The following is a 227,382-nucleotide window of genomic DNA, read 5'->3' on the forward strand; positions in this document are numbered from 1 at the left end:
CTGCTCCAGCTGGCCCGGCGGCATCGCCGCAAACTGCTGCAGGAAACCTGCACGGTAACCGTAGATGCCGATGTGGCGCAGCCAGGCATGGCCTTCCGGCAGCGTGTCGCGGCTGCGTGCGAAGCCGTCGCGGTGCCAGGCGATCGGCGCGCGGCTGAAGTACATCGCCTCGTTGCGCACGTTGCGCACCAGCTTCACCACGTTCGGGTCGAACAGGGTGTGCGCGTCCTCGACGGTCGTGGCGAGAGTCGACATCGTCGCAGTGCCTGCGACCAGCGCATCGGCCACCGCACGGATACCGGCCGCCGGTGCGAACGGTTCGTCGCCCTGCAGGTTGACCACCACCGTGTCATCGGCCCAGCCGGCAATGCGTGCGCATTCGGCCAGGCGATCAGTGCCGGAGGCGTGCGTGGTCGCGGTCATCGCCACCTTCACTTCGGCCAGCCCGGACAGCGCATCGGCAATGCGCTGATCGTCGGTCGCTACCCAGACTTCACGGGCACCGGCCTGCAGCGCGCGGCGCGCCACATGCAGCACCAGCGGCTCGCCGCCCAGCGGGCGCAACGGCTTGCCCGGCAGCCGCGAGGCGGCATAGCGGGCCGGAATGGCGACGACGAATTCAGTCATGCAGGCGGTACTCGGCAGGCTCGTTACAACGGGAATGCGGGCAGCAGCGCGTGAATGCAAGCGCCGCCGCGCCACTCAGTTCGGCCGCAGCTTGTCCAGGCGATCGGTCAGCGCCACCCAGAACGCCGCGGGCAACTCGGCGCGCAACGGAACCGCGTAGTGCCAGTCGTTGCCGAACGCACGGCATTTCACCGCGTCCTTCTCGGTCATCAATACCGGCAGCTGGCTGCCGAAGGACAGGTCCTGCGGCTGGTAGGCCTGGTGGTCGGCGAACGCATGCGGCACCACGCCGATCCCGCGCGCGCGCAACATGTCGAAGAAGCGCTGGGGATGGGCAATGCCGGCCACCGCATGCACGCGCTGGCCCTTGAAGTACGCCAGCGGGCGAGCGCGGCCACCGGCCAGCGGCTGTGCACTGTCGATGTGCAGCGCCATCGGCCACTGGCCGAAGCCACAGGCCTGCGCTGCGGTTTCCTCATCGGCCTGGCCGAGGTTGACCACCCGGAAATCGCATTCGCTGGCGCGGCTGACCGGCTCGCGCAACGGCCCGGCCGGAATCATCCGGCCATTGCCGTAGCGACGCTGCGCATCGACCACTTCGATCTCGATGTCGCGCGCCAGGCGGTAATGCTGCAGGCCATCGTCGCAGACGATCACATCGCAGCCGGCCTCGATCAGCGCCTTGCCGGCGGCGACACGGTCGCGGTCCACGCGCACCGGCACACCGGTCTTCCAGGCGATCAGCACCGGCTCGTCACCGCCCTTGGCAGTTGGCGTATCGGCCTGCACCCACAGCGGCTTGTCGGCGTCTTCGCGACCATAACCACGGCTGGCCACGCCCGGCTTCCAGCCGGCCGCGCGCAGGCGCTCGACCAGGGCAATGGTCAGCGGCGTCTTGCCGGTACCACCGGCGGTGATGTTGCCGACCACGATGACCGGCACCGGCAGCGAGTGGCGCTTGCGCCAGCCACGCCGATAGGCGCGCCGGCGCAGCGCGGTGACACCTGCGTACAGCGGCGCCAGCAGGCGCATCGTCCACGGAACGGGGCTGCCGTCGTACCAGTACGCCGGGGTCTGGGTACCCTTGCCGGCCATCAGTCCTGCCTTTCGCGGAACTGCATGCTGTGCAGATGCTGGTAAAGGCCGCCCAGTTCGAGCAGCTCCTTGTGGGTGCCACGTTCAACGATGCGGCCATGGTCCATCACCAGCACCTGGTCGGCATGCTCGATGGTCGACAGGCGGTGCGCGATGACCAGCGTGGTGCGTTCCGGCATCAGGCGCTGCAGCGCATCCTGCACCAGGCGCTCGGATTCGTTGTCCAGCGCCGCAGTGGCTTCGTCGAGGATCAGGATCGGCGCGTCGCGCAGGATCGCGCGGGCAATCGCCAGGCGCTGGCGCTGGCCACCGGACAGCAGCGCGCCATTCTCGCCGACCGGGGTCTGCAGCTGCTGCGGCATGCGTGCGATGAACTCCCAGGCATTGGCCGCTTCGGCCGCCGCACGGATCTGCTCATCGGTCGCCTCCATGCCGTAGGCGATGTTGGCCGCGATGGTGTCATCGAACAGCATCACCTTCTGCCCGACGATCGCCACCTGCCGGCGCAGGTCGGCCAGCGGATAGTCATCCAGGGCCACGCCATCGAGGGTGATGACGCCGCCACTGGGCTCGTAGAAGCGCGGAACCAGCCGGATCAGGCTGGTCTTGCCGCTGCCGGAACGGCCGACGATGGCCGTCACCGTGCCCGGCCTGGCAACGAAACTGATGTCGTCCAGGGCAATGCCGCTGTCTTCGCGGTAGCGCAGCATGACGTGGTCGAACGCCAGTTCGCCGCGCACGCGCTGCACGCGGTGCTGGCCCTCATCACGCTCCACCGGCATGTCGAGGATGCCGAACAGGCGCTCGGCGGCGGAGACGCCGCGCGAAATCGAGGTCTGTACGCTGGTCAGTCGGCGCAGCGAGGGAATGATGGCCATCATCGAGGTCATCAGGCCCATGAACTGGCCGGCATTGAGGCGGCCGGCCAGGGCTTCGCGGGTCGACACCCAGACGATCACCGCCAGCGCCAGTGCGGCCAGGAACTGCACCACGCTGGACGCGGCGGCGCGGGTGACCTCGACCTTCATGTTCAGCGCCAGCATGCGGTTGGCCAGGCGCGAGTAGCGCGAGATCTCATGCTGCTGGGTGCCGTGCACCTTCACTTCCTGCTGCGCGGCCAGCGACTGCTCGGCAGTCTGCGCCATCGTGCCCATGCCGTCCTGGATGCCGCGGCTGATGCGACGGTAGCGCTTGCCCACGTAGGACACGATGCCGCCGATCAGCGGCACCACCAGCAGCATCGCCAGGGTCACCTTGACGCTCATCTGCAGCATCACTGCCAGCATCGCGATGATGGTGAGGGTATCGGCGACCACGGTCTTCAGCGCGTCGGCACTGGCCTGGGTGACCTGTTCCGTATCGAAGTTGAGGCGGCTGACCATTACCGGCGTCGCTTCGGTATCGAAGTGCGACGACGGCAGGTGCAGGTACTTCTGCAGCACCTGCTCACGCAGGTCGCGGACCACGCTGCGGCCGGTCTTGGCCAGCGTGTAGTCGCTGACCCAGGTGGCCAGGCTGCGCATCAGGAACAGGCCGAGGATGGTCAGCGGCAGCACCACGGCCGCGCGCGGCTGCGGATCGACGAAACCTTCGTTGACCAGCGGCTCCATCAGCTTGGTGAAGTGGTAGCCGGCGAGGGCTTCGACCACCATGGCGATGACCGCGCCGACCATGAACACCCAGTAGGTGCGGGTGTAGCCCAGCAGACGTTTGTAGATCGGCCACACCGGCGCGTGATGGGAACTCATGGACGCACCTCTGGCGCAGTTGCAATGGCGATACGACGGAAACCGAGCTGACCGAGCGCGTCCTGCGCAGTCACCACGGCCTGGTAGGGAGTACGCGCGTCGGCGCGCAGCAGCACGGGCTGGCTGCGATCACTGCCGGCGACGGCGGCGATGGTCTGCTTGACGGACTCGACATCGCTGCGCAGCACTTCCTGGTCATTGATGAAATAACGGCCTTCGGCGTTGATCAGCACGCTGAGCGAACGCGGCGGTTCGTTGTTGGGCTGCTGGCTGGCGGTGGGCAGCTGCACCTGCAACGTCGAGCGCGCATCGAAGGTGGTGGTGACCACGAAGAAGATGATCAGCACCAGGATGACGTCGATCAGCGGGACCAGATCGATATGCGGCTCATCCTGGGCTCGGTCATTGCCGATACGCATCGATCAGGCCTTCGCCGCAGCGGCGTTGGCCGGGCGCGCCGACGGGGACGGGTTCATCACCCCCGGGCGGCCGTCGAGCGTATCCAGCAGGGCGCTGGCCTCCTGTTCCATCTCCACCACGTAGCCGTGGATGCGGCCCTTGAAGTAGCGATGGAACATCAGTGCCGGGATGGCCACGATCATGCCGGTGGCGGTGCACACCAGGGCCTTGCCGATGCCACCGGCCAGCTGGTTCACATCACCCACGCCATGGTCGAGGATGCCCAGGAACATCTGGATCATGCCGATCACGGTGCCGAGCAGGCCCAGCAGCGGGCCAGCCGAAGCGATGGTGCCCAGCGCGTTGAGGAACCGCTCCATGCGGTGCACCAGGTGACGGCCGGTATCCTCGATGCGCTCGCGGATCTGGTCGCGCGGGCGGTTGCGGGCTTCCAGCGCGGCCGCCAGCAGCGCGCCCAGCGGCGAGTTGGCACGCAGGGTCTGCAGGTGCGCCGGGTCAAGCTTGCCGCGCGCGGCCCAGTTGCGCACTTCCTGGCCGAGGCCGGGCGGCAGCACCTCCGTTCGCCGCAGAGACCAGAAACGCTCCAGGATGATCGCCAAAGCCAGTACGCCCAACAGCAGCAGCGGCACCATCGGCCAGCCACCGGCCTTGACCAGTTCCCACACGTTTCAACCCTCCGGCCCAACGGCCGCTTGTTCGATCGGCGATAGGATAGCAGCCGACCGCGCCCGCCCAGCGGCATCCCACCACCGGGATGCATGGATGCGCTGTTCACGCAGCTGCAGCCCTTGTGCGCCAAGCCATACGCGGATCGCCCCGGACTCCGCAGTGGACACCACCTCGGCGCCCTGCGCCTGCCAGCGCCGGACCACGTCCTTGCGCGGGTGGCCGAAACGGTTCTGGTGGCCGGCCGAGACCAATGCCAGCCGGGCTGACACCGCCGCCACCCAGGGCGCGCTGGAGCTGCCGCCACTGCCATGGTGCGGCACCAGCACCACATCCGCCTTCAGCGCCGCCGCAGACGCCCGCAACAGCGCCTGTTCGGCCGGACGGCCGATGTCCCCCGGCAACAGGACCACGCCATGGGCACCGGCCACGCGCAGCACGCAGCTGTCTTCGTTTTCGGCCCGCTGGCTGCCGGCATCCGGGTGCAGCACCTGGAAATCGACGCCATCCCAGTGCCAGCGCAGGCCGCGCTGGCAACGGCCGGCCCCGGCGATCGTACTTCCCGGCGGCGCCAGCAATGGCAGCCCCGGCAGCTGAAGACGCAGGCTCGGCAGGTTGCCGGCATGATCGAGATCGTCGTGGCTGAGCAGCACCCGCTCGGGCGGCGCCTGGCCCAGGGCCCGCAGTGACGGAACCAGGACCCGCTCGCTGCCCTCGCCCCCGTTCGGCGGCCCCACGTCGTACCAGAGGGCATGCCGCGCAGTACGCAGCAACACCGCCGTGCCCTGGCCGACGTCATGCACCAGCAGCTCCAGCTCCCCCTCGGCCGGGCGCTCACGCGCCGGCCACAGCAGCGGCAGGCACAGCAGCAGGCCAGCCAGCCAGCCCCCGGCCCCCCGTGGCAGCAGCCACCAGAACACCCCCAGCAGCGCCGCCGGCACCGCCCAGGCCGGCGCCTCGGCCAGCCACCACATCGCCTGCGGGTGCGCCGCCAGTGGCTGCAGGGCCTGCCAGCTGATCTCGAACAGCCACGCCGCCGCGCGCCACGCCCAGCACCCAGCGCCGTCGTGCAGCGCCTGCAGGGCGGTACCCAGCAGCGACAGGGGCACCACCAGCAATGTCCACCACGGGATGACCGGCAGGTTCACCAGCGGCCCCAGCCAGGCGGTGCCACCGAACAAGGCGATGCCCAGCGGCAACAGGCCGACGCTGGCCACCCCTTGTGCGGCCAGGAACCCGCGCAGGTTGGCGGCCACCCCGCGCGGACGTCCCTGCGGCAAGCACCACACCAGCCACAGTACGCCGCCGAAGCTGAGCCAGAAGCCCGCTGACAGCACCGACAGGGGCGCCGGCAGCAGCAGCGCCAGCGCCGCCAGCGCAAGCCCCTGCACGAGACCGAGCGGGCGCCGCCCGCTGCGCGCCAGGGCCACCAGCCCGATCATCAGTGCCGTGCGCACAGTCGGCAACTCACCACCGGCCAGCACCGCATAGCCCGCTGCGGACAGCGCCGCGGCGCAGGCCGCCGCCTGTGGACGTGGCCAATGCCGGGCCAGCAGGGGGCACAGCCACCACAGCCCTCGGCACAGCAACGCCCCCAGCCCCGCCACCACCCCGACATGAAATCCGGAAATGGCCACCAGATGGGTCAGCCCCAGCGCCCGCAGCTGATCCCAATCGGTGTCGGACAGGCCACGCGTGTCGCCCAGGGCGAGCGCCTGCACGAAGCGGGCGGCCGGATGGGCCACTTGCATCGCGATGGCGGCGCTGGTGCGCTCACGCCATGCCGGCAGGCCATGTCCGGCCTGCAGCTCACGCGCGCTGGCCGGCGCCCTCACCGTTCCAGTGCCGGCTACGCCACGCAGCAGCGCATGACGCTCACTGTCAAAACCCCCGGGATTGATCCGCGAGCGAGGGGCCCGCACACGCAGCGCCAGCTGCCACTGCGCACCGGCCAGGACCTGCCTGCGCCGCCTCTCGGCAGCGGCGCTGGACCTGCCTTGCCAGCCGTCGTTCCAGGTGACCTGCAGGCGCTTGCCGCGCAGCGATGGCAGTTCGCGGCTCTCGCTGACCTGCAGCAGGAAGCGGGTGTGCGCGGCCCGATGATCCGGCAGATCGATGACCCGGCCACTGACCACTACATCCCGAGCCGGTTGGCCCGGTGGCAGCTGGTCCTGCATTGCCCAGTGCGCGTGCATCGACGTCCATCCGGCACCGAGCAGCATGACCGCCGGCAGGCGCCCCCGCCATCGCAGGCCCCACCCGGCCATGCCAAGCACGATCATCACCGTGCAGACCCACAGCGGCGGCAGCTGCGACAGCTGCACGCAGCCCAACGCCCCCAGTGTGAGCGCCCCAGCGGTGCCACTGCCCAGCAAGGGAGACGGGGAGCGCTCGATGGCCATGAGGCCAGCCTGCCGCTGCCGGCGGCAGGTTGCCTATCGGGACTTGCCCCGCAAACGCGTCAGCGCCGCGCGCTGCCGCGATGGAAATTGACCCGGAAGCTTGCGCCGCCGCCCGCGGCCTCACCGACACTGACCGAGCCGCCATGGTGCTGCACGATCTCCTTCACCAGGTGCAGGCCAAGGCCACTGCCGCTGCCCGCCGCGCGCAGGCGATGGAACGGCTCGAAGATCGCCTCGCGGTCGCCTACTGGAATGCCCGCGCCCTGGTCGCTGACTTCCAGCAACCCGCGCGTGTCCAACCGCACACAGATGGTGCCACGGCCACCACCATGCACGATCGCGTTGTGTACCAGATTGGCAATCACCCGCCCCAGCGCCAGGCTGTCACCGTGGATCCACACCGGCGCTTCCGGCGCGTTCACTTCGAATCCATAGCCGGCGCCCACCACCAACGGCGCCAGGTCCGCGGCTGCCTCACGCACCAGCAGGGCCAGGTCCAGCCGCTGCAATGCGCCGACATTGCGGTCAAGCCGCTGCAGATCAAGCAGGTGCTCGGCAACATTGCCCAGCCGCGCCACGTCGGTCAGCAACTGCGATTTCAGCTCGCCCTGCGGCAGCTGCGACAGGCGCGCCTGCACCACGGCGATCGGCACGCGCAGCTCGTGCGCTGCGTCGGCAAGGAACTTGTCGCGCGCGGCGTAGCCCTGCTGCACCTTGTCGATGGCATCGTTGAACGCTTCCACCAGCGGCGCCACTTCCGTGGAGACCAGCCGCGCATCCAGCCGCGCACCGGGCTGGCCGATGTCCAGCTCCTTGGCCTGCTGCGCGGAACGGCGCACACCGCGCATGGCACGGTGGATCACGGTCGGCATCACCAGCAGGGTGACCACGATCAGTGGCAGGAAGAACCACAGGCCGATCAGGCGCAGCACCATCAGCGCACCGTCCAGCAGCCCGCCCTTGGGTGCTCCACCGACCATCACGGTGATGCGGCGCCCATCCTCGTTGCGGATCATCACCCGCGCCACGTCCAGGTAGGGCGGTACCAGCGAACCCAGCTCGGTGGCACCCACGGTCGGCAGCCGCGCGAGCATCGGCGCGTGGATCGCGGGGATGGTGCCGCGCTCGAGCCACATGCCCTTGTCGTCCACCGCGGCGAACCAGAGATTTCCCCCGGCGTTGGCATCGAGCTTGTCCCAGCGCGCCTGGTCCAGCACCAGGCGGCCGTCTTCGCTGTGCACCGCCTTGGCCACCGCCTCGGCAACGAACATGTCCATGCCCCAGGAGTCCTTGTCTCCCCAGGTCAGGATCAGCGCGACCACCGCGAACAGTACGGTGAAGGCCTGCGCCAGGAACAGGCGCCAGGCCAGGCCAAGGGTGATCGAACGGATCGGACGGGCCATCTCAGGCCTCCGCCAGCAGGTAGCCGACGCCCCGTATCACGTGGATCTCGACGCCGGCACCGGCCTGCTGCAGCGCCTTGCGCAGCTTGGAGATGTGCGCGTCGAGCGCATTGGACTGGATCTCATCGTCGAAGCCGTACACCGCAGCCTCCAACGCACTGCGGGTGACCGTGCGCCCCTGCCGCATCGCCAATGCCTGCAGCACCAGTACCTGCCGACGTGGCAGCGCCAGAGGCTGGCCCTCCACCTGCGCCTGCAGCGATTCGAAATCGAACTCGAGCCGCCCCAGCCGCAGGCTCGGTGTCACCATCGCCGAAGGCCTGCGCGATACCGCGCGGATGCGCGCCATCAGTTCCTCGATCGCCACCGGCTTGACCAGATAGTCGTCGGCACCGACGTCCAGGCCTTCGACCTTGTCCGACAGCGTGCCCTTGGCGGTCAGCATGATCACCGCCAGGTTCGGCCGCAGCGCACGCGCCGTCGCGACGAATCCGGCGCCATCGCCATCGGGCAGCTGGCGATCGAGCAGCAGCAGCTGGTGCACCGGTTCGCGCAACGCGAGCGCGGCCTCGGCCAGGCTGCCGACCACGTCGGCGACCACGCCCTGCCGCTCCAGGCCCGATTGCAGGGCGCGGGACAGATCAGGATCGTCTTCGACCAGGAGGATGCGCATCAGGAACTCGTCTGCCGGAAACGCTGCCGATCATAGTGCCTGGCGCCAGGGTTTTGCGCCCATGCGTGCCGATCACGCGGGCGCAATGTTCTGACAATGTTGCCCCCTCACCATGCGCAGCCATCCTCCGCAACGTGGCTGATCGATGCCTTCGCTGTCCCCGACCCTGCTGCGCCCGCTGCTGTTCACCGCTGCCCTCGGCGCGCCGTTGCTCGCCCACGCTGCCGAGCAGAACCCGGGCGTACAGGCCGGCATCAGCGCTGGCGCGACCTCCGGTGCGTACGCGCACTACGACGTCAAACCGCTGGTGGTACCGGCCATTGCCTGGCAGGGCGAGCGCTTCTTCGCCAGCCCCGGCTCGCTGGGCATGTACCTCTACAAGGGCCAGGGACTGCGCCTGTCGGCGGCGGTCACGCCCTACACGCTGCGCTTCAAGACCGACGACGTGAACGATGCTCAGCTGCGCCGCCTGCACAGCCGGCAGATGTCGGCCATGGCCGGCATCAACGGCGAGTACAGCGCCGACTGGGGCATGGTCGAGGCCAGCGTGATGCGCGAAGTGACCGGCCATGGCGGCGGTTTCGAGTCGCGCCTGCATTACAGCTACCCGATCCAGGCGGGTCGCTTCACCTGGGTGCCGCGGGCGGGCGTGGTGCACTCCAGTGCACGGCTGCTCGACTACTACTACGGCATCAGCGATGAAGAAGCCCTGCGCTCGGGCCTTGCCGCCTACCGCCCCGGCAGCACCACGTCGCCGAGCCTGCAGATCGCGGTCAGCACGCCACTGGGCACGAAATGGCGCGCCACCGGCGTGGTGGCCAACCAGTGGTTCGGTGATGCAGTGAAGGACAGCCCGATGGCACGACGTGGCACGCAGACGTCGGCCTTCGTTTCCCTGATGCGCTCGTTCTGAGCGAGCGCCCCCTACGGACAAGGACCCCCATGGCCTCCGTCTCCTCCGCCACCGAAGCCCACGCGATCCTGCGCGCGCCCGACCTGGACAGCGCCGAGCGCGTCTATCTGGGACTGATGCCCGACCTCGAACATGTGAATGCACTGGCACGCCGTGCAGTGGGCCTGTCACGCGTTGCGGACGCGGCACGCGGCTATGCGTTGTCGATGACCCTGGTTGGACTGCGCCTGCAGGAACTGGAGATGGGCGAGCCGACGGCCAGGGAACACCGCCAGGCAACCCTGCGCAGCCTGCGCCAGGCCTTCAGCGCCTGACGGCACATGCACGGACACTGCCGCCGCACCCTTGCCGCGGCACCCGTATTCACTGCATCAGCAGCCACGCCCACGCGGTAGCGTCGCTCAGCGCAGCGTGGTCCAGGCCAGCAGCGCGCACAGGATCGCCACCCAGATCACTGCCTTGAACGTGCCTTCCAGCATGTTGCCGCCGAACAGGCGTTCCAGGAACGGATTGGGCCTGGACACCGGGACGTGATCGCTCATGCGGCAGCTCTTTGAAGTGACGGCGCGGTTGCGCGGTAGCGCCGAGTCTACGCCTGCGCGTCCCGGATTCATCGCCGCCTGCCCGCCTTTGGCGGCGCAATCCCCGTCTTCGTCGCAGGCCGGCTGCGGTGCCCGGCCGGCCATGCCAGCCTGCACGCACTTTCCCGCTGGAGCACCGTGCCATGCCGATGCTTGCCCTGGTCCTGCTGTTCTCCAGCCTGTTCGGCGACGGCAGCGGGCCCACCGAGGATGCCCTGCGCAGCCAGATCCTGCGCACCGAAGGACCGCAGGACACGCATGAAGCGCTGCCCCTGCAGCTCTATCACCTGCGCCAGGACCGCGTGCTGCGCCTGGGCAGCCAGCAACTGGCAGGCGACCATGGCGGCAGCCCGCATGCTGCGCTGGCCCGGGCAGGTGTAGCGCAGCTGTGGGAACGCGTCGATGGCCACTGGCGGATCCAGCGTTCGATCACCATCACCCACTGATTTCACGCCACTGAACCTGCAGGAATGTGGCTTCGCGGGAACGCCGGGATCCTGCCCCCTGGAACGAAAAAAGCCGACCCCAGGGCCGGCTTTCATCGTTTCCACCGCTTCACCGGCAACGCCGGGAACAGGTGGTGGGCGGTACAGGGTTCGAACTGTGACCTCTACCATGTCAAGGAAGTTTAAACAACTGTAGTTTCAACATGTTGCGAATAAAATGGCAATTATTGGGACAATTATGGGACAGTGGCGTAGGGACCATCTCGAAGCGCGGCGACAAGCAATGGCAAGCAAAGGTTCGGGTCAAGGGCTATCCATCAATGTCCAGGACGTTTGACTACGAAGCCGACGCTGAAAAGTGGGTCCAGGCGACCGAGCGGGAACTACAGACATCTGGCTTTGTGGATCGGCGCGAGGCCGAGAAGACCACTCTTGCCACTGTCTTGACGCGCTACGCGAGGGAAGTCACCCCAACCAAGAAGAGCATGGCAATGGAAGCCGTCAAGATCGGCATCTTCCTCAAAGACCCAGTTCTCCCATTCCTCAAAATGTCGGCGATCACAAGCGCAGCGCTGGCCGAATGGCGTGATCGCCGATCCAAGAAGGTTGGGCCGGCTTCGATCCTGCGCGAGCTCGGCATCTTGTCTGCAGTCCTGAACCATGCGCGTCGTGAATGGGGCATCCACATCGAGAACCCGATCCGCTACGTGAAACGCCCCACGGCGCCGCGGACGCGAGAGCGACGCTTGAGTACCGATGAAGAACGCTATCTGATTGATGCGCTCCAAACTACTGAGCGCTCCCAGGGGAACAGCTACGGCAAAGGAATTGCCAGAAAAATCCTTGGCTTGCTCCTCTAGTCCGCTTGGCGATCGAGACCGCCATGCGACGGGGCGAGCTGCTTTCGCTTGCCTGGGAGCACGTCGACCTCAAGCGACAGGTTGCACATCTACCTGACACCAAGAATGGGGATCCCCGTGATGTGCCGCTATCGAAAGAGGCTCTGAAGATCCTTCAGGGGCTTCCTCGAAACCTCGCTGGGTCAGTGTTCCCAACCACCGCGGAGGCGATCAAGCAAGGCTTTTCGTGGGCACTGAAGCACGCCCGTGCAAGCTACTTCCAAGATTGCGAGGAAGCTCAGCGGAGGCCATCTCCGAATTTCCTAGAGGATGTGCACTTCCACGACCTTCGCCACGAAGCTGCCTCACGCCTCGCAGAAAAACTCCCCAACCTCATCGAGCTTTCATCTGCCACTGGACACAGGGACCTGCGGATGCTCAAGCGTTATTACCATCCCAGAGCCGAGGATCTGGCGAAGAAGCTCGGCTGATAGCCGATGCGATCAAGGAAGGCGGTCATCAGGTCGCGGGCATGCTAACGAGCGTGTACTCGCTAACGACCGCGCCCAGCAAGTTAGCCGCCGGGAGTGCAAGGAAGGGCCATAGCGGGCCACTGAAGCGCCCCAGTCGCCGGCGGGAGTTCCCCCGCCACCCCCGCACGCCTGGAAACTCAGGCGCTAAGCGCTGCACGAGCTTGTCGCTATACCGCCGGCGCTATTTCTACTACCTCGGGCACCACCGCCTGCGCTAGCGCGATTCCTTCGTTCGGATACACCTGCGGGAAGCGATCGTTCTCGCGACACCATTTCGAAGCTGGCGGCGACAACCACTCAGTCAGCTCCAAGATCTCATTGTGGCGCTTGCGCAGGTTCCAGCCAAGAATCGGTTCGTGATGCGCGATGCGGTTGCGCAGGAGGCGGATTCGCGTCAGCGGCCCAGAAAAGCTTTTCCTCTTTAGCCCCTTGGGCGCAGTAGGATCAGCGATTCGATGGAGGGTCTGCTGCCACAGCGTTTCGTAGTCCTTGTTGAACATTGTCGTCCAGAAGCTGAAAGTGAGGCTCGCGACCACGCGGCCCGCCGTCACGGGCTTGTCCGCTCCGACTAGTTCTTGGATGGCCTTGGAGATCTGCTCGGACTGATGGGAAGCGAGAAGGATGCCAGCCTCGTCGCTATACCACTCCTCGCCCTTGGCATCGGCGAGGACGGTGTGAATGCGGTTGCGCAACGCCACCTCAAGCGTCTGCAAGGGTGTGTACAGGCTTTCGGATAGGCGAGTATTGTGCCCGTACAGGGCGATGGCCCGGCCACGGTCGCCCGCCGCCCAAGCCAAGTAGCGGCCAAAGCGTTCCAGGGACAGTGCTTCCTCAAAATTCTCGTGACTCATCTTCCTGAACCCCTCCGCCTAGACCGATTGCAAACCCCTAGCCCGTGGGGTAAGGTACTTCCGTACACCCCGGTACCGTCTCTGCCCACAAGGCACGCGGCCGGGGTATTTTTTTACTTTGATTTCGACTTCGCCTTCAGGCCGCCTGGCTTTTGGAGTTGGGTCTTCCGCTCAGCCCGCTCCTGCCTTTCTTGCGCAAACTCGGGTTCCAGTGCCTGCACTTTGGCGACCAAGCCACTCAGGTCGTAGATGTTGCTGTTCCAGTCGCCTGCAGCGGTCCTGCGTTGCTGGCGCTGTACGAGCTTGGCTTCCTCAAGCTCCCGGATGTTGTTCTGAATGGTTTTCTCGGTGCAGCCGATGCGCTGCGCCAGCTCCTTTTTGGTCGGGAAGGGCTTACGCGCTGGCTCAAACCAGTAGTCAAGCAACTGGATGCAGATGTTCATCTGCATGGGGTTCAGGCCCAGCCGACGTTGGCCTCGGATCAAAATGGAAGGGATGCCAGCGTAGCCATGGCTATATACGGCCTTGCCCCAGATCTTCTCCGTGGACGAGAGCTGTTTACCCGGCTTGGGGAACTCGATGATTTCGGCTTCAGACTTTTGGTTAGGCATGGCGGCCACCTCAATGCAGTTGAGACGAAGGTACGGCCGCCGGCTACCTGCTTCAATAGGTCCGGGCGATGGGGGTGGGGAAAACGGAGCCCCCACCCGTATACACGGTGTTCCGCTCGTTCCGCCATGACGCTACACGGTCAACGGTTCTTCTGTGGTCGTGTCTCGCCCCCACCTGGGTATTCCAGCTTCCCTACCGGTAGGGCACTGAACTTCCATACCAAGCGATAACCGTGCCCCGCAACGACATGCATGACGCTTTCAGGGCCCTGGCTGCGGCGCTACATGCGAGGCAAACACGGGGAAGATCTTCGCTTGCGCCGCGTAGCGCAAGACGAACGCTTGTGGTGCAGCGAGGACGATATCGAAGTCTTCGTACACGCCATACCGTTGGTCACGATCCAGTGGGCAGCCCAAGCCCACTACTCGCGGCGAGGAGGGCTTAGGAGCCTTCGTGTTCGTGCGCACCGACGGGCGAAATGTTCGAGCCTGAAGCTCAACTTGAGTACGCGGACTTAGGAGTAGCCTTCTAGAATTCTCCAAGCCTTCTGATATGTAGCTCCCGCAGGGCCTACCGCGCGCCTCCAGTCCGCACCGGTCAGACCATTGAGAGTGGTGCGAATAGACTTGAGCCCACCTTCGACGCGCTGCCTCGACAAATAGTCTGAAAGGGGCTGGGCAGCATTTCTCGGAACGCCCAAGAGGCGGAGGTCGATCGCCATATCCGAGTTCACGCCGTAGAAGATGCGTGACGGAAGGTTCCGGAAGTGCTTCTGCTCAGCCTCGCTCATCCCATCGAGCGCGTCGCCAATCGTCAGGCTCTGGATCGCGGAGAGACCCCAGGATGCCGTTGAGGTAAGGCGGCCGTAGACCAGCCGGCAAGCCTTGGAGATCGCTGCAGTCGGGTCATCGTCATCGCCCGAGAAATAGGCCTCTGCCAGATCAGGAAGCGACGCGCCTTTCACCCAGTCTTTTACGATACGGGCCAGCATGTCGCCATTGCCGCGGCCGCCGCCCGTAACCTCAGCAAGGTCTTGACGCAGCTCCGGGATTCTGAACAGGACGCCGAACGTACGCTCAAGAGTCGTGTCGTTGTCGGTGAATAGACGCTCTGCGTCCCACGAATCTGCACGGATCCCCGCATCCCGCACACCAGCCAACGCCAAGCTGACGCTCTCCCAAGAGAACCCCGTGCTGTCGACGAGGGCCAACGGCTTGCCGCGGATGATGGCGGCATAATCGTTGACGGCGGCGACTAAGCGATTGGCAAGGGCATGATCCTCGCGCCGGAGCGCCTGAAAACCGAAACTTCCGCGGAGAACCTGTTCGATCTGGCTGGCGAACGCAGTGTGATTGCCGATCTGACGGTAGGTGTGGGCGAGATACTGAAGGAAAGCGGACCATTCCTTAATTTGATAGAGGGCGTGCAACTCCAGCTGGGGAGCCTGTTCAACCGCACGCCGCACCATAGCGACCAGCGTGGAGTTGAGGTGAGACACGTTCCGTCGAACGTACTCACTTAGGACTTCGGCCCTCTCAGCGTTGGTGGCGGCAAGCGCCACGATCCCGGTTCCGGCCTGATCCGAGCGCCCTGCGCGGCCTGCCAGATTCCAGAAGTCCTCAGCCGGCATATTCTCGCCATAGGGGTACTGATGCGACGCCATCACGACGCCCGTGACGGGGAAGTTCAGGCCCTGAGCGATAGTGGTCGTCGCTACCAACGTATCGAGCTCTCCCTTCTCCATCAGCCATTCCATCAGGACTCGTGTATCGTCCGACAGTCCGCTGTGATGCAGGCCGATGCGTTTCTTAAGCAGTCCAATGAGTTCGAACTCTTCGCCGAACTCCTGCGCGACGAAGTCAGCGACGAACTGAATGTTAGCGTCGCCTCTGGCGCCGAGTCGGCGGTCTCGCTCGACAGCCTTTTCCGACAGGGCCGGGTCATCGGCCAGCAAGCGAGCGATTGGCCATGTGTGCGGGACCTTTCCCGCAACCACGATTATTGGCCCCCTGCGGTTTAGGCAGGCCGCAGTGACCGCCGCGACGTTTGACTGAGAGGAGTGGACACCAGACCAGGTCAATCCGAGTTCCCGTCCCTCGCAAAGCGACAGCACACCATCGACCTCGATCGTCGAACGTGAGGTACTTACTGTCTTGAGAGACAGCGTGAACGCGCCGCGGCCCTCGGCCCTCTCCGGCTGAGCTATGACAATGGCGCGGTCGTTGGGCTGCCAGTCGAAATGCACTGACATGTCGGCGTGACTGTCTGGCGACAGCCAACGCGCGACCTCGTCGCCGTTCTCGATGAAGGGTGTCATCAGAAGGAACTGCGAGTTTCGGCACTCGCGGTTAATCGTCGCCAGTAGTAGTTCAAGCTTCAGACCACGATCGCCGCTGGAAATATTATGGGCCTCGTCGACCACCACCAGTGTGAGGGGGCGGCCAATCTTAGTTTCCCAGCCGCCCCGCAACAGAAGATCGACCTTTTCTGGTGTTCCGACAAGAATGCGGAACGCCGCCGCCGGGTCGGCTTCCACGAGCAGTTCGGCTTCCACACCGTCGATGTCGAGCGCGGGGCTGACACGCTCGACTACGATGCCAAGCGGGGCGAAGTCGCGGCGCAGGCGTGCGCAGATCTGATTCACAAGTGCGCGCGTGGGGGCGACATAAGCAACCCATCCACGATCCGCATCGAATTGATTCAGGGCCTGCAGAATGCGGAACTGAGCGATGAAGGTCTTGCCGCTAGACGTCGGCAAACTAAGCACGATCGCGCGGGCACCCGTCGTCAGCAGTCCCTGATCGCGAAGCGTGATCCGCTGAGGCGGCAGCATCTCAAACACCGGCCGGTCCCGGCTTCGGTTGACGAACCCTTCGACAAAGCGACTGATCCGGCTGCTGGTCCCTCTTGTGACTGTCCAGATGCTATTGGCGACCATGCGCTCAGCGGTCGCGGCTAGCAGACGAACGGTGGCGTGGAGCTGCACGAGCTCGGCTCGTTCGCAGGCGGTCAGACTGCGATCGAACTGAGCTTGGAGCTGCTCGCGGACATCGAAGCCGCCGGCCACTGAGCCTTGCGCGGAGTACATAGCAAGGATCTCGGCCGCCTTGGAGAGGTGATAGGACGCGATCAGGCGCCATGCCTCGAGCCTCGGGCTTTCCGACGCTTCCAGATAAGTCGTCTCCGCGATCCGCTGCGCCTCACGCAGCACAACTACCTCCGCGAGGAGAGCATCCAAGTCGGCCCAGCCATCCTTGCGCATCAGCAACAGCCACAGACGATTGACATTCACGCGAACGCGTTCACCCCAATCCGCCTCCGCATCGAGTGTTTCGGGGAGCGGCGAAGCACGCAGGAACCGCGCGACATCGGGGGTGCGGTCGCCAAGAATTCCGTAGCAGGCTGTATGGAGGAGGTGTAGCGTTTCGTCGTCGGCTGCGGCGATGTCAGTCGCTCTCAGAGTTTCGAATGCGAGTTCAGACGCCTTGCGCAACTCATCGGACGCATTTGGGGTTTCCAGCAATGTGTGTACGGCCAATGCGTACGCATTGGCGATGAAGTGATATTCGGGAGACGGCTGCGGTCGCTCGAAACCCAGATCAGAAAGAAGATGCGCTCCGACAGCCTGCTCGGCTAGTCGCCGTCGATTGTCCCCCAGCGCCTCGTAGAACCAAGCGCTCATGCTGCGGTGGACGCAATATCGACCCAGTCCGCGATCGGGCGCGGCGTGTACCAGGCGTCGAGGCGAATTCGAGGCTGAATCGGTCCAGCGCCAAACGCTTGTCCACGGGTTCGAAGATCATCCTGGTGGGCGACGGTGTCGCGAAGGAGTACGCCGATTATCGCGAAATCCTTTCCCCCGGAGTTGAGATAGCGCTCGGTGGCAGTAAGAAAGCGAGCGCGCAAGTCGTCGGTTGTGCAGCGTGCGTTGAGCCACTTCATAAGGGTGAAATGATGGCTCTGGGCCGTGGCAAGCGTATCGATCTGATGAGCCAGCCCGCTGCGCCCGTTCATGACGCCGGGAGGCGTTGCAGCATGAGACGATGTTTTGACCTCTCCGAACAGGAAGGTGGTTTCATCGCCCTCGCCGAGAAAGCCGACGATGTCGGCACCAGGCAGGGAGGCCTTAGGCGTCTTTCGATCTCGGTTCTCGTTCCACGGCCATACCGCGCCCACTTCGTCACTAAGAAGGCACTCCGCCATAGCCTCACCGACCTCCCAGTCTTGAGGCGTGACGACTGAATTGAGCAACGATTCTAGTGTCTGCGTCGCCATGTCAGTCGTCGCGAGCGCCTGAAGATCCTGGACCAGGTCGACCTCGAACTCGGCGTCGTTGACCCGTTCCCACACCGGCCCACGCAAATAGACGTCGAATTCGTCCGCGTCGTCAATCTTCACCCCGCGCCAGCATTGGGTGACGCCAGCGGCAGGATAGGCCTGAGTGATACCAAAAGCGAGTGGCATGCCCCCCCCCCTATCGCGCGACGGACATGCATTGTATAACATCACGGCTGCAACAATGGGCTGAGGGAGCGAAAATGGCCAGAAGCATACCGGTCTCGATCGGAGGGATCGATTTTCCGCGCAAGGGAGACGCCCTTGAGTATTTGCGCGTGATGCTCTGGCATTACTCCCCCGGCGATCGCGTGTCGGAAGACCACACGGCTTTTCTGAAGGCCGCACTTCCACGTCATCCAGAGGCAGACGAGAAGATCGGAGCAGGAATAGATCACTTCTTGGTACGTAGTGATGAATACGGGAAGCAGTGCTTTTGGGTGGTGCGGACTGATAATACAACCGACCGTTTCTCGTACAAAAGTTTGGTCTGACAGGGTGCGCGTACTGAATCGCGTAGGGTGACACCTCGCAGCCATAAACTATGGCTTAGGCGGAAATTGTGCGTGTCCAATTAGTGCGTCATGTCCAGCTGGGCGAGCGTGGGTAATCGACGGTTCTTCGGCCCACGAGGGCAAGTGCGCCTTCATGGCACGAGGACGATTGGAGGGCGGCTCATTGGCCGCCTAAGGAAACTCGTCCTAGCGCCGCGATAAGGGCTGTCAACGCGTTTCCGAAGACGAGTGCCGCGACGATAGGGAGGATGAGCCCCGGCCAAGGTCTTGGCCGCTTGCCCCCGCGTGCCCATGCTACAAGCTGTTCAACTCGCAGGCCGACGTAGAACCCAAGTATGGTGAACAGGAACCAGCCGACGTAACTCGCCAAAGGGATCTGAAGCTTAGTTCCGGCAACCTGGATGGCGGCAACGACGATTGCCCATTCAATGATCTGAAATACCTCCTTAGTAAAGACTCTGAATTGCCAGATCAAGGGCGCAGCCCGACCAGCGGCCTGTACTCACTACGGAGGTTGTACGGCCTACGCCCTACAACCTCCTCGTTCGCCCTGCGGGGCTGGCGACCTCTACGAGGCCACCAGGATCACAAGCAAACAAAGGCCGACCGAGATCGGATGGGAGGTGTCGGCAACCTGAAAAAGCACCGATCAGGTGCGATAGCCGAGCGTGGCCATAGCCGCAGCCGATACCGCCCTGCGGCGCGCCAGCTCCTCGGGGTCCTCCATCCGAGCCTTCTGTCGTTCAACCTCCACCGCTCTCAGTTGCCGCTCAGCCGCGTCCTTAGAACGCCGGTCCCGCTCGTTCGCGACCGCCTTCCCAGCATCAGGGATAAATTGGTCGGCAGCGGCAAGCTCAATGACGCGGAACATCCAACTCATTGGCTGCTTGGGCGGGGCGGGACCAGTCATCTTGCCGGCCAGCTCGTCGAGTACCTCCTGCCGCACGAAGTCGGGCAAGCCGCTCTTCATAAATTTCTTTGTTACTACTACTACTTCACGCGGTCCAAGCGCGCTCGGCCAGACCAGGCGAAGGTCGGCAGTGGTAGTACTGGTCGTATTGGTGCTTGTATTAGTGCTCTTTAGAGCCGGATCACCGGCCGTCGGCTGGCCGGCTTCCGGTGATTGCCCCCCCGGTGACCGGAGTGCATTTTTCGTAACCCGGTTTGTTGGTCGACGGAGTTGGTGGCGCCAAAGGCGCCGGCGTCTCGGACAACGGGGGCGAGTCATACATCGTGGTGGTCGTAGACCACCTACCTCGGCCGTCCTGCCTTTTTAATTGCACGAGGTATCCGACCTGCCGCAGCTCTCTGAGCGCTCCCAGAATCCTGTGCCGTCCTTCACTCGGAGATTCGGCAGCGAGATCGTCCTCAGTCATCCTGTACCCATCGACGTTGGCGAGCAGTCGGACTGCCACCCCTCTTGCGAGGATCGACAAGCGCTTGTCTCTGATGAGATCCCTAGGCACTACCTCAAAGCGTTCGTGCCGCACGGAGCGCGTGATGATCATGGTCGGCACCCCACCTGAGCCATCTGGCGCTCTACATCGCGCCGAGCACGCGAAGTAGCTCCAAGCGGACGTCCAGGACGACGAGGCGCCGACTCCGGATCCGGCGCCTGCTTGCCGCTAGCCAGCCAAGCCAAGACGTCACCTAGCCACCAGCACCACTTTTTGCTGCCCGGTCGCTTGAACGCCCCAGGCGGCGCGAGATGCCGCCATTTGGGCTGACACATGTACAGTCTTATGGACTGGCAGCTCAGGCCAGTTACGGTGCTTAGCTCTTTGACGCCAATGGCGCGGGGAAGCTGGCCCAGAGCGGCTTGCTCCAGCGCGCTCGCACCCGGTATTCGTTCTGATTTCATGCGCGAACTCCGACAATCGCCGCATTTGCATGCAGCAGTCGAATAGGTCCGCGACAGCCATGGCTTGCTTGACTCACTGTACAGGCTGGCGGCCTGCCGGAGTGCATAAAACGACCCTCAAGGGGCCGTCTGAGCCGATGGCGGGGTTGTGCCCCGTTCTAGCCTGCTCTCCCCCCGGCGTAGCATTTAGATTCCCGACCCCATTCAGGTTCGGGCGCTAGCCTTTCGCTCGGTATTTGCCGAGTCTGGTCGGGCGATTACCGCGAACTGCACGGCATCCTTTCATACCCGCGAAGTGGGTCGCTTACTCCTCGCGGGCTGCTGGACTCGTTCTGCCGCCGAACATCAAAAAGAGGTGCCTGCCAAGCCGCCTCCCCCGATACAACGATCGACAACAGTCCTACCAGCGCATTGCCGAGGATTGTTGATCGCGTTGGATCATGCTGTCAAGCCGAGCTTAGGACAGCCTAGCCCTGGGACAAATTCGGGACAGCGCCTCGTCAAAAGTAGTTCAACACGCTTGTATTCATCGGCGTTGAATGGTTTTACGCCGGCCACAAAAAAACCCGGAAAGTCCGGGCCTTTTTTAGCGCCTTACGTTGTGTCCAACCCCTTAGGAGTTGGTGGGCGGTACAGGGTTCGAACCTGTGACCCCTACCATGTCAAGGTAGTGCTCTACCGCTGAGCTAACCGCCCATCTTGTTCTTGCCGCCCGAAGGCTGGCCTTGTTACGTAAAAACCCGGCGCCAGGGCCGGGCTTTGCAGTTCACGAGAGCCCTTTTGCGAGGACTTCGTGGTGGGCGGTACAGGGTTCGAACCTGTGACCCCTACCATGTCAAGGTAGTGCTCTACCGCTGAGCTAACCGCCCGTTTTGCTTCTGCATTTCCGCGATTGCGTCGGTGCAGGCCGCGTATATTACGGATGCCGGCAGGGAAGCGCAACACTTTTGTGAAGATGATGCTGCACTGCCGCGTTCAGCCCAGGCTGGCTTCCTTCAGCTGGCGGATCTGGTCACGCACGCGCGCGGCATCCTCGAATTCCAGATCCTTGGCGTGCTGGTACATCTGCTGTTCCAGCGCCTTGAGACGGACAGCCAGCTGCGCCGGCGACAGCGAACGATAGTCGGTCGCCTCTTCGGCCACGCCCGCCCGGCCCTTGCCCTTGCCCTTGCCCTTCTTGGCTTCCTTCTCCGCGGCATCCGAACGCGCGCCCTCGAGGACGTCGACGATCGGGCGCGCCACCGAACGCGGCACGATGCCATGTTCTTCGTTGTACTCGACCTGCTTGGCGCGGCGGCGGTCGGTTTCATCGATCGCCGCCTGCATCGAACGGGTGATCCGGTCGGCATACAGGATCGCCTTGCCGCGCACGTTGCGCGCGGCGCGGCCGATGGTCTGGATCAGCGAGCCGGTGGAGCGCAGGAAACCCTCCTTGTCGGCATCGAGGATCGCCACCAGCGATACCTCGGGCATGTCCAGGCCTTCGCGCAGCAGGTTGATGCCGACCAGAACGTCGAACTTGCCCAGGCGCAGGTCGCGGATGATCTCCACACGCTCGACAGTGTCCACGTCCGAGTGCAGGTAACGCACGCGGATGCCATGCTCGGTGAGGTATTCAGTCAGGTTTTCAGCCATGCGCTTGGTCAGCGTGGTGACCAGCACGCGGTCGCCCGCCTTGATGCGTGCGTTGGCCTCGCTCATCAGGTCGTCGACCTGGGTACCCACCGGCCGGATCTCCACCACCGGGTCGATCAGGCCGGTCGGGCGCACCACCAGTTCGGTGATCTCGTCTCCGGCCTCGCGGTATTCATACGGACCCGGCGTGGCCGACACGTAGATGCTGCGCGGGCAACGCTCCTCCCATTCCTCGAAACGCAGCGGACGATTGTCCAGCGCGGACGGCAGGCGGAAGCCGAACTCGACCAGGGTTTCCTTGCGCGAGCGATCGCCCTTGAACATGGCGCCGATCTGCGGAATGGTCACATGCGATTCGTCGATGACCAGCAGCGCATCGGCCGGCAGGTAGTCGAACAGGGTCGGCGGCGGCTCGCCGGCGGCCTTGCCGGTCAGGTGCCGGGAGTAGTTCTCGATGCCGTTGCAGTAACCGACCTCGGCCATCATCTCCAGGTCGAACTGGGTGCGCTGCGCCAAACGCTGCGCCTCCACCAGCTTGTTCTGCGCGTACAGCTGCTCCAGCCGCTCCTTCAGCTCCACCTTGATCGTCTCGATCGCCGCCAGCACGCGTTCGCGCGTGGTCGCATAGTGGGTCTTCGGATACACGGTGAAGCGCTGCATGTTGCGCAGCGTCTCGCCGGTCAGCGGATCGAACAGGGTGATCTTCTCGACCTCGCCATCGAACAGCTCGAGGCGCAGCGCTTCACTGTCCGACTCGGCCGGGAACACGTCGATCACTTCGCCGCGCACGCGGAAGGTGCCGCGCTGCAGTTCGTACTCATTGCGCGTGTACTGCAGCTGGGTCAGGTGGTTGATCAGGTCGCGTTGGTCGATGCGCTCGCCCTTGGACAGGATCAGGCGCAGCGACAGGTAGTCTTCCGGCGCGCCCAGGCCATAGATCGCCGACACCGTCGCCACCACGATCGCGTCCGGGCGCGACAGCAGGGTCTTGGTCGCGGCCAGCCGCATCTGCTCGATATGTTCATTGATCGAACTGTCCTTCTCGATGAAGGTGTCCGACGACGGCACGTAGGCTTCCGGCTGGTAGTAGTCGTAATAGCTGACGAAATACTCCACCGCGTTGTGCGGGAAGAACGCCTTGAATTCGCCATACAGCTGCGCCGCCAGCGTCTTGTTCGGCGCCATGATCAGCGTCGGCTTCTGAATGTTCTGGATGACGTTGGCGATGGTGTAGGTCTTGCCCGAGCCGGTCACGCCCAGCAGGGTCTGCTTGGCGATGCCGGCCTCGAAGTTGCTGGTCAGCTTCGCGATGGCATCGGGCTGGTCGCCCGCCGGCGAATACGGCGAGACAAGTTCAAAACTGTCGCTCATGGTGTTGCCAGTTCCCGGGAAGGATGAGTATACGGGGCGAGGGGTGACGGCTGGCTGAGGGGTGGCCGGGCAGCCCGCCACGGGGATTCCCGATGGCGGCCGCGCAGCCGGGCGCGGAGGCTGGATGCATGCACCCGACCCATGCCCCCTGCCCCCTCGGCCCCCGCTCTGCGCGGGGCGTGCACCTGACCGAACTGCTGGTGGTCATCGCCGTGCTGGCGGTGCTGCTGGCGGCGTCCTGGCCGGCGCTGCAGCCTTTGCTGCTGCGGCAACGCGCCGATGCACTACAACTGACCCTGCACGCCAGCCTGGCCGGCGCGCGCAGCGAGGCATTGCGCAGACGCGAGCTGATCGGCCTCTGCGCCAGTATCGACGGCCTGCACTGCAGCGACGACTGGAGCGCCGGCTGGATCATCTACCGCAGTGGCGACCAGCGCGGGGAGCCAACGTCGCCGGAGGCGATCCTGAACCATCACACCGGGCGCTCGGACATATCGATCCTTGCCCAGGCCAGCAGCGGGCGGCCCCAGCTGTTCTTCCAGGCAGACGGACGCAGCCCGGGGGCCAACCTGACCCTGCGCATCTGCGCGGGCAACCGGCTGCACGGTGCGTTGATCGTCAACAATGGCGGCCGCGTGCGAAGTGAACGCGTGGACCGCGATACGCCCTGCTGACTGCCTGCGCAGAAAAGCAAAAGCCGCGATTTCTCGCGGCTTTTGCAGTGTCTGGCGCCCGAAGTTGGACTCGAACCAACGACCCCCTGATTAACAGTCAAGTGCTCTAACCGGCTGAGCTATTCGGGCGGGGAGGCGCATTGTACTGGTCGATTACAGGAAGATCAACACCTGTTTCACCAGCAACTGGCAACGCCACCGTCGGCCGTCTTGCGGTTGGCCTGGTCCACGCTCATCGTGCCGCAGCTGTCCTTGGCCTGCGTGCCCTGCGGGGTGGCGGTGATGGTGAAGCTGGTGCCATCCCCCTTGTAGTCCAGGTTGTAGCGCACGGTACCGCCATCACGGGGCGACACCTTGGTCGGCAGCGCGTAGCCGGTGTAGGAGTTGTTGCTGGTGTGGTAGCGCTCGGCGCGCTGTGCGTACTCAGCCAGGTCCGCCTTCACCACGGCACGATGCGATCGGCGCACGTATTCCTGATAGGACGGAATGGCGATCGCCGCCAGGATGCCGATGACGATCACCACGATCATCAATTCGATCAGCGTAAAGCCAGCCGCGCGGCGAGGCATGTGAGTGTGCAGCATGAGCGTGGATCCTCGCACTGGGGTTACTGGAGCTGGCGCCAGGACTGGCGACCGCAAGGGTAAGGCAGATACAGCGACTGGCTGCCCGCCGCGCCGACGGCCATCCAGCAGGAGCTGCCTCCGGGCGGCGCCTTGTTGTCCGTCGGACGCGGCAGCACCGACAGCGAAACGTCACGGACCGGCGCAGTTCCTCCGGTCTTCAACGCGATGGCGGCGGTCGCTGCCCCGGGCCGGCTGCCGGTCGGCGAGCCATAGCGCACGTTCTCCAACATCGGCAAGCCGCTGATCGACGACAGCCCGAACAGCCAGTTCGAACCGCTGGTCGAACAGCCCACCGACTGCATGTTGGGCACGTAGGTCGGCATGAAGACGATGCCACTGACCAGGATCGGGTTGCCCACCGCACGCTCGCCATTGCCGGCAGGCAGCTGGATCATCCAGCCCCGGGCATTTGCCGGGGCCGTCCCCGCCGTGATCTTGCGTTCATCAACGCCTGCAGTGGCGGCCGCGGCCGTGTACGGAACCAGGTTGGCAGCGGTCACCGTCGAGGTCACTGTCTTCCCCGACAGATCGTTCACGGCGTACAGCGCCTGCTGCGCCTTGTCATCCTTGTCGCTGGTGAAGGAGAAGCTGCCGGTGCCGAAATAGAGCATCACGCCGCCCGAAGGACCGGTGGCAGCAGTCATGCCACCGGTGATCGGCTGGCGGTAGGTCTTGGTGGAGGAGTCCTGGGCAACCTGGCTGGTGAACATCGGCACGGTCAGCGTGGTGTTCGCACTGCTGGTCAGGTCGAACTTCCACACGGCGCCACGCTGATCGGCGGCATAGACGGTGTCGGCCAGTCCATCACGGCCGCGCGCATCCTGGTTGGTACCGGTCCAGCGATCGACAACCACAACATTGCCCAGTCCGTTACTCCCGGAGATGCCGGCGCCTGACGTACCCTCGACGGCTTCGATCATCCGGATGTCGCCACTGGCCATGTCGACCACGAACAGCACCGCCTTGCCATTGGCGCTGCCGTACCCATTGCCGAAGATCGCCTTCCAGGCGACGCCGGTGCCGCTCTTCACCGGCACGATCACCGGCTTGCCCAGCACGAATCCGATGTTGTTGCGCACCTCGTCCCTCAGCGACGCGTTGATGTCGCTGATTTCCCACAGCACGTTGCCGGTGCCGAAGCTGCCCGGCGTGGTGACGTCCAGCGCGAACACCGAACGGCCACCTGCACCCGTGGTGCCCACCAGGCTGGTCTGCCACGCGGTGCCGTTGTAGGTATCGGCCACGGCAATCGGGCCATCGACGTAATAGCGGTGGCGGAAGGTCTGGTCGGCCGTATCGGACTTGTAGGGGAACAGCAGGTTGGCCATGTGCCCCAGCGCGGTGGCCGGGATGTAGGCAAAGCTCTCCGTGCCGCCGGTGCCGTCCTGCTTGGCATCGGCCTTCATGCCGCCATCGAAGGCGTGCAGCATGCCGTCATTGGCACCGACATAGACCATGTACCGCTGGGACTTGGCCTTGGTCGCCAGGTAGTCGGTGTAGCTCTTGGCGTAGGTGCCGCCGAGCTGGCGGTACCCGTAGTCGTCCAGCGGCGAGCTGACCACCGGCGCCGAATTGACGATGTCACCCAGCGGCGTGGTCCGGTCACGATACTTGCCGCCGTTGCGGACCTCGGTGGAGCTGTCGGCACTGAGATAGTTGATGGCACTGGCCAGATCGGCCTTGATCGTCGTCAGCTTGTCGGTGGAGCAGACCAGCATCGACGCGTACTTGCCGTCGGGTTTGCTGCACAGATCCTGCAGGCTGATACGGGCACTGTTGAAGTCCACCGGCGAACCCAGCTTGTTGGCCACGATCCGGCGGCCGGACGACGTCAGGCGGCTGGAGGCTTCCCACACCTCGGTGAGCTCCGCGACCTGGTCGGCGTTGACCTTGACGCTGGCCGCAGTCAGCTTGCTCGACCAGTCGGTGCCGCTGTTGGTGATGTCATAGCGTGGGGTGACCGCCAGTGAGCCGGTGCCGATGCGCGCACCACTGATACCGATCGTGCCTGAAGGCGACGCGCCACCACTGATCGAGGACAGCACCCGACGCATGGCCTCGGTGACGTCCGCCGGGGTCTGCGCGTTGATGAATTCGCCACGGCTGTTGACGGCCGCATGCCACAGCTCATCGATGACGGTACCGTCATCGACGTCCAGCGGATTGCCATTGCCGGCCCAGTTCGGCGCCGTCTTGTACGGATCGGCGGTTGCGGCCTGGTTGACGCCGTAGATCTTGCCCTGCGCGCCCAGGGTCACGCCGTAGAAGTTCATGTGCAGGTCGGTCTGGCAGTCCAGGCGCTTCCAGTCCGGGCTGCTCTTGTCCAGGGAGCTGCACTTGTCACTGACCGGCACCTGCCCCGCCGGGAAGCTGGTCCCGGTGCGCAGGGGGGTCCGGGCGCCTGCATAAGCCGCCGCGGCGATGTCGGCGATGGTATTGCTGTAGCCGTCGGAGAACGGAATGGACGGCAGGTGGGTCGAGTTCACCGAGTCGGCGTCACCGAAGGACGCGCTCGGTGCATTGCCGGAGTTGGTGTAGCCATCGGTGAACAGCATGCCGCCATTACGCTGGCAGGCCAGCTGCACGGGGGCATCGGCGTCGGTACGACGGAACTGGTCGACCAGATACTCCACCGCGCGACGGTTGGGCGTGCCGCCGTTGGCCGTCAGCGCATAAATCTGCTTGTAGAGGTCAGCTCGGTTGGTGACCATGTCATACATGGTCGCGTTGCTGAGCTTGTTGATGGTGAAGTAGCCCACCCGCATCGTATCCACGCTCACCAGGGCGGCGGTCGACGAACCGACGATGGCCAGCACGCGGTTGCGGTGATACTGGAACCAGTTGGCGAAATTCTGGATCGCGGCGTTGTAGGCGGCCGGACTCGAGTAATTGCCCGGCTTGATCTGGTAGCGACGCAGGTTGCAGCCCGGACCACAGGCACCGGTAATCACCGGGCGACTGGCGTCGTCGGTCTTGTATCCGTCCGGTGCAGGCGCTGCAGCCGGCAGGTAGAAGGTCGCCGGAAAATAACTGATGGAGTATGTGGTATTGCCGGTGTTGCTGATCGCGGCGGTCTTCCATCCACCATCCCACCAGCTGTCGACATAGTATTCATTGCCGGTACCGGAAAGGTCGGGAATCCGCATACCGTTGACGAACTGGAACTTTTCCGACGTGTCGGCCCGATTGACGGTCATGTTGTACACGGCGTTGTAGCCGCGCTGGCCGGACCGGGGATCGGCGCGGGTCTGGGTGATGGAGGCATCTGCCCACAGCGTGCCATCGGCATTGGTCCACGGCCGATAGGTCACTGCCGGGTTGAAGTAACTGGCGTTGTAGACATGCGAACGCGCGAAGCCGTAGATATCCAGCGGCGGAATGGCGCGGCCTGGCGAGTATTCCTTGTTGAACTCCGCGTGCGGATACAGGTAGAGGTAACAGTCCACCGAGTTGCTGGCGCACGCCGAGCCCACGCTGAAGAAGCTTCCATCGTTGTTGAAGAAGCTGTTGGTGTTGCTGTTCCAGCGCATGCGGCCGTCACCACCGGGGAACATGCGTTCGAAGTTCATCGAACCCGAATCGTCCACCGCCATGATGAACGCCGGTGTCGCGCGCGTCTGCACGTTCATCGGCTCCTGTGCCAGCACGCCCTGCGCCTGTGCGGCAAACAAGGTATGCGCCAGATAGCCGCCAGCGGCCAAGACGGCAAGGCCAACGCCTGCCAGGATCCTGCGGTTGCGAGTGTTCATGGGCTCCCCACCCTCACAGCTTGAATACGGTATCGATCGCCGCACGCGACGTCGCATCACTGGTGGTATCACCGGCATAGGTCGTGATCTGGTAGACCGGCGTCGGCTTCTCCACCGACTTGCCCATGTCCAGCGCACCCTCCCCCTGGATGCAGCCCTGGATCTCACGGACATAGATGGCCGGCTTGCTGCCCAGCTTGGTTTTCGCGACCCAGGCCGAGGGGTCGAAGCCGTCATCGCACTGCTGGTTGATGTCGGAGGAGGCCACGGCCGGATTGGCGCCGGCATCCTTGCGGTTGGCGATGTTCTCCACGGCGTTCTCGGCGCTGCGTGCCGCGCCTTCCGCGTTCTGGAGCGCCATGTTGGTCGCCCGGTAGCCGGCCGCCATGCGTTCCTGCATGCCGGCCACCTGCATGCCGATCACGCCCAGCAGGGCCAGCAGCACCAGCATGATCAGCGCGACATAGAGAACGGCACCCTGCTGTCGTGCCTGGGCAACGAAGGGACGGCGTCGGGAGGAAGGATGAGTGCGCATGGTCGTCAGTTCCCGAACAAGCGGTTGCGCAGCGCAACGGACGCTTCATAGGCGCCACGATGGCGCTGGTCGTAAGGATCGGCCGGGGCAAAGCCCACCCCGAGGATGGCCGGATACGTGGCCGCACTGCCCGGCGCTTCGGCCGACGCACGCTGCGGACTGCGCGCCAGCAGGCCGACCTGCACCATGCCGACGCGGCGCCACTGCCCTGCGGCGGTGGCATCGGTACCGGTACTGACCGCACTGGCCACGCGCTGGTCGACGATGCGACCGGTCGGCGGCGTGGGCAGGGCGATATCCGGGGTGGCATCCAGTCCGTACAGGAACTGCATGTTCTCGATGCCTTCCACCAGCTCCTCGCCATCGGCGTAGCCGCCGGCGCCATTCGCGCGTGCCCGGTAAAGCGCCGGCTCGCCATTGGGATTGGTCGCGATGTAGTACGCCATGCCATCGGCGCGATACAGCATGGTCATCGCGTTGTTGATCGAATAGTTGCTCAGGTCGACCTTGTCCACCTTCAAGGTCGAACCGCTGATGGTGGCGGGGAAGACGTCGGCACGGGTGCAGTCGGCTATGCCGAAGACCGTCGGCGTACCTGCGGCGTTGGCCTTCAGTCGGGCCATGCCATCACTGGAGACGGTCAGCGTGGTCGCACCCGCGGCCACGGAGATGCCGGTCACCACGGCCCCTTCCGGACTCATCAGGCGCAGCACAAGGATGTCGCTGCCAGGCAACGGCGCCGGCTTGAGGTTGGTGATGCTCTTCGGTACCGACTGCGCCGCGCTCCACGCACGGCCCAGCGTCAGCGTGGCGCCCGGCGCCGTACCTGCTGCCTCATACCCCTGCACCGGAACCGAGAAATCCTGCGGGTCGCCACTGCCCGAGCTGATGCCCAGGTGATAGCCGATATCGCCGGTGTTCTTGACCACGTGGGCCTGGTCGTTGACGCAGCCGAAGTGGCCGGCCATGCGCAGGTCACGCTGCAGGAAATCCAGCGCGAAGCGCGCGTTCTCCTGGGTACGGGCCGCGCCTTCGGACAGCCGCGACGCCGCACGCGAGGCGATGAAGATCTGGGTGACGCCCAGCATCAGGACCAGGCCGATGACCATGGCGATCATCAGTTCGATCAGCGACAGGCCTCGGGCTCGCGAAATTGGACTCATGGGCGCGTTCACAGGAAGGTCGTCAGGCCGAAGGTGGTAAGGCTGTCGGGATCCTTCGGATCCCAGCGCTGGTCACCCCAGCTGATGGCCACGGTGACCTGGCCGGTGCTCTGCACGAAGGTCACCTGCGCGCTGGCCTTCTCGCCCAGCGTGCGCGCGACCTCGCACTGCCAGCGCGCCACGTTCGTCTTCGGCGTCACGGCAGCGCCGGTCGGCCAGGCGCAGACGCCGCTGGGCTTCACCGAGCCGGCCGAGAACGAGGCCGAGGAGTAGGCGCCACCGGCCAGGGTATCGGTGCGCTGGGCGCGCATCAGTTCGATCAGGTCGTTGGCCAGGTTGGTCGCCTGGGTGCGGTAGTTTGCGCTCTGCACGAAGCGGACGTTGGTGGTCTGCAGCAAGGCAAAGCCCAGCAGCCCGAACGCCAGGATCAGCACTGCCACCATCACTTCGATCAGGCTGAAGCCACCCTGCGACGAGCGCGGGCGGGCCAGGTTGCGGCGGCTCATGAGCAGGCTCCCTTGGTCACCCGGACCTGGCCGGATTGGTTGATCGTCAACGTGCTTTTCGATTCACCGGCCTTGCACGCATCCGGCGACAGCACCAGGGTCTGATCAGCGACCGCCCTGCGCCGGCCGCGCCCGTCGAAGGCGATGACCGCGCCCGGTGGGCCGACTACGCTCAGCTGCGGATTGCCCTGAGAAAAGCGCAGCGCGACGTCATTGCTGCCCATCTGGCCGTCGCCATCCAGGTCCGACCAGGCCAGCACACCCTTGGACCAGTCGCCATCACAGGCCTTGCCATCGGCGCTGCCACAGACACCGCCACCGTTGCTGTTGCGGATGCCTTCGCTGCGGGCCAGGTTGGCCAGCGCGATCAGTTCATTGTTGGCGGTCGCCAGCCGGTTCGAGCGGATCATCCCGCGGAAGCTCGGATAGGCGATCGACGCCAGGATCACGAAGACGGCCAGCGTGACCATCAGTTCAACCAGCGTGAAACCGTTTTGCCGGCGCAAAGACATTGGACGCTCCCCAGCGTGTTGGTGGCCACGATGGGCCATCGTCCCGCCACCGGCAAGCGGCGGCAGGATGAACGGTCAATCCGGGGCGACGGGCGTCAAAGGCTTGACGACCCGCCCTCCCCTGCCAGTGCCGGCGCGATCCCCATCGCGCCGGCACGGGTTCAGGCCAGCACCTGGTAGCAGGGCTGGTATTCGCCGGAGATCTTCATCCGGCGCTGCTCGACGAAGGCGCGCAGCAGCGCATCCAGCGCCTGCATCATGTCCGGATCCCCGTGGATCTGGAACGGCCCGAACTGCTCGATGCGGCGCATGCCGTCCTCCTTCACGTTGCCGGCGACGATGCCCGAGAACGCCCGGCGCAGATCGGCCGCCAGCGCGTGCGGCGCACGCCCGTGGTGCAGGTCCAGCGCGGCCATCGCCTCGTGGGTCGGCACGAACGGCTGCTGGTACTCCCACGGGATCTCGATCGACCAGTTGAAGAAGAACGAGTCCTTCTGCGCCAGGCGGTGCTCGCGCACGCGCTTGATGCCGTTGGCCATCTTCTTGGCCACCGCGACTGGGTCACCGATGATGATCTCGTAGCGCTCGGCAGCCTCATCACCCAGGGTCAGGCGGATGAAGCGGTCGATCTGCTCGAAGTACGGCGCCGCCACGGTCGGGCCGGTAAGGATCAGCGGGAACGGCAGGTCCTTGTTCTCCTCGCGCAGCAGGATGCCGAGCAGGTACAGGATCTCTTCGGCAGTGCCGACGCCACCGGCGAACACGATGATGCCGTGGCCGATGCGGACGAAGGCCTCAAGGCGCTTCTCGATGTCCGGCATGATCACCAGGTGGTTGACGATCGGGTTCGGCGACTCGGCCGCGATGATGCCCGGCTCGGTGAGGCCGATGTAGCGCGTCACGGTACGGCGCTGCTTGGCATGGGCGATGGTGGCGCCCTTCATCGGGCCCTTCATCGCACCCGGACCGCAGCCGGTGCAGATGTCCAGGCCGCGCAGGCCCAGCTCGTAACCCACCTGCTTGGTGTACAGGTACTCGTCGCGCGAGATCGAATGGCCGCCCCAGCACACCACCAGGTTCGGATCGCCCGGGTTGAGGATGCGCGCATTGCGCAGCAGGCCGAACACCGCGTTGGTGATGCCCTCGGACGACTCCAGCTCGGCCGCGTAGGCCGGGCCCATCTCGATGGCCATGTAGGCCAGGTCGCGCACGACGGCGAACAGCAGTTCGGCGACACCGCGGATGATCTCGCCGTCGACGAAGGCCATCGCCGGTGCGTTGACCAGGTCGATGCGCACGCCGCGATCCTGCTGCGCCACCTGGATGTCGAAATCAGGGTAGAGGTCGCGCGCCGCGCGCGGATCGTCCGAAGCGCTGCCGCTGGTCAGCACAGCCAGCGCGCAGCGGCGCAGCAGCTCATGCATGCCGCCGGCGGAGGCATCGCGCAGGCGTGCGACCTCGGCGCGCGACAGCACATCCAGCCCACCGCGCGGGTAGATCCGCGCATCCTGCACCGGCAGTGCACGGGCTGATTTTTCGTTCGTGGTCATATCCAATTTTTCGCTTCCTTCAAGGTTTCCGACTGTACTGCCGCCCCCTTAAAAAGCAAAACGGCCGGGAAGCCCGACCGTTGGATGTGTGCTGCCCGCGTTCGCCTGTCCGGGACCGCATCGGTGGCATTGGCACCGCGCACATTTCCAGATGCTACGCCGTTGCCCAGCACCCCGCAAGGACTTTCGCCTGAACGGGAAACGGCCGGGTTTCCCCGGCCGTTTCCGTTTACAGCAGCGCTACGTCAGTGCATCAGAACTGGTAGCGGAAGCCCAGCTGCAGCGACCACTGCGAGACACCGACGTCGAAGCCGTCTGCGTCGTTGTTGGCCACCGTCGGCAGGTCAGCACCGCGGAAGTTGTAGACGTACTTGCCGTCCTTCATGCCCTGCAGGGTAGCCACACGCGCATCGGCGAAGAAGCCGTAGTCGTAGATGTTGCCCCACTTCTTGTTGAGCATGTTGCCGACGTTCTGGATGTCCAGCCACACTTCCGACTTGTGACCCTTCATGAAGCCCGGCAGCTGCTGGCTGATGCGGATATCGAAGGTGTTGATCCAGCCGGTACGGAACTGGTTCGCCGGAGCGTAGCCACCTGCGTACTTGGCCAGCTGCGGGTTGGCGGCCAGCCATGCGTAGAACGACTTCTCCATTTCCGCATCCGGGGTGAAGGTGCTGCCCGCCAGATTGCCGAACAGAACCTCGCCCGGGTTCGGCACGTAGAACAGGTCATTCGCGGAGCGGCCGTCGCCGTTGGCATCGTTCGAGTACACGTAGCTGTACGGACGGCCGCTACGGCCCTCATACACCAGACCGACCTTGGTTTCGTAGTCGCCGAAGAACTTGTGCTTCCAGTTCAGCGAGCCCGACAGGCGGTCACGGATCTGGTAGCGCGAGGTGTTCTCGGTTTCGCTGTTGGCGTTGAAGGCGTACTGGTAGTTCCAACCCGAGCTTGCGGTGGAGCTGGTCAGCGAGCCCACTTCGGTCGCGTCGGTGTAGGTGTAACCGATGTTCCAGGACCAGTCACTGGCGTCCGACCACGGCTTGCTCAGCGACACGGTGAACTGCGAGGTGCGGCCCTTGTCGGTGTTGGCGATTTCGTAGACGGCGTCGTAGCCGCGGTTCCGCCCGAAGCGGGCATCGTTGTTGGTCCACAGGTTGCCGTTGCGCGACGCAGCGTAATAGAGCTCACGACCGTCCGGACCCAGCTGCTGCACCGGGCCCAGGTTCAGGTTCCTGTAGTACAGGGCATCCTTGACCTTGGTGACCAGCAGCTCTGCCGAAGCCACGATGCCGTACCACGGCGTTTCATGATCGAAGGCCAGGTTGGCCTTGTACACCGACGGCATCTTGAAGTCGCTGCCGACGAAGTTGACGTTCTGACGGTTCGAGCCCGGGGTGGTCGGGACCGGCTGGCTGTCCTTGTTCGGGTTGAACGGCAGCGTGCGATCGTAGGCAGTGTAGGCGTACACCGAATTGTTGAAGCCGGTGGCCGAGTAGCTGTTGCTCAGCCACACCTGCGGCGCATCACCCTGGAACAGGCCCACGCCGCCGCGCAGCTGCGTCGGACGCTCGCTGTCGAAGGTGTAGTTGAAACCGACGCGCGGCTGGATCAGGAACTTGTTGCTCAGCACTTCGCTGTTATCGCGACCGAAGAAGGTCGACGCCGCAGCGTTGTAGGCCGGGGCCGGGCTGGTGTCGGCACGGTCGGCACGCACACCCAGGGTCAGGGTCAGATTGTTGTTGACATACCAGGTGTCCTGCACGAACAGGGCCAGGTTGCTGTACTTGTAGTCAGCCGGAATCGAGCCCGGGGTGCGCTCCGGATTGTAGTTGTAGCTGCTCCAGCGGCCAGCGGCGAAGTTGTCCAGGCCGTAGAAGGTGTAGGCACCCCACGAGTTGGCGCCGAAGTAGTTGTAGATGTCGTTGGTGTCGTACGACGCACCGAACTTGACGTCATGGTCACCCAGGGTCCAGGTAGCTGCGGCGTAGTAGTTCCACGCCTTGGTTTCCAGGATGTTGTTCTGCGAGTTGACTTCGGTACCCAGGTACAGCGAGTCACCCGACGGTGCAGCCTCGTTGCCGCCGAAGAAGATGCGGATGCTCGGTGCGTCGGTGGACACGTTGCGGATCGCCGAGTACTCGCGGTACGACGCCTTCAATTCGGTCGAGAAGTTCGGGGTCCAGTCGCTGAACAGCTGGGCGACGTAGCTCTCGTTGGTCTTGTCATGCTGGTACCAGTACGAGCTCAGCGAGGCCGAACTGGTGGCCATGCCGTTGATGCGCAGCTTGCTCTGGTCGATCTTGCTGTAGCGGATGTTGGCACGGTGGTTCTCGCTGATGTTCCAGTCCAGCTTCAGCGCGTACTCTTCCATCTCCGTGTCGCCGTTGCTTTCCAGGCCACCGGCGTTGATGCCGTAGCCCTGCGCGATCTGCTGCGCGCGGGTCACGTCGGCCAGGGTGAACTGCGGGTTGGCCTTGCCCAGCGCGGTGCCGCTCAGGTCGGCGCCCGGGGCGGCCTGCTTGAACTTTTCGTAGTTGGCGAAGAAGAACAGCTTGTCCTTGACGATCGGGCCGCCCAGGGTCATGCCGTAGGTTTCTTCCTTGGTGAAGCCCTTGAACGGCTGGCCTTCCGGGTTGTCGCCGAACCAGTCGCCATCACGGTAGGTGCCGTACACCGAGCCGTGGAATTCATTGGTACCCGACTTGGTCACCGCGTTGACGGTGGCACCGGCGGCGGCAGCGATGCTGACGTCGTAGTTGGACAGGTTGATGTCCAGCGCTTCGATGGCTTCCATCGCGACCGGCTGGCGGCGGGTCGGCATGTTGTTGCCTTCCAGGCCGAAGGTGTCGCTGGCCGAGACGCCGTCGATGTTGATCGAGTTGAAGCGCGGGTTCTGGCCGCCGGCCGAGATCGAGCCCGAGGCGCGATCGATGAAGGTGACGCGCGGATCCAGGCGCATCAGATCCTGGATGTTGCCGCCGACGGACGGCGCAACTTCGATCTGCTGCTGGCTGATGTTGGTGCCCGAGCCCATCTTGGTGGCGCTGAACACTTCCGAGCCGCCGCCGACGGCGGTGACCTGCACGGTGTCCAGATTGGTCGCGCCGGCCAGATCGCCGGTCAGCGTCGCGTTGATGGTGCCGGTCTGGTTCACGCCCAGGTAGACGCCATCTTCGGTCTTGGTGCCTTCACCCGGCTTGGTGATGGTGATGCTGTACGGGCCACCCACGCGCAGGCCGCGTGCGTTGTAGCGACCGGCCGCATCGGTGGTAGCACGCGAAACCGTGCCCGACTCGGTGTGGGTGATGGTGACTTCAGCACCAGCGACGGGCTGGCCGCCGCGGGTCACGACCTGGCCACCGACACCAGCGGAGGTGCTCTGGGCGAAGGCGGGAGCGGCAGCAAGTGCAGCCACGAGACCAAGGGTAAGCTTGGACATCCGGAGTGGGTGGGTCATTTTTCGGTAGCCTCGATGCGAGTTGGCGATGGCGGAAAAAAAGCGCATCCAAACAGCCCTGCGGGTGGCTGGTCGGAGAGTTATCTGGGGTTCCCTACCGCTTGGCTGAAGGCAGCCATAACGGTTAACACTAGATTAACACGCTACGCCATCAATGTGACGGTTGTGCGACAAACGGCACCGGTTCGCAACGCAATCGTGACGGGTTCTTCACTCCGCCTTTCCCCGGGGCTCACTCGCGGGGAACTGCCTCGCTGGCATCGAGAATCGTTCCCCGCCAGGCATGGCCGGCCCGGGACAACAGGGTGACGGCCGCAGCGGCGGCCGCTTCGGGCCCTTGCGCGGCCGGGTCCTGGTCGACGGAATAGGCGCGGGCGCGCAGGGCCGTGCGCAGGGGCCCCGGGTACAGGCCACTGACCCGGACCGGGCTGCGGCCCAGCTCATCGTGCAGGCTCGCGATCAGGCCACGCAGGCCGTGCTGGGCCACGCCATACCCGCCCCAGTAGGCCTGCCCCACCCGTTCGGGGGCATCGACCGCGAAGACCAGGGCAGCATCCTCGCGCTGCCGCAGCAGCGGCAGGCAGGCCTGGGCCAGCCAGGCCGGGGCGGTCAGGGTGACATGGACCGCACGGGCGAAACTGGCCGGGTCGGCCAGCTCGAACGGGGTCAGGCCGGGGAAATGCGCGGCGCAGACCAGCAGGCCATCCAGCCGCCCCAGCTCACGCTGCAGGGCCTGGGCCAGTTCGGCATAGTCATCGGGGCCGGCACCCTCCAGGTCCATCGGGTACAGCAGGGGTTCCGGGCCGACCGCCTGGACCTGGGCATAGACCCGGTCCAGCCGGCGCGGCTTGCGCCCCAGCAGGACCACGGTAGCCCCGGCCGCCGCAGCGGCAATCGCCGCCGCACTGCCCAGCCCGCCGCCGGCACCGGCAACCAGCACCACGCGGTCCTGCAACGGGCGGCCATCGAGCGCCCCGTCAGTCGGTGACGTCGACGGCCAGGCACTCATCCTTGGGTCGCCTCTTCGACGATGCGCTTGAGTTCGCCGGATTCAAACAGTTCCATGACGATGTCGCAGCCGCCGATCAACTCGCCGTTGATGAACAGCTGCGGGAAGGTCGGCAGGTTGGAGAAGCGCGGCAGGTTGGCGCGGATCTCCGGTTCTTCGAGCACGTTGACGGTGCGCAGGGTGACGGCGCCGGCAGCCATCAACGCCTGCACGGCGCGGCTGGAAAAGCCGCACATCGGGTACTGCGGGGTGCCCTTCATGAACAGCACGAGCGGGTAACGATCGACCTCGGCCTGGATTTGCTGCATCACCGCCACAACCACACTCCTTGCTTCGCCGGACAACCCGACCGTGATGGTCGGCTAGACTGCCCACGGTAGCCGCCATTGTAAGCGGATGGAACAGGCTGCCGCCGTCCCCTGGCCACGAACCTGCACATGCCCGTCGAATTGCCCGCCCTGCCCTACCTCTCCGGCTCCCTGCAGCCCCACCTGTCCGCGCAGACCGTGGAACTGCATCACGGCCGCCACCACCGCGCCTATGTCGACGCGGTCAACGCCGGCACCCTCGGCACCGAGTGGGAGGAGGCGTCACTGGAAGAGATCGTGCGCCATGCCCAGGGCACGCTGTTCGATGCGGCCGCCCAGGCCTGGAACCACGGCTTCTACTGGCAGTGCCTGCGCCCGCGCGGCGGCGGCGAACCACAGGGCCGGCTGGGCGAGCTGGTCAAGCGCCAGTTCGGTGACGCGCAGCGCCTGCGCGAGGAATTCAACCGCACTGCACTGGGCCTGTTCGGCTCGGGCTGGGTGTGGCTGGTGCAGCACCCGGGGGGCCAGCTGGGCATCCAGGCCACCCGCAACGCCGGCACGCCCCTGACCGGCGACAGCACCCCGCTGCTGTGCTGCGACGTGTGGGAGCACGCGTACTACACCGACTACCAGAATGACCGCGCGCGTTACCTGGACGCGTTCTGGCAGATGGTCAACTGGGAATTCGCCGAGAGCCAGCTGCGCTGACCCCCTGTAGAGCCGAGCCCATGCTCGGCTGGCCGGACAGCAGCCGAGCATGGGCTCGGCTCTACAGATGAAGCTTCACGCGCTCTCGTGCGCGGCCACCGCATCCATCACCCGCGCCGAGTACACCAGCGCGGCCCCGGCGTTGAGCGAGACCGCCACGCCCAGCGCCTCGGCGATTTCCTCGCGGCTGGCGCCATGCTTCAGCGCCGCGTCCACGTGCACGGTGATGCAGCCGTCACAGCGGGTGGTTACCGCCACCGCCAGCGCGATCAACTCCCGGGTCTTGGCATCCAGGTGGTTGGTCTGGGCACCGGCATTGGCCAGGGTGGCGTAGCCCTTGACCGTATCCGGCGAGAGCTTGCCGATCTCGCCGATGCGGCCCTTCAGTTCCTTGCGGTAGGCATTCCAGTCGAGCATGGTCGTGACTCCTGTGAAAGGAGCTCCACGCTACCACCGGGAATGTTGTGCCGATGGCTGCACCGGTGCGCCACACCGTTGCACTGCCGGCCAGCGGCCGGCACTACCGGACTCAGCGGTTGCGCAGCGCGTGCACCGCCGGTGCCACCTGGGCCTGGCGGTCCAGTTCCAGGCCCACCTGGTCCAACGCGTCGGCCAGTGCTGCGGCATCGTCATCGCGCAACGTGGCATGGCCGACCTTGCGGCCTTCGCGCGACTCCTTGCCATAGTCATGCCAGTGGCCACTGGCCTGGGCCAGCACCGGCAACGGGTCGGGCATCCGGCCCAGCCAATTCAGCATGCAGGCATGGCCGAGCATGCGGGTGCTGCCCAGCGGCAGGCCCAGCACGGCGCGCAGGTGGTTCTCGAACTGCGAGGTCTCGCTGCCTTCGATGGTCCAGTGCCCGGAGTTGTGCACGCGTGGCGCCATCTCGTTGGCCAGCAGCTCGCCATCGCGGCAGAACAGTTCCAGCGCGAACACGCCGACGTACTGCAGGTGTTCGGCGACACGGCGTGCATAGCCGATGGCTGCCTGCTGCTCGGCGGCGGACAGCACGGCCGGGGCCACGCTGGCCGACAGCACACCGTCGACATGCCAGTTGCCGGTGATCGGCCAGGCTTCGAAACTGCCATCGCGGCCACGCACGGCCACCACGCTGACCTCGCGCTGGAAGGCCACGAAGCCCTCCAGGATCAGTCCGGTGCGCTCGACCTGTGCACCCAGCGCATCCCAGGCGGCATCAATGTCGGCTTCGCTGCGCAGGCGGAACTGGCCCTTGCCGTCGTAGCCCAGGCGGCGGGTCTTGAGGATGCACGGCAGGCCGAATTCGGCGGCCTTCGCCGCCAGCTCGTCGCGGCTGCGGATATCAGCGAAGGCCGGCAGCGGGATGCCCAGCTGCTGGAACAGGGTCTTCTCGCTCAACCGGTCCTGGGCCACCGCCAGCGCGGCCGGCGGCGGGTAGACCGGCACGCGGTCGGCCAGGAACTGTGCACTGTCGGCGGGCACGTTCTCGAAATCGAAGGTGACCACATCGACCTTGGCAGCGAAGTCCGCCAGCGCCCGGCGGTCGTCGAAGGCACCGACGGTGAGCGGCGCCAGCGGGCCGCTGCAGGCGTCGGCCGCCGGGTCATACAGTTCGAAGCGCAGCCCCAGCGGCGCACCAGCCAGGACCATCATGCGGGCGAGCTGGCCGCCGCCCAGGATGCCGACGGTCAGGCTCATTGGCGCGGATCGTCGTGGGCCATCACGTCTTCGGTCTGGCGTGCACGGAAGGCGTCGAGCGCCTGGCCGATCGCCGGCTGGTCGCTGGCCAGCATCGCGGCGGCGAACAGCGCCGCGTTGGACGCGCCGGCATTGCCGATGGCGAAGGTGGCGACCGGGATACCGGCCGGCATCTGCACGATCGACAGCAGCGAATCCATGCCGTTGAGGGCCTTGGACTGCACCGGCACGCCCAGCACCGGCACGGCGGTCTTGGCGGCGATCATGCCCGGCAGGTGGGCGGCTCCGCCGGCACCGGCGATGATCGCGCGCAGGCCACGCGGGCCCGCCTGCTCGGCGTAACTGAACAACACATCCGGCGTCCGATGCGCGGACACCACCTTCACTTCGAACGGAACACCCAGGGCTTCAAGCTTCTGGGCGGCGTGCTGCATGGTTTCCCAGTCGGAACGGGAACCCATGACGATGCCGACAAGCGGCGCGATCGGGTTGGGGGTCATTGGCCGTCACCTGCCTTAAAGACGTATTCTAGCCATCTTCCACGCAAGACGAAGAACCATGGATCGCAAGCTGCTCGACCTGCTGGTGTCGCCTGACACCCGCCAGCCCCTGTCCCTGCTGGATGGCAAGGGCCTGGAAGCCCTCAACAAGGCCATTTCCGCCGGCGCGGTGAACAAGGCCGATGGCAACCCGCTGGCGCAGCCGCTGCGCGAAGCGCTGGTCACCCGCGACCGCAAGCAGGTCTTCCGCGTCGACGACGGCATCCCGGTGCTGCTGGCCGAGGAAGCCATCCCGACCGCCCAGATCGCCGATTTCCCGACCGCATGAGCACGCTGCCGACGCCGGATGCGGCCGTTGTCGCCGCCGATGTCGCGCGTGCACTGGCCGAGGACCTGGGCAGCGGTGATGTCACCGCCGCCCTGCTGCCCGACCAGGCCGACAGCGCCTACCTGCTGTGCAAGCAGGACGGGGTGATCGCCGGCCGCCCCTGGTTCGACGCCACCCACCGCGCGCTCGACCCGGACGTACGCATCGAATGGCAGGTTTCCGACGGCGACGCGGTCACCGCAGGCACCGTGCTGGCCCTGCTGCATGGGCGCAGCCGCAGCCTGGTCAGCGCCGAACGCACCTCGCTCAACTTCCTGCAGACGCTGTCCGGTACGGCAACCACCACCGCCCGCTACGTGGCGGCGGTGGCCGGTACCGGCACGCGCATCCTTGACACCCGCAAGACCCTGCCCGGCCTGCGCCTGGCGCAGAAGTACGCGGTGCGCTGCGGCGGTGGCGAGAACCATCGTTTCGGCCTGTACGACACGGTGATGCTGAAGGAAAACCACATCCGCGCCGCCGGTTCACTGGCCGACGCCGTGGCGGGCGCACGCCGGCAGTGGCCTGCGCTGCCGCTGGTGGTCGAGGTCGAGGATCTGGCGCAGCTGCGCCAGGCGCTCGACGCTGGTTGCGAACGCATCCTGCTGGACGACTTCAGCCCCGACCTGCGCCGCGAGGCGGTACGCATCACGGCCGGCCGCATTCCGCTGGAAGTGTCCGGCAGCGTCGGCCTGGGTGGCCTGCGCTCGATCGCCGAGGATGGCGTCGACTGCATCTCCATCGGCGGCCTGACCAAGCACGTGCAGGCCATCGATCTGTCGTTGAAGCTCGGCCCACCGCCGGGCTGAGGCCTGCAGGACTTGTAGAGCCGAGCCTACGCTCGGCTGCTTGTCGATTTGCGGCACGCCCTGCGCGCGCTTCGCGCGATGAGCCGAGCATGGGTTCGGCTCTACACGACCCGGGACGCCTTCACGGCTCGGCTACGGCCGCCTCTGCGACGCTGCCGGCATCCCCCACAGGAGCCGCGCATGCGCCGGATGCTCTTGCCTGCCTGTCTGCTGCTGGCCGCGCCCCCCCTGTCCGCAGCGGCGGCCGAAGCCTGCGATGTGCCACCGCGTTTCGGCCTGAGCCCATTGGCGGTGGCCATCCGCAATACTGCCTGCAATGAACACCGGCTCTGGTTCCGGCCTTTCATCGATCGCGATGGCCGCGCGGCGAGCCTGAGTGTCACCGAGGCCGAGAACGAACATCTGGCCGACAACGGGCTGATTGCCTGGCAACGCGTGGCCGGCTACTGGCGCAACAGCGGCACGCTCAACGCGATGGGCAGCATCGCCGGCGCCAGCAGCTGTCTGGCACCACTGGGCACGCGCTACACCGACAGCGACTGCCGCACCTTCCTGATCGACAACCCGTGGTCGGCCGCGTTCATTTCCTGGGTGATGGTGCAGTCCGGCGTCCCCGGCTTCAACGCGTCGCCACGCCACATCGACTACATCCGTGCCGCGTACCAGGGCGGACCCTCGGGCGTGCCGTACCGGCTGGTCGATCCCGCGACCGCAAAGCCCGCACCGGGCGACCTGCTGTGCTTCCTGCGCGATCGCAGCACCACGCTCAGCTACAGTGGGCTGGTGCAGGCACTGGGCAACGGTTCGGTGGGCCACTGGAAATCACATTGCGAAGTAGTGGTGGCCGCCAACCTGGGGGGCGACCAGACCCTGTACCTGGTGGGCGGCAACGTGATGAACACGGTGGCGATGCGACTGCTGCCGCTGGACCGCACCGGGTTGATCAAGCTGCCGCCGGCGCGCGAACGCAACAGCACCGGCATCGAGCCCAGCTGCACGCCGGGCCGCGAGGACGAATGCAGCTTCAACCGCCAGGACTGGGCAGCGCTGCTGCAGCTGACGGCGACCGCGCCATTGGTAATGCCTTCGCCCTCCGCCGCGCCGATGCAGACGGTGCCGGCGACGGCGCCGTCTACCGTGCCCGCATCACCGATGTCCAGCGAACCGCAGCCACGGCGGTGAGTGCAGCGCTTGATCCAGCGCGCGTTCGCCGCCATCTTTGCGGGATCGACCTCTGACGGCTGACGCCATGCCCACCCTGCTGTTGTTGCTGATTGCCGGCGGAATCATCTATTTCTTCTGGAATGCGGCGCGTTCGGCCGCCGAGCGCGCGGTCGAGTTGGGCCGCAATGCCTGCCGCGCTGCCGACGTGCAATGGCTGGATCAGGCGGTACATGCCACCGGCCTGCGACTGTCGCGTGGCGAGGATGGACGGCTCGGTTTCGAGCGCACCTTCAAGTTCGAGTATTCCTACGATGGCATCGATCGCCACGTGGGCCGCATGGTGCTGCGCGGCGACCAGCTGATCTCGTTCACCGGCCCCGGTGCCGCGCGGATCAGCCAGATCCGGCCGGATGTGGAGGATGCCGAGGATGTGTAAGAACTGAAGGTGTGCCGACCAACGGTCGGCACCCACACAATTCCGGCACCCACCGGTAAAACCTGCAAAGGAAGACGCCGCCCATCGGGGCGGCGTCGGAATGGTTACTTGACCACGCGCAGGTTCGGGCGGCCCTTGGGCGGCGGACTGGCCGGTGGCGTATCGTCCGGCGGCGTGCCGTCCTCGTGCAGCAGTTCGTCACTGGTCGGCGCGGTCTCGCTGCCCGGAATGTCATCCGGCAGCGCCATGCCCTGCCCGGTCTCGCGGGCATAGACCGCCAGCACGGCGCTGATCGGTACCTGCACCGGGTAGCTGGTGCCGGAGAAGCGGGCCGAGAAGCTCACCATTTCGTTGTCGATCATCAGCCGCACGACGGCGCGTTCGGCGATGTTGAGCACGACCCGGCCATCCTTGACCGCCGAAGGCGGCACCTGCACGCCGGGGACGCCGGCGTCGACCAGGATGTGCGGGGTCAGCTGGTTGTCGTTGATCCATTCCACCAGCGCCCGCAGCAGGTACGGGCGGTGGCTGGTCATGTGGAAGAAGTCTTCGGTCATGCGTGAAGTGTACGCGCCCGGCGCCCCGCCGGGGCGGATCGCCTGCACGCCGGTCGGCGTGCAGACGGGTTACGCAAGGTCGGATCAGACCGGCAGATCGCGCAGCTTCTTTTCCTGGTCGGTCAGGCTGCGGACGAAACCCGGGTGACGGAAGATGCGGTTGCCATAGTCCTCGATCGCCTTGCCGTCCTTCGGCAGCGGCACGTCCAGCGACTGCAGGCGCCAGATGATCGGTGCCATTGCACAGTCGGCCAGGCTCATTTCCGGATTGAGGAAGAACTTGCTGGCCTTGAACAGCGGCAGCGAGGCGGTCAGCAGTTCCTTCAGGCGCTTGCGGCCGGCCTCGGCCTGGGTCTTGTTGCCCAGCTGGATGGCCTGCACCTGCGGTACCCAGTCGTGCTCGATGCGCAGCATGGCCAAGCGGATACGCGCACGCGAGAGCGGATCGACCGGCATCAGCGGAGGATGCGGGTAGCGTTCGTCCAGGTATTCGCTGACCACCGACGCGGCGTACAGCACCAGCTCGCGCTCGACCAGGGTCGGCACCGAGTGGTACGGATTGAGATCGATCAGGTCTTCAGGCGGGTTCTGCGGATCGACCGGGACAAAGTCGAAGGTGACCCCCTTGGCCGCCAGCACCAGGCGTACCCGGTGGCACAGTACGTCGTCGTTCGAGGAAAACAGCGTCAGTGTATTGCGCATGCGTACGCTCGCCGCCATCAAAGGCTCTCCCACGACAGGAGACCGCCTGCCGCATCGGCGCCGCCGGCACCGTGCCAGCGGTCGACTCCACCCCGAGTGTGCAACCGACCATCACAAAAGCCAATAGGCCCGGGCGATGGCCGGCGGCAGAATCAGTGGACGTCCTTCCAGTATTCCTTCTTCAGCAGGTACAGCAGGAAAGTCAGCAGGGCCAGGAACAGGATCACCCATACGCCCAGCTGCTGCCGCTTGAGCGCGGCCGGTTCACCGGCGTATTCGAGGAAGTTGGTGATGTCCCGAACGGCCTGATCGTACTGGCCGGCATCGACCGACCCGGGCGTTTCGATTTTCAGGCCGGTCACCGGCGGGTCCATGCCGGGCGCTTCCGCCTTGCCGTGCACCGCATGCTGCAGGCCCTGCATCTCCCACAGCGGGTTGGGCATGGAGGCATTGGCGAACAGCGCGTTGTTCCAGCCCAGCGGGCGGCTGCTGTCCAGATAGAACGACTTGAGATAGGTGTAGACCCAGTCACTGCCCCGCACGCGCGAGATCAGGCTGAGATCGGGCGGCATCTTGCCGAACCACTTCTCCGCGTTCTCCTTGGGCATCGCCACCGGGATCGGGTCGCCGATCGCCGAGCCGGTGAAGTTGAGGTTGTTCATCACCTCTTCCTCGGTCAGGCCGAGGTCCTGCGCCATCCGCGAATAGCGCAGGTACTTCAATGCGTGGCAGCCGGAGCAGTAGTTCATGTACAACTGCGCGCCGCGCTGCAGCGAGGCGCGGTCACCGAGGTCGTTGCCGGCCTGCAGCAGCGGGGTGCCGCCTTCGGCGGCGGAGGCCAGGAAACTGCCCAGCATCAGGGTGGCCGCCAGGGCCAGCCGGACCATCCAGCGCTCAGTCATGCGTGGTCACCCTCTCCGGTACCGGCTTGGTCCTGTCCAACCTTGTCCATAGCGGCATGGTGATGAAGAACGCGAAGTACAGGAAGGTCAACACCCGCCCGATGTAGGTCTCGTGCACGTCGGTGCCTGGGCCGGAACCAATCACGCCCAGCCACACGAAGCACACCGCCAGCACGCCCAGCATCACCTTCGAGATCCAGCCGCGGTAGCGCACCGATTTCACCTTCGCCTTGTCCAGCCACGGCACCAGGAACAGGATCGCGATGGCCGAGAACATCACCAGCACGCCGCCCAGCTTGTTCGGCACCACGCGCAACATCGCGTAGTACGGCGTGTAGTACCAGACCGGCTTGATGTGTTCCGGGGTCACCAGGCGGTTGGCTTCGGTGAAGTTGTCGTGCTCCAGGAACAGGCCGCCGAAACCGGGGGCGAAGAAGATGATGAAGGCGGCGATGATCAGCAGGAAGCCGGCACCGACGCCATCCTTGAGCGTGTAGTACGGATGGAACGGAATGCCGTCGGCCGGGGCGTTCGGCGACCAGCGGTTGCCCTTGGGCCCCTTCTTGATCTCCACGCCATCGGGGTTGTTCGACCCCACCTCGTGCAGCGCGCCCAGGTGCAGCACCACCAGCAACAGCAGCACCAGCGGCAGTGCGATGACGTGCAGCGCGAAGAAGCGGTTGAGCGTGGCGTCACTGGGCAGGTAGTCGCCCATGATCCACTCGGTCAGGCCGTTGCCGATCACCGGTATCGCGCCGAACAGCGAAATGATCACCTTGGCGCCCCAGAACGACATCTGCCCCCACGGGAGCACGTAGCCCATGAAGGCTTCGGCCATCAGCACCAGGTAGATCAGCATGCCCAGGATCCACACCAGCTCGCGCGGCTTCTGGTAACTGCCGTACAGCAGGCCGCGGAACATGTGCAGGTAGACCACGATGAAGAACAGCGAGGCCCCGGTGGAGTGCATGTAGCGGATCAGCCAGCCCCACTCCACATCACGCATGATGTATTCGATGGAGCCGAACGCCTCGGCGGCGTTGGTCTTGTAGTGCATCGTCAGGAAGATGCCGGTGACGATCTGGTTGACCAGCACCAGCAGCGCCAGCGAACCGAAGTAGTACCAGATGTTGAAGTTCTTCGGCGCGTAGTACTCGGTGACATGCTTGCGGTAGACCGGCATCAGGCCCGGCGCGCGGGCATTGACCCAGTCGGCCACGCCGCTGGCGGTACGAGCGAGGATATTGGCCATCAGGCTGCCCCCTGCGGATCGACACCGATGATGATGGTGTTGTCGTCCTGGTAATGGTGCGCGGGCACCTTCAGGTTGATCGGCGCCGGCACGTCCTTGAAGACGCGGCCGGACATGTCGAAGCGCGACTTGTGGCAGGGGCAGAAGTAGCCGCCCTTCCACTGCGGGTCATAGGGTTCAGGCCGGATCTCGGCGACCATTTCCGGCGAACAGCCCAGGTGCGTGCACAGGCCGACCAGCACGGAAATGTCCGGCTTGATCGAGCGCAGCTCGGGGTTCTGCTTCAGCACGTAGTCCGGCTGCTGGTCCTTCTCGCCGGACTCGGGGTCCTTGAGGCGGCCATCGAGCCCGTGCAGTGCATCGAGGATCGCCTTGGACCGCTTGACGATCCAGATCGGCTGGCCACGCCATTCCACGATCAGGCGTTGGCCTTCCTGCAGGGCGCTGATGTCGGCCACCACCGGTGCGCCGGCAAGCTTGGCACGGGCACTGGGGTTCCAGGATTTGATGAAAGGAACAGCGGTGAATCCGACGCCGACGGCGCCCACCACGGCTGTGGTGGCAGAAAGAAAACGCCGACGTCCGGTGTTGACTGGATCGTGTACCCCATCGTTGGCCATCCGGCACTCCGATATTGATTAGGTAGCTTTAAGGCTGCCAGCGGATCCGGTGGGGGCCAGAGCCGCATTGAATCATGGGCGAGTGTAGCGGAACCGTCGAGCGCCACACAACGCATTGCAACAACATTGATTACGGGGCTGCCAGCCAGTGGCCGGTCGGTACCGGCCATTGCCCAAGGTTGCCGGCCAGCGGCCGGCACTACTGGTGCGTCAATGCGGTGCGGTAACGCTCGGCCAGCTGCCCGACCCGGCGCACGTAGTACTGGGTCTCGCTGTAGGGCGGCACGCCACCGTGGCGGTCAACCGCGCCTTCGCCCGCGTTGTAGCCAGCCGCGGCCAGGGTCAGGTCGCCATTGAAACGCTTCAACAACCACGCAAGATACTGCACGCCACCGCGGATGTTCTGCCCGGCATCGTAGGAATCGCTGACTCCGAAACGGGCCGCGGTTGGCGGCATCAGCTGCATCAGGCCCTGCGCGCCGGCGCGGCTGAGCGCGGTCGGGTTGTAGGCCGACTCGGCGTGGATGATGGCGCGCACCACGGCTTCGTCGACGCCGAACTCGCGCGCGGCCGAGCTGATCTCGGTCTGGAACGCGGTGGTGTTCAACCGCACCGAACCGAAGTCCACGCGCGGGTTGACGCCACAGGCGTAGCAGCGCTCCATGAAACTGTAGCGGATGGTGCGCACCGGGCCGAGGTTGGCGACCTGGGTCGGGCGCGCACTGGTGTAGTGGCGCACGCCGTCCTTCATGAAGGAATAGACCTGGCCGCTGACCATGCGCCCGCTGCGCGAGGCGACCGGGGGCGCGGGTACGGCGGCTGGCGCAGCCGCCGGCGCCGCAGTGCTGGCCGCCACCGCCACCGGGTTGCGCTCGATGCTGGCCACGGTGGTCGGCGCCGGCTTCGGCGCGGCCACCACCGGGCGCGGTGCCGGGCGGAGGTCGCGGCTGTAGCTGATGGCGCTGCAGCGGGCCCCGGCCAGGCGCTTGCTGACATAGCTGGTGACCCCGTCGGCGCCCTGGCACTTGAACAGGGTGCCCGCGCTGGCCGGCGCAGCGGTCAGCGCAGCGATGATGATCGCCGTTGTCCCCAGTATCCCCTTCATGCCGGCGAGTGTCCCAGCTTCGCCGGGGCTTGCCAAGCGACGCGGCTCAGCCTGTGACCGGCGGCACAGCCAGCACCTGCCCCAATCCGGCCAGGCGCTGTGCCAGTTCATCGCGCAGGCCCGGCGGCGTGGTCCACACCGCCACCGGCACCCGGTCCAGACTGAGGATCTGCGCCAGCATCATGCCGCGGCTCTCGGCGCCCATGCGCAGCAGGCAATGGTCGGGCCCATCGTCCTCCAGCACACCACACCAGGGCGGGATGCAGCCTTCCAGCTCGGCGCGGCTGCCGGCCAGGCGGACGATGGCCTGCAGGGCGAACGGGGCCTGGCTGACCGCCTGCCGCACCATCACATCCGGCGGTGCGGGCGTACGGCGGTGCATGCCCGGCTCGGCGCATTCGCGCACCGCGCCCATCCGGTCCACGCGCAGGGTGCGCCAGTCCTGCCGGCCCAGGTCCCAGGCCAGCAGGTACCAGCGCCGCCCGTAGTTGACCAGGTGCTGCGCCTCGACCTCGCGCTGGGTCACCGCTTCCTGGGCACTGCGGTATTCGAAGGCCAGCCGTGACGCCTGCCGGCAGTGCTGGGCCAGCTGCCCGAGCAGGCGTGCGTCGGTGGACGGAAGGTCGGACAGGGTGGCGGTGGCGGCATGCACCTCGCCGGCCTGCTGGCGGCGACGGGTCGGCACCAGCGGATCGAGCTTGGACAACAGGCCGCGCGCGGTGTCGTCGATGCCGGCGACGGTCGCAGAGGCCGCGCGCAGGGCGATGGCCAGGGTAGTCGCCTCCTCCTCGTCCAGCAGCATCGGCAGCACCGGCGCCCCTGCCCCCAGCTGGTAGCCGCCGCCAACCCCGGACGAGGCCCGGACCGGATAACCCAGCTCGCGCAGGCGCTCGACGTCACGGCGGATGCTGCGCCGGTCCACGCCCATGCGCTCGGCGAGCTCGGCCCCGGACCACTGGCGACGGGCCTGCAGCAGGGCGATCAGGCGCAGCAATCGATGGGCGGTATGGCGCATGAAGGATCGAGGACAGAAGTCGTCCGCAATAGTGCCCCAGGATGGCCTCCAGTTCACCACCCACCGCAAGGAGCAATGCCATGAATTCACGCCAGATCACCCTGTACCACGCCGCCCGTTCCCGCTCGAGCGGCGCCGTGGCCCTGCTCGAAGCACTGGGTGCCGACTACCGCATGCAGGTGCTGGACCTGAAGGCGGGCGCCAACCTGGCCCCGGCCTACCTGGCCATCAACCCGATGGGCAAGGTGCCGGCGATCGTCCACAACGGTGCGCTGGTGACCGAGCAGGTGGCGATCTATCTGTACCTGGCCGACCTGTATCCGGAGGCCGGCCTGGCACCGCCGATCGGCGACGCCCTGCGCGGGCCCTACCTGCGCTGGATGGCCTTCTATGGCGCCTGTTTCGAGCCGGCGATGATCGACAAGGCGATGCACCGCGAGCCGCCGCCGCGCCTGATGTCGCCGTACAACGACGCCGAGACCGTGCTGCAGGTGATCGAGGCCCAGCTGGCGCAGGGCCCCTACCTGCTTGGCGAGACGATGAGCGCCGCCGACGTGCTGTGGGGCAATGCGCTGGCCTGGACCACGGCCTTCGGCCTGGTGCAGCCTGCACCGGCCACGGCTGATTACATTGCACGGATGAGCGCGATGACCGCCTTCGACCGTTCGCGGCAGATCGATGCGGAACTGGCGGCGTAAGCAGCGCCCCCTTGTAGAGCCGAGCCCACGCTCGGCTGCTCCTCCGCCTTGCAAAGGCAGCCGAGCACGGGCTCGGCTCTACAGTGATGGCCACGCTGGGCATGGGCTCGGTTGCACGGGCGCGGCGGCTGGCGCGGGATGCGGGTAGAATTACCCGCTTTCCCGCCACCCGAATGGATTAAGCGCCATGACCGGGACGCCAGACGTCTTTCCGCCCACCACACCGGGCGGTACCCCCCTCGTTGCCCTGCCCGCTGGTCCGCGCAAGCCCGACCAGGTGAAAGGCAAGCTGTACATCAAGACCCACGGTTGCCAGATGAACGAGTACGACTCGGCCAAGATGGCCGACGTGCTTGCCGCCAGCGATGGCCTGGAACTGACCGACAGCCCGGACGACGCCGACGTCATCCTGGTCAACACCTGCTCCATCCGCGAGAAGGCGCAGGAGAAGGTGTTCAGCCAGCTGGGCGTGTGGAAGGGGCTGAAGAACAAGGGCCGTGAAGTCATCATCGGCGTCGGCGGCTGCGTCGCCTCGCAGGAAGGCGAAGCGATCATCAAGCGTGCGCCGTTCGTCGACCTGGTGTTCGGCCCGCAGACCCTGCACCGGCTGCCGGAGCTGATCCGCGCACGCCGCGAACAGAAGCGCCCGCAGGTCGACATCAGCTTCCCCGAGATCGAGAAATTCGATCGCCTGCCCGAGCCGCGCGCCGAAGGACCCTCGGCATTCGTGTCGATCATGGAAGGCTGTTCCAAGTACTGTTCGTTCTGCGTGGTGCCCTACACCCGCGGCACCGAAGTCAGCCGCCCGTTCGAGGACGTGGTGGTGGAGGTGGCGCAGCTGGCCGCACAGGGCGTGCGCGAGATTAACCTGCTCGGGCAGAACGTCAACGCGTATCGCGGGCCGTACGGTGACGGCGAGTTCGCCGACCTCGGCCTGCTGATCCGCACCATCGCCGAGATCGATGGCGTCGGCCGCATCCGCTTCACCACCTCGCATCCGCTGGAGTTCAGCGATTCGCTGATCGATGCGTTCCGTGACGTGCCACAGCTGGCCAACTTCCTGCACCTGCCGGTACAGGCTGGCAGCGACCGCGTGCTGTCAGCGATGAAGCGCGGCTACACCGCGCTGGAATTCAAGTCGAAGATCCGCAAGCTGCGTGCGGTGCGCCCGGACATCTCGATCAGCTCGGACTTCATCGTCGGCTTCCCCGGCGAGACCGATGCCGACTTCGAGAAGACCATGAAGCTGATCGAGGACATCGGCTTCGACCACAGCTTCTCCTTCATCTATTCGCGGCGCCCGGGCACGCCAGCCGCGGACCTGGAGGACACGATCAGCGATGCCGAAAAGCACGCGCGCCTGTCGCGCCTGCAGGAGCGCATCAATGCGCATGCCGCCGGCATTTCCGAGAAGATGGTCGGCACCGTGCAGACCGTGCTGGTGGAAGGGCCCTCGCGCAAGAACCCGAACGAGCTGACCGGCAAGACCGAGAACATGCGTTCGGTGAACTTCCCGGCGCCGGCGCGCCTGATCGGCCAGTTCGTGGATGTGGTGATCACCGAAGCGCTGACCAATTCGCTGCGCGCGCGGGTGGTGGCGGAATGAATCTTCGGGTCGGAGCCCCAAAGGGGCTCCGACCCGCCGGCCCGATAAATTGGGGTCGGAGCCCCTGCGGGGATCCGACCCCCTGCCTTCAATCCAGGCGCTTGCGGAAGCGCAGGATCGCCAGGGTCATCATCACCACGATGAAGGCCAGCAGCGCCAGCGCGTCGTGCCACAGCTCCCACAATGAGGCGCCGCGCAGCATGATGCCGCGCACCAGGCGCAGGAAGTGGGTCAGCGGCAGCACCTCGGCCAGCCACTGCACCGGCCGCGGCATGCCTGCGAACGGGAACATGAAGCCCGACAGCAGGATCGACGGCAGGAACAGGAACAGGGTCATCTGCATCGCCTGGAACTGCGAGCGCGCACGCGTGGAGATCAGCAGGCCCAGCGCCAGGTTGGCCAGCACCAGCAGCACCGCGGCCAGATAGATGTCCAGCAGGCTGCCGCGAATGGGTACCTGGAACAGCCAGGTGCCCAGCACCAGCACCAGCGTGGTCTGCAGCAGGCCGATGGCCGCATAGGGCAGCACCTTGCCGACCATCAGCTCGCTGCGCGACACCGGCGTGGCGATCAGCAGTTCCATGTTGCCGCGCTCGCGTTCGCGCACCACCGCTACCGCCGTGAACATCACCAGGGTCATGGTCAGGATCACCCCGATCAGGCCCGGTACGATGTTCACCGCCGAGCGCCGCTGCGGGTTGTAGAAGCTGGTCACGCCGACCGGACCACTGGCGATGCTGCCTTCGCGCAGGGGACGGGTGTTGCTGGTCGGGCGCGTGTCCAGCGGCACCTGCGCCAGCTGGATCGCCGCGCTCTGCACCACGGTGTCACTGCCATCGACCAGCACCTGCACCGCCTCGCGTCCATCGAAGCGGCGACGCTCGAAGTCGGCCGGCACCACGATGCCGACACTGATCTCGCCACGGCGCAGCGCCTGCATCAGCTGGGCAGGCGTGTAGGCTTCGCTGCGCGGCGTGATCACGCCGGTGGCCACCATGTCCTGCACCAGCGCGCGCGAAGCGGCGCTGTTGGCCTGATCGGCGACACCCGCATCGAGATGACGCAGGTTGAGGTTGATCGCATAGCCGAACAGCAACAGCTGCATCACCGGAATGCCAACGATCATCGCCAGCGTGATGCGGTCGCGGCGCAGCTGCCGCAGCTCCTTGAGCATGATCGCCGACAGCCGGCGCAGGTTCATGCCGCCGGCTCCCGGCCGCGGCCACGGGTGGCGGCCACGAACACATCTTCCAGGTTTGGCGCCACCGTCTGGATGCGGGCCTGCGGGTCAGCGTTGGCAAGTGCACGGGCCAGCACTGCGACGTCCGCTGCGCCCTCATTGCACAGCACGCGCAGCTGGGTGCCGATCTGCGCCACGCTCAGCACACCGGGCAGCTCAGACAGTGCGCGGCTGGCCTGCCGCGGCTGCGACGACGTGACCTGCAACGTGCGGCCGTCCAATCGTGCGCACAGCTCAGCCGGCGTGCCATCGGCAACCAGTGCACCACGATCCAGGATTGCCATCCGGTGGCAGCGCTCGGCCTCGTCCATGTAGTGGGTCGACACCAGCACGGTGGTACCGGCGTCGGCAAGTTCAAACAGGGCTTCCCAGAAATCACGGCGCGATTCCGGATCGACCGCGCTGGTCGGCTCGTCCAGGAACAGCAGCTCGGGCGCGTGCACGACGGCGCCGGCCAGGGCGAGGCGCTGCTTCTGGCCACCGCTGAGGGTTCCGGCCAGCTGCGGCTGCCGGTCCAGCAGACGGTACTGCTGCAGCAGCTCGTCGACCCGCCGCCGGGCCTGCGCGCGTGGCAGATCCTGGATGGCGGCGAGGAATTCCAGGTTCTCGCGCACCGACAGGTCCTCATACAACGAGAAGCGCTGGGTCATGTAGCCGATGCGCCGGCGCAGTGCTTCGGCCTGCTCGGGAACCGCCAGCCCCAGCACCTGGATCTGCCCAGCGCTCGGCTCCAGCAGGCCGCACAGCATGCGGATGGTGGTCGACTTTCCGGATCCATTCGGCCCCAGGAAGCCGTACACCTGCCCGCGCGGCACGGTCAGGTCGACATTGTCCACAGCCAGAAGATCGCCGAAGCGGCGGGTCAAGCCCTGCGCATGCACCGCGATGTCGTCGCCGGTGTTCAGAAGCGCACCTGCACCGGCAGTCCGGCCGGAAGCTTCTGCATGTCGGTGGCCGTGTCCACTTCGATCTCGGCCAGATAGCTCAGGCGCTCGACGTCATCACCGGTCAGTGCGTAGTACGGGGTGAACGAGGGCTCGCTGCGGATTGAGCGCACGTGCCCCTTCAGCACGGTGCTGCCGTCTTCCAGCTGCACCTGCGCAGCCTGCCCGACCTTGACCTGCAGGCGCAGCGGCTGCGGCAGGTAGACGCGTGCATAGGGGCGCTCGCCGACCAGCATCACCGCCAGTGGCGCCCCGATCGGCGCCTGGTCACCCTGCCGGTAAGGCAGGGCATCGACAACACCATCGCGCGGCGCGCGCAGCTGCAACTTCTGCAGGTTGACGCCCTGCACCACCTGCTGCGCCTGTGCGGCGTCGGCGGCCGCCTGGCCCTGGGCGATGTCCTGCGCGCGACTGCCGTGCACCCGCTCCAGCCAAACCTGCTCGGCGGCCCGCACGCTGGCCTCGGCATTGCCGGCAGCCGCCCGTGCACGGTCCAGCTCGGCGGCGGCGATCAGGCGCTGGCGTGCCAGCGGTTGCACCCGACGGTAGTAGGCACTGGCTTCGGCGGACTGCGCGCGCAACGCGGCCAGCTGCGCCTGGGCCTGTGCGATCTGTTCCTGGCGCGGGCCGATCTTCAGCTCTTCCAACTGGGCCTGCGCGCGCACCGTGTCGGCCTGCGCCGCGGCGAACTGCGCGTCGCCGCGGGCGGGGTCGAGCTGCATCAGCACTGCTCCGGCCTTGACCTGCTGCCCCTCGCGCACCTCCACCGTGGCGATCACTTCGGCCGCCGGCGCCGGCACCGTGATCCGGTCCCACTCCAGCGTGCCGAGCGCTGCAGGCGGCGCCTGCCCACACCCGGCCAGCAGGCCGATACCCACCAATCCGATTCCACGCATCCCATTGCCGATGCCCATGCCATCCCCTCCTGCGACGGCGCCACGGTGCCATCCGCCCCGTGCACCCTCTATGATTCCGATCAGCCCTGACGGTTTTTTCACCACGCGTTGGCGAGCCTTTGGCTGCAAGGCTCCGCGCCACCTATCCACAGGTTGATTCGGCATCATTCCACAACCGGTGTGGAAAACCGGCAACACGGGATCCTGTTGCTCGCCTGGCAGCGGAACCTGCGCTGCGATCACGAAGAACGCCGGCGTGCCCGGGAAGTTCTCGGCCACGCGCTGCGACGTGCCCTCCCTCCCGGTCCGCCCGTCCTGCGGGTGCCGGCACGCCCGGGTCCGTGACGATTTTTTCACCACCCCCTCATGACGCTTGTGGCACAAGCACTGTAGAGGTCTACCCACAGGTTTCCGCAGCCCCCGTCCACACCGGGTGTGGAAAAGCATGTATCGACCCCGTGCTGGCCGCGCGCCCGCTGCGCGCGCTACCCTTGTCCTCCCTGAATACACTGCGGTGGAAGGCTTCCGCCCCACCCAAGGCAATGAAAAGCATCGAACATCGAGACTTCACCCTGTCGCCGGAAGACACCGAGCGGCTGGCCAACCTGTGCGGCCCCTTCGATGGGCACCTGCGCCAGATCGAGCTGAAGCTCGGCGTGGAGATCGCCAACCGCGGTTTCGTGTTCCGCATCAGCGGGCCCAACGAAGCCATCGTCGAGGCGCAGAAGCTGGTTGAAGCGCTGTACGCCGAAGCCGGCGAAACCACCTTCGACAACCACGCCATCCACCTGCGCCTGGCGCAGGCCAACGTCGAGCAGATCGCCGAACGCTCCTACGAAGCGCAGGAGGTGGCGATCAAGGTCAAGCGCGGCACGGTGCGCGGCCGCGGTGCCAACCAGGGCCGCTACCTGCACCAGATCGCCACGCATGACATCAACTTCGGCATCGGCCCGGCCGGCACCGGCAAGACCTTCCTGGCCGTGGCCAGCGCGGTCGAAGCGCTGAACGAATCACGGGTGCAGCGCCTGATCCTGGTGCGCCCGGCGGTGGAGGCCGGCGAGAAGCTGGGCTTCCTGCCCGGTGACCTGAGCCAGAAGGTCGACCCCTACCTGCGACCGCTGTACGACGCCCTCTACGAGATGATGGGCGTGGAGAAGGTGGTCAAGCTGCTGGAAAAGAACGTCATCGAAATCGCGCCGCTGGCCTACATGCGTGGCCGCACGCTCAACGATGCCTTCGTGATCCTGGACGAAGCACAGAACACCACCATCGAGCAGATGAAGATGTTCCTGACCCGCCTCGGCTACGGTTCCACCGCCGTGGTCACCGGCGACCTGACCCAGACCGATCTCCCCAAGCACGTGAAGTCCGGCCTGCGCGATGCCATCGACGTGCTGCGCGAGGTCGAGGGCGTCAGCTTCACCTTCTTCGAGTCGCGCGACGTAGTCCGCCACCCGCTGGTGGCGCGCATCGTCAGCGCCTACGATCGCCGTGACCTGCATCAGATCCAACCTGGAGCAACTCCATGACCCGTGGTCCCGTGCGACTGGACGTCGCCGTCAGTTATGCCCTGCCGCGCACCGGCCTGCCGGCGGCGGTCAGCTTCCGCAAGTGGGTGGCTGCTGCGCTGAAAGGCCGCATCCGCGAGGCCGACCTGGCCATCCGCGTGGTCGATGCCAAGGAAGGGCAGTCACTGAACCGCCATTATCGCGGCAAGGATTACGCGACCAACGTGCTCAGCTTCCCGGCCGAAGTGCCCGAAGGGCTGCCCAAGGGCGTGAAGTTTCCGCTGCTGGGCGACTTGGTGATCTGCGCACCGGTGGTGGCCCGCGAGGCCGATGAACAGGGCAAGGCGCTCAACGCCCACTACGCACACCTGACCGTGCACGGCGTGCTGCACCTGCTCGGCTGGGACCACGAGGACGACAAGGAAGCCGACGCCATGGAACAGCTGGAGCGCGAGATCCTGGCCGAGCTCGGCATCGCCGACCCCTACGCCGGCGAGCGCTGAGGCCCACGCACACCGGGATCTTCACGGAGGACGCGCCCATCGCGCTGCTGCCCGCACTCATCGCCGCTCTTCTGCAGGTGACCACTGCCCCGGGCATCGACCCCGGCCGGGAACGACCGTCGCCGTTCCCGGCCAGCGACAGCGCCGCCGACATTGCCGCCAAGGTCGCCGAGGTGCAGGCGTTCTTTGACGTCAGCCAACAGACGGCGCGTCAGGCGGTCGCCGAGGCGCAGCAGCACGCATTGATGGAACGTTTGAAAGCGCGCCACGCGGCACGCCTCGCCGGAATCTGGGTGGACAACGCGGCAGGTTGGAACGTCGTCGTTCGACTGACTGGCCCAGCACCCGCGGCCGATGAGACACATCCAGGGGCGGATGGCCCGCAACGCGTGCGCTACATCACCGGCGCCGCGATGACCGAAGCGGAGATGCAGCGCCGCCTGCACGCACAGCGGGACTGGCTGCTGGCCCAGCTGCCCGACCTGTTCGGCTATAGCCTGGATGTCACGACCGGGGAACTGGAGGTTGAGCTGCGGGATACCCCGGCCAACCGCGCGACGGCGGCGGCCGTGCGCGATCACCTGCAGGTGCAACTGGGCTACCCGGTCAGGCTGCGCTGGTACCCAGCGACCACGCGCAGGCATCCGCCCTGATTGCCTTGGGGCGCTCGCGATGGCTGGCCGGGACCGGTACGATCACCGGCCTGCCTTCCGTTGCGGATCCCGTGCCCGTGCTGCGTATTGCCCTGCCCCTGCTGCTCGCCGTGTCCGCCCCGGCCGCTGCCCTGGACCTGCCGGCCCTGATTGAATGCCGCCAAGGCGTGGCCGAGCAGGCCGCGTTGGCGCCCCTGCTGGCTGATCCGCTGAAAGCCGTCGCCCACGGCCTGCAGCCGCTGCCGCAGGGCAACCAGTTCATGAGCGAGTACCGGCTGGCCCAGCCGATCAGCGTGTTCGGCGCCCGCACCGAACGGGTCGCCGTGGCCGGGTCCAGCGTCATGGCGATCCTCGACCAGGCCGATCCGCGGCCGCTGGCCAGGCAGCTGGGGCTGGAGACCGGCTACGACCAGGACGGCAAGTTCATGGCCGGCCGCGAGCTGGTCAGCCGCGACGTGACCGATCCGAAGACCGGCGAGGCCCGGATCGAGTCGATCATCCTCAGCGTCTCCACCGTGGCCTCCCATCCCGGCAAAACCCTGGCCGGCTGCACCTACAGCCTGGACCTGCCCGAGGAAGAAGCCCCCGCCCGGCCTGAACTGGCCCCGCCGCCGATCACCGGACCGGGCAGCGACGGTCACTGACAGGCCGCCACATCCTGCTAGACTTGGGCCAACGCCCGGCTTGCCGGGTGCCCTTTTTCCAGAGATGTCAGAAGACGACAGTAGTAGCTCCGCACAGGAGCCCAGTGAAAAGAAGCGCGGCTGGCTTGAACGCCTGACCTCCGCCTTCTCCGGCGAACCCCATACCCGCGACGAGCTGGTCGCTGTCCTGCACACCGCGCAGGAAGAGGGCCTGATCGCCGCCGATACCCTGAAGATGATGGAAGGCGCCATTTCGGTGGCCGAGCTGACCGTGGGCGACGTGATGATCTCGCGCTCGCAGATGGTTTCGCTGCCGGTCGAAGCGCCCTTCCTGGAACTGATGAAGCAGGTGGTCGAATCCGGCCATTCGCGCTTCCCGGTGCACGGCGAGAACAAGGACGACATCCTTGGCATCCTGCTGGCCAAGGACCTGCTGCGCGGCGTGGTCGCCGACAACGGCCCGGCCAACGTGCGCGAGCTGCTGCGCCCGGCAGTGCTGATCCCGGAGGCGAAGAAGCTCAACGTGCTGCTGAAGGAATTCCGCCTGTCACGCAACCACATGGCCATCGTGGTCGACGAGTACGGCGGTGTCGCCGGCCTGGTCACCATCGAGGACGTGCTGGAACAGATCGTCGGCGAGATCGACGACGAGCATGACGAGGCCGAGGATCCGTCGGCGCAGATCGCCATCCAGTCCGACGGCCAGTACGTGGTCGACGCGCTGACCCCGATCGGCGACTTCAACGAACGCTTCGGCGCTACCTTCTCCGACGAGGACTACGACACCATCGGTGGCCTGGTCACCGAGGCCGTGGGCCACCTGCCGGAAGTCGGTGACGAGCTGGCGCTGGACCGCTTCATGTTCCGCGTGGCCCGCGCCGATGCGCGCCGGGTCCAGGCCTTCCACGTGACCGTGCTGCCGCCGGACGCGCAGGACGACGCTTGAAGCGCGGCGCCCTCCTGGCACTGCGCCTGAGGCTGTGGCTGGCACTGTGCGTGCTGGCCACGGCCCTGCCGCTGGCCGCCTTCGCGCAGCCGGCGGCACCCGAACCTGCTGCACCCGCCACCAGCGCCGAGGCTCCCGCCCCGCGCATCGGGGTGGTGACCATGCAGCCGGGCACCGTGTTCTTCGAGCGCTTCGGCCACGACGCCATCGTCGTGATCGATCCGCTCAGCGGCGAAGCGACCTCGTACAACTTCGGCTACTTCGATCCGTCCGAGGACGATTTCATCAGCCGCTTCGTGCGCGGCGACATGATGTACTACCTGGTGGCGCTGCCGCTGCAGCAGGACCTGTCGTACTACGACGAGACCGGCCGCGGCGCCAGCGTGCAGTGGCTGGACCTGCGCCCCGACCAGGCACGCGCCCTGGCCGCTGACCTGGCCGAGCGCGCCAAGCCGGAAAACGCGCGCTACCACTACGACTACTACACCGCCAACTGCGCCACGATGGTACGCGACACGGTGAACAAGGCGCTGGATGGCGGCCTGCAGTCGCAGCTGTCGGGGCGCTCGCGCGGCAATACCTACCGCAGTGAATCGGTGCGCCTGGCCTCGCCGGCACCGTGGATGTGGCTGGGCTTCGATGTCGGCCTCGGTCCGTTCGCCGACCAGCCGCTGTCGCGCTGGCAGGAAGCCTTCGTGCCGATGCGCCTGGCCGACGCGCTGCGCCAGGCGCGCAACAGCGACGGCCGGCCGCTGGTGCAGTCCGAACAGGAACTGCTGCCGCACCGCATCGACCCGGAGCCGAAGGAGTTCGCGCGCCGCTGGTGGCCGTGGCTGCTGTGTGGCCTGGTGATCGCCGCCGGCATACTGGCGCTGCGCAACCGCCCGCGCCTGCTGGCCGGGCTGGCCCTGCCGTTCTGGCTGCTGTGCGCCATCGCCGGCAGCCTGCTGGTGTTCCTGTGGGGCTTCAGCACCCACTACGCCGCCTGGGCCAACCGCAACCTGCTGCTGCTTTCGCCACTGGCCGTGCTGCTGCTGCCAGGCGCGATCGCGCTGCTGCGCCGGCGCGCGCCGGGCCGCATGTTCAGGGTCGTGCTGTGGCTGCTGGCGGTGCAGGCCGTGGCGGCGCTGGTGCTGCACTGGCTGAGCCTGCAGGCGCAGTACAACGTGCAGTGGATCGTGCTGCTGCTGCCCGTCCACGTCGCGCTGGCGTGGGTACTGGGGCGCCGTCCTCACTTGTCCGAAACACGGCACTGACGCACGATGGCGGGCATGTCATTGCCCGCCTCCGCTTCCGCCCCTGCCTCGGCCAACCCCGCCTGCGTCATCAACTGCGTCCACTACGATGACGACGGCAAACGCCACGACATCAGCCTGGATGCCATCAGCGATGTCATTGCCAGTGGCAACGGCTTCGTCTGGGTCGGCCTGTACGACCCCAACGACGATGTGCTGCTGAAACTGCAGGAAGAGTTCTGCCTGCACGACCTGGCCATCGAGGACGCGCGCAATGCGCACCAGCGGCCCAAGGTCGAGACCTACGGCAATTCGCTGTTCGTGGTGGTGACCACCGCGCAGATGGTGGACGAACGCATCCAGTACGGCGAAACCCACGCCTTCCTCGGCCCGCGTTTCCTGGTGACGGTGCGCCACGGCGCCTCGCTGTCCTACGCCCCGGTGCGTGCACGGGTCGAGCGTGAACCGCAGCTGCTGAAGATGGGCCCGTCGTACTGCCTGTACGCGGTGACCGACTTCGTGGTCGACAACTACCTGCCGATCGTGCACCGCTTCCGCGACACCCTGGACCTGCTGGAAAAGGACATCTTTGCCGACAGCTACAAGCGCAGCACGGTGGTACGGCTTTACGAGCTCAAGCGCGAACTGAACAAGATGCGGATGGCGGTGGCACCGCTGCAGGATGTGCTGGCGCAGCTGCGCCGCTACCAGGGTGACCTGATTCCCGATGAAGTGAAGCTCTACGTGCGCGACGTGCATGACCACGCGGTACGCATCAGCGATGTGATCGACACCCTGCGCGAGATGCTGGGCACCGCACTGAGCGTGAACCTGTCGCTGGTGACGCTGGCGCAGGGCGAGACGGTCAAGCGCCTGGGTGCATGGGCCGCACTGCTGGCAGCGCCGACGCTGATCACCAGCTGGTACGGCATGAACTTCAGCCACATGCCCGAGCTGAGCCAGCCGTGGTCGTATCCGCTGATGATTGTCGGCGTGGGCGGTGTGTGCGTGGGCCTGTACCGGTTGTTCAAGCGCGCGAAGTGGCTGTAGCGCGAATCGACCAACGGTCGATACCCACCATGCACGGGGGCGTCGATACCCACCATGCACGGGGGCGTCGATACCCGGCAATCCGGTAGGCCGCGACCGTTGGTCGTGGCACATGCCCCGCTTCTGGTAGTGCCGGCCGCTGGCCGGCAACCAGGGCAATGCCGCCCAGCGGCCGGCACTACCCTTCGGCATCAAGCCACGTAGACGGTCTTGATGTTCATGAACTCGTGGATGCCGTGGTCGGCCAGCTCCCGGCCGAATCCGGACTGCTTGCTGCCACCGAACGGCAGCCGAGCGTCGCTCTTGACGATGGCGTTGACGAACGCGGCGCCGCATTCCATGCGCTGCGCGAAGGCTTCGCCGCGCACCGGGTCGCGCGTCCACACGCTGCCGCCCAGGCCGAAGCGGGTGTCGTTGGCCACGCGCAGCGCCTCGGCCTCATCCTTGACCCGGATCACCGCAGCCACCGGCCCGAACAGCTCCTCGTCGTAGGCAGGCATGCCTGGGCCGACCTGATCGAGCACGGTCGCCGGATAGCCCGCATGGGTGCCGGCAATGGGCTCGCCGCCGACCAGAACGCGCGCGCCCTTGGCGACGCTGGCCTGCACCTGCTTGTGCAGTTCGTCGCGCAGATCGGCACGGGCCATCGGCGCCAGCGTGGTGCCACGCTCACTGGGATCGCCATACTGGCGCTGGCCCGCGGCTTCAACGAAGCGTCGGGTGAAGTCATCGGCGACCGCATCGACCACGATGAAGCGCTTGGCCGCAATGCAGGTCTGCCCGCTGTTGTCGAAACGCGACTTCACCGCCGCCGCCACGGCCTTGTCGAGGTCGGCATCGTCGAGTACCACGAAGGCATCGCTGCCACCCAGCTCCATCACCGACTTCTTCAGCTGGCTGCCTGCAGTGGACGCGATCGAGCGCCCTGCCCGTTCGCTGCCGGTCAGCGTCACCGCCTTCACGCGTGCGTCGCGCAGCACCTCGGCAGCCTGGTCGTTGTCGATGTGCAGCACGTCGAACACGCCCTCAGGCAGGCCTCCGTCACGACACACCGCCAGGATCAGGTCGGCGCACTGCGGCACGTTGCTGGCGTGCTTGAGCAGGGCCACGTTGCCGGCCATGAACGCCGGTGCCAGGAAGCGGAACACCTGCCAGACCGGGAAATTCCACGGCATCACCGCGAACACGCAGCCGATCGGCTCGTAGCGCACATAGCTGCGCTGGGCTTCGGTGTCGATCAGCTGCGGCTTGAGATAGTCGGCCGCGTGGTCGGCGTAGTACTCGCAGGCGGCAGCGCACTTGTCGACCTCGGCCAGCGCCTCGGCCTTGAGCTTGCCCATCTCATGGGTCATCGCCTGCTGCAGGTCGTCGCGACGCGTGCGCAGCTGCGCGGCGATCTGGCGAAGGACGGCACCGCGATCCTGCAGCGAGCGATCGGCCCAGCCGGGGAAGGCATCGGCGGCAGCCTGCAGGCGCTGCTCGATGTCAGCAGCGCCCATCAGTTCATGGCGGTAGGTCACCTGGCCGGTGGCCGGGTCGATGATCTCGACGGTCATGGGGGATCTCCATCTGGAAGACCCCCATTGTGCGCCGCTGTCCGTGAGCCGGATGTTGCCGGCGCTGTCGACAGGCCGTGTACTCAGCCGTTGTCCTGCCGCGCCAGCTGCAGGTCGCGCTGGCGCCGCTTCTCGGCGCGGGCGTTGATGTACCAGCCGATCACCGCAGCGATCGACACCGCCGACACCAACAGCGTGGCCAACGCGTTGATCTTCGGACTGATGCCCATGCGCACCGAAGCGAACACCTTCATCGGCAGCGTGGTCGAGCCCGGCGTGGCCACGAAGCTGGCCACCACCACGTCATCCAGCGACAGGGTGAAGGCCAGCAGCCAACCCGCCACCAGCGCCGGCGCGATGATGGGCAGGGTGATGCGGGTGAACACGGTCAACCGGCTGGCGCCCAGGTCCATCGCCGCTTCTTCCAGCGACAGGTCCATTTCCTGCAGGCGCGAGGACACCACCACGGTGACGAAGCAGAGGGTGAAGGTCACGTGCGCGATCCAGATGGTGGCCAGGCCACGCGCCGGGAAGCCGGGAATCGCGCCCATCGATGCCAGCAGCGCCATCAGCGAGAAGCCCAGGATCACGTCCGGCATCACCAGCGGCGCGGTCACCAGCGCGCCGAACAGTGGCTTGCCACGGAATCGCTTGAAGCGGGTCATCACCATCGCCGCCAGCGTACCCAGCACGGTGGCGGTACAGGCGGTCCAGAACGCCACCACCAGGCTGGTCCACATCGCGTCCATCAGCGCGCGGTCGGCGAACAGGTCGCTGTAGGCGCGGGTGGAGAACCCGGCCCAGACCATCGCCAGCCGCGAGCTGTTGAACGAGTAGAACATCAACAACAGGATCGGCAGGTACAGGAAGGCGAAGCCGAGCAGCAGCACGCCCAGCCCCAGGCCCTTGGCGGTACGCGGGCTCATGCCTGCTTCCCTTCCAGCAGGCGCTGCTGGGAACGGTTGAACAGCAGGATCGGCACCAGCAGCAACAGGATCATCGCCACCGCCATCGCCGAAGCGCCCGGCCAGTTGCGGTTGTTGAAGAACTCGTTCCACAGCTGGCGGCCGACCATCAGCGTCTCCGAACCACCGAGCATTTCCGGGATCACGAACTCACCCACCGCCGGGATCATCACCAGCATGCAGCCGGCGATGATGCCGGCCTTCGACAGCGGCAACGTGATGCGCAGGAACGCCTGCCACGGCTTGGCGCCGAGGTCGTAGGCCGCTTCCAGCAGGCGGTGGTCATGCTTGACCAGGTTGGCGTACAGCGGCAGCACCATGAACGGCAGGTAGCAGTAGACGATGCCGATATAGGCGGCGGTCGGCGTATCGATCAGCTGCAGTTTCGGCAGCCCCATCGACGTCATCAGCGTCTGCAGGCCGGTGAACTGCAGGAACTGGTCGAGCAGGCCATTGCGGTCCAGGATTGCCTTCCACGCATACACGCGGATCAGGAACGAGGTCCACGACGGCAGCACCACCAGCATCATCGCCACATTGCGTGCGGCCGGCGACAGGCGCGCGATGGCATAGGCCATCGGATAGCCGATCAGCAGGGTGAAGAAGGTGGAGATCGCCGCGATCTTGATCGAGCTCAGGAACGCCTGCGCATAGATCGAATCGCGGAACAGCGCCAGGTAGTTCTCCAGGTTCAGCTTCAGCGAGAAGCCGCCGTCGGCGTACTGCAGCAGCCAGGTATACGGCGGCGAGCCGACCCGGCTGAGCGAGAAGCTGATCATCAGCACGATCAGGAACGGCACTGCGAAGAACAGCAGCAGCCACAGGTACGGAATGCCGATCACCGTGGCACGCAGCCCCGGCAGCCAGCGCTTCAGGCCGGCGACGCTCATGAGGTCAGCACCACGCCGTCGTTGTCGCGCCAGTGCACCCACACGCTGTCACCCCAGGTCAGGCCGTCGCTGGCCCAGCGCTGCGAGTTGGCGAAGTTGGCCAGCACCTTGGCGCCGCTGGGCAGCCGCACGTGGTAGACCGAATGGCTGCCGAAATAGGCGATGTCCTCGATCACGCCCTGCGCTTTGTTGGTGTGCCCTTCCGGCTCGTCCTTGCCGATCATCACCTTTTCCGGGCGCAGCGCGAATGCGACCGGCTGCCCTTCGTAACAGGTGATGCCATGGGCGATGTAGATCGGTGCCGGGAACAGCGGCGAGCGCACGGTCACGTACTCGGGCAGGTCCTCGTCGATCACCCCGTCAAACAGGTTGACCGAACCGATGAACTCGGCGACGAAGCGGTTGGCCGGCTGCTCGTAGACCTCGTCCGGCTTGCCGACCTGCTGGATCCAGCCGGCATCCATCACCGCGATGCGGGTGGCCATGGTCATCGCTTCTTCCTGGTCGTGGGTGACCATCACGCAGGTCACGCCCGACGACTCGATGATGCTGACCAGTTCCAGCTGCATCTGCGAGCGCAGCTTCTTGTCCAGCGCGCCCATCGGCTCGTCCAGCAGCAGCAGCTTCGGCCCCTTGGCCAGCGACCGCGCCAGCGCCACGCGCTGCTGCTGGCCACCGGACAGCTGGTGCGGCTTGCGCTTGCCCAGGTGGCCCATCTGCACCAGGTCGAGCATCTCGCCGACGCGCTTGCTGATCGCGTCCTTGCCCAGGCCATCCTGCTTCAGGCCGAAGGCAATGTTCTGCTCCACCGTCATGTGCGGGAACAGCGCATAGGACTGGAACATCATGTTGACCGGCCGCTGGTACGGCGGCAGCGCGTCCAGGCGCTGGCCATCGACGGTGATGCTGCCCTTGGTGGGCGTCTCGAAGCCGCCCAGGCAGCGCAGCAGGGTCGATTTGCCGCTGCCGGAGCCTCCGAGCAGGGCAAAGATCTCGCCCTTGCGCACGTCCAGATTGACGTCGTCGACGGCGACGAAACCGTCGAATTCCTTGCGCAGGTCACGAATGGAGAGATAGCCGGGCGCACCGGTCGTGTCGACGACGGCGGCTACCGGCTGGGCTTCAACGGGCATGGGGGCTCCGGGAGCGGGCGGTGGACAGCGGCCGCCATTCTAACGGCCGGGGGCTGCAGGGGATATGACGGCAACGGGTGGCACCCACCGGGCCGGGGGGATCTGCAGATCTGGTGGGGGCCGACCGTTGGTCGGCCCTGCCGGAAAAGCATGCCGACCAACGGTCGGCACCCACCTGCCAGCCAGCCCTTAGCGCCCGGTCTTCACCTCGGTCCACAGCCGGGTGTAGAGCTTGTCGGTCTCCGGCGTGTTGATCGAGTAGGTGAACATCTTCTCGGCCACGTCGGCCGGCGGGTAGATGGTCGGGTCGGTACGGATCGCCTCGTCCACCAGCGGGGTCGCGGTCGGCACCGGGTTGGCGTAGTGGATGAAGTTGGTGTTGGCCGCGGCAACCTTCGGCTGCAGCAGGTAGTTGATGAAGGCGTACGCGGCTTCCGGATGCTTGGCGTCCTTCGGGATCGCCAGCATGTCGAACCACTGCGGTGCGCCTTCCTTCGGGATCGAATAGGCCACGTGCACGCCATTGCTGGCTTCCTCGGCGCGGTCGCGGGCCTGGATGATGTCACCCGACCAGCCGACCACCAGGCAGGTACCGCCGTTGGCCAGCGAACCCACGTACTGCGAGGAGTGGAAGTTCTGCACGTACGGGCGGATCGACTTCAGCAGGTCGGCGGCCTTCTGCAGCTCGGCCGGGTCGCCGCTGTGCGGGTCCAGGCCCAGGTAATGCAGTGCGATCGGGATCATGTCCGCTGGCGTGTCCAGGATGGTCACGCCGCAGTCCTTCATCTTGCTGATGTTCTCCGGCTTGAACACCAGGTCCCAGCTGTTGGCGATGTCGGCGCTGCCGCCGAAGCGCTGCTTCAGCATGTCCACGTTGTAGCCGATGCCGGTGGTGCCGATCATGTACGGCACGCCGTACTGGTTGCCCGGGTCCTGGGTGGCGATGCGCTTCATCACCGCCGGATCGAGGTTGGCCAGGTTCGGGATCTTGCTCTTGTCCAGCGGCAGGAACACACCGGCCTGGATCTGGCGACCGAAGAAGTTCAGGGTCGGCACCACCACGTCATAGCCGCTGTTGCCGGCCAGCAGTTTGGTCTCGACCATCTCGTCACTGTCGAACACATCGTAGGTCACCTTGATCCCGCTCTCCTTCTCGAAGGTCGGAATGGTGTCCTCGGCGATGTAATCGCTGTAGTTGTAGACGTTCAGGACCTGGCTGTCCTGCGCGCCGCCATTGCCACCGCCACAGGCGGCGAGCATGGCGGAGGCCAGGCCGAGCGTGAGGATACGCAGCTTCATCGGGTGCTCCAGAATGCGGGAAGGGGGGGCCGGCGGGGCCGGCGACGGGTGCCAGCCTACCCCCCGGCGGCGGATTTTTCTATTCCGGATGCTCAGACGTTCAGCAGCAGGAACTCGCGCTCCCACGAGCTGATGACGCGGAAAAAGGTCTCGTATTCCTTGCGCTTGACCGAGATGTAGGCCCGGCAGAAGCGCTCACCCAGCAGGGCCTGCAGCTCGCTGCACCGCTCCAGCCCGTCCAGCGCCTCGCCCAGCGAGCGCGGCAGGTCGTAGCCCAGTTCCTTGGCGCTGCCGGTCACCGGCGCATCCGGTGCCAGCCGCTCGCGGATGCCCAACAGGCCGCAGGCCAGGGTCGCGGCCATCGCCAGGTAGGGATTGGCATCGGACCCGGCGAAACGGCTTTCCACGCGCATGTTCTCCGGCGTATCCAGCGGCACGCGCAAGCCGCAGGTGCGGTTGTCGAAACCCCAGTGGACGTTGCTCGGCGAGACTTCGCCGAACACCAGCCGGCGGTAGGAGTTCACGTTCGGCGCGAAGAACGCCATCGCCTGCGGTGCGTACTTCTGCAGGCCGCCCAGGTAGTGGCCGAACACCGGGCTGAACTCGCCCTCGGCATCGGTCTCGCCAGCGAACACGTTGCTGCCATCGCTCACCCGCACCAGGCTCTGGTGGATGTGCATGGCACTGCCCGGCTCGTTTTCCATCGGCTTGGCCAGGAACGTGGCATACACCCCGTGGCGCATCGCCGCTTCGCGCATGGTGCGCTTGAACAGGAACACCTGGTCGGCCAGGTCCATCGCATCGGCATGGGTGAAGTTGACCTCCAGCTGCGCCGCGCCGGACTCGTGGATCAGCGTGTCCACGTCCAGCTTCATCGCATCGGCGTAGTCGTACATCAGGTCGAGGATCGGGTCGAACTCGTTGACCGCATCGATCGAGTACGACTGCCGCGCGGTCTCCGGGCGCCCGGAGCGGCCGGCCGGTGGCAACAGCGGGAAGTCCGGGTCGGTGTTCTTCTGCACCAGGAAGAACTCCAGTTCCGGCGCCACCACCGGGCGCAGGCCCAGCTCGGCGTAGGCTGCCAGCACGCGGCGCAGCACGTTGCGCGGCGCCAGTTCGTGCGGCTCACCGCTCTTGGTGTAGCAATCGTGGATGACCTGCGCGGTGGCGTCGGCCGCCCACGGCACCATGCGCACAGTGTCCGGATCGGGGCGCAGCATCATGTCCGAGTCGGATGGCGAGGTCAGCTCGTAATAATCGTCAGGGAACTCGCCGGTGACGGTGGTGGCGAAGATGCCCTCAGGCAGGCGCGTGCCGTAGTCGTGCGAGAACTTGTCGGCGGGAATGATCTTGCCGCGCGCGTTGCCGGTGATGTCCGGCACCAGGCATTCCACCTCGGTGATGCGCCGCTCCTTCAGCCAGCGCAGCAGCGTGCTTTCCTGCGGTGCGGGGGGCGTGGCCGTCTTGCGCGGGCGCGTTCGGGAACTCATCGGGAATCCAGTCGGTTCTGTTGGTGCTGCCGGCAAGCCTGGCCGAACGCACGGAAAATAGCGTGATAGAACGGCGCCTGCATGACACGCCACTCCGGGTGCCACTGTACGCCGAGCACGAAACGATGGTGCAGGCTGCGTGCCGCTTCGACCAGCCCATCGTCGGCCACGGCCTCGACCTGCAGCCCCTGCGCCAGGCGGGCGACACCCTGCCCGTGTACCGAATTGACCTGCGCGCGGCCACTGCCGTGCCACTGCGCCAGCCAGCCATCGGCGGCCAGCGTGACCGCGTGCGCCGGCCCATACTGCACCTCCACCGGCGCCTGCGGTTCTTCGCGATGGTCGGCCAGGCCAGGCACCGCGTGCACCTGCGGATGCAGGCTGCCGCCCAGCGCGACGTTCAACTCCTGGAAGCCGCGGCAGATCGCCAGCACCGGCAGGTCCAGCGCCAGTGCCTCGTGCAGCAACGCGAAGGCATTGGCATCGCGGGCCGGGTCATGTGGATTGCCTGGCCAGCTGCGGCCACCTTCGTAGTGCTGCGGTTCGATATTGCTGACCGCGCCGGTCAGCAGCAGGCCATCCAGCCCCTGCAGCCAGTTACCGGCCGGCAGCGGTGGCTGCAGGCTGGGCAACGCTACCGGAGTCACCTCGGCCGCCTCGGCCAGCGCGCGCACGTACTTCTCGCCGGCCATCGCGAAACGGTGATGGCCGAGCACGGTGCTGTCGGTGGGCAGGCCCACCCAGGGCAGGCGGCGCATGGGGACACTCCTTGGCGTGCCGACACGTTACCTGCCGTCCGGCGAAGGCGGCAAGTCGGTGCCGTCACACCATGGCTGTCACGCATCGGCGAAACTAGAGGGGTGAATGCTGATCGTCCTCCTCCGCTTCGCCTTCCCGCACTGCGCCCGCGAGGCCTGCGGTGAGTGCCGCGTTCCCGCCCAGCTGGTACGCCGCCAGCCTGCCCGAACCGCCCGCACTGCCCCCGCTGCAGGGTAATGTGCAGGCCGACGTTGCGGTGCTGGGCGCCGGCTATACCGGCCTGACCGCAGCCCTGGAACTGGCGGCACGTGGCCGGCGCGTGGTAGTGCTGGAAGCGCAGCGGATCGGCTGGGGCGCGTCCGGCCGCAATGGTGGCCAGGCGCTGGTCGGCTACGGCTGCGAGGTGGATGAGCTGGAGCGTCAGCTCGGTCGTGATGATGCGCGCCACCTGTTCGACTGGTCGCGCGACGCGGTGCAGGCGATGCGCGCCCGCATCAATCGCCACGGCATTGACTGCCATTGGGTGGAAGGCCACGCCAGCGTCGCCATCGGCGAACGCCATGAGCGCGAGCTGCGGGCCAACTGCGAGCACCTGCAACGCCATTACGACTACCCCATGCAGTGGTGGGACCGTGACGCCCTGCGCGCGCAGCTGGACAGCCCGCGCTATCGTGCCGCGATGTTCGATCCGCTCAGCGCGCACCTGCACCCGCTGGCCTATGCGCGCGGTCTGGCCGATGCGGCGCGCGCGGCCGGCGTGGTGATCCACGAGCATTCGGCGGTAACCCGCGTGCAGCGCGGACCGCAGCCGACCCTGCACACCGCCCACGGCAGCGTACGCGCCGCGCATCTGGTGGTGGCCGGAAATGCCTGGCTGCAGGGCCTGCTGCCCGAGCTGGAACGGCGGATCATGCCGGTCGGCACCTATATCGGCTCCAGCGCGCCGCTGGGGGCCGAGCGCGCCCGCGCCCTGATCGGCAACGACATGGCCGTGGCCGACACCGCCTGGGCATTGGACTATTTCCGCCTCAGCCACGACCATCGCCTGCTGTTCGGGGGGCGCGCCAGCTACTCGGCGCTGCCCCCACCCGGCCTGCGTGGGGTGATGCAACGGCGCATGCACCAGGTGTTCCCGCAGCTGGCCGACGTGGCACTGGACCAGGTATGGGGCGGCTACGTGGACATCACCCGCAACCGCGCCCCGCATTGGGGCCGGCTGGACGGCGACCTGTACTTCGCGCAGGGCTTCTCCGGCCACGGGGTGGCCGCCGCCGGGCTGGCCGGCGAGGTGATCGCCGCCGCCATTGCCGGCCAGAGCGAGCGCCTGGACGTGTTCCAGCGCCTGCGGCATGCGCCCTTCCCCGGCGGCCGGCTGCTGCGCACGCCGCTGCTGGTGGCGGCGATGTCCTGGTACAAGCTGCGGGATGCGTTGTGGTGAAGATTCTGCATCTCCACCTGTATTGAACGTTCTGACAAACGTACCGCAGCGCTGATCGTGCTGCACACGTCACAGATTTTCACGCGACATCTGTGATGGATGGCTGGACAATTTCCTAAATGCGCAGCTATGCAATTGCATAATCGTTCGCAGACCGATACCGTCCTCAGAAACCGGGCCCCGCGGCGAATGGATGCTGACAGGGGACACGTAGGAGAGGGGGACGTGCGATTGGACTGGTGGAAAGAAGGATTGTTGCTGAAGGTGCGCATTCGTCCGGCTGGCCTGATGATTGCCTTGCTTTATGCAGTTGCCTATTGGGCAACCCGACAGCTGTCGCTGGATCAGTTCTATTTGCCAGCCGGCATCCGGGTGGCAGCCGTGCTGTTGTGCCCGCCGCGCCTGTGGCCCTACCTGCTGCTGGGCGAATATGCATACTTTGCACAGTCCCGCGTGCCGATGATCGAGAAGTACGGCCTGACATGGGTCATTGTTGCCTCCGCATTCCTCATGCCAGCGGTGATGCTGATTGTGAAGCTGCAACGGCGACTGATGGCGGAGTCGCAGACGATCGGCCTCTTGTTGATTGCCGCCGCTTCCAGCGTCGTTATTACTCTGCTCAACCTCAGCTTTTCCCATCTGCTCTGGCCAACACCTCCTTCCACACCCTTCCTGACCAATGCCGCGCGCTTCAGCGTGGGTGATTTCATCGGCATTCTGACGGTGGCCCCCATCGCCATGCTGTGGGCGCGGCAGGACGTGGGGCAGGAGTGGAACGCTCGACGAAAGACCCCGATGCTGGCAGCACTTTCATCGATGCTGCTGATCGGGATAGCAGCGACTCAACTGCCCGCAGACTGGATTGCATTGAAGGCAACGTTCCTGCTGCTGTTGGCACTCCCCGCGGCCGCGCTTACCTGCCTGTATGGCTGGAAGGGGGCTGCCCTTGCAGTGCCGGTGCTCAACATGGTCATCGGCCTGACCACGCCCAACACCCATCCCACCGCATTCGATCCAGCGGCCTTCATCACCCAGCAGATCATGGCGATCAGCGGCATCGTATTGCTGCTGCTCGGATCACGCATCACCCACTTCTACCACCGTTACAGGCTGCGCGAGATGGGGGAAAGGGACGCCATCCATCTGGCGAGGAGCTCGCAATTGGCCAGCGAGATGGAGCTGCGTGAACGTGCCCTGCACCTTCGCAAGCTCGGCGACGGCATTGATACGTCGCTGGTTGAGCTGGCCGAATGGCTCAAGGCCCAGGGACATCACGCAGTGGCCAACAGCCTTCTGCATACCTCGAATGTACATTCGCGGCTCTTTCGCGAACAGACAAGCATGGTCTATCCCTCGGGCCTGGAGCATCTTGGGCTTTACGTGGCCCTGCAGGCGGGTGGCATCCGTGAGTCGTGGAAGCTGACGGAGCGCGTTCTCCGCCCGGATCTGAAAGGCGACCCCTGCAACCTGAGCGTGGAACTGCAATTGGCCGCTTACCGGACACTGATTGACGCGGTCTCCATTCTTCTCAAGCATGAAGGTGGTCAGATTCGCATTCGTGCAAGGTGCGGCAGAATGGGCTCCAGGCGCGGAATCCTCATGGTCGTGTCACTGCTGGAACAGCGCAGACGCCTTTCCAAGCAGACAACGATGGCAGCGTTCGAGCGACTGACCGGGCGAACCCTCCCCTATGACGGGACCGTTGACTGCTATCGCAACCGGGTCAGGATTCTGTTCCTCGACCGCGAAACCAGACTGGAGGCAGTAGCCAGTACTCCATCGCGGTACGGCTGCCCCGCACCCTCTGCGCTGCAGTAGTGCATTTCACAGTCAAGCGACCGGATCGAACCAACACAGCAGAATCGCATAACGTCCCGCTCGTCCCCCTGGCCCAGGGCGTCATGGGCACCCGGCGAACACCGGGTGCCCATGCAGTCTGATACTGAAGCTGGCCGATATCCCGGCAACTGTCAGTATCAGGGTGCCTCTACTGCCCACAACACATCAGCTCCGCTTGCATATCTGACCAGCGTGAATGCGGGGGCCCGATAGACAACCGTTCTGGTGGCCTTGGCGGGAACAGGCAGGCGCTGCTCCGGCAACGACACCTTCGCAGACGGGTCACCTGCCGGCAGCACCCAGAACGTGCCGGCAGCATTGCCGATCACGATGTGCACGTGCCCTGCGAGATCGTTTACCTGGAAATAATCCATGCCATCGCGCTCGAACCCATAGACCAACCAGCCGGGATCCACGCTGAGGTCTTGTGCCTGCGGAATCGACTGGCCGAGTCCTTGGCCGGCCAACTTGATTCCATGGTCGTCACTCGGGGCAAAAGCAAAAACGGATACCGGCACCAACATCAATGCACCAGCAAATGCATGAATTCGGAAACTTCTCACACTGACCTCCAGGTTGGATGCAATACGGATCAAGAAGGATGCTACCGCCAATCGCATCAGCATATACCGGGCGGACTCCGCAGTGCCTGTCGGAGATAATCCACTGGATCGATGCAAACCCATGCCACGCCGAATCTGCCTCCGAAATCGCCAATACCCGCGGCGAAACCCGCGCACGGTGCGGGTCAGCGGCATCTGCGACAAGGCCCTGGACAGGCGCGTGCAACAGCAGGATGTCGTCGATTGTGTGACGGCGAACACAGCGGACAGCATCAACCGCCGAATGTGGCGGGTGCAACGGCTGAAACGCGATCGACACATGGGCGCACTGATTGTGGATGATTCACCGTCCTCTGGTGGCTATGCCGCCGCACTGCCGGGCATGTAGGGCCTCGAAGCATGGGAAGCCGCCGATTGCAGCGCAAAGGGAGGCCAGACACCTCGATTGCACCCATCTCCAACTGTCGATAGTGTCTGCGGAAGTGGTCAGTCATCATTGGCCGGGAGACGAGAGGCGCGGGCTTGGACCGATTCAAAGAAGCAATTGAACTGAGCTTCCGGATCCGACCCGTCGGAATCGCACTCGCGGCCGTCTACGCCTTGGGCTGCCTTGCCTCGCGTCAGTTCTCGCTGGATCAGTTCTTCCTGCCCGCGGGCATCCGGGCAGCGGCACTACTGATCGTCCCGACCCGCCTGTGGCCCTACCTGCTGCTTGGCGAGTACGCGTACTTCGCAACCTTGCGCATTCCCATGATCGACAGCTACGGCCTGGCCTGGGTCATCCTGGCCTCGACGCTGCTGATGCCGGTGGCGATGCTGGTGGTCTACCTGCATCGCATGAGAATGCCATCGGAGTCCGCCACCGGCCTCTGGTTGCTGTCGTTGACCTTCTGCATGGCGTTGTTCGTCCCGGCTCTCAATATGGGCATTTCATTTGCTCTGTGGTCGAACCCACCGCCGAGCAACCTGCTTAGCGCAGTTGATCGCACGATCTTTGGCCACTTCGCCGCCATCATCACCCTCGTGCCGTTGGCATTCCTCTGGTCGCGACGACACGCGGCCCCCAATTGGACGCGCCGCTTTGCTGCGCCTACGGTCACGGCCATCCTGGTGATGCTGGTCCTGGGCCTGTGCATGCAGCTTACGGCCATCAGCGCCCACACCACACGCACCCACCTGGTACTGCTGTCCTCCCTCCCAGCGATCGCCCTGACCTTCATGCATGGGTGGCGTGGCGCTGCCATCGCGATTCCGCTGTTGAACCTTCCACTCCATTTCGCCACACCCAGCACCGGCCTACCGTCCTCGTTCGACCTGGGCACCTTCGCCACCCAGCAGAACATGGCCGTGATGAGTGTCGCACTGCTCGCCCTGGGGTCCAGCATCAGCTATCACCATGAGCGTGCACGGTGCCGTGGACTGGCAGAGGAAACCACGTTGCGCCTGGCACGTAGTTCGCACCAGACCCGTGAGCGTGAGCTTCGCGAGCGCGCCTCCCATCTCAAGCAACTCGGCGAAGGCATGGACAGCTCGCTCGGCGAGATGGTCAGCTGGCTGAAGGCGCAGGGGCATCATGCGGTGGCCAACAGCCTGCAGCACGCCTCATCCGTGCACTCGCGGCTGTTCCGTGAACAGGCCAGTCTGGTCTACCCCACGGGGCTGGAGCAGGTTGGGCTGTATATCGCGCTGCGGGTTGGCGGCGCATGCGAAAGCTGGGACAACTCTCATCGCGTGATTCCGCCCCGGCTGGAGGGCAACCCCTGCCTGCTGACTGTCGACCTGCAGCTCGCCATCTATCGCTCGCTGATCGAGGCGGTGTCGCTGCTGCTGGAACTGGAGTCGGGACAGGTCAGCGTGCGCGCCCGGAGCGGCCAGGCGGGCGACCGGCGCGGCATCGTGGTGGTCGTTGGCCTGCTTGACCGCGGTCGCACGCTGTCGAACCGGACCGTTCAGCAGGCCATCGAGCGTCTGGCCGGCCGGATAATGGCCTACGGCGGCACGGTGCATTGCCGTGGCAACCGGCTCCGGCTCGTCCTGCACGAATCGCTTGCGGGTACAGCGGCGGCATTCGCATCGCCTGCCTGATCGGTGAACGACGCGCAGGGCACGCTGCTCCGGCTAAAGTTGCACCCGAAACCGCCGCTATCCGTGCCGAGTCCCTCCCTCGTGAGCCACCGCATCATGCCCGTCCTGCCGCAGGCCGCCGTCGATGGCGACCTGGCCGATCCGCTGCCGCAGCGGATCCTGCTGGTCGAAAACTCCCGTGCGTTCACCGGCATGCTGCGCGAGGCCATCGAGCAGCGCCTGGAACTGCCGGTGGTGATCGCTTCCACCCTGGCCGAGGCCGATCGCCTGCTGAGCGAGGATGGGGGCTGGTTCCTGGTACTGACCGGGCTGGTGCTGGCCGACGGCGACCGCGACGCGGTGGTCGAGTTCTTCCTCAGGCGCGGCCTGCCCACCGTGGTGGTCAGCAGCGTCTACGACGAGGATCTGCGCAAGCGCGTACTGCAGCAGCAGATCATCGACTACGTGCTGAAGAACACGCCGGGCAGCATCGACTACCTGGTGTGGCTGGTGCAGCGCCTGGAGCGCAACCGGCGCATTGCGGCACTGGTGGTGGACGACTCGCCGTCCGCGCGCGGCTATGCCGCCGCCCTGCTGCGCATGTACGGCCACGAGGTGCACGAGGCCGCTGACGGCAACGAGGGCCTGGCCGCGATCGACGCGCATCCTGCGATCCGCCTGGCCGTGGTCGACCAGGAAATGCCCGGCATGCAGGGCGTGGAGTTCACCCGCCGCCTGCGCACCCTGCGCTCGCGCGACAAGGTGGCGGTGATCGGCATTTCCGGTAACACCGACGCTTCGCTGATCCCGCGCTTCCTGAAGAACGGCGCCAACGACTTCCTGCGCAAGCCGTTCTCGCGCGAGGAGTTCTTCTGCCGCGTCTCGCAGAATGTGGACCAGCTGGAGCTGATCGGCACGCTGCAGGACCTGGCCACCCGCGACTTCCTCACCGGCCTGCCCAACCGTCGCTGCTTCCTGGAACAGAGCCAGCGCCAGCTGCCGCAACTGCAGCTGCATGGCCAGTGCGTGGCGGTGGCAATGATCGACATCGACCACTTCAAGCACATCAACGACACCTACGGTCACGAAGCCGGCGATGACGCGCTGCGCGCGGTGGCCGGTGCGGTGGCCGCGCATGCCCGCAGCCACGACCTGACCGCCCGCTTCGGCGGCGAGGAGTTCTGCCTGCTGGTGCCGGACATGGAGCAGGACGAGGCCCTGCTGTACTTCGAGGAACTGCGCCAGCGCATCGCCGCGCTGGAAGTGGACATCGGCACCGCCAGCCTGCGCATGACGGTGAGCATCGGCCTGTGCTGCCTGCGCCCGCAGCGCGATGCACTGCACCGGCTGATCTCCGAAGCCGACCGCCAGCTGTACCTGGCCAAGGCCGGCGGCCGCAACCGGGTCAGCTGCACCACGGTGGCCAGCCCGCTGCGCCCGCGCGAGCCCGCGCTGACCTGACCGGGCAGCCTTGATCCAGATCAACGCCGCGCCAGCGCGGCAGCTCTACAGTCAGCCCCGACATACGCATGAAGGGGAGCCGGGGATGGCACTACTGGTCTGGCAGGACGATCTGAACATCGGCATCGATGTGATCGACCAACAACACCGCCGCATCATCGAGATGCTCAACCATTTGCACGTGGCCCAGGCCAGCATGCAGCGTGCGGCAGTGGGCGAGGTGATCGACGAAGTGGTGGACTACACCATGTCGCACTTCGCGTTCGAGGAAGAACTGATGGAGGAAGCGGGCTATCCGTTCTGTGCCGCGCACAAGCGCGTGCATGAAGTCTTCATCAAGCGGGTATCGGAGTACCGCATGCGCTTCCAGGCCGGCGAGGACATCAGCGATGAACTGCGCACCATGCTCTCGCGCTGGTTGTTCAACCACATCCGCGGCGATGACCAGGCCTACGCCGAACAGGTCAAGGCGCACTTGAACCAGTTCGCCCGCGAACACCAGGGCGGCGGTTGGCTGGGGCGCACGCTCAAGCGTTTCTTTGGCTGAGCCGCAGCGCGCGCCGGTGCAGGGCCACCAGCGCGCACAGGGTCGCTGCCGCAGTCAGGCACAGGTAGTAGCCGACCGCGACCAGGCCGAAGCGTTCCGCCAGCCAGGTGGCCAGGTACGGCGCCGGCGCCGCACCCAGAATGCCGGCCAGGTTGAATGACAGCGAGGCGCCGGTGTAGCGCACTTCCACCGGGTAGATCTCGGCCAGGAAGGTGCCGCAGGGGCCGTAGGTCAGCCCCATCAGGAACAGGCCCAGGCACAGGAACGCCGTGACCAGCCAGGGACTGTGCGGCTGGAACAGCGGAGCGAACAGCACGCCGAAGCCGATGATCAGCACGCTGGCCACGATCATCGTGCGACGCGTGCCCCAGCGGTCGCCATAGCGCGCCGACAACGGGATGCCCAGCGCGAAGAACAGCATGCCGGCCATCTGCATCAGCAGGAACTGCTCGCGGCTGTAGCCCAGCACGGCGGTGCCATGGCCGAGGCTGAACACGGTCATCAGGTAGAACAGCACGAAGGTGGCGAACGCCCCCAGCGTGCCCAGCAGCATCGCCACCGGATGGTCACGCAGCACCGTCCACATCGGCAGCCGCACCGGCGCCTTGCGCTCCAGTGCCTGCTTGAAGTCGGGCGTCTCATGGATGTTCAGGCGCACCCACAGGCCCAGGCCGACCAGCAGCGCGCTGGCCACGAACGGAATACGCCAGCCCCACTGCAGGAAGTCGTCCTGGCTCAGGCAGCGGCCGAGCGCCAGGAAAATGCCCGCCGACAACAGGAAACCGATCGGCGCGCCCAGCTGCGGGAACATGCCGTACCAGGCGCGCTTGCCCGGCGGCGCGTTCTCGGTGGCCAGCAGCACCGCCCCACCCCACTCGCCGCCCAGCCCCAGGCCCTGGCCGAAGCGGCACAGCGCCAGCAGCGCGGGCGCCCACAGGCCAATCTGCGCGTGGGTCGGCAGCAGACCGATCAGCACCGTGGACAGGCCCATGGTCAGCAACGCAGCGACCAGGGTGGCCTTGCGGCCGATGCGGTCGCCGAAATGGCCGAACACCGCCGAGCCGACCGGCCGTGCGATGAACGCCACCGCGAAGGTCGCCAGTGACTGCAACAGCGCCGCCTGTTCGCTGCTGTCCGGGAAGAACAGGTGCGGGAACACCAGCACTGCGGCCGTGGCGTAGATGTAGAAATCGAAGAATTCGATGGTGGTGCCGATCAGGCTGGCCAACAGGACGCGGCGGGGAGAGTTCACGGGCGGTGCGGCAGCGGTGATCGTCGACATCGGCAACACGGGTAACGGCGGATCGCCCGATTCTGCCACGGGCCGGTGGTCGCACGGGACGATGGTTTCAGCCGACACCGATGCCAACGAGGGTGGCAGGCGCCATTGTTCTGCAGGTTCTCGCCCCTGCTCGACCACATTCCACGAAATGCAGCCGAGGATCGGCTCGGCTCTACATGTGGGCGCAAGCCCCGACGCCGTTACAGCTGGATCCAGGTGGCCTTGATCTCGCTGTACTTGTCGAACGCATGCAGCGATTTGTCGCGCCCATTGCCGGACTGCTTGTAGCCACCGAACGGGGCGGTCATGTCACCGCCATCCCAGCCGTTCACCCAGACGCTGCCGGCGCGCAGCTGGCGTGCGACGCGGTGGGCGCGGCCCAGATCGCGCGTCCACAGGCCGGCGGCGAGGCCGTAACGGCTGTCATTGGCCAGGCGCACCGCTTCGGCTTCGTCGTCAAAGCCGAGCACCGCCAGCACCGGCCCGAATACTTCCTCGCGCGCCAATGCTTGGTCGGGGCTCACCTGATCGAACACCGTGGGCTGCACATAACAACCGCCCGCCTCGACATCGGCGCGATGACCGCCCAGCAGCAGGCGGGCGCCCTCGCTTTCGGCACGCACGATATCCCCCATCACCTTGTCCAGATGCGCGGCATCCACCAGCGCGCCCATCGGTGCGTCGGCGTCAAGCGGGTGGCGCGGCTGCATGTGCTGGCCGTAGGCAACCACCTGGTGCACGAAATCCTCGCGGATCGAGCGCTGCACCAGCAGCCGTGACCCGGCAGTACAGACCTCGCCCTGGTTGAAGAAGATGCCCCGTGCCACCGCCTTCGCAGCGACATCCAGATCGGGGGCATCGGCAAACACCACGTGCGGGCTCTTGCCACCACACTCCAGCCAGACCCGCTTGAGGTTGGACCGCCCTGAATACTGCAGCAGCCGCGCGCCGGTGGCCGTGGAGCCGGTGAACGCCAGCACGTCCACATCCATGTGCAGGGCCAACGGCTCACCGACGCGCGCACCGTGGCCCGGCAGCACGTTCAGCACGCCCTCCGGCAGGCCCGCTTCGGCGGCCAGCGCCGCCAGCCGCAACGCACTCAGGGGCGAGCGCTCGGAAGGCTTGAGCACCACCGAGTTGCCCATGGCCAATGCAGGCGCGATCTTCCAGCACGCCATCAGCAACGGGAAATTCCACGGCACGATCGCCGCCACCACGCCGGCGGGCTCGCGCGTGACCAGGCCCAGCTCATGCGGGCCGGTGGGCGCGACCTCACCGTACAGCTTGTCCACCGCTTCGGCCGTCCAGCGCAGGCAGCGCACCGCGCCGGGCAGGTCGATACGACGCGCATCACGCACCGGCTTGCCCATGTCCAGGGTTTCCAGCAGGGCCAGCTCGTCCGCGTGTTTTTCCACCAACGCCGCCAACGCCAGCAGCACGCGCTTGCGATGGGCCGGGCTGGCCTGTGACCAGTGGCCCGCATCGAAGGCACGCCGCGCCGCGCCCACTGCGCGCTCCACGTCCTGTGCATCGCAGTCGGCGACCACCCCCAGCACGCGACCATCAATCGGGCTGATGCAGTCGAAGCGCGCGCCGCTGGCAGCGTCGGTGTAACGACCCTCGATAAAGGCCTGTCCGGGTATCGAAAGCTGCTGGGCCAGCGCCTGCCAGTGGCTGCGGTCGGGAAAGTCGGCCATGTCGGGCTCCTCGGAACAGTTTCCCCGGTTATACCGGCGCGGCCGCGACTCCACCGTGACGTGGCTGCGCTACATTTCCCCCATCGGACCCGATGGAGCTGGCATGAAGCGTTCCGCGAGCGACCTGCACGATCTGGCCACCCGACGCCCGGAGTCATTGGAGGCGTACTGGATGCCGTTCACCGCCAACCGCCAGTTCAAGGCCGCGCCGCGTGTGCTGGTGCGTGCCGAGGGCATGCACTACGAGGATGTCGACGGCCGCCAGATCCTCGATGGCACCGCCGGCCTCTGGTGCTGCAACGCGGGCCATGCACGGCCGCGCATCGTCGAGGCCATCGTCGAGCAGGCGCGCACGCTCGACTATTCGCCGGCCTTCCAGATGGGCTCGCCGCCGGCCTTCGCGCTGGCGCAGCGGCTGGCCGCCTTGGCGCCGGGCCCGCTCAACCATGTGTTCTTCACCAGCTCCGGTTCCGAGGCGGTGGATACCGCGATGAAGATCGTGCTGGCCTACCACCGCCAGCGCGGCGAGGGCCAGCGCACGCGCTTCATCAGCCGCGAGAAGGCCTACCACGGGGTGGGTTTCGGCGGCATGGCGCTGGGCGGGCTGCCCAACAACCGCAAGCCGTTCGGCCTGCAGCTGGGCGGCGTCGACTACCTGCGCCACACCCTGGACCTGCCGCGCAATGCGTTCAGCAGGGGCCTGCCACGCCAGGGCGCGGAGCTGGCCGATGACCTGGAACGGCTGATCGCGCTGCATGATGCCTCGACGATTGCCGCCGTATTCGTTGAACCCATTGCCGGCTCAGCCGGGGTGATCCTGCCCGCACCGGGTTACCTGCAGCGCCTGCGCGAACTGTGCGACCAGCACGGCATCCTGCTGGTGTTCGACGAGGTCATCACCGGTTTCGGCCGGGTTGGGATGCCCTTCGCCGCGCAGCGCTTCGGGGTCACCCCGGACCTGCTGACCTTCGCCAAGGCGGTCAGCAACGGCGCGGTACCGCTGGGTGGCGTGCTGGCCAGCGACGCCGTGCATGCAACCCTGATGCAGGCACCGCCACAGGCCATCGAGCTTTTCCATGGCTATACCTGTTCGGGGCACCCGCTGGCCTGCGCCGCGGCGCTGGCGACGCTGGAGGTCTATGCCGAGGAGCGTCTGTTCGAGCGCGCCATCGAGCTGGGCGAGTACTGGCAGGAACGACTGCATGCGCTGCAGGGCCTGCCCAACGTGATCGACATCCGCAACTTCGGCCTGGTCGGCGCGGTTGAGCTGGCGCCTCGCCGCGATGCGCCGGGCAGCCGGGGCTACGAGGTCTACCGGCGCTGCTTCCACGACGGCCGACTGCTGGTGCGCTGCACCGGCGACATCATCGCGCTGTCGCCGCCGCTGATCGTGGACAAGGCGCAGATCGACCAGATCACCGGCACCCTGGGCGAGATGATCCGGGCCACCGCCTGAGCCGGGCCGATGGTGGCGAGCGGGTACAATGGGCGGTTCCGCTCCTGCTCGCTGCCGTGCCCATGGATATCGTCGTCAAAGAAGAACTCAAGGCCTACATCGACCCGCTGACCGCGGACGAACATGACGCGCTGGAGCGCAGCATCCTGGCCGAAGGCTGCCGCGATGCGCTGGTGCTGTGGGGGAATGTACTGGTCGATGGCCATAACCGTTTCGGCATCTGCCAGAAGCATGGCCTGCCCTTCAATACCGTGCAGAACACCCGCTTCCAGAGCATGGAAGACGTGCACCTGTGGATGATCGAACAGCATCTGGGCCGCCGCAGCGTGTCCGACTTCCAGCGCGGCGTGCTGGCGCTGCGCAAGCGCGACATCCTGGCCGCCCGCAAGCAGGTCGAGCAGGCGCAGCTGCAGCGCGAGAGCGATGGCACCGCCGACGTCGCCGATGAGACCGGTGAAGACAGTCCGCCGTGGGAACCGGCACCGAAGATCAGCCGCGCCGAGCTGGCGCGCGAAGCCAAGCTGAGCACCAGCCAGGTCGGCATGATCGAGCGCATCCACGCCCAGGCCGCCGCCGAGGTGGTGGAAGCGGTCAAGGCCGGCGTGATCTCGATCAGCGCCGCCGCCGCCGTGGCCGACCTGCCGGAAGAAGAGCAGCGCGCCGCCGCCGCCGGTGGCAAGGACGAGCTGAAGCAGGCCGCCAAGCGCGTGCGCGAGTCCAAGCGCAAGCCGCGCGCACCGAAGCCGGAAGCGGCCGAGATGGACTTCGAGGAACCGGACGAGGAGCAGATCGCCAGCCGCGACGCCGAGGTGCTGTCGGCGCTGGAACAACTGGGCGAGGATGCCCCGGCACTGCGCCGCCGCGTCGTCGCGCTGACCCGCGAGAACGACACCCTGCGGGCGCAGCTGGCTGCGTTGCGCAAGCAACTGGAAGCGCTGTAAGCGCTCTCGACGCGCTTCTGTGGAGCCGAGCCCATGCTCGGCTGCTCTTTGCCACGCGCAAGGCAGCCGAGCATGGGCTCGGCTCTACAGACAGGCGTCACCGGGCTGCGGTTAGACTTCCGGCATGACGCCTGCCCACGATCCGCGCCGCGCTCAGCTGCGACGCCTGAAAGCCCTCGCACTGGGCCTGCTGCTGTTGATGCTGGCCGGATTCGCGGTCAGCCACTGGCAGGGCGAACGCGGCATCTGGGCCTGGGTCTCGGCGTTCTGCGAGGCCGCAGCCGTGGGCGCACTGGCCGACTGGTTCGCCGTCGTCGCGCTGTTCCGGCGCCCGATGGGCCTGCCGATTCCGCACACTGCGATCATCCCGCGCAGCAAGGAACGCATCGGCGACAGCCTCGCCCTGTTCGTGCGTGACCAGTTCCTGGAACCGCAGGTGCTGCTGGCCAAGCTGCAGGTGTTCGATCCGGCCAGCCGCCTCGGCAGTTGGCTGGCCGACCCGGCGCGCTCGCGGATGCTGGCCGACATGGCACGCGGCTGGGCCCTGCAGGCACTGGACTTCTTCGACGAGACAGCGGTGCGCCGGCAGCTGCATGCGTTCGTGGTGCAGCAGCTGCGGCAGTGGAATGCCGCCGCCACCGCCGGTGAGCTGCTGGCCCTGCTGACCGCCGACGGGCGCCACCAGCGCGTGCTGGACGAGGGCCTGCAGCGGCTCGGCCGCTGGCTGGAACAGCCAGAAGTGAAGGAACGCGCCTCGCAGCTGATCGTGCGCTACATCCAGCGCGAATGGCCGACGCTCTCGAGCACGGTGAACTGGGTGAAGCCGATCGATGAGATCGGCGACAGCCTGGCCGAGCGCCTGGCGCGGGCGGTGCTGGAAGAACTGCAGCAGGTATTGGCCGAGCCGCAGCATCCGCTGCGCCAGGACTACGAGACCTGGCTGCAGAACTACGTGCAGCGCCTGCGCGAGGACCCGGCCCTGGCCGAGCGCATCGAACAGCTCAAGCAGGAAATGATCGACCATCCGGCCCTGCAGGACTACGTGCAAGGGCTGTGGGCGCGCATCCACGCCAGCCTGCGCGACGACCTGCAGCGCGAGGACTCGGCGCTGGTCGGACACCTGCAGCGCAGCCTCGCCTCGCTGGGCGCCAGCCTGCAGGCCGACCCGGCCCTGCGCGAGGCCCTCAACCAGCACCTGCTGGAAGGTGCGCAACGCCTGACCGGCCGCCTGCGCGAGGGTGTGACCACGCATATCGCGCAGACCGTGAAGGGCTGGGACGAGCGCCATCTGGTCGAACAGCTGGAACTGAGCGTGGGCCGCGACCTGCAGTTCATCCGCTTCAACGGCACGCTGGTGGGTGGGCTGATCGGCCTGTTGCTGCATGCGGCGACAGTGGTGTTCAGGTTCTAGGCCTCGGTGCGCCCCCGGATCATCATGCTTGATTCATAAAATGCGAATGCCTATCATTTACTGATCGGTTGTACGCTTAGCCAAGCGGGCGCGGAAGACGCGCCCATCGCCCGTGTACATCCCCGACCTCTGGATTGCCCGCCTGCGCGGGCAGTGCTTCGTCGATGGGACACGCTGGGCGACATGCGCAGGGCGCAAGGGGGCCGCGGACGCGTTCCATCCCCTCCCCTACCTGCAGGAACGCCGTGGACCGCTCGCCCGCAACCGCCAGCCCCCGCACCTTCTTCTCCAATCCACGCTGGGGCGTGCTGTCACGCTCGCTGGCCGCGATCTTCGGCGGCTACGCGCTGGCTTCGGCCACCAGCGTGTTCTGCGCGGTGGCGCTGCCCGGTGCGCGCGGCCAGGCCGTGCTGACCGGCATGCTGCTGGCCATCCTGGTGGCCGCCTGCGCAGCGCTGTGGGCGTTCGCGACCCGCAGCGCGCTGCGCGCCTGGGTCGGCATTCTCGCTCCCACCCTGCTGATGGTGGCCATTGCGCGCCTGATGGGAGCCTGGGCATGAAGAACGGGTTCCGCCAATCGATGGCCTGGCTGCACACCTGGACCGGCCTGCTGGTCGGCTGGTTGCTGCTGCTGATCTTCATGGCGGGCACCGCCAGCTACTATCGCGAGGAAATCAGCCGCTGGATGCGACCGGAACTTCCGTCCAGCCAGGTCAGCATCGATGTCGCCGCGCAGCGCGCCGTGGATTACCTGCAGGCCAATGCGGCGCAGGCCGGGAACTGGTTCGTCACCCTGCCGCAGCCGCGCAACCCGGCCATGCAGATGTTCTGGCGGTTGCCACCGGAGCTGGCCGATCCCAGTCGCGGCCGTCGCGGTGGCTTCGGCGAAGCCACGCTGGACCCGAATACCGGCCAGGCACTGAAGGCACGCGAAACGCGGGGCGGTGATTTCTTCTACCGCCTGCATTTCGACCTGCACTACATCCCGGTGCTGTGGGCGCGCTACCTGGTCGGCTTCTGCGCGATGTTCATGCTGGTGGCGATCATCACCGGCGTCATCACCCACAAGAAAATCTTCAAGGACTTCTTCACGTTCCGCAAGGACAAGGGCCTGCGTTCCTGGCTCGATTTCCACAACGTCAGCGCGGTGATGGCCCTGCCCTACCACGCGATGATCACCTACACCGGCATCGTCACCCTGATGGTCATGTACCTGCCGTGGGGGGTGAAAGTCGCCTACCCGCAGGACGAAGACAAGTTCTTCAGCGAAGCCTTCGGCGGCATGCCGGAGGTGACCGCGCCGGCCGAAGGACGCGCCACGCCGCTGCCGATCGCGCAGCTGCTGGACAGCGCACGTGCGCACTGGCACGGCGTGGAAGTGGCCGGCTTCACCGTGTCCAACCCGGGGGCGGCCAATGCGGTGATCGACATCCGCCAACGCGACGGCAAGCGCCTGTCCACCGACACTCCCGCCGTTCGCTACGACATGGTCAACGGCACGTTGCTGGAAGAAACGCCTCCATCCGGCGGCGCTACCGCCACCCGTGGCGTGCTGTACGGCCTGCACCTGGCACGCTTCGCCGATTGGGGCCTGCGTGCACTGTTCTTCCTGTCCGGCCTGGTCGGCTGCCTGATGGTGGCCAGCGGCGTGGTGCTGTGGGCGGTGAAGGAACGGCCCAGGCATGCCAAGAGCGGCCGCACCGGCTTCGGCCTGCGCCTGGTCGATGCGCTGAACATCGGCACCGTGGCCGGCCTGCCGATCGCCTTTGCGGCCTACTTCTGGGGCAACCGCCTGCTGCCGCTGGACATCGCCGAGCGCGCGAGTGCGGAAGCCAACGTGTTCTTCTACGCCTGGGGCGGCGCGCTGCTGGCCGCCTTCATCTGGCCGAAGCGGATGATGTGGGCGTGGCAGCTGTACCTGGGTGCGGCTGCGTTCGCGCTGGTACCGGTGGTCAACGCGCTGACCACGCACGCGCATCTTGGCATCACACTGCGCAGCGGTGACTGGGTACTGGCTGGCGTCGATCTGTCGATGATCGCGTTCGGTGCGATGCTGGCGCTGTGCGGCTGGCGCATGCAGCGCTGGACGCCACCGCTGAGCGCGGCCGAGAAGAAGAAGCGCGCCGCCGCAGCAGCACCCAGGGCCCCGGTGGACGCTGCGGAAACCGCCGAAGCGGAGGCCAGCGCATGATGCTGCTGGCACTGGCCCTGTCGTTCTCCGCGTTCACCGCGTTGTCGCTGGCGATGGAAAAGCACCAGCACGACCTGCACGGCAGGGCCGCAGCCACGCCCGCACGGCGCACCCAGTGGCGCGTGCTGGGCTGGGCCCTGCTGACGGTGGCGTTCGCGCTGTGCGTGATCGACCACGGCTGGGCGATGGGCCCGGTGCTGTGGCTGGGCACGATGACACTGGGCGGTCTGGCGCTGTCGTTCGGGCTGTACCCGTACCGGCCGAAGTGGATCGCGGCGTTGGCGATCGTGCTGCCGGTGCTGGGGCTGGTGGTGGCGGTGCTGTAGCCGGGCCACCGGGGTCGGATCCCTTTCGCGAAGCGCAAGGGCTCTGACCCCTGGTGCGTAGATCCGGATGGGGTCAGAGCCCCTGCCCTTCGCGCAGGGGATCCGACCCCGGGCGTCGCGTTACCCCAACCGCTTCAATTCCCACGCGCGGTGGATGCGCGCGTTGCGCTCGAAGTCCGGGCCGATGGTGCGCGCGGTGATCTCGCGGCACTGGGCGAATTCGGCGATGGCGTTCTCTTCCAGCTTGAAGCGGCGGAAATTGTTGGAGAAGTACAGCACGCCGCCCGGCGCCAGCCGCGCCACGGCTGCACGCAGCAGCTTGATCTGCTCGCGCTGCACGTCGAAGTCATCGGCGCGCGCGGAGTTGGAGAAGGTCGGCGGGTCACAGAAGATCACGTCGTACTGGCCACGGTCGCCCTCCAGCCACGCCATCGCGTCGGCCTGCACCAGCAGGTGCTGGTTGCCGCCCTGCCCGTTCAACGCCAGGTTGTCGTAGCACCACTGCAGGTAGGTCGCCGACAGATCGACGCTGGTGGTGCTGGCGGCACCGGCCACCGCCGCCTGCACGCTGGCCACGCCGGTGTAGCAGAACAGGTTGAGGAAGCGCTTGCCACGTACCTGCTCGGCCATCATCCGGCGCAGCGGGCGGTGGTCGAGGAACAGGCCGGTGTCCAGGTAGTCGAACAGATTCACCTGCAGCAGTGCATTGTTCTCGCGCACCACGATGAATTCGTCACGCTGCTCAAAGCGGCCGTACTTGCTGCCGCCCTTGCCGCGCTCGCGCGACTTCATCGAGACCTGCTCGGGCGGCACGCCGAACACTTCGCGCGCAGCGGCCAGCAGCTCGTTGCGGCGGCGGCGCACGTCGTTCTCGGGAATGGCAGCCGGTGCGGCGTATTCCTGCACGTGCAGGAAGGTACGGCGCTTGCCGCCGTCTTCCTCGTAGACGTCGATGGCGGCCGCGTACTCCGGCAGGTCGGCGTCATAGGCACGGAAGCAGGTGATGTCTTCGCGGGCACGCCAGCTCTTGAACTTCTTCAGGTTCTTGCGCAGGCGGTTGGCCACCATCTGCGCGCCTACGCTCAGCTCGCGCGGCTGTGCCGGATCACGGCCCGGCACGGCGATCGGGTCGCAGACGATCAGCGCACACTCCAGCGCACCATTGAACATCTGGTACTTCTTGCCGGCGCGCAGGCCGGTGGCGAAGGCCAGTTCGTCGTTGCCGCACAGCAGGCTGGCGCGCCACTGCGGCACCGCCTTCTGCAGGGCGTTGCCCAGCGCGCGGTACAGCGCCGGATCGGCGGCCAGGCGTTCGTCGTACGGCGGGTTGCAGACCACCGCACCGATCTCCTGTTCCGGCGCGGCCAGGTCGGCCACGTCGGCGCGCGTGAAGCGGATCGCGTGGGCGACGCCCGCGACCTCGGCGTTCTCGCGTGCCGCCTGGATCGCGGTCGGATCGATGTCGCTGCCGTGGATGACTGGCTTCAGCGCGGCCAGGCCGGCCGCTTCGCGCTCACGTGCTTCGCTCTGGATGGACTTCCAGGCGGCCTTGTCGAAGCCCAGCCAGCGGCTCGGCGGCAGGCTGCCATGACGCATCAGGCCGGGAGCGACGTCGGCGGCCATCAGCGCACCTTCGATCAGCAGGGTACCGCTGCCGCACATCGGATCCAGCAGGCCACCACCGGCAGCGTGCAGGCGCGGCCATTGCGCGCGCAGCAGCAGCGCGGCGGCCAGGTTTTCCTTCAGCGGTGCCTCGTGGGCAGCACCACGCCAGCCACGGCGATGCAGCGGGCCGCCGCCGAGATCGATCGACAACGAGGCACGGCCCTTGCGCAGCGACAGGTTGACGCGCACGTCGGGCAGATCGGTGTTGACCGAGGGGCGTTCCAGGCCTTCATCGCGCATGCGGTCGACGATGGCGTCCTTGATCCGCTGCGCGGCGAAGCGGGCGTGGGTGATCTTGTCGCCGGACACGTGCGCGTCCACCGCCAGGGTCATCTCCGGCGTGATGTGCTCGTGCCACGGCAGCGCACGCACGCCGTCATACAGGGCCTGCTCATCCGGGCACTCGAACTCGTCGATGGGCCACAGCACGCGGCTGGCCAGGCGCGACCACATCACGATCCGCAGCGCCTGCGCCAGTTCGCCCTCGGCGTTGACGCCGGCAATGGTGGCAGTGGCCTTGCCAAGGCCCAGGGCCGACAGTTCATCGGCAAGCAGGTATTCCAGGCCCTTGGCGCAGGAGACGAAGAATTTCACGGGATCGGTTCGCAGGTGGTCGGGCGCGGCACAGGGGCCGGGCCGGTCGGAAAGGAGGGCCGTAGGCACGGCCGGCAGGCCCGCGCCGGGGGCGGCGGGGCTGCCATTGTAGTCAATGCGGGCGGGCGCGCCGTGCGCCCGGGCTTCACAGTTGCCGCAGCAAGCGTTCGAAGGCCTGCGCGGAAGCCTCCACGTGGCGCTCGAGGCGGTGGCCGTCGTCGACCAGCAGCAGCTGCGCCGAGCGCGCCTGCGCCCACGCGATCACTCCCGCTGCTGGCACCACGTCGTCATGCCAGGCCTGAACCACGGTGGTCGGCACGGCGGCGGCGTCCAGCGCCGGCATCGGGCCCATCGTGGTCGGCGGCACCATCAGGAACAGGCCGGCCACCGGTACCTGCAACGAGGCGATGGCGGAAATGTAGGCGCCCAGGCTGGAGCCGGCCAGCACCACCGGCCCTTGCCGGGCCGCGATGGCGGCGCGCTCGACCAGGCGGCGCAGGCGGGTCGGCACGTCGCCTACCCGGCTGACCTCGCTCATCGCGTCCAGGTCGGTGTAGTCCGGGCGCTCATGGGTCCAGCCCAGGCGCTGCGCCACGTCGGCCAGCGCGGTGACCTTGGTCGCTTCCGGGCCGCTCTCGAAGCCATGCGACAGGATGCAGTGGCCGCGGCTCATGCACGTGCTCCGTGCGAGCGGGCCAACGAGGAAAGAGAAGGCAGGTTCATGCCGCAATGCTAGCATCGCCGGATGCCCAACCCGCTCCTGCCCGGCCTGCAGCTGCAGCCCCTGCCCTACCACGACCGACTGCCGCTGCGCGACCCGGCCACGCTGGAGATGGTGGTGATCCACTGCACCGAGCTGCCCGATCTGGCGACGGCCCGCGAGTACGGCGAGCGCGTGCTGTACGACAGCGGCGCCGGCAACAGCGGGCACTTCTACATCGACCGCGATGGCAGCGTGGTGCAGTACGTGGCACCGGAACGCGTGGCCCATCACGTGCGCGGCATGAACGCGCATACGCTGGGCATCGAGCTGGTCAATACCGGGCGCTATCCGGACTGGTTCGACAGCCGCCACCAGGCGATGGACGAGGCGTACACCGAGGCACAGCTGCAGGCGCTGGAACAGCTGCTGATGGCGCTGGTGGCGCACTACCCGTCGCTGCGACGGATTGCCGGGCATGACCAGCTGGACCTGGAACGGGTGCCGGCCAGCGACGATGCGACGTTGACGGTGGCGCGCAAGCGCGATCCGGGGCCGCTGTTCCCGTGGGCGCGGGTGCTGGCGAAGGTGCCGTTGCAGCCGGTTGGGTAAGCGGCAGGGCTGCGCCCTGCACCCGCAGAGGCAACGTCAACGTCAAGAGCTGGCATTCCGAGGGATGGCGGGGTGGGTCCGGTTGCAGACACCCCCGCAACCGGCCCCACCCCGCCTTCGACAGTTCTCCGCGATCCTTCGAATCGACACGGGGTCGGATCCCGTTGCTACGCAACGGGCTCTGACCCGATTTTCGGTTGATGGGGTCAGAACCGTTCTCCGTTGGAAAACGGATCCGACCCCGCGCGGCTCAGGCGCCGGTCGCGACCGGGCGGCTGCTGTCGCTGACCCACCCGCTCCAGGAGTCGGCGTAGATGCGCGCGCCGGACAGGCCCGCCGTTTCCATCGCCAGCAGCAGATGGCAGGCGGTCACGCCGGAGCCGCACATCAGCACCACCTGCTGCGGATCGCGGTTGCCGATCACGCCCTGCAGTTCGGCGCGCAGCGCCTGTGGGTCGCGCAGGTGGCCATCGAGTACGTTCAAGGCGAACGGGCGGTTGACCGCGCCCGGCACGTGGCCGGCGACCGGGTCCAGCGGCTCGACGTCACCGCGGAAGCGCTCACCCGCGCGCGCGTCGACCAACCAGCCCGGCGCGTGCTTCAGCCGTGCGCTGATTTCATCGGCGTTGGCGATCTGGGTGGTGTCGAAACGGCCCGGGTAGGCAGGTAACGCCGTCACTTCAGTCGGCCCGCTCGCCAGCGCGTGACCGGCGGCCTGCCAGGCGGCAATACCGCCGTCGAGCACGGCCACCCGGGTGTGCCCGATCAGCCGCAGCAGCCACCACAGGCGCGAGGCGGCCATGCTGCCGTCGCTGCCGTCGTAGACCACCACCTGGGTTTCGGGACCGATGCCCCACGTACCGAGCTTCGCGGCGAACGCATCGCTGTCCGGCAGCGGGTGCCGGCCGTGGCCGCTTCGGGTCAGATCCGACAGATCACGGTTGAGATCGGCATGCACCGCAGTCGGTAGGTGCCCTGCCAGATACTGGCCGCCCGCCGCCTGCGGATCGGCCAGCGAAGCACGCGCATCGACCACGCGCACGGCGGTGCTGGCGGTGGCACGCGCGTCGACGACGCGCACGCCTGCGCCCAGCGCAGCGGCAAGGGTGGTGACATCGACCAGGGTGGTCCACGGCGGATCGATCGGCTTCATTGCACTTGCTCCAGGCGACGACGCAGGTTGTAGAGAATGGCGGCGGTCGCGCCCCAGATGCGCTGCCCCGGCCAGCCATACTCCAGGACGTGGCGGACCCGGCCGCGATGAGTGATTTCGACCTGGCGCAGGCTGTCGGGCGCCATCAGATAATCCAGCGGCACCTCGAACACTTCGGCCACTTCGCTGGGCTGCGGCACCGGCACGAAGTCCGGATCCACCACCGCCACCACCGGCGTGACCCGGTAGCCGGTGATGGTGACGAAGGGATCGAGATACCCCAGCGCCTGCACCTGGCCGGGCGCCAATGCGATTTCTTCCTGGCTCTCGCGCAGCGCGGCCGCCAATGCGTCGCGGTCATCGGGTTCGGTGCGGCCGCCGGGGAATCCGACCTGGCCCCCGTGCGTGCGCAGGGTTTCGGTGCGGCGGGTCAGGATCACCTGTGCGCCGTTGGCGCGCGGGACGATGCCGGCCAGCACCGCAGCCTCCACCGGAGGCCCGGGCGGCAGCAGGTCGATCAGCTCACTGCGGTTCCAGCCGTCGCCGGCCGGCGGTTGGGCCAAGGGGTGCAGCGCGCGCATCAGTCGCTCGTGGTCGGCCAGCGAGCCACGCAGCGATTGCTGCAGTTGTTCGCGCAGGGGCTGCACGCGGCGCAGGATGCGGCTGCGTTCCTCGTTGCTCATCGACGACCACCGCGCGATCTCATCGATATGCCGCGCGCAGCCGGTGCATTGCCGGTGCGGATCCAGCGTGCACACTCCGATGCAGGGACTTGCGACAACACGCGCCGTTTCTTCCATTGTTTGCACCCGGCAACAGTAGCGCGATCGGGCTGAATTTGCGCGGGTGGCCCGGCCCAACGGTAGAGTCGACTGTCAGTCGACGCTCGCGCGCAGCGCGGGCGTTTCACCGCCAGGGGCTGCACAAACAGAAACGCGCCGGTGGGATCACCGGCGCGTTTCGTTTGCTGTTTCGATTTACTTGACGCTGACCAGCTTGATCTCGAACTGCACAGCCACGTTCGGCGGGAACGGGGTGCGCGGGTCGGCACCGTAGGCCTGGTCCGGCGGCAGGGTGACTTCCCACTTCGAGCCGGCCGGCATCTGCAGCAGGGTCTCGCGCATGGCCTTCATTTCAACTTCGCTGACCTTGATCGACGGGATCTGCTGGGCCGGGCGGGCTTCGGTCGGGCGCTGGCCGTACGGGAACGGACCGGCCACTTCCAGCTGCACGGTGCTGGCCTGGGTCGGCTTGGCGCCCTTGCCGGCTTCGATCACGCGGTACTGGACGCCGCTCGGCAGGGACTGCACGCCGGCCTTGGCCTTGTTCGCCGCGATGAACTGATCGCTCTTGGTCTTGTTTTCGGCAGCCGCCTTTTCGTACTCGGCCTTGGCAGCCTGGGCACGGCCCTGCTCGCGCTTCTGGAACGCTTCAACGGCCGGCTTCAGCTGCTCGGCGGTGATCGCCGGCTGCTTCTTGGCGTAGGCATCCTGCAGGCCCTTCACCACCGAGTTGATGTCCAGCTGCTCACCGCGACCGGTCAGCTCCGCCAGGTTGTTGCCGTAGTCGTAACCGAAGTAATAACTCAGCTTGCCCTTCTCGGACGCGATGTCCTGGGCGAAGGCATTGCCCGTCAGGGCCAGGGCCGCGACGGCGACCGCGATAGAACGCAACTTCATCAAACAGTTCTCCAGGGGTGGTAACTCAGGGACGTTCTTCGCCGCCCTGAGGCGACGGGTTAGGATAACGGGCGCAACGTGTAACCGCTACTCACGATGCAGGCTATGACCCGTCTGCGTTTGCAGAGTTCAATATCACTTTTTTTTAACGTTCCAGGAGTTTCCCCGTGGCCGATGCCCTGATCGCTGTTGCCGACGAAGGCGCCATCCGCACCGTGACCGTCCAGCGCCCGGACAAGCTCAATGCCCTGAACGCCGCGACCCTGCAGGCGCTGGCCGATGCCTTCAGGGACGCCGCTGCCGATCCGGAGGTGCGCGTGGTGGTGTTGACCGGGGCGGGCCCGAAGGCCTTCGTAGCCGGTGCCGACATCGCGGAAATGAACACCCTCAGCGCCGTTCAGGGACGTGATTTCTCGCTGCTGGGCCAGGCCCTGATGCGCCAGATCGAACGCATGCCCAAGCCGGTCATCGCGCGCGTGAACGGTTTCGCGCTGGGCGGCGGGCTTGAGCTGGCGATGGCGTGCCACCTGCGCATCGCCGCCGATACCGCCAAGGTCGGCCAACCGGAAATCAATCTCGGCCTGATTCCCGGCTTCGGCGGCAGCCAGCGCCTGCTGCGCCTGTGTGGCCGCGCCGCCACCCTGGAGCTGTGCCTGCTGGGGGCGCCGATCAACGCCGCGCGTGCGCTGGAACTGGGCATCGTCAACGAAGTCGTGCCGGCCGACGCGCTGGACAACCGTGTACAGGACGTCGCCCGCCAGCTGGCACGCTCAGCGCCGCTGGCCCTGCGTGGCCTGCTCGACGCGGTGCACGTGGGCGGCGAGTGCAGCCTGGAGGCCGGGCTGGAATACGAAAGTGCGCAGTTCGGCCTGCTGTTCGCCACCGAGGACATGCGTGAAGGCACCAGTGCCTTCCTGCAGCGCCGCCCGCCGGCCTTCCAGAACCGCTGACGCCATGGCATCCCGACCCAACCCCGCGCAGTTGTTCGCCCGGGTCCAGGCAGACGATCTCGATGGCGCCCTGCAGGCGGGGCTGATGGACTACGTCGCCCGAGCCGGCGACGAACAGCTGCTGCCTGGCCACCCGGACCTTCCGCAGCGGCTGCAGCAGGCCCAGCAGCAACTGCGTACGGCCTGGGCCGCACGCGAACGCTATCGCGCCCGCGCGGTGCGCCTGGCCCGCCGCGAAGCCGAGCGCGATGCACGTCGCACCCCGCCCCCGGCGCCGGACGTGAAGCCCCCCCTGCCCGCCGCGGCGGCCGCGATTCTCGCCCGGGCCAAGGCCCGCGTCACCGGCAAGGAGCCGTAATGGCCACCGCGAAGAAGACTGCCCGCGCACCGGCGCGGCGCGGCGGCCGCATGCCGCGCGCCGACGTGGTGGAAATGTTCACCCGCCTGCGCGAGCTCAATCCGCACCCGAAGACCGAGCTTGAGTACAGCTCGCCGTTCGAACTGCTGGTGGCCGTGGCGCTGTCTGCCCAGGCCACCGACGTCGGCGTCAACAAGGCCACCCGCCGCCTGTTCCCGGTCGCCAACACGCCGGCGAAGATCCTCGCGCTCGGTGAGGATGGCCTGAAGCCGTACATCGCCACCATCGGGCTGTTCAACGCCAAGGCGAAGAACGTGATCGCCACCTGCGCGATCCTGCTGCAGAAGTACGGCGGCGAAGTGCCGCGCGACCGCGAAGCGCTGGAAGCGCTGCCCGGTGTGGGCCGCAAGACCGCCAACGTGGTGCTCAACACCGCCTTCGGCGAGCCGGTGATGGCGGTGGATACGCATATCTTCCGCGTCTCCAACCGTACCGGCCTGGCCCCCGGCAAGAACGTGCGCGAAGTGGAGGACACGCTGGTGAAGGTGATTCCGGCCGAGTTCCTGCTCGACGCGCACCATTGGCTGATCCTGCATGGCCGCTACGTGTGCAAGGCGCGCAAGCCGGATTGCCCGGGCTGCGTGATCGCCGACCTGTGCCGGTTCAAGGAAAAGACCACAGCCGAGACGTGACGCGGATCGTGTTGTGACGAAACGAAGACGGCGGGCACCAGGCCCGCCGTCCGCGTGTATGGACAAGGGTGCTTCAGGAGATCAGAACGACAGGTCGCCCCAGACGCCGAATTCCTTGGTCTTGTCGTTCTTCTTGTCGCTGGCGTTGGCCAGGTGCGTGTACTTGTACACGGTCGACAGCTTGAGGTTCTTCATGACCGGGAACTCGACGCCGACGTTCCAGTACTTGTCGCTCAGGGTCGGGTCCAGGGTCTTGCTGACGTCGGTGTCATCGTAACGACCGAACACGTTGATGCCGCCGTCGGTCACGCGCACGCTGCCCCACACCGACCAGCCACTGGTCTTGTCGGTGGCAACGGTCAGCACGTTGTTGAGGTTCTTGGCCTGGAAGTACTCGCCGCCGACGCGGAAGTTGCTGTCGGCGTAGGCCACCATCGCGTTGGCGCGGGTGTAGGTGTTCTCGGCGCTCTGGATGTCGGTTTCCTTGCCCAGCTTGCCGCTGTAGCCGCCGACGGCGACCACGAAGTTCTCGTTCGGGGTGTAGGCCACGCGGCCTTCCACGTCCATGCCCTTGCTGCGGGTCGGGTTCTTGTAGCCGGCGCCGGACACGACCGAGACGGCGTAGTTGAAGTTGTTGCCCAGGTTGCCGAAGCCATGCAGGCCCCAGTCGGACGAGTTGCCGTACTTCAGGCGGTCGGTCAGGGTGTTCTCGACATAGCGCATGCCGTAGAACTTCTCGACGTACGGGATCCACGGCATGTCGGCGGCACCGACGCGCAGGTTGAAGGCCGGGTCGAAGCTGCCCTGCACGTAGGCCTTCTTGACGAACAGTTCGGTGTTGCCGATGGCCGAGCTGTACTGGAAGTCGGTGGTCAGGTTGGCCGACCAGATGTCGTTGAACTTGTGGTCGACGGTCAGGTAGAAGCGCTTGACGTCCAGGCCGGTGCCGCTGGCGGCGGTGTCCTTGCCGTTGCTGGTCTTGTCGATGTTGGTCAGGTCGAAGAACATGCGACCGCCAATCTTGTTGTCATTGACCAGCTTGGCCAGCTTGTCGACGCTGGTCTGGGTCTTCTGCGCACCTTCCAGGGCCTGCGCCTGGGTGATGTTCACTTCGGACTGCGCGTCGGACTGCGCCTGCAGCGCCTGCGAATCGTTCTGCAACTGCTGGACCTGGGCCTGCAGCGCAGCGATCTGTGCCTGCAGCTGCTGCAACTGTGCCTGGGACACGCCCGAGCTGGCGGGGGCTGCGAAGGCGTCGGCGGAAACCAGACCGAGGCTTGCAACGACCGCGGCGGCGAGCAAATGGGAACGCATTTTGGATTTCTCCAGAGGGTTGGAATGGCTTGGGCAGAACGCCACGCCGGCAGGCCGGTCAAGCGTTTTGCGAACGTTCCGTTAAAACCATGACAGCCGAATGACAGATTGAGCACCAACCCCAGATTTCTTCGTGCGGTCATGCGTACGACTCATTTGCGCGCACATGCTTATCGATCCCTTGCGCCCCATGGCGTGGTGTATCGGCACCGACACGCGGGCAAGCCGCCGGGTCACCCTGGTCCGCACCGCCCGGCTTCGCGCGGATGACGCGGAATCCCTGCGGAACGCCAGGCGCAGACCGCGCGAAGGGAGGCAGCCGTCACCTCATCGGCCACCTATGCAAGGTGACCGCAGCCGGCGCCGGCGCACCTCCCTTGTGCCCGCACGACCGCCTCAGCCGCTGCGCGAAACCTTCACGGCCCGCGCTGCGCAAGCGTCAGCCAGCGCTGTAACGGATGCGTCATACAACGGTCCCCGCGCTGTCATCGAACCGTTATGGAATGTGCGCCGGGCGGGTAACCCCGCATTCCAATCAACCCAGGAGCCACCCCGTGATCCACGCCTTCAAGTCGCGCGTTGCCGTTGCCGTCTTCGCAGCGTCGTCCGTGTTCGCCGCCAACGCCGCTGAAATCACCGGCGCGGGCGCCTCGTTCATCTACCCGGTGATGTCGAAGTGGTCGGCCGACTACAACGCTGCCACCAGCAACAAGGTCAACTACCAGTCGATCGGTTCCGGCGGCGGCATTGCGCAGATCAAGGCCAAGACCGTTGATTTCGGCTCTTCCGATGCACCGCTGAAGCCGGAAGAACTGGCCGCCTCGGGCCTGGCCCAGTTCCCGTCGGTGATCGGCGGCGTGGTGCCGGTGGTCAACGTGGCCGGCATCGCCCCGGGCGCACTCAAGCTGGACGGCACCGTGCTGGCCAACATCTTCCTGGGCAAGATCAAGACCTGGAACGACCCGGCCATCGCCGCGCTGAACCCGGGCGTGACCCTGCCGAACGCCAAGATCACCGTCGTGCACCGCTCGGATGGTTCGGGCACCACCTTCAACTTCGTCAACTACCTGTCCAAGGTCAGCCCGGAGTGGAAGAGCTCGGTCGGTGAAGGCACCTCGGTCCAGTGGCCGGCCGGCATCGGCGGCAAGGGCAACGAAGGCGTTGCTGCCTACGTGAAGCAGATCAAGGGCGGCATCGGCTACGTCGAACTGTCCTACGCACTGCAGAACAAGCTGTCGTACACGGCGATGAAGAACGCTGCCGGCAGGTTCGTGCAGCCGAGCGATGCATCGTTCGCCGCCGCTGCCGCCAGCGCCGACTGGGCCAGCGCCAAGGACTTCTACCTGGTGATGACCAACGCCCCGGGCGCCGAGTCCTGGCCGATCACCGCCACCAACTTCATCCTGGTGCACAAGAAGCCGAAGAACGCTGCCAACGGCAAGGCCACCCAGGAGTTCTTCCGCTGGGTCTACAAGAGCGGCGACGCCCAGGCCCGCCAGCTGGACTACGTGCCGCTGCCGGACAGCCTGGTCCGCCAGATCGAGACCTACTGGTCGCAGAACCTGAAGTAAGCACGTTCCCCCGCAGGAACGGGGCCGGCGGGTCCTCTCTCCCCCGCCGGCCCCAACCGGGCGCGAGATCCTCGAGATCTCGCGCTCTTCTTGTTTTCGGGGATGCATGCATCTGCCTCTGCAGCGCCGAGCCCACGCTCGGCTGGGTGCTGGAGCGTGCGGACCGACGGTCCGCACCTACCGAGGGCAGGGAGCCGTCGAACATGGCTTGACTCCACAAGGGCCAACCGGCCGCCATACCGGTGCGCAGATCCGGGGTCTCCGGGGCTATGCCGGATGGGGGCCAACCCGGTGAAACCCTTGTCAGAACGTGATCCAGGACACCTCTGTCATGGTCGTAATACGGCTGTAACAAAAACATCATTTCATAGCCGCATCCGCCGACCACGTCGGCTCTTCCCCGCTATGGAGTGACCATGAAACTGCACTCGGCCGGCCTTGCCGCCCTTTCCCTGGCCATCGCCCTGGGCCTGTCGGCCTGCGGTGGCGACAAGCAGGCCGCGCAGCAGCCGGCGGCCGACGGTGCCGCTGCCCCGGCCGCTGCCGGTGCCAAGGTGACCGCCGAAGTGTCCGGCGCGGGCGCGTCCTTCATCTTCCCGCTGGTCTCCAAGTGGTCGGCCGACTACAACGCCACCACCGGGGCCAAGATCAACTACCAGTCGATCGGCTCCGGCGGCGGCATCGCCCAGATCAAGGCCGGCACCGTCGACTTCGGCTCCTCCGACAAGCCGCTGAGCAGCGAAGAGCTGGCACAGGCCGGCCTGGCCCAGTTCCCGTCGGCCATCGGCGGCGTGGTGCCGGTGGTCAACATCGAAGGCCTGGAAGCCGGCAAGCTGCGCCTGAGCGGCGCCCTGCTGGCCGACATCTTCCTGGGCAAGGTCAAGACCTGGAACGATCCGGCCATCGTCGCCGCCAACCCGGGCGTGAAGCTGCCGGACGGCAAGATCACCCTGGTCCACCGTTCGGACGGTTCGGGCACCACCTTCAACTTCTCCAACTACCTGTCCAAGGTCAGCCCGGAGTGGAAGAGCAAGGTCGGCGAAGGCACCTCGGTGCAGTGGCCGGACGGCGTCGGTGGCAAGGGCAATGAAGGCGTCGCTTCGTACGTGAAGCAGATCAAGGGCTCCATCGGCTACGTCGAGCTGGCCTACGCGCTGCAGAACGGCATGCCGTACACCGCCATGCAGAACGCCGCCGGCAACTGGGTCGAGCCCAGCGCGGAAACCTTCGCCGCGGCGGCCGCCAGCGCCGACTGGGCCAGCGCCAAGGACTTCAACCTGGTCATCACCAACGCCCCGGGCGAGCAGGCGTGGCCGATCACCGCCACCAACTTCATGCTGATGCAGAAGCAGCCGAAGGACGCCAAGCGCAACCAGGACACCCTGGCCTTCTTCAAGTGGGCCTTCGAGAACGGCCAGGCCCAGGCCAACGAGCTGCACTACGTGCCGCTGCCGGCCGAACTGGTCAAGCAGATCGAGGCCTACTGGGCGACCGACCTGAAGTGACGGACTCGACGGTGCCCGCCCCGCGCGGGCACCGCTTCCACGCCGTGCCGCCCCGCCCCTTCCTGGCCCTGCCGTCCCCATGAATGCCATCGCCCAGCCTGTAGCCGCCCCGTCCACGCGTGATGCGCGTGATGCCCGCAACGACAAACTGTTCCGATGGGTGCTGGTCGGCACCGTCATCTTCGTCCTGATCGCCCTGGCCTGCGCCGCGCTGTCGATGCTGTGGGGCGGCCGCCATGCCCTGCAGATGCAGGGCCTGAGCTTCTTCTTCTCCGCCGACTGGAATCCGGTCGAAAACAAGTTCGGCGCGCTCGCCCCGATCTACGGCACCCTGGTCACCGCCGTCATCGCGATGGTCATCGCCGTGCCGGTCAGCTTCGGCATCGCCTTCTTCCTCACCGAAGTCGCACCACGCTGGCTGCGTGGCCCGGTCGGCACAGCCATCGAACTGCTGGCCGGCATTCCCTCGATCATCTACGGCATGTGGGGCCTGTTCGTGCTGGTGCCGGTGATGACCGAGTACGTCACGCCGTTCCTCAACGAGACCCTGGGCGAATGGCCGATCATCGGCCCGATGTTCCAGGGCCCGCCGCTGGGCATCGGCATGCTCACCGCCGGTTTCGTGCTGGCGATCATGGTCATTCCGTTCATCTCCTCGGTGATGCGCGAAGTGTTCCTGACCGTGCCGACCCGCCTGAAGGAATCGGCCTATGCGCTGGGCTCCACCAAGTGGGAAGTGAGCTGGGACATCGTGCTGCCCTACACCCGCTCGGCGGTGATCGGCGGCATCTTCCTCGGCCTCGGCCGCGCCCTCGGCGAGACGATGGCGGTGGCCTTCGTGATCGGCAACAGCGTGCGCCTGTCGCCGTCGCTGCTGGAACCGGGCACCACCATTGCTGCGCTGATCGCCAACGATTTCGGTGAAGCCACTGAAACCTACCGTTCGGCCCTGCTGCTGCTCGGCTTCGTCCTCTTCATCGTCACCTTCGTGGTGCTCGCCATCGCCCGCCTGATGCTGATGCGCCTGTCCCGCAAGGAGGGCAACTGATGTCCAGCACCGCTGACTCCCTGTACCTGCGCCGCCGCATCGGCAATGTCGTTGCGATCACCGCCTCCTGCGCCACCGCGCTGTTCGGTTTGTTCTTCCTGGGCTGGATCCTGTTCACCCTGGCCTCCAAGGGCCTGGCCGGCATCAACCTGGATCTGTTCACCAAGATGACGCCGCCGCCGATGCAGGAAGGCGGCCTCGCCAACGCGTTCTTCGGCAGCGCCGTGATGTGTGCGCTGGCGATCGGCATCGGCACCCCGCTGGGCGTATTGGCGGGCACCTGGCTGGCCGAGTACGGCAACGCCCGCAAGGCCGGCACCGTGGTCCGCTTCGTCAACGACATCCTGCTGTCGGCCCCGTCCATCGTGCTCGGCCTGTTCGTCTACACCCTGTACGTGATGCAGACCGGCGGCAACTTCTCGGCGTTCGCCGGTGCGCTGTCGCTGGCCTTCATCGTGCTGCCGGTGGTGGTACGCACCACCGACGAGATGCTGCGCCTGGTGCCCTCGCAGATGCGCGAAGCGGCCCTGTCGCTGGGCATCCCGCAGTGGAAGGTGATCGTGCAGGTGCTGTACCGCAGTGCCTCGGCCGGCATCATCACCGGCATCCTGCTGGCACTGGCCCGCATCTCCGGCGAGACCGCACCGCTGCTGTTCACCGCCTTCGGCAACCAGTACTGGAACAACAACATCTTCCAGCCGATGGCCTCGGTGCCGGTGGTGATGAACCAGTTCGCCGGCAGCCCGTATGAATCCTGGCAGGTGCTGGCCTGGGCCGGTGCCCTGGTGCTGACTGTCTTCGTATTGCTGGTCAGCCTTGCCGCCCGCGGCATCCTGCTGCGCAACCGTATCTCCCATGACTGACCTTTCCGTGGATAACGCCATGAACGACCTTTCCAACGCCGTGCCGATGCAGCGCATCGCCGTGCCGTCCTCGCACGAGAGCCTGCACACGCCGTCGCCGGTGAAGCTGGCTGCGCGTGGACTGGACTTCTACTACGACAAGTTCCACGCCCTGAAGGGCATCAACCTGGAAATCCCGGAAAAGCGCGTGACCGCGCTGATCGGTCCTTCCGGTTGCGGCAAGTCGACCCTGCTGCGCATCTTCAACCGCATCTACGCGCTGTACCCGAAGCTGGAAGCGCGCGGTGAAGTGCTGCTGGACGGCGAGAACATCCTGTCGCCGAAGTACCCGATGAACCGCCTGCGCAGCAAGGTCGGCATGGTGTTCCAGAAGCCGGTGCCGTTCCCGATGACCATCTTCGAGAACGTGGCCTACGGCATCCGCCACCACGAGAAGCTGAGCAAGGCCGACATGGCCGACCGCGTCGAGCAGGCGCTGCGCCAGGGCGCGCTGTGGGACGAAGTGAAGGACAAGCTGGGGCAGAGCGCACTGGGCCTGTCCGGCGGCCAGCAGCAGCGCCTGTGCATCGCCCGTGCCGTGGCCCTGCGCCCGTCGGTGCTGCTGCTGGACGAGCCGACCTCGGCGCTGGATCCGATCTCGACCAGCCGCATCGAGCAGCTGGTGGAAGAACTCAAGCACGAGTACACCATCGTGATCGTCACCCACAACATGCAGCAGGCCGCTCGCGTGTCCGACTACACCGCCTTCATGTACCTGGGCGACCTGATCGAGCACGACCGCACCGAAGTGATCTTCTCGCAGCCGTCGCAGCGGCAGACCGAGGACTACATCACCGGCCGCTTCGGCTGAAACGTCAGTCGAGCACGGCTCGACCCTGCAGACACCATCAGTCGAGCGTGGCTCGACTCTACAGAGTGGAACAACCATGAACCTTCCCAACGACCACATCGTCAAGAGCTACGACGAAGAGCAGCAGCGCCTGGTGGCCGAGATCGTGCGCATGGGCGAGATGGCCGTCGCCCAGCTCGAAGCGTCGATGGACGTGATCGAGAAGCGCGACGAGAACGCTGCCCATCGCATCATCGCCAACGACGAGGCGATCGATGCGCTGGAACAGCAGATCAGCCACGACGTGATGCGCCTGGCGCTGCGTGGCCCGATGGCGCGCGACCTGCGCGAGATCCTTGCCGGCCTGCGCATTCCGGCCGACATCGAGCGCATCGGTGACTACGCTGCCAACGTCGCCAAGCGCTCGATCGCGCTGGGCAAGGTGCCGCCGCTGCCGCAGATCCAGGGCCTGCGTGCACTGGGCCGCCTGGCCGCGCAGCAGGTCCGGCGTGCCATTGCCGCCTACCGCGACAACGATGCTGATGCCGCGCTGGAACTGCGTGAGGACGACGCCCGCCTGGACGCGCAGTACACCGCGCTGTTCCGCGAGCTGCTGACCTACATGATGGAAGACCCGCGCAACATCACCCCGTGCACGCACCTGCTGTTCATGGCCAAGAACCTGGAGCGCGTGGGCGACCACGCCACCAACATCGCCGAGAACGTATGGTTCCTGGTGCATGGCGAGCAGCCGCTGCCACCGCGTGAAAAGCGCGACGAGACCTCCAGCACCGGCCAGCCCTGACGCTGCACTGCAACACCGGAGTCGACTCCAAGGTGGCCGCTGTCCTGGTGACAGCGGCCTTCTTTTTTGGGGTGTTTCATCCGCATTGTGGGCGCCACGCGTGCCCGGTGCGGACCTGCCGGATGCTTCTGTAACAGATCTCACGAAAATTTGAGTTCTTGGCGAGGATTCGTTGAGTAGGATCGCTGCACCATCGATTCACCCCGGGCACCTGCCCACCACCCAGGAGTAAGACCGATGAGCAGTTCCAACAAGACCCTGTCCCTGCTGACCGCTACCGCCCTGGCCGCCGGCCTGGGCATGACCGCCAGCGCCTCGGCGCTGAGCATGAGCGACCTCGCCCAGGGCTACCTGGTGGCCGGCCAGGCAGCCAAGGCCAGCACCGATGCCAAGGCCGCCGATACCAAGATGGCAGCCGACGCGACCAAGCACGCCGAAGGCAAGTGTGGTGCCGACGGCAAGACCGGCGAAGGCAAGTGCGGTGCCGACAAGGGCAAGGCTGCCGGCGCAGCGGGCGCCAAGGCCAAGACCGGCGACACGAAGTCGGCTGAAGGCAAGTGCGGCGAAGGCAAGTGCGGTGGCAAGCACTGACGTCCGCGCCAGCCTCGTCCACCCGCAGTCGCCGCTTCGCGCGGCGGCTGCAGGGTTGGGCCTGCGCCGGGCGCTGCTGCAGGATCTGCGTGACGCTCCGGCAGGCGACTTCGACTTCCTGGAATGCGCGCCGGAGAACTGGATCCATGTCGGCGGCCCGGCCGGTGATGCCCTGGCCGAACTGGCACACCGCCATCCGCTGAGCTGCCACGGCCTGTCGCTGTCGCTGGGCGGCAGTGCCGCCCTGGACACCCCGCTGCTGGAGCAGGTCGGCCGGTTCCTCGAAAAGCACCGCGTGCCGCTGTACAGCGAGCACCTGAGCTACTGCAGCGACGACGGCCACCTGTACGACCTGCTGCCGATCCCCTTCACCGACGAAGCCGTGCGCCATACCGCGCAGCGCATCCGCCGCGTGCAGGACCTGCTCGGCCGCCGCATCGCGGTGGAGAACGTGTCCTACTACCTGGCGCCGGAACCGGCGATGGACGAGCTGGCGTTCACCAATGCGGTGCTCGCCGAAGCCGACTGCGACCTGCTGCTGGACGTCAACAACGTCTACGTCAACGCCTGCAACCACGGCTACGATGCCGATGCCTTCATCGCCGGCCTGCCCGCGCAGCGTATCGTCTGCCTGCACGTGGCCGGGCACCTGGACGAGGCACCCGACCTGAAGATCGATACCCATGGCAGCGCGGTGATTGATCCGGTCTGGGAGTTGCTGGCGCGTACCTATGCTCGCATCGGCCCACGCCCCACCCTGCTCGAACGCGATTTCAATTTCCCGCCCTATGCGGAACTGCAGGGCGAACTGCAGACCATCCGCCGCCTGCAGGCCGCACACGCCGGGGCTGCACATGGCTGACGCTATCGACACCCTGCGCGCGCAGCAGCACGCGTTCACCGCGCACCTGCGCGATCCACAGGCGGTGCCGGCACCAGCCGGCCTGGATGCACGCCGGTTGGCGGTGTACCAGCACCTGCTGTTCAACAACCTGCTCGGGCTCCTGAGCAACGGTTTCCCGGTCTGCGTCCGCCTGCTCGGCGAACCGGCATGGAGCGCGCTGGTGCGCCACTACTTCGCCACCCATCGCTGCCAGACCCCCCTGTTCACCGAGCTGGCCGCCGAGTTCGTGCAGTGGCTGCAGGCACAGCCGCAGCTGCCGCACCCGGCGCTGACCGAACTGGCCCACTACGAGTGGGTGGAAACCGCGCTGTACCAGTTGCAGGCCGAGCCACTTCCTGCGCCTGGCGATGTCGATCCGCTGCGGGTGCCGCTGCAGCGTTCGCCGCTGGCGTGGCCGCTGCTGTACCAGTGGCCGGTGCACCGTCTCGGTGCAGAGGATGCGCCGACCCAGCCCCTCCCAGAACCCACCGGCCTGCTGGTCCGCCGCGAAGCCGACGGTGAAGTGCGATTCGCCGCGCTCAGCCCCTTGGCGGTGCACCTGCTGTCCAGCATCGGTGAACAGCCTGGGCTGGAAGGCCGTACGTACCTGCAACGCCTCGCCACCACGCATGGGCTGGCCGAAGACGCGCTGGCCGGCCCCGGTGCCGCGCTGCTGCGGCAGTTCCTGCAGGCCGGCGTGATCGGCCCGCTCACCGCCCCGCCCTGACACCCCATTTGCGGAGATCCCCTGATGAACCTTCCGACCCTGGCCGCCGCGCGTGACCAGCTGGACCGTCTCGCCCCCTGGTTGGCCCCGCTCGGCCTGCGCCTGCTGCTGGCCTGGGAATTCTTCGAATCCGGCCGCGAGAAGCTGCGCGGCCAGAACTGGTTCGCCGACCTGCAGGACGCCTTTCCATTCCCGTTCGACCAGTTGCCGGCCACCCTGAACTGGCAACTGGCGACCTGGTTCGAACTGCTCGGGGCGGCCTGCCTGCTGTTCGGTTTCGGCACCCGTTTCGCCGCCGCGAGCCTGCTGGTGCTGACCGTGGTGGCCACCTATGCGGTGCATTGGCCGATGGAGTGGAACTCGCTGGCCGACCTGGCCATGGGCTATGCGATCAGCGACCAGGGCTTCGGCAACTTCAAGCTGCCGGTGCTGTTCATGGCCATGCTGCTGCCGCTGATCTTCACCGGCGCCGGCAAGCTGAGCGTGGACGCCTGGTTGGCGCGGTGGTCTCCCTCGGCCACACCTGCGCGGCCAGCGGTTCGGTAGATGCCGACCTTGGTCGGCGCGTCATGTGCCAACCAAGGTTGGCACCTACCGGGTTCTGCGTTCGTGCCACCACGGTGGCTGGCATGGGCTGCGTGGCCGGGCGCTCAGGGCTGCTCTGATAGAATTCACGCATGACTGACCCCATCCCCGCACCTGCCGCCGTTCCCGATTCCGCAGTTCCCCAGGCGCAGCGCGCGATGTCACAACGCTTCCGCGGCTTCCTGCCGGTGGTGGTGGATGTGGAAACCGGCGGCTTCGACAGCCAGCGCAACGCGCTGCTGGAAATCGCTGCGGTGCCGCTCGAGATGGACGAGAACGGCCTGCTCTACCCCGGCCAGACCGCCAGTGCCCACGTGGTCCCGGCCGAGGGCCTGGAGATCGACCCGAAGTCGCTGGAAGTGACCGGCATCATCCTCGACCATCCGTTCCGGCTGGCCAAGGAAGAAAAAGCGGCGTTGGACCACATCTTCACTCCGGTGCGTGCGGCGATGAAGAAGTACGGCTGCCAGCGCGCGATCCTGGTTGGCCACAATGCCCATTTCGACCTCGGCTTCGTCAACGCGGCCGTGGCGCGGACCGGCCACAAGCGCAACCCGTTCCATCCGTTCAGCGTGTTCGACACGGTCACCCTGGCCGGTATCGCCTACGGCCAGACCGTGCTGGCGCGTGCGGCCACTGCCGCCGGGCTGGGTTGGGATGCGAATGAAGCGCACAGCGCGGTATATGACACCGAGCAGACCGCGCGGCTGTTCTGCACCATCGCCAACGCCTGGCCGCGGTAAGAAAGCGCTTTCTGTAGAGCCGAGCCATGCTCGGCTGCACCTTTTTCCGCGCTGCCGCGCGGTGGTCGAGCACGGCTCGACTCTACAGGCCGACGTCGTTCCATCGATGCATGGTGGCGAATCAATCGCCGCACAGTAGATCCACGCCATGCGTGGATGCGATCAACCAATGCTCGTGCGATCGCGGCCGTCGCTCTTGGCGCGGTACAGCGCGCGGTCGGCGCGCTGGTACAGCAGCGCCGGGGTGCGGTCGTCGGCATCCAGCTCCACCAGCCCCGCACTGAAGGTCACGCGCAGGCCTTCCACACCGGCCCAGTCGGGGTGGTCATGGAACAGGCCGCGCAGGCGCGCGCACAGCTGCGCGGCTTCCTCCAGGCGGGTGTCGTTGAGCAGCAGCGCGAACTCTTCGCCGCCGGTGCGCGCCGGCAGGTCGGAGTCGCGGCTGGCGGCTGCGATCAGCGTCGCCACCTGCACCAGCACGGCATCGCCGATGCTGTGGCTGTGGCGGTCGTTGACGTCCTTGAAATGGTCGATGTCCAGCACCACCAGGCACAGTGGATGACCACTGCGCTGCGAACGGGCGAAGTCACGCGCCAGCGTCTCGTCGAAGCCGCGGCGGTTGGCCAGCCCGGTCAGCGCATCCTCACGGGCCTGGCGCTCGAAGGCTTCGGCCTGGCGCGCCAGGCGTTCGGCCAGCTCGGTCTTTTCCTGGTTCAGCGCCTGCAGGTGCACGGTCTTGGCCTGCAGGTCGAAGGTCGCGTCGTCCACCCGCCGCGCCAGGCGCAGGTTGCTGGCCTTCAGCTGCTGCAGCAGCAGGCGGTACAGTGCCACCAGGCCGGCCAGCAGCAACAGCCCGCCCAGCGCCTGCACGCTGCGCCGCTGCCACCAGAACGGCTCGACGCTGAAGCTCCACACCGCCTCCTGTTGGCCCCAGCTGCCGCCCGGATGCGCCGCAGCCACATGCAGGGTGTAGTCGCCCGGCGGCAGGCCAACGAACTCGACGCTGCGCTGCGGGCCACGCTCGACCCAGCCGGCATCGAGGCCATCCAGCCGCGTGCGGTAGCGGATCCGGTCGGACATCAGGTAGCTCAGGCCGACATAGCTCACCGCCAACCGGCGGCCACCGGGAATGTAATTGCGATCCGGTCCCTCCCAGTGCACCGGCGCACCATCCACCTGCACGCTCTCGATCGCCGCCGGCGGCGATGGCCGCTCGCGGAAACGCTGCAGGCGTTGCGGGTCGACCGTGCTCAGGCCACCGGCGGTGACCACCCAGAACGTGCCATCCTGGCGCAGGATCGCCGATGGACTGGAGCTGCCATTGGCCTGTGCATTGGCCATGCCGTCGATCTCGTTGTAGCGCTCCAGCACCACCCGCGGCGTGCGGCCATCGGCCACCGCATTGAGGGTGGCCATGTCGGTGCGCAGCACACCACGGTTGCTGCTGATCCAGACATTGCCGAGGCGGTCCGGCACCAGCTGGAACACCGCGTCCACCGGCATGCCCTGCTCCAGGCCGACCCGCGCCAGCGCACCGTTGCGCCAGCGGTACAGGCCACGATCACTGCTGATCCACATCGCATCGCCCAGCTGGTGGAAACCGAACACGCTGCGGCCGCCCCCCAGCGGGGCCAGGTCGATCGACTGCACGTGGTCGCCACGCAGCACGCGGATGCCTTCGATGGTGCCGATCCACAGGTTGCCCTGGTGGTCATGCTCGAGCGCGGTGATCAGGCCGCCGGGCATGCCCGGCACGTTCGAGACCTGCACCCGGTCGCCGTCGATGCGCACCACGCCCTTCTGCGTGCCGGCCCAGACCACGCCCTGCGGGTCAACGGTGATCGCACGGATGTTGCCGCCCGGCATGCCGTCAGCCGCCGCATAGTTGTGGCGCAGGCCCCCATCGCGACCCAGCCGGTAAACGCCGTCGCCGAAGGTTCCCACCCACAGGTCACCGTCCGGCCCCTGTGCCAGGCTGAGTACCGAGGGCGCCTTGCCGCCGCGGTTGTGCAGCGGCACCGCGCGGAAACGACCGTCGCGGGTCTGGAGGTCAAGGCCGCTGGCGCTGCCGACCCACAGCTGGCGGTCGCGATCCTCGAACACCGTGCGCACGTAGTCGCCACTGAGCCCATCGCGCTCGGTGAAGCTGCTGAACAGTGTTTCGCGCAGGCGGTACAGGCCCCCATTGGCTCCCACCCAGATGCTGCCTTCGGCATCCTCGCGCAGGCTGACCACGCGTCCGCCCGGCAGGTTCAGGCCGGCCGGCAGCCGCTCCAGGCCATGGGCGGAAATGCGCAGCAGGCCCTGGTTCTCGGTACCCAGCCACAGATCGCCATGCCGGTCCTGCAGCATCGAGGTCATGTGCAGCTGGCCCGGCAGGCGGTGCACCAGCACCAGCTGGTCGTCCTCCACCCGGTACAGGCGCTCGCCGGCGACGATCCACAGCGCGCCATCCGGTGCCCGGTACGGCCACGACAGGCCGCTGCCGGCGCCCAGCCCCCACGCGGCGGGCGCGCGCTTGAGCACGCCGTCGTTGTCGCGCAGCACCAGCCCGTCGAGCGTGCCGACCCATACCCGGTCCTGTGCATCGACCACCAGCTTGGTGAAGCTCATCGCCATCGGCAGGTCCGCCGCCGGTGCCTGGTAGACGATGCCGGCATCCGGCGTCAGGTAGCCGATGCCCTTGCCTTCGTACAGCAGCCACAGCCGGCCCTGGCTGTCCATCTGCATGGACTGGATCAGCACCTGCGGTGTACCGGCCTGGTGCTCCCAGACCCGCCATTGGCCGTCGCTGCCGCGGTGGCTGACGTTGCCGCGCGAATCGCTGATCCACAGCCCGCCCTGGCGGTCGACGAACAGTGCGCCGATGCCGTTGTCGCGCAGGCCCGGGCGCGTACTGCGGTCGAACACGGTGAAGTCCAGTCCGTTGTAGCGCACCAGCCCTTCCCAGGTGGCGAACCACAGATGGCCCTCCGGCGTCTGTGCGATGTCGCGCAGCGAGTTGTGCGGCAGGCCGTTGCGCGAGGTCCATACATCGATGGCGTAGTCGCGCAGCGGGGGCGCGCCCTCCTGTGCCGCCAGCGGCAGCGCGAGGGCCAGCAGCAACCACAGCAGGCCCTGCCGCAGTGCCCGCCTGAATCCTGATGCGCGGCGCTCCACCCAGCGCCCCTCGTCCCCCTGCCCGCCCATCACCGCAGCAGCGGCGGCCAGGTGCGGCTGCAGGGCGCGGCAGCGTGCGGGAACAGCCGGGCAGCGCGCACTGGCATGCCGGCGGGAACGGGCTGGCTCATCGAGGGGAGACTGGGGAGATGGGCAGATGATAGGCCAAACCCCGGCCCCGGCGTCACCGTCCGCGGCCCGCCGGCTCAGCCGGCGCGGCCGGGCGCCACCACCTGGGCACTGGCCGGCCACTGCACCACCGCCTCCAGGCCACCTTCGGCCCGGTTGCGCAGCCACAGCCGCGCGCCGTCCTTCTCGGCCAGGGCGCGGGCGATGGTCAGGCCCAGGCCGGCCCCGCCGGTCTGGCGCGAACGCGAGGTTTCCACCCGCACGAACGGATCGAACACCGCCTCCAGCTGCTCTTCGGCCAGGCCGGGGCCGTCATCGGCCACCACTACGGTGATCGCACCGCCGCTGCGCTCGACCCGTACCCGCGCCCGTTGCGCGTACATCACCGCGTTGTCCACCAGGTTGGAGAACAGGCGGTGCATGGCCAGCGGACGCAGCATCAGCACCGAACCACTGCCCCCCTCGAAGACCACGTCGGCGCCGCCTTCGGCGGTGTCCTCGACGATGCTCTCCAGCAGTGAATCCAGGTCGAGTGCGGCGCGCTGCTCGGCACTCTCGGCACTGCGGGCCAGTTCCAGGCCCTCGCGCACCAGCGCCTGCATCGCCGCCAGGTCACCGATCAGGCGCTCGCGCAGGGCTTCGTCGCTGACATTCTCCAGGCGCAGGCGCAACCGGGTCAGCGGCGTCTGCAGGTCATGGGTGATCGCCGCCAGCATCTGCGTGCGTTCGGCCAGGTGCCGCTGCAGGCGGTGCTGCATGGCGTTGAAGGCTTCGGCGGCGCGCTGCACTTCACGCGGCCCGCGCAATGGCAACGGGTCGCGCTGCAGATCGTCGCCGAGATCCTCGGCAGCGGCGGCCAGTTCCTGCAGTGGCGCACTGGCCATGCGCGCAACGATATAGGCCAGCACGGCAATCGCCAGCACCAGCAGGGTCAGGAACCACGGGTCCACGGCGAGGATGCCGTTGTGCGCCACCGCCGGCGAGTCCAGCGCCAGTTTCAGCAGCGTGCCGTCGTTGAGGGTCACGTCCACCGCGCGGCACTTGGGCGGGATGAACGCCGGGTCGCGTTCGCGCGGCGGCCGCCGGTGACCCGGCGGTGGCGGCGGCAGCAGGTCCTGCAGCTTGGGAATGCAGGAGCGGAACGAAGCGAAGTGCACATGCGCGCGCGACACCGGTCCGGGGCGGTCTTCCAGCACTTCCATCAGCGCCGTGTCGGCACGCCCGAGGCGGGCTCCGGGCTGCAGCGCGCGCACGCTCGGCCCGCCGATCGCCAGCAGGCGCTCGCGCAGCTCCGGATTGCCGTCCAGCAGGTTGACGTAGCCCTGCAGGCGGTCGGCGATGCGGTTCAGGTTCTGCCGCTCGAACTCCTGCTGGCGCTTGGAAGTGGCCAGCATGGTCGCGCCGATCGCAGCCACCGCCATGCCCAGCAACAGGATCACGAACAACCGCCCGACCATCGAGGACAGGAAATGGCGCAGGCGCTTCATCGCGGCTTATTCCAGGTTGACCGCGGAGGCCAGCACGTAGCCCTCGTTGCGCACGGTCTTGATCAGTCCGTCCGGGCCACCGTCGTCGCCCAGCTTGTTGCGCAGGCGGCTGACCTGCAGGTCGATCGCGCGGTCCTGTGCCTCGTAGTTGCGGCCACTGCTGAGCGCGACCAGCTGCTCGCGCGACAGCACCTTGTTGGCGTGCGCGATGAACACCCGCAGCAGGCGGAACTCGGCGCCGGACAGCACCACCACGCGGTCATCCGGATCGACCAGGTGGCGATGTTCCAGGTCGAACACCCAGCGCGAGAAGCGCGCACGGCGCACCGCCAGCGGCTCCAGGTTGGCCGGCAGCGCCTCGGTCCGGCGCAGCACGTTGCGGATGCGTGCCAGCAGCTCGCGCGGTTCGAACGGCTTGGCCAGGTAGTCATCGGCGCCCATTTCCAGGCCCAGCACGCGATCGATCGGCTCGGCGCGTGCGGTCAGCATGATCACCGGCGTGTTCGAACGCGCACGCAGGTCACGGCACAGGGTCAGGCCATCCTCGCGCGGCAGGTTGAGGTCGAGCACGATCAGGTCCACGTGCTCGCGGTCCAGCAGCTGGCGCATGGCGGTGCCATCGGCCGCCGTGCTCACCAGGTAACCGGCGCGGCCGAGCTGCTCGGCCAGCAGCGTGCGGATGTCGTTGTCGTCGTCGACGATCAGCAGTCGATGCATCGGGTTTTCAGTCTCCATGTCGCGATCATCCCGTGTCGGCAGCTGAACCGCATCCGGGGCAATGCGTACCAGTGTATCCACCCACGGGCGGGATACCTGTGGTTACGCGTATTCACCGACAGTGTTACATACAGACATACCCCGAGGATTGAGCCGTCCATCGCCCGGTCTTCACAATGCCCGCCAACGCCGCACGCGCGGCCCCGAGAGTGAAGCCACGACGTGACGTTCCGCCTGCTGCCCGCGACCCGCCGGAGTCGCCTGATACTGATCGCCCTGCTTGCCCTGATCGTCGCCGCGACCGCCTGGTGGCTGCTGCGCAAGCCCGCCGCGCCGGCGGTGGCCACCTCGCCGGTCAGCCGCGGTGACATCGAGCAGACGGTGGACGCCACCGGCGTGATCGATGCCTACAAGCTGGTCAGCGTCGGTGCGCAGGCCTCGGGCCAGATCAAGTCGCTGAAGGTGCAGCTGGGCGACACCGTGAAGGAAGGCGACCTGATTGCCGAGATCGACGCCACCACCCAGCAGAACCAGGTGCTCAACGCGCAGGCCTCGCTGGACCAGGTCACCGCCCAGCGCGCCGTCCAGCAGGCCACCCTGCGCCAGGCCGAACTGGAATTCGCGCGCCAGCAGCAGATGCTGGCTGCCGAGGCCACCTCGCGCCAGGAATACGATGCCGCCGAGGCGCAGCTGAAGACCGCCCGTGCCCAGCTGCAGTCCTACGAGGCGCAGATCAAGGGCCGCGAAACCGAGCTGGGCACCGCCCGCGCCAACCTGGCCTACACCCGCATCACCGCGCCGATGGACGGCACCGTGGTGGCGGTGGTGGCCGAGGAAGGCCGCACGGTGAACGCCAACCAGACCGCGCCGACCATCGTCATGCTGGCGCGGCTGGACGTGGTCACCGTCAATGCGGAGATCTCCGAGGCCGACGTGGTCAAGATCAAGGCCGGCATGCCGGTGTACTTCACCACGCTCGGCGACCCGGACCGCAAGTACCACGCCACGCTGCGCCAGATCAATCCGGCGCCAGCCTCGATCGCCAACGAGAATTCATCCAGCTCCAGCAGCTCCTCCAGTTCCAGTTCCAGCAGCGCGGTCTACTACAACGCGCTGTTCGACGTGGAGAACCCGGATGGCACGCTGCGCATCGACATGACCGCGCAGGTCTCGGTGCTGCTCAAGCAGGCCAAGGGCGTGCTGATGGTGCCGGCAGTGGCGCTGGGGCCAAAGCGCCGTGGCGACGAGCGCATGGTGCGGGTGCTGGACGACAAGGGCCAACCGCAGCCGCGCAAGGTCACGGTGGGCATCAACAATGGCGCCTTGGCCGAGATCCTGTCCGGGCTGAAGGAAGGCGAGCGCGTGGTGGTTGGCGAAGCGGGTGCGGCCGGTGCCAGCGCCGGCGGCGGCAACCGCGGCGGCATGCAGATGCGGGTTGGCGGCCCGGGCATGGGGCGCCGATGAGCACGACGGCGCCGCTGCTGCGCCTGCGCGACCTGCGACGTGAATTCCCGGCCGGCGATGATGTGATCGCCGTGCTGCGCGACGTCAATCTCGACATCCACGCCGGTGAGATGGTGGCCATCGTCGGCCAGTCCGGCTCGGGCAAGTCGACGCTGATGAACATCCTCGGCTGCCTCGATCGTCCCACCCGTGGCAGCTACCAGGTGGCCAGCCGCGAAACCGGGAAGATGCAACCGGACGAACTGGCCGAACTGCGCCGCGAGCATTTCGGTTTCATCTTCCAGCGCTACCACCTGCTCGGCGACCTGGATGCGCGCGGCAACGTGGAAGTGCCGGCGGTGTACGCCGGCAGCCCCGGCCCGGTGCGCAACGCGCGTGCCGAGCAACTGCTGCAGCGGCTGGGCCTGAGCGACCGCATGCATCACAAGCCGGGCCAGCTGTCCGGTGGCCAGCAGCAGCGCGTGTCGATCGCACGCGCCCTGATGAACGGCGGCGAGGTGATCCTGGCCGACGAACCGACCGGCGCGCTGGACACGAAATCCGGCGAGGAAGTGATGGCGATCCTCGGCGAACTGCATGCCGAAGGCCACACCATCATCATCGTCACCCACGACATGAGCGTGGCCGAGCACGCGCAGCGCATCATCGAAATCCGCGATGGCGAGATCATCGCCGACCGCGCCAACCCGAATGCGCCGACCTACCGTGCGCAGCGCGAGGCCAGTACCGGCGTCGCCCGCGGCAACAGCTGGCGGGCCGCGCGCGACCGCTTCACCGAAGCGTTCCGCATGGCGCTGCTGGCGATGAACGCACATCGGCTGCGAACCTTCCTGACCATGCTCGGCATCATCATCGGCATCGCCTCGGTGGTCTCGGTGGTGGCGCTGGGCAATGGCTCCCAGCAGCAGATCCTGCAGAACATCAGCGCGCTCGGCACCAATACCATCGACGTCTATCCCGGCCGCGGTTTCGGCGACATGCGCTCGGCGCGCGTACAGACGCTCAAGGCCAGCGATGCCGATGCACTGGCAAGGCAGAGCTACGTGGACAGCGCCACCCCCAGCGTATCGACTTCGGTCACCGCGCGTTACCGCAACCAGTCGTCCACCGCCCAGGTCAGCGGCGTTGGCGAGCAGTTCTTCCGGGTCAAGGGCGTGACCCTGCTCAGCGGCAGCTTCTTCGATGCCGATGCGGTCAAGGGCCTGGGCCAGGTGGCGGTGATCGACGAGAACACCCAGGCCCAGTTCTTTCCCGATGTCGACCCGGTCGGCCAGGTGATCCTGCTCGGCAACGTGCCGGCGCGCGTGGTCGGCGTGGCCAAGCGGCAGAGTTTCGGCTTCGGCGGCAGCACCAGCCTCAGCGTGTGGGTGCCGTACACCACGGTGATGTCGCGCATGCTCGGCCAGAGCCACGTGTCCAGCATCACCGTGCGCGTGGACGATGACACGCCGATGGACGCCGCGCAGGAAGCGATCACCCGCCTGCTGACCCTGCGCCATGGCACCGAGGATTTCTTCCTCAGCAACAGCGCCGAGATCCGCGAGACCATCGAGCAGACCACGCGCACGATGACCCTGCTGATCGGTGCCATCGCCGCCATCGCGTTGCTGGTCGGTGGCATCGGCGTGATGAACATCATGCTGGTATCGGTGACCGAGCGCACCCGCGAGATCGGGGTGCGCATGGCCGTCGGTGCACGGCAGAGTGATATCCGCCAGCAGTTCCTGATTGAAGCGGTGCTGGTCTGCCTGCTCGGCGGCGTGCTCGGTATCGGCCTGGCCCTGCTGCTGGGCTCGATGATCGGCCGCTTCGCCAGCGACTTCCAGGTGCTGTTCTCCACCGCCTCGATCGTCGCCGCGTTTGCCTGCTCGACCCTGATCGGCGTTGCGTTCGGCTTCCTGCCAGCGCGCAACGCCGCGCAGCTCGACCCGGTGGAGGCCCTGGCCCGCGAATGAAGATGATGACCCGACTGCCCTTCCCCGCTCCCCGGCACCTGCTGCTGGCCGGTGCCGTTCTACTCGCCCTGTCCGGCTGCGCGTCGGTCGGCCGCTACCCGGTGCACGACCCGGCCGTGGCGGCGCAGTATGGACGTGGCGATGCCACCCTCAACGCGCCAGCCGATGACCCGCGCAGCAGCCTGGATACACCGGGCCGCGACATCCGCCAGGACACCTGGTGGACCGGCTTCGGCGATGAACGCCTGGACCGCCTGGTGGCGCAGGCGCTGGCCGCCAACAGCGATCTGGCCGCCGCCGGCCTGGCCGTGCAGCGTTCGCGCCTGCAGGCCGGCCTGGCCAGCAACGCACTGTGGCCGCAGCCCTCGTCATCCGGCGTGAGCGGCAGCGCCAGCCGCGCCACCGACCAGTCTGATGATTGGCGCCGCAGCTATTCCACCGGCGTCTCGCTGGGTTGGGAAGTGGACCTGTGGGGCCGCCTGCGCACCCAGCGCGACATCGCCCGCTGGGAAGCCGAGGCCAGCGAGGAAGATCGGCAGAACACCGCGCTGCTGGTGATCAGCGACACCATCACCCAGTACTGGAACCTGGCCTACCTCAACCAGTCGATCGCCACCGGCCAGGCCAACCTGGAGCGCCTGGAACGCACCCGCGAACTGGTGCAGGCCCGCTTCGACGCCGGTGCGGTATCGCGCCTGGAAGTGCGCCAGGCACTGCAGAACCTGCAGTCGCAGCGGTCCTCGCAGAGCGCGCTGGAACAGCAGCGGGTGGAGGTGCGCAACGCGCTGACCGTGCTGCTGGACGGCACGCCCTGGCCCCAGCAGGACGAACCACAGGACCTGCTGGGCGCACGCAGCCCAGCCATCAGCGAAGGCCTGCCGACCGATCTGCTCGGCCGCCGCCCCGATCTGCGCGCGGCCGAACTTCGCCTGCGCAACAGCCTGAAGACCATCAAGGTCACCGCCACCCAGTACTACCCTGCGCTGAGCCTGACCGGCAGCCTCGGTTCCAGCGCGACCTCGCTGGGCGATGTACTGCGCAACCCGGTGGCCACGCTGGGCGCCGGCCTGTCGCTGCCGTTCCTCAACCTGCAGCGTGCGCAGCTGGATACCGATATCGCCGGCACCGCCTACCAGATCGCCGCCAGCAACTTCCGCAAGACGCTGTATACCGCGCTCTCGGAAGTGGACAACGCACTGTCGGCGCGCGAGCAGCTGGCGCGCCAGGTGGCGGCCTCGCAGGCTTCATACGACGAAGCGGTGGAAGTGGAACGCGCGCAGGAAGTGCGTTACCGCGTGGGTGCCACCGATCTGCGCACCTGGCTGGAAGCGCAGCAGACCCGGCGTGATGCCGAACTGTCGCTGGCACGTGCGCGCCAGGGCCAGCTCAACAACGACGTGACGCTGTTCAAGGCGTTGGGCGGCAGCGCGGGGTGAGGCGGGACATGAAACGGGGTCAGATCCCTTTTCCCATTGGAAAAGGGATCTGACCCCGATCACATCGCGCTGGCCGATCAACCGCGCTGGCGCACGGCCTCGAACAGGCTGACGCCGGCGGCGACGGAGACGTTCAGGCTCTCGATCTCGCCCGGCATCGGGATCTTGACCAGGCCATCGCAGTTCTCCCGGGTCAGGCGGCGCAGGCCATCGGCTTCGCCGCCCAGCACCAGCGCGATGTTGCCCTTCAGGTCCAGCTGGTACAGCGAGGCCGTGGCTTCACCGGCCAGGCCGTAGATCCACACGCCCTGCTTCTGCAGGTCCTTCAGGCAGCGCGAGAGGTTGGTCACCGCCACCACCGGGATCAGGTCGGCGGCACCGGCCGAAGTCTTGCGCACAGTGGCATTGACCGTGGCCGACTTGTCCTTCGGGATGATCACCGCGGTCGCCCCGGCGGCAGCGGCCGAGCGCAGGCAGGCGCCGAGGTTGTGCGGGTCCTGCACCTCGTCGAGCACCAGCAGCAGGGCCTTGCCCTCGGCCGCGGTGACCAGCCCTTCCAGCTCGTTCTCGCTGTAGGTACGGGCGGCGGCGTAGCGCGCGGCCACGCCCTGGTGGCGCACCGAACCGCCAACACCGTCCAGCGCCTGGCTGTTCACCTTGCGCACATCGATGCCCTTGCGGCGGGCGTTCTCTTCGATCTCGGTCAGGCGCGGGTTCTTCGCACCGGCCTCGACCAGCACTTCGCGGACGTTCTCGGCGTCGTTCTCGATGGAGGAGGCGACGGCGTTGACGCCGACAATCCACTGGCTGTTCTTGCTCATGCGGGCGGGGACCGGAAAGGGGGTGGCTATGGTAGAGCATCGGCAGGCCGGGCGCTGCGACCGGCCGCCCCTCTGTAGCGCCGAGCCCGTGCTCGGCTGGCGGCGGGCCGATGAAGCCTGAACCCGGAGCAGCCGAGCGTGGGCTCGGCGCTAGAGGGGCGTTACCGACTGCGCGGCGGCCAGTGCGGGGTGTCGTGGTCGGGGTGCTGGTGGGAGACGATGGTGGCCAGGAACTCCAGCGCGGCGACGTCGTCCTCGGTGCGCCGCGCCGGCAGGCCGGACAGGCTGTCGACGAACGGCAGCTTGCGCTCCACCCCGTACTGGATCGTCGGTGGCAGGCGTTCCGGCTCATCGAAGGCGCCGGCAGCCACGGCCACGCCATCCGGGGCTTCATAGGTCAGGGGTGTACCGCAGTCGGCGCAGAAACCACGCCGCACCACGTTGGACGACTGGAAATAGCGCGGCTGGCCGCGGGTCCAGCTGAACTGCACGCCGCGCACGGATACCAGCGGCGCGTAATAGGCACCGAACGCCTTCTGGCACATCCGGCAATGGCAGATCGAGCTGTCGATGAGCTCGCCACGCGCCTGGAAGCGGACCGCGCCGCACTGGCAGCCGCCACTGTATTCGGGTTGGCCTTGCATGCTGGGGTTCCTCCGGAACGTCGTGCCAACCAAGGTTGGCACCTACCAGTTGCGGTAGGTGCCGACCGTTGGTCGGCACACCTTTCAATACTTCTTCTTGGTGCGCTTGGCCGGCTTGCCCCGCTCGGGCGGCGGCGGCAGGCCATCGCCCTCGTCCTCGCCCTTGTGCTCGACCAGGCGGAAGTCGATCTTGCGCTCTTCCATGCTGGCCTTCAGCACCAGGATCCGCACGCGGTCACCCAGCCGGTAGCTGCTGCCGCGGCGTTCGCCGGTCAGCGTTTTGCGGGTGGCGTCGAACTTGTAATAGTCCTGCGGCAGCTGGGTCACATGCACCAGGCCCTGCACCTTGGACTCGTCCAGTTCCACGAACAGGCCGAAGCTGGTCACGCCGCTGATCACGCCGTCGAACTGGCCGCCCACGTGCTTTTCCATCCACGCCGCGCGGTAACGCTCGTCGACCTCGCGCTCGGCTTCGTCGGCACGGCGCTCGCGCTCGGAACACTGCAGCGCCAGGGCCGCCATTTCGCGCGCGTTGTAGGTGAACTTGTCCAGCGGCTTGCCGGACAACGCATGCTTGATCGCACGGTGCACCAGCAGGTCGGGGTAACGGCGGATCGGCGAGGTGAAGTGCGCGTACGCCTCCAGCGCCAGGCCGAAGTGGCCGTGATTCTCCGGGCTGTAGATCGCCAGGCTCTGGCTGCGCAGCAACACCGATTCCAGCAGCGTGGCATCGGGGCGGTCGCGGATCTTCTTCAGCAGCTTGGTGTAATCGCCCGGGCGCACCTTCGACCACGGCGGCAGGCTCAGCTTGAACTCCTTGAGGAATTCCAGCAGGTCGGCGTACTTGGTTTCCGGCGGCTTCTCGTGGATGCGGTACGGCGCCGGCACATGGCGCGACAGCAGGTACCTGGCGGCCTCAACGTTGGCCGCGATCATGCACTCCTCGATCAGCTTGTGCGCGTCGTTGCGCACCAGCATGCCGGCCTGGGTCACTTCACCACGGTTGTCCAGCACGAAGCGCACTTCACTGCTTTCGAATTCGATGGCACCGCGCTTGGCGCGTGCCTTGGACAGCACCTTGTACAGCTGGTGCAGGCGCTGCACCTGCGGCAGCAGGTCGCCCATCCAGGCCTTGGTATCGGCATCGTCCTCGCCCACCGCCTTCCACACCTGGGTGTAGGTCAGGCGCGCATGCGAGTTCATCACCGCCTCGTAGAAGCGCGAATGCGTGACCAGGCCATCGCGGTCGATCTGCATGTCGCAGACAAAGCACATGCGGTCGACCTTCGGCATCAGCGAGCAGATGCCGTTGGACAGTGTCTCCGGCAGCATCGGCACCACGAAGCCCGGGAAGTACACCGACGTCGCACGCTTCTGCGCCTCTTCATCCAGCGGCGTACCAGGGCGAACGTAATTCGAGACGTCGGCAATCGCCACCACCAGGCGGAAACCCTCGGCATTCGGCTCGCAGTACACCGCGTCGTCGAAGTCCTTGGCATCCTCGCCATCGATGGTGACCAGCGGCGTGCTGCGCAGGTCGACACGGTCGCCAATCATCGCCGGCTCGACCACCAGCGGCACCGAGGCCGCTTCGTCCAGCACCTCCTGCGGGAACTCGAACGGCAGCTCGTGGCCATGGATGGCGGTCTCCACCACCAGCGACGCGGTCAGCTTGTCGCCGAGCACCGCGATGATGCGGCCGATCGGCGGGCGGCGGCTGTCCGGCGCCTGGGTCAGTTCACAGACCACCAGCTGGCCGTCGCGCGCACCACCGGTCTGGTCCGGCGGCACCTGCACGTTGCGCTGCACGCGCTTGTCGTCGGGCACCACGTAGTTGATGCCCATCTCGATGCTGAAGCGGCCGATCAGGCGGGTCATGCCGCGCTCCAGCACGCGGGCGATGCTGCCTTCGCGACGGCCACGGTGATCGATGCCGGTCACGCGGGCCAGCACCTTGTCGCCGTGCATGACCTTGCGCATTTCATAAGGCGGCAGGAACAGGTCGTCGCCGCCCTCGACCGGGCGCAGGAAGCCGAACCCTTCCGGGTTGGCGATCACCACACCGGTGACCAGGTTCAGGGTCTGGATCGGGGCGAAACCGCCGCGACGGTTCTGCACCAGCTGGCCGTCGCGGACCATCGCACCGAGCCGGCGCGACAGCGCTTCGGCCCGGTCCGGAGCGGTCAGGCCCAGGCGCGCGCCCAGTTCCTCGGCGGTCTGCGGCCCTTCGCAGCGCTCCAGCAGGGCCAGGATGGCCTCGCGGCTGGCGATGGGCTGTTCGTACTTCTCCGCTTCGCGGGCGGCATAGGGATCGTCGATCACCTTGCCGGCCGGCGGCAGCTTGCGGCCCGGGGCCGGGCCCGGTGCATCGGTACTGCGGACCTTGCGGCCGCGTGGCGGTGCACCGCCTTCATTCAATTCGGGGAACCAGCCCGGCAGCGGCTTGCCCGGCTTGGTGGTGCGGGCTGCACCCGCCTTGGCGCCCTTGTTCGGGGCTTGGCTGCGGGACTTGCTCCCGCCCTTGCTTGGTTTTTTGGTAGTCATCGCCCTACATGGTAGCCGCTGGCGGCGTGCAGAACGGGTCAGCGGTCGCCTTCAAGCGATCGCGTCAAAAATATTCAGGAAGTCGTTGACAGCCTGCGGATTCATCTTCACAATTGCGCCTCTGGAACGCCCAGGTGGCGGAATTGGTAGACGCACTAGTTTCAGGTACTAGCGGGTAAAACCGTGGAGGTTCGAGTCCTCTCCTGGGCACCAACGAAAAGACTCCTCGCTTCGGCGGGGATTTTTTTTGCCTGTGATCCGGCAGCCGGGGTCGGATTCCTTTCCAGAGGAAAGGGCTCTGGCCCCAAGCGAGTGAGATGGGGGGCAGAGCCCGTTTCGCATGCGCAACGGCAACCGACCCGGGATCAGCAAAAAGTGTTGACACCCCCGTCACGGCACCCCATAATCTCGCTCCTCGACGCCCAGGTGGCGGAATTGGTAGACGCACTAGTTTCAGGTACTAGCGGGTAAAACCGTGGAGGTTCGAGTCCTCTCCTGGGCACCACGTCGAGAATGAGAAAAACCCGCGAAAGCGGGTTTTTTCATGCCCCGGATCCGGCATCAGAACAACGGCCGCAGCACCAGTTCCAGCCCGAGCAGCAGCAGGAACCCCAGGAAGCAGGCGCGGAACACGCGGGCACTGATGCGCTGCCGGATCACCTGGCCCAGCCACATGCCCAGCAGCGCCGGCAGCACCGCCAGCGCACTCAGCCCCAGCTGCTGGATGCCGAACGCACCGTGCAGCACCAGACCGGTGGTCAGCGAAATCGTCGACACGGTGAACGCCAGCCCGAGCGCCTGCACCAGCTCCTCGCGCTGCAATCCCAGCGACTGCAGGTACGGCACCGCCGGCATCACGAACACACCCGTCGCCCCCGTCACCACGCCGGACAGCGCACCCACCAGCGGCCCCAGCCAGCGCTCGCGCCGCTGCGGCACGCGGAACACCGGCGCGAGCAACGCATAGGCGGCATAGACCACCAATGCCACGCCCAGCGCAACGCGCGACCAGGTGCGATCGACCCGCACCAGCAGTGCGGCCGAACCCAGCGTCACCACCACCACGGCAAGCATCATCGGCCACAAACGCCGCACGATGTGGCCCAGCGACGGCCCGGACAGCAGTTGCCACGCATTGGTGACGAAGGTTGGAATGAACAGCATCGACGCCGCCGCCACCGGTGACAGGGTGCTGCCCAGCAGGCCCATCGCCACCGTCGGCAACCCCATCCCTGTCACGCCCTTGACCACGCCGGCCAGCACGAACACCACCACCAGCAGCAAATAGAAGTATGTCGATTCATGCATGGCTTCATTGGACCGGGCCCTCGCCAGGCGCACAATGCGGTCTTCCCGGCCCAGCCTTCGGCTGACCCGAAGGCGCCGGATCAGCAATGAGGCACGACATGCGGATGGACATCGCCGACCTGCGCCTGTTCCTGGCAATCGCCGAAGCCGGCAGCATCACCGCCGGCGCGGCACAGGCAAACCTGGCATTGGGTTCAGCCAGCGAGCGCCTGCGCACGATCGAAGCCGATGCCGGCACCGCGCTGTTGCACCGGCACCCACGCGGCGTCAGCCTGACCGAGGCCGGCGCCGCCCTCGCCCACCACGCACGCCTGATCCTGCAGCAGCAGGCACAGCTGCGTGGCGAACTACAGGCGTTCGCGCAGGGTGCGCGCGGCACCCTGCACCTGTATGCCAACACCGCCGCGCTGACCAACTACCTGCCCTCGCGGCTCGCGCCGTGGCTGGCCGAACGCCCACGCCTGCATGTCGAACTGCTGGAGCGCACCAGCCCCGAAGTCGTACGCGCGATCAGTGCCGGCCAGGCCGAAGCCGGCATCATCAGCGATGCGGTCGACGCTGCCGGCCTGCAGCAGCATGTGGTCGCCGAAGATCCCCTGGTGATGCTGCTGCCGGCCGACCACCGCTTCGCGACCCGGCGCAGCCTGGCTTTTGCCGAGGCTGCCGGAGAGACCTTCGTTGCCCTGGCCGACGGCAATGCACTGCAGACCTACATCGAGGCCCAGGCGCGCGACATCGGGCGCCGCCTGGATGTACGCATCCGCATGAAGACCTTCGAAGGCGTGTGCATCATGGTCGGCCACGGCATCGGCGTCGGCATCGTGCCGCGGACCATCGCGCGCCAGCATCGGCGCAGCACGCACACCGTCGCCGTACCGCTCGCCGATGCGTGGGCGCAACGACGCCTGTGCGCCTGCTTTGCCGAGTGGACACGACTGTCACCGGCGATGCGCAGCCTGCTGCATCACCTGGGCGTGCAGCCCCAGAAAAAAGTGTGAAATGTTGTTGACACATCTTCTGTGGCTCCCCATAATTCATCTCCTGAGTCGCCCAGGTGGCGGAATTGGTAGACGCACTAGTTTCAGGTACTAGCGGGTAAAACCGTGGAGGTTCGAGTCCTCTCCTGGGCACCACGACTCAAGATGATCAAACCCGCGAAAGCGGGTTTTTTCGTTTCCGGGGTCTGGGAATTCACGCCCCGAGATCCATCCATGCGTGGCGTGGATCCATCAAAAGAAAAACCCCGCCTTGCGGCGGGGTTTCTGCGTTTCAACAGCAATGAACGGTCAGTGCCCGCCGCCGGCGGCAGCACCTGCACCCGCGCCGAACGGCGGCTTGGCCAGCCACAGGAACGTGATGATCGCCAGGAAGATCCAGCCCAGCAGGAAGAAGATGTCGTTGAAGCCCATCTGCGATGCCTGGTGGTTGATCATGTTGTTCAGTACCGCTGCACCGTGTTGCAGGTCGCCCTGCCCCATCGCCGTCACCTGGTCCTGCATGCCGGGCTGATAGGCCGAGATGTGCTCGGTCAGGTCGGCATGGTGCACCTGGGTACGCCGCGCCCACAGCCACGTCGTCAGTGACGCCGCGAAGCTGCCACCCAGCGTACGCAGGAACGTGGCCAGGCCGGAGCCCGCCGCGATCTCGCGCCCATCCAGGTCCGACAGCAGGATCTGCAGCACCGGCATGAAGAACAGCGCGACGCCGATGCCCATGATCAGCTGCACGCCGGCCACGTGCATGTAGTCCACCTGCAGGTTGAAGTTCGAACGCAGGAAGCTGGTCATCGACAGCACGATGAAGGCCACCGTGGCCAGCATGCGCATGTCGAAGCGCGATGCGTACTTGCCGACGAATGGCGTCATGATCACCGGCAGGATGCCGATCGGCGCGGTCGCCAGGCCTGCCCAGATCGCGGTGTAGCCCATGTCACGCTGCAGCCACTGCGGGATCAGCAGCGCCACGCTGAAGAACGCCGCGTAGGCCACCACCATCGCCAGCGTGCCGGCGCGGAAGTTGCGGTGCCGGAACAGCTTCAGGTCGACGATCGGATCCTTGTCGGTCAGCTCCCAGATCAGGAACACCGTCAGCGTCACCACCGCCACGCAGGCCAGCACCACGATCTTCATCGACGAGAACCAGTCCTCGTCGTTGCCCAGGTCGAGCACCAGCTGCAGGGCACCGACACCGATCACCAGGGTGACCAGGCCGACGTAGTCCATCTTCGGCTTCTCGATCTGCTCCGGGCGTCCCTTCAGCTGGTTGCCCACCACCAGCGCGGCGAAGATGCCCAGTGGCACGTTGATCAGGAAGATCCATTCCCAGCTGTAGTTGTCGGTGATCCAACCACCGAGGATCGGACCGCAGATGGGCGCCACCACCGTGATCATCGCCAGCAGCGCCAATGCCTGTCCGCGTTTCTCGCGCGGATAGATCGAGACCAGCAGCGACTGCGTGATCGGGTACATCGGGCCGGCCACGAAACCCTGCAGCGCACGCGACAGCACCAGCATGCCCATGCTCTGCGCCAGGCCGCACAGCAGCGAGGTGATGACGAAGGCCAGCGTGGCCCAGACGAACAGCTTGCGCTCGCCGAAGCGACGGCTGAGCCAGCCGGTCAGCGGCAGCGCGATGGCCGTGCTGACCGCGAACGAAGTGATGACCCAGGTCGCCTGCTGCGAGCTGGCGCCGAGATTACCGGCGATGGTCGGCAGTGAAACGTTGGCGATGGTGGTGTCGAGCACCTGCATGAACGACGCCATCGCCAGGCCCACGGTGCACAGGGCGACGCTGGGTGGCAGGAACCCGGAGGCCGCACCCGGCGCCGCCGGTGCACCCGGAGCGCCGGGTGCGGCTGGAGCTTGTGCGGACATGGCGACCTCAGCCCACCTTTGCCTGTTGCTGCGGCAGGTTGCCCTGGATGATCGTGTGGATCACCTCATCGGCATCATGCAGCTGCTTGGCATATACGTCGGTGTCGAACACGGTGCCCTTGGCCGGGGTGCTCGGCAGTACTTCACCCTTCTGGTCGCGCAGGCTCACTTCGGCCTTCATCGACAGGCCGATGCGCAGCGGGTGTTCGGCCAGCTGCTTGGCATCGATGGCGATGCGCACCGGCACGCGCTGCACGATCTTGATCCAGTTGCCGCTGGCGTTCTGCGCCGGCAACAGCGAGAACGCCGAGCCGGTACCCAGGCCCAGGCTCTGGATGCGGCCCTTGTACTTCACGTCACCGGCATACAGGTCCGACTTCAGCTCCACTTCCTGGCCCAGGCGCATATGGCGCAGCTGGGTTTCCTTGAAGTTGGCCTCGACCCACATCTGCTCGGTCGGCACCACGGCCATCAGTGCATTGCCCGGCTGCACGCGCTGGCCCACCTGCACCGAACGACGGGCAACGTAGCCGGTGACCGGCGCGACGATGCCGGCGCGGGCGTTGTTGAGGAAGGCCTGGCGCAGCTGCGCGGCGGCGGCCTGCACGTCCGGCTGGGTGGCGATCACGGTGTCGTCGACCAGCGCGCGGTTGCGCTCGACGGTCTCGCGCGAACCGGCAACGGCCGCTTCGGCCGCAGCCAGCTCGTCGCGGGCGTGGGCCAGTTCTTCGTTGGAAATGGCGCCAGTGGCGGCCAGATCCTTGCGGCGGGCGAAGTCCTCGCGCACGCGCTTCAGGGTCACCTGGCGGGCGTTCAGGTCCGCCTGCGCGCCTTCCACGCTGCGGTACAGGCCACGGGTCTGGCGCACGGTCTTGGCCAGGTTGGCTTCGGCCTGCTGCAGCGCCACCGAAGTGTCGGACGGGTCCAGCTGCACCAGCAGCTGGCCGCGCTCCACGCGCATGCCGTCATCGGCATTGATGGCGACCACGGTACCGGCCACCAGCGGGGTGATCTGCACCTGGTTGCCCTGCACGTAGGCATCGTCGGTCTCTTCGAACCAACGGCCGAACATGAAGTACCACAGCGCCAGGGCGGCAAGCAGCAGCACGACGATCACGAACAGGCCGCGCAGCAGGTTGCCGCGGCGGTTGGGGGCGGCCGGGGCCGCGGTGTCTTGGGTCTGGCTCATGGCGGGCGTCTTCAGGAATGCGAGGAATCGGAATGGGAGGCGATCGGTGCGCGGTCGGTGTCGGCGGGCTGGAAACCACCGCCCAGCGCCTTGCTCAGGCGCACCGAGGTCTGCACCTGCTGCGACTGCAGGCCGGCCAGCTGCTGCTGCGACTGCAGCAGGGTGGACTGCGCGGTCAGCACGTCCAGGTAGCTGCCGATGCCGGCGCGGTAGCGCTGCTGGGCCAGGTCGAAGGCCGAGCGTGCGGTGTCCACTGCCTGCTGCTGCGCGTGCGCCTGCTGCGCCAGCGAGCGCACCGCGTTGACCTGGTCGGCGACGTCGCGCAGTGCATCGAGCACGGCCTGGTTGTAGTTGGCCACCGCCAGGTCGTACTGCGCGTCGGTGTTGGCCAGGTTGGCGCGCAGCTTGCCGCCTTCGAAGATCGGCAGGCTCAACGCCGGGCCGATGTAGGCGAAGGTCGAGCTGCTCTTCAGCAGGTCACCCACGTTCGGGGCGACCACGCCGGCCAGCGCGGTCAGGTTGAAGCTCGGGTAGAACTTGGTCTTGGCGACCTTGATCTGCTTGTCGGCCGCTTCCACGCGCCAGCGCGCAGCCACGATGTCGGGGCGACGGCCGAGCAGTTCGCTGGGCAGTACGCCCGGCAGCTGCAGTGCCATCGGGTTCAACGGCTGCGGGCGCTGGATCGACAGGCCACGGTCCGGCCCCTTGCCGACCAGTGCAGCCAGCGCGGTGCGGGCGGCGTCGATGCGCTGCTGCGCGGCCAGCACCTGCTGCTGCGCGGCCGGCACGCGGGCCTCGGCCTGGCGCACCTGCAGATCGCTGTCGATGCCGGCGCTGCGGCGCTGGCGGGTCAGCTGCAGCGATTTCTGCGAGCGGGTCAGTTCTTCCTCGGCCACGTCGTTGAGCTGCCACGCGTAGGCCAGGTCGGCATAGGCCTGGGCAATGCCGGTGGACAGGTTCAGGCGTGCGGCCTGGGCTTCAACGGTGGCGGCATGCGCGCCATCCACGGCGGCTTCCCAGGCAGCGCGCTTGCCGCCCCACAGGTCCACGCCGTAGCTGAAATCGAAGGCGACCTGGCTGCTGCCGCCATAGCGGCCGCCCATCTCGCTGCCGACCATCGACTCGGGCAGGCGCAGGCCGGTGTAGCCGCCGGACACCGACAGGCTGGGCAGCTCGTCGGCGCGCGCGGTACCGACCTGGGCCTGGGCCTGGCGCAGGCGCGCGTCGGCGGCGTCCAGGCTCGGGTGGCCGGCCAGGCCCTCGGCGACCAGTGCGTCCAGCTGCGCATCGCCCAGTGCCTTCCACCAGTCCTGCGCCGGGAAGCCGGCGGCGCTCAGGTCGGTGTCAGCCAGGGTGCGTTCGCTGTGCAGGCTGTCCACGTCAAGCACGTGGCCCTGCGGGTTGAGGCCACGACTGCTGGCGCAGGCGGCCAGGGCCAGCGCCAGCGCTGACACCAGCAGCGCGCGCCCGGACCGGCGGAGAGTGGAATGCGGGATCGGGTTCATGGGGTCGTCAGTGAATCGCGGATTCGGGTAAGGAGGGACAGCAGCAGCGTGCGCTCGTCGGCGGAAAGATCACGCAGCGCGTAATCCATCACCGCGTCGCCGCGCAGCTTCAGCCGCGCCCACAACGCACGGCCTTCGTCGGTCAGCACGATCTGCAGTGCCCGCCGGTCCTGCGCATGCGCCTCGCGGCGGACGCAGCCCAGCGCCTCCAGCTTGTCCAGCAGGCGGGTGACCGCGCTGGGCACCTGGTCGATGGCCTGGGCCAGTTCGTTGGCGGTGCAGGGCGCCATGTGGGAAAGCACCTTCAACCCGATGTAATGGGTGAAGCCGATTCCCAGATCTTCTTCCGCCATGGACGCGTCGAGTTGGCGCACCAGGCCGTCGCGCACCTGGCGCAGCAGCAGGCCGAAGCTGGGGGGAGTGGTTGCAGGACAGATCATGGGGGAGCATTCTCTTCCAAAAAAAATATTTCTCAATGGAAATATTCGATCTGGCATCGAATGCTGTGTTGCAGCAGCGGGCTCGATCAGTGAAGGCGCCTACCTTAATGATCTGGTCAGGTGGCCCGGTAGTACAATCCAGCCAATGGATGTCACATTTCAGCCAGCGGACATGATGAACAAGGCAGAAATTCAGGTTCCCAAACGCCTACTCAGAGATGAGGCACTGGACTGGTTCGAGCGCAACGACGGCCCGCCGGTCATCGCCTTCCGCTTCGACAGCCAGCAGGGCCTGGCCCGCGAGGTCGACTGGCACCACCACCAGCGTGCCCAGTTGATCTGCGTCGAACGCGGCCTGCTGACCACCCGCACCTCGCATGGCACGTGGTCGCTGGCGCCGGGCTCGGCCGGCTGGATGCCGCCGCTGGAACCGCACACCGTCACCCTCGACGGCCCGTTGCGCGGCTGGGGCATGGCACTGGCTGCACCGGCCTGCGCCACCCTGCCCGCCGACCCCTGCGTGCTGGGCCTGTCCAAGCTGGCGCAGGCGCTGGCCGACCGCATCTGCGAATGGCCGCTCGGCCATGACACCACGCCCGAGCGCCAGCACATCATCGACGTGCTGCTGGACGAGATCCGCACCGCGCCGCGGCAGCGCATGCACCTGCCGATGCCGCACGACCGGCGCCTGCTGAAGATCGCCTCGCAGTTGCTGGCCGACCCCTCCGACGAACGCAGCCTGGCCGAATGGGCGCATTGGGCCGGTCTGTCACCGCGCAGCCTGACCCGTCACTTCCGCGACGAGACCACGCTCAGCTTCGCCCAGTGGCGGCAGCAGGCGCGCCTGTCAGAGGCCCTGCGCCAGCTGACCGACGGCCGCAGCGTGGCCGACATCGCCCACGCGCTGGGCTTCAGCAGCGCCAGCGCGTTCGTTACCGTGTTCCGCCGCCACTTCGGGCTGCCGCCCGGTCGCTACCTGGCACGGGCCGGGCACGGCCTGGAAACCGGGCTGGACCCTGCGCGCGGCTTGGCATCCCCCGCCGCATCCGGATAATCACAGGATTGCGAGCGGCGACCGCCGTCGCCGCCTCCCGACAACAGGTAACAACGCCGCATGACCGAACTTGCCCGCCCCGTGTTCCACGGATTCGAACAACTGCCGCTGCGCGAGTACGCCGAACGCGCCTACCTCGACTACTCGATGTATGTGGTCCTGGACCGCGCCCTGCCGTTCATCGGCGACGGCCTGAAGCCGGTGCAGCGCCGCATCATCTATTCGATGAGCGAGCTGGGCCTGAATGCCGCGTCCAAACCGAAGAAGTCCGCGCGCACCGTCGGTGACGTCATCGGTAAGTACCACCCGCACGGCGACAGCGCGTGCTACGAGGCCCTGGTGCTGATGGCACAGCCGTTCTCGTACCGCTATCCGCTGATCGAGGGCCAGGGCAACTTCGGCTCCAGCGACGACCCGAAGTCGTTCGCGGCGATGCGTTACACCGAATCCAAGCTGACCCCGATCGCCGAAGTGCTGCTGGGCGAACTGGGCCAGGGCACCACCGACTGGGCACCGAACTTCGACGGCACCCTGCAGGAGCCGACCTGGATGCCGGCACGGCTGCCGCACCTGCTGCTCAACGGCACCACCGGCATCGCCGTGGGCATGGCCACCGACGTGCCGCCGCACAATCTCAACGAGATCGTCAGCGCACTGCTGCACCTGCTGGACCACCCCGATGCCAGCGTGCGCGACCTGTGCGAGCACGTGCAGGGCCCGGACTATCCGTCCAGCGCCGAGATCATCACATCGGCCAACGACCTGCGGAACATCTACGAGACCGGCAACGGCAGCGTGCGTGCACGTGCGACCTTCACCAAGGAGGCCAGCAACATCGTGGTGACGGCGCTGCCGTTCCAGGTGTCGCCGTCGAAGGTGATCGAGCAGATCGCCGCGCAGATGCGCGCCAAGAAGCTGCCGTGGCTGGAGGACATCCGCGACGAATCCGACCACGCCAACCCGGTGCGCGTGGTGCTGGTGCCACGTTCCAACCGCGTCGACGCCGACCAGCTGATGGGCCACCTGTTCGCGACCACGGACCTGGAGCGCAGCTACCGCGTCAACCTCAACGTGATCGGGCTGGACGGCCGTCCGCAGGTGAAGAACCTGAAGATGCTGCTCAGCGAATGGCTGACCTTCCGCAGCAACACCGTCACCCGCCGCCTGCAGCACCGCCTGCAGAAGGTCGAGCGCCGCCTGCACCTGCTGGAAGGCCTGCTGGTCGCCTTCCTCAACCTGGACGAGGTGATCCACATCATCCGTACCGAGGACGAACCGAAGGGCGCGCTGATCGCGCGCTTCGGCCTGTCCGAGGAACAGGCCGAGTACATCCTGGAAACCAAGCTGAAGCAGCTGGCCCGCCTGGAAGAGATGAAGATCCGTGGCGAGCAGGACGAGCTGGCCAAGGAGCGCGAGAAGATCCTCGGCATCCTCGACAGCAAGGCCAAGCTGAAGAAGCTGATCCGCGACGAACTGACCGCCGACGCCAGGAAGTTCGGCGACGCACGCCGCTCGCCGCTGGTGCAGCGCCAGGCCGCGCAGGCCATCGACGAGACCGAGCTGGTGCCGAGCGAGCCGATGACCGTGGTGCTGTCGGAGAAGGGCTGGATCCGAGCGGCCAAGGGCCACGACGTCGATGCGTCCGCCCTGTCCTACCGCGACGGCGACGCCCTGCAGGGCGCAGTGCGTGCGCGCAGCACCCAGCAGGTCGCGTTCCTCGACAGCGAAGGCCGCGCCTACTCGACGCCGGTGCATACCCTGCCCTCCGCGCGTGGCAATGGCGAACCGCTGACCGGCCGCTTCTCGCCGGCTCCCGGTACCAGCTTCGTGACCTTGGCCAGTGCCGAGCCGGATGCCCGCTTCGTGCTGGCCTCCAGTCATGGCTATGGCTTCGTCACCCGCTTCGAGAACCTGATCGGCCGCAACAAGGCCGGCAAGGCGATGCTGAACCTGTCGTCCGGCTCGTCGGTGCTCACCCCGTCGATGGTCGCCAACGTGGCCACCGACCGCATCGTGGCGGTGACCAGCTCCGGCAACCTGCTGGCGATCGCCGCCAACGACCTGCCGGAACTGGACAAGGGCAAGGGCAACAAGATCATCGAGATCCCGAAGGCCAAGCTCGCCACCGAACGCGTGGTCGCCATCGTGGCGATCAGTCCGGGGCAGACCCTGCAAGTGCGCAGCGGCCAGCGCACCATGGGCCTGAAGTTCAACGAGCTCGACGCCTACCTCGGCGCCCGCGCCACCCGCGGCCACCTGCTGCCGCGCGGCTGGCAGAAGGTGGAAGGGCTGTCGGTGGAATAAGAGGTACGGGGTCGGATCCCTTTCCATGGGAAAGGGCTCTGACCCCAGGCACGAAAAAGCCGGGGCATTCCCCGGCTTTTTCGTTGTCGGCTGGCGGGCGGTGGAGCGGCTGGCGGGCGAAGGCTGGCTGGCGGTGCTCCGGTGCTGGCGGGCGACAGAACGCTGTGCTGCTGGTGGAGCCGACCGCTGGTCGGCTGCTTTTGGCTCCTGGTAGAGCCGACCGCTGGTCGGCTGCTTTCTGCAGAGCAGCCGACCAGCGGTCGGCTCTACCGGAAGGCAGCCGAGCATTGGCTCGGCTCTACAAAAACGATGCCCGCTCAGTGCGCCGGGGCGCCGTTGCCGTCGATCTTGCTCAGCTGGTACAGCTCCAGGCCGATGCGCTTGATCAGGCCCAGCTGCTGCTCCAGCCACCAGGCGTGGTCTTCCTCGGTGTCCTTCAGCTGCGCCAGCAGGATGTCGCGGCTCACGTAATCGCCCTTCTCCTCGCACAGCTTCATGCCGGCGGCGAGATTGTTCCGAACGGCGTATTCAGTATCGAGATCCTTCTGCAGCATCTCCTCCACGGTCTTGCCCGGCTCGGTGGCATGCGGGCGCATGTCCGGGTCGCCACCCAGGAACAGGATCCGGCGCAGCAGCGCATCGGCATGCTGGGTTTCCTCTTCCATCTCGTGGTTCAGGCGCTCGTACAGCGCGAACAGGCCCTGGTCCTCGTAGCGGCGGGAATGGATGAAGTACTGGTCGCGCGCAGCAAGCTCGCCGCGCAGCAGTTCCTTCAGGCAGGCGATGACGTCCGGGTTGCCTTTCATGGGGGGCTCCTGTGAATCGATGCGGCATAGGGTGCCGCATTTCAAAATACGGTGATCTAATCGGAATCAGTCGCAGTTGCGCCTGCGGCTACAATCGGCCCACGAGTTCGGAAAGGACGTGCGATGCGACGTACATGGCGTTGGGTGCTGGGCGTGTTGATCGCCATCGTGCTGGTCACCGCACTGGTGCTGTGGCTGCTGCTGCGCGGCAGCCTGGCCGACCTGGACGGCGAGCATGCGCTGCCGGGGCTGGCCAAGCCGGTCACCATCGAGCGCGATGGGCTGGGCGTGGTCACCATCACTGCCGGCAGCCAGGCCGACGCGATGCGTGCGCTCGGCCGCGTACACGCGCAGGAACGTTATTTCGAGATGGACCTGATGCGCCGCAGTGCCGCTGGCGAGCTGTCGGCGCTGTTCGGGCCGAAGGCCATCGACGCCGACAAGCGCATGCGCGTGCACCGGCTGCGTGCACGCACCGAGGCGAATCTGCAGGCCGCACTGGGCGACAACGGCACGGCCGTGCGCGCCTACGTGGATGGCGTCAACGAAGGCCTGGCCGATCTCTCCGTGCGCCCGTGGGCCTACCTGCTGCTGCGGCAATCACCACAACCGTGGCAGGCCAGCGACAGCGTGCTGACCGGGCTGGCCATGTATGCCGACCTGCAGGACCCCGGCAACCAGACCGAGCTTGCGCTCAGCCGCATCCGCGCAGTGGTGCCGCCGGCGCTGTACGCGCTGATCGCCCATGACGGCACCGAATGGGATGCGCCGCTGTTTGGCGAACCCACCGGCAACGCCGCCCTGCCCGATGCCAGCCAGCTGGACCTGCGCACATTGAAGGGAAAAACGGGCACTGAGCAGGAAGAGGGCGACGTCATCGGCAGCAACAACTTCGCGGTGGCCGGCGCGCTTACCGCCGACGGCCGCGCCATCGTTGCCGACGACATGCACCTGGGCCTGCGTGCACCCGGCCTGTGGTTCCGCGTGCGCCTGCGCTACCCCGACCCGCAGGCCGCCGGCGGCCAGGTCGATGTCACCGGCTTCTCCCTGCCGGGCCTGCCGGCGGTGATCGTCGGCAGCAACGGGCACGTCGCCTGGGGCTTCACCAACAGCTACATCGACACGGCGGACTATCGCACGGAACCGGCCAGCGCCGCCGTGACCGTGCACGAAGAGCGCATCGCCGTGGCCGGCCAGGCCGACGTGCTGTTCGCGGTGCGCGAAACCGACTGGGGGCCGATCCTGCATACCCATGCCGATGGCAGTGGCGACGCCCTGCGCTGGGTCGCACACCTGCCCGGTGCCGTACGCCTGGATTTCGCTGACCTGGCCCGCGCCGGTGACCTCGACGGTGCACTGCACTTCGCCGACCGTGCCGGCATCCCCGCACAGAACCTGGTGGTCGGTGATCGCAGCGGGCGCATTGCCTGGCGCCTGATCGGCGCTCGCCCGGACCGCGGCCCCGGCTGTGCACCGGCCGGCTTCAATGCCGCCAGCAACCAGGGCTGCGCGCCGTGGCCGATCCGCAGCGATGCCTCGCCGGCATTGATCGATCCCCCCAACCATCGCCTGTGGACCGCCAATGGACGCGTCCTCGACGGCGAGGCACTCGCCAGCGTCGGCAACGGCGGCTATGACCTGGGTGCGCGGGCGCGGCAGATCCGCGACCTGCTGGCAATCCAGGAGCGCTTCGACGAGCACGACCTGCTGGCGATCCAGCTCGACGACCGCGCGGTGTTCCTGCAGCGCTGGTGGGCTCTGCTGCACGACGTCATCGAACGCAGTGACGACCCTGCGCTGAAGCGTTTGAAGGAGGCCAGCCATCAATGGGGCGGGCGCGCCTCGGCCAGTTCGGTCAGCTACCGGGTGGTGCGTGAATTCCGCACGCAGGTCATGGCCACGCTGTCCGATGCACTGCTGGCCCCGGCCAACGCGCAGCTGGGCGATGCCTACCTGGACCCACGCCTGGCACAGCTGGAAGGCGTGGCCTGGCCGATGCTGGAACAGCGCCCGGCCAACCTGCTGCCACCGGCCTTCGACAGCTGGGATGCGCTGCTGATCGACGCCGCCCGCCGTACCGAGGGTGAGCTGGCCAAGCAGGGGCCGCTGGCCAAGCGCAGCTGGGGTGAACGCAATACCGCGGCGATCTGCCACCCCATCGCACGGGCGCTGCCGGACATCGCCAAGCGCTGGCTGTGCATGCCCGCCGACCGCCTGCCCGGCGACCGGGACATGCCGCGCGTGCAGACGCCGAACTTCGGCGCCTCCGAGCGCATGGTGGTCTCGCCCGGCCACGAGGCCGACGGCATCGTGCACATGCCCGGCGGCCAGAGCGGCCATCCGCTGTCACCGTACTGGGGTGCCGGCCACGAGGACTGGGTGCATGGGCGCCCGACACCGTTCCTGCCGGGCAAGACGCAGCACGTGATGACACTGGTGCCAGCGCGGTAGTGCCGGCCGCTGGCCGGCATCCATGCAGGTGTGTCCAGCATCATCAGGTTACCGGCCAGCGGCCGGCACTACCGTTCAACGCTCAGGCCCTGCGCCGTTCGATCAGGTTCAGCAGCGGCCCGGTCATCGCCGTGGTCACCAGTGCCATGATCACCAGCACCGCGAACAGGCGGTCACCGAGCAGGCCCAGCTCATACCCCAGGTTGAGCACGATCAGCTCCATCAGGCCGCGGGTGTTCATCAGCGCGCCCAGCCGCCACGCTTCGCGCGTGGGCATGCCGGCACTGCGCGCGGCACTGAAGGTGCCCAGCAGCTTGCCCGTCGTGGCCACCGTGATCACCACCACGCACAGCACGATGTCGCTGGCCTGCAGCGCATCGGCGCGCATGCGCAGCCCGGTCATGGCGAAGAACAACGGCAGCAGCAGCGTGACCGCGAACGGCTCGACACGTGCCATCAGCAGGTCACGCAGCTGCGCGTTGGACGATACCGCGACACCCGCAGCGAACGCGCCGAACAGCGCGTGGATGCCCAGCATCTCGGTGACCAGCGCACTGCCCAGCGACAGCAGCAGGATGCCGAGCAGCCAGCGCCCCTCACGGCCCGGCGCAATCTGCCGGCGCGCGAACCACGGCTTCACCAGCCCCAGCATCAGCGCCACGAACGCGACCACGCACACCAGGTTGAGGCTGGCCGGCAACCAGCCGCTGGCCTGGGCGGCAGCCACGATCAGCGCCAGCAGGCACCACGCGGTGGCATCGCCCAAGGCAGCGCAGGCGATCGCGGTCTGCCCCAGCGGCGTCTGTGTGATCCCGCGGTCGGCCAGGATGCGCAGCAGCACGGGGAAGGCCGTGATGCTCATCGAGATGCCTACGAAAAGTGCGAATGCGGTGAAGCCCACACCCTGTGGGCCGTGCTGCGGATACAGCCAGATCGCCAAGGCGACGCCGAGCACGAACGGCACTGCAATGCCGGCATGGCTGACGGTAAAGGCGAAACGCCGGCGGCCACGCAGCGCCGCCAGGTCCAGTTCGGCACCGGCCACCAGCAGGAACATCAGCACGCCCAGCTGGCTGAGCATGCCCAGCGGGCCCAGCGAACTGGCCGGGAACAGCGCACCATGCAGCTGCGGCAGCAGGCTGCCAAGCACCAGCGGCCCCATCATCAGGCCAGCGGCCATTTCGCCGATCACCGCCGGCTGTCCCATGCGCTTGAGCAGCGCCCCCGCGCCCTTGGCCACCAGCAGCAGTACCAGCAGCTGCAGCAGGAACAGGCCCAGCGGAGACGCCAGATGCTGCACCCAGCCGCCTTCGGCGGCGACGGAGGCACGGGCAACCGCCTCGGGCGCCGCCGGCCCGGCATACCGCGCCAGCAGCACGCCAGCCAGCAACGGAACCCCGGCCCACGCCAGGTAGCGCCATCCCCATTTCGTGGGCGGCGCGTTGCCGCCTGCCTGTACGTCCATGAACATTCCCCAATGCGCAGGGGGCGATCATACAAAAAGGGGACGGAGGGGATTAAGTCGTTTGTGCCACAAACGACTTAATCCCCTCCGTCCCCTTTTGGGGGTGCTCAGGCCAGTGCCTGCTCGTGCACGCCGGCGATCGCGCGACCGGAGGGATCTGCCGCCGCGGCGAAGCTGGCGTCCCAGGCGATGGCCGCGGGCGACGAACAGGCGATCGACTTGCCTCCCGGCACGGTCTCGGCCGCTGCCCGGCTCGGGAAGAACTGCTCGAACAGGTGGCGGTAGTAGTACGCCTCCTTGGTCTGCGGCGGGTTGTGCGGGAAGCGCTTGTCGGCGGCCGCCAGTACACGGTCGCTCACCTGCGCCTCGGCATGTGCCTTCAGCCCATCGATCCAGCCATAGCCCACGCCATCGCTGAACTGTTCCTTCTGCCGCCACAGGATGCTGTCCGGCAGGTAGCCGTCGAACGCCTCGCGCAACACGGCCTTCTCGATACGGCGGCCGCCAAAACCGGCACCGACCATCTTGTGTGCGGCATCGAAGCGCATTGCCACATCGAGGAACTCACGGTCGAGGAACGGCACGCGCGGCTCCACGCCCCAGGCCATCATCGACTTGTTGGCGCGCAGGCAGTCGTAGTTGTGCAGGGCGTCGAGCTTGCGTACCAACTCGTCGTGGAATTCACGCGCATCCGGTGCCTTGTGGAAGTACAGGTAGCCACCGAAGATCTCGTCGCTGCCCTCGCCGGAGAGCACCATTTTCACGCCCATCGCCTTGATCCGCCGCGCCAGCAGGAACATCGGCGTCGATGCGCGGATGGTGGTGACGTCGTAGGTCTCGATGTGGCGGATCACCTCCGGCAGCGCATCGAGGCCTTCCTCGAACGTGTACTCGAAACCGTGATGCACGGTGCCCAGCGCTTCGGCGGCGATCGCTGCGGCGGCCAGATCGGGCGAGCCCTTCAAGCCGATCGCGAACGAGTGCAGGCGCGGCCACCAGGCTTCGGTCTGTCCCCCATCCTCGATGCGACGACGTGCATAGCGCGCGGCCACCGCCGCCACCAGCGACGAGTCCAGGCCACCGGACAGCAGCACGCCATAAGGCACATCGCTCATCAGCTGGCGCTCCACCGCATGCTCGAACGCCTGGCGCAGTTCAGCCAGATCGGCCTGGCGGCCCTGCACGTCGGCGTAGTCGCGCCACGGTTGCTGGTAGTAGCGCACCAGCTCACCGCTGGCACTGTCGAAATAGTGGCCCGGCGGGAACTGCGCGACATCGGCACAGGTATCGACCAGCGCCTTCATTTCCGAGGCCACGCGCAAGCGCCCCTGGGCATCGTGGCCCCAGTACAGCGGCACCACGCCCACCGGGTCGCGCGCCACCAGCACGCGTCCACTGTCACGGTCCCACAGCGCGAAGGCGAAGATGCCGTTGAGCTGTTCCAGCCACTGCGCCGGCGCGCCGCCCTGGCGGTAGAGCGCGTTGATCACCTCGCAGTCCGAGCCGGTCTGGAAGTCGTAGGTGGTGGTCAGCGCCGCCTTCAACGCCTGGTGGTTGTAGATCTCGCCGTTCACCGCCAGCGCCAGCTGGCCATCGGCCGACAGCAGCGGCTGCGAACCACCGGCCGGATCGACGATGGCCAGCCGTTCATGGACCAGCAGCGCACCTTCGTCGAGGTACACGCCGCTCCAGTCCGGGCCACGGTGGCGCTGGCGTTGCGACAGTTCCAGCGCGTGCCGGCGCAGGGCGGGAAGATCGTCACCGGCCTGCAGGCCGAAGATTCCGAAGATCGAACACATGGGGGAGCTCCTGTTGGGGATTTCACGGGTGGGAAGGTGTTCGACCGGCCATCCAGGCCCGGGCAGGCTGCGCCCGGGCACAAAAAAAACCCGCATCGGCTGATGCGGGTTTTCTGGTGTCCGGGCGTGTGTTGCTGTCTATCTACCCAGGGCGCAGTCCCGCATCGGCCGCGCACGATTATTCGCGCGCAGATTATTGCGGTTGTTGTTATTGACGGCGGTGGCCAGGCGGATCGACATGGCATCGACCCTACCCCGCTTTCCGGCGCAGCGCAACCGTTGCGTTGGCAACCACTCCCCGGCGCGCATAATGGCGCGCCGTGAAACGTGTAATGGAAATGCAACACCGCACTGGACGCAACGTGGCGCTGGCCGCCCTGTTCTGCCTGGGCCTGGCCGCCTGCCAGACCCTGGCCCCACCGTCGCCCCTGCCGCCGGCCCAGCTGCAGGGCCTGGAGCAACACGGCACCGACGGCAGCTTCGAGGGTGCCTTCGATACCGCGGAAACCTTCGAACGCTTCAACGATCCGCGCGCCATCGCCTACTACGAGCGCGCCGCCGCGGTCACACCCTGGACCTTCCACAACACCAAGGCGGAAGAAGCACTGGGCAGGATCTGGATCTCCGGCACGCTGCGGCATGCCGACAGCCCCCACATCAATCCGGCGCCGGTGCTGCGTGCATCCTGGCGACGCGGAGAACGCGCCTACCTGGCGGCGGCCTACCACGGCAATCCCTATGCGTTCTACGAACTCGCCAAGGCCTATCGTCAGCGAGGCGACGCGCAACAGGCGCTGCGCTGGGACCTGCGCGGAATGATCTACGAGCGCTACCCGAGTTCATCGTCACGGCTACCGGATGCGGTGGCCGCACAGGATGGCACCGTGCATCCACTGGTTGCGCAGATCCAGCGCCGCGCCGAGCGTGGCGATGCCGAAGCGCAGGTAGACCTGGGCGCGCTGCTGGAAAAGGGCATGGGACTGCCGCGCGATCCTGCACGTGCACTGCAGCTGTACCAACGTGCCGGCGAGAAGGGCAATGTGTTCGGCCAGTACTTCGCCGGACTGCTGCTGGGCCGCGGTGCACCGGGCGTGGAGAAGGACACCGACGCAGCCGCACGCTGGTTCGCCCGGGCCGAGGCGCAGCACTTCTACATGGCGGCGCCGAGCTACTGGGAAAAAGCGGTCGAGCCGCCGTTCTTCATTTTTTCTGAGTAGAGCCGAGCCACGCTCGGCTGGGCATTCCCTGCAGAAGCAGCCGAGCATGGCTCGGCTCTACAGGAAAGCAATGCCGGCGAAAGGCGTGCCGACCAACGGTCGGCACCCAGCGTCGCAGGTTCACGCCAGCAGCCGCTCCACCAGCCGCTGGTACAGCCCCGGCAATGCCTCCAGATCGGCCACGCGCACGTTCTCGTCCACCTGGTGGATGCTGGCGTTGACCGGCCCCACTTCGATGCACTGCGCGCCCAAGGGCGCGATGAAGCGGGCATCGGAGGTGCCGCCGCCGGTGCTTTCTTCCGGTGCACGGCCGATGTGCTCGGCCAGCACCGCACGCGCGGTGGCGCGCAGCGTGCCCTCCGGGGTGTAGAACGGCTCGCCGCTGCGGTGCCACTTCAGCGTGTACTGCAGGCCATGCCGTTCCAGCAGCGCGGTGATCTCCGCTTCCAGCTTCGGTGCGTCCCAGTGCGGGTTGTAGCGGATGTTGAAATCCACCTCGAGCTCGCCGGGAATCACGTTGTTGGCACCGGTACCGGCATGGATGTTGGAGACCTGCAGGCTGGTCGGCGGGAAACTTTCGTAGCCGTCATCCCAGCGCCGCGCACTCAGCTCGGCCAGGGCCGGCGCCGCCTGGTGGATCGGGTTGCGTGCCTTCTCCGGATACGCCACGTGGCCCTGCACGCCCTGCACGCGCAGCTTGGCCGACAGGCTGCCGCGACGCCCCACGCGCAGCAGGTCACCCAGCGTCGCAGTCGAGGACGGCTCGCCGGTGATGCACCAGTCGATGCGCTGGCCGCGTTCGGCGAACAGGCGTGCGACGTGGCGCACGCCATCGATGGCGTCGCCTTCCTCGTCGCTGGTCAGCAGCACCGCCAGCGTGCCGGGATGATCAGGATGCGCGGCAACGAACTGCTCGGCGGCCACCACGAACGCCGCCACGCTGCCCTTCATGTCGGCGGCGCCACGGCCATACAGCACGCCATCGCGGATCTGCGGGCTGAACGGATCGCTGGCCCAGGCCTCGCGCGGGCCCGTCGGCACCACGTCGGTATGGCCCAGCAGCACCAGTACCGGCACGCCCTGGCCGTGGGTCGCCCACAGGTTGTCGACCTCACCCAGCCGCAGGTGATCGCACTGGAACCCGGCCTGCTTCAGGCGTGCCGCCAGCAGCGCCTGGCAACCGGCATCATCGGGCGTCACCGAGGGCCGCGCGATCAGCTCGCAGGTCAGGTCGAGCACCGCGCTCATGCGTCACCCACGCCGAAGCGGGCCTTGAAGCCGTTGTCGCTGAAGCCCTGGCTGACCGTGCCATCGGCCGTGACCACCAGCGGGCGCTTGATCAGCTGCGGGTACTCGCGCAGCAGCAGCTTCCATTCGGCCTCGGAATCGGCGGCCTTGCGGTTGTCCGGCAGCTGCCGCCAGGTGGTGGAGGACCTGTTGACCATCGCGGCCAGGCCACCCAGCTGCGCGGCCCACGCCAACAGCATTTCCGGGCTGGGTTTGTTGTCGCGGTAGTCGACGAAGGTGTACGGCACGCCGAAGCGGTCCAGCCACCTGGTCGCCTTCTTGCAGGTATCGCAGTTCTTCAAACCGTAGACAGTGGTGCTCATGGCCATCTGTGATGCTGGAAAACAGAGGGCCAGAATCTCACAACAGGCGCTCGGACACGACCCGGAAAGGTACCCTTGGCAGCTGGAAGGCCAGCCCCTCGTGCAGCGCCACGCCCATCGCCTGCAGGCGCGGGCACTGCTGTTCGCCTTCCAGCTGCAGCGGTTGCAGCTGCGCGATGTCCACCGGCAGGGCAATGCGGGTGCTGGCCCAGCGCTGGTCGCAGGTGCGGGCGATGGCCTCGTCCTGGCAGGTCAGCAAGCGCAGCAGGGCCTGGTGGCCGCCGAAGGCCGCCGCCCACCCGGCATCGTCCCAGCCCGCAGCGCCCTGCCACTGCAGGTGCAGCGCCGACGCACTGCCCTGCCCGCCCTCGATCAGGGTGTACCCACCGCCATCGGCGCGCACCACGTGCGCGAAGCGCACCGACAGATGCGGCTGCATGGCATCGCTGAAAGCGCGCGCGCCGGCGACGAAGGCCAGCTGGTCCATCACGTTGCGATCAAACAGCACCACTGGCGTCCCATCCCGATCGTCGTCACGACGCAGGTACCAGCGCCAGTTGCTCTGCCGGGGAGACGGCATCAGCGAGCGCAGCGGCCCGGCCAGCGCGGGCCCGAAGTGGCCGTGCCGGTAGCTGAGGATGGTGTAGGGCGTGCGTCCGGCATGGACCACATAGTGATGGCCTGGTGGTGGCATCGGCGCTTGGCGTACGTCGACCCACCAGCTCACGTAGACCACGTCGCGCACATCGCTTACCAGCGCCGGCATCGGCCAGCGCCGCGACAGCGCGCGGCGCAGCCGGGTCCAGCGTGGAGCGTGCAGCAGGCGCGGCAGCATCCGCCCGAACAGGGTGTCGGACGGATGCTGGTAGATCGCGGACTGCGCCAGATCCTCCGGCGCCGTCATCTTCAGTCAGCCAGGCCGCGCAGCAGGTCGTTGACGCTGGTCTTGCTGCGGGTCTTGGCATCAACCTGCTTGACGATCACCGCGCAATACAGCGAATGGGTACCGTCCTTGCTCGGCAGCGAGCCGGACACCACCACGCTGTACGGCGGAATGTAGCCGTAGGTGACCTCGCCGGTGGCACGGTTGTAGATGCGGGTGCTCTGGCTGAGGAACACGCCCATGCCGATCACGCTGTGGTGGCCGACCACCACGCCTTCCACCACTTCCGAACGCGCACCGATGAAGCAGTGGTCCTCGATGATGGTCGGGCTGGCCTGCAGCGGCTCCAGCACGCCACCGATGCCGGCGCCGCCGGACAGATGGCAGTGCTGGCCGATCTGCGCGCAGGAACCGACGGTGGCCCAGGTGTCGACCATGGTGCCTTCGCCGACATGGGCGCCGATGTTGGTGAAGCTCGGCATCAGCACCACGTCCTTGCCGAAGTAGGTACCGCGGCGGGCGATCGCGCCCGGCACCACGCGCACGCCACCACGGCGGAACTTCGCTTCGTCATAGCCGGCGAAGCGCGATTCGACCTTGTCCCAGAACGGCGCCGGGCGTGCATCGACCACCGCCATGTCGTTGACGCGGAAATACAGCAGCACGGCTTTCTTCAGCCACTCATTGACCTTCCAGCCGCCCTGGCCGTCCGGCTCGGCGACGCGGAACTCACCGCTCTCCAGGCCGTCGATCACGCGGTTGACCAGCGGCTTGGTCGACCCTTCCAGCTCGTGCAGAGTCAAGGTGGCGCGGCGCTCGAAGGCGCTCTCGATGCCGAACTTGAGTTCTTCCACGCCTGGTGCCGACGGCTTGCGCAGCGACTTGCGGGCGATGGTTTCGGCGCGGACGGCTTCGGCGCTCCTGGCCGGGGCCGGCTTCTTCACAGCACGCTTCACTGCAGCCGTTTTCTTCGCCGGGGCCTTCACCGCAGCGGCCTTCTTCGGCGCAGGGGTCTTCTTCGCGGCCGGTGCGGCAGCAGCGGGTTTCCGGGCCGCTGCGCTCTTGGGGGTCGCGGCGGTCTTCTTGGCGGGCTTGGTGGCCATCAGGCGGGGTCTCCGGCGTTTCGATCAGGGTCCAGGCAGGCCAGCATCGCGTCATGCAGCTGCTGCCGGGCAGGTTCAGTCAGGGGGAGGTCGTGTTCGTCACTGATCACGAAGGTGTCTTCGGCGCGTTCGCCGAACGTGGCAATGCGCGCATCATGCACGCGCAGGCCCTGGTTGCGCAGCACGAACGCCACATCGGCCAGCAGGCCGGGACGGTCGGGGGCGACCAGGGCAAAACGGGTTGCGCCCGGTTCATCGCGGAACTCGATGCGCGGGGCGAAGCGGAAGTGCCGCAGCTGCCGCGGTACCACCCGGCGCGACGGCCGCAGGCGCGACAGGTCACCGCTGAGTGCCTCGCGCAGCGCCGCTTCCAGGTTGGCACTGCTGCCATCGGCAAAGGTGTCGGCCGGGTTCACTTCGAAGGTATCGAAGATGGTGTCGGCCGGACCGTCCAGCACGCGCGCGCGATGGATGCCGTAGCCCTTGCGGTCCAGGGTCATCACGATCGCGGCAAACAGGCCATCACGGTCGGGCGAGTGCACGAACACTTCCAGCGCCGGGTCGTCGACGCTGATCCGGCGCACCTTCACCAGCGCCTGGCCCTGCTTCACCGGCACCAGTGCGGCGGCCTGCCAGGCCAGCTGCTCGGGGCGCAGGCGGATGAAGCCCTCATCCGGCATCACCGCGAACTGGCGGTCGATGGTGGCATCGTCGTAACCCTGCTCGCGCACCAGTGCGCGCACGCTGTCACGTGCCTCGGCCACGCGCTCGGCGGCCGGTACCGGGTGCTCCAGCCCCTCGCGCAGCGCGCGCCGGGTGGCAAAGTACAGATCGGCCAGCAGGCGGTCCTTCCAGGCATTCCACAGTTTCGGGCTGGTGCCGGCGATGTCGGCACAGGTCAGCAGGTACAGGTAATCCAGGCGGTCGCGGCTGCCGACCAGGGTGGCGAAGCGATGGATCACCACCGGATCGGCGATGTCCTGCTTCTGCGCGGTCACCGACATGCGCAGGTGCTGTTCGACCAGCCATGCCACCAGCTCGGTATCGGTGCCACTGAGCGCATGCGCCTGGCAGAACGCGCGCGCGTCCACCGCACCCAGCTCCGAGTGGTCGCCGCCGCGGCCCTTGGCGATGTCATGGAACAGGCCGGCCAGCAGCAGCAGTTCCGGCTTGCGCAGGCGCGGCCACACTTCGTGCGCGATCGAGAAGCGCTCGTCGGCGCGGCTGCTGGCGAACTGGCCGATGTTGCGCAGGACCATCAGCGTGTGCTGGTCGACCGTATAGACATGGAACAGGTCGAACTGCATGCGCCCGCTGACCTGGGCAAACGCGGGAATCCACTGGCCAAGCACGCCCAGCCGCGCCATGCGCGAAAGCGTATCGACCGGACGCTGGCCGCGCAGCAGGGCCAGGAACTGCTCGCGTGCATCGGCATCGGCCTGGTCATAGGCCGGCAGCAGCGGCAGCGACTCGGCCAGTGCACGCGCAGTGAGCGAATGCAGGCCGCGTACCTGCGGGTTGTTGGCCCAGCTGGAAAACAGGGCGAACACCTGGCCGATGTCGCCGCGCGGCCAGTCGGCCTCGTTGGCGGCCAGGTAACCACGGCGCAGGGAAAAACCCACGGTCAGCGGCTCCGGCTGGGCCTCGCCGTCGAACTGTTCCTCGAAGCGCTGCAGCAGCCGGTCGCTGATCCGGCGCACCACCAGCGCGGCGCGGTAGAAGCCCTGCATCATCTTCTCGACGCCGAGGTTCTCGGCATCGTCTTCGAAGCCCAGCCGCGCGGCCAGGGTCTTCTGGTAATCGAAACGCAGGCGCTCTTCCGGACGGCGCGCGACCAGGTGCAGGCCGAAGCGCAACCGCGCCAGCACTGCACGTTCGCGCTTCAACGCCGCGGCTTCGTCGGCGCCCAGGTGGCCAAGCCCGACCAGGGCCTCCAGGTCGCGCACGCCGAAGGCACGCAACGCCATCCAGCCCAGCGTATTGAGATCACGCAGGCCACCGGGGCCATCCTTCAGGTCCGGCTCCAGGTTGTCGGCGGTATCGCCGAAGCGCTGGTGGCGGTTGCGCAGCTCTTCCAGCTTGGCCAGGAAGAAGGCGCGTGCCGGCCACAGTTCGCGGTCGTCGATCGCCTCGCGCAGCGCGCGGCGCGCAGCATCATCGGCCAGGATCGGGCGCGCCTCGATCAACGCGGTCAGCACGGTCTGGTCAGCCGCCGCCTCCCGGCACTGCAATGCAGAACGCACCGCATGGCTGACAGCCAATCCGCAGTCCCACAGCAGCGCGAACAGGCGCGCCAATGCCGCCTCGTGCGCCAGTTGTGCCGGCGGATCGCCGAACACCAGCAGGTCGATGTCCGAACGCGGGAACAGTTCACCGCGGCCATAGCCGCCGACCGCGAACAGCGACAGGCCGCTGTCGGCCGGCAGGCAGCGCTGCCAGGCCAGGCGGATCAGATGGTCGGCAGCGCGCGCGCGCAACGCCAGCAGGCGCTCGATGTTGTCGCCCTGGTCGAAGCGGCGGTACAGGCGCGCGTCGGCCTGCTGCAGCGCCTGGCGCGCGGCAGCAGCCCAATCCGGGTCGTTGAGCGACGCGGCCGGCGTGTCCAGCAGCGAACTCGCCGGCAGCATCTTCAGGAAACCTGCGACTCGCCTGGCGACAGGGTCAGCACGTCCACGCCGGTCTCGGTGACCGCGATCATGTGCTCCCACTGCGCCGACAGCTTTCGGTCCTTGGTCACCACGGTCCAGCCATCCGGCAGCACCTTGTTGTAGCGGGTGCCCTCGTTGATCATCGGCTCGATGGTGAAGGTCATGCCGGGCTGCAGCACCAGGCCCTGGCCCGGGCGGCCGTAATGCACCACCTGCGGCTCGTCGTGGTAGACCTTGCCGATGCCGTGGCCGCAGTACTCGCGCACCACGCTGAAACGCTCGCCTTCGGCGTAGCTCTGGATGGCATGGCCGATGTCGCCCAGGGTGGCGCCCGGACGCACCGCACGGATGCCGCGCCACATCGCTTCGTAAGTGGTTTCCACCAGGCGGCGGGCCATCACCGACGGGGTGCCGACGAAGTACATGCGGCTGGTGTCGCCGTGCCAGCCGTCCTTGATGACGGTGACGTCGATATTGATGATGTCGCCATCCTTGAGCACCTTCCCTTCACTGGGGATGCCGTGGCAGATGACATTGTTGACCGAGGTGCACACGGTCTTCGGGAAGCCGCGGTAGCCGACGTTGGCCGGAATGGCACCCTGCACGTTCACGATGTGGTCGTGGCAGATGCGGTCCAGTTCCTCGGTGGTGACACCGGGCTTGACGTGGGGGGTGACGATGTCGAGCACTTCGCTGGCCAGGCGGCCGGCGATGCGCATCATCTCGATTTCCTGCGGGGTTTTCAGATTCACGCTCATGGCACCCATTATCGCCGATCCGGCCGCAATCTGAACGAACGCCGCCCAACTGGCGATCCGGGCCATGCACGATTCCGGCAAGGAAAGTGAAAGCGTGATGGCCTCCACTCTTGCGCCTGCCTATTTATCACGGATTACAGACACTTACGCCTCCTAAGCTGGACCCACAGTCGTCAAAGCGGCGCCGAACGTGCCGTCTTCGCCTTGTTCAACGGACCTTCGGGTCAGGGAGGTTGTCCATGCGATCCCCAGTTCGATCCCCGCTGACATGGGTCATGGCCGGGCTCCTGCTGTCCAGCCCGGCGCTGGCCGCCGACACCACCACCTTCAACGTCACCCTGGTGGTCACCAAGGCCTGCACCATCACGGCGGCGGCCGCCACCAACGTCGACTTCGGCACGGCGGCCTCGACCACCGCCACGCCCACCCTGGGCCAGGGTACGGTGACCGCGCAGTGCTCGGCACTGACGCCCTACACGATTGCGCTGAACGCGGGCGCCAACGCCGGCACCGCCAACGACGTCACCACCCGGCGCATGAAGAACACCAATGCCGCGGTGACCGCCAACAACTATGTCGGCTACCAGCTCTACCAGGATGCCGCACATACCCTGGTCTGGGGCGCCACAACCGGCACCAATACCCAGGCCGGCATCGGCACTGGCCTGGCCGTGCCCTACATCGTCTATGGCCAGATCCTGAACCTGAGCACCAACAACCCGGCCACCGGTAACTACCTGGATACGGTTACCGCCACGATCACCTATTGATGGAGCACGCCCGCATGGCCGGACCCCGCCCGTGGCGCGCCACCGGCGTGGCGCTGCTCGCCCTGTACCTGCTGGCCCCCGCCGGTGCCGGCGCCACCAGCCTGCAGGTTGCCCCGACCAGCCTGCAGCTGGAAGCCCGCCAGCGTGCCGGCGAGCTGTGGCTGACCAACAGCGGCACCTCACCGGTGACGCTGCAGGTGCGCGTGTTCCGCTGGGTGCAGCAGGACGGCCAGGAACAGCTGCTGCCCACCGATGAAGTGATGGCCACGCCGCCGATGCAGGAACTGGCCGCCGGCCAGCAGCAGCTGGTGCGGGTGATGCGTCCGGACAGCGAGCCACCGCCTGCACAGCGGCACTACCGGCTGATCGTGGACGAGGTACCCGACCTGGCCACCCGTGCCGAGGGCATGCAGTTCGTGCTGCGCTATTCGATCCCGGTGTTCGTGCAGCCTTCGGCCGGCCGCCTGGCCCCACGGCTGCAGGCGCACCTGGTGAAACTGGCGGACGGCCGCAATGGCGTGGAAGTCGCCAATACGGGCGACAGCTACGCACAGATCGCCGATCTTGCGCTGGGCAGCGCCGCGCGCCCGCGCATTGTCCATCCCGGGCTGCTGGGCTACGTGCTGCCGGGCCAGGTGATGCGCTGGCCGATCGAACGCACGGCGATCGACCGCGACAACGACCAGATCACGGCCAAGCTCAATGGCGAGTCGGAACAGACGCCACTGTCGCCCCCACCGGCTCGCTGAGGCGTTGATGGGCGCGCTGTTGGCGGCCCTGGCTCCCGCGGCGACCGAGGCCGCCGATGTGTCCGGCGTGGCGGCCGTTGATGTATCCGGCGTGTCGGCCGATGCCATCCTGCCTCCCCCGACCCCGCTGACCGCCAGCCAGGCGCTGTACCTGGATGTGTCGCTCAACAGCACCCCGCGCGGCCTGCTGCCATTCACCGAGAACCGCGGCCGGCTGCAGGCCAGCCCCGAAGTGCTGCGCCAGCTTGGCTTCAACGCCAGCGGCGATGCGCCGGTCTACCTGGACCAGATCAGCGGTGCGGTGGTGCGCTATGACGCGCACATGCAGACCCTGGCACTGGACGTGCCGCTGGACCAGCTCATCCTGCCCACCACCGTGCTCAGCCGCCCGCAGACGCGCGCGCCCACCGGCAACGCCTCGCCCGGCGCGCTGCTCAACTACGACGTCTACGGCAGCCGGGTGGACACGCTCGGCAACCTCAGCCTGAGCGCGGAGCTGCGCGTGTTCGGTATCGGCAACGGCACCTTCGAAAACACCGCCATCAGCCGCCGCTACCAGCAACCCGGCGACCGCCATTGGCGCGGCGAGAGCGTGCGCCTGGACACACGCTGGAGCCTGGATTTCCCGGACAGTGCAACCACGCTGGAGGTCGGTGACTTCTACAGCGGCTTCGTCGACTGGACCCGCCCGGTTCGCCTGGGCGGCCTGCAGATCGGCCGCAACTACGGCCTGCAGCCCTACCGCGTGCTCACGCCCACGCCGAGCTTCCTCGGCCAGGCGGTGGTGCCCTCCACGGTCGAGCTGTATGTCGATGGCCTGCGCCAGTACAGCGGCCAGGTGCCGGTCGGGCCCTTCCAGCTGGCGGCGCAGCCCGGCATCAGCGGCACCGGTAACGCGCAGGTGGTGGTGACCGATGCGTTCGGCCGCATGCAGACGCTGGATTTCAGTTTCTATGGCACCCAGCAGCTGCTGGCGAGGGGCCTTTCGGACTGGTCGGCCGGCGTCGGCCACCTGCGCGAGGACTTTGGCCAGCGCTCCTTCGCCTATGACGATCGCACGGTGGCCAGTGCCAGCTGGCGCGGCGGTGTCACCGACACGTTCACCGGCGAGGCGCATGCCGAAGGCGGCGGCGGCCTGGCCCAGGCCGGTGTCGGTGGCTGGTGGCTGCTCGGCGCCGCTGGCGTGTTCAATGCCGCCTATGCGCACAGCGGCTACCACGGCCTGCAGGGTGGGCAATGGGCGCTGGGCTACAGCTGGAACAACCGTCGCTTCAACGTCAATCTGCGCAGCGTACGCAGCCACGGCGACTACCGCGACCTCGGCGCGCTGCAGGGCAACCTGCCGCCGAGCATCAGCGAGCAGGCCACGCTCGGCCTGGACCTGCTGCGGCTGGGCACGCTCAGCGCCAGCTATCTGCGCCTGCGCTACCCGGGTGGAGACGACAACCGCTATGCCAGCCTGTTCTGGTCACGTACCTGGAGCCAGCGCTGGTCGGCCTATCTTTCGGTAAACCAGAACCTGGACCGCAGCGACGACCGCAGCATCTACCTGTCGGTGACTGCCAGCCTGGGCAACAACCGCCAGGCCAGCCTTTCGAGCCAGCGCAACGGCGACAGCCAGAGCTGGGTGGCGGACGTGACCCAGCCAGTGCCGGGCGATGGCAGCGCCGGCGGCGTCGGCTGGCGCGCGCAGCTGCGCCACGGCGAGGACGGCAACGGCGGCCTGGCCGAGGTCGGCATCCTCAACGATGTCGGTCGCTACTCGTTCGGCGCCTCGCGCCAGGGTGGACTCAACTATGCCTACGCCAGCGCCAGCGGCAGCCTGGTGTGGATGGGCGGGCACGCCTTCGCCACGCGCGAGGTGTCCGATGCGTTCGCGGTGATCAGCACCAATGGGGTGGGCGGCGTCCCGGTGCGGCTGGAGAACCGCCTGATCGGCGTCACCGATGATCGCGGCCTGCTGCTGGTCAGTCCGTTGCTGTCCTGGCAGCGCAACCGGGTCTCGATCGACACCCTGGACCTGCCCGAAGACATGCGCGCCGACCGCATCGAGGACTGGGTGACCCCGCGCCAGCGCGCCGGCACCCGCGTGACCTTCCAGCTGCGCTCGCGGCCGTCACTGAGCCTGACCCTGCTGGCAATGGACGGCCAGCCTCTGGAGGTCGGCAGCGAGGTGCGGTTGCCCGATGGCCGCCAGGCCACGGTCGGCTACGACGGCCTGCTCTATCTGGAAGACGTTGCCGCCGGCAGCGTGCTGTACGTCACCACCAGCCGCGGCCCCTGCCGCGTGAAAGTGCCGGACCTGCCCAAGGTGGTGGCGTCCGGCGCACGGCCGAAGCCGGCGCCGCAGCAGTGCATCCCGGAGGTGGCGCCATGAGGGTGCTGCTGCTCGTCCTGCTGCTCTGGGCCGGCCTGCTGGCAGCGGCGCCCGCCGGTGCCACCGCGGTCTGCACGGCGGTCGCCAATCCGACCCTGCCGTTCGGCAACATCAACAGCAATGCACCCGGCCCGAGTACGGCCAACCTCAACATCACGGTGACCTGCACCACCGCCGCGCTGAGCCTGCTGGCCACCACCGGCGTGCGCGTCTGCGTGGGCATCGGCGCAGGCAGTGGCGGCGGCAGCAGTTCCACCTTCCGCACGATGGCCACCTCCAGCAGTGACACCCTGAATTTCCAGCTGTACAACAACGCCAGCTTCGGCCAGGTCACCGGACTGGTGCCGCGCGGCACGCCACCTGCGCAGGAACTGACCATGACCTACAACGTGCCGCTGGTGACGGGCGGCAGCGGTGCGCAGTCCATACAGCTGTTCGGGCAGATCCCGGCCAACCAGATCCTGGCCTCCGGCGCGTACAGCAGCACCTTCAGCGGGGCCAACGTGGTCCTGACCTGGGCCTGGAACGAAGTCCTGCTCGGTACCGCCACCGTGCCCGCCACCTGCAATGGCGGCGCCACCGGCACCAACAGCGCCAGTGCAGCCTTCAGCTTCACCGCCACCGCCAACGTGCTGCCGCAATGTGGCAGCTACGTCACCACCACCATGGACTTCGGCAACGTCACCGGCGGCATTCCGGCCAACATCGACCGGACCGCCACCCTCACCCTGACCTGCCTGAAGAACACTGCCTTCCAGGTCGGCCTCGACAACGGCCAGAACAATCCCACCGCCACCACCACCCGGCGCATGGCCACCACCCTCGGCGGAAGCACCTATTACCTCGCCTACGAGCTCTACCGGGACTCGGCGCGGAGCCTGCGCTGGGGCAATACCCTGACCGTCGACACGGCCAGCGGCACCGGTACCGGCAGCGCGCAGCAGCTGACCATCCATGGCCGGGTGCCGCCGGTCAGTGGCCAGCCGCCGGCCGGCACCTACAACGACCTGGTGACGGTGACGATCACCTACTGACCGGCGTGCCGACCAACGGTCGGCACCCACCGGACGAAGGCCGTGCCGAGCGCCGGCTCGGCGCTACAGTTCCGGCACATCCCGCCGATACCGCGCAGCAAGTCTTTCAGCATGGTGGATGGCAGGTGGTTCGCACATTCCTGATCGGGGCGATGCTGGTCGCCAGCCTGCCGGCATGGGCCGAACCCAGCAGCCCCCTGCAGATCCGGCTGACCGTGGTTGAATCCTGCAGCGACGATGGCGGCGGCATCCGCTGCCCGGCACCGCACCAGCGCAGTGACGCACCCCAGGCGCCGCGCCAGGTCCGCGAGCTCGCACCACCGGCGACGGACGAGAACGCAACACCCTCCGTGACCCTCATCTACTGATGCGCGCGTTGCTGATCCTGCTGGCACTGCTGCTGGCACTGCCTGCCGCAGCGCTGGAGCTGTTGCCGACCACCCTGCAGCTGCCGGCCCAGGGCGGCAGCGCCGAACTGTGGTTGCACAACCCCGGGCCCGGCCGCTGGCAGGGCCAGGTGCAGGTGCTGGCGTGGGATCAGCAGCTGGACGCCGAACGACTGCACCCCAGCGACCAGATCCGGGTCAGCCCGGCGCGGCTGGACCTGGCCCCCGGCAGCACCCAGCGCGTCTGGCTGTTGCCGGGCGATCCGCCAGCGGCGGCCGCTGAACAGGCCTATCGGGTCGTACTGGCACCGACGTTGCCGGGGTTGCCGCGCTATTCGCTGCCGCTGTTCCGCGGCCCAGCGGGGCCAGCACTGCAGGCCCGGCTGCTGGGCCGCGTCGAGGCCCACGGGTCTCTGGCCGTACTGCGACTCAGCAATGCCGGTACCCTGCACGGCCGCCTGCACGATCTGCGCTTCATCACGGCGGACGGCCAGGCAACGCTGCTGACGGCTGGCCTGGCCGGCTACATTCTGGCGGGCCATGAACGCCGCTGGCCCCTGCCTGCCCGCGCCGATGGCTATGCAGGCGGCCGCTTCCAGGCACGCCTGCAGGACGGCCGCGAGGTCGATCTGGCCGCAACTGACCCTGCAATTGCAGCAAGCACCCCCAGCGGGCTATAATCGACCGGATTCCTGCCGCCAGCGTGCGCACGAACCCGTCCACACCGGACGTCACCGGTGAATCCACACCTGCTGCCCCCATCCGTGCCGGGGTGCTCCGCAAGGAGTTCGGCCACGGAGGCAACAGGGAAGCCCAACCCCGGAACCGATCGCGCTTCCACGCGTCCCGCATACCTATCCCCGCGGGCGGAATCGCTGGTTCCATATCAGGAGTATTGCAATGCCCCAGGTCACCATGCGTCAGATGCTGGAAGCCGGCGTCCACTTCGGCCACCAGACCCGCTACTGGAACCCGAAGATGGCTCCGTACATCTTCGGCGCCCGCGGCAAGATCCACATCATCAACCTGGAAAAGACCGTCCCGCTGTTCAATGACGCGATGAACTTCATCTCGTCGGTTGCCCAGAAGCGCGGCACCGTCCTGTTCCTGGGCACCAAGCGCAGCGCCCGCGAAACCATCAAGGAAGAAGCCGAGCGTTGCGGCATGCCGTTCATGAACCAGCGTTGGCTGGGCGGCACCCTGACCAACTTCCGTACCGTCAAGCAGTCGGTTGCCCGCCTGAAGGAACTGGAAGCCGGTGAAACCGACGGCACCTTCGAGAAGCTGGTCAAGCACGAAGTGCTGGGCCTGCGTCGCGAGCGCGACAAGCTGGAAGCCTCGCTGGGCGGCATCAAGGACATGAACCGCCTGCCGGACGCCATCTTCGTGATCGACATCGGCCACGAAGACATCGCGATCAAGGAAGCCAAGAAGCTGGGCATCCCGGTCATCGCCGTGGTCGACACCAACTACAACCCGGAACTGGTTGATTACGCCATCCCGGGCAACGACGACGCCATCCGCGCTGTGCAGTTGTACGCCCGCGCCGCTGCCGACGCCGTGCTGGAAGGCAAGGCGGCTGCCCCGCACGCCGCTTCGGTGCGCGAGGAAGAATTCGCTGAAGCCGCTGCTGAAGGCGAAGAGAAGCCGGCCCGCCGCGCTCCGGCCAAGAAGGCTGCCAAGAAGGGCGACGACGCCCAGGCCTGATCCAGGCCCCGGGTGGACGCTCGGCGTCCACCCTCCCTGCACGCAGCCATCGGCGCGTGACAGGACCGTGTCACACGGGCCGGCCACCATGCCGGCCCAACCCCTTTCTTTCGTGAGGTAATCCCGTGGAAATCACTGCTTCCCTGGTCAAGGAACTGCGCGAGCGCACCGGCGCCGGCATGATGGAATGCAAGAAGGCGCTTACCGAAGCCAACGGCGACATCAACGCCGCTGCTGAAGCCATGCGCAAGTCCGGCGCCGCCAAGGCCGACAAGAAGGCTGACCGCGTGGCCGCCGAAGGCCGCCTGGGCCTGGCCCAGGACGGCGACAAGGCCGTGCTGGTCGAAGTCAACTCGGAAACCGACTTCGTCGCCAACGATGACAACTTCAAGTCCTTCGTCAACGCCGTCGCCGCTGCTGCCCTGGCATCGGGCGCCAACGACGTCGAAGCCGTGAAGGCCGCCACGCTGGCCGACGGCCGTACCGTCGAGGAAGCCCGCGCCACCGCCGTGCAGACCCTGGGTGAGAACATCCAGATCCGCCGCATGGTCAAGGTCGACACCACCGGCAACATCGGCGCCTACGTCCACACCAACGGCAAGGTCGGCGTGCTGGTCGACCTGATCGGCGGCGACGTCGAGCTGGCCCGTGGCCTGGCCATGCACGTGGCCGCGCTGAAGCCGCCGCACAACAAGGCTGCGGACGTCCCGGCCGAGTTCGTCGAGAAGGAAAAGGAAATCGAGCTGGCCAAGATGACCGATAAGGACAAGGCCAAGCCGGCCGACATCCTGGAAAAGATCATCAGCGGCAAGATCAACAAGATCGTCAGCGACGTGACCCTGTACGGCCAGACCTACGTGCTGGGCGACACCACCGTCGAGCAGGTGGTCAAGGCCGCCGGCGCCGACGTGGCAGGCTTCAAGCTGCTGATCGTCGGCGAAGGCATCGAGAAGGTGGTGGAAGACTACGCCGCCGAAGTTGCCAAGGCGATGCAGGTCTGATTCCAGCCTTCCGGCTGTGAAGCGACCAGAAGGAGCCGCGGGAAACCGCGGCTCTTTTTTTATGCATGGACCCAGGGATCAACCCATGGCCCACCGGTGGGTGCGCACCGTTGGTGCGCACAACCGGCACCTTTGCGTTGCGCGCGAATCAAGCCGATACTCGGCGCAGGGAATCCACAGTCATTTAGCAGGAACGAAAATCGCGGACTGTGATGCATTCCTAGGTATTCTTGTCCTAATGGAATTGAACGACCCGACATGCCTCCCGAGCTGACAGCTGCCCTGGCGCTCTGCCGCAACCTGCCTTCGCCACCCGGTATTGCCCTGCGCATCATCGAACTGGCCCAGGACCCGGAAGCGGACATCGCCACCGCTGCCGACATCATCGCCATCGACATGGCGCTGAGCGCTCGCATGCTGCGCATCGCCAATTCGCCGCTTTACGCCAGCCGCCGCCGGATCGAGAACCTCGGCCAGGCGCTGACCATGCTGGGCCTGAACGCCACGATCAGCCTCGCCCTCGGCTTCACCGTCACCCAGGGCCTGACCGGCGGCACCGGCGCCGACCACGACCTGCGCCAGCGCGCGTGGAAGCGCAGCATCCTCAGCGCCCTGGCTGCCAGCCAGCTGGGCCAGGCGCGCGGCCTGCGCCGGCTGGAAGAACTGATGCTGGCCGGCCTGCTGCAGGACCTGGGCGTACTGTGCCTGGCCCAGGCCGAGTCGGAGCGCTACCTGCCGCTGCTGCGCGAGGCACGCGACAACATCGACCTGGTCGCCCGCGAACGCGAGGAACTGGGCTGCAGCCATGCCGAGGTCGGCGCGTGGGTGGCCGAGCAATGGGGCCTGCCCCGCTACCTGGTGGAGAGCATCAGCCACAGCGAGGACGAGGACGCCGCCGAATCGCCGTTCCAGGCCTGCGTGCAGCTGTCCGGCGCGGTGGCCGACATCTGGCTGGACAGCGACGCCGACGCCGCGCGTGAGCGCGCCCTGCAGCAGGTGCACGACCGCCTGGAGCTGGACAGCGCGCGCTTCGACCAGGTCCTCGCCCGCATCAGTGAAGCCCTGCCCGACATCGCCAGCCTGTTTGATGCCGGCCTCAATTCACCGGCGCGGGTGCGCGAGCTGATCGATCACGCGCAGGAGCTGGCCACGCTGCGCAACCTGCGCGAACTGCAGGACGCCGACCAGGCACGACGCCGCGCCGACGAGTTCGAGGCGCGCGCCAAGCGCCTCGCCGACCAGGCCCATCGTGACGCGTTGACCGGCGTGCTCAACCGCCGCCAGCTGGAAGCGGTGCTGGAGCAGGAATTCCTGCGCGCCGGCCGCCAGGGCTGGCCATTGTCGGTGGCCTTCATCGACCTGGACGACTTCAAGAAGATCAACGACGCCCACGGCCACCTGACCGGCGACGAGGTACTGCGCGCCTTCGCCGGCAAGCTGCAGGGCCAGCTGCGCAACAGTGACACCGTCGCCCGCTTCGGCGGCGAGGAATTCGTCGCGCTGCTGCCAAACACCAGCGAAAGCGTGGCCCTGGACGTGATCCGCCGGGTGCTGGCCAATATCGTCGCCACGCCGATGGCCGAGCTGGAGGGCGGGCCGCTGTTCGTCACCTTCTCCGCCGGCGTGGCCACCCAGGGTGGCTACGAGCGCTTCGCCGACGTGCAGGACCTGCTGCGCGCAGCCGACGACGTGCTGTACCGCTCCAAGAACCTGGGCCGCAACCGGGTGATCGCCCGCTCGCCAGGTGCCCTCGGCCACGACGAGCTGTCGGCCACCGCTGGCGCCGAGCTGGGCTGAACGGGAAGCCCCGTTTGACCGGGGCGAACGACCGGATTCTGCGCCGCAGTGCACAAAACACTTTGGCACGACGCCGCATGCGCGTAGAATCGCCCGCGATTTCCACGCACCCGAGGTCCTCATGTCCAAGCTCGCCTATCGCCGCATCCTTCTGAAACTGTCCGGGGAGGCGCTGATGGGAGACGAGGACTACGGCATCGACCCGAAGGTCATCAATCGCCTGGCCCGCGAGGTCATCGAAGCCCAGCAGGCCGGTGCCGAAGTGGCGCTGGTGATCGGCGGCGGCAACATCTTCCGCGGCGCCGGCCTGGCCGCCGGCGGCATGGACCGGGTCACCGGCGACCAGATGGGCATGCTGGCCACGGTCATCAACGCCCTGGCCATGCAGGATGCCCTCGAAAAGCTGGGCGCCAAGGCCCGCGTGATGAGCGCGATCAAGATCAACGACGTGTGCGAGGACTACATCCGCCGCCGCGCCATCCGCCACCTGGAAAAGGGCCGCCTGGTGATCTTCGCCGCCGGCGTCGGCAGCCCGTTCTTCACCACCGATTCCGGCGCCGCCCTGCGCGCGATCGAGATCGGCGCCGACCTGCTGCTGAAGGCCACCAAGGTCGATGGCGTGTACGACAAGGACCCGAACAAGCACAACGATGCGGTCCGCTTCGACAGCCTGAGCTACGACGAAGTGATCCGCCGCGGCCTGGAAGTGATGGACACGGCGGCCTTCGCATTGGCCCGCGACAGCGACCTGCCGATGCGCGTGTTCGACATGGGCCAGCCGGGCGAGCTGCTGAAGATCCTCAACGGCGCGAACATCGGCACCCTGGTCCAGGGCCGCGACCCGGCCTGAGCCTGAGCGCAAAGCGGCGATCGGGCCGATTCAGGCCCGGCAGCGTCCCGTATTCGCCTATAATCGCCCGATTCCAGATACATCCAGGACCGGGCGATGCTCAACGACATCAAGAACAACGCGCAGACGCGCATGGCCAAGAGCATCGACGCTCTGAAGCACACCCTCACCTCCATCCGGACCGGGCGTGCCACGCCTGCCCTGCTGGACCGCGTGACGGTCAGTGCCTATGGCAACGCCAGCACCCCGCTGAACCAGGTTGCCTCGATCTCCAACGCCGACGCGCACTCGCTGCTGGTTACGCCGTTCGACAAGGGCATGATCAAGGAGATCGAAAAGGGTCTCTACAACGCCGAGTTCACCCCGAACACCCTCGGCACCGCGATCCGCATCAACATGCCGCCGCCGACCGAAGAGCGCCGCAAGGAGCTGGCCAAGCAGGTGCAGAAGGAAGGTGAAGGCGCCAAGATCGCGATCCGCAACATCCGTCAGGACGCGAACAAGGAAATCGCCAAGCTGGTCAAGGACAAGGCGATCAGCGAAGACGAGAAGAAGCGCGGCGAAGACGACATCCAGAAGCTGACCGACGCCAACATCAAGGACGTCGACAAGGTCGTCGCCGACAAGGAAAAAGAACTGCTGTCGGTCTGAAGTCGATGCCTTCAGCCCCGCCTCCGTTACCGGCCGCCCTGCCCCGCCACATTGCCATCATCATGGATGGCAATGGGCGCTGGGCACAGCAGCGCCGTCGCCCCCGCGTGATCGGCCACCGTGCCGGCGCGCGCGCGGTCAACCGCACCATCGAGCGCTGCCTTGAACTGGGCATTCCGGCGCTGACCCTGTTCGCCTTCTCCAGCGAGAACTGGGGCCGGCCGCAGGAGGAAGTGGATGCGTTGATGAAGCTGTTCCTCGGCGCGCTCGACCGCGAGGTGGACGAGCTGCACCGGCGCGGCGTGCGCGTACGCTTCATCGGCGAACGCGAGCGCTTCGGTGCCGGGCTGGTCAGCCGCATGCAGCTGGCCGAACAGCGCACCGCCGACAACACCACCCTGACCCTGTCGATCGCGGCCAGCTATGGCGGCCGCCAGGACATCGCCCGCGCCGCGCGCGCCCTGGCCGTCGAAGTGGCGGCCGGTCGCCTGTTGCCCGAGCAGATCGACGAATCGCTGCTGGGCAGCCAGGTCGCCCTTGCCGACCTGCCGCCGCCGGACCTGTTCATCCGCACCGGCGGCGACACCCGCATCAGCAACTTCCTGCTGTGGCAGCTGGCCTACACCGAGCTGTGGTTCACCGAGGCCCTGTGGCCGGACTTCGATGCCGGGCAGCTGCAGCAGGCGCTGGACGCCTATGCCGGCCGCGAGCGTCGTTTCGGCCTGACCAGCGCCCAGATTGCCGCACTGGCCACCGAGACTTCCAGCCCATGACCAAGACCCGAGTCCTCGCCGCGCTGATCATGGCGCCGGTTGCCATTGCGGCGATCCTGCTGCTGCCCACGCAATGGCTGGCCGCCGCCGCCGCTGCGGTGCTGCTGATCGGCCTGTGGGAATGGCTGAAGCTGGCCGGTATCGAAGACACCCTGGCACGCACCGTGCTTCTGGTGCTGAACCTGCTGCTGATGGTGCTGCTGGTCTGGGCCGATGGCAGCACGCTGGTGCTGTTCCAGATAACCACGCTGGCCGGCGTTGCCTGGTGGCTGGCCGCGCTGGTCTGGCTGCGCTTCTTCAATTTCGGTGCACAGCCGTCGGCGCCCTCGCGCATCCTGAAGATGCTGGCCGGCACGCTTGCCATCGTGCCCGCCTGGGCCGCGCTGGTGCTGATCCATGCCGGTGGCGATCCGCCGGGCAAGCAGGGCCACCTGTGGCTGCTGGCTGCACTGGCACTGGTGTGGGCGGCCGACTCGGGCGCCTACTTCGCCGGCCGCCATTTCGGCAAGCACAAGCTGGCCCCGCGGATCAGCCCCAACAAGACCTGGGAAGGCCTGTTCGGCGGCCTGCTGGCCGGTGTCGCCGTGGCCGTCGGCCTGGGCTGGCTGGCCGGGATCGATACCGCACACCTGCCGGGCCTGCTGATCACCGCGGTCGTGGCCGTGTTCGCCTCGGTGCTGGGTGACCTGTTCGAGAGCCTCATCAAGCGCCACGCGGGCGCCAAGGATTCGGGCCACCTGATCCCGGGCCATGGCGGCGTGCTCGACCGGGTCGACGGCGTCCTCGCCGCCGTCCCGGTGTTCGCGCTGGGCAAGGAAATCTTCGGGTTCTGACCATGAATGCTGCTGCAGACCTGCGCCGGGTCGCCGTATTCGGCGCCACCGGCTCGATCGGTGCCTCCACGCTGGACGTGATCGCCCGCCACCCGCAGCGCTACCAGGCGACCGTGCTCGCCGCCGGACGCCAGGTGCAGGGGCTGCTGGCGTTGTGCCGCCAGCACAAACCCGCGCACGCCGTGATCGCCGACGAATCGCTGTTCGCCGAACTGCGTGACGGCCTGCGCGACGCCGGACTGGCCACCGAAGCCCATGCCGGCCATGCCGCGCTGGACCAGCTGGCCGCCAGCGACGCCTGCGATACCGTGGTCGCGGCCATCGTCGGCGCTGCCGGCCTGTCCTCGACCCTGGCCGCGGCCGCCGCCGGCAAGCGCATCCTGCTGGCCAACAAGGAATCGCTGGTGCTGGCCGGCGAACTGCTGACCCGTACCGCCGAACGTGCCGGCGCCGAAATCATCCCGATCGACAGCGAACACAGCGCGATCTTCCAGTGCCTGCGCTCGCGCGACGCCAGCGTCGACGGCGCCGGCGTGCGCCGGATCCTGCTGACCGCCTCCGGCGGCCCGTTCCGTGGCCGCAGCCGCGCCGAACTGGCCCAGGTCACCCCGGCCCAGGCCGTTGCCCACCCGAAGTGGTCGATGGGACCGAAGATCTCGGTCGATTCGGCGACGTTGATGAACAAGGGCCTGGAAGTCATTGAGGCCCACCACCTGTTCGGCGTGCCCGGTGAACGCATCGAAGTGCTGGTGCACCCGCAGAGCCTGGTCCATTCGCTGGTCGAGTTCGTCGACGGCTCGACCCTGGCGCAGATGGGCCTGCCGGACATGCGCACCACCCTCGCCGTTGGCCTGGGCTGGCCACAGCGCATCGAATCGGGCGTGGCCGGGCTGGACCTGCTGGCCCAGGGCCGGCTGGATTTCGAGGCCCCGGACACCGACGCCTTCCCCTGCCTGGCCCTGGCCTGGCAGGCGATGCAGGCCGGCGGCACCGCACCGGCGGTGCTGAATGCTGCCAACGAGGAGGCGGTTTCAGCGTTTCTTCAGGGCCGGATCGGTTTCCTGACGATCCCGGCGCTGGTTGCTAACGCTCTTTCAACACTGCCGACGCAAGCAGCCGATACACTGGAGGTCCTGTTGTCCGCCGACCAGCGGGCACGCCAGCTCACCCTGAACGCCATCGACGCCGCCTGAACGACCGCCTCGCCCAGCATGACGCCGCCGCCCCTGCCCGCCACTGTGAGCCTGCATGACTGACTTCATCGGATCGGTCTGGTGGATGATTGTCAGCCTCGGGCTGCTGGTCACGTTCCACGAGTTCGGGCATTACTGGGTCGGGCGCCTGTGCGGGGTCAAGATCCTGCGTTTCTCGGTCGGCTTCGGCCGGCCGCTGTGGTCGCGCCGCGACCGGCATGGTACCGAGTTCGCCATCGCCGCCATTCCGCTGGGTGGCTACGTGAAGTTCCTCGACGAACGCGAGGTCGAAGTCCACCCGCACGAGCGCGGCCAGGCCTTCAACCACAAGACCGTCTGGCAGCGCATCGCGATCGTTGCCGCCGGCCCGATCGCCAACCTGCTGCTGTGCATCCTCCTGCTGTGGGCGATGTTCGTGATCGGCAAGCAGGATTACTCGCCCACCGTCGGCCGCGTCAGCGGCATCGCCGCCAGTGCCGGCCTGGCCAGCGGCGACCGCGTGCTGCGCGTGGACGACCGCCAGGTGGTCACCCTCGGCGAGGCCAGCATGGCACTGACCGCGGCCGCGATGGACCGCCGCGACGTGAAGCTGGAAGTGCTGGATACGGCCGACCAGGTGCGCACGCGCACCCTGCCGCTGTCGCAGCTGCCGGCGGGTTTCGATGAGCGGCGGGTGCCGATCCTGGCTGGCATGTACTGGCAGTCGTGGCTGCAGCCCGCGCTGGTCGAGTCGCTCACCGCGGACTCCGTGGTGGCCGGGCAACTGCAGCCGGGCGACCTGATCGTGGCCATTGACGGCCAGCGCATCGACGGCGCCGACCAGGTGATCGGCGAGATCCAGGCGCTGGGCCGTGCCGGTGGCCCGGGCATGATCGAGGTCCTGCGTGGCGGCGAGCGCCTGGCGCTGGAAGTGACGCCGCGCAAGGGCCAGGATGCCAAGGGCGGCCCCACGTGGCAGATCGGCGTTCAGTTCCCGACCAAGTTCAGCCCCCCCTACGACACCCTCCTGCGCTACGGCCCCCTGGACTCGGTCACCGTCGCGGTACGCGAAACCGGGCGCCTGGCGGCCGACTCGCTGGGCATGATGGGCCGCATCGTCACCGGCAAGGCCTCGCTTCAGAACGTTTCCGGGCCGGTCACCATCGCCCGCGTGGCCAATGTCTCGGCCAAGCGCGGCCTCGACTGGTTCCTGCAGTTCCTTGCCCTGCTGTCCCTCAGCCTGTGCATCATCAACCTGCTGCCGATCCCGATCTTGGACGGCGGCCACCTGCTGTATTACCTTATCGAGTTGGTCAAGGGCAGCCCGCTGAGCGAGCGTGCCATCGCCGCCGGCCAATACATCGGCCTGGCGTTGCTGGCCGGGCTGATGGGGTTGGCGTTCTACAACGACATCCTCGGCCTGGTCCCGCGATGAACTTTTCCATGTTGTTGCCGTCTACAGCGTCGGCATCCCGCACCAATGAAATCGACCTTCCTACCGGACGTGACATGACGCGACTCCCCAATCGCCGCCTGCTGGCCCTCGCCCTCGCCGCCGTCACCGGCGCTCCCGCCCTGGCCCAGGCAGCCGAGCCCTTCACTGTCAGCGACATCCGCGTCGATGGCCTGCAGCGCATCAGCTCGGGCACGGTATTCACCTACCTGCCGGTGGAACGTGGCGAGACGGTCACCGACAACAAGGTCGGCGAGACGATCCGCGCCCTGTACAAGACCGGCTTCTTCGAAGACGTGCAGTTGGACCGCCAGGGCACGATCCTGGTGGTGACCGTCAAGGAACGTCCGGCGATCAACAAGCTGACCGTGACCGGCAACAAGGACATCAAGTCCGACCAGCTGCTCAAGGGCCTGTCCGACATCGGCCTGACCGAGGGCGGCACCTTCGATCGCCTGAGCCTGGACCGCGTGACCCAGGAACTGCGCCGCCAGTACAACGACCGTGGCAAATACAACGTCGACATCACCCCGACGGTGAGCCCGCTGGACCGCAACCGCGTGGACATCGCCATCGCCATCAAGGAAGGCAAGGCGGCCAAGATCCGCCACGTCAACCTGGTCGGCACCGAAAAGTTCGAGAGCAAGGACATCCTGGAGACCTGGGAGTCCAAGGAGCACAACTGGGCGTCGTGGTACCGCCGTGACGACCAGTACTCCAAGGAAAAGCTGTCCGGTGACCTGGAAAAGCTCAACTCCTGGTACCTGGACCGCGGATACGTCGATTTCAGCATCGATTCCACCCAGGTCTCGATCAGCCCCGACAAGCGCGACATGTTCCTGACCGCGGGCGTGACCGAGGGTGCGCAGTACAAGATCTCCGAGATCAAGGTCAGCGGCGACACCATCCTCCCGCAGGAGGACGTCGAGCGCATGGTGATCCAGAAGTCCGGCGACACGTTCTCGCGTGCCCTGCTGGAATTCAGCTCGGACACCATCACCAATTCGCTGTCCAACATCGGCTACGCGTTCGCCAAGGTGAACCCGATCCCGACCACCAACCGCGCCGAGCAGACCGTCGCCATCAACATGCAGGTCGTGCCCGGCCCGCGCGTGTCGGTGCGCCGCATCCTGTTCCGTGGCAATACCCGCACCTCCGATGAGGTGATGCGCCGCGAAATGCGCCAGTTCGAGAACAGCTGGTACTCGCAGGCCGCGATCGACCGCTCCAAGATCCGCCTGCAGCGCCTGGGCTACTTCGAATCGGTGGAAGTGGAGACCCCGGCCGTCAGCGGCAGCAACGACCAGGTCGACGTCGTCTACAACGTCAAGGAAACCACCTCGGGCAGCTTCGTGTTCGGCCTGGGCTACTCGCAGTCCTACGGCATGACCACCTCGGTGCAGCTGTCGCAGAACAACTTCCTTGGCGGCGGCAACCGCGTGTCGGTCGAAGCCTCGCGCAGCAGCTACCTGCAGCGCTACGGCTTCAGCTACACCAACCCGTACTTCACCGATGACGGCGTGTCGCTGGGCTATAACCTGTCCTGGCGCGAACTGGACTACTCCGACTTCAATACCGCGCAGTACAACAGCACCAATGGTTCGGCGCAGGTGGTGTTCGGCGTGCCGCTGACCGAGACCGATACCGTCTCGCTGATGTTCGGCATCGACAGCAACCAGATCACCACCTACCAGGGCTCGACCCCGCAGTCGATCATCGACTACATCAACGCGGTCGGTAAGCGCACCTTCCACGCCTGGCGCACCGAGCTGGGCTGGGCGCGCGACTCGCGCAACGACTACTTCATGCCGACCCGCGGCACCTACCAGCGCGTCGGCCTGGAAACCACGCTGCCGGGTTCGACCATCGAGTACTACAAGCTGAACTACCAGATCAGCAAGTACTGGCCGATCATGCCGTCGCTGGTGATCAACACCCGCGCGGAAATCGGCTACGGCGATGCCTACGGCAACGACTACACCCGTACGCTGACCAATCCGGATGGCACCACCCGCACCGTCACCGCCAGCGGCCTGCCGTTCTTCGAGAACTTCTACGCCGGTGGCACCAACTCGGTGCGCGGCTTCGAGGACAACACCCTCGGCCCGCGCGAAGTCACCACCGGTTATCCGGAAGGCCAGCCGCTGGGTGGTTCGCTGAAGACCGTCGGTTCGGTCGAAGCCTACTTCCCGCGCCTGTTCGACAGCCCGTCGGCACGCGTGTCGGCCTTCGTCGACTTCGGCAACGTCTACAACGGCACCCAGAACTTCAAGGCCAACGAGCTGCGCGTGTCCACCGGCGTGGCCCTGCTGTGGCGCGCCCCGGTCGGCCCGATCTCGATCAGCTACGCCTTCCCGCTGAAGAAGGAAGACGATGACAAGATCGAGCGTCTGCAATTCACGTTCGGTGGCCAGTTCTGAGGAACGTTGTTCCTCAGAACTGATCCACCTCCGGTGAATTGCCCGCGCATTTCACCTATCCCCCGCGCCGCTGGCGCGCCCCCCTTAACAAAGGGGGCTCTCCACCAGACGGGGTGCGAAGCGCCGGGCATTGCCCGGCGTTTTCGTTTTGCAGATGACACTGCACGGCACGGGCTTTTGGCCGCGCTCGCGGGAAATTGTCCAGAGGCGGCGGGTGGCCCTGGACAGGACCGTTGGCGCCATGGATGGCGCCATCGAGCACCATGGAGGGGGTTTTGCGTGTCCTGGCCAGGGCCACCCGCCGCCTCCCGCCCGTACCAGGCAGGCGCCAAGCCCTGCCCCCGCATGACCGAAATGGCGCCACACGTTAAACTCCCGCCGTGAATACTCCCACCTACACCGCCCAGCAACTCGCCGAGCAGTTCGGCCTGCAGGTCCATGGGGACCCCGCCACCGCCATCCATGGCGTGGCCACCCTCGCCCATGCCGGCCCTGGCCAGCTGACCTTCCTTGCCAACCCGCGCTACCGCGCCCAGCTGGCCGACAGCCAGGCCTCGCTGGTGGTCCTGCGTGCCGACGACGCCGAGGCCGCCCCGGGCACTGCGCTCGTCGCCAAGGACCCGTACACCGCGTTCGCCAAGATCGCCGCGCTGTTCGACATCGCGCCGACCCGCCCGCCGGGCATCCACCCCAGCGCCGTCATCGACCCCAGCGCCCAGGTGGCCGCCAGCGCCCATATCGGCCCGTTCGTTTCGGTCGGTGCGCGCAGCGTGGTCGGCGAGAACTGCATCATCGGCACCGGCAGCGTGATCGGCGAGGACTGCAGCCTGGATGCCGGCTGTGAACTGATCGCCCGCGTGACCCTGGTCACCCGGGTCACGCTGGGCAAGCGCGTGCGCGTGCATCCCGGTGCCGTGCTCGGCGCCGACGGTTTCGGCCTGGCGATGGACGCTGGCAAGTGGATCAAGGTGCCGCAACTCGGCGGCGTCCGCATCGGCGACGATTGCGAGATCGGCGCCAATACCTGCGTCGACCGCGGCGCGCTGGAAGACACCGTGCTGGACGAGGATGTGCGCCTGGACAACCTGGTGCAGATCGCCCACAACGTGCAGATCGGCGCGCATTCGGCCATCGCCGGCTGCACCGGCATCGCCGGCAGCGCCAAGATCGGCCGCTACTGCCTGCTTGGCGGCCACGTTGGCGTGGTCGGCCACCTCGAAATCTGTGACAAGGTCGTGATCACCGGCAAGTCGGTGGTCCGCAACTCCATCCATGAGCCAGGCGAATACTCGTCCGGCACCCCGTTGACCGACAACCGCACGTGGCGCAAGAACGCCGCGCGCTTCAAGCAGCTGGACGCATTGGCTCGCCGCGTCCTGGCTGCTGGCAAGGAGAAAGAATGAACGATTCGCTGCAGCTTCCGATCGATGTCTGCCAGATCCAGGAACTGCTTCCGCACCGCTACCCGTTCCTGCTGGTGGACCGGGTGCTTGAACTCGACGTCGAGGCCAAGCGCATCCTGGCGCAGAAGAACGTCAGCATCAACGAGCCGTTCTTCCAGGGCCACTTCCCGGGCCGCCCGATCATGCCCGGCGTGCTGATCATCGAAGCGCTGGCGCAGGCCGGCGGCGTCATGACCCAGCTCACGCTCGGCCGCGATGCGCAGTCCAAGCTGTTCTACATGGTCAAGGTGGAAAACGCCCGCTTCAACAAGCAGGTCGTGCCCGGCGACGTGCTGATGCTGGATGTGCAGATGAAGCGCCTGATCCGCAACATGGGCTGGTACTACGGCGAAGCCAAGGTCAACGGCGAAGTCGTCGCGTCGGCCGAGGTCATGTGCGCCGGCGCCAAGGGCTGATCCACTGGAGGCAGCAATGACTGACAACGCACCGCGGATCCACCCCACCGCCGTCATCGATCCGGCCGCGCGCCTGGCCGACGATGTGCAGGTGGGCGCCTTCACCCTGATCGGCCCCGATGTTGAAATCGGCGCCGGCACGGTGGTGGGCCCCCATTGCAGCATCCACGGCCCGACCCGGATCGGCCGCGACAACCGCTTCGTCGGTCATGCCGCGATCGGTGGCGAGCCGCAGGACAAGAAGTTCGCCGGTGAGCGCACCGAACTGGTGATCGGCGACCGCAACGTGTTCCGCGAGTTCGTCACGCTCAACCGTGGCACCGGCGGCGGCGGCGGCATCACCACCATCGGCAACGACAACTGGATGCTGGCCTACACGCACGTGGCGCACGACTGCCATGTCGGCAATTTCTGCGTGTTCTCCAACAACACCACCCTGGCCGGCCACGTGACCGTGGGCGACTACGTGATCATCAGCGGCTTCGCCGGTGCCCACCAGTTCTGCCGCATCGGTGCGCATGCCTTCCTCGGCATGGGCGCGCTGACCAATGGCGATGTACCGCCGTTCACCATGGTCGGTACCGATTCGCTGGGCCGCCCGCGCGGCATCAACAGCGAAGGCCTGAAGCGCCGCGGCTTCGACGCCGACCGCATCTCGGCCATCAAGCGTGCCTACCGCACGCTGTACGTGGCCGGCCTGCCGTTGGCCGAAGCCAAGCAGCAGCTGACCGAACAGGCGCGTGACAGCAATGACGTGAAGGCCATGCTGGACTTCATCGAGCACGCCGAGAGGCCCTTGCTGCGATGAGCAGCACGACCGGCCAGGCGGCGGCCGGCGCCGCGGTGATTCCGTTGGCCTCGATGGCCGGCAGCGTTCCCGCACAGCGGGTGCTCAGCGAGCGCCCGTTGCGGATCGCGCTGGTTGCCGGCGAAGCGTCCGGCGACCTGCTCGGTGCGGGCCTGGTGCGTGAACTGAAGGCGCGCTTCCCGAATGCCGAGTTCGCCGGCATTGGCGGCGATGCCATGCGCAGCGCCGGCTGCCAGACCTGGCACGATGCCAGCGAGCTGGCGGTGATGGGCCTGACCGAAGTGCTGCGCCACCTGCCGCGGCTGCTCAAGCTGCGCTCGGCGTTCCGCCAGCGCGCCCTGGAATGGCAGCCGGACGTGTTCATCGGCATCGACGCACCCGACTTCAACCTGGGCATCGAGCGCTGGCTGAAGCAACGCGGCGTGCGCACCGTGCATTACGTCAGTCCCTCGGTCTGGGCCTGGCGCGAGAAGCGCGCCGAGAAGATCGGCAGCAGCGCGGACCTGGTGCTGTGCCTGTTCCCGATGGAACCGCCGATCTATGCCAGGCACGGCATCGACGCACGCTTCGTCGGCCACCCGATGGCCGATGACATTCCGCTGCAAGGCAACCGCGAGGAAGCCCGTGCCGCGCTCGGGCTGCCGACCTCGGCCAAGGTGCTGGCGGTGTTGCCGGGCAGCCGCCTGGGCGAGATCTCGCGCCTGGGCGAACCCTTCTTCGAAGCCGCCTGGCAGGTCTCTGAACGCATTCCGGGCCTGCATGTGGTGGTGCCTGCCGCCAACCCGGCCTGCCGGCAGCTGATCGAAGAACAGCTGTCGCGCTCGGCGTTGCCGGTGGCCTACTCGCACGTGCTGGATGGCCAGGCGCGCAACGCGATGATCGCCGCCGACGTGGTGGTGCTGGCCTCCGGCACCGCGACCCTGGAAGCCATGCTGGTGAAGCGGCCGATGGTCGTCGGTTACCGCGTCAACGAACTGACCTATCGCCTGGTCAAGGCGCTGGGCCTGATCAAGGTCGACCGCTTCGCCCTGCCCAACATCCTGGCCGGCCAGGACCTGGCGCCGGAGCTGATGCAGCACGACTGCACGCCGGACAGGCTGGCCGCGGCCATCCAGCAATGGTTCGACCACCCGCAGCGGGTGATCGACCTGCAGGACACGTACGTGCGACTGCACGAGCGCCTGCGCCGCAATGCTTCGGCGCGTGCCGCCGATGCCGTCGGCGAACTGCTGATGCGCGACCAGGCGCAGGCATGAGCCGCCGTCACGCCGCAGCGGCCAGCCTGGCCCTGTTCGACGGCGCGACGGTGGTCGAGCCGGAACGCCTGGTCGCTGGCGTCGACGAGGCCGGACGTGGCCCGCTGGCCGGGCCGGTGGCGGTGGCGGCGGTGGTATTCGATCCGTCACGGCCACGCATCAACGGCCTGGACGATTCCAAGCAGTTGACGGCGGCCCGCCGCGAACAGCTGCATGACCGCATCATCGAGCGTGCCCTGGCCTGGCACGTGGTGCTGGTGGACGTGGACACCATCGACCGCCTGAACATCTACCAGGCCACCCTGCAGGGCATGCGTGACGTCGTTGCAGCGGTTGCCCATGTGGCCGGCTTCGCCCGCATCGATGGCAACGTGGTGCCCAAGGGCCTGGTGCTGCCGGCGCAGGCGCTGGTCGGCGGCGATGGCATCGACCGCGCGATCATGGCCGCCTCGATCCTGGCCAAGGTCTCGCGCGACCGTTACATGCAGGACGTGCATACCCGCCACCCGCAGTACGGCTTCGAACAGCACAAGGGCTATGGCACCCCGGCCCACCTGGCCGCCCTGCGCGAGCACGGCCCCTGCATGGAACACCGGCGCAGCTTCGCCCCGGTGCGTGAGTGCCTGGGCCTGACGCAGGCGGCGGCCATCGCCTGAGCCTGCTGGAGTTGTAGAGCCGAGCCCATGCTCGGCTGCTGTGGACAGCCGAGCATGGGCTCGGCTCTACAGAAGGCGGCCTCCCGCACGCCTGAATCCGGCGCCACGCCGTGCCCCTGTCAAGCCTTGTGGCAACCCCCTGCCCTCGCTACCCTGACCGGGCATTCCAGCGCTTCCCGACCCCGGCGACGATCGTCCGTCAGCACCCGGGGCCCGCGCGCTCCAACCTGGTCCGGCATGTCCAACTCCCGCTTCGTACATCTCCACGTCCACACCGAGTTCTCGCTGGCGGACTCCACCATCCGTGTGCCGGCCAAACCGGACCAGGCGGACCCGAAGAAGGCCAAGCAGGCCAACCTGCTGTCGCGCTCGGTCGAACTCGGCCTGCCCGCGCTGGCGGTGACCGACCTCAACAACCTGTTCGCCCTGGTCAAGTTCTACAAGGCCGCCGAAGGCGTGGGCATCAAGCCGATCGCCGGTGCCGACGTGCTGATCGCCGAGGAAGGCCAGGACCCGTGGCGGATGACCCTGCTGTGCCGCGACCGCGAGGGTTACCTGAGCCTGTCGCGGCTGCTGACCCGCGCCTGGATGGAAGGCCATCGCCCCGAGGGCGGCGTGGCCGTGCACCCGGACTGGCTGAAGGCCGGCAACGCCAACCTGTTCGCATTGGCCGGGCGGCAGAGCCTGGCCGGGCGCCTGGCGCTGGACGGCAAGCATGAACTGGCCGAGCAGCAGCTGGCCGACTGGCAGCGCGTGTTCGGCGATGGCCTGCACCTGGAGCTGACCCGCACCGGCCGCGAGGGCGAGGAAACCTTCAACCAGTTCGCGCTGATGGCCGCCGGCCAGCGTGGCCTGCCGGTGGTGGCCAGCAACGACGTGCGCTTCCTGTCGCCGTCGGACTTCAGCGCGCACGAAGCGCGCGTGTGCATTTCCACCGGCCGCGTGCTGGACGACCCCAAGCGCCCGCGCGAATACAGCGACCAGCAGTACCTGAAGTCGGCCGAGGAGATGTGCGCGCTGTTCGCCGACATCCCCGATGCGATCGACAACACGCTGGCGCTGGCCGAGCGCTGCAACATCGAGATGCGGCTGGGCACCTACTTCCTGCCCAACTACCCGGTGCCGGACGACGAGACGCTGGACACCTGGATCCAGAAGATGTCGCGCGATGGCCTGGAAGAGCGCCTGGAGAAGAATCCGCTGGCGCCGGGCAAGACCCGCGAAGAGTATTTCGAGCGCCTGGAATTCGAGCTCAACACCATCATCAAGATGGGCTTCCCGGGCTACTTCCTGATCGTGGCCGACTTCATCCAGTGGGGCAAGAACCAGGGTATTCCGATCGGCCCCGGCCGTGGTTCGGGTGCCGGTTCGCTGGTGGCGTGGGCGCTGAAGATCACCGATCTGGACCCGCTGCCGTACAACCTGCTGTTCGAGCGCTTCCTGAACCCGGAACGCGTGTCGATGCCCGACTTCGACATCGACTTCTGCATGGACCGCCGCGACGAGGTGATCGACTACGTCGCCCGCAAGTACGGGCGCGAGCGCGTCAGCCAGATCATCACCTACGGCACCATGGCCGCCAAGGCGGTGGTGCGCGACTCCGGCCGCGTGCTCGGCTTCCCGTACGGCCTGGTCGACGGCGTCTCCAAGCTGATCCCGAACATTCTGGGCATCCACCTGAAAGATGCGCTGGGCAAGGGCAAGGAAGGCCCGAGCTCTGAGATGGCGTCGGCCGAACTGATCCAGCGCTACGAGACCGAGGACGATGTCCGCGACCTGATCGACCTGGCGCTGCAGCTGGAAGACCTGACCCGCAACGCCGGCAAGCACGCCGGTGGCGTGGTGATCGGGCCCGAGCCGCTGAGCGAGTTCTGCCCGCTGTACGCCGAACACGACGAGAACGGCCTCGGCAAGAACCCGGTCACCCAGTTCGACAAGAACGACGTGGAAGAAGTGGGCCTGGTGAAGTTCGACTTCCTGGGCCTGCGCACGCTGACCATCATCGACTGGGCGGTGAAGGCGATCAACAAGCGCCATGAGCGCGCCGGCATCCCGCCGGTGGACATCGCCGCGATCCCGCTGGACGACACGCCCACCTACAGGGACATCTTCGCCAACGGCAACACCGGCGCGGTGTTCCAGTTCGAATCCTCCGGCATGCGCCGCCTGCTGAAGGATGCGCGCCCCGACCGTTTCGAAGACCTGATCGCGCTGGTGTCGCTGTATCGCCCCGGCCCGATGGACCTGATTCCCTCCTTCAATGCGCGCAAGCACGGCCAGGAAGAGATCATCTATCCCGATCCGCGCACCGAAGCCATCCTGAAGGACACCTACGGCATCATGGTGTACCAGGAGCAGGTCATGCAGATGGCGCAGATCGTCGGCGGCTACTCGCTGGGCGGCGCCGACCTGCTGCGCCGCGCGATGGGCAAGAAGGTGCCGGCCGAAATGGCCAAGCACCGCGAGATCTTCCGCGAAGGTGCAGCCAAGGGCGGCGTCGATGGCCCCAAGGCCGACGAAATCTTCGACCTGATGGAGAAGTTCGCCGGCTACGGCTTCAACAAGTCGCACGCCGCTGCCTACGCGCTGGTCAGTTACCAGACCGCCTGGCTGAAACGCCATTACCCGGCTGAGTTCATGGCGGCCACGCTGTCGTCCGATCTGGACAACACCGACAAAGTGGTCGGCTTCCTCGACGAGGTGCGCAACCTCGGCCTGACCGTGCTGCCGCCCAAGGTGAACCAGTCGGCCTTCATGTTCGAAGCGGTGACGCCGGACACCATCCAGTACGGGCTCGGGGCGATCAAGGGCGTCGGCCAGGGTGCCTGCGAGGCGGTGGTCGAGGAGCGGCTGAAGGGCGGCCCGTTCAAGGACCTGCTCGACTTCTGCACGCGCGTTGGTTCGGCCAAGCTCAACAGGCGCACGCTGGAAGCGATGATCAACTGTGGTGCGTTGGACGAGCTCGGCCGCAACCGTGCCTCGCTGATGCTGCAGCTGCCGGAGGTGATCAAGGCTACCGACCAGATGGCCCGCGAGCGGGCTTCGGGACAGAACTCGCTGTTCGGTGGCCCGGACCCGAGCGCGACCACGATCCAGCTGGACCTGCCCGAAGCCGAGGAGTGGCCGCTGCTGCAGCGCCTGAACGGCGAGCGCGACACGCTGGGCTTCTATCTCAGTGGCCACCCGTTCGATCCCTGGCGCGACGATGTGCGCGACCTGGTCGGCAATGACCTGGGTTCGGTGGAGAAGATCTGGAGCGCCAACAGCGGTGGTGGCGGCGGCGGCGAAAAGCGCTGGCGCCCGGAAGTGCAGACGGTGCTGGCCGGCCAGGTGGTCGGCGTGCGCCGCAAGGGCGAAAGCCAGATCTTCATCCAGCTTGAGGACGGACGTGGCCGCGTCGAGTGCAGCGCGTTCTCCGACGCGATGGCCGAGTTCGGCCACCTGATGACCAAGGACCGCATCCTGGTGGTCAAGGGCGGCCTGCGCGAGGACGAGTTCAACGGCGGCTTCGCGCTGCGCATCCGCCAGTGCTGGGACTTCGATGAGGTCTGCGCCAACTACGCCACGCGGCTGTCGCTGCGCCTGGACCTGCGCCAGCAGCGCCCGGTCTGGGAGCGCATCGATGCGCTGCTCGACCGCCATCGCCCGGGACGGACGCCACTGCGCCTGGACCTGCTGCTGAAGGGGCCGCACGGCGGCGTCGCCGGCATGCTCGATGTGTCCGGACAGAGCGCGGTACGCATCGATTCCAAGCTGATGGAGGCGCTGCGCGCCGACCCGGCCGTGCGCACGCTGAAGGTGCGCTACAGCCCGCCATGGGCCAGCTGAGGCTGGCTCCCTCACTGTCCTGTCTCCCCTGTTTCCCCGTTCCAAATATCAAGGACGATTGCCGATGAAGACCCTGCTGTTCCCGTTCGCTGCCGCACTGGCCCTGGCCGCCTGCTCCCCGTCGAAGATCGAGTTCCAGATCGACAACCCGACCGACACGCCGCTGGCGTTGAGCATCGACGGCCAGGACCTGCCGGTGGCCGCACAGGGCTCGCGCCCGGTCTCGCTCGCTGTCGGCGAGCATCGCCTGCATACCGACAAGCTCGGTGATGTGCGCTTCATCGTCTACGTCGACGGTCGTGGCGGGCTGATCAATCCGACCCTCAGCGAGTACGTGATCGCCCGCGAGATCTACGTCACCGACGAGAGCAAGGTGAAGAACTTCGGCGTCGGCAACAGCGGTATCCAGCTCGGCGGCGTCGACTTCGAAGGCCCGTTCGAGAAGCGCCACGACCTGTTCATCGACAAGACCTGGACCTACGGCGTGCGCGAACCCTTCCCCAAGGAAAAGGTGGTGGCCCACGTTGATTCCAGCGGCGGCCAGATCGTGGCCAAGGTGTTCACCGCTCCCGACTTCATCGCTTACGTGGAAGAAGGCATGGGCGAGCCCGGCGCGTTCAAGCGCGAACAGCCAGGTGGCTACGTGGCCCCGGCCTACAGCCTGGAACCGGCCCCGGCCAGCCTGCCGGCGCTGGTGCCGGCCTTCGAGGCCCACGCCGCGCCCCTGCGCGAGGTCTATGCGCGCTGGCTGAAGGCCACCACCGCCGATGAACAGAAGGCCCTGCGCAAGCAGGATTTCGCCGCGCAGATGGCCTTCACCTCGGCCACTGCCACCCTGGGCAGCGGCCTTGGCCGGGAAGCCAACGAGGCCTACAACGACTTCGTCTCCCAGCGCAGCCAGTTGATGGGCCGCAGCGCCCTGGTGGTGCCCTGAGCTGACTGGCGCCCCCTGCCCGGCTGCGCTACCGTCGCCTTCCAGACGAAGGCGTACGGGTGGTTTGCACGCATTCGGCTAGAATTCCCCCCTTCTTTACACGACGGCTTCCGATGAATCCGAACTACCTCGACTTCGAGCAACCCATCGCCGACCTGGAAGCCAAGATCCAGGAGCTGCGCAACGCCAGTGCCGGGCCGGCGGTCAATGTCGAGGCGGAAGTGCACGCGCTGCAGGACAAGCTGCGCATGCGCACCGCGCAGATCTTCCGCAACCTGACCTCGTGGCAGGTGCTGCAGCTGGCCCGCCACCCGTCGCGCCCGTACACCGCCGACTACCTCCGCGTCATGTTCGATGAGTTCCAGGAGCTGGCCGGTGACCGCGCCTTCGCCGACGACAAGGCGATCATGGGCGGCCTGGCCCGCATCAATGGCCGCGCGGTAATGGTGATCGGCCACCAGAAGGGCCGCGACACCAAGGAAAAGATCAAGCGCAACTTCGGCATGCCCAAGCCGGAGGGTTACCGCAAGGCACTGCGCCTGATGAAGATGGCCGAGCGCTTCGGCCTGCCGGTGCTGACCCTGATCGACACCGCCGGCGCCTGGCCGGGCATCGACGCCGAGTCGCGCGGCCAGTCCGAAGCGATCGCGCGCAACCTGATCGAGATGGCCGAGCTGAAGGTGCCGATCATCTGCACCGTGATCGGTGAAGGCGGCTCCGGCGGTGCGTTGGCACTGGGTGTGGGCGACCGCACCGTGATGCTGGAATACGCGGTGTACTCGACCATCACCCCGGAAGGCTGCGCCTCGATCCTGTGGAAGGACGCGGGCAAGGCCAAGGAAGCGGCCGAACAGCTGGGCCTGACCGCGCCGCGCCTGAAGAGCCTGGGCCTGGTCGACAAGGTCGTGCGCGAGCCGACCGGTGGCGCCCACCGCAACCCGACGCAGATGGCCAAGCGCCTGAAGGCCGTGCTGCTGAACGAACTGGACGCGCTGGACAAGCTGTCCACCGAACAGCTGCTGGAACAGCGCTACACGCGCCTGCGCAGTTACGGCACGTACGAAGCGGCCTAAGCCCGGTAGTGCCGGCCGCTGGCCGGCAACACGAGGTGATTGCAGAAATGAAAGAGCCGGGCATTTGCCCGGCTCCTTCGTTTGCGCCCTGACAGCATCCACGCATGGCGTGGATCTACCGGACGCAGGTGACCCCGCCTCAGAACGGCTTGGCCAGCACCAGCCACACGATCGGAATGAACGCCAGCAGCGGGATCTCGTTGATCCAGCGCAGCGCGCGCGACGACGGCAGTGCCCGGCCCTTGGCCACGCCCTTGAGCAGGCGGCCGGTCCAGCCGAAGTACACCAGCAGCACCACCACCAGCCCCAGCTTGGCGTGCAGCCAGCCGGCAGCTCCCGGCGCCACCATGGTCGGGAAATCGGGGATGACCTTGTAGCCCAGCCACAGCACCAGGCCGAGCAGGAACGCCAGGCCGAACATCGAGTGGCCGAAGCGGTACAGGCGCAGGCCCATCAGCTGCAGGCGCTCGGTCACCGCCGGCTGGCCCGCGGTCTCGGCCAGGTTCACCAGGATGCGCGGCAGGTAGAACACCGTGGCCATCCACGCCACCACGAACACGATGTGGAAGGTCTTGACCCAGTAGTAGCTCTGCATGCGCTCGCTCCGGCGGCTGGCGTAGGTTGGCGGCCATTCTCGCATGCCGTGGCGAAGCCGCCGCAGGCACGCGCGCCGCGACACATCGACGCATGGCGCGCCGCAACACCGTACGATAGGCGCCGTTTTAGCCGATCGCGCACTGCCCCATGGACAAGACCTACGACGCCGCCTACTTCCAACGCTGGTACCGCCGTGCCGACATCGGCGGCAGCGCCCGCCTGGCGCGCAAGGTGGCGTTGGCCGTGGCCAGCGCCGAGTACTACCTGGAGCGGCCGATCCGCAGCGTGCTGGATATCGGCTGCGGTGAAGGCGCCTGGCGCGCGCCGCTGCTGAAGCTGCGTCCGAAGGTCGAATATCTCGGCTTCGACAGCAGCGAGTACGCTGTGCGCCGCTACGGCAGGACCCGCAACCTGCACCTGGCCCGCTTCGGCGACTTCGCCTGGCTGCGGCCCTGCGCCCCGGTTGACCTGCTGGTGTGTTCGGACGTGATGCACTACGTGCCCGACCGCGAGCTGCGTGCAGGACTGGCCGGCGTGGCCGAGCTGACCGGCGGCGTGGCCTTCCTGGAGACCTTCGCCGCCGAGGACGCGTTCGAAGGCGACCACGACGGCTTCCAGGCCCGACCGGCGCGCTGGTACCGCCGCACGCTGGCCCGCCAGGGCCTGCAGCCGGTAGGGTCGCACTGCTGGCTCGGCCCCGCCCTGGCAGGCGATGCGGCCGCGCTGGAACGGATGTGAATCCGGATTCATTATTTTCAGCCGACTTAACCTGCGGGACACCCGGATGGGATATGCTGCGCGGCAACATATGACCATACATATTCGGTCGTCATGCTCTATCAACTGCACGAACTGACCCGCAACCTGCTCGCTCCCTGGGTGCACCAGGCCCAGGCCAACGCCAGGTTCTTCGCCAACCAGGGCCACTGGTGGTCGCAGATGCCCGGTGCTGATCGCCTGGCGGCGGTCAATGAACTCTTCCACCGCATCGGCAAGGATTACGAGAAGCCCGAGTGGGGCATCAACGAAATCGACGTCGATGGCGAGCGCGTGCCGATCGTCGTGCACGAGGAAGTGAGCAAGCCGTTCTGCAAGCTGCTGCGCTTCAAGCGCCACAGCAATGAAGCCGACCAGCTGCACACCATGCTCAACCAGCCGTTCGTGCTGGTGGTGGCGCCGCTGTCCGGCCACCACGCCACGCTGCTGCGCGACACCGTGCGCACGCTGCTGCGCGACCACCGCGTGTACGTCACCGACTGGGTCGACGCGCGCATGGTGCCGGCCAGCGAAGGCGAGTTCGGGTTGGATGACTACATCGCCTACATCCAGGAGTTCATCCGCCACCTCGGCGTCGAACGCCTGCACGTGGTGAGCGTGTGCCAGCCGACCGTACCGGTGCTGGCCGCGGTTTCACTGATGGCCAGCCGTGGTGAACCGACGCCGCGCACGCTGGTGATGATGGGTGGCCCGATCGATGCGCGCTGCAGCCCGACCGCAGTGAACAACCTGGCCACGCAGAACCCGCTGTCGTGGTTCGAGAACAACGTCATCCACACCGTGCCGGCCAGCTATCCGGGTGCCGGCCGCCGCGTGTACCCGGGCTTCCTGCAGCACGCCGGCTTCCTGTCGATGAACCCGAGCCGCCACTTCAGCTCGCACTGGGATTTCTACACCGACCTGGTCAAGGGCGACCTGGAAGACGCCGACGCGCACCGTCGTTTCTACGACGAGTACAACGCGGTGCTGGACATGCCGGCCAGGTACTACCTCGATACCATCCGCGTGGTGTTCCAGGACTTCCTGCTGCCGCGTGGCGAGTGGGTGGTCAACGGCGAGAAGGTCGATCCGTCGGCGATCCGCGATACCGCGCTGCTGAGCATCGAAGGCGAGCTGGACGACATCGCCGGCCTTGGTCAGACCGAAGCCGCGCAGGCGCTGTGCACCGGCATCACTGCGGACCGCCGTGAGCATTTCATCGTCGAAGGTGCCGGCCACTACGGCATCTTCAGCGGCCGTCGCTGGCGCGAGGTGGTGTACCCGAAGGTGCGCGACTTCTTCGCCGCGCATGCCGAAGCCCCGGCGGCGAAGGCCGCGAAGAAGAAGAGCAACGTCACCCCGTTGCGGCGCAAGGCGGGGTAACTCGCCTCTGGCGTGTGCCGACCTTGGTCGGTACGCCTTGGTAGATGCCAACCTTGGTTGGCGCTCTACCGTGAATCCCTGCAGCTGATGGATCGTGCCAACCAAGGTTGGCACCTGCCAAAGCAAAGCCCACCAAACGTCCCGGCGCTGATGGCTTGTGCCAACCAAGGTTGGCACCTGCCGAAGCATGCGCGCCCGCTTACAACCGCACCAGCAGGTTCTTGGCAATCAGCCCATGCAGCTTGCCGATGCCGCGTGCCAGGTGCATCGTCAGCACCAGCAGCAGTGCGCCCGCCGCAGCAACCGCGATCGCCACCAGCGGCGAGGCCGCCATCGGCAGTACATTCACGTCGTTGATGTACACGCCGGGGATGTCACCACTGAAGATCGCCGCGACCGGCGCCCAGATCAGGCTCAGCGACAGCGAGAGCAACGTCACCGCGATGGTGAAGTAGATGATGCCCAGCGGCAGCATCAGCACGAAGTACAGCAGCGTCAACCAGGTACGGCCATCGGTGAACATGTCGCCGATGCGCTGCAGCCAGGTGCGGCTGCGGTCGGTGTAACGCGGGCGGCGCGGCATGCGCTCGCCCAGCAGCGCTTCCACCAGCCGTCCTTCCAGCAGCGCCAGCCCGCGCACCGAGCCGAAGAACAGCACGGTCAGCGGAATGCCGATGATCAGGATCAGCAGGCCCAGCGACAATGACAGGCCGGTCACCACCCAGGTGAAGAAGAAGATGCCGGTGGCCAGCGACAGCAGCATGTAGAACAGCGCACCGTAGGTGTGCGGATCGGTCACCACGCCGAAGAAGCGCGCCAGCAGCGAACGCTGCACCGGCGCCTGCGGCGGTGAGGCCGGCTCGACGCCACTGGCTTCCGCCGCTGCACGCAGCACCGGCGCGGTATCCGCACGCGGCGTACGCAGCGCGCGGTTCACCGTCACTTCGGTCTCGCGGTAGATGTCGGCCACTTCATCCGGCGCGCCATAGCTGCCGGCAACGTCGGCGATCACCTCGGCCTCGCTGCGGCCGGGCTGCGCCGCCAGCTCCGAGCGCAGGTATTCCTCGGCGTCGTACAGCGCGTCCTGCACCATCGCCGGATCGGCACCTTCCAGCGCCGCGCGCAGCTGCGCCAGGTACTGCGGGATGGTCGTGGGCAGGGCGCGGCCTGCCAGGCTCGGGTCGTTCATTGCGGTACCCCCTCCAACACGGAATCGACGGAATCGCGGGTGGCCTGCCAGGCCTGGCGCCACTGCGCCAGCACCTCGCGGCCACGTTCGTTGATGCGGTAGTAGCGCCGCGGCGGCCCGCTGCTGGAAGGTTCCACATGGCTTTCCAGCAGGCCGGCGCCCTCCAGGTTGCGCAGTACCGGGTACAGCGCGCTCTGCTTGCCGCTCAGCACGCCCTCGCCCACCCGCTCCAGCTCCTTGGCAATGAGGTAGCCGTACAGCGGCTCCCCGGCCCGGGCCAGCACCGCCAGCAGGGCCAGCGACACCGTTCCGGCGCTGAGCTCCTTCTGGAACTTCTTCAGGTGGACATCGTCCTCGGACATGACCGGCCCTCCACTACGTTGAAGTCCACAGTAGTGCGAAGTTCGGTATAGCGAATGTGTCGTTAGTCACTCTCCCGGTTGGCGCCGCTGCGCGGCTCGCGCAGAATCGAAGCCTCGTTCATGTTCCGGGGTTCCCATGCCGCACCGCCGTTGCCTTGCCCTGACCGCCCTCGCCCTGGCCTGCCTGCTGCCCGCCCTGGCCAGCGCGGCCACGCCCTACCGCAGCCCTCAGCAGATCCTCGACGCCTCGGCGGCCAGCGACTGGCGCACCCCGGACCCGGCCAACCTGCTGTACATGGACCTGCCGGCCGGTCGGGTCATCATCGAGCTGGCACCGCAGTTCGCCCCGCGCCATGTCGCCAACATCCAGACCTTCGCCCACGAGCATTTCTGGGACGGCACCAGCATCTACCGCTCGCAGGACAACTTCGTGGTGCAGTTCGGCGATGCCGACGCCGATGACGCAGCCAAGGCCAAGCCGTTCGGCAGCGCCGCGCGCAAGTTGCCGGCCGAGTTCGAGCGCGCCAGCGCCGGCCTGAAGGTCACCGTGCTGCCGGACCGCGATGGCTGGGCCGCGCAGACCGGTTTTGTCGACGGCTTCCCGGTCGGCCAGGACCCGCAGGCCGGCAAGGCCTGGCTGGCACATTGCTACGGCATGCTGGGCGCGGGCCGCAGCAACGAGGAAGACAGCAGCATCGGTGCCGAACTGTACGTGGTGACCGGACAGTCGCCGCGCCAACTGGACCGCAACATCACCCTGGTCGGTCGCGTGCTGAAGGGCATGGAGCTGCTCAGCGCGACGCCGCGCGGGCCGGCGCCGATGGGCTTCTACACCGACCCGACACTGCGCACGCCGATCGTGTCGATCCGCCGCGCCAGCGACGTGCCGGCAGCCGAGCGCACGCCGATCCAGGTACTGCGTACCGACTCGAAGACCTTCGCCGATACGGTGGAGGCGCGGCGCAACCGCGTGGATGATTTCTACAAGCGTCCGGCCGGGCATATCGATCTGTGCAATATTCCGGTGCCGGTTCGCTGATGGTTTCCTGCGCGTGACGCGTGCTGAAGGTGCTTCACTGTTCATGGGCGTTACTTTTCTTTGTACGCAAAGAAAAGTAACCAAAAGAAACGCGCCGCCAGGTCGCGAGCCGCCGTGCTTCGCACGTCGGTCCCCTGCGCTTCTCGGTGAATCAGGGGACGGTGTACACAAGGCAGCCGACTAGCAGTCGGCTCTACAGGACATCGGCACCTCTTCGCACCTGATTCCCCTGCGATGCTCGGGTCGCTCAAGGCGGACCCAGTTCAAAGGCCACAGCTGCATCCAGAAGATCCACGCAATGCGTGGATGCTTTTGCTGTTGATCTTGACCTTCCAGTCCGCCTTGAGCGAGCCGAGCACCGCAGGTCTGGCGAGGGCGAAGAGGCGCGGGTGTCTGAGCGCAGCGAGTTCCCGCGCCGTCCCTCGACGGGCCGAGGAGCGCAGGGCACCGGTGCGCAGCACCGGCTCGCGGCCTGGCGGCGTGTTTCTTTGGTTACTTTCTTTGCACGAGCAAAGAAAGTGACACCTCTCCGCAGGCGTGGAAAAGAGCTGCCGGGCAGCGCCCGGCACTACCAGTGCGTCGGCGCGCTCAGCCCTTCTGACTCACCGCCACGCTGCCCAGAATCAACACACCGGCAATCAACATCTGCAACGTCACCGGCTCACCCAGGAACAACCACGCAAACGCCGCGCCGAACAGCGGAATCAGGTAGGTCACCGTCGACGCCCGCGACGGGCCGATACGACCGATCAGGCGGTAGAACATCAGGAACGCCAGCCCGGTGCAGGCCACGCCCAAGGCAATCGCCGCGCCCCACGCCTTCAGCGGAATCGCCGCCTGCGGCCAGTGGGTCACCGCCATCGGCAGCATCCACAGCGAGGCACACGACAGCGTTGCAGCAGCGGCCGCCGCCGAAGGCAGGCCGGTCATGTGCCGCTTCACCAGGTTCACGCCCAGGCCGTACAGCAACGAAGCCGCGGCACCAGCCAGCACTGCAGTGCCGATGCTCAGGCCCGAGACTTTGGCCGTGGCCAGTACCACCACGCCGGCGAAGCCGACCAGCAACGCGCCCGCGCGGCGCATGCCGATCTTCTCGCCGAAGAACAGGAAGGCGATCAGCGCGGCAAACAGCACGGTCATCGCATTGCAGATGGCGCCGATCGCCGCAGGGGCTCGCTCGGCCGCGTAGGCGAACAGCACGAACGGCAGCGCCGAGTTGATCAGCCCGATCGGTGCCAGCCACAGCCAGCGCCGCGGTGGGAACTGCGCGCGGGCACGCCACAGGAACGGCAGCAGCACCAGCGCGCCCAGCACCAGCCGCACCTCGACCAGCGCGAACGGACCGAACGACGGCACCGCCACCCGCATGAACAGGAACGAGCAGCCCCAGATGGCGCCCAGCAGGGTCAACTCCAGCGGTGTGCGCCAGTCGCGCTCGGCTGCCTGTGGGACCGCATTCATGCCTCGCCTCCGTCCATCGTCAATTCCTCGTCAAGGCAGACAGGATCGGGCGCAGACGCCTGCCGCACAAGCGCGTAGTATCGCTGCCAGCCACAAATATGGTTTGAGGCTCGACATGCAGCTACGCCCTTCCCTGCTCCCCGCACTGGCCGTGTTCGCGGTCGCCGCGCGCCACCAGAACTTCGCCCAGGCCGCGCAGGAGCTGCACCTGACCGCCAGCGCGGTCAGCCACCATGTGCGCCGGCTGGAAGAAGTGCTGGAAGTACGCCTGTTCCTGCGCCACGCCCGCGGCGTGCGCCTGACCGCCGAGGGCCGGCAACTGGCCGACGCCGCCAGCGCCGCCTTCACCGATGTCGCGGCCGTCGCCCATCACCTGCAGCCGGATGCCGACAGCGTGCCGTTGCGGATCACCACGCTGCGCTCGCTCTCCTACTGCTGGCTGCTGCCACGGCTGCCGCGCTTCACCCAGGCCCATCCGCACATCCGCATCGAGCTGCACACCGGCAGCGGCCTGGATCGCTACGACGACAATGGGCCGGAAGTCGGCATCCGCTACGGTCTGGGCCAGTGGCCGGGCCTGCGTGCGCAGCACCTGATGGACGACTACCTGTTCCCGGTGGCCTCGCCGGCGCTGGCCGGGGTCGAAGCACTGGTCGATCCGGCGCGCATCGCCGACCTGCCGCTGCTGACCGACCTGTCGCCGCAGGGCTGGCGCGACTGGTTCCGTCATGCCGGCGTGCGCCCGCCCTCGCCGCTGCCGCCGATGCACACCTTCGCCGACAGCACCGATGCGATGCGTGCAGCGGTGTACGGCATGGGCGCGGTGCTGGCACGTACCCACATCGCGCAGCCCTACCTGCAGCGCTACGAGGTGGTACGCCTGCCCGGCCCGGCGCTGAAGGCGCGCTATGCGTATCACGTGGTGCATGCCGAAGGACAACCGCCGAGCCCGGCCGCACGCCTGTTCATCGACTGGTTGCTGGAGCAGGCGCAGGACGAACGCACGCCGATTCCCGCATTGCCGGACAGCCTGCTCGGACGCCCGGCCACACGCGCCTGACTGCGCCCTCACCCGTTCTTTGCCCGGCGCTGGCTAGGCTGCAGGCAACTCCACAACGTACCTACGCCATGGCCATGCTGCGACTGCGCATCACCGGAACCGAAGACGACGCCCGCGCCATCAGCGACCTGCTGCTCGGCCTGGAGGGCATCGAACATGTCGAGGAAACCGACGACCTGATGCCACACATGGACGACGACGATTCCAGTTCGGCCGGGCTGTCCGATGACATCGGCCCGGGCATCCACGAGCTGGAAGTGGAAGTCGGCAATGAAAGCACCGCGCAGAAGGTGCGCGACGCGGTGCAGGAACTGGCGCTGGAGCTGGATGTGTTCGTCGAGTACGAGACCGACGAGGGCTGACGCCGGCTCCCTGCCGGCATCAGCCGTCACCTCAGCGGGTGGGCGGCAGCGTGCGACGGCGGCGACGCCACCACGCCCGCACACCCCAGGCCACGACCAGGGCCAGCACACCCACCGGCAGCAACGCGGCGACGGCGCGGATCAGGAACGCAATGCTGCCGCTGAGGATGCTGCCCGACTCGCTCAGCGCCTCGCCGATCTCGCTGCGGCTGCGCTGGCCCGAGGTGGTGTCGAAGTGGATCGTCACCAGCTGGGTATCGATGCGCCGACGCTGCTGTGCGGCATCCTTGTTGGCCTGCTCGACGCCTGCTTCGATCTCCGACAGCCGCGTGGTGATCGCCATCAGGTCCTCGATCTTCAGGTCCTTGCGGTCCTGGTAGGACAACAGCCGCGCGTGTTCCTTGTCCAGCCGGGACTTGGTCAGCGCGGTGTCCGCTACTTCCTGCGCGAGGTCCTCCGCGCGCGTGTTGCGCGACTGCAGCGTGCCGCCCTCACCGGCCATCGCGATCAGCGGCTCGGTGCCCTTCGGCGCGATGCGCACCTTCACTTCACCGCTGGGCTGCTCGCCGCCGCGCTGGTCGACCTGCAACACTGCACAGTCGCCGAACTTCGCGCTCTGGCAGGCCTGGGCGATCTGCTGGATGCGCGGTGCGATCTGCGCCGCCTCCAGCTGCACCTGCACGTCATGTTCGTAGGCCAGGAATGCGCCTTCCGGCGAAGCAACAGCGGCATCGGCCGCGGTCGCGCCCGCCTCTGCAGCGCGCTCACCGTTCTTGGCGCAGGCTGCCAGTGCCAACAGCAGCACCGGCACTGCCAGCGTGCGCGTCCACGCGCACAGCGGCCTCACAGCGCGGCTCCGTTGTAGGAGGTCACCGAAAGACCGGCCAGATCGACCTGCGGCACGCAGCGAACGTTCACCGCCACCATCGGTGTGCCGGTACGCGGATCGATCGCTTCGCTGTAGGGGGCGATACCGCATCGGCGGCAGTGGTGGTGGTCGATATGCGCCTTGTTGAAGTGGTAGGTGGCCACGTCAGCCGGATCGGTGGCCAGCTGGAACGCCTCGCGCGGGGCGAACCACAGCAGGCTGCCGCGACGGCGGCACATCGAGCAGTTGCAGTCGATGACGTCGCTGATCGGCGCCTCGGCCTGTACGGTGAATGCGATCCTGCCGCAATGGCAGCTTCCCTGGTATTCCATGTCCTGCGCTCCTTTGGAGGGTCCTTGAAACCGCCCATGGTAATCCTATGGCACGGGGACAAAGCAGCGACGGGGCCCTATGCTCAGGGTTTGACCCCGTACAGGAATGCCGATGCGCCCGCATCTTCTTGCCCTCGCCCTGGTCGCTGCGCTGGCCGGTTGCCAGCCTGCCGACGCCCCGACCAACGCTTCCACCCCGGCCACCAGCCAGCAGGCCGGTGACGCGGCGGTCGATGCCGCCTTCGCCGATCTGTCCAAGCGCGCCCTGGACACCTGGATGCAGCTGTCGCCGGTCAGCGCCACCCAGATCGGTGACCACCGCTACGACAGCGAACTGGACGACCTGAGCGCCGCCGGCCAGCAGAAGACCGTGGCCGCCTACAAGGCGCTGCTGGGCGAGCTGGACAAGATCGAGGTGGCCAAGCTGGGCCGCGAGAACCAGGTGGACGCGGCGATCCTGCGCAACCAGCTGCAGTCGGAAATCTGGAACGCCGAAGTGCTCCAGTCCGGCAAGTGGGACCCGCAGCTGTACAACGGCATCGCCGGCAGCGCGATCTATGGCCTGATGGCCCGGGAGTTCGCGCCGCTGCCGGAACGCCTGAAGTCGGCGACCGCGCGCATGGAAAAGCTGCCGGCGATCTTCGCCCAGGCACGCGAGAACCTGGATCCGGCCCGCGTTCCGAAGATCCATGCCGAGACGGTGGCCAAGCAGAACAAGGGCATCCTCAGCATCGTCGATACCTTCATCACCCCGCACATCGGCGAACTGCCGCAGGCCGACCAGCAGCGCCTGCAGGCCGCCATCGACGGCCTGAAGAAGGCCGTGGACGAGCAGCAGACCTGGCTGGACAAGACCCTGGTGCCGAACGCCAAGGGCGACTTCCGCATTGGTGCGGAAAAGTACGACCAGAAGCTGAAGTTCGCGCTGAGCTCCTCGCTGTCGCGCCAGGAGATCGGTGAGCGTGCACGCGCCGAACTCAAGCGCGTGCGCGAGGACATGTACGGCATCGCGCAGACCGTACTGAAGGACAAGCCGGGTGCGCCGGAGATGCCGGCCCAGCCGACCGACGAGCAGCAGCAGAAGGCGATCGAGGCCGCACTGGAACTGGCCTACGCCGACAAGCCGGCGCGCGACAAGGTGGTCGATGATGCCAAGGCCGCGCTGGAGCAGTCCACCGCGTTCGTGCGCGAGCACGACCTGGTGACCCTGCCCGATGCGCCGGTGGACATCATCCTGATGCCGGAATTCCAGCGTGGCGTGGCCGTGGCCTACTGCGATTCTCCGGGCCCGCTGGACAAGAACCTGAAGACCTTCTACGCCGTGTCGCCGATTCCGGACGACTGGAACGAGAAGCAGGTCGACTCGTTCCTGCGTGAATACAACTCGCGCATGATCCACCTGCTGAGCATCCACGAAGGCACCCCGGGCCATTACCTGGAAGGCTGGCACTCGGCCAAGTTCCCCTCCACCCTGCGTGCGGTGCTGCGTTCGGGCCTGTTCGCCGAAGGCTGGGCGGTCTACACCGAGCGCATGATGCAGGAGCAGGGCTACCTCGACAACGACCCGCTGTTCCACCTGGTGCAGCTGAAGTTCTACCTGCGCACGATCTCCAACGCGATCCTCGACCAGGGCGTGCACGTGGACAACTGGGATCGCGAGAAGGCGATGCACCTGATGACCCACGACGCGTTCCAGCAGGAAAGCGAAGCGGCCGGCAAGTGGGTGCGCGCGCAGCTGACCTCGGCGCAGCTGCCGACCTACTTCGTGGGTGCGCAGGAACACTTCGACACCCGCAAGGCGGTGCAGGAAAAGCTGGGCGACAAGTTCAACCTGAAGGCGTACCACGACCAGGTACTGTCCTACGGCGCACCGCCGGTGCGTTTCGCACGCCAGCTGATGCTGGACCAGCCGATCGAGTGATCGGCTGCGGGGCTGAATGCCCCGCGGCTCTGGCAGCACCTCACGGCCCGGGCTTCCCGGGCCGTTCTCGTTTGAAGCGCCCGACGGCCTCACATCCGGTGTATGTACAGCTTCCCGGCATTGCTGCGGATATCAAGAAAGTACTTCACCTTGCAGCCCCGGCATGCCGCCGGATGCACTTCATCAAACCCACGTTGGTTCTCCAGCGCGACGGCCAGTATGGGATGCCCGCAGTCGAAACAGCAGAATGCAATGTTGTTGCCATGGGGATCGGCGTCGATCTGGTCGCCATAGTGATCCATTACCAGAAAGTCCGTGATTTTCATGGTCGATCTCCAGAGTAGGTGAATCACCCGCAGACTACATCGCAACCCCGCAGCCCAGAAGGGCACGCGTCGCCTACAGGGCAACGCATCCTTCCCGCCACGTTGGAGCCGCTCCGGTCCTGAACCGTTGCACATCGGGCGTGCGTGACCTCACACTTGGCGAACAACTCCGGGCGCATCTTTCGCCAGGTTCCCCCTTCCGCCGGCGTCCATGTCTCTCCCCCTCTTGCGTCTTGCGCTGCTGCCCGCGCTGTTGGCCAGCACTCCTGCCTACGCTGCCTGCCCGCCGCCACCGGCGGGACAGCCCGACATCCGTGCCCTGGGCTACTACACCGACAAGGCCGGTTCGGTGATCGACCCGGTACTGCACCAGCAGAACAAGGACGCAACCGCGCCGCTGGACCGCTATGCCGCCGACGTGGCACGCATGAGCGATGACTACCTGCGCACCGGTGACCGGGCGGCGGCGCAATGCACACTGGCCTGGCTGGGTGCGTGGGCCGACGACGGCGCCATGCTCGGGCAGATGATCCGGGTCAACAACAACCAGTCGTTCTACATGCGGCAGTGGATGCTCGATGCGGTAGCGATGGCCTACCTGAAGGTGCACGACCAGGCAGATGCCCGGCAGCGCGCGCGCATCGATCCGTGGTTGCAGAGGCTGGCCCGGGCCAACCTGGCGTACTGGAACAATCCGAAACGGCGCCGCAACAACCACTACTACTGGGGCGGCCTGGGCGTGCTGGCGACCGGACTGGCCACCGACGACGATGCCCTGTGGCAAGCCGGCCACGCCGCCTTCCAGAAGGGCGTCGATGACATCCAGGACGATGGCAGCCTGCCGCTGGAGATGGCGCGCGGGCAACGCGCCCTGCACTACCACGACTACGCATTGGCGCCGCTGGTGATGATGGCCGAGCTGGCACGGCTGCGCGGCCAGGACTGGTACGCCAGCAGGGATCACGCCATTGACCGTCTTGCCCGCCGCGTCATCGAAGGCAGCAAGGACCCTGCATGGTTCAACGAACACACCGGCGTTGCACAGCTGCCCCTGCAGGCCAGCGGCTGGGTCGAGTTCTACCGCTTGCGCTCACCCGATGGCGGCCTGTTCGATGCCGCGCATGCACGCGGACCGTTCCGTTCCCCACGGCTGGGCGGCGACCTTACGTTGATGGCTGCGCAGGGCATCGTGCGCACGCCGCTGCGATAGCCCCCTGTTTCAGCGACGGGCCCGCTGTAGCAGCTGCTGGAACTGCGCACGGCTGCAGCCCTGCCGGTCACAGCCCGGCAAGGGCAGTGCGACGCGTCCCGGCGGCTGCGCCTCGGTCAGCGGCACGGCATCGCGCAGCTGCGCGGTGGTCGGATAGACGTAGGCCAGGCGGAACCGCTCGCCACCGCCCTGGCGGTCACGCCAACGCTCGAACTGCAGCAGGCCGCCGATCGGCGTCTTCTCGTACTGGCCTGGCAGGCTGTAGTCGCTGATTCCCAACGCCGCCAGCACCGAACCGATATTGGAATCGTGGCCGACCAGCAGGGTCACCTTCGGCGACGCCGGATCACCGAACGACGCATCCACGCGCGCCAGCAGCGGAGCGGCCACGTCACGCGCCACCGCGGGTGTTCCGAACAGGATGTCCTGGTAGCGGTTGCGGATCTGCGCCAACGCCAGCCATTGGCCTTCCGTGTTCAAGCGGCCCCAACCTTCGCGCGGAACGCCACTTCCCTGGTAATGCTCCATCAGCAGGGCATCGACCAGACCGCTGGCCAGTGCCAGTGAACCCGAAGCGCGTGGCTCCTTGCCCGGCTCCGCATTGAAGGTCGTGTCGCCCAGCACCAGATGACAGTCGCTGCGCCCCGTACAGGCCGCCGACTGCGGGTAACGGGTGATTTCCTCCACCACGGACAGTGCGGGTGCCAGATCCGATGCTGTCAGCGCCTGCTGCATTGCCGCCAGCGCGCGCTTGCGGAATGCCGCGTCATCGTTGTGGATCACCGGGTCGAACAGCGGATCCATCGTCCCCAGCGCCATGCGCTGTTCGACCGCAACATGGCAGCCCGGAAACGCACCGGCAATGAAGAACTGCGCGGTGGCCTGGGTACGCTGCAGGCTGTTGGCATGGGCGTGGAAGTCAGCCGGCTGCGGGCAACCCGACGCCGGCAACAATTGCGCCTGGCGCAGCCACTGGCCGATGTAGCGCCCCATGTAGACCTCCAGCACGCCGCCCTTGGTGGTCAGCTCGCCGGGGCCTACGTCCCAGCGTGGCCAGCGTTCCGGCGTGGCATGGGCAAGGGCGCCCGACGCCACCACCGGCGCGCGCAGGTTGTGGCGGCTGAGCAGGACGACCTGCTCGAGCTGGTCGCCTTGCACCGGTGCCGTCGCCGCAGTTGCGGCCGTGGTGGCCAGAATGAGTGCCAGCGACAAGGAGCGTACGGGTCGGATCATGCAGGTCTCCGGAAACACGTTGGGGTCAGAGCCCTTTCCTGCGGAAAGGGATCCGACCCCAAGGCATACGTGGCCAGGGTCGGATCCTGCTCGCAGAGAAGGCTCCGACCCCGAAAGCAATCATTGATCGGCGGCCACAAAACCACCGGTCTGTCGCGCCCACAAGCGCGCGTACAGACCACCGGCGGCGATCAGTTCGGCGTGGCTGCCGGTCTCGACGATGCGGCCCTGGTCCATCACCACCAGCCGGTCCATGCGTGCGATGGTCGACAGCCGGTGCGCGATCGCGATCACCGTCTTGCCGCCCATCAGCTCATCCAGGCTGTCCTGGATCGCCGCTTCCACTTCCGAGTCCAGCGCCGAGGTCGCTTCGTCCAGCACCAGGATCGGGGCGTCCTTCAGCAGCACGCGGGCAATGGCGATGCGCTGGCGCTGGCCACCTGACAGCTTCACGCCACGCTCGCCGACATGTGCGTCGTAACCACGACGCCCCTGCCCATCCACCAGCGTGTCGATGAAGGCTTCGGCACGCGCCTTGGCCACCGCAGCGCGCAACTGCTCATCGGTCGCGTCCGGACGGCCGTACAGCAGGTTGTCGCGGATCGAGCGATGCAGCAGCGAGGTGTCCTGGGTGACCACGCCGATCTGCTGGCGCAGACTTTCCTGAGTGACGTAGGCAATGTCCTGGTCGTCGATCAGGATGCGGCCGCTTTCCAGGTCGTACAGGCGCAGCAGCACGTTGACCAGGGTCGACTTGCCGGCACCGGAAGGACCCACCAGGCCGATCTTCTCGCCCGGCTTCACCACCAGGTCCAGGCCTGCGATCACGCCGCCCTTCTTGCCGTAGTGGAAGTGGATGTCCTGGAAGTGCACACCACCGCGGGTCACCTGCAACGGCACCGCGTCCTCGCGGTCCTGCACGGTCAGCGGCTGGGCGATGGTGGTGATGCCGTCCTGCACCGTACCGATGTCCTCGAAGATGCCATTGATGGTCCACATGATCCAGCCGGACATGTTGTGGATGCGGATCACCAGGCCGGTCGCCAGCGTGATCGCGCCGACGGTGATGTGGCCGCCATTCCACAACCACAGCGCGAGCCCGCAGGTACCGGCAATCAGGAAACCGTTGACGATGGCGATGGTCAGGTCCATGCCGGTGGTCACCCGGGTCTGCGCGCGGTGCTTGACCGCCAGTTCCTGGATCGATTCGGCCACATAGGCCTGCTCGCGCCCGCCATGGGCGAACAGCTTCAACGTGGGAATGTTGGTGTAGCCATCGACGATGCGGCCCATCGCCTTGGAACGCGCTTCGGACGCAATCCAGGCCCGTTCCTTCGCGCGCGGCACGAAGTAGACCATGATCACCGCATAGGCCAGCAGCCACAGGATCAGCGGCACCATCAGCCGCCAGTCCGCCTGCGCGAACAGGTACAGCGCGGTGCCGGTGTAGACCACGATGTACCAGAGCGAGTCGACCATCTGCACCGCCGACTCGCGCAGCGAGGTACCGGTCTGCATCACCCGGTTGGCGACGCTGCCGGCGAAGTCATTCTGGAAGAAGCTCAGGCTCTGCCGCACCACGTAGTTGTGCATCAGCCAGCGCGAGCGGTTGCTCAGGCCGGGCACGATCGCCTGGTTGACCAGCAGGTTGTGCAGGCCGACCAGGATCGGCCGCGCGATGACCGTGATGAACAGCATCCAGCCCAGTTCATTGGCATGGTGCTTGAAGAAATCGGCCCCCGGTTGCTCGGCGACCATGTCGACGATGCGGCCCAGGTAATCGAACATCGCCACTTCCACCAGCGCCAGCAGCAGGCCGGCGATCAGGGTCGCCAGCAGCACCGGCCACACCGGGCGCAGGTAGTGCAGGTAGAACGGCAGCACCTTGCGCGGTGGCATGCGCCCATCCACGGGCGGGAACACCGGGATCAGGGATTCAAACCAACGGAACATCGCACTCCCTCGCCTCTTGCAAGCGGCGAAGTATCCCACGCCGGATGTGTACGCCAGCCGATGATCGCCGCCGCTCCGGTAGTGCCGGCCACTGGCCGGCAACCTTGCGGCATTTCGGAAGATCATGAGGTTGCCGGCCAGCGGCCGGCACTACCTTCATTCGTTGACCGGGGTGAACAGCAGGTCCTGGAAATCGAAGCTGAAATCGGTCAGGTCGGAGATCGACTGCATGCGCACCTCGCGCACCTTGCCGTCCGGGTCCAGGCTGAAGTTCACGAACGCATCGGCGTTGAGCGAGCGGTCATCCCAGCGCACGATGAAGGTGTCGTGCTGCCAGTGCTCCAGGCGGCCGCTCAGCTGCGCGGTCTTCATGAAGCGCAGGCGCAGGCCCTTGCCCGCGGCACTGACCTGCATGTCGCCATACCAGCGGTCGCGGAACGTGCCGGTGTAGCCGGCCAGCGGCAGCGACGGCCTGCTGCCCTTGTCGCGCGCGCTCTGATGCTTGGCCCAGGCCTCGTCGGCCTTGTCCTGGCCCTTGGCCACGGCCTTGGCATAGGCGTCCACCCAGTCGTGCTTGTCGCCGCCCAGATAGGCATCAAGCACGCTCAGGGTGATCGCGTTGAACGCCGCGCCCACTTCCTGGTTGGTCAGCACCACCACGCCCAGCTTCTCGCCCGGCACCAGGGTCAAGCGCGAGACCATGCCCGGCCAGCCACCGGTGTGCCAGACCAGTTTCCGGCCGCGATAGTCACTCAGGCTCCAGCCTTCGCCATAGCCGGCAAAGTTGGCCCGTGCCGGTGCCAGCTCCGGCACGCTCGGCGCCGGGATCGACTGCGGGGTGATCATCCGCCACATCTGCTGCTGGCTCTTTTCGCTGAACAGCGGAGTGCCGTCGGCCAGCTTGCCTTCGGCCAGCTGCACCTGCATCCAGCGCGCCATGTCGTGCGCACTGGAATAAATGCCACCGGCGCCGGCATTGTTCGACCAGGTCAGCGGTGCGACGGTGCGCAGGTCCTTGAAATCGTACTTGGCGTGGCCGACCGCCGCCGTGTCACCCGGCTTCAGGTGGTCGGCGTTGTAGCGCGTGCCGGCCATGCCCACCTTGTCGAAGATGCGGGTCTGCAGGAACTGCTGGTAGCTCACGCCCGAGACGTGCTCGATCACCTGCTGGGCGACCGCGTACAGGATGTTGTCGTAGGCATAGCTTTCGCGGAAGCCGCCCTTCAGCGGCACCTTGCCCAGCCGCTGCACTACTTCGGCGTTGCTGTAGGACGTGGTTGGCCAGAACAGCAGGTCACCGGCGCCCAGGCTCAGGCCGCTGCGATGCGACAGCAGGTCGCGGATCGTCATCTGCCCGGTCACGAACGGGTCGGACATGCGGAACGACGGCAGGTGGTCGATCACCTTGTCGTCCATCTTCAACTTGCCCTCTTCCGCCAGCAGGTTCAGCGAGGTGGCCGTGAACGCCTTGGTGTTGGACGCAATGGCAAACAGCGTATCGGCCTGCACCGGTTCCGGCTTGCCCTGCTCGCGCACGCCCCAGCCGCGCTCCAGCACCACCTCGCCATCCTTGACCACCGCTACGGCAATGCCGGGCACGTCGAACTGCGCGCGCACGCGCTCGACGGTCGCATCCAGGTCCTGCAGCGGCGGCGGGGTCGCCGCGCTCGCCATGGTCGTGCACGCCAGCAGCACGGCTCCTCCGATCCAGGGTTTCATCCAGCACGATCTCCGAACAGGGGTGGCGGCCATGTGCAGGCCGTCACCGGGGTTTCGCGGGATGGTAACGTCCGGCGGCGCATCCTGCCCTGTGCCATAGGAGGGGTGTCATGGGCGAGAACGGCCAACCCAGCAGCGGCTCCACGATCATTCCGTGCCTGCGCTATCGCGACGCGCAGGCCGCCATCGACTGGCTGCAGCGCGCCTTCGGCTTCCATGCCCAGGCCGTCTACGCCGATGGCGATACGGTCTTCCATGCGCAGCTCACCTTCGGCAGCGGCATGATCATGCTGGGCTCGGCCAGCAACCAGAGTGCGTGGAGCAAACACGCTGCCCTGCCTGACGAGGTCGGCGGACGCCAGACCCAGAGCGCCTGCGTGATCGTCACCGATGCCGATGCGCACTACGCGCGGGCCAAGGCCGCCGGTGCCCGCATCGTCATCGACATCGCCGACCAGGACTATGGCGGACGCGGCTACGCCTGCGCCGACCCGGAAGGCTACCTGTGGTGGTTCGGCAGCTACGACCCGTGGCGCACGGACCACGGCCAGTGACCACGGCCGGCCGGCAGGCAGAGATCCGCTGCGGCATCGGCGGCTGGGTGTTTCCCGGATGGCGCGGCGGTGTGTTCTATCCAGCAGGCCTGCCGCAGCGGGAGGAACTGGCCCACGCCAGCCGCACCCTGCGCTGCATCGAGATCAACGGCACGTTCTACCGCACGCCAACTGCGGCCCAGTGCGCGCAATGGGCTGCGCAGACACCCGACGGTTTCCGCTTCTCGATGAAGGCGCCGCGCTACCTGGTGCAGCGACGCGACCTGTCCAGCACCGTGGAAGCGGCCACACCGTTCCTGCAGGCGGCACTGGCGCTCGGTGACCGGCTCGGCCCATTGCTGTGGCAGTTCGATCCGCGCCACCCGGCCGACGCCGATGCACTGGAGGCGCTGATGGCACAGCTGCCTAAGCAGCTGGACGGGGTGCCGCTGCAGCATGCGCTGGAGGTCCGCAACGCCGAGGCACATGGCCCGGCACTGGTCGACGCCGCCCGCCGCCATGGCGTGGCGCTGGTGATCGAGGACAGCGACGAGGCGCCATTGCACGGTGATGTCAGTGCCGGCTTCGTCTATGCGCGGATCAAGCGCAGCCAGGCCCGCTTGAACGAGGGCCTGCCGGCGCCCGTGCAGCAACGCTGGGCCGAACGCGCACGCCGCTGGTCACGCGGTGAACCAGTGGATGACCTGCCCTGCCTGGCCGGGCCCGCTGCGGAGGCCCCGCGCGAGGTCTACCTGCTGTGCATCGGCGCAGGCAAAGCGCGCAACCCGGCGGCAGCGATGGCCCTGCAGCGCCTCATCGACAGCGCCAGCGGTCCAGCCCCCACAGCAGGGTCCACCCCACCACGAACACGCTCGCAACGCGCAGCACGTTGAGCAGGAACGCCGCCAGCCCCAGGCGTTGCAGTTCGAGGAACGGATACGGCGCCTGTCCTGTCACTTCGGCCACCAGCATCGCCCAGCCCAGGTACACCAGCGGTACCAGCAGCACCCCGCCCAGTGCGCGCCAGCGCAGCGCGCCATGCGGCAGCAGCCACCACCACCCCAGCAGGTACAGCGCCGGCACAGCGTAGTGCAGGCCGGCATCGACCCACCATTGCAGCCCGGTGGGTTGCCACAGCCCCTGCAACGCCAGCACGTAGATGCACGCGGTCACCCCGATGCACAACGCGATCACCGCGGCGACAGTCGCGTTCAGCACACCCGCACGGATCAGCCAGACGCATCCCAGGCACACCGCCAGGTTGCTGAGAATCGTGAAGTAACCAACGAAGCGCAGCGTCGCCATGCCGACCCCGGCAGCCGCCCCGGGGCCATGCAGCAGCAACAGGTATTGCAGCAGCAACGAGGTGGCCGCCATCAGTGCAGTCAGCGCTGCCCATGCACGCTGGGCGGAACGGTTGGCAGCCATTGCGGGGTTCCCCTGGGGAGTTTCCGCGAGCATGCCACAGGCATCGCCGGCGGCCGTGCGATTGCCGCACAATAGGCGGATGAGCACACCCGACACCCGCAAAGCGTTGTGGCAGATTCACTTCTGTGTCCTGCTGTGGGGCGTCACCGCCATCCTCGGCAAGCTGATCACCCTGCCCGCACTGCCGCTGGTGTGGTGGCGCATGCTGCTGGTGACGGCGATGCTGGCGCTGCTGCCGCGGGTCTGGCGTGGACTGCGTACGCTGCCAGTGCGGCTGGTGGCCGGTTATGCCGGCATCGGCGCCCTGGTCGCCCTGCACTGGCTGACGTTCTACGGCGCGGTAAAGCTGGCCAATGCGTCGGTGGCCGCCACCTGCATCGCGCTGGCGCCGGTGTTCACCTCGATCATCGAACCGTGGGTGGCCAAGCGGCCATTCCAGCTGCGTGAACTGGCGTTCGGCCTGGCGGTGCTGCCGGGTGTCGCGCTGGTGGTCGGTGGCGTGCCCGACGGCATGCGCCTGGGTGTGCTGATCGGCGCGATCTCGGCGCTGCTGGTGGCAGTGTTCGGCTCGCTCAACAAGCGCATGGTCAGCCACGCCGATCCGCTCACGGTCACCGCGCTGGAGCTGGGTGCGGGCACCCTCACCCTGACCCTGCTGGCGCCGCTGATGCCCTACCTGCTGCCTGCGCTGGCCAGCCCGTTGTGGGTGGTCCCGGACCTGCACGACGGCATCCTGCTGCTGGTGCTGGCCGGGTTCTGCACGCTGCTGCCGTTTGCCCTGGCCCTGGTCGCACTGCGCCACCTGAGCGCCTACACGGTGCAGCTGGTGACCAACCTGGAGCCGGTCTATGCGGTGGTGCTGGCGGTGGTGCTGCTGCGCGAGCAGCACGAAGTCACCCCGTGGTTCTACCTCGGCGTGGCGATCATCGTAGGCGCCGTGTTCCTGCATCCGCTGCTGAACCGCCGCAAGCCGGTGCAGCATCCGGAGATTCTTGGCACGGCCGAGGCGCGCAACATCGCCGATTGAGTGCATCCACGCATGACGTGGATGCCCGTATCAACGCTGCGGCCAGTGCCATGCAGGTGCATCCAGCAGGCCCTGCCCGCTCAACAGCGTGCGGCCCTGTTCCTTGTACAGATGCAGCGAATGGCACCCTGGCGCCTGTTCCAGCGCCGCGATCAGCCGGCTGGCGTGCGACACCACCCATACCTGGCTGCGCGCACTGGCTGCGATGATCAGCCGCGCCAGCGCCGGCAGCAGGTCCGGATGCAGGCTGGTCTCCGGCTCGTTGAGCACCAGCAGCGGCGGTGGACGCGGCGTGTGCAGCGCAGCGGCCAGCAGCAGGAAGCGCAGCGTGCCGTCGGACAGTTCGGCCATCGACAAGGGCCGCAGCAGCCCAGGCTGGTGGAAACGCAGCGCCAAGCGTCCATCCAGCTCCTCGAAGCCGACCGTGGCGCCCGGGAACGCATCGTCGACGCTGCGTGCCAACGCCACCGGGTCACCGATCTCGAGGATGGTGACCCAGGCCGCCGCCAGATCCCGGCCGTCGTGATGCAGCACCGGCGTGCGCGTGGCCATCGCCGGTTGCCGCGCCGGGGCATCGGCATCACTGCGGAAATGATCGTAGAAGCGCCAACGCCGGATGTACTCGCGCAGGGCGATGGTTTCCGGCAGGCGCTGCGGATCGCCGACCTGGGTGAACAGGCTGTCGAACAGCGACAACCGGTCATCCACCAGATCCCAGCCGCGCGCATGGCGTTGCCGCACCATCGCTCCACGACGGTCGACCAGCAGGTTGGCGCTGCGCAGGAACGGGCCGGCCCAGATCGCCTCGGCCTTGATCTGCGGGTCCAGTGCGAAGGCCGATCGACTGGGCGGCGGGTAGCCCAGATCGATGGCGTAGCCGAATTCGTCAGTGGCGAAGCCCAGCTTCAATCCCACCGATTCCTGGCGTGGGCCGCCCTGCAGGGGGATTTCGCCGGCAGCAACCCGACGGTCCATCTTTTCCGGACCCGCCCACAGCGCCGAGCCCAGCCCGCCTTCGCGGGCCAGCACCGCCGCGACGCCGCCCTGCGCGGTCTCTGCCAGCAGGCGCAGGGCACGGTACAGGCTGGACTTGCCACTGCCGTTGTCACCGGTCACCACATTCAACTGCTGCAACGGCAGTACGAGCCCGTGCAGCGAACGATAGTGGGCGATGGCCAGGGTCTGCAGCATGGTCGGCGTCCGGGGAACCAGGGGATCATGCTGCCCGGTTCTGATCGCAGGAGCTGCGACGCGATGTGAATCGGTGACAGCATCCACGCGTCGCGTTGATCTACTGGAGCGGCATCCGTTTACCGCGCGGGTGGCAGATGCTTCAGCCGGCCACTTCCACCCGGTTGCGGCCATTGCCCTTGGCCCGGTACAGCGCCTTGTCGGCACGTGCCAGCGTGTCATCCACGCTTTCACCGGGCTGGTGCTGGGCCACACCAATACTGATCGTGACCGGGAATCCCAGCGGCAGATCAGCCACGGCCAGGCGCAGGAACTCGCACTGCAGTTCGGCGGTGCGCAGGTCGGTAGCCGGCATCACCGCCACGAATTCCTCGCCGCCATAGCGCGCGGCCATGCCGCGACCGGCGAAATGCGAACGCAGCAGCACGCCCAGTTCGGCCAGCACGCGGTCACCGGTGGCGTGGCCCTGGAAATCATTGATGTGCTTGAAATGGTCGATGTCCAGCAGCGCGACGCAGGCCGCCCCGGGCTGGTCTCCGTTCACCGCCACCGCCTCTTCCAGCGCTGCCGCCATCGCACGGCGGTTCGGCAGGCCGGTCAACGCGTCGGTGCGGCTCTGTTCGGCCAGGTCGGCATTCTGCGCGAGCAGTACGTCCTGGTACTCAGACAGCAGTCGCTCGTAGTCATCGCGCTCCAGCATGTGTTTCTGGATGTCGAGCGCGAAGCGGCGCAGTTCCATCACCAGCATCACCTGCCGCGACAGCGCCGCCAGCGCTTCAGCCTTGTCGCTGGCCAGGTGCTGTGGCTGCGCATCGAATACGCACAGCGTGCCCAGCGGCAGGCCATCGGAGCTGATCAGCGGCGCGCCCGCATAGAAGCGGATGTGCGGATCGCCCACCACCACCGGATTGTCGTGGAAGCGGATGTCCTGCAGCGCGTCCTCGACCACCATGACCTGCTGCGGTTGCAGGATCGCGTGGCCGCACATCGATTCGCTGCGCAGGTTTTCTGCCGCATCGATGCCCTGGATCGACTTGAACCATTGCCGCTCGACGTCGATCAGGGTCACCGCCGCCATCGAGGTGCCGCAGACCGCCTTGGCGATCACCACCAGGTCGTCGAAGGATTTTTCACGCTCCGAATCGAGGATACGGTAGCGGTACAGCGCCTCAAGCCGAAGGGCTTCATTGGCAGGCTTGTCGGGCTTGATCATGCAGCGTCACGTTCCGGCAGGTCACCGCGAAGTCTAGCTGATGTAGAGCCGAGCCCATGCTCGGCTGCACCCGGACAAAAGAGCAGCCGAGCATGGGCTCGGCTCTACAGAAGCCGTTTACCAGTCCAGCTGCCTCGGCAGCAGGCCCTGCAGCTCCTGCTCGGTCAGGTTGCGCCACTGGCCCGGCTTCAGCGCACCGATCTTGATGTTGTCGATGCGCACGCGACGCAACTGGGTCACCCGATAGCCGAACTCGGCCGCCATCAGGCGGATCTGTCGGTTCAGGCCCTGCTGCAGGGTGATGCGGAAACCGAACTTGGCGATGCGCGAGGTCTTGCACGGCAGCGTCATCTGGTCGTGGATGCGGACGCCACGGGCCATGCCACGCAGGAACTCGTCGGTGACCGGCTTGTTCACCGCCACCAGGTACTCCTTCTGGTGGCCGTTCTCGGCGCGCAGGATCTGGTTGACGATGTCGCCGTTGCTGGTCATCAGGATCAGGCCTTCGGACTCCTTGTCCAGGCGGCCGATCGGGAAGATGCGCTGTTCATGGCCGACGAAGTCGACGATGTTGCCCTTGACCGAGGTCTCGGTCGTGCAGGTGACGCCGACCGGCTTGTTCAGCGCGATGTAGACATGGCGGCGGGCACCGGGCTTGCGGGCCACGCGCGCGCGCAGCGGCTGGCCGTCGACCAGCACCTGGTCTTCCTCGCCCACCACCGCGCCGGTGCCGGCCGGATGGCCGTTGACGGTGACCCGGCGGGCGGCGATCAGGCGATCGGCCTCGCGGCGGGAGCAGAAGCCGGTGTCGGCGATATGTTTGTTGAGTCGGGTGGTCATCGCCCTATTATCCGGCATCCCCGCCCGCTGCGCTTCATGCCGGGGCCGGCGGATCGAGTTCTTCGCCGTCGAATACCCGGTTGCGGCCGGCACGCTTGGCCACGTACATGGCATGGTCGGCCCGGCGCAGCAGCGCGGCGAGATCGTCCTCGCCCGGCCGCCACTGCGCCAGGCCGATGCTGGCGGTGACCTCCAGGCCGGGCACCTGCAGCGCCCGGGCCGCCTCGGTGAGGTGCTGGCGCAGGCGATCCAGGCGCGCCGATGCCGCCTCGCGCGGCATGCCCGGCATCAGCAGCAGGAACTCTTCGCCGCCCATCCGCACCACCTGGTCCTGGCTGCGGACCGCGGCACGCAATGCACGTGCCACCGCCACCAGTACCTGGTCACCCACGGCGTGGCCATGGCGGTCATTGATGTCCTTGAACAGGTCGATATCGAGGAAACCGATCACCAGCGGGCCGCGCTCGCGATCAACCCGTTCCAGGTGCCGTGCCAGCTGCTGCAGCCCGGCACGGCGGTTGGGCAGACCGGTCAGGCCATCGGTCTCGGCCAGCTGGCGAAGTTCATCGCGCTGCTGGCGCAGGCGGCCCAGCCGCTGGTTCAGCGCATAGGCAGCCATCATCAGCAGCCAGGTCACCGACAGTTGCAGTGCCTCCACGCGGTACTCCAGCAACCACGCAGCGCGGCAGGCGTCGGCCAGGATCAACACCAGCATCGGTGCCAGCGCCGCCAACCCCGCCTGCGCCCAGCGGTCGCCGCGCAGCCATGCCCACACCCCGGCCATCAATGCCAGGCCGCAGCCCAGCAGGTAGGACACCTGCAGGCCCTGCGCCACCCAGGCCAGGCTGTCCCGCTGCAGCCAGGGCACCCACGCGGCCAGCGCCAGCAATCCCCACAGCGCCAGCAGCTGCACCGGGCGCGATCGCGGCAGCAGGCGGTCGCCGCCGTTCAGTCGCCACAACGCGGGCAGCACCAGCGCCTGGGATGCAGCGGTCAACGACAGCAGCCACCACGCGCTGCGCTCACCCACCGGCAGCCATGGCTCGGGGTAGCCGCTCAGCCCGCCGAGAATGGCCTGCCACAGCACCAGCACGGCGGTACCGGCGATGTAGACCAGGAAACTGCGGTCGCGGGTGGTAAGGAAGGCCATCAGGGCCGACAACGCCAGTGCGATTGCCACGGCGATGCAGGCCGCGCGCACCAGCAGGCGGGCGGTATCGTTCTGCTGCACGGGACTGGGCGCGCCCAGCCGCAGGGTCGGTACCCAGCGCGCCTTCAGCGGCGTCTGCCATGACACCAGGAACGGTTCATGGCTGCCCGCCGGCGGCACCGCGACCAGGCCGATGCCTGCGCGGAACCGGGAATCACGGGTACGGGCATCGTGCATGTTGCCGCAGATTTCGCGATCCCCATGCTGCACGCGGACTTCGCCCGCGAACACATTGAACACGTCCAGTGCCTGCGGCTGGCCCGACCAGCCGCCCGCTGGCGCGGACACCTGCACCTGTTGCCGTGGCCCCGCCAGCATCTCCGGCGTGCATGCGCGATGCGGGGTGGGTTCATCGGTCGCCGCACCGACCAGCAGGTAGTCACGCCCGGCTTCGGCTACGGCCGCCGACAGCGGCCACGGCATTGCCAACCACACCAGCAGCACGACCAGCACCGCTCCCGTTCCGTACTGCCCCTGCCTGCCGCCCACGCCACGTCCTGTTCCTGCTTACGCCCGCGCCCACTGCGCGTCGCCCCTGCCGGGCATTATCGCAGCCGCGGCTGCAGCCCACGTGTAGACCAAAGTCGCCGACGGGCGTTCAGCCAGCGGCGGGCGGACCTTTCACCGCCACCAGGCGCACCGGCCGCAGGTCGGCCAGGGTCATCCGCTCCAGCGGTTGCGGCCGCTCGACCGCATAACCCTGCAGGCCCTGCACCCCAAGCCGGGTCAGCGCGGCGGCGACGTCGGCAGTCTCCACCCATTCGGCCACCACCTCCATCTGCAGCTCGCGCCCCAGTTCACTGATCGCGCGCACGGTGGCATGGCTGACCGGATCGGTATCCATGTCGCGCACGAAGGCCCCGTCGATTTTCAGGATGTCGGCCGGCAGCTGGCGCAGGTAGCCGAACGAGGACAGCCCGGAACCGAAATCGTCCAGCGCCATCCGGCAGCCACGCGCCTTCACTGCATCGATGAAGGCACGCGCCTGGCTGAGGTTGCTGATCGCAGCGGTCTCGGTGATCTCGAAGCACAGCTTGGAGGCCAGCGCGCGGTTGCGCTCCAGCAGGTCGCAGACGAAGGCGAGGAAGCCGGGCTCGGCGATCGACTGCGCCGAGACGTTGACATTGCACAGGCCCAGCTGCCGCACGTGTGCCGGGCACACCTGCAGGTGCCGGAACAGCAGGCCAAGCACGTGCCGGTCCAGCGCCACGGCCATGCCATAGCGCTCCACCGCCGGCATGAACTGGCCCGGCAGGTGCAGGCTGCCATCGCTGCCACGCATGCGCACCAGTACCTCGTAGTGCAGGTAGGAGGGATCGCCGACGCGGGCGATGCGCTGCGCATACAACACCATGCGGTTTTCGGCCATGGCCAGGCTGACGCCCTGCAGCCGCTCGGCTTCCTGGCGCCGTTCCTCCAGCGCCATGCGGTTCTCGTTGAAGCAGTGCACGCGGTTGCGGCCGGCCTGCTTGGCCGCATAGCACGCGCTGTCGGCGGCGCTCATCAGCCAGTTCACATCCGGCGCATCGGCGCTGACCTCGACCACGCCGATGCTGCAGCTCAGCTGCGGGCTGCCTTCGCTGACCGGGAACGTCGCCTGCCCCAGGTTGCGGATTACCCGCTGCAGCACGCGCTTGGCCTCGTCCTGCCCGGCATGGGCCAGGAACACGGCGAACTCGTCCGCGCCCAGCCGGCCCACCCAGTCACCATCGCGCACCGCCGCCACCAGGTAGTCGGCGAAGCTGCGCAGCATCTGGTCGCCGGCGGCGTGACCGAAGCTGTCGTTGACCAGCTTGAAATGGTCCAGGTTGATGTAGCACAGCGCGTGCGTGCCACCTTCGCTGCGCACCTGCAGCAGCGCGCGTTCCAGCAGCCGTTCGATCTCGCGGCGATTGATCAGGCCGGTCAGCGGGTCGTGGCTGGCGTGGTGCTCGATCTCGCGCGCCAGTGCATGGTTCTGGCTGACGTCTTCGATGATGGCGAACACCGACAGGCCACCGCCGGCGCTGCGCACGCCGGTGCCGCTCCAGCGGCCCCAGACAAGGCTGCCATCGCGACGGCGGAAGCGCAGTTCGCTCGGACGCAGCTGGCGGTCCCAATCGATGCGGCCCACCCCATCGATGACCAGCTCGCCGTCCATCAGCAGGTCGCCCAGCGACAGCTGCAGCACCATGTCACGACGATGGTCGAGGATATCGGCCATCGCCTGGTTGGCCTCGATCACCTTGCCTTCGGCATCGAGCTTGAGCATGCCGACGTTGGCCTGGTAGAACGCCGCGCGGAAACGGCTCTCGTGTTCGGTCAGGTCCTTGCCGACGCGGCGCGCCAGGGCGACCGCCATCAGGCTGATCGCCAGCACCGACAGGCCCGCCACCATCAACGTGGCCAGCCTCACCAGCGTCGCCATCCGCAGCAGCGCCTGCGAGAACGCCTGGCTCTGCACCTTCATCCGCTGGTCCAGGTCACGCAGCTGCTGCAGGTAGTGGTCGCGTGCGGCAACGGGCACCAGGTCGCCGTCGTGCCGCAGTTGCAGTTCATCGATCAGTCGCTGCAGCGCCATCAGGTCGCCATCGGTCTGCCGCCACAACGCGCTCGCTTCGCGGAATGCACCGATGTCGCGCGCGTAGCGGAACGAGAACACCAGGCGTGGGATGTCGGCACGCGCATTGCCGCCCTGCAGGAAGCCCTGCCTGGCCTTCTCCTCGTCCGGTTCGGCCTGTTCCAGCGCCAGTCGCGCCTGCAGATCGCCCAACGGCACCTGCAGGGCCTGGCGTGCGTCGTCCAGGTCCTCGGCATCGCCACGCGCCAGGTAGCGACTGAGTGCGGCGGTGGCATCCTGCTGGCCACGCGACCAGTAGCCCTGGCCGGCGATCCAGGCAGTAGAGGCCGCCTGCAGTTCCTGGATCAGGGCGGACAGTGCGACCAGTCCGATCGCCATGCCGGTCAACAGCGCAAATCGCAGTCCCAGCCCCCGGGTCATCGGCACCCGCCGGCTGTGTTGGTCCGTGCCACTCCTACCCATCCCGGATCCCCCTGAATGTGCTGCGGTGACAACCTCCTTAGGAACCGGCCCAGCCTAGGACCGGCAATGTGTGGGCCATGCGAAAAAGGGGACGGAGGGGATTAAGTCGTTCTTGGCACAGGCGCATGGCCAGCCAGATACGACTTAATCCCCTCCGTCCCCTTTTTCTGTCCGCCAGCCCGGGGGCTGGCGGTGGTGTGGACGGCTGCGGGTGCGGCTTAGAAGCTGCGCGGGCCGCGCGGCTTGAAGCCGTCACGACGCGGCGGGCGACTGTCGCGGTCACCGCCGCGGTCGCCACCATGGCCGCCCGGGCCGCCACGACGCGGGCCACCCGCACCGCCCGGGCCACGCTTGTCGAAGCGCGGCTTGAACGGGCGCGGGGCCGGGTTGGTGTCTTCACCCGGAGCCAGCGCACGCATCTGCAGCTGCTGGCCGGACACCCAGACCTTCTGCAGGTGCGACAGCACGTCCGGCGGCATCTGTGCCGGCAGGTCCAGCAGCGAGAAGTCGTCGTGGATGTCGATGCGGCCGATGAAGCGGCTTTCCAGGCCGGCTTCGTTGGCAATGGCGCCGACGATGTTGGCCGGCTTCACGCCATGCTGGTGACCGACCGAAATACGGTAGGTCTCCATGCCCTGCTCCGGTGCACCACGCGGCGGAACCTCACGGCGCGGACGCTGTTCAAAACCACCTTCGGCGTCGTCACGGCGCGGGCCACGCTCGAAGCGCGGACCCCGTTCGTTGCGGTCGAAGCGATCACCACGTTCCGGGCGGTCACCACGGTCGAAGCGCTCGCGCGGTGCGCGCTCTTCGCGCGGGGCACGCACCGGCGGCTGCAGCAGGAACGGGGTATCGCCCTGCAGCAGCTTGGCCAGCGCGGCAGCGATCTCGATGGCCGGCACGTTCTGCTCGTTCTCGAAGCGCTCCAGCAGCTGGCGGTAGAAGTCCAGGCCACCGGCGCCGAGGGTTTCGCTGATGCGCGAGGTGAACTTGTTGATGCGGGTGTCGTTGACCGCTTCCACGCTCGGCAGCTGCATCTCTTCGATCGGCTGGCGGGTGGCGCGCTCGATCTGGCGCAGCATGCCCTTCTCGCGCGGGGTGGCGAACAGGATCGCCTCGCCGCTGCGGCCGGCACGACCGGTACGGCCGATGCGGTGCACGTAGCTTTCGGTGTCGTACGGGATGTCGTAGTTCAGCACGTGGCTGATGCGCTCCACGTCCAGGCCGCGCGCGGCCACGTCGGTGGCGACCAGGATGTCCAGCTTGCCTTCCTTCAGCATGGCGATGGTCCGCTCACGCTGGGCCTGCTGCATGTCACCGTTGATGGCGGCAGCGGCCAGGCCACGCGCCTGCAGCTTGCTGGCCAGTTCTTCGGTGCCGGCCTTGGTCCGCGCGAAGATGATCATCGCGTCGAACGGCTCGACTTCCAGGATGCGGGTCAGCGCGTCCAGCTTGTGCATGCCGCTCACCCACCAGTAACGCTGGCGGATGTTGGCCGAAGTAGTGGTCTTGGCCGCGATGGTCACTTCCACCGGGTCCTGCAGGTAGGTCTGCGCGATGCGGCGGATCTGCGGCGGCATGGTGGCCGAGAACAGGGCCACCTGGCGCTGCTCCGGCAGCTTCTTCAGCACCGCTTCGACGTCGTCGATGAAGCCCATGCGCAGCATTTCATCGGCTTCGTCCAGCACCAGCGTCTTCAGCTCGGACAGGTCCAGGGTGCTGCGGTCCAGGTGATCGATCACGCGGCCGGGGGTACCGACCACGATATGCACGCCGCGGCGCAGGGCCGACAACTGCTGGCCGTAGGGCTGGCCGCCGTACACCGGCAGCACGCGGAAGCCGGGGATCTTCGACGAATAGGACTGGAACGCCTCGGCAACCTGGATGGCCAGTTCGCGGGTCGGCGCCAGGATCAGGGCCTGGGGCTTGATCTGCTGCAGGTCGATGTTGGACAGTACCGGCAGTGCAAAGGCAGCGGTCTTGCCGGTACCGGTCTGGGCCTGGCCCAGCACGTCGCGGCCTTCCAGCATCGCCGGGATGGTGGCGGCCTGGATCGGCGACGGGGTTTCGTAGCCGATGGCGGTGACGGCCTGCATCACGGGCTCGGACAGGCCGAGCTGCGCAAACTGCAGCGGCGCTTGGGAATCTTGGGACATGGGGAACTCCGAAGGCACTGCCGTCTTCCTGGCAGTGCGATAAAAAAGGTGATGGTCCGCGCTTTGGGCGCCCTTCTTATCGCGTGCCCTGGCGCTGCTCGGTCGGAGGAGATTTCACTCGCTCAGAGCGGAATGATACCGCATTGATGCTGAACGAGGCATACAGCTTTCCTTACAGATGCCGTCGGGCCCGTGCTGGCGCACAATACGCGCCCTCTTCCCGGCCCGGCCGCTGGCCTGCGCCCTCTTCCCAGGAACCCCGCTCCATGCAGATTCTCGAATTCGACCTCGACGGTGACTACGTCGAACTCAAGCAGCTGCTCAAGCTGGCCGATCTGGTCACCAGTGGCGGCGAGGCCAAGATGGTCATCAGCGAGGGCCAGGTACGGGTCGACGGCGAAGTGGAACTGCGCAAGGCCTGCAAGATCCGCGCAGGCCAGGTGGTCGAATTCGCCGACAGCCAGATCCGGGTGCTGGCTGCAGGCTGATCTGAAGCTGTTCAGGCCACGCGCTGGGTCAGGTGCGAGGCAATCAGCTGCCTGAACGGTGCCACGCCCTGCGCCAGGCGCAGGCCGGCCGCACGCAGCAGGCGCGCCGGGCGACGGTCGTCGGTGTACAGGCTGGCGATCGCATTGGTGGCCTCGTACAGCGGCCGCGACGCCAGCCGATGACCACGCTGGTAACTGGCCAGCATGCCGGCGGCGGCAATGTCGGCACCACGGCGCTGCTGCGCGACGATGCCCTGCGCCAACCGCTGTGCGCTGGCCAGGCCCAGGTTGAAGCCATGCGCGGTGACCGGATGCATGCCCACCGCGGCATCACCGATCAGCGCAGAACGCTCGCCGACGAAGCGATCCGCGTACACACCCACCAGCGGATACGCCTGCGGCGTGGCCACCGGCTGCATCCGGCCCAGGCGGTGTTCGAAGCAGGCACTGATGGCCTCACCGAAGGCTACCTCGTCCATCGCCAGCAGCGCCTCGATCTGCCGCGGCGGCAGCGTGATCACCGCCGATGCCTGGCCCTCGTTGAGCGGCAGCAGCGCCATCGTGCGGCCGTAGCCGAACCACTCCCAGGCGGTGTGGTGATGGTCGCGCTCGACCTGCATGCGGCACACCAGCATCGACTTGCCGAAGTCGCGCATCTGCGCACCGATGCCGAGCATGCGGCGGGTGGCGGAGAAGCGGCTGTCAGCGGCCACCAGCAGCCGCGCATGCAGTTGGCTGCCGTCATCGAGTTTGACCACGTGGCCCTGCGCATCGGCCTGCACGCCCAGCACCTTGCGCCCGTCGAACAGCTCCAGGCCGTCCTGGCCCTGCACGGCATCCCACGCGGCGCGACGGATCAGATGGTTGGGTACCAGCCAGCCCAGCGGCTGGCCGTCGACCTGGCTGCTGGCGAAGGTCAGCGCGAACGGCGAGCCGCCGTTCATCACCCTGGCATCGCGCAGATCAGCAATTTCAGCGTGCGGCAGGCGCTGCCACAGCCCCAGCTGCTCCATGCTCTGCCGCGAGGCATGGGTCAACGCGATCTCACGGCCATCAAAGGCGGCCTCGGCCAGCGCCTGGCGCGGCTGCACTTCGACCAGCCCGACCTGCAGGCCATTGCCCGCCAGCGCACGCGCGAAACACAAGCCCGCCGGTCCGGCGCCGACCACCACCACGTCCAACCTGCGCATGCGCGCCTCCTGCCGTTGATCCAGTCCGCGCCAGCATAGCGCCGCGCGCCTGAGCGGCCTTGATCTGGATCAGGCCGACTTACAGAAGTGCGAACACCAGCGCCAGGATCGACAACAGCGACACCAGCCACACCAGGCTGCGCACGTAGGGCACGCCCGCGGCATACAGCGGCAGATAGACCACGCGCGCCCAGAAGTAGGCCTGCGCGGCCAGCGCCGTGGTGTCGTTGCCGCGCCCGGCCACGACCACTGCGATGGCGGCGGCGGCGAAGAACGGGAAGGTCTCCAGGAAGTTGGCCTGCGCACGCTGCAGGCGACCGGCCAGCGGGCTGAGCGGCTTTGCATCGCCATCGCGTGCCGAAGCATTCCACTTCATCCCGCGCTCGCGGGTGACCACCGTGGAGGTGGCGAAGATGTACACGAAGCCCAGCAGTACCGACCAGGCCAGCATCGTCAGTTCAGTTGCCATCATTCACCTCCTCAGGGTGCCGACGCGCGCAGGCTGTAACCGGCCAGGCGCCACACCTGGTCCTCGTCGAAACGGAACGAGACCAGCTCGCGCACCGGCTGTGCGCTGTTGGCGAAACGGGTCGGGAAGCTGACGTTGATGTACAGCCCTTCCGGCACTGCTGCACCGGCGCTGTACTTGACGCGGGTGATGGTCGGCTGGCCACGCCCGGCCAGCGCACCCAGGCGCGTACGCTCGGCGGCCAACTGGCTGACGAAAGCGGCCTTCGGCACCGCACGACGCGCGACGGCCGAAGCGCCATCCCACAATTCGCCGGCGCGGTTGGCGTCGACCAGCTGCGCTGCCTTCACTGCGGCGGCGCCCATTTCCGCGTCCTGTTTCTGCACCTGCGCCTGTTGAGCAGCGGTCAACGCAGGGGAACCGGCGGTAGCGGGCTTCGCAGCTGCCGGCGAGGCTGGTGCCGGGCGTGCCGGGGCCGGTGCGGGCGTGGCCGGCGCAGGGGCCTGCGCCAACACGGTCAGGGGCAGCAGGGACAGCAGCAGGAGCACGCGCTTCATGGACACCGCCGGTTTTCTGGAGAGAACCGCAGTCTACGCCAGCGCGGTGACTACGCCGTCAGCGTGCCGGAGCGTTGCCCTCCACCGCTGCCGCATCAGCTTGCGCGGCGGGCGCGGCGGTGTTCGCTGGCGGCTGCTCGGCCACCGGCGGCGGCTCCGACGGTGCCGGTGGCAGCGTCGCCACATCGATCTCCGACAGCGGGCTTTCGTCCGGGCATACCGCATCCGGGAAACCGAAGCGCTGCTTCAGGGCCTGGCCGCAGCTGTTGATCGATTCCATGTCGGCGCCGTCGCGCTTGCACTGCTGGTCGAAGGCGATCAGGAACGCGTCCTTGCGCTGCACGAAGTCATCGCCGCAGGCGCGCATCTGCTTGATCCGTTCCAGATCGTCCTGCACCGCGTTGGTGCCATCCAGGCCGTACTGGCGCAGCTCATCCGGCGTCAGCAGGCGAAGGCTGCGGTTGGGCACGGTCATCATCAGATCGGCCACGCCCACCGCCACGCCATTGCGCTGCAGGTAATCCTTCACGTTGTCGTAGACCTCGTGCAGCTCGCGGTTGAGTTCCGCGCGCGAGGTGGCCTTGGAGCTGATCCGCATCATGCGATGGATGCCGACCTTGCCCGACAGCAGGCGGTTGTCACCGGCAGCCAGCACGAACACGCAGGCGCTGTGGCAGATGGAGCCTTCGCGCACCCAGATGGTCCAGCCCGATTCACCGATGCTGTCACCGGCCACGATCGCCGACTCCACCTGGCCACCACTGGAGTCCAGGTCGAGGATGCGCTTGTGGATCTTCAGTTCGTCAGCGACCACCGCCAACCGCCACATCATTTCGGCGAAGCCCGGATTGATCTTGCCGGCGTAACGCACGCGCATCAGCCCACGCTCGGCACACGGCGCCAGGGCCTGGGTGATCTGCTCGCGCTGCAGCCCTTGCAGTTCGGCACCGTCGCCGGCATCGCCCGCATATTCCGTGCTGCAACTGACCCACGCACGCCCATTTTCCAGCTGCGCCTGCGGCCACGGCCGACCCGCCTGGCTGCGCGGTGGTGCCGGTGCCGGTGGCGCGTCGGCGGCATTGATCGAAACCATGTTCTCGCCATCACTGGCCGGCGCCCGCGCTGCCTTGTCGGCAGCGGTCACGTTGCCCGGATTCTCCAGCTGACTGCAGCCCGCCAGGGCCAGGCACAACAGGGGCAACCAGCGGAATTTGGCGGACATCGGGCAACCGGGATTCATGGGACCAAGAGCCACAGTCTACCCGTCCAGGCCGCGCATTCAGCGCGTGGCACTGAACCCCTTCTGACCCTTGGGAAAGCGTGTCGACCAAGGTAGACACCTACCAACGGCCTCAGGAACCTGTCGAAGGCGTGGTGGGTCCGGTGGCAGGGGTGCGAGCGGCATGGATGCCGCGACCAAGTCCCCAGGGGTGAGGGCGCTTTGCTTGCGAAGCACTGCTTCGCAAGCGCCCGAACGCACAGCCGCCAGCGGCTGGGCCGGTCTGGGGGTTCACGGCGTCCCCTGCCACCGGACCCACCACGCCATCCCACAGGAATCCTGCTTCTGCTGTTGCTGTTGCCGGCCAGCGGCCGGCACTACCGCGGGTCCGGGCGCAGCCCGGCGTGACCCCCTTCAGCATCCATGTCCGAATGTGGCGAGTATCCCCGCCCGCACCCGCCTAGACTGCCGCCATGGACACCGCCCTCGCCCTCGACACCGCCGCCTGCGACCGCGCCCGCCTGGCCCGCGACGCACGTTTCGACGGCGTGTTCTTCACCGCCGTGCGCAGCACCGGCATCTATTGCCGCCCGGTCTGCCCCGCACCGCCCCCGAAGCCGCGCAACATCACCTACTACCCGACCGCCGCGGCCGCCGCGGCCGCCGGCTATCGCCCGTGCCTGCGCTGCCGCCCGGAGCTGGCACCACAGGCCCAGCAGGCACTGGCCGGGCAGACCGTACAGCGCGCCCTGGCCCTGATCCACGGCGGCTTCCTGCAGGAGCAGCCGGTGGCCGATCTTGCTACGAAGCTCGGCCTCAGCGCGCGCCAGCTGCAGCGCCTGTTCGTCGAACGCCTGGGCGCGACGCCCGGGCAGATCCACGCCACCCATCGCCTGCTGCTGGCCAAGCAACTGCTGACCGAGACCACGCTGGCGGTGACCGACGTCGCACTGGCCGCCGGATACAACAGCCTGCGCCGCTTCAATACCGCATTCCTGCAGGGCTGCGGCATGGCCCCCACCGCACTGCGCCGCCAGCATCAACCGCTGGCCGCCGACGATGGCGGCCTGGTGCTGCGCCTGGGCTACCGTCCACCGCTGGACTTCCCGCGCATGCTGGCGTTCCTGCGCAAGCGCAGCCTGCCCGGCATCGAACTGATTGGCGAGGACAGCTACCAGCGCGTGCTGGGCACGCCGGAGCGCCCCACCCTGCTGCGCGTCACTGCCGACCCGAAGCGCCCGGAGCTGCGCCTGCAGCTGGGTGCGGTGGATCCGCGCCTGATCCCGTACATCGTGCGCCGCGTGCGTCGCGTGTTTGATCTGGATGCCGACCTGCAGCAGGTGCACGCCGCATTGGGTGAGGAACCCTTGCTGGCGCGCGGCATCGCCGAGCGCCCGGGGCTGCGCGTGCCCGGCGGCTGGGATGGCTTCGAAGTGGGCGTGCGCGCCGTGCTCGGCCAGCAGGTTACTGTTGCCGCCGCCACCACCTTCGCGCGGCGGCTGGTCGATGCCTATGGCGCGCACCTGCCGGGCATGTCGTCCGACTTTGATCGCCAGTTCCCGGCACCCGAGGTATTGGCCGAGGCGCCTCTGGAATCAATCGGCCTGCCGCGCAGCCGCGCCGCGACCGTGCGTGCACTGGCCACCGCCTGCGCCAGCGGCCAGCTCGACTTCGGGCCCGGCCAGGCGCTGGAAGAGTTTGTTGCCCGCTGCGTGGCACTGCCCGGCATCGGCCCATGGACCGCGCAGTACATCGCTTTGCGTGGCCTCGGCCAGCCCGATGCCTTCCCGGCCGGCGATCTTGTACTGCAGCAGGTCCTCGGCCACGCGCAGGGCCAGCGCCTGGGCGAACGCGCAACCGAAGCGCGCTCGCAACCGTGGCGTCCCTGGCGCGCCTACGCCGTGCTGCACCTGTGGCACCTGTCCGGCACATTCGTTGGAGAACCGACATGACACTGTTGTTCGATCGTTTCGACAGCCCGATCGGCGTGTTGACCATCGCCGGCGACGAGCGTGGCCTGTCACACGTGCTGTTCCCGGAGAACCGCCACCCCGCGCGCGGGCGTGATGACTGGCATTACGCACCGGATGCCTTGCCGGAAGCACGCGAGCAGCTGCTGCAGTTCCTGCACGGCGAGCGCAACAGCTTCGACCGTGTGCTGGCGCCGCGTGGTACGCCGTTCCAGCTGCGCGTGTGGCAGGCGCTGGCGCTGATTCCGTTCGGCCAGACCTGGAGCTACCTGCAACTGGCGCAACACCTGGGACAGCCCAGCGCGACCCGCGCGGTGGGCGCGGCCAACGGGCGCAACCCGTTGCCGATCATCCTGCCCTGCCACCGCGTGATCGGCAGCAACGGCGCGCTGACCGGTTTCGGCGGTGGCCTGGAAACCAAGGCCGCGCTACTGCGGCTGGAACAACGCCAGGCCCCGCTGTTCGCCTGAGAGGGCCGGCCGGGCTGCGCCCGGCACCCGCAGAGGCTAGAGCAACAGCAACAGCGGGCTTCCTGCCGGGAGGCAGGGTGGGTCCGGTTGCAGGGGACGCTGCAAGTACGTCCCTGTAAGCTCGGTCGCGCCATCCATGGCGCTCACGCCCCTGCAACCGGACCCACCCCGCCTTCGACTGATTCCTGCGATCTGTCGGGGTGGTGCACTGCGCAACTGTTGGTAGGTGTCGACCTGGGTCGACACGGTATATCCACGCGATGCGTGGATGGAGGCACCTGGAATACGTCTGGAGAAAAGCCTCCTTCTTGTTGAAGGGGGCGCGCCGACAGGCGCGGGGATAAGGAAAAATGCGCGGACACGGCACGCGGTAGCGCGTCGTGTCTTGGGCCGGTAATTGCACCGGCTTATCATGCACGGATGACTTCCGTACGCCTGACCTGTTCGCTGGCGCTGCTGCTGCCATTGGCTGCCTGCACCACTGCGCCTGCCCCTACCGCCGCCGTTCCCACGTCCGTCGCATCGGCCGCACCGCCGAAGCTGCTGCTGATCTCCATCGACGGCCTGCGCGCCGATGCGCTGGACCGCGGGCTGACCCCGAACCTGCAGCGGATGATCGACGGCGGCGTGCGCGCCCGCTGGATGACACCGTCCTATCCTTCCCTGACGTTTCCCAACCACTACACCATCGTCACCGGCCTGCGCCCGGACCACCATGGCATCGTCAACAACAGCATGGACGATGAAGCGCTGGGCCGTTTCGAGCTGAGCAACCGCGAGGCCGTCACCACCAGTGCCTGGTGGGGCGGTGAACCGATCTGGGTCGGCGCCGAGAACGCCGGCGTGCGCACCGCCACGACGTCGTGGCCGGGCAGTGAATCGGAAATCCGTGGTGTGCGCCCCAGCCAGTGGCGCATCTACGACGGCAAGGAACCGCTGGAGCAGCGTGCCGGTATCGTGCTCGACTGGCTGGCACAGACCGACGCCGATGCCCCGCGACTGACCACGCTGTACATGGAGCACGTGGACAAGGCCGGGCACAACTACGGCCCCGGGTCGAAGCAGTACGCCGACGCCATCGCACGCGCCGACCTGATCGTCGGGCAGGTGCTCGACGGCCTGCAGCAGCGCGGCCTGGCCGCCACCACCAATGTGATCGTGGTGTCCGACCACGGCATGGCCAGCGTCGCCGACGGCCACGTGATCGCCACCGAATCGATGGCCGACCCGTCCATCGCGCGCAACGTCAGCCAGGGCCAGTCGGTGGGCTTCGCGCCAGTGGCCGGTCGTGAGGCTGAGGCCGAACGCGCCCTGCTCGGCCGCCATGCGCACTACGAGTGCTGGAAGAAGGAGAACCTGCCGGCGCGCTGGCACTACGGCACGCATCCGCGGGTTCCGGCCATCGTCTGTGCGATGGATGAAGGCTGGGATGCGCTGCACCGCGAGAAGATCGCCAAGCGCGCGAAGCAGGACCGTGGCTCGCACGGCTACGACAACGCCCTGCCCTCCATGCGCGCAGTGTTCGTGGCCAGCGGCCCGTCGTTCCGCCAGGGCCTGGTGATCGACGGCTTCGACAATGTCGACGTCTACCCGCTGCTGGCCCACCTGCTGCAGGTGCCGGCCGCGCCGAACGATGGCAATCCGGAAACGCTGAAGCAGACCTTGCGCTGAATTCCCTGTAGAGCGAGCCCATGCTCAGCTGCATTACGCCAGCCGAACATGGGCTCGGCCCTGCAGGAACGCGCATAAAAAAACGCGGCGCCAGGCGCCGCGTTTTCCTTGGACCGGTCGGTCGGCCTGATCAGGCCTTGGCGACGGCCTTCTTCGCCACGGCCTTCTTCGCCGGAGCCTTGGCCACGGTCTTCTTGGCAACCGGGGCGGCGGCGCCTACGGCGACCTTGCTCGCGGTGTGCGAACGGGCGTTGCCGTAGCTGGCGTTGTAGCGCTTGCCCTTGGCGGTCTTGCGGTCACCCTTACCCATGTCTTCAACTCCTCAAGTGTGAAATCTGGTTACCCCGTACTGACACGGGTTCGGCGGGGCCGCCTTGCTGGGCGCCCCCGCGCACGATCGGAAATCCTATCACGGCGTGCCTAGTGCGCGCAGCTTGCGTCGTGCACGTGGCCGTGGTTGAGGCGCAGGTTGACCAGGTGGGCAACGCCCACCAGCAGGCCGCCGATGGTCATCACCACCGCATGCGGCACCGCATTGTGGTGCAGCGGGTCGTACAGCACGCCGGCCCACAGCGCGACCAGGCCGGGGATCAGGAAGCCGAGCGCACGCAGCGCACCGTGGCGGCGATAGCCCCAGACCAGGCTGAACAGCCCGAGCAGGGTCACGAACACCACCAGCGCCTGTTCCACGCCATCGCTCAGCCAGAACGACAGGCCCAGCGACGGCGCCGCCGCCAGCAGCACGGGGATCACCGCGCAATGCACTGCGCACAGCATCGAACCAGTGGCACCGAAACGGTCGAGCAGGTGGCGCAGGCGTGAGGACAGGGACATGACTTCCAGCAGGGTCGGCGAATCGTTATGGAATAATATAACATCCCTCTCCGAACCGCACGGTTTTCCCTCCCCCTGTCCCCTCGACGGGATTCGTGCGCCCTGCGATTGATACATTGTAACAAAGGACCTGCCCATGCCCGCCCACACCCCTCGGCTCAAGCCGCATTCCCTGGCCCTGGCCCTCGCCGCCCTGTTGCCGTCCGTCGCCTTTGCAGCCGGCCAGGACACCTCCCACCGTGACCGCCACCTGACCGAACTCTCCTCGGTACAGGTCACCGCGTCGCCGCTGCAGGGCGATGCCGAATCCCTGGCGCGCCCGGTGGACGTGCTGGCCGGTGAGCGCCTGGACGAGCAGAAGGCCGGCACCCTGGGCGATACCGTGGCCAAGCTGCCGGGCGTACAGAGCACCTTCTTCGGCCCCGGCGTCGGCCGCCCGATCATCCGCGGCCAGGAAGGCCCGCGCGTTGCCGTGCTGTCCAACGGCATGGGCAACATGGACGCCTCCACGGTCAGCGCCGACCATGCCACCAGCATCGAGCCGTTCCTGGCCGACCAGATCGAAGTGCTGAAGGGTCCGGCCACGCTGCTGTTCGGCAGCGGCGCCATCGGTGGTGCGGTCAATGTGGTGGATGGCCGCATCGCGCGCGAACTGCCGGAGCGCCCGCTCAGCGGTCGCGCCGAGCTGCGCGGCAACTCGGTGAACAATGAGCGCAGCGGCATGTTCCGCCTCGATGGTGTCAGCGGCAACGTCGTGCTGCACGTGGATGGCCTGGTGCGCAATGGCGACGACTACCGCATTCCCGGCTACGCGGTGATCGACAGCCTTGAAGACCACCATGACCACGATCACGATCACGACCATGATCACGATGCAGCCGAGGGCGAAGAACCGCGCCGCGGCCGCCTGGACAACAGTTCGATCCGCACCCGCGCCGGCGGCGTCGGCGCAACGTGGCTGGGCGACGGTGGTTACTTCGGTGTGTCGGCCAGCACCTATCGCACCAACTACGGCATTCCCAATGGCGCGCACGTGCATGCCGATGGTGATGACCACGGCCATGACCACGGTCACGACCACGGCGATGAAGAGGAAGGCGGCGACGAGCATGACGTGCGCATCGACATGGTGCAGAACCGCTTCGAGACCAAGGCCGGCATCTACAACCCGGTCTCGTTCCTGAAGAACATCAACGCACGCGTGGCTTACACCGACTACGAGCACGTGGAGCTGGAGGCCGGCACGCCGTCGACGCGCTTCACCAACCGTGGTATCGAAGCGCGCCTGGAAGCCGTGCAGCAGCAGATCGGCGGCTGGGACGGCGCGTTCGGCCTGCAGTTCGGCAACAGCGATTTCGGCGCCAAGGGCGAAGAGGCGTTCGTACCGGATACCGGCACCAGGAACATCGGCCTGTTCGTGCTGCAGGAAAAGCAGTTCGGCCCGTTCAAGCTGGAACTGGGTGGCCGCCACGACCAGGTCAAGCTGGACCCGACCGGTGACTACCGTCGCCGCACGTTCGGTGCCACCAACCTGTCTGCCGCCGGTATCTGGAAGCTCAACGATGCCGTTGACCTGCGCATCGGCGTGGACAGCTCAGAGCGTGCACCCACCAACGAAGAGCTGTACGCCGCCGGCGCGCACATCGCCACCCGCTCGCTGGAGATCGGCGACGCCAACCTGAAAACCGAGCGCGGCCAGCGCGTCGAACTGGGCATCCATACCCACAGCGATCGCCTGGACTTCTCCGCGTCGGTCTACCAGACGAAGTTCAAGGACTTCATCTACCTCGCCGACACCGGTGTTACCGAAGGCCTGCCGGTCCGCGCCTGGACCCAGCAGGACGCGGTGTTCCGCGGCGCCGAGGCCGAAGCGCTGGTGCACCTGTTCGAGGGTGGCGCCGGTGACTGGGATCTGCGCCTGTTCGGTGACTATGTGAAGGCCAAGCTGGATGGCAGCGGCAGCCGCAACCTCGACATCGCCGTGCCGCACGGCGACCACAACCACAATTACAACGTGGAGCTGGCCAACACCGGCTACCTGCCGCGTATCGCCCCGGCCCGCGTGGGTGCCGACCTGCGCTGGTCGAAGGACGGCTGGCGCGCCTCGGTCGGTGCGGTGCGTTACAGCCGCCAGAAGGACGTTGCCCAGAACGAAGCCCCGAGCGACGGCTACACGCTGGTCGACGCGCACCTGGCCTACCGCTGGGATCGCAACGCGGGCAACAGCTACGAGGTGTTCCTGGATGGCAGCAACCTGGCCAACCGCGAAGTGCGCCCGCATACCTCGCTGCTGCGCGACTACTCGCCGCTGCCAGGCCGTGGAGTCGCATTCGGGATCCGCGCGTTCTTCTGATCGCGCACGGCGGGGTCGGATCCCTTTCCGAAGGAAAGGGCTCTGGCACCACCGCATTGAACGGGGGCCTTCGGGCCCCCGTTTTCATTCCGTCCCACGCCATCACGCATCCGTCACAAAGGTGTGCGTACGACAACAACCGGACAATCCCGTCACTCAAAGTCTCGCCAATCGGACACTTTTGTCCGAAAATGATTCCATGACCGCTCAACGTGCCGATGCTGCTGCCCGCCGTGCCCTCATCCTCGACGCCGCCGATCATGTCTTCGGCCAACATGGCGTCACCGCCCCGCTGGATCTGGTGGTCGAACGCGCCCAGGTGGGCCGCGCCACCCTGTACCGCAACTTCCCCGACCGCACCGCGCTGATCCAGGCGCTGCTGCAGCGCACGGTCGACCGCATCCGGCGCCAGGTCGAACAGCTCGGTGACCGCGATGACGCCCTGTTCGAGGTGTTCGAGGGCATGGCCCAGCGCATCATCGATTCGCCGGCACTGGCCGATTACTGGCGTGCGGTTGATTCGGACGTGCCGTCCATGCGCGCCGCGCGCGAGACCGTGCGCGACCTGCTGGAGGAACCGATCGCGCGCGCCAAGGCCGCCGGGCTGTGCCGTGACGACCTGGAAAAGACGGATATTTCACTGATCTCGGGCATGCTGGGTGCGGCCCTGCGCGGCAAGACCCGCGACGAGCGCGCCCAGTTGGCCGGGCGTGCCCTGCAGCTGCTGCGTGGGGGTCTCCAGGGAGCTGCCAGCGAGGCCCGTTGATGGTCCAGCCGTATCTGAAGCCGGTTCCGGATTGGGAGGAGCATGAGAAGCCGACCATGCCCGGCTCGGCGTCGATGCCCTGGCACCCGCCGTACCGGCGCGCGGCCTATGCGCTGGTATCGTTGCTGGTGGCGATCACCGGCGGCCTCGGCAATGCGCTGGTCACCGCCAACCTGCCGTTCCTGCAGGGCCAGCTGGCGCTCACTCCGACCCAGGGCAGCTGGCTGGTGGCCGCGTATGCGATGGTGAATGTCACCGCCAATCTGCTGGCCTTCAAGTTCCGCCAGCAGTACGGCATCCGCCTGTTCGCCGAGATCGGCCTGGGCCTGTATGCGGCGCTGGCGGTGCTGCACCTGTTCGTCGGCAGCTTCGAGACCACGATGCTGACCCGAGCCGCCAGCGGCTTCGCGGGTGCGGCCTGTTCCACACTGGGCACGCTGTACATGCTGCAGGCGCTGCCGCGCCGATTCACCGGCAATCTCCTGGTGGTCGGTGTCGGCCTGTCGCAGCTGGCGGTGCCGATCGCCTGGATCGTTTCACCAGGCCTGGTCGATACCGGCCAATGGCACCAGCTGTACTCCTTCGAAGCCGGCCTGGCCCTGTGCGCGTTCGCGGCAGTGGTGGTGCTGAAGCTGCCGCCGGGCATCCAGGTAAAGGCGTTCGAGCCATTGGACTTCCTCACTTTCGCCCTGCTCGCGCCGGCGGTCGCGCTGCTGGTGATCGTACTGGCGCAGGGCTACACGCGCTGGTGGCTCAACACCCCATGGCTGGGCTGGGCGCTGGTCGCCTCGATCGTGCTGTCCACCACCGCCTTCATCATCGAACACTACCGGCGCAATCCGCTGCTGCAGATCCGCTGGCTGTCGAAGCTGCCGGTGCTGCACTTCATCGTCGGCGCGTTCCTGATCCGCTTCCTGACCACCGAGCAGTCCTACGGCGTGGTCAACCTGATGCGCACGCTGGGCATGGGGCCTGACCAGATGCGGCCGTTGTTCGTAGTGATCCTGGCCGGGGTGATCGTCGGCATCGCCGGCGCCTCGCTCACCTTCGGACCGAAGCGGCTGATCGCGCAGCTGCTGATGGCGATCCTGCTGCTGGGCGCCGCCGCGTTCTTCGACCAGCACCGCACCAGCCTGGACCGGCCGCACGACTTCTACGCCAGCCAGTTCCTTGCCTCGGTCGGTGCCGGCATGTTCATGGGCCCGCTGATCATGCTCGGCATCTCCGCCGCGTTGAAACAGGGCGTCGACCACATGATCACCTTCCTGGTGACGCTGTCGATCACGCAGACCCTGGGTGGCCTGGCAGGTTCGGCGGTGCTGGGGACCTTCCAGCTGCATCGCGAGCAGCTGTATTCCAGCGCGCTGACCAGCCAGCTCGATCCGGCCGATCCGGTGGTCGCGCAACGGCTGCGCATCCAGCAGCAGCTGTACGCTGCGCAGATCACCGACCCGGTGCTGCGCAGTGCGCAGGGCAGCGCGCAGCTGGCGCAGACCACGCGCCGCGAAGCCAACGTGCGTGGCTTCAATGACGTGTTCACGCTGAGCGGCTGGCTGGCGATCGGCTTCCTGTGCTGGTTGCTGCTGCTGTCGCTGCGCACCGCCGTGCTCAAGCAATGGCGCAAGCGCCACCCCGCCCTTTCCACCGCGTCCACGCCGGCCGCGTCCCGTTGAGTCCTCCCATGCCTCCCGTCCCGCCCCGCCCCGACGACACCGACAACGTCACCCCACCGCCGCCGACCGACGCGGCGCCCGCGGCCACGCCGGTAGAACCTGCGGTCGCGCCGAAGTACCTCAAGCCCAGCGCCCGCAGCGTGGTGGTGATGGTGGTAGTGGCCTTGCTGGGCATTGCGCTGATCCTGCGCGCCTGGCACCTGTGGCCGTTCACCAGCAGCGTGATGGTGACCGACAACGCCTATGTACGCGGCCAGATCACGGTGATGGCGCCGCAGGTCAACGGCTATGTGACCGAAGTGCTGGTGAAGGATTTCCAGCATGTGAAGCAGGGCGAGCCGCTGCTGCGCATCGATGACCGCATCTATGCGCAGCGCGTGGCCCAGGCGCAGGCGACGCTGGACAGCGCGCGCGCGGCGCTGGCCAACTCGGACCAGTCACAGGCGCAGAACCGCGCACAGATTGCCTCCGCCCGCGCCACGCTGTCGGCCGGCCAGGCCGAACTGCAGCGTTCGCGCAATGAATTGAAACGCTACGAGGAACTGGCGGCGCAGCAGCTGGTGTCCATCAACGACCGCGACAAGTTCCGCACCACCCAGGCGTCGGCACAGGCCAGCGTGCAACAGTCGCAGGCGCAGATCCGCATCGCCGAGGAAACGCTGGTGTCGACCCAGGTCGCGCGCAAGAGCCTGGAAGCGCAGGTGGAAAGCGCGCAGGCGCAGCTGGAACTGGCCCGCATCGACCTGGCCAACACGGTGATCCACGCACCACGCGACGGCCAGATCAGCGAAGCCAGCGTACGCGTGGGCCAGTACGTCGCTGCCGGTTCGCAGCTGCTGTTCCTGGTACCTGACACGCTGTGGGTGGTGGCCAACTACAAGGAAGGACAGACCTGGGGCATGGCGATCGGCCAACCGGCGACGTTCTCGGTGGACGCGTTCCAGGGCCAGGTGCTGCGGGGCCGCGTGCAGGAGATCGCCCCAGCCACCGGGTCGGAGTTCAGCGTGCTGCGCCCGGACAATGCCAGCGGCAACTTCACCAAGGTGGTGCAGCGGCTGCCGGTGCGGATATCGATCAACAGGGATCAGAAGCTGGCAAAGCAGCTGCGGCCCGGCATGTCGGTGATCGTGCGGGTGGATACCCGGTCCAAGCCGATGGACTAGGACGCAGGCCCTGCCGCACCGATATGAAACGGGGTCAGATCCCTTTGCCACTGGCAAAGGGATCTGACCCCGTTTCCAAAATGCCGGCCAGCGGCCGGCACTACCGTTGCGTTAGCCGGCGCAGCGCGCGCAGAGGCCATGCACTTCCAGCGTCTGTGCCTGCGGCTGGAAGCCCAGCTCCTTGGCGCGCTTCTCCAGCTGGGTGACGATCTCGCGGTCTTCCAGCTCCACCGCGCTGTGGCAGCTGTTGCAGATCAGGAACGGCACCGAATGCGCGGCACTGCTGGGGTGATGGCAGGCCACGAAGGCATTGACCGATTCCAGCTTGTGCACGAAGCCATTGGCCATCAGGAAGTCCAGCGCGCGGTACACGGTGGGCGGGGCATCGGCGCCCACGCCCTTGCCGTTGCGCACCCATTCCAGCAGCTCGTAGGCCTTGACCGGCTTGCCGGCCTCGGCGATCAGCTTCAGTACGTTGGCGCGGATCGGGGTCAGGCGCAGCCCGCGTTCGCGCGAGACACGCTCGACCACCGCCACGAAATCCGATGCGTCGTGGACGTGGTGGTGCGGGGCGGTACAGGCAGTGGCGGTCTTGGCGGGCATGCGTGTTCTCCGGTTCGGGCCTGGCAAGGATGCCTCAGGCCGTTGCTACCTTGGTGATGGCCACATCAATGCGTTTCAAGGCCTGCTCGCGGCCGGCCAGGTACACGGTATGGGAGATGTCAGGACTGACCTGGGTGCCGGTGATCGCCACGCGCAGCGGCTGGGCGACCTTGCCCATGCCGATTTCCAGCGCTGCGGCCGTGTCGTGCAGGGCGACGCCCACCGACTCGGCGGTCCACTCCGGCAACGCTGCCAGCAGCTCGCGGGCCTTGCCCAGCGCCACCTCGGCACCGGCCTTGAGGTGCTTGGCCACCGCCGCTTCGTCGTACCCGGTCAGCGGCTGGTACCAGACCACGGCCTTCTCGGCCATTTCCTTCAGGGTCTGCACGCGTTCACGCAGGGCGATCACCACATCCTCCGGGGCCGGGCCGGCGGCCACGTCCAGGCCCAGCTTCTGCAGCTGGTACACCAGGTGCGGCACGATGGCGGCCACGCCCTCGGTCTTCAGGAAGTGCTGGTTGACCCAACCCAGCTTGGCCATGTCCAGGCGCGAGGCCTTGGAATTGCAGTCCTTCACGTCGAACAGGTCGATCAGCTCCTGGCGGCTGAACAGCTCCTGGTCACCGTGCGACCAGCCCAGGCGGGCCAGGTAGCTCAGCAGCGCGTCGGGCAGGTAGCCGGCGTCCTTGTACTGCATCACGTCGGCCGCACCGGTGCGCTTGGACAGCTTGGCGCCCTGCTCGTCCAGGATCATCGGCATGTGGCCGAACTTCGGCACCGGCGCACCAATGCCCTCGTACAGGTTGATCTGGCGCGGGGTGTTGTTGATGTGGTCGTCGCCGCGGATGACCTCGGTGATGCCCATGTCCCAGTCGTCCACCACCACCGCGAAGTTGTAGGTGGGGTAGCCGTCCGGGCGGAAGATGACCATGTCATCCAGCTCGCTGTTGGCGATCTCGATGCGGCCCTTGATCAGGTCGTCGAACACCACCGTACCTTCCAGCGGGTTCTTGAAGCGGATGACGCGGTTCGGGTCGTCCTTGTACGGCAGGCCCAGTTCGCGTGCAGCGCCGTTGTAACGCGGCTTTTCCTGCCTGGCCATGGCGGCCTCGCGCATCGCGTCCAGCTCTTCGCGGGTTTCGTAGGCGTAGTAGGCCTTGCCGTCGGCGATCAGCTGCTCTGCCACTTCCCGGTAGCGGGCGACGCGGTCGGTCTGATAGATCGGGCCTTCGTCGTAGTCCAGGCCCAGCCACTCCATCGCCTCCAGGATGGCGTCGATCGCACCCTGGGTGCTGCGTTCACGGTCGGTGTCCTCGATGCGCAGCACGAACTCGCCGCCGCGGTGGCGGGCCTCCAGCCAGCAGTACAGCGCGGTGCGGGCACCACCGATGTGCAGGTAGCCGGTGGGACTGGGGGCGAAGCGGGTGCGGCAGGTCATGGACGGCTCGAGGAACGGGAATCCCCCGATTTTACCAGCCCGCCGCCCCCGACGGAAAAAGGGGACGGAGGGGATTAAGTCGCGATTGCCCAGCCCGTGGGTACTGCAACCGGGAAACGGAGGGGAGATGCGACTTAATCCCCTCCGTCCCCTTTTACGGTTCCACCTTGCGCGGGAACGGCTGCTCGCGCATCGCGGCGTTGTAGGCGAACGAGGCGACGATGGCTGCGGCCTGCTTCAGGTCTTCCGGTTCGGCGTGGTCCCAGGTGTCCAGGTGGCTGTGGTGGACATTGGTGAAGTAGTCCAGCCGGTCCTGGATGAACTGGAAGCCCGGCAGGCCGATGCGGTCGAAGCTGATGTGGTCGGTGCTGCCGGTGTTGCGGGTCGCCACGGTGGTGGCGCCGACGTCATGGAACGGCGCCAGCCAGGCTTCGAAGATCGGCATCGCCGCCAGGTTTTCCTGGGCGTAGATGCCCCGGAAGCGGCCGGAGCCGTTGTCCATGTTGAAGTAGACCTGGAACTTGCTGTAATCGCGGGTCTTCTGCAGTGCACCGGTCGGCTCGCGCAGCGACGCCGGCAGCGCCTTCTGCGCCGGGTCGGTGGGCTCCGGGAACCGGCCGAAATGCTTGGCCACATAGGCCTGCGAGCCGATCAGGCCCTGCTCCTCGCCGCTCCACAGCGCCACGCGGATGGTGCGCTTGGGCCTGGCGCCGGTGGCCTTGAGGATGCGCATGGCCTCCATCATCACCGCCACGCCTGCGGCGTTGTCGGCCGCGCCGGTGCCGCTGTGCCAGGAATCCAGGTGCGCGCCGATCATCACCACTTCATCAGGCCTGCTGCTGCCGCGGATCTCGGCCAGCGTGTTGTAGCCGGGCTGGTCGGCGTCATCGGTGAAGCGCGCGGCCACATCCACGCGCAGGCGCATGGTCTGCCCGGCCTTCAGCGCGCGCACCAGCGGGTTGAAGTGCTCGCTGATCATCGCCAGCTCGGGGATGCCGACCGGCTCGCCGGCCTTGCGCGAACCACCACCTGCAACGCGGATGATGCCGTTGTCCCAGCTGCTGATGCTGATCGAGGCCAGCGCCCCTTCTTCGACGAAGAACGCATTGACCCTGGTCGCCAGCTGCTGGCGTTCCTGGTACTCCTTGACCCGCTTGGCGCGCTCGGCGGTGGCGTCCTGGTCCTTCGGCAGGGTGAACGCCTGCAGGCCTTCCAGCGAGGTCGCGTCATGCCGATGGGAATCCGGCTCGGTGCCGCGCTTGTACTCGCGCGCCTCGCCCAGCAGCAGGATCTTGCCGCGCAGCTTGCCGCGGTACTTCTCGATGTCTTCGGGCTTCTTGATCTCGACCTGCACCAGCTCGCCTTCAACCGGCCCCTTGGTGCCCGGCGTCCAGGCCTTGGGCAGTGCATGCAGCGGCTGCACACGGTCACCCAGCATTTCCACGCTGGCCGAGGTGAACTCCCAGCCACGGCCAAAGTCATCGAACGCTTCGTCGTGGACGTTGTCCAGCTTCCATTCGTTGAACTTGCCGCGGGTCCACGCGTTGGCGCGGCCCATCGCCGGGGAGTTGGTCAGCCGCGGGCCGATGCGTTCGGTGAGATAGCTGAAGGTGTCCATCACCTGCGAACGGTGGAAGGCCTCCTGGCGGATGCGGCTGACCATGTCCAGGTCCACTGATTCGCGCTGCTGCGCCGCTGCATTGCCACCCATTGCCAGCGCTACGGCCAGCACGCCCCACTTCAACACATCGCACCCCTGCCTTCCGGCCTGCTCATCAACCCATCGAGTCTAGCCAGCAGCGGCGCCGCGATACCGTCCCATCGGTCATGGGCGGCGCGGAAGCGTGCGAACCAGGGTTCGCCCCCACAGAAGAGTGGTTGGGTCGCATCTGCCAAACCACCTCACCCACTCCACCCCAGCCACAGCTGCGCCCGCTCCGGCAGCAGCAGCAACCAGTGCCGCCGGTCGATGCTGCTGCAGCCATACACCGCCGCATGCGCGGGCCAGTCATCGGGCAGGCCACCAATGCCGATTTCCGCGAGTGCTTCCGCCCCGGCCTTCCATGGCCGGTAGCGCGGCACCCTCCCCGCCAGCGCACCGCGTCCCTGCCGCGCGCCCTGCAACCAGGCCAGGCCCTTGCCCTGCAATCCCTCGCAGGTCACCGCGGCCAGCTGGAAGCGGACCAGACCGGGGGCGATCCGTGCCCCCGGCAGGGCCGCCAGCACGCCATGTGCCTGCAGCAGTGCATCCACTTCCAGCAGGGCCGGAATGCCCTGCCGCGCCCGTTGCCGCAATCCCTGGCGCCAGCTCATGGCGTGCTCCTTACTTCAGGTCTGCGCCAAGCGCGTACCAGTCGACCCGGCGGGTCACCCACATCGCCAGCGCCAGGATCACGAACAGCAGCAGCGATCCCATCAGCAGTGCGTTGTTCTCCGACACCAGCAGGCCATACAGCGCGCCGTACAGCACGGTCAGCAGCGCAGCGAAGCCAAGGCCGCGCTTCCAGTGGCCCAGCACGTTGGCCAGGTACACCGCCTGCAGGCCGATGCAGGCCACGGCCGAGACCAGGTAGGCCTTCCAGAACGCGATGTGCTCGGACAGGCTGATCAGCAGCAGGAAGAAGATCGCCAGCGCCAGGCCGACCATCAGGTACTGCAGCGGATGGATGCGCAGCGACTTGATCAGTTCGAACAGGATGAAGCCGACGAAGGTCAGCACCACGAACAGCACGCCGTACTTCGAGGCACGGTCGGCCTGGGTGTAGGTATCGACCGGATCGACCAGCGACACCGTCACGGCCTGCGAATCGATCGTCCCCTCGCTGCGCAGCTGGCGCTGTGCATCGGAGGCCAGCGAGGACACCGCCCAGCGTGCTTCGAAGCCCTGTGCATCGACACGCCGTTCGTTGGGCAGGAAGGCGCCGCTGAACGACGGATGCGGCCAGCTCGACCGCAGCGCGATCCGGGTGTCATCGCCCACCGGCACCACCGACAGCATGCGGCTGCCATCCAGGCGCAGCTCCAGTTCAACGGTGCTGGCGGCCAGCGCGCCGCCCTGATCCGCGGCGAAACCGCTCACCGGCGCATGCAGGCCACGTCCGATTTCGCTGGCCACGCCTACACCGGGCAGCAACCGCAGCTGCTTGCCGTCCACCCGCAGGTTCGGCGTGCCCACCAGGCCGCGCACATCGGAAACCCCCAGCGCCACATAGGGCTGGCCATAGGTGCGGCCGTTCTTCACCGGATAGTCGTCTTCGGCGAAAGTCGCCTTCAACTGGCCATTCCAGCTGTACACCGGCACCTTGAACAGGCCGACCTCGCGCTGGCTCGGCAGCATCTCGCCGCCCACCTCCAGCGACGCCGGCATCTGCAGCCAGTGGCCCTCGGTCACCTGGATCTCGGTCTTCTTGACGCCCAGCGGGTCAACCAGTTCAACCTGCTTGCGTTCCACCCACGGCACCACCCGTACCGGGCCCACCAGCTGCTGCGTGCCGGCACGGCTGTCGGCCACCCGGGCAAAGGCCTCGTCGCGGTACTGGCTGCGCTCGGTGATGACCCCGCGGATCATCATCAGCGGCACCAGCAGCAACAGGATCAGCCCGCCGACAATGGCGAACCTCAGCAGCATCTTCAGGGATTTCATGGTCCATCCTCGTTGGAGAGGGCTGCAGGATGGACCGCTGCGGTGAGCAGGGTTTGTGGCGAAGTTGAAGCGAGTGTGAAGTCAGCGGCGCGGACGCTGGCCCGGCACTGACAACGGCAGCCACAGGCTGGCCACGGTGCCACCGCCGTCGCGCGCGTCGAGGCTGGCGCGACCATCGTGCAGGCGCGCGACCTCCTGCACGAACGGCAGGCCCAGGCCGGAACTGCGCCGGCCGCTGCCGGGGCGGGCAAGCGAATAGAAGCGTTCGAACACCCGTTCGCGCGCGTAGTCGGGAATGCCGGTACCGCGATCCGCCACCTGCAGGCGCACGCCCTGCCCGTCCACCTCGGCCTGCAGTGCGATGTCCGCGCCGGGCGGTGAGAAGGCAATGGCGTTGTCGATCAGGTTGTGCAACGCCTGCCGCAGCAGATAGGCATCGCCCTGCACGCGCAGGTCGGGCGCGCTGCCGATGCTGACCTGCACGCCGGCCGCCTGCGCACGCACCTGCGCCGCCGCTGCCGCATCGGCCAGCAACGTTGGCAGCGCGATCGGATCGCGGGTCTGCAGCCAGCCGTGCTGTTCCACTTCGGCCAGCGCCAGCAGCTTGTCGATGGTCTCGGTCAGCCGCTCCTGCTGGTCGACGATGCTGCGCGCGAAATGCACGCGGTCGGCCTCGGGCAGCGGCTCCTGCAGCAGCTCGGCGGCACCGCGGATCGCCGCCAGCGGGCTCTTCATTTCATGCGTCAGTGACTGCACGTACTGTTCGACATAGGCCTTGCCCTCAAGCTTGCGGCGCATGGTTTCCAGCGCCTGGCCCAGGTCGCCGATCTCGTCGCGGCGGCGCCGTGGCGGTGGCACCGGTTCGCCGGCGCTGACCGCGCGTGCATAGCGGCTGAGCTGGCCGAGGCCGGTGGTGAGCCACATCGTCACCAGCACGCCGACCAGCGCCGACAGCCCGATCAACCAGGCGCCGCGCTCGATGATGGCGCGCTGGCTGGCGGCGATGAACGGATCGATGCTGCGGTTGGGCTGGGCCAGGCTGAGCACGCCGATCAGGGTGCGCCCATCGGCCGGGTCGTATACCGGCGCCGCCACGTGCATCACCGTATCGCCTTCTTCGCCTGGTATTTCCGGGCTGGAGCGGGCGCCGTACTCGCCACGCAGGGTGCGGTAGACATCGTTCCAGCGCGAATTGTCACGCCCGAGGTCGCGGCCCAGCGAGTCGTAGATGACGATGCCCCTGGCATCGGTGATGGTCACCCGGTAATCCAGCGATCGCTTGGGAAAACGCCAGACCATCGCCTTCAGGTCGCGCTGCCGCGCCTTGGCCAGGTTGCGGGTGAAGCTGCCGCTGCGGATGGTGCCGTCCTTGACGTCGGCGGCGGCCATCTCGGCCAGCACGTTGGCCGCATCGACCAGGGTCGATTCCATCGCCTGGCGCACACCGGGCTTCACCTCGTTGACGAATACGCGCATCACGAAGAACGCGGCGATGCCGGTGATCAGGAAGAAGCCGAGGAACAGCTTCAGTACCAGGCGCATCGGCTAGACCTCCAGCGCGTAGCCAAGGCCACGGTGGGTGCGGATCGGGTCGTCGCTGGCACCAGCCGCACGCAGCTTGGCGCGCAACGTCTTTACATGGGTGTCGACGGTGCGGTCGGCACTGTCGGCGCTGCTGTCCCAGCCCCGGTCCATCAGCTGCGCGCGGCTGAGGATGGCACCGGGGCGCTGCAGCAGCGCTTCCAGCAACGCGTACTCGTATCGGGTCAGGTCCAGCGCATGGCCGCGGAAGCGGATA

The 227,382-nt window shown here is 67.1% G+C and carries 202 protein-coding genes and 6 tRNA genes (2 of these 208 running past the window's edge); 101 read left to right on the forward strand and 107 right to left on the reverse strand.

The genetic code is table 11. The features are described 5' to 3' along the window. From kdsB to AC5P53_RS10055, 8 genes are all read right to left on the reverse strand, one after another. Positions 1-627 carry the 5' portion of a 3-deoxy-manno-octulosonate cytidylyltransferase gene (gene kdsB, locus AC5P53_RS10020; protein WP_241886661.1) on the reverse strand. The gene continues 147 nt to the left of window position 1, outside the view, so 627 of the gene's 774 nt are visible here — the first part of the coding sequence; its start codon is at positions 625-627; its stop codon lies off the left edge, out of view. Positions 628-702: 75 nt separating this feature from the next. Next, positions 703-1,722, reverse strand: a complete 1,020-nt coding sequence (lpxK, locus tag AC5P53_RS10025; RefSeq protein ID WP_032960871.1) for a tetraacyldisaccharide 4'-kinase — start codon at positions 1,720-1,722, stop codon at positions 703-705. Beyond that, complete coding sequence (gene msbA / locus AC5P53_RS10030; RefSeq protein WP_014646606.1) at positions 1,722-3,470, reverse strand: lipid A export permease/ATP-binding protein MsbA; 1,749 nt, start codon at positions 3,468-3,470, stop codon at positions 1,722-1,724. The genes lpxK and msbA overlap by 1 nt, the downstream gene beginning before the upstream one ends. Beyond that, positions 3,467-3,889: an ExbD/TolR family protein gene (locus AC5P53_RS10035; protein WP_134808688.1), complete on the reverse strand. Its 423-nt coding sequence runs from the start codon at positions 3,887-3,889 to the stop codon at positions 3,467-3,469. Before AC5P53_RS10035 ends, msbA begins: the two co-directional genes overlap by 4 nt. A 3-nt stretch (positions 3,890-3,892) precedes the next feature. Then, entirely contained in the window at positions 3,893-4,555 is a 663-nt protein-coding gene (locus AC5P53_RS10040) for a MotA/TolQ/ExbB proton channel family protein (protein WP_014646605.1), read from the reverse strand. A 3-nt stretch (positions 4,556-4,558) separates the two neighbouring features. Then, positions 4,559-6,958 carry a DNA internalization-related competence protein ComEC/Rec2 gene (locus AC5P53_RS10045; protein ID WP_495227335.1) on the reverse strand — a complete coding sequence of 800 codons (2,400 nt, stop codon included), beginning with the start codon at positions 6,956-6,958 and terminating at the stop codon, positions 4,559-4,561. Between the two features lie 59 nt (positions 6,959-7,017). Then, on the reverse strand, positions 7,018-8,361 hold the full coding sequence (locus tag AC5P53_RS10050; RefSeq protein WP_495227336.1) for a sensor histidine kinase: 1,344 nt from the start codon (positions 8,359-8,361) through the stop codon (positions 7,018-7,020). A 1-nt stretch (position 8,362) separates the two neighbouring features. Continuing rightward, positions 8,363-9,034: a response regulator transcription factor gene (locus AC5P53_RS10055; protein WP_005415973.1), complete on the reverse strand. Its 672-nt coding sequence runs from the start codon at positions 9,032-9,034 to the stop codon at positions 8,363-8,365. A 145-nt stretch (positions 9,035-9,179) separates the two neighbouring features. Here AC5P53_RS10055 and AC5P53_RS10060 point away from each other — a divergent pair, with 145 nt between their 5' ends. Further along, a complete protein-coding gene (locus tag AC5P53_RS10060; RefSeq protein WP_053494941.1) occupies positions 9,180-9,947 on the forward strand; it encodes a MipA/OmpV family protein in 768 nt (255 codons plus the stop codon). Between the two features lie 29 nt (positions 9,948-9,976). Then, positions 9,977-10,261 carry a hypothetical protein gene (locus AC5P53_RS10065; protein WP_014646601.1) on the forward strand — a complete coding sequence of 95 codons (285 nt, stop codon included), beginning with the start codon at positions 9,977-9,979 and terminating at the stop codon, positions 10,259-10,261. An 87-nt stretch (positions 10,262-10,348) separates the two neighbouring features. On the opposite strand, the gene AC5P53_RS10070 is transcribed toward AC5P53_RS10065, so the two are convergent. Beyond that, positions 10,349-10,489, reverse strand: a complete 141-nt coding sequence (locus AC5P53_RS10070) for a hypothetical protein (RefSeq protein ID WP_162838510.1) — start codon at positions 10,487-10,489, stop codon at positions 10,349-10,351. Positions 10,490-10,671: 182 nt separating this feature from the next. On the opposite strand from AC5P53_RS10070, the gene AC5P53_RS10075 reads away from it, so the two are divergent. The 3 genes from AC5P53_RS10075 (at position 10,672) to AC5P53_RS10085 (ending at position 12,304) form a co-directional block, all read left to right on the forward strand. Then, the gene (locus AC5P53_RS10075; RefSeq protein WP_046429817.1) at positions 10,672-10,974 is read left to right on the forward strand and encodes a hypothetical protein; all 303 of its coding nucleotides are present in this window, start codon (positions 10,672-10,674) and stop codon (positions 10,972-10,974) included. A gap of 203 nt (positions 10,975-11,177) precedes the next feature. Continuing rightward, positions 11,178-11,834 (forward strand): site-specific integrase, encoded by a 657-nt coding sequence (locus tag AC5P53_RS10080; RefSeq protein WP_495227337.1) that lies wholly within the window; start codon positions 11,178-11,180, stop codon positions 11,832-11,834. 5 nt (positions 11,835-11,839) lie between these two features. After that, complete coding sequence (locus tag AC5P53_RS10085) at positions 11,840-12,304, forward strand: site-specific integrase (protein ID WP_495227338.1); 465 nt, start codon at positions 11,840-11,842, stop codon at positions 12,302-12,304. Between the two features lie 209 nt (positions 12,305-12,513). Here AC5P53_RS10085 and AC5P53_RS10090 read toward each other — a convergent pair whose 3' ends face one another. The 4 genes from AC5P53_RS10090 to AC5P53_RS10105 all read right to left on the reverse strand — a co-directional run bounded on the left by AC5P53_RS10090 (position 12,514) and on the right by AC5P53_RS10105 (position 18,273). Beyond that, positions 12,514-13,197 (reverse strand): Abi family protein, encoded by a 684-nt coding sequence (locus AC5P53_RS10090; protein WP_495227339.1) that lies wholly within the window; start codon positions 13,195-13,197, stop codon positions 12,514-12,516. 113 nt (positions 13,198-13,310) lie between these two features. Beyond that, positions 13,311-13,808: a helix-turn-helix domain-containing protein gene (locus tag AC5P53_RS10095; RefSeq protein ID WP_495227341.1), complete on the reverse strand. Its 498-nt coding sequence runs from the start codon at positions 13,806-13,808 to the stop codon at positions 13,311-13,313. 515 nt (positions 13,809-14,323) lie between these two features. Then, the gene (locus tag AC5P53_RS10100) at positions 14,324-17,491 is read right to left on the reverse strand and encodes a DEAD/DEAH box helicase (RefSeq protein ID WP_495227342.1); all 3,168 of its coding nucleotides are present in this window, start codon (positions 17,489-17,491) and stop codon (positions 14,324-14,326) included. Beyond that, the gene (locus AC5P53_RS10105) at positions 17,488-18,273 is read right to left on the reverse strand and encodes a hypothetical protein (RefSeq protein ID WP_495227343.1); all 786 of its coding nucleotides are present in this window, start codon (positions 18,271-18,273) and stop codon (positions 17,488-17,490) included. Before AC5P53_RS10105 ends, AC5P53_RS10100 begins: the two co-directional genes overlap by 4 nt. Before the next feature lie 74 nt (positions 18,274-18,347). Here AC5P53_RS10105 and AC5P53_RS10110 point away from each other — a divergent pair, with 74 nt between their 5' ends. Beyond that, positions 18,348-18,638, forward strand: a complete 291-nt coding sequence (locus tag AC5P53_RS10110; protein ID WP_495227345.1) for a DCL family protein — start codon at positions 18,348-18,350, stop codon at positions 18,636-18,638. A gap of 670 nt (positions 18,639-19,308) precedes the next feature. Here the strand turns inward: AC5P53_RS10110 and AC5P53_RS10115 are convergent. The 4 genes from AC5P53_RS10115 to uvrB form a co-directional block, all read right to left on the reverse strand. Then, on the reverse strand, positions 19,309-19,617 hold the full coding sequence (locus tag AC5P53_RS10115) for a hypothetical protein (protein ID WP_495227346.1): 309 nt from the start codon (positions 19,615-19,617) through the stop codon (positions 19,309-19,311). Positions 19,618-21,141: 1,524 nt separating this feature from the next. Beyond that, positions 21,142-21,216: transfer RNA gene (locus tag AC5P53_RS10120), tRNA-Val, on the reverse strand. 98 nt (positions 21,217-21,314) lie between these two features. Next, a tRNA-Val gene (locus AC5P53_RS10125) sits at positions 21,315-21,389 on the reverse strand. Between the two features lie 106 nt (positions 21,390-21,495). Further along, a complete protein-coding gene (gene uvrB, locus AC5P53_RS10130; RefSeq protein ID WP_134808684.1) occupies positions 21,496-23,526 on the reverse strand; it encodes an excinuclease ABC subunit UvrB in 2,031 nt (676 codons plus the stop codon). A 128-nt stretch (positions 23,527-23,654) separates the two neighbouring features. Between uvrB and AC5P53_RS10135 the strand changes: the two genes are divergently transcribed. Further along, positions 23,655-24,200, forward strand: coding sequence for a GspH/FimT family pseudopilin (locus AC5P53_RS10135; protein WP_051007154.1), 546 nt, complete (start codon positions 23,655-23,657; stop codon positions 24,198-24,200). A gap of 52 nt (positions 24,201-24,252) precedes the next feature. Here the strand turns inward: AC5P53_RS10135 and AC5P53_RS10140 are convergent. The 11 genes from AC5P53_RS10140 to grxD all read right to left on the reverse strand — a co-directional run bounded on the left by AC5P53_RS10140 (position 24,253) and on the right by grxD (position 37,627). Next, a tRNA-Asn gene (locus tag AC5P53_RS10140) sits at positions 24,253-24,329 on the reverse strand. Between the two features lie 47 nt (positions 24,330-24,376). Next, positions 24,377-24,784: a type IV pilin protein gene (locus AC5P53_RS10145; RefSeq protein WP_014646597.1), complete on the reverse strand. Its 408-nt coding sequence runs from the start codon at positions 24,782-24,784 to the stop codon at positions 24,377-24,379. Positions 24,785-24,807: 23 nt separating this feature from the next. Continuing rightward, complete coding sequence (locus AC5P53_RS10150) at positions 24,808-28,575, reverse strand: pilus assembly protein (RefSeq protein ID WP_049407951.1); 3,768 nt, start codon at positions 28,573-28,575, stop codon at positions 24,808-24,810. A 13-nt stretch (positions 28,576-28,588) separates the two neighbouring features. Next, complete coding sequence (locus tag AC5P53_RS10155) at positions 28,589-29,110, reverse strand: pilus assembly PilX family protein (protein WP_046429812.1); 522 nt, start codon at positions 29,108-29,110, stop codon at positions 28,589-28,591. A gap of 5 nt (positions 29,111-29,115) precedes the next feature. After that, on the reverse strand, positions 29,116-30,273 hold the full coding sequence (locus AC5P53_RS10160) for a PilW family protein (protein WP_046429811.1): 1,158 nt from the start codon (positions 30,271-30,273) through the stop codon (positions 29,116-29,118). An 8-nt stretch (positions 30,274-30,281) separates the two neighbouring features. Next, positions 30,282-30,779, reverse strand: a complete 498-nt coding sequence (pilV, locus tag AC5P53_RS10165; RefSeq protein WP_046429810.1) for a type IV pilus modification protein PilV — start codon at positions 30,777-30,779, stop codon at positions 30,282-30,284. Then, entirely contained in the window at positions 30,776-31,291 is a 516-nt protein-coding gene (locus AC5P53_RS10170; RefSeq protein WP_041863227.1) for a pilus assembly FimT family protein, read from the reverse strand. The genes pilV and AC5P53_RS10170 overlap by 4 nt, the downstream gene beginning before the upstream one ends. Positions 31,292-31,452: 161 nt before the next feature. Beyond that, on the reverse strand, positions 31,453-32,841 hold the full coding sequence (gene ppnN / locus AC5P53_RS10175; RefSeq protein ID WP_014036604.1) for a nucleotide 5'-monophosphate nucleosidase PpnN: 1,389 nt from the start codon (positions 32,839-32,841) through the stop codon (positions 31,453-31,455). Between the two features lie 253 nt (positions 32,842-33,094). Beyond that, entirely contained in the window at positions 33,095-36,301 is a 3,207-nt protein-coding gene (locus AC5P53_RS10180; RefSeq protein WP_229653743.1) for a TonB-dependent receptor, read from the reverse strand. Positions 36,302-36,533: 232 nt separating this feature from the next. Beyond that, positions 36,534-37,310 (reverse strand): SDR family NAD(P)-dependent oxidoreductase, encoded by a 777-nt coding sequence (locus AC5P53_RS10185; RefSeq protein WP_111205954.1) that lies wholly within the window; start codon positions 37,308-37,310, stop codon positions 36,534-36,536. Then, positions 37,307-37,627, reverse strand: a complete 321-nt coding sequence (grxD, locus tag AC5P53_RS10190) for a Grx4 family monothiol glutaredoxin (RefSeq protein ID WP_005415957.1) — start codon at positions 37,625-37,627, stop codon at positions 37,307-37,309. The genes AC5P53_RS10185 and grxD overlap by 4 nt, the downstream gene beginning before the upstream one ends. Before the next feature lie 120 nt (positions 37,628-37,747). Between grxD and AC5P53_RS10195 the strand changes: the two genes are divergently transcribed. Then, positions 37,748-38,326, forward strand: a complete 579-nt coding sequence (locus AC5P53_RS10195) for a superoxide dismutase (protein WP_014646588.1) — start codon at positions 37,748-37,750, stop codon at positions 38,324-38,326. 75 nt (positions 38,327-38,401) lie between these two features. Here the strand turns inward: AC5P53_RS10195 and AC5P53_RS10200 are convergent, their stop codons facing one another. From AC5P53_RS10200 to purE, 3 genes are all read right to left on the reverse strand, one after another. Then, entirely contained in the window at positions 38,402-38,743 is a 342-nt protein-coding gene (locus AC5P53_RS10200; protein ID WP_004152082.1) for a carboxymuconolactone decarboxylase family protein, read from the reverse strand. Between the two features lie 112 nt (positions 38,744-38,855). Next, a complete protein-coding gene (locus AC5P53_RS10205; RefSeq protein ID WP_495227348.1) occupies positions 38,856-40,004 on the reverse strand; it encodes a 5-(carboxyamino)imidazole ribonucleotide synthase in 1,149 nt (382 codons plus the stop codon). Beyond that, a complete protein-coding gene (purE, locus tag AC5P53_RS10210; protein WP_005412808.1) occupies positions 40,001-40,504 on the reverse strand; it encodes a 5-(carboxyamino)imidazole ribonucleotide mutase in 504 nt (167 codons plus the stop codon). Before purE ends, AC5P53_RS10205 begins: the two co-directional genes overlap by 4 nt. Before the next feature lie 58 nt (positions 40,505-40,562). Here purE and AC5P53_RS10215 point away from each other — a divergent pair, with 58 nt between their 5' ends. The 4 genes from AC5P53_RS10215 (at position 40,563) to AC5P53_RS10230 (ending at position 43,280) form a co-directional block, all read left to right on the forward strand. Then, complete coding sequence (locus AC5P53_RS10215) at positions 40,563-40,832, forward strand: Trm112 family protein (protein WP_014036599.1); 270 nt, start codon at positions 40,563-40,565, stop codon at positions 40,830-40,832. Beyond that, positions 40,829-41,680: a carboxylating nicotinate-nucleotide diphosphorylase gene (gene nadC, locus AC5P53_RS10220; protein ID WP_014646586.1), complete on the forward strand. Its 852-nt coding sequence runs from the start codon at positions 40,829-40,831 to the stop codon at positions 41,678-41,680. The genes AC5P53_RS10215 and nadC overlap by 4 nt, the downstream gene beginning before the upstream one ends. Positions 41,681-41,860: 180 nt before the next feature. Beyond that, entirely contained in the window at positions 41,861-42,862 is a 1,002-nt protein-coding gene (locus tag AC5P53_RS10225; protein ID WP_495227349.1) for a DUF2272 domain-containing protein, read from the forward strand. A gap of 67 nt (positions 42,863-42,929) precedes the next feature. Next, the gene (locus AC5P53_RS10230) at positions 42,930-43,280 is read left to right on the forward strand and encodes a DUF3301 domain-containing protein (RefSeq protein WP_005415950.1); all 351 of its coding nucleotides are present in this window, start codon (positions 42,930-42,932) and stop codon (positions 43,278-43,280) included. Positions 43,281-43,384: 104 nt separating this feature from the next. On the opposite strand, the gene AC5P53_RS10235 is transcribed toward AC5P53_RS10230, so the two are convergent. The 7 genes from AC5P53_RS10235 to AC5P53_RS10265 form a co-directional block, all read right to left on the reverse strand. After that, entirely contained in the window at positions 43,385-43,837 is a 453-nt protein-coding gene (locus AC5P53_RS10235) for a ClpXP protease specificity-enhancing factor (protein WP_014646584.1), read from the reverse strand. Positions 43,838-43,921: 84 nt separating this feature from the next. Beyond that, a complete protein-coding gene (locus tag AC5P53_RS10240) occupies positions 43,922-44,557 on the reverse strand; it encodes a glutathione S-transferase N-terminal domain-containing protein (protein ID WP_005408842.1) in 636 nt (211 codons plus the stop codon). Positions 44,558-44,691: 134 nt separating this feature from the next. Continuing rightward, positions 44,692-45,441 (reverse strand): cytochrome c1, encoded by a 750-nt coding sequence (locus AC5P53_RS10245; protein ID WP_032960911.1) that lies wholly within the window; start codon positions 45,439-45,441, stop codon positions 44,692-44,694. Beyond that, entirely contained in the window at positions 45,434-46,693 is a 1,260-nt protein-coding gene (locus tag AC5P53_RS10250) for a cytochrome b (protein ID WP_014646581.1), read from the reverse strand. The genes AC5P53_RS10245 and AC5P53_RS10250 overlap by 8 nt, the downstream gene beginning before the upstream one ends. Continuing rightward, positions 46,693-47,313 (reverse strand): ubiquinol-cytochrome c reductase iron-sulfur subunit, encoded by a 621-nt coding sequence (petA, locus tag AC5P53_RS10255; RefSeq protein ID WP_004151998.1) that lies wholly within the window; start codon positions 47,311-47,313, stop codon positions 46,693-46,695. The genes AC5P53_RS10250 and petA overlap by 1 nt, the downstream gene beginning before the upstream one ends. Positions 47,314-47,512: 199 nt before the next feature. Further along, positions 47,513-48,418 carry a lytic transglycosylase domain-containing protein gene (locus AC5P53_RS10260; protein ID WP_046429799.1) on the reverse strand — a complete coding sequence of 302 codons (906 nt, stop codon included), beginning with the start codon at positions 48,416-48,418 and terminating at the stop codon, positions 47,513-47,515. A gap of 46 nt (positions 48,419-48,464) precedes the next feature. Beyond that, positions 48,465-49,433, reverse strand: a complete 969-nt coding sequence (locus AC5P53_RS10265) for a WYL domain-containing protein (protein ID WP_164076936.1) — start codon at positions 49,431-49,433, stop codon at positions 48,465-48,467. Positions 49,434-49,513: 80 nt separating this feature from the next. On the opposite strand from AC5P53_RS10265, the gene AC5P53_RS10270 reads away from it, so the two are divergent. After that, positions 49,514-50,131 (forward strand): glutathione S-transferase family protein, encoded by a 618-nt coding sequence (locus AC5P53_RS10270; protein WP_014646578.1) that lies wholly within the window; start codon positions 49,514-49,516, stop codon positions 50,129-50,131. 187 nt (positions 50,132-50,318) lie between these two features. Beyond that, entirely contained in the window at positions 50,319-51,737 is a 1,419-nt protein-coding gene (miaB, locus tag AC5P53_RS10275) for a tRNA (N6-isopentenyl adenosine(37)-C2)-methylthiotransferase MiaB (protein WP_014646577.1), read from the forward strand. Between the two features lie 88 nt (positions 51,738-51,825). On the opposite strand, the gene AC5P53_RS10280 is transcribed toward miaB, so the two are convergent. Genes AC5P53_RS10280 through AC5P53_RS10290 form a run of 3 tightly spaced genes read right to left on the reverse strand, consistent with a single transcriptional unit; the run spans position 51,826 to position 54,835 of the window. After that, the gene (locus tag AC5P53_RS10280; protein WP_197606739.1) at positions 51,826-52,938 is read right to left on the reverse strand and encodes an ABC transporter permease; all 1,113 of its coding nucleotides are present in this window, start codon (positions 52,936-52,938) and stop codon (positions 51,826-51,828) included. Continuing rightward, positions 52,935-53,858 (reverse strand): ABC transporter ATP-binding protein, encoded by a 924-nt coding sequence (locus tag AC5P53_RS10285; protein WP_180834859.1) that lies wholly within the window; start codon positions 53,856-53,858, stop codon positions 52,935-52,937. The genes AC5P53_RS10280 and AC5P53_RS10285 overlap by 4 nt, the downstream gene beginning before the upstream one ends. Before the next feature lie 20 nt (positions 53,859-53,878). After that, a complete protein-coding gene (locus AC5P53_RS10290; RefSeq protein WP_241886655.1) occupies positions 53,879-54,835 on the reverse strand; it encodes an HlyD family secretion protein in 957 nt (318 codons plus the stop codon). 524 nt (positions 54,836-55,359) lie between these two features. On the opposite strand from AC5P53_RS10290, the gene AC5P53_RS10295 reads away from it, so the two are divergent. From AC5P53_RS10295 to AC5P53_RS10325, 7 genes are all read left to right on the forward strand, one after another. Further along, positions 55,360-56,346, forward strand: a complete 987-nt coding sequence (locus AC5P53_RS10295; RefSeq protein WP_032960924.1) for a PhoH family protein — start codon at positions 55,360-55,362, stop codon at positions 56,344-56,346. Then, complete coding sequence (gene ybeY / locus AC5P53_RS10300; RefSeq protein WP_014036587.1) at positions 56,343-56,828, forward strand: rRNA maturation RNase YbeY; 486 nt, start codon at positions 56,343-56,345, stop codon at positions 56,826-56,828. The genes AC5P53_RS10295 and ybeY overlap by 4 nt, the downstream gene beginning before the upstream one ends. Positions 56,829-56,905: 77 nt before the next feature. Further along, positions 56,906-57,481, forward strand: a complete 576-nt coding sequence (locus AC5P53_RS10305) for a hypothetical protein (RefSeq protein ID WP_014646572.1) — start codon at positions 56,906-56,908, stop codon at positions 57,479-57,481. A gap of 77 nt (positions 57,482-57,558) precedes the next feature. Then, a complete protein-coding gene (locus tag AC5P53_RS10310) occupies positions 57,559-58,125 on the forward strand; it encodes a hypothetical protein (RefSeq protein WP_014646571.1) in 567 nt (188 codons plus the stop codon). A gap of 64 nt (positions 58,126-58,189) precedes the next feature. Then, the gene (locus tag AC5P53_RS10315; protein ID WP_014036584.1) at positions 58,190-59,071 is read left to right on the forward strand and encodes a CorC family transporter; all 882 of its coding nucleotides are present in this window, start codon (positions 58,190-58,192) and stop codon (positions 59,069-59,071) included. Continuing rightward, positions 59,068-60,327 (forward strand): lipoprotein N-acyltransferase Lnb domain-containing protein, encoded by a 1,260-nt coding sequence (locus AC5P53_RS10320; protein ID WP_241886654.1) that lies wholly within the window; start codon positions 59,068-59,070, stop codon positions 60,325-60,327. The genes AC5P53_RS10315 and AC5P53_RS10320 overlap by 4 nt, the downstream gene beginning before the upstream one ends. Before the next feature lie 6 nt (positions 60,328-60,333). Then, complete coding sequence (locus tag AC5P53_RS10325) at positions 60,334-61,356, forward strand: magnesium and cobalt transport protein CorA (RefSeq protein ID WP_014646569.1); 1,023 nt, start codon at positions 60,334-60,336, stop codon at positions 61,354-61,356. A 191-nt stretch (positions 61,357-61,547) separates the two neighbouring features. Here AC5P53_RS10325 and AC5P53_RS10330 read toward each other — a convergent pair whose 3' ends face one another. From AC5P53_RS10330 to AC5P53_RS10360, 7 genes are all read right to left on the reverse strand, one after another. Continuing rightward, positions 61,548-62,912: an NAD-dependent succinate-semialdehyde dehydrogenase gene (locus tag AC5P53_RS10330; RefSeq protein ID WP_169410621.1), complete on the reverse strand. Its 1,365-nt coding sequence runs from the start codon at positions 62,910-62,912 to the stop codon at positions 61,548-61,550. 83 nt (positions 62,913-62,995) lie between these two features. Beyond that, positions 62,996-63,838, reverse strand: a complete 843-nt coding sequence (locus tag AC5P53_RS10335) for an ABC transporter permease subunit (RefSeq protein ID WP_005415928.1) — start codon at positions 63,836-63,838, stop codon at positions 62,996-62,998. Next, positions 63,835-64,767, reverse strand: coding sequence for an ABC transporter permease subunit (locus AC5P53_RS10340; RefSeq protein ID WP_014646567.1), 933 nt, complete (start codon positions 64,765-64,767; stop codon positions 63,835-63,837). Before AC5P53_RS10340 ends, AC5P53_RS10335 begins: the two co-directional genes overlap by 4 nt. Continuing rightward, positions 64,764-65,900: an ABC transporter ATP-binding protein gene (locus tag AC5P53_RS10345; protein WP_014646566.1), complete on the reverse strand. Its 1,137-nt coding sequence runs from the start codon at positions 65,898-65,900 to the stop codon at positions 64,764-64,766. Before AC5P53_RS10345 ends, AC5P53_RS10340 begins: the two co-directional genes overlap by 4 nt. A gap of 189 nt (positions 65,901-66,089) precedes the next feature. Further along, positions 66,090-67,199, reverse strand: coding sequence for a polyamine ABC transporter substrate-binding protein (locus tag AC5P53_RS10350; RefSeq protein ID WP_014646565.1), 1,110 nt, complete (start codon positions 67,197-67,199; stop codon positions 66,090-66,092). Positions 67,200-67,291: 92 nt separating this feature from the next. Continuing rightward, entirely contained in the window at positions 67,292-68,689 is a 1,398-nt protein-coding gene (locus AC5P53_RS10355; protein ID WP_046429791.1) for a glutamine synthetase family protein, read from the reverse strand. Beyond that, positions 68,686-69,447, reverse strand: coding sequence for a gamma-glutamyl-gamma-aminobutyrate hydrolase family protein (locus AC5P53_RS10360; RefSeq protein WP_241886653.1), 762 nt, complete (start codon positions 69,445-69,447; stop codon positions 68,686-68,688). The genes AC5P53_RS10355 and AC5P53_RS10360 overlap by 4 nt, the downstream gene beginning before the upstream one ends. Before the next feature lie 161 nt (positions 69,448-69,608). Here AC5P53_RS10360 and AC5P53_RS10365 point away from each other — a divergent pair, with 161 nt between their 5' ends. After that, on the forward strand, positions 69,609-70,886 hold the full coding sequence (locus AC5P53_RS10365; protein ID WP_495227352.1) for an NAD(P)/FAD-dependent oxidoreductase: 1,278 nt from the start codon (positions 69,609-69,611) through the stop codon (positions 70,884-70,886). Between the two features lie 225 nt (positions 70,887-71,111). Then, positions 71,112-72,704 (forward strand): MASE1 domain-containing protein, encoded by a 1,593-nt coding sequence (locus AC5P53_RS10370; RefSeq protein WP_049405548.1) that lies wholly within the window; start codon positions 71,112-71,114, stop codon positions 72,702-72,704. 158 nt (positions 72,705-72,862) lie between these two features. Here the strand turns inward: AC5P53_RS10370 and AC5P53_RS10375 are convergent, their stop codons facing one another. Then, positions 72,863-73,321, reverse strand: a complete 459-nt coding sequence (locus AC5P53_RS10375; protein ID WP_229767378.1) for a hypothetical protein — start codon at positions 73,319-73,321, stop codon at positions 72,863-72,865. A gap of 88 nt (positions 73,322-73,409) precedes the next feature. Between AC5P53_RS10375 and AC5P53_RS10380 the strand changes: the two genes are divergently transcribed. The 4 genes from AC5P53_RS10380 (at position 73,410) to AC5P53_RS10395 (ending at position 77,360) form a co-directional block, all read left to right on the forward strand. Further along, positions 73,410-73,676 (forward strand): hypothetical protein, encoded by a 267-nt coding sequence (locus AC5P53_RS10380; RefSeq protein ID WP_241886652.1) that lies wholly within the window; start codon positions 73,410-73,412, stop codon positions 73,674-73,676. Positions 73,677-73,810: 134 nt separating this feature from the next. Then, positions 73,811-75,373, forward strand: a complete 1,563-nt coding sequence (locus AC5P53_RS10385; RefSeq protein WP_241886651.1) for an MASE1 domain-containing protein — start codon at positions 73,811-73,813, stop codon at positions 75,371-75,373. Positions 75,374-75,469: 96 nt separating this feature from the next. After that, positions 75,470-76,813, forward strand: a complete 1,344-nt coding sequence (locus AC5P53_RS10390; RefSeq protein WP_041863220.1) for a diguanylate cyclase — start codon at positions 75,470-75,472, stop codon at positions 76,811-76,813. An 85-nt stretch (positions 76,814-76,898) separates the two neighbouring features. Continuing rightward, a complete protein-coding gene (locus tag AC5P53_RS10395; RefSeq protein ID WP_004151683.1) occupies positions 76,899-77,360 on the forward strand; it encodes a bacteriohemerythrin in 462 nt (153 codons plus the stop codon). Here AC5P53_RS10395 and AC5P53_RS10400 read toward each other — a convergent pair. Beyond that, the gene (locus AC5P53_RS10400) at positions 77,341-78,642 is read right to left on the reverse strand and encodes an MFS transporter (protein WP_164232474.1); all 1,302 of its coding nucleotides are present in this window, start codon (positions 78,640-78,642) and stop codon (positions 77,341-77,343) included. The genes AC5P53_RS10395 and AC5P53_RS10400 overlap by 20 nt on opposite strands. Positions 78,643-78,842: 200 nt before the next feature. Then, on the reverse strand, positions 78,843-80,339 hold the full coding sequence (locus AC5P53_RS10405; RefSeq protein WP_241886650.1) for an aldehyde dehydrogenase: 1,497 nt from the start codon (positions 80,337-80,339) through the stop codon (positions 78,843-78,845). 103 nt (positions 80,340-80,442) lie between these two features. Here AC5P53_RS10405 and aptA point away from each other — a divergent pair, with 103 nt between their 5' ends. The 6 genes from aptA to AC5P53_RS10435 all read left to right on the forward strand — a co-directional run bounded on the left by aptA (position 80,443) and on the right by AC5P53_RS10435 (position 86,664). Further along, positions 80,443-81,795 carry an omega-aminotransferase AptA gene (aptA, locus tag AC5P53_RS10410; protein ID WP_014646556.1) on the forward strand — a complete coding sequence of 451 codons (1,353 nt, stop codon included), beginning with the start codon at positions 80,443-80,445 and terminating at the stop codon, positions 81,793-81,795. A gap of 62 nt (positions 81,796-81,857) precedes the next feature. Beyond that, entirely contained in the window at positions 81,858-82,736 is an 879-nt protein-coding gene (locus tag AC5P53_RS10415) for a ParB N-terminal domain-containing protein (protein ID WP_014646555.1), read from the forward strand. Positions 82,737-82,860: 124 nt separating this feature from the next. Beyond that, entirely contained in the window at positions 82,861-84,147 is a 1,287-nt protein-coding gene (locus AC5P53_RS10420) for a DUF445 domain-containing protein (protein WP_049405926.1), read from the forward strand. A 245-nt stretch (positions 84,148-84,392) separates the two neighbouring features. Beyond that, positions 84,393-84,707: a DUF3649 domain-containing protein gene (locus AC5P53_RS10425; protein ID WP_049442217.1), complete on the forward strand. Its 315-nt coding sequence runs from the start codon at positions 84,393-84,395 to the stop codon at positions 84,705-84,707. Then, entirely contained in the window at positions 84,704-86,338 is a 1,635-nt protein-coding gene (locus tag AC5P53_RS10430) for a PepSY-associated TM helix domain-containing protein (protein ID WP_241886649.1), read from the forward strand. The genes AC5P53_RS10425 and AC5P53_RS10430 overlap by 4 nt, the downstream gene beginning before the upstream one ends. Continuing rightward, positions 86,335-86,664: a DUF3325 domain-containing protein gene (locus AC5P53_RS10435; protein ID WP_032961601.1), complete on the forward strand. Its 330-nt coding sequence runs from the start codon at positions 86,335-86,337 to the stop codon at positions 86,662-86,664. The genes AC5P53_RS10430 and AC5P53_RS10435 overlap by 4 nt, the downstream gene beginning before the upstream one ends. A gap of 120 nt (positions 86,665-86,784) precedes the next feature. On the opposite strand, the gene rlmKL is transcribed toward AC5P53_RS10435, so the two are convergent. Both rlmKL and AC5P53_RS10445 read right to left on the reverse strand, forming a co-directional pair. Next, on the reverse strand, positions 86,785-88,923 hold the full coding sequence (gene rlmKL / locus AC5P53_RS10440; RefSeq protein WP_169412228.1) for a bifunctional 23S rRNA (guanine(2069)-N(7))-methyltransferase RlmK/23S rRNA (guanine(2445)-N(2))-methyltransferase RlmL: 2,139 nt from the start codon (positions 88,921-88,923) through the stop codon (positions 86,785-86,787). Positions 88,924-89,068: 145 nt separating this feature from the next. Next, positions 89,069-89,596, reverse strand: a complete 528-nt coding sequence (locus AC5P53_RS10445) for an alpha/beta hydrolase (protein WP_032961606.1) — start codon at positions 89,594-89,596, stop codon at positions 89,069-89,071. A 72-nt stretch (positions 89,597-89,668) separates the two neighbouring features. Between AC5P53_RS10445 and AC5P53_RS10450 the strand changes: the two genes are divergently transcribed. After that, positions 89,669-90,235: an N-acetylmuramoyl-L-alanine amidase gene (locus AC5P53_RS10450; protein WP_241886648.1), complete on the forward strand. Its 567-nt coding sequence runs from the start codon at positions 89,669-89,671 to the stop codon at positions 90,233-90,235. Positions 90,236-90,485: 250 nt separating this feature from the next. Here the strand turns inward: AC5P53_RS10450 and AC5P53_RS10455 are convergent, their stop codons facing one another. From AC5P53_RS10455 to AC5P53_RS10465, 3 genes are all read right to left on the reverse strand, one after another. Further along, positions 90,486-91,388: a sulfurtransferase gene (locus AC5P53_RS10455; RefSeq protein WP_241886647.1), complete on the reverse strand. Its 903-nt coding sequence runs from the start codon at positions 91,386-91,388 to the stop codon at positions 90,486-90,488. After that, positions 91,385-92,188 carry a CoA pyrophosphatase gene (locus AC5P53_RS10460; protein WP_241886646.1) on the reverse strand — a complete coding sequence of 268 codons (804 nt, stop codon included), beginning with the start codon at positions 92,186-92,188 and terminating at the stop codon, positions 91,385-91,387. The genes AC5P53_RS10455 and AC5P53_RS10460 overlap by 4 nt, the downstream gene beginning before the upstream one ends. Positions 92,189-92,365: 177 nt before the next feature. Further along, positions 92,366-93,067, reverse strand: coding sequence for an FKBP-type peptidyl-prolyl cis-trans isomerase (locus AC5P53_RS10465; protein WP_014646545.1), 702 nt, complete (start codon positions 93,065-93,067; stop codon positions 92,366-92,368). Between the two features lie 167 nt (positions 93,068-93,234). On the opposite strand from AC5P53_RS10465, the gene AC5P53_RS10470 reads away from it, so the two are divergent. Genes AC5P53_RS10470 through nth form a run of 3 tightly spaced genes read left to right on the forward strand, consistent with a single transcriptional unit; the run spans position 93,235 to position 95,067 of the window. After that, complete coding sequence (locus AC5P53_RS10470; RefSeq protein ID WP_049407492.1) at positions 93,235-94,017, forward strand: enoyl-CoA hydratase/isomerase family protein; 783 nt, start codon at positions 93,235-93,237, stop codon at positions 94,015-94,017. A gap of 4 nt (positions 94,018-94,021) precedes the next feature. Then, positions 94,022-94,375 (forward strand): hypothetical protein, encoded by a 354-nt coding sequence (locus AC5P53_RS10475; protein ID WP_049442206.1) that lies wholly within the window; start codon positions 94,022-94,024, stop codon positions 94,373-94,375. Further along, positions 94,375-95,067, forward strand: a complete 693-nt coding sequence (gene nth, locus AC5P53_RS10480; protein WP_014646542.1) for an endonuclease III — start codon at positions 94,375-94,377, stop codon at positions 95,065-95,067. The genes AC5P53_RS10475 and nth overlap by 1 nt, the downstream gene beginning before the upstream one ends. A gap of 81 nt (positions 95,068-95,148) precedes the next feature. On the opposite strand, the gene AC5P53_RS10485 is transcribed toward nth, so the two are convergent. Next, on the reverse strand, positions 95,149-96,381 hold the full coding sequence (locus AC5P53_RS10485) for a porin (protein ID WP_014646541.1): 1,233 nt from the start codon (positions 96,379-96,381) through the stop codon (positions 95,149-95,151). Positions 96,382-96,935: 554 nt separating this feature from the next. On the opposite strand from AC5P53_RS10485, the gene pstS (AC5P53_RS10490) reads away from it, so the two are divergent. The 11 genes from pstS (AC5P53_RS10490) (at position 96,936) to rnt (ending at position 106,531) form a co-directional block, all read left to right on the forward strand. Further along, positions 96,936-97,952, forward strand: coding sequence for a phosphate ABC transporter substrate-binding protein PstS (pstS, locus tag AC5P53_RS10490; protein WP_241886645.1), 1,017 nt, complete (start codon positions 96,936-96,938; stop codon positions 97,950-97,952). 416 nt (positions 97,953-98,368) lie between these two features. After that, positions 98,369-99,457: a phosphate ABC transporter substrate-binding protein PstS gene (pstS, locus tag AC5P53_RS10495; protein ID WP_014646539.1), complete on the forward strand. Its 1,089-nt coding sequence runs from the start codon at positions 98,369-98,371 to the stop codon at positions 99,455-99,457. 79 nt (positions 99,458-99,536) lie between these two features. Beyond that, complete coding sequence (pstC, locus tag AC5P53_RS10500) at positions 99,537-100,505, forward strand: phosphate ABC transporter permease subunit PstC (RefSeq protein ID WP_005412771.1); 969 nt, start codon at positions 99,537-99,539, stop codon at positions 100,503-100,505. Beyond that, positions 100,505-101,368, forward strand: a complete 864-nt coding sequence (gene pstA / locus AC5P53_RS10505) for a phosphate ABC transporter permease PstA (RefSeq protein WP_014646538.1) — start codon at positions 100,505-100,507, stop codon at positions 101,366-101,368. Before pstC ends, pstA begins: the two co-directional genes overlap by 1 nt. A gap of 19 nt (positions 101,369-101,387) precedes the next feature. Further along, positions 101,388-102,218, forward strand: a complete 831-nt coding sequence (gene pstB / locus AC5P53_RS10510) for a phosphate ABC transporter ATP-binding protein PstB (RefSeq protein WP_005408788.1) — start codon at positions 101,388-101,390, stop codon at positions 102,216-102,218. 76 nt (positions 102,219-102,294) lie between these two features. Beyond that, on the forward strand, positions 102,295-103,002 hold the full coding sequence (phoU, locus tag AC5P53_RS10515; protein WP_005408787.1) for a phosphate signaling complex protein PhoU: 708 nt from the start codon (positions 102,295-102,297) through the stop codon (positions 103,000-103,002). A gap of 237 nt (positions 103,003-103,239) precedes the next feature. After that, entirely contained in the window at positions 103,240-103,593 is a 354-nt protein-coding gene (locus AC5P53_RS10520) for an HvfA family oxazolone/thioamide-modified RiPP metallophore (protein WP_014646537.1), read from the forward strand. Continuing rightward, positions 103,580-104,455, forward strand: coding sequence for an HvfB family MNIO-type RiPP peptide maturase (locus AC5P53_RS10525; protein ID WP_032956527.1), 876 nt, complete (start codon positions 103,580-103,582; stop codon positions 104,453-104,455). Before AC5P53_RS10520 ends, AC5P53_RS10525 begins: the two co-directional genes overlap by 14 nt. Continuing rightward, positions 104,448-105,203, forward strand: coding sequence for an HvfC family RiPP maturation protein (locus AC5P53_RS10530; protein ID WP_241886644.1), 756 nt, complete (start codon positions 104,448-104,450; stop codon positions 105,201-105,203). Before AC5P53_RS10525 ends, AC5P53_RS10530 begins: the two co-directional genes overlap by 8 nt. Positions 105,204-105,227: 24 nt before the next feature. Then, positions 105,228-105,749 (forward strand): HvfX family Cu-binding RiPP maturation protein, encoded by a 522-nt coding sequence (locus tag AC5P53_RS10535; protein ID WP_032956524.1) that lies wholly within the window; start codon positions 105,228-105,230, stop codon positions 105,747-105,749. Positions 105,750-105,880: 131 nt separating this feature from the next. After that, a complete protein-coding gene (gene rnt, locus AC5P53_RS10540) occupies positions 105,881-106,531 on the forward strand; it encodes a ribonuclease T (protein ID WP_241886643.1) in 651 nt (216 codons plus the stop codon). 162 nt (positions 106,532-106,693) lie between these two features. Here the strand turns inward: rnt and AC5P53_RS10545 are convergent, their stop codons facing one another. The 3 genes from AC5P53_RS10545 to AC5P53_RS10555 all read right to left on the reverse strand — a co-directional run bounded on the left by AC5P53_RS10545 (position 106,694) and on the right by AC5P53_RS10555 (position 112,041). Beyond that, positions 106,694-109,720 (reverse strand): ligand-binding sensor domain-containing diguanylate cyclase, encoded by a 3,027-nt coding sequence (locus AC5P53_RS10545; RefSeq protein ID WP_041864114.1) that lies wholly within the window; start codon positions 109,718-109,720, stop codon positions 106,694-106,696. Between the two features lie 176 nt (positions 109,721-109,896). Next, a complete protein-coding gene (locus AC5P53_RS10550; RefSeq protein WP_032956880.1) occupies positions 109,897-111,306 on the reverse strand; it encodes an ATP-binding protein in 1,410 nt (469 codons plus the stop codon). A 6-nt stretch (positions 111,307-111,312) separates the two neighbouring features. Then, positions 111,313-112,041 (reverse strand): response regulator, encoded by a 729-nt coding sequence (locus tag AC5P53_RS10555; protein WP_041863210.1) that lies wholly within the window; start codon positions 112,039-112,041, stop codon positions 111,313-111,315. Between the two features lie 204 nt (positions 112,042-112,245). Between AC5P53_RS10555 and AC5P53_RS10560 the strand changes: the two genes are divergently transcribed. From AC5P53_RS10560 to AC5P53_RS10570, 3 genes are read left to right on the forward strand one after another with little or no spacing between them, the layout of a single operon-like run. Continuing rightward, on the forward strand, positions 112,246-113,487 hold the full coding sequence (locus tag AC5P53_RS10560; RefSeq protein ID WP_241886642.1) for an efflux RND transporter periplasmic adaptor subunit: 1,242 nt from the start codon (positions 112,246-112,248) through the stop codon (positions 113,485-113,487). Further along, positions 113,484-115,442, forward strand: a complete 1,959-nt coding sequence (locus AC5P53_RS10565) for a MacB family efflux pump subunit (protein ID WP_495227357.1) — start codon at positions 113,484-113,486, stop codon at positions 115,440-115,442. Before AC5P53_RS10560 ends, AC5P53_RS10565 begins: the two co-directional genes overlap by 4 nt. After that, positions 115,439-116,878 carry a TolC family protein gene (locus AC5P53_RS10570; protein ID WP_046429746.1) on the forward strand — a complete coding sequence of 480 codons (1,440 nt, stop codon included), beginning with the start codon at positions 115,439-115,441 and terminating at the stop codon, positions 116,876-116,878. Before AC5P53_RS10565 ends, AC5P53_RS10570 begins: the two co-directional genes overlap by 4 nt. 77 nt (positions 116,879-116,955) lie before the next feature. Here the strand turns inward: AC5P53_RS10570 and rlmB are convergent, their stop codons facing one another. From rlmB to rnr, 3 genes are all read right to left on the reverse strand, one after another. After that, positions 116,956-117,699 carry a 23S rRNA (guanosine(2251)-2'-O)-methyltransferase RlmB gene (rlmB, locus tag AC5P53_RS10575; protein WP_005408775.1) on the reverse strand — a complete coding sequence of 248 codons (744 nt, stop codon included), beginning with the start codon at positions 117,697-117,699 and terminating at the stop codon, positions 116,956-116,958. A gap of 161 nt (positions 117,700-117,860) precedes the next feature. After that, positions 117,861-118,343: a GFA family protein gene (locus tag AC5P53_RS10580; RefSeq protein ID WP_241886640.1), complete on the reverse strand. Its 483-nt coding sequence runs from the start codon at positions 118,341-118,343 to the stop codon at positions 117,861-117,863. 84 nt (positions 118,344-118,427) lie between these two features. Further along, positions 118,428-120,887, reverse strand: coding sequence for a ribonuclease R (rnr, locus tag AC5P53_RS10585; protein WP_049442198.1), 2,460 nt, complete (start codon positions 120,885-120,887; stop codon positions 118,428-118,430). Between the two features lie 128 nt (positions 120,888-121,015). On the opposite strand from rnr, the gene AC5P53_RS10590 reads away from it, so the two are divergent. Next, positions 121,016-121,100 (forward strand) — tRNA-Leu (locus AC5P53_RS10590). A gap of 207 nt (positions 121,101-121,307) precedes the next feature. Beyond that, positions 121,308-121,392: transfer RNA gene (locus AC5P53_RS10595), tRNA-Leu, on the forward strand. Positions 121,393-121,448: 56 nt separating this feature from the next. Here AC5P53_RS10595 and AC5P53_RS10600 read toward each other — a convergent pair. Continuing rightward, positions 121,449-122,195: a sulfite exporter TauE/SafE family protein gene (locus AC5P53_RS10600; protein WP_014646526.1), complete on the reverse strand. Its 747-nt coding sequence runs from the start codon at positions 122,193-122,195 to the stop codon at positions 121,449-121,451. A 98-nt stretch (positions 122,196-122,293) separates the two neighbouring features. Here AC5P53_RS10600 and AC5P53_RS10605 point away from each other — a divergent pair, with 98 nt between their 5' ends. Continuing rightward, the gene (locus AC5P53_RS10605) at positions 122,294-123,193 is read left to right on the forward strand and encodes a LysR family transcriptional regulator (protein ID WP_049442196.1); all 900 of its coding nucleotides are present in this window, start codon (positions 122,294-122,296) and stop codon (positions 123,191-123,193) included. 50 nt (positions 123,194-123,243) lie between these two features. Continuing rightward, positions 123,244-123,328, forward strand: a tRNA-Leu gene (locus tag AC5P53_RS10610). 153 nt (positions 123,329-123,481) lie between these two features. Here the strand turns inward: AC5P53_RS10610 and emrB are convergent. The 4 genes from emrB to emrR are packed head-to-tail and all read right to left on the reverse strand — an operon-like array spanning position 123,482 to position 128,202. Continuing rightward, a complete protein-coding gene (emrB, locus tag AC5P53_RS10615) occupies positions 123,482-125,068 on the reverse strand; it encodes a multidrug efflux MFS transporter permease subunit EmrB (protein WP_005408769.1) in 1,587 nt (528 codons plus the stop codon). Between the two features lie 7 nt (positions 125,069-125,075). Continuing rightward, a complete protein-coding gene (emrA, locus tag AC5P53_RS10620; protein ID WP_032956867.1) occupies positions 125,076-126,257 on the reverse strand; it encodes a multidrug efflux MFS transporter periplasmic adaptor subunit EmrA in 1,182 nt (393 codons plus the stop codon). 11 nt (positions 126,258-126,268) lie between these two features. Then, positions 126,269-127,762, reverse strand: a complete 1,494-nt coding sequence (gene emrC, locus AC5P53_RS10625) for a multidrug efflux transporter outer membrane subunit EmrC (protein ID WP_046429738.1) — start codon at positions 127,760-127,762, stop codon at positions 126,269-126,271. Next, entirely contained in the window at positions 127,759-128,202 is a 444-nt protein-coding gene (gene emrR / locus AC5P53_RS10630; protein ID WP_014646521.1) for a multidrug efflux system transcriptional regulator EmrR, read from the reverse strand. The genes emrC and emrR overlap by 4 nt, the downstream gene beginning before the upstream one ends. A 172-nt stretch (positions 128,203-128,374) precedes the next feature. Between emrR and AC5P53_RS10635 the strand changes: the two genes are divergently transcribed. Further along, positions 128,375-129,256, forward strand: a complete 882-nt coding sequence (locus AC5P53_RS10635) for a helix-turn-helix domain-containing protein (RefSeq protein ID WP_046429737.1) — start codon at positions 128,375-128,377, stop codon at positions 129,254-129,256. A 60-nt stretch (positions 129,257-129,316) separates the two neighbouring features. Beyond that, positions 129,317-131,560, forward strand: a complete 2,244-nt coding sequence (parC, locus tag AC5P53_RS10640; RefSeq protein ID WP_241886639.1) for a DNA topoisomerase IV subunit A — start codon at positions 129,317-129,319, stop codon at positions 131,558-131,560. Positions 131,561-131,877: 317 nt separating this feature from the next. On the opposite strand, the gene bfr is transcribed toward parC, so the two are convergent. Continuing rightward, the gene (gene bfr, locus AC5P53_RS10645) at positions 131,878-132,366 is read right to left on the reverse strand and encodes a bacterioferritin (RefSeq protein WP_005408763.1); all 489 of its coding nucleotides are present in this window, start codon (positions 132,364-132,366) and stop codon (positions 131,878-131,880) included. 123 nt (positions 132,367-132,489) lie between these two features. Between bfr and AC5P53_RS10650 the strand changes: the two genes are divergently transcribed. Then, entirely contained in the window at positions 132,490-134,817 is a 2,328-nt protein-coding gene (locus AC5P53_RS10650) for a penicillin acylase family protein (RefSeq protein ID WP_041863208.1), read from the forward strand. A gap of 82 nt (positions 134,818-134,899) precedes the next feature. Here the strand turns inward: AC5P53_RS10650 and AC5P53_RS10655 are convergent, their stop codons facing one another. Then, positions 134,900-136,288 carry a cation:proton antiporter domain-containing protein gene (locus AC5P53_RS10655; protein WP_495227359.1) on the reverse strand — a complete coding sequence of 463 codons (1,389 nt, stop codon included), beginning with the start codon at positions 136,286-136,288 and terminating at the stop codon, positions 134,900-134,902. 101 nt (positions 136,289-136,389) lie between these two features. After that, complete coding sequence (gene asnB, locus AC5P53_RS10660; RefSeq protein WP_014646516.1) at positions 136,390-138,081, reverse strand: asparagine synthase B; 1,692 nt, start codon at positions 138,079-138,081, stop codon at positions 136,390-136,392. Positions 138,082-138,419: 338 nt separating this feature from the next. Between asnB and AC5P53_RS10665 the strand changes: the two genes are divergently transcribed. Further along, positions 138,420-139,298, forward strand: a complete 879-nt coding sequence (locus AC5P53_RS10665; protein ID WP_241887012.1) for a tetratricopeptide repeat protein — start codon at positions 138,420-138,422, stop codon at positions 139,296-139,298. 120 nt (positions 139,299-139,418) lie between these two features. On the opposite strand, the gene dapE is transcribed toward AC5P53_RS10665, so the two are convergent. From dapE to map, 6 genes are read right to left on the reverse strand one after another with little or no spacing between them, the layout of a single operon-like run. Then, entirely contained in the window at positions 139,419-140,546 is a 1,128-nt protein-coding gene (dapE, locus tag AC5P53_RS10670) for a succinyl-diaminopimelate desuccinylase (RefSeq protein WP_241886637.1), read from the reverse strand. After that, complete coding sequence (locus AC5P53_RS10675) at positions 140,543-140,914, reverse strand: arsenate reductase (RefSeq protein WP_014646513.1); 372 nt, start codon at positions 140,912-140,914, stop codon at positions 140,543-140,545. The genes dapE and AC5P53_RS10675 overlap by 4 nt, the downstream gene beginning before the upstream one ends. A gap of 31 nt (positions 140,915-140,945) precedes the next feature. Next, complete coding sequence (locus AC5P53_RS10680; RefSeq protein ID WP_241886636.1) at positions 140,946-141,812, reverse strand: hypothetical protein; 867 nt, start codon at positions 141,810-141,812, stop codon at positions 140,946-140,948. Positions 141,813-141,814: 2 nt separating this feature from the next. Beyond that, positions 141,815-142,894, reverse strand: a complete 1,080-nt coding sequence (gene dapD, locus AC5P53_RS10685) for a 2,3,4,5-tetrahydropyridine-2,6-dicarboxylate N-succinyltransferase (protein ID WP_014646511.1) — start codon at positions 142,892-142,894, stop codon at positions 141,815-141,817. After that, positions 142,894-145,503 (reverse strand): [protein-PII] uridylyltransferase, encoded by a 2,610-nt coding sequence (locus AC5P53_RS10690; protein ID WP_445978323.1) that lies wholly within the window; start codon positions 145,501-145,503, stop codon positions 142,894-142,896. The genes dapD and AC5P53_RS10690 overlap by 1 nt, the downstream gene beginning before the upstream one ends. Before the next feature lie 20 nt (positions 145,504-145,523). Beyond that, a complete protein-coding gene (gene map / locus AC5P53_RS10695) occupies positions 145,524-146,309 on the reverse strand; it encodes a type I methionyl aminopeptidase (RefSeq protein WP_005412748.1) in 786 nt (261 codons plus the stop codon). Between the two features lie 230 nt (positions 146,310-146,539). On the opposite strand from map, the gene AC5P53_RS10700 reads away from it, so the two are divergent. The 24 genes from AC5P53_RS10700 to AC5P53_RS10815 all read left to right on the forward strand — a co-directional run bounded on the left by AC5P53_RS10700 (position 146,540) and on the right by AC5P53_RS10815 (position 174,686). After that, complete coding sequence (locus tag AC5P53_RS10700) at positions 146,540-147,070, forward strand: Csu type fimbrial protein (protein ID WP_032956855.1); 531 nt, start codon at positions 146,540-146,542, stop codon at positions 147,068-147,070. Next, the gene (locus AC5P53_RS10705; RefSeq protein WP_049403820.1) at positions 147,070-147,819 is read left to right on the forward strand and encodes a fimbrial biogenesis chaperone; all 750 of its coding nucleotides are present in this window, start codon (positions 147,070-147,072) and stop codon (positions 147,817-147,819) included. The genes AC5P53_RS10700 and AC5P53_RS10705 overlap by 1 nt, the downstream gene beginning before the upstream one ends. A gap of 7 nt (positions 147,820-147,826) precedes the next feature. Next, positions 147,827-150,196: a fimbria/pilus outer membrane usher protein gene (locus AC5P53_RS10710; protein ID WP_241886635.1), complete on the forward strand. Its 2,370-nt coding sequence runs from the start codon at positions 147,827-147,829 to the stop codon at positions 150,194-150,196. Then, positions 150,193-151,230: a Csu type fimbrial protein gene (locus AC5P53_RS10715; protein ID WP_164076959.1), complete on the forward strand. Its 1,038-nt coding sequence runs from the start codon at positions 150,193-150,195 to the stop codon at positions 151,228-151,230. Before AC5P53_RS10710 ends, AC5P53_RS10715 begins: the two co-directional genes overlap by 4 nt. A 152-nt stretch (positions 151,231-151,382) precedes the next feature. Next, complete coding sequence (locus AC5P53_RS10720) at positions 151,383-151,598, forward strand: hypothetical protein (RefSeq protein WP_041863203.1); 216 nt, start codon at positions 151,383-151,385, stop codon at positions 151,596-151,598. Further along, positions 151,598-152,296 (forward strand): fimbrial biogenesis chaperone, encoded by a 699-nt coding sequence (locus tag AC5P53_RS10725; RefSeq protein WP_227863795.1) that lies wholly within the window; start codon positions 151,598-151,600, stop codon positions 152,294-152,296. The genes AC5P53_RS10720 and AC5P53_RS10725 overlap by 1 nt, the downstream gene beginning before the upstream one ends. A gap of 220 nt (positions 152,297-152,516) precedes the next feature. After that, on the forward strand, positions 152,517-153,323 hold the full coding sequence (rpsB, locus tag AC5P53_RS10730) for a 30S ribosomal protein S2 (RefSeq protein ID WP_005408748.1): 807 nt from the start codon (positions 152,517-152,519) through the stop codon (positions 153,321-153,323). A gap of 125 nt (positions 153,324-153,448) precedes the next feature. Then, a complete protein-coding gene (gene tsf / locus AC5P53_RS10735; protein ID WP_241886634.1) occupies positions 153,449-154,324 on the forward strand; it encodes a translation elongation factor Ts in 876 nt (291 codons plus the stop codon). Between the two features lie 258 nt (positions 154,325-154,582). After that, positions 154,583-156,121: a GGDEF domain-containing protein gene (locus AC5P53_RS10740; protein ID WP_046429719.1), complete on the forward strand. Its 1,539-nt coding sequence runs from the start codon at positions 154,583-154,585 to the stop codon at positions 156,119-156,121. A gap of 121 nt (positions 156,122-156,242) precedes the next feature. Then, complete coding sequence (gene pyrH / locus AC5P53_RS10745) at positions 156,243-156,971, forward strand: UMP kinase (RefSeq protein WP_075075661.1); 729 nt, start codon at positions 156,243-156,245, stop codon at positions 156,969-156,971. A 96-nt stretch (positions 156,972-157,067) separates the two neighbouring features. Continuing rightward, positions 157,068-157,622 carry a ribosome recycling factor gene (gene frr / locus AC5P53_RS10750; protein WP_014646499.1) on the forward strand — a complete coding sequence of 185 codons (555 nt, stop codon included), beginning with the start codon at positions 157,068-157,070 and terminating at the stop codon, positions 157,620-157,622. 5 nt (positions 157,623-157,627) lie between these two features. Then, positions 157,628-158,395 (forward strand): polyprenyl diphosphate synthase, encoded by a 768-nt coding sequence (gene uppS / locus AC5P53_RS10755; protein WP_032956844.1) that lies wholly within the window; start codon positions 157,628-157,630, stop codon positions 158,393-158,395. Then, complete coding sequence (locus AC5P53_RS10760; protein WP_014646497.1) at positions 158,392-159,228, forward strand: phosphatidate cytidylyltransferase; 837 nt, start codon at positions 158,392-158,394, stop codon at positions 159,226-159,228. Before uppS ends, AC5P53_RS10760 begins: the two co-directional genes overlap by 4 nt. Before the next feature lie 2 nt (positions 159,229-159,230). Then, positions 159,231-160,421 (forward strand): 1-deoxy-D-xylulose-5-phosphate reductoisomerase, encoded by a 1,191-nt coding sequence (locus AC5P53_RS10765; RefSeq protein ID WP_049403801.1) that lies wholly within the window; start codon positions 159,231-159,233, stop codon positions 160,419-160,421. 55 nt (positions 160,422-160,476) lie between these two features. Next, positions 160,477-161,835 carry an RIP metalloprotease RseP gene (gene rseP / locus AC5P53_RS10770; RefSeq protein ID WP_014646495.1) on the forward strand — a complete coding sequence of 453 codons (1,359 nt, stop codon included), beginning with the start codon at positions 160,477-160,479 and terminating at the stop codon, positions 161,833-161,835. 74 nt (positions 161,836-161,909) lie between these two features. Continuing rightward, complete coding sequence (gene bamA / locus AC5P53_RS10775) at positions 161,910-164,273, forward strand: outer membrane protein assembly factor BamA (RefSeq protein ID WP_014646494.1); 2,364 nt, start codon at positions 161,910-161,912, stop codon at positions 164,271-164,273. A gap of 380 nt (positions 164,274-164,653) precedes the next feature. Beyond that, complete coding sequence (gene lpxD / locus AC5P53_RS10780; protein ID WP_014646493.1) at positions 164,654-165,676, forward strand: UDP-3-O-(3-hydroxymyristoyl)glucosamine N-acyltransferase; 1,023 nt, start codon at positions 164,654-164,656, stop codon at positions 165,674-165,676. Then, a complete protein-coding gene (gene fabZ / locus AC5P53_RS10785) occupies positions 165,673-166,131 on the forward strand; it encodes a 3-hydroxyacyl-ACP dehydratase FabZ (protein WP_005415845.1) in 459 nt (152 codons plus the stop codon). The genes lpxD and fabZ overlap by 4 nt, the downstream gene beginning before the upstream one ends. Positions 166,132-166,147: 16 nt before the next feature. Beyond that, on the forward strand, positions 166,148-166,939 hold the full coding sequence (gene lpxA / locus AC5P53_RS10790; protein ID WP_014646492.1) for an acyl-ACP--UDP-N-acetylglucosamine O-acyltransferase: 792 nt from the start codon (positions 166,148-166,150) through the stop codon (positions 166,937-166,939). A gap of 53 nt (positions 166,940-166,992) precedes the next feature. After that, the gene (gene lpxB / locus AC5P53_RS10795) at positions 166,993-168,195 is read left to right on the forward strand and encodes a lipid-A-disaccharide synthase (RefSeq protein ID WP_134967132.1); all 1,203 of its coding nucleotides are present in this window, start codon (positions 166,993-166,995) and stop codon (positions 168,193-168,195) included. Beyond that, on the forward strand, positions 168,192-168,851 hold the full coding sequence (gene rnhB / locus AC5P53_RS10800) for a ribonuclease HII (RefSeq protein ID WP_014646490.1): 660 nt from the start codon (positions 168,192-168,194) through the stop codon (positions 168,849-168,851). Before lpxB ends, rnhB begins: the two co-directional genes overlap by 4 nt. Before the next feature lie 237 nt (positions 168,852-169,088). Continuing rightward, positions 169,089-172,679, forward strand: a complete 3,591-nt coding sequence (gene dnaE / locus AC5P53_RS10805; protein WP_014646489.1) for a DNA polymerase III subunit alpha — start codon at positions 169,089-169,091, stop codon at positions 172,677-172,679. Positions 172,680-172,743: 64 nt separating this feature from the next. Next, positions 172,744-173,613 carry a hypothetical protein gene (locus tag AC5P53_RS10810; protein ID WP_014646488.1) on the forward strand — a complete coding sequence of 290 codons (870 nt, stop codon included), beginning with the start codon at positions 172,744-172,746 and terminating at the stop codon, positions 173,611-173,613. Positions 173,614-173,726: 113 nt separating this feature from the next. Continuing rightward, positions 173,727-174,686, forward strand: a complete 960-nt coding sequence (locus AC5P53_RS10815; RefSeq protein WP_014646487.1) for an acetyl-CoA carboxylase carboxyltransferase subunit alpha — start codon at positions 173,727-173,729, stop codon at positions 174,684-174,686. 139 nt (positions 174,687-174,825) lie between these two features. On the opposite strand, the gene AC5P53_RS10820 is transcribed toward AC5P53_RS10815, so the two are convergent. Continuing rightward, a complete protein-coding gene (locus AC5P53_RS10820) occupies positions 174,826-175,281 on the reverse strand; it encodes a CopD family protein (protein ID WP_014646486.1) in 456 nt (151 codons plus the stop codon). A 149-nt stretch (positions 175,282-175,430) separates the two neighbouring features. On the opposite strand from AC5P53_RS10820, the gene AC5P53_RS10825 reads away from it, so the two are divergent. After that, positions 175,431-176,021: a class I SAM-dependent DNA methyltransferase gene (locus AC5P53_RS10825; RefSeq protein ID WP_014646485.1), complete on the forward strand. Its 591-nt coding sequence runs from the start codon at positions 175,431-175,433 to the stop codon at positions 176,019-176,021. Between the two features lie 93 nt (positions 176,022-176,114). Beyond that, on the forward strand, positions 176,115-177,422 hold the full coding sequence (locus tag AC5P53_RS10830) for a polyhydroxyalkanoate depolymerase (protein WP_014646484.1): 1,308 nt from the start codon (positions 176,115-176,117) through the stop codon (positions 177,420-177,422). Between the two features lie 199 nt (positions 177,423-177,621). Here the strand turns inward: AC5P53_RS10830 and AC5P53_RS10835 are convergent, their stop codons facing one another. Together AC5P53_RS10835 and AC5P53_RS10840 are read right to left on the reverse strand one after the other, a co-directional pair. After that, the gene (locus AC5P53_RS10835; RefSeq protein WP_142234456.1) at positions 177,622-178,611 is read right to left on the reverse strand and encodes a sensor domain-containing protein; all 990 of its coding nucleotides are present in this window, start codon (positions 178,609-178,611) and stop codon (positions 177,622-177,624) included. Next, on the reverse strand, positions 178,608-178,973 hold the full coding sequence (locus tag AC5P53_RS10840; RefSeq protein ID WP_004150914.1) for a PadR family transcriptional regulator: 366 nt from the start codon (positions 178,971-178,973) through the stop codon (positions 178,608-178,610). Before AC5P53_RS10840 ends, AC5P53_RS10835 begins: the two co-directional genes overlap by 4 nt. 136 nt (positions 178,974-179,109) lie before the next feature. Here AC5P53_RS10840 and AC5P53_RS10845 point away from each other — a divergent pair, with 136 nt between their 5' ends. Further along, entirely contained in the window at positions 179,110-180,012 is a 903-nt protein-coding gene (locus tag AC5P53_RS10845) for a peptidylprolyl isomerase (protein WP_075075656.1), read from the forward strand. A 588-nt stretch (positions 180,013-180,600) separates the two neighbouring features. Here AC5P53_RS10845 and AC5P53_RS10850 read toward each other — a convergent pair. Next, complete coding sequence (locus AC5P53_RS10850; RefSeq protein WP_014646481.1) at positions 180,601-181,473, reverse strand: DMT family transporter; 873 nt, start codon at positions 181,471-181,473, stop codon at positions 180,601-180,603. Between the two features lie 115 nt (positions 181,474-181,588). Here AC5P53_RS10850 and AC5P53_RS10855 point away from each other — a divergent pair, with 115 nt between their 5' ends. Next, positions 181,589-182,533, forward strand: coding sequence for a LysR substrate-binding domain-containing protein (locus AC5P53_RS10855; RefSeq protein WP_014646480.1), 945 nt, complete (start codon positions 181,589-181,591; stop codon positions 182,531-182,533). A 68-nt stretch (positions 182,534-182,601) separates the two neighbouring features. Further along, positions 182,602-182,895: a hypothetical protein gene (locus AC5P53_RS10860; RefSeq protein ID WP_005408721.1), complete on the forward strand. Its 294-nt coding sequence runs from the start codon at positions 182,602-182,604 to the stop codon at positions 182,893-182,895. A 31-nt stretch (positions 182,896-182,926) separates the two neighbouring features. On the opposite strand, the gene AC5P53_RS10865 is transcribed toward AC5P53_RS10860, so the two are convergent. After that, complete coding sequence (locus AC5P53_RS10865) at positions 182,927-183,742, reverse strand: DUF4349 domain-containing protein (RefSeq protein ID WP_241886633.1); 816 nt, start codon at positions 183,740-183,742, stop codon at positions 182,927-182,929. After that, positions 183,739-184,095 (reverse strand): GFA family protein, encoded by a 357-nt coding sequence (locus AC5P53_RS10870; RefSeq protein WP_241886632.1) that lies wholly within the window; start codon positions 184,093-184,095, stop codon positions 183,739-183,741. The genes AC5P53_RS10865 and AC5P53_RS10870 overlap by 4 nt, the downstream gene beginning before the upstream one ends. Before the next feature lie 112 nt (positions 184,096-184,207). Between AC5P53_RS10870 and AC5P53_RS10875 the strand changes: the two genes are divergently transcribed. Beyond that, positions 184,208-186,016 carry a DUF885 domain-containing protein gene (locus tag AC5P53_RS10875; protein ID WP_032956825.1) on the forward strand — a complete coding sequence of 603 codons (1,809 nt, stop codon included), beginning with the start codon at positions 184,208-184,210 and terminating at the stop codon, positions 186,014-186,016. 89 nt (positions 186,017-186,105) lie between these two features. Here the strand turns inward: AC5P53_RS10875 and AC5P53_RS10880 are convergent, their stop codons facing one another. Then, complete coding sequence (locus tag AC5P53_RS10880) at positions 186,106-186,342, reverse strand: hypothetical protein (protein WP_046429698.1); 237 nt, start codon at positions 186,340-186,342, stop codon at positions 186,106-186,108. Positions 186,343-186,553: 211 nt separating this feature from the next. On the opposite strand from AC5P53_RS10880, the gene AC5P53_RS10885 reads away from it, so the two are divergent. After that, positions 186,554-187,552, forward strand: a complete 999-nt coding sequence (locus AC5P53_RS10885) for a polysaccharide lyase (RefSeq protein WP_241886631.1) — start codon at positions 186,554-186,556, stop codon at positions 187,550-187,552. 9 nt (positions 187,553-187,561) lie between these two features. On the opposite strand, the gene agp is transcribed toward AC5P53_RS10885, so the two are convergent. The 3 genes from agp to AC5P53_RS10900 all read right to left on the reverse strand — a co-directional run bounded on the left by agp (position 187,562) and on the right by AC5P53_RS10900 (position 192,457). Next, complete coding sequence (agp, locus tag AC5P53_RS10890) at positions 187,562-188,785, reverse strand: bifunctional glucose-1-phosphatase/inositol phosphatase (protein ID WP_241886630.1); 1,224 nt, start codon at positions 188,783-188,785, stop codon at positions 187,562-187,564. A 120-nt stretch (positions 188,786-188,905) separates the two neighbouring features. Continuing rightward, positions 188,906-190,738: a multidrug efflux ABC transporter SmrA gene (gene smrA, locus AC5P53_RS10895; protein WP_241886629.1), complete on the reverse strand. Its 1,833-nt coding sequence runs from the start codon at positions 190,736-190,738 to the stop codon at positions 188,906-188,908. Between the two features lie 156 nt (positions 190,739-190,894). Continuing rightward, on the reverse strand, positions 190,895-192,457 hold the full coding sequence (locus AC5P53_RS10900; RefSeq protein WP_241886628.1) for a serine hydrolase: 1,563 nt from the start codon (positions 192,455-192,457) through the stop codon (positions 190,895-190,897). 110 nt (positions 192,458-192,567) lie between these two features. On the opposite strand from AC5P53_RS10900, the gene AC5P53_RS10905 reads away from it, so the two are divergent. Both AC5P53_RS10905 and AC5P53_RS10910 read left to right on the forward strand, forming a co-directional pair. Further along, positions 192,568-193,011, forward strand: a complete 444-nt coding sequence (locus AC5P53_RS10905; RefSeq protein ID WP_014646472.1) for a VOC family protein — start codon at positions 192,568-192,570, stop codon at positions 193,009-193,011. Continuing rightward, complete coding sequence (locus AC5P53_RS10910) at positions 193,008-193,883, forward strand: DUF72 domain-containing protein (protein WP_111206628.1); 876 nt, start codon at positions 193,008-193,010, stop codon at positions 193,881-193,883. The genes AC5P53_RS10905 and AC5P53_RS10910 overlap by 4 nt, the downstream gene beginning before the upstream one ends. Here AC5P53_RS10910 and AC5P53_RS10915 read toward each other — a convergent pair. Further along, positions 193,804-194,418, reverse strand: coding sequence for a Pr6Pr family membrane protein (locus AC5P53_RS10915; RefSeq protein ID WP_049441536.1), 615 nt, complete (start codon positions 194,416-194,418; stop codon positions 193,804-193,806). The two genes, AC5P53_RS10910 and AC5P53_RS10915, sit on opposite strands and share 80 nt — an antisense overlap. 79 nt (positions 194,419-194,497) lie before the next feature. On the opposite strand from AC5P53_RS10915, the gene AC5P53_RS10920 reads away from it, so the two are divergent. Further along, on the forward strand, positions 194,498-195,445 hold the full coding sequence (locus AC5P53_RS10920) for a DMT family transporter (protein ID WP_014646470.1): 948 nt from the start codon (positions 194,498-194,500) through the stop codon (positions 195,443-195,445). Positions 195,446-195,475: 30 nt separating this feature from the next. On the opposite strand, the gene AC5P53_RS10925 is transcribed toward AC5P53_RS10920, so the two are convergent. The 6 genes from AC5P53_RS10925 to AC5P53_RS10950 form a co-directional block, all read right to left on the reverse strand. Next, positions 195,476-196,636: an AAA family ATPase gene (locus tag AC5P53_RS10925; protein ID WP_014646469.1), complete on the reverse strand. Its 1,161-nt coding sequence runs from the start codon at positions 196,634-196,636 to the stop codon at positions 195,476-195,478. A gap of 142 nt (positions 196,637-196,778) precedes the next feature. Further along, complete coding sequence (locus tag AC5P53_RS10930) at positions 196,779-197,849, reverse strand: sensor domain-containing diguanylate cyclase (RefSeq protein WP_227863658.1); 1,071 nt, start codon at positions 197,847-197,849, stop codon at positions 196,779-196,781. Positions 197,850-197,966: 117 nt separating this feature from the next. Then, complete coding sequence (locus tag AC5P53_RS10935) at positions 197,967-198,689, reverse strand: pseudouridine synthase (RefSeq protein WP_014646467.1); 723 nt, start codon at positions 198,687-198,689, stop codon at positions 197,967-197,969. Positions 198,690-198,723: 34 nt separating this feature from the next. Next, positions 198,724-200,388 carry a sensor domain-containing diguanylate cyclase gene (locus tag AC5P53_RS10940; RefSeq protein WP_049441532.1) on the reverse strand — a complete coding sequence of 555 codons (1,665 nt, stop codon included), beginning with the start codon at positions 200,386-200,388 and terminating at the stop codon, positions 198,724-198,726. Between the two features lie 109 nt (positions 200,389-200,497). Continuing rightward, on the reverse strand, positions 200,498-202,921 hold the full coding sequence (locus tag AC5P53_RS10945) for an EAL domain-containing protein (protein WP_241886627.1): 2,424 nt from the start codon (positions 202,919-202,921) through the stop codon (positions 200,498-200,500). A 218-nt stretch (positions 202,922-203,139) separates the two neighbouring features. After that, the gene (locus AC5P53_RS10950; protein ID WP_241886626.1) at positions 203,140-205,077 is read right to left on the reverse strand and encodes a DEAD/DEAH box helicase; all 1,938 of its coding nucleotides are present in this window, start codon (positions 205,075-205,077) and stop codon (positions 203,140-203,142) included. Between the two features lie 266 nt (positions 205,078-205,343). Here AC5P53_RS10950 and AC5P53_RS10955 point away from each other — a divergent pair, with 266 nt between their 5' ends. Beyond that, positions 205,344-205,565, forward strand: a complete 222-nt coding sequence (locus AC5P53_RS10955; RefSeq protein ID WP_014036469.1) for an RNA-binding S4 domain-containing protein — start codon at positions 205,344-205,346, stop codon at positions 205,563-205,565. 11 nt (positions 205,566-205,576) lie between these two features. Here AC5P53_RS10955 and ubiM read toward each other — a convergent pair whose 3' ends face one another. The 4 genes from ubiM to AC5P53_RS10975 form a co-directional block, all read right to left on the reverse strand. Further along, the gene (ubiM, locus tag AC5P53_RS10960; RefSeq protein WP_014646462.1) at positions 205,577-206,755 is read right to left on the reverse strand and encodes a 5-demethoxyubiquinol-8 5-hydroxylase UbiM; all 1,179 of its coding nucleotides are present in this window, start codon (positions 206,753-206,755) and stop codon (positions 205,577-205,579) included. A 79-nt stretch (positions 206,756-206,834) separates the two neighbouring features. After that, entirely contained in the window at positions 206,835-207,224 is a 390-nt protein-coding gene (locus tag AC5P53_RS10965; protein WP_046429692.1) for an MAPEG family protein, read from the reverse strand. An 11-nt stretch (positions 207,225-207,235) separates the two neighbouring features. Then, positions 207,236-207,781, reverse strand: a complete 546-nt coding sequence (locus tag AC5P53_RS10970; RefSeq protein WP_046429681.1) for a DUF4019 domain-containing protein — start codon at positions 207,779-207,781, stop codon at positions 207,236-207,238. Positions 207,782-207,839: 58 nt separating this feature from the next. Continuing rightward, the gene (locus AC5P53_RS10975; protein WP_241886625.1) at positions 207,840-209,003 is read right to left on the reverse strand and encodes a hypothetical protein; all 1,164 of its coding nucleotides are present in this window, start codon (positions 209,001-209,003) and stop codon (positions 207,840-207,842) included. 470 nt (positions 209,004-209,473) lie between these two features. Here AC5P53_RS10975 and AC5P53_RS10980 point away from each other — a divergent pair, with 470 nt between their 5' ends. The 3 genes from AC5P53_RS10980 to AC5P53_RS10990 all read left to right on the forward strand — a co-directional run bounded on the left by AC5P53_RS10980 (position 209,474) and on the right by AC5P53_RS10990 (position 213,111). Continuing rightward, positions 209,474-210,952, forward strand: coding sequence for a DNA-3-methyladenine glycosylase 2 family protein (locus AC5P53_RS10980; protein ID WP_495227362.1), 1,479 nt, complete (start codon positions 209,474-209,476; stop codon positions 210,950-210,952). Then, positions 210,949-211,440: a methylated-DNA--[protein]-cysteine S-methyltransferase gene (locus AC5P53_RS10985; RefSeq protein WP_495227364.1), complete on the forward strand. Its 492-nt coding sequence runs from the start codon at positions 210,949-210,951 to the stop codon at positions 211,438-211,440. The genes AC5P53_RS10980 and AC5P53_RS10985 overlap by 4 nt, the downstream gene beginning before the upstream one ends. 420 nt (positions 211,441-211,860) lie before the next feature. Next, the gene (locus AC5P53_RS10990; RefSeq protein WP_241886624.1) at positions 211,861-213,111 is read left to right on the forward strand and encodes an alkaline phosphatase family protein; all 1,251 of its coding nucleotides are present in this window, start codon (positions 211,861-211,863) and stop codon (positions 213,109-213,111) included. A 130-nt stretch (positions 213,112-213,241) separates the two neighbouring features. Here the strand turns inward: AC5P53_RS10990 and AC5P53_RS10995 are convergent, their stop codons facing one another. Together AC5P53_RS10995 and AC5P53_RS11000 are read right to left on the reverse strand one after the other, a co-directional pair. Next, the gene (locus AC5P53_RS10995) at positions 213,242-213,421 is read right to left on the reverse strand and encodes a 30S ribosomal protein THX (RefSeq protein ID WP_004150462.1); all 180 of its coding nucleotides are present in this window, start codon (positions 213,419-213,421) and stop codon (positions 213,242-213,244) included. Between the two features lie 110 nt (positions 213,422-213,531). Continuing rightward, positions 213,532-213,945 (reverse strand): MerC domain-containing protein, encoded by a 414-nt coding sequence (locus AC5P53_RS11000; RefSeq protein ID WP_008264835.1) that lies wholly within the window; start codon positions 213,943-213,945, stop codon positions 213,532-213,534. Positions 213,946-214,081: 136 nt separating this feature from the next. On the opposite strand from AC5P53_RS11000, the gene AC5P53_RS11005 reads away from it, so the two are divergent. The 4 genes from AC5P53_RS11005 (at position 214,082) to AC5P53_RS11020 (ending at position 219,900) form a co-directional block, all read left to right on the forward strand. Then, positions 214,082-216,298 carry a TonB-dependent receptor gene (locus AC5P53_RS11005; RefSeq protein WP_111206624.1) on the forward strand — a complete coding sequence of 739 codons (2,217 nt, stop codon included), beginning with the start codon at positions 214,082-214,084 and terminating at the stop codon, positions 216,296-216,298. Between the two features lie 199 nt (positions 216,299-216,497). Beyond that, positions 216,498-217,064, forward strand: a complete 567-nt coding sequence (locus AC5P53_RS11010; RefSeq protein ID WP_014646454.1) for a TetR/AcrR family transcriptional regulator — start codon at positions 216,498-216,500, stop codon at positions 217,062-217,064. After that, complete coding sequence (locus AC5P53_RS11015; protein WP_032956775.1) at positions 217,064-218,737, forward strand: MFS transporter; 1,674 nt, start codon at positions 217,064-217,066, stop codon at positions 218,735-218,737. Before AC5P53_RS11010 ends, AC5P53_RS11015 begins: the two co-directional genes overlap by 1 nt. A gap of 8 nt (positions 218,738-218,745) precedes the next feature. Beyond that, positions 218,746-219,900: an HlyD family secretion protein gene (locus tag AC5P53_RS11020; RefSeq protein ID WP_049420618.1), complete on the forward strand. Its 1,155-nt coding sequence runs from the start codon at positions 218,746-218,748 to the stop codon at positions 219,898-219,900. A gap of 111 nt (positions 219,901-220,011) precedes the next feature. Here the strand turns inward: AC5P53_RS11020 and AC5P53_RS11025 are convergent, their stop codons facing one another. From AC5P53_RS11025 to creB, 7 genes are all read right to left on the reverse strand, one after another. Continuing rightward, on the reverse strand, positions 220,012-220,503 hold the full coding sequence (locus AC5P53_RS11025) for a Fur family transcriptional regulator (RefSeq protein WP_004150412.1): 492 nt from the start codon (positions 220,501-220,503) through the stop codon (positions 220,012-220,014). Positions 220,504-220,537: 34 nt separating this feature from the next. Then, complete coding sequence (gene gltX / locus AC5P53_RS11030) at positions 220,538-221,941, reverse strand: glutamate--tRNA ligase (protein WP_241886623.1); 1,404 nt, start codon at positions 221,939-221,941, stop codon at positions 220,538-220,540. 154 nt (positions 221,942-222,095) lie between these two features. Beyond that, a complete protein-coding gene (locus AC5P53_RS11035) occupies positions 222,096-223,688 on the reverse strand; it encodes a M20/M25/M40 family metallo-hydrolase (protein WP_241886622.1) in 1,593 nt (530 codons plus the stop codon). Positions 223,689-223,843: 155 nt separating this feature from the next. After that, positions 223,844-224,254 carry a hypothetical protein gene (locus tag AC5P53_RS11040; RefSeq protein WP_164077456.1) on the reverse strand — a complete coding sequence of 137 codons (411 nt, stop codon included), beginning with the start codon at positions 224,252-224,254 and terminating at the stop codon, positions 223,844-223,846. Positions 224,255-224,264: 10 nt separating this feature from the next. Then, positions 224,265-225,584, reverse strand: a complete 1,320-nt coding sequence (gene creD, locus AC5P53_RS11045) for a cell envelope integrity protein CreD (protein WP_049441519.1) — start codon at positions 225,582-225,584, stop codon at positions 224,265-224,267. Positions 225,585-225,665: 81 nt separating this feature from the next. Beyond that, complete coding sequence (creC, locus tag AC5P53_RS11050) at positions 225,666-227,126, reverse strand: two-component system sensor histidine kinase CreC (protein WP_032961976.1); 1,461 nt, start codon at positions 227,124-227,126, stop codon at positions 225,666-225,668. A gap of 3 nt (positions 227,127-227,129) precedes the next feature. Then, positions 227,130-227,382, reverse strand: the 3' end of a protein-coding gene (creB, locus tag AC5P53_RS11055) for a two-component system response regulator CreB (protein ID WP_075076204.1). The gene runs 473 nt beyond the window's last position; the window shows 253 of its 726 coding nt (coding positions 474-726); its start codon lies off the right edge, out of view — the gene reads right to left on this strand; its stop codon occupies positions 227,130-227,132.

The sequence above is a fragment of the Stenotrophomonas sp. YJH_SMC_82 genome (assembly GCF_059368875.1).

What these genes read in the sequence shown, in the direction of transcription:
- lpxK (WP_032960871.1), bottom strand. Translation starts at nt 1,722, where the DNA reads ATGGCCGGCAAGGGTACCCAGACCCCGGCGTACTGGTACGACGGCAGC.
- msbA (WP_014646606.1), bottom strand. Translation starts at nt 3,470, where the DNA reads ATGAGTTCCCATCACGCGCCGGTGTGGCCGATCTACAAACGTCTGCTG.
- AC5P53_RS10035 (WP_134808688.1), bottom strand. Translation starts at nt 3,889, where the DNA reads ATGCGTATCGGCAATGACCGAGCCCAGGATGAGCCGCATATCGATCTG.
- AC5P53_RS10045 (WP_495227335.1), bottom strand. Translation starts at nt 6,958, where the DNA reads ATGGCCATCGAGCGCTCCCCGTCTCCCTTGCTGGGCAGTGGCACCGCT.
- AC5P53_RS10050 (WP_495227336.1), bottom strand. Translation starts at nt 8,361, where the DNA reads ATGGCCCGTCCGATCCGTTCGATCACCCTTGGCCTGGCCTGGCGCCTG.
- AC5P53_RS10055 (WP_005415973.1), bottom strand. Translation starts at nt 9,034, where the DNA reads ATGCGCATCCTCCTGGTCGAAGACGATCCTGATCTGTCCCGCGCCCTG.
- AC5P53_RS10060 (WP_053494941.1), top strand. Translation starts at nt 9,180, where the DNA reads ATGCCTTCGCTGTCCCCGACCCTGCTGCGCCCGCTGCTGTTCACCGCT.
- AC5P53_RS10065 (WP_014646601.1), top strand. Translation starts at nt 9,977, where the DNA reads ATGGCCTCCGTCTCCTCCGCCACCGAAGCCCACGCGATCCTGCGCGCG.
- AC5P53_RS10070 (WP_162838510.1), bottom strand. Translation starts at nt 10,489, where the DNA reads ATGAGCGATCACGTCCCGGTGTCCAGGCCCAATCCGTTCCTGGAACGC.
- AC5P53_RS10075 (WP_046429817.1), top strand. Translation starts at nt 10,672, where the DNA reads ATGCCGATGCTTGCCCTGGTCCTGCTGTTCTCCAGCCTGTTCGGCGAC.
- AC5P53_RS10080 (WP_495227337.1), top strand. Translation starts at nt 11,178, where the DNA reads ATGTTGCGAATAAAATGGCAATTATTGGGACAATTATGGGACAGTGGC.
- AC5P53_RS10090 (WP_495227339.1), bottom strand. Translation starts at nt 13,197, where the DNA reads ATGAGTCACGAGAATTTTGAGGAAGCACTGTCCCTGGAACGCTTTGGC.
- AC5P53_RS10095 (WP_495227341.1), bottom strand. Translation starts at nt 13,808, where the DNA reads ATGCCTAACCAAAAGTCTGAAGCCGAAATCATCGAGTTCCCCAAGCCG.
- AC5P53_RS10100 (WP_495227342.1), bottom strand. Translation starts at nt 17,491, where the DNA reads ATGAGCGCTTGGTTCTACGAGGCGCTGGGGGACAATCGACGGCGACTA.
- AC5P53_RS10105 (WP_495227343.1), bottom strand. Translation starts at nt 18,273, where the DNA reads ATGCCACTCGCTTTTGGTATCACTCAGGCCTATCCTGCCGCTGGCGTC.
- AC5P53_RS10110 (WP_495227345.1), top strand. Translation starts at nt 18,348, where the DNA reads ATGGCCAGAAGCATACCGGTCTCGATCGGAGGGATCGATTTTCCGCGC.
- uvrB (WP_134808684.1), bottom strand. Translation starts at nt 23,526, where the DNA reads ATGAGCGACAGTTTTGAACTTGTCTCGCCGTATTCGCCGGCGGGCGAC.
- AC5P53_RS10135 (WP_051007154.1), top strand. Translation starts at nt 23,655, where the DNA reads ATGCACCCGACCCATGCCCCCTGCCCCCTCGGCCCCCGCTCTGCGCGG.
- AC5P53_RS10145 (WP_014646597.1), bottom strand. Translation starts at nt 24,784, where the DNA reads ATGCTGCACACTCACATGCCTCGCCGCGCGGCTGGCTTTACGCTGATC.
- AC5P53_RS10150 (WP_049407951.1), bottom strand. Translation starts at nt 28,575, where the DNA reads ATGAACACTCGCAACCGCAGGATCCTGGCAGGCGTTGGCCTTGCCGTC.
- AC5P53_RS10155 (WP_046429812.1), bottom strand. Translation starts at nt 29,110, where the DNA reads ATGCGCACTCATCCTTCCTCCCGACGCCGTCCCTTCGTTGCCCAGGCA.
- AC5P53_RS10160 (WP_046429811.1), bottom strand. Translation starts at nt 30,273, where the DNA reads ATGAGTCCAATTTCGCGAGCCCGAGGCCTGTCGCTGATCGAACTGATG.
- pilV (WP_046429810.1), bottom strand. Translation starts at nt 30,779, where the DNA reads ATGAGCCGCCGCAACCTGGCCCGCCCGCGCTCGTCGCAGGGTGGCTTC.
- AC5P53_RS10170 (WP_041863227.1), bottom strand. Translation starts at nt 31,291, where the DNA reads ATGTCTTTGCGCCGGCAAAACGGTTTCACGCTGGTTGAACTGATGGTC.
- ppnN (WP_014036604.1), bottom strand. Translation starts at nt 32,841, where the DNA reads ATGACCACGAACGAAAAATCAGCCCGTGCACTGCCGGTGCAGGATGCG.
- AC5P53_RS10180 (WP_229653743.1), bottom strand. Translation starts at nt 36,301, where the DNA reads ATGACCCACCCACTCCGGATGTCCAAGCTTACCCTTGGTCTCGTGGCT.
- AC5P53_RS10185 (WP_111205954.1), bottom strand. Translation starts at nt 37,310, where the DNA reads ATGAGTGCCTGGCCGTCGACGTCACCGACTGACGGGGCGCTCGATGGC.
- AC5P53_RS10195 (WP_014646588.1), top strand. Translation starts at nt 37,748, where the DNA reads ATGCCCGTCGAATTGCCCGCCCTGCCCTACCTCTCCGGCTCCCTGCAG.
- AC5P53_RS10200 (WP_004152082.1), bottom strand. Translation starts at nt 38,743, where the DNA reads ATGCTCGACTGGAATGCCTACCGCAAGGAACTGAAGGGCCGCATCGGC.
- AC5P53_RS10205 (WP_495227348.1), bottom strand. Translation starts at nt 40,004, where the DNA reads ATGAGCCTGACCGTCGGCATCCTGGGCGGCGGCCAGCTCGCCCGCATG.
- purE (WP_005412808.1), bottom strand. Translation starts at nt 40,504, where the DNA reads ATGACCCCCAACCCGATCGCGCCGCTTGTCGGCATCGTCATGGGTTCC.
- AC5P53_RS10215 (WP_014036599.1), top strand. Translation starts at nt 40,563, where the DNA reads ATGGATCGCAAGCTGCTCGACCTGCTGGTGTCGCCTGACACCCGCCAG.
- nadC (WP_014646586.1), top strand. Translation starts at nt 40,829, where the DNA reads ATGAGCACGCTGCCGACGCCGGATGCGGCCGTTGTCGCCGCCGATGTC.
- AC5P53_RS10225 (WP_495227349.1), top strand. Translation starts at nt 41,861, where the DNA reads ATGCGCCGGATGCTCTTGCCTGCCTGTCTGCTGCTGGCCGCGCCCCCC.
- AC5P53_RS10230 (WP_005415950.1), top strand. Translation starts at nt 42,930, where the DNA reads ATGCCCACCCTGCTGTTGTTGCTGATTGCCGGCGGAATCATCTATTTC.
- AC5P53_RS10235 (WP_014646584.1), bottom strand. Translation starts at nt 43,837, where the DNA reads ATGACCGAAGACTTCTTCCACATGACCAGCCACCGCCCGTACCTGCTG.
- AC5P53_RS10240 (WP_005408842.1), bottom strand. Translation starts at nt 44,557, where the DNA reads ATGGCGGCGAGCGTACGCATGCGCAATACACTGACGCTGTTTTCCTCG.
- AC5P53_RS10245 (WP_032960911.1), bottom strand. Translation starts at nt 45,441, where the DNA reads ATGACTGAGCGCTGGATGGTCCGGCTGGCCCTGGCGGCCACCCTGATG.
- AC5P53_RS10250 (WP_014646581.1), bottom strand. Translation starts at nt 46,693, where the DNA reads ATGGCCAATATCCTCGCTCGTACCGCCAGCGGCGTGGCCGACTGGGTC.
- petA (WP_004151998.1), bottom strand. Translation starts at nt 47,313, where the DNA reads ATGGCCAACGATGGGGTACACGATCCAGTCAACACCGGACGTCGGCGT.
- AC5P53_RS10260 (WP_046429799.1), bottom strand. Translation starts at nt 48,418, where the DNA reads ATGAAGGGGATACTGGGGACAACGGCGATCATCATCGCTGCGCTGACC.
- AC5P53_RS10265 (WP_164076936.1), bottom strand. Translation starts at nt 49,433, where the DNA reads ATGCGCCATACCGCCCATCGATTGCTGCGCCTGATCGCCCTGCTGCAG.
- AC5P53_RS10270 (WP_014646578.1), top strand. Translation starts at nt 49,514, where the DNA reads ATGAATTCACGCCAGATCACCCTGTACCACGCCGCCCGTTCCCGCTCG.
- miaB (WP_014646577.1), top strand. Translation starts at nt 50,319, where the DNA reads ATGACCGGGACGCCAGACGTCTTTCCGCCCACCACACCGGGCGGTACC.
- AC5P53_RS10280 (WP_197606739.1), bottom strand. Translation starts at nt 52,938, where the DNA reads ATGAACCTGCGCCGGCTGTCGGCGATCATGCTCAAGGAGCTGCGGCAG.
- AC5P53_RS10290 (WP_241886655.1), bottom strand. Translation starts at nt 54,835, where the DNA reads ATGGGCATCGGCAATGGGATGCGTGGAATCGGATTGGTGGGTATCGGC.
- AC5P53_RS10295 (WP_032960924.1), top strand. Translation starts at nt 55,360, where the DNA reads ATGAAAAGCATCGAACATCGAGACTTCACCCTGTCGCCGGAAGACACC.
- ybeY (WP_014036587.1), top strand. Translation starts at nt 56,343, where the DNA reads ATGACCCGTGGTCCCGTGCGACTGGACGTCGCCGTCAGTTATGCCCTG.
- AC5P53_RS10315 (WP_014036584.1), top strand. Translation starts at nt 58,190, where the DNA reads ATGTCAGAAGACGACAGTAGTAGCTCCGCACAGGAGCCCAGTGAAAAG.
- AC5P53_RS10325 (WP_014646569.1), top strand. Translation starts at nt 60,334, where the DNA reads ATGGCGGGCATGTCATTGCCCGCCTCCGCTTCCGCCCCTGCCTCGGCC.
- AC5P53_RS10330 (WP_169410621.1), bottom strand. Translation starts at nt 62,912, where the DNA reads ATGACCGTCGAGATCATCGACCCGGCCACCGGCCAGGTGACCTACCGC.
- AC5P53_RS10335 (WP_005415928.1), bottom strand. Translation starts at nt 63,838, where the DNA reads ATGAGCCCGCGTACCGCCAAGGGCCTGGGGCTGGGCGTGCTGCTGCTC.
- AC5P53_RS10340 (WP_014646567.1), bottom strand. Translation starts at nt 64,767, where the DNA reads ATGAGCGTCGCCGGCCTGAAGCGCTGGCTGCCGGGGCTGCGTGCCACG.
- AC5P53_RS10345 (WP_014646566.1), bottom strand. Translation starts at nt 65,900, where the DNA reads ATGCCCGTTGAAGCCCAGCCGGTAGCCGCCGTCGTCGACACGACCGGT.
- AC5P53_RS10350 (WP_014646565.1), bottom strand. Translation starts at nt 67,199, where the DNA reads ATGAAGCTGCGTATCCTCACGCTCGGCCTGGCCTCCGCCATGCTCGCC.
- AC5P53_RS10355 (WP_046429791.1), bottom strand. Translation starts at nt 68,689, where the DNA reads ATGAGTTCCCGAACGCGCCCGCGCAAGACGGCCACGCCCCCCGCACCG.
- AC5P53_RS10360 (WP_241886653.1), bottom strand. Translation starts at nt 69,447, where the DNA reads ATGCGCCGCCTGCCCTGGGTGGGCCTGCCCACCGACAGCACCGTGCTC.
- AC5P53_RS10380 (WP_241886652.1), top strand. Translation starts at nt 73,410, where the DNA reads ATGCCACGCCGAATCTGCCTCCGAAATCGCCAATACCCGCGGCGAAAC.
- AC5P53_RS10390 (WP_041863220.1), top strand. Translation starts at nt 75,470, where the DNA reads ATGCCCGTCCTGCCGCAGGCCGCCGTCGATGGCGACCTGGCCGATCCG.
- AC5P53_RS10395 (WP_004151683.1), top strand. Translation starts at nt 76,899, where the DNA reads ATGGCACTACTGGTCTGGCAGGACGATCTGAACATCGGCATCGATGTG.
- AC5P53_RS10400 (WP_164232474.1), bottom strand. Translation starts at nt 78,642, where the DNA reads ATGTCGACGATCACCGCTGCCGCACCGCCCGTGAACTCTCCCCGCCGC.
- AC5P53_RS10405 (WP_241886650.1), bottom strand. Translation starts at nt 80,339, where the DNA reads ATGGCCGACTTTCCCGACCGCAGCCACTGGCAGGCGCTGGCCCAGCAG.
- aptA (WP_014646556.1), top strand. Translation starts at nt 80,443, where the DNA reads ATGAAGCGTTCCGCGAGCGACCTGCACGATCTGGCCACCCGACGCCCG.
- AC5P53_RS10415 (WP_014646555.1), top strand. Translation starts at nt 81,858, where the DNA reads ATGGATATCGTCGTCAAAGAAGAACTCAAGGCCTACATCGACCCGCTG.
- AC5P53_RS10420 (WP_049405926.1), top strand. Translation starts at nt 82,861, where the DNA reads ATGACGCCTGCCCACGATCCGCGCCGCGCTCAGCTGCGACGCCTGAAA.
- AC5P53_RS10430 (WP_241886649.1), top strand. Translation starts at nt 84,704, where the DNA reads ATGAAGAACGGGTTCCGCCAATCGATGGCCTGGCTGCACACCTGGACC.
- AC5P53_RS10435 (WP_032961601.1), top strand. Translation starts at nt 86,335, where the DNA reads ATGATGCTGCTGGCACTGGCCCTGTCGTTCTCCGCGTTCACCGCGTTG.
- AC5P53_RS10445 (WP_032961606.1), bottom strand. Translation starts at nt 89,596, where the DNA reads ATGAGCCGCGGCCACTGCATCCTGTCGCATGGCTTCGAGAGCGGCCCG.
- AC5P53_RS10450 (WP_241886648.1), top strand. Translation starts at nt 89,669, where the DNA reads ATGCCCAACCCGCTCCTGCCCGGCCTGCAGCTGCAGCCCCTGCCCTAC.
- AC5P53_RS10455 (WP_241886647.1), bottom strand. Translation starts at nt 91,388, where the DNA reads ATGAAGCCGATCGATCCGCCGTGGACCACCCTGGTCGATGTCACCACC.
- AC5P53_RS10460 (WP_241886646.1), bottom strand. Translation starts at nt 92,188, where the DNA reads ATGGAAGAAACGGCGCGTGTTGTCGCAAGTCCCTGCATCGGAGTGTGC.
- AC5P53_RS10465 (WP_014646545.1), bottom strand. Translation starts at nt 93,067, where the DNA reads ATGAAGTTGCGTTCTATCGCGGTCGCCGTCGCGGCCCTGGCCCTGACG.
- AC5P53_RS10475 (WP_049442206.1), top strand. Translation starts at nt 94,022, where the DNA reads ATGGCATCCCGACCCAACCCCGCGCAGTTGTTCGCCCGGGTCCAGGCA.
- nth (WP_014646542.1), top strand. Translation starts at nt 94,375, where the DNA reads ATGGCCACCGCGAAGAAGACTGCCCGCGCACCGGCGCGGCGCGGCGGC.
- AC5P53_RS10485 (WP_014646541.1), bottom strand. Translation starts at nt 96,381, where the DNA reads ATGCGTTCCCATTTGCTCGCCGCCGCGGTCGTTGCAAGCCTCGGTCTG.
- pstS (WP_014646539.1), top strand. Translation starts at nt 98,369, where the DNA reads ATGAAACTGCACTCGGCCGGCCTTGCCGCCCTTTCCCTGGCCATCGCC.
- pstC (WP_005412771.1), top strand. Translation starts at nt 99,537, where the DNA reads ATGAATGCCATCGCCCAGCCTGTAGCCGCCCCGTCCACGCGTGATGCG.
- pstA (WP_014646538.1), top strand. Translation starts at nt 100,505, where the DNA reads ATGTCCAGCACCGCTGACTCCCTGTACCTGCGCCGCCGCATCGGCAAT.
- pstB (WP_005408788.1), top strand. Translation starts at nt 101,388, where the DNA reads ATGAACGACCTTTCCAACGCCGTGCCGATGCAGCGCATCGCCGTGCCG.
- phoU (WP_005408787.1), top strand. Translation starts at nt 102,295, where the DNA reads ATGAACCTTCCCAACGACCACATCGTCAAGAGCTACGACGAAGAGCAG.
- AC5P53_RS10520 (WP_014646537.1), top strand. Translation starts at nt 103,240, where the DNA reads ATGAGCAGTTCCAACAAGACCCTGTCCCTGCTGACCGCTACCGCCCTG.
- AC5P53_RS10530 (WP_241886644.1), top strand. Translation starts at nt 104,448, where the DNA reads ATGGCTGACGCTATCGACACCCTGCGCGCGCAGCAGCACGCGTTCACC.
- AC5P53_RS10535 (WP_032956524.1), top strand. Translation starts at nt 105,228, where the DNA reads ATGAACCTTCCGACCCTGGCCGCCGCGCGTGACCAGCTGGACCGTCTC.
- rnt (WP_241886643.1), top strand. Translation starts at nt 105,881, where the DNA reads ATGACTGACCCCATCCCCGCACCTGCCGCCGTTCCCGATTCCGCAGTT.
- AC5P53_RS10545 (WP_041864114.1), bottom strand. Translation starts at nt 109,720, where the DNA reads ATGGGCGGGCAGGGGGACGAGGGGCGCTGGGTGGAGCGCCGCGCATCA.
- AC5P53_RS10550 (WP_032956880.1), bottom strand. Translation starts at nt 111,306, where the DNA reads ATGAAGCGCCTGCGCCATTTCCTGTCCTCGATGGTCGGGCGGTTGTTC.
- AC5P53_RS10555 (WP_041863210.1), bottom strand. Translation starts at nt 112,041, where the DNA reads ATGGAGACTGAAAACCCGATGCATCGACTGCTGATCGTCGACGACGAC.
- AC5P53_RS10565 (WP_495227357.1), top strand. Translation starts at nt 113,484, where the DNA reads ATGAGCACGACGGCGCCGCTGCTGCGCCTGCGCGACCTGCGACGTGAA.
- AC5P53_RS10570 (WP_046429746.1), top strand. Translation starts at nt 115,439, where the DNA reads ATGAAGATGATGACCCGACTGCCCTTCCCCGCTCCCCGGCACCTGCTG.
- rlmB (WP_005408775.1), bottom strand. Translation starts at nt 117,699, where the DNA reads ATGAGCAAGAACAGCCAGTGGATTGTCGGCGTCAACGCCGTCGCCTCC.
- AC5P53_RS10580 (WP_241886640.1), bottom strand. Translation starts at nt 118,343, where the DNA reads ATGCAAGGCCAACCCGAATACAGTGGCGGCTGCCAGTGCGGCGCGGTC.
- rnr (WP_049442198.1), bottom strand. Translation starts at nt 120,887, where the DNA reads ATGACTACCAAAAAACCAAGCAAGGGCGGGAGCAAGTCCCGCAGCCAA.
- AC5P53_RS10600 (WP_014646526.1), bottom strand. Translation starts at nt 122,195, where the DNA reads ATGCATGAATCGACATACTTCTATTTGCTGCTGGTGGTGGTGTTCGTG.
- AC5P53_RS10605 (WP_049442196.1), top strand. Translation starts at nt 122,294, where the DNA reads ATGCGGATGGACATCGCCGACCTGCGCCTGTTCCTGGCAATCGCCGAA.
- emrB (WP_005408769.1), bottom strand. Translation starts at nt 125,068, where the DNA reads ATGTCCGCACAAGCTCCAGCCGCACCCGGCGCTCCGGGTGCACCGGCG.
- emrA (WP_032956867.1), bottom strand. Translation starts at nt 126,257, where the DNA reads ATGAGCCAGACCCAAGACACCGCGGCCCCGGCCGCCCCCAACCGCCGC.
- emrC (WP_046429738.1), bottom strand. Translation starts at nt 127,762, where the DNA reads ATGAACCCGATCCCGCATTCCACTCTCCGCCGGTCCGGGCGCGCGCTG.
- emrR (WP_014646521.1), bottom strand. Translation starts at nt 128,202, where the DNA reads ATGATCTGTCCTGCAACCACTCCCCCCAGCTTCGGCCTGCTGCTGCGC.
- AC5P53_RS10635 (WP_046429737.1), top strand. Translation starts at nt 128,375, where the DNA reads ATGATGAACAAGGCAGAAATTCAGGTTCCCAAACGCCTACTCAGAGAT.
- parC (WP_241886639.1), top strand. Translation starts at nt 129,317, where the DNA reads ATGACCGAACTTGCCCGCCCCGTGTTCCACGGATTCGAACAACTGCCG.
- bfr (WP_005408763.1), bottom strand. Translation starts at nt 132,366, where the DNA reads ATGAAAGGCAACCCGGACGTCATCGCCTGCCTGAAGGAACTGCTGCGC.
- AC5P53_RS10650 (WP_041863208.1), top strand. Translation starts at nt 132,490, where the DNA reads ATGCGACGTACATGGCGTTGGGTGCTGGGCGTGTTGATCGCCATCGTG.
- AC5P53_RS10655 (WP_495227359.1), bottom strand. Translation starts at nt 136,288, where the DNA reads ATGTTCATGGACGTACAGGCAGGCGGCAACGCGCCGCCCACGAAATGG.
- asnB (WP_014646516.1), bottom strand. Translation starts at nt 138,081, where the DNA reads ATGTGTTCGATCTTCGGAATCTTCGGCCTGCAGGCCGGTGACGATCTT.
- AC5P53_RS10665 (WP_241887012.1), top strand. Translation starts at nt 138,420, where the DNA reads ATGCAACACCGCACTGGACGCAACGTGGCGCTGGCCGCCCTGTTCTGC.
- dapE (WP_241886637.1), bottom strand. Translation starts at nt 140,546, where the DNA reads ATGAGCGCGGTGCTCGACCTGACCTGCGAGCTGATCGCGCGGCCCTCG.
- AC5P53_RS10675 (WP_014646513.1), bottom strand. Translation starts at nt 140,914, where the DNA reads ATGGCCATGAGCACCACTGTCTACGGTTTGAAGAACTGCGATACCTGC.
- AC5P53_RS10680 (WP_241886636.1), bottom strand. Translation starts at nt 141,812, where the DNA reads ATGACGGCGCCGGAGGATCTGGCGCAGTCCGCGATCTACCAGCATCCG.
- dapD (WP_014646511.1), bottom strand. Translation starts at nt 142,894, where the DNA reads ATGGCCACCAAGCCCGCCAAGAAGACCGCCGCGACCCCCAAGAGCGCA.
- map (WP_005412748.1), bottom strand. Translation starts at nt 146,309, where the DNA reads ATGGGTGCCATGAGCGTGAATCTGAAAACCCCGCAGGAAATCGAGATG.
- AC5P53_RS10700 (WP_032956855.1), top strand. Translation starts at nt 146,540, where the DNA reads ATGCGATCCCCAGTTCGATCCCCGCTGACATGGGTCATGGCCGGGCTC.
- AC5P53_RS10705 (WP_049403820.1), top strand. Translation starts at nt 147,070, where the DNA reads ATGGAGCACGCCCGCATGGCCGGACCCCGCCCGTGGCGCGCCACCGGC.
- AC5P53_RS10710 (WP_241886635.1), top strand. Translation starts at nt 147,827, where the DNA reads ATGGGCGCGCTGTTGGCGGCCCTGGCTCCCGCGGCGACCGAGGCCGCC.
- AC5P53_RS10715 (WP_164076959.1), top strand. Translation starts at nt 150,193, where the DNA reads ATGAGGGTGCTGCTGCTCGTCCTGCTGCTCTGGGCCGGCCTGCTGGCA.
- AC5P53_RS10720 (WP_041863203.1), top strand. Translation starts at nt 151,383, where the DNA reads ATGCTGGTCGCCAGCCTGCCGGCATGGGCCGAACCCAGCAGCCCCCTG.
- AC5P53_RS10725 (WP_227863795.1), top strand. Translation starts at nt 151,598, where the DNA reads ATGCGCGCGTTGCTGATCCTGCTGGCACTGCTGCTGGCACTGCCTGCC.
- rpsB (WP_005408748.1), top strand. Translation starts at nt 152,517, where the DNA reads ATGCCCCAGGTCACCATGCGTCAGATGCTGGAAGCCGGCGTCCACTTC.
- AC5P53_RS10740 (WP_046429719.1), top strand. Translation starts at nt 154,583, where the DNA reads ATGCCTCCCGAGCTGACAGCTGCCCTGGCGCTCTGCCGCAACCTGCCT.
- pyrH (WP_075075661.1), top strand. Translation starts at nt 156,243, where the DNA reads ATGTCCAAGCTCGCCTATCGCCGCATCCTTCTGAAACTGTCCGGGGAG.
- frr (WP_014646499.1), top strand. Translation starts at nt 157,068, where the DNA reads ATGCTCAACGACATCAAGAACAACGCGCAGACGCGCATGGCCAAGAGC.
- uppS (WP_032956844.1), top strand. Translation starts at nt 157,628, where the DNA reads ATGCCTTCAGCCCCGCCTCCGTTACCGGCCGCCCTGCCCCGCCACATT.
- AC5P53_RS10760 (WP_014646497.1), top strand. Translation starts at nt 158,392, where the DNA reads ATGACCAAGACCCGAGTCCTCGCCGCGCTGATCATGGCGCCGGTTGCC.
- AC5P53_RS10765 (WP_049403801.1), top strand. Translation starts at nt 159,231, where the DNA reads ATGAATGCTGCTGCAGACCTGCGCCGGGTCGCCGTATTCGGCGCCACC.
- rseP (WP_014646495.1), top strand. Translation starts at nt 160,477, where the DNA reads ATGACTGACTTCATCGGATCGGTCTGGTGGATGATTGTCAGCCTCGGG.
- bamA (WP_014646494.1), top strand. Translation starts at nt 161,910, where the DNA reads ATGACGCGACTCCCCAATCGCCGCCTGCTGGCCCTCGCCCTCGCCGCC.
- fabZ (WP_005415845.1), top strand. Translation starts at nt 165,673, where the DNA reads ATGAACGATTCGCTGCAGCTTCCGATCGATGTCTGCCAGATCCAGGAA.
- lpxA (WP_014646492.1), top strand. Translation starts at nt 166,148, where the DNA reads ATGACTGACAACGCACCGCGGATCCACCCCACCGCCGTCATCGATCCG.
- lpxB (WP_134967132.1), top strand. Translation starts at nt 166,993, where the DNA reads ATGGCCGGCAGCGTTCCCGCACAGCGGGTGCTCAGCGAGCGCCCGTTG.
- rnhB (WP_014646490.1), top strand. Translation starts at nt 168,192, where the DNA reads ATGAGCCGCCGTCACGCCGCAGCGGCCAGCCTGGCCCTGTTCGACGGC.
- dnaE (WP_014646489.1), top strand. Translation starts at nt 169,089, where the DNA reads ATGTCCAACTCCCGCTTCGTACATCTCCACGTCCACACCGAGTTCTCG.
- AC5P53_RS10810 (WP_014646488.1), top strand. Translation starts at nt 172,744, where the DNA reads ATGAAGACCCTGCTGTTCCCGTTCGCTGCCGCACTGGCCCTGGCCGCC.
- AC5P53_RS10815 (WP_014646487.1), top strand. Translation starts at nt 173,727, where the DNA reads ATGAATCCGAACTACCTCGACTTCGAGCAACCCATCGCCGACCTGGAA.
- AC5P53_RS10820 (WP_014646486.1), bottom strand. Translation starts at nt 175,281, where the DNA reads ATGCAGAGCTACTACTGGGTCAAGACCTTCCACATCGTGTTCGTGGTG.
- AC5P53_RS10825 (WP_014646485.1), top strand. Translation starts at nt 175,431, where the DNA reads ATGGACAAGACCTACGACGCCGCCTACTTCCAACGCTGGTACCGCCGT.
- AC5P53_RS10830 (WP_014646484.1), top strand. Translation starts at nt 176,115, where the DNA reads ATGCTCTATCAACTGCACGAACTGACCCGCAACCTGCTCGCTCCCTGG.
- AC5P53_RS10835 (WP_142234456.1), bottom strand. Translation starts at nt 178,611, where the DNA reads ATGAACGACCCGAGCCTGGCAGGCCGCGCCCTGCCCACGACCATCCCG.
- AC5P53_RS10840 (WP_004150914.1), bottom strand. Translation starts at nt 178,973, where the DNA reads ATGTCCGAGGACGATGTCCACCTGAAGAAGTTCCAGAAGGAGCTCAGC.
- AC5P53_RS10845 (WP_075075656.1), top strand. Translation starts at nt 179,110, where the DNA reads ATGCCGCACCGCCGTTGCCTTGCCCTGACCGCCCTCGCCCTGGCCTGC.
- AC5P53_RS10850 (WP_014646481.1), bottom strand. Translation starts at nt 181,473, where the DNA reads ATGAATGCGGTCCCACAGGCAGCCGAGCGCGACTGGCGCACACCGCTG.
- AC5P53_RS10855 (WP_014646480.1), top strand. Translation starts at nt 181,589, where the DNA reads ATGCAGCTACGCCCTTCCCTGCTCCCCGCACTGGCCGTGTTCGCGGTC.
- AC5P53_RS10860 (WP_005408721.1), top strand. Translation starts at nt 182,602, where the DNA reads ATGGCCATGCTGCGACTGCGCATCACCGGAACCGAAGACGACGCCCGC.
- AC5P53_RS10870 (WP_241886632.1), bottom strand. Translation starts at nt 184,095, where the DNA reads ATGGAATACCAGGGAAGCTGCCATTGCGGCAGGATCGCATTCACCGTA.
- AC5P53_RS10875 (WP_032956825.1), top strand. Translation starts at nt 184,208, where the DNA reads ATGCGCCCGCATCTTCTTGCCCTCGCCCTGGTCGCTGCGCTGGCCGGT.
- AC5P53_RS10880 (WP_046429698.1), bottom strand. Translation starts at nt 186,342, where the DNA reads ATGAAAATCACGGACTTTCTGGTAATGGATCACTATGGCGACCAGATC.
- AC5P53_RS10885 (WP_241886631.1), top strand. Translation starts at nt 186,554, where the DNA reads ATGTCTCTCCCCCTCTTGCGTCTTGCGCTGCTGCCCGCGCTGTTGGCC.
- agp (WP_241886630.1), bottom strand. Translation starts at nt 188,785, where the DNA reads ATGATCCGACCCGTACGCTCCTTGTCGCTGGCACTCATTCTGGCCACC.
- smrA (WP_241886629.1), bottom strand. Translation starts at nt 190,738, where the DNA reads ATGTTCCGTTGGTTTGAATCCCTGATCCCGGTGTTCCCGCCCGTGGAT.
- AC5P53_RS10900 (WP_241886628.1), bottom strand. Translation starts at nt 192,457, where the DNA reads ATGAAACCCTGGATCGGAGGAGCCGTGCTGCTGGCGTGCACGACCATG.
- AC5P53_RS10905 (WP_014646472.1), top strand. Translation starts at nt 192,568, where the DNA reads ATGGGCGAGAACGGCCAACCCAGCAGCGGCTCCACGATCATTCCGTGC.
- AC5P53_RS10915 (WP_049441536.1), bottom strand. Translation starts at nt 194,418, where the DNA reads ATGGCTGCCAACCGTTCCGCCCAGCGTGCATGGGCAGCGCTGACTGCA.
- AC5P53_RS10920 (WP_014646470.1), top strand. Translation starts at nt 194,498, where the DNA reads ATGAGCACACCCGACACCCGCAAAGCGTTGTGGCAGATTCACTTCTGT.
- AC5P53_RS10925 (WP_014646469.1), bottom strand. Translation starts at nt 196,636, where the DNA reads ATGCTGCAGACCCTGGCCATCGCCCACTATCGTTCGCTGCACGGGCTC.
- AC5P53_RS10930 (WP_227863658.1), bottom strand. Translation starts at nt 197,849, where the DNA reads ATGATCAAGCCCGACAAGCCTGCCAATGAAGCCCTTCGGCTTGAGGCG.
- AC5P53_RS10935 (WP_014646467.1), bottom strand. Translation starts at nt 198,689, where the DNA reads ATGACCACCCGACTCAACAAACATATCGCCGACACCGGCTTCTGCTCC.
- AC5P53_RS10945 (WP_241886627.1), bottom strand. Translation starts at nt 202,921, where the DNA reads ATGGGTAGGAGTGGCACGGACCAACACAGCCGGCGGGTGCCGATGACC.
- AC5P53_RS10950 (WP_241886626.1), bottom strand. Translation starts at nt 205,077, where the DNA reads ATGTCCCAAGATTCCCAAGCGCCGCTGCAGTTTGCGCAGCTCGGCCTG.
- AC5P53_RS10955 (WP_014036469.1), top strand. Translation starts at nt 205,344, where the DNA reads ATGCAGATTCTCGAATTCGACCTCGACGGTGACTACGTCGAACTCAAG.
- ubiM (WP_014646462.1), bottom strand. Translation starts at nt 206,755, where the DNA reads ATGCGCAGGTTGGACGTGGTGGTGGTCGGCGCCGGACCGGCGGGCTTG.
- AC5P53_RS10965 (WP_046429692.1), bottom strand. Translation starts at nt 207,224, where the DNA reads ATGGCAACTGAACTGACGATGCTGGCCTGGTCGGTACTGCTGGGCTTC.
- AC5P53_RS10970 (WP_046429681.1), bottom strand. Translation starts at nt 207,781, where the DNA reads ATGAAGCGCGTGCTCCTGCTGCTGTCCCTGCTGCCCCTGACCGTGTTG.
- AC5P53_RS10975 (WP_241886625.1), bottom strand. Translation starts at nt 209,003, where the DNA reads ATGTCCGCCAAATTCCGCTGGTTGCCCCTGTTGTGCCTGGCCCTGGCG.
- AC5P53_RS10980 (WP_495227362.1), top strand. Translation starts at nt 209,474, where the DNA reads ATGGACACCGCCCTCGCCCTCGACACCGCCGCCTGCGACCGCGCCCGC.
- AC5P53_RS10985 (WP_495227364.1), top strand. Translation starts at nt 210,949, where the DNA reads ATGACACTGTTGTTCGATCGTTTCGACAGCCCGATCGGCGTGTTGACC.
- AC5P53_RS10990 (WP_241886624.1), top strand. Translation starts at nt 211,861, where the DNA reads ATGACTTCCGTACGCCTGACCTGTTCGCTGGCGCTGCTGCTGCCATTG.
- AC5P53_RS10995 (WP_004150462.1), bottom strand. Translation starts at nt 213,421, where the DNA reads ATGGGTAAGGGTGACCGCAAGACCGCCAAGGGCAAGCGCTACAACGCC.
- AC5P53_RS11000 (WP_008264835.1), bottom strand. Translation starts at nt 213,945, where the DNA reads ATGTCCCTGTCCTCACGCCTGCGCCACCTGCTCGACCGTTTCGGTGCC.
- AC5P53_RS11005 (WP_111206624.1), top strand. Translation starts at nt 214,082, where the DNA reads ATGCCCGCCCACACCCCTCGGCTCAAGCCGCATTCCCTGGCCCTGGCC.
- AC5P53_RS11010 (WP_014646454.1), top strand. Translation starts at nt 216,498, where the DNA reads ATGACCGCTCAACGTGCCGATGCTGCTGCCCGCCGTGCCCTCATCCTC.
- AC5P53_RS11015 (WP_032956775.1), top strand. Translation starts at nt 217,064, where the DNA reads ATGGTCCAGCCGTATCTGAAGCCGGTTCCGGATTGGGAGGAGCATGAG.
- AC5P53_RS11020 (WP_049420618.1), top strand. Translation starts at nt 218,746, where the DNA reads ATGCCTCCCGTCCCGCCCCGCCCCGACGACACCGACAACGTCACCCCA.
- AC5P53_RS11025 (WP_004150412.1), bottom strand. Translation starts at nt 220,503, where the DNA reads ATGCCCGCCAAGACCGCCACTGCCTGTACCGCCCCGCACCACCACGTC.
- gltX (WP_241886623.1), bottom strand. Translation starts at nt 221,941, where the DNA reads ATGACCTGCCGCACCCGCTTCGCCCCCAGTCCCACCGGCTACCTGCAC.
- AC5P53_RS11040 (WP_164077456.1), bottom strand. Translation starts at nt 224,254, where the DNA reads ATGAGCTGGCGCCAGGGATTGCGGCAACGGGCGCGGCAGGGCATTCCG.
- creD (WP_049441519.1), bottom strand. Translation starts at nt 225,584, where the DNA reads ATGAAATCCCTGAAGATGCTGCTGAGGTTCGCCATTGTCGGCGGGCTG.
- creC (WP_032961976.1), bottom strand. Translation starts at nt 227,126, where the DNA reads ATGCGCCTGGTACTGAAGCTGTTCCTCGGCTTCTTCCTGATCACCGGC.